The organism is Candidatus Thiodictyon syntrophicum (genome assembly GCF_002813775.1).
Classification (GTDB): Bacteria; Pseudomonadota; Gammaproteobacteria; order Chromatiales; family Chromatiaceae; genus Thiodictyon; species Thiodictyon syntrophicum.
In genome coordinates, this window is sequence record NZ_CP020370.1 from 1,355,941 (window position 1) to 1,586,626 (window position 230,686).

The window sequence follows — 230,686 nt, forward strand, 5'->3', positions numbered from 1 at the left end:
GCCGCAGGATGGGTAGAGCGCAGCGAAACCCATCGCTTGCGCCGTACGCCGCGAGGTGGCTGAACCGCCGTGGCCGCGGTTATGATCAAGGCCGCACAGGGTCTCGACCAGCGGTCCGGCCGGCGGCGCCCGGTCCGCACAGCGGACCCTACGGGTACCGCGCCCGTAGGGTCCGCTGTGCGGACCAGCGACCTCTGGCGCGCGGGGATCCTGACGTGCGATGATTTGGGTTGAGCGAAGCGATGCCAAGCCGATCGGCCAACCGATAGCGGAGCAACAGCGCAGTGTCCATTCGAGCAAGTGTGGCGAGGTTCACCCTGACCCTGCTGGTGTCGGCCCTGCCGACCGTCCAGGCCGCCGGCATCTACCGGTGCACCCAGGCCGACGGCAGTATCACCTTGTCGGACCTTGCCTGTCCGGCGGATACGCTGACCCGTGAGTATCAGGGGGAGGCCACGGGTTCACGCGGATCGAAGGCCCCTGCCCACGACCCCTACTCGATCATGGAACAGGTGCGGGGGATCGAAAAGAGAGAAAAGGCCGCGCGCAAGGCGGCGGCCAGGGAGCGCAAGGAGCGCGACCAGGAGGCCCGCGCCGCGCGCTCGAGACAACCTTCGCAACGGGTACTGACGTATCAGCAGGCCAGGCAACAGGCCTTGGATGCAACCGGCTACCAGGATTATGAAACGCTGTCACAGGCCCAGCGCGACCGGGTGCAGGAGGAGATGGCGAAATACCGCCATGGCCCGCCGAAAGCCGAGGCGAAACGGGCAAACGCCAGTGGCAAGCGACGCACGAGCCGGGCCGCCAAAGGGGGCACCGGCGAGGGTTGCCCTCCGGCCGGCAAGGGTGATGGCAGCGGAAACCTGAGTTCCTGTGCGCCCGCCGGCCATGGCAAGAGCGCTACGACCAACGGCGAGGTGGTCTCCGGTCGCTGGTGATGGGCAGCGGTGGCGCGGGCCTCGATCATGGTCGCGGCGGTCCCGTGAAAGTCGCGCAGCGACGCCGTGGGAGCGGCTTCAGCCGCGACGAGGTCTCGCAAGGTGCCGCAGTGTCGCGGGTTGCTGCGACCTCGCGGCGCGGACGCAGGCCGCTCCCACAAGGAACTTTCATGTTCCCGGGGTGACGGACCAGCCCTCATGGCCGTTCGCCGGTCGACATCGCGCAGTTGTCGGCGATAATGCCCGCCAACTCATCACCGTGCCCCGAGGACGCGGCCGTTGCGCCGGCAGTCATGAAGATCCTGTTCGTGTTGCACAGTCACTCCTACGGGGGGGCGGAGATGCACCTGTCGGAGTTGGCGTGCGGCCTGACTGCCCACGGGCACTCGGTCGCCTTTGCCGGGCCGGGGGATTCGTGGCTGGCGCAGCGCTTCCGGGCGGCCGGACTCGCCTGTTACCACTTGCCTATGCACGGGTTTTTCGACGCCTGGTCGCTGGTCATGCTGGCGCGCGCGGCCCGGCGCTGGGGGGCCGAACTGATCCACGGCCATCTCACCCGCGGTGCCTTCTATGCCGGCCTGGGCGGGCGCCTCGCCGGGGTCCCGGTGGTGGCCACGGCCCATTCCACCAATGCCGGCAAGCATTTCGGCCGTGCGGACCGGATCATCGCGGTGAGTGCCGCGGTGGCGGAATTTCTGGTGGCGCAGGGCTATGACCCGCGGCGGATCAGCGTGGTCCACCATGGGGTGGCCGATCCGCTGCGCCTGCCGCCGCATCCGGTCTTGCGGGCCGCCCTGGGGCTGCCCGCCGGGACCGTCCTGTGCGGTATCGTGGCCCGGCTGGTGCGCGCCAAGGGGCAGGACCTGGCCATTGATGCGCTCGCCGACTGTCCGGACCTGGTTCACCTGGTCCTGATCGGGGACGACTCCACGCCCTGGGGTAAGGCGATGCGGGCGCGCGCGGCGGCCGTCGGGGTCGCGGACCGGGTACACTTTCTGGGCTTTCGCGATGCCGCACCCCAGTGGATGCGCGAACTGGACCTGGTGCTGGCGCCCTCGCGGCGCGAGGCCCTGTCGCTGACCCTGGCGGAGGCGGCGGCGGTTGGCCTGCCGGTCATCGCCGCTCGTGTCGGGGGCATCCCGGAGCTGGTCGCGGACGGTGAGACCGGGCTCCTGGTCCCGGCCGAGGACGCGGCGGCGCTCGCCGCCGCAATGGTCCGCCTGGCCGCCGACCCCCGGCTGCGCGGCCGTCTCGGGGCCCAGGGCCGGGCCCGCTATCTGAGTCACTTCTCGCTGGAGACCATGGTGGACGGGACCGAGGCGGTCTATCGACAGGTCTTGACATGAACGGCATCTCCATTCTGATGTATCACCAGGTCGGTGACTTCCGGCGGGTCAAGGCCCACCGCGCTGTCTTCTGTCACCAGCGCCGCTTCGCCGCCCAGATGGCCCTGCTCAAGCGGCTGCGGTGCAGCGTCCTGACCATGGATCAGGTCCTGGCCTGTGTCGCCGGGGACCTGGCGGTGCCGCCGCGGGCGGTGGCCATTACCTTCGATGACGGCTATCGGAATTTCTATGACACCGCGCTGCCGCAGTTGCAGCGCCACGGCTTCCCGGCCACGGTCTATGTGGTCGCCGCGCTCGTCGGGCGCACGGCCGCCTGGCTCCCGGCCGACGGTCTGGCCGCGGCACCGCTCATGGATGCGGCGCACCTGCGCGCGATCCGCCGCGCCGGTATCCAGGTCGGCTCGCACGCCATGAACCACCTGCCGCTTGCCGGGCTGGCGGCCGATCGGCTCGCGACTGAACTGGCGGGCAGCCGCGCCGCGCTGGAGGATCTCCTGGGTGAACCCGTCCGGCATCTGTGCTACCCCTACGGCAGCCATGACCTGGCCGCGGTCGAGGCCGCGGCCCGCGCCGGTTACGCCTCCGGTGTCACCTGCCAGCGCGGGCTGGCGACCCGCGCCTTCGACCCGCTGGCCCTGCCGCGCAAGGCGATCTCACTGGGTGATGACCTGCTTGGCTTTTGGTGGAAGGTCGGGTTCAAGCACCGGCCGAAGGGGGTTGCGGTGAGCCGGCCCCTGAGCCTGGAAGGAGGCGTCATCCACAGATGAGCACAGATTATCCCAGGAAGATCAGTTGTCCACAGATGAACACAGATGAACACAGATGAACACTGATTATTCATTGGCTTACGCTTCGTCTGGGAGGCCTTGATCATCGCTCCGGCCAGCGACGCTTGCAGGTCGGCCCTCAGGCCGACCGACTGGGAGCGCCGCACCCCAGTGCGGCCCGGCCTATCGGCAACATGCGACGCCGCAGTTGTTTGAGAGATCGCGCCGCACTGGGGTGCGGCGCTCCCAGTGGCCGGGATCATGATCAAGGCCGTCTGGGACTCACCTTGCGGGTGATTGTGACGGTAGCGATAAGCGGATGACAATTTGAAGAAAATCTGTGTTCATCTGTGGATCTTGGGATGATGGGTTTCGCTGCGCTCTACCCATCCTACGGGATGGTTGGCCGCGGCGCCGGGGGACGCGAGGTCCAGTCTGGGTCACGCGGCGCTCAAGTTGACGGCATTGGCCCCTGGTCGCGTTCTTTCGCAGGCAAGGCGTCTTGCGAAGACTCCGGGTCGCCGTATCCGGGGTCCGCGTCCAGGGGCCGGAAATGCCCCGGTTCGTCGGCCAGGTGGCGGCGCCATTCGACCAGGGCGGGCGCCGCCTTAGGCCCCAGCAGGAGCCTCCACCAGTAGGCGAGCAGGCGGTCGCCGAATGAGATCGCCAGCCGCGGCAGGGCCAGCGGGTGGTCCGCGACCGTCGCCAGGCCGCGCAGGCAGGTGGTCGCGCTGGCATAGCCGGCGCGCGCGGCGGCGTGCACGGTGGCGCGGTCGAAGCTGTTGTAGGGGTAGCTCAGGTGCCGGACCTCGTCGCCCAGGATGTCCTCCAGCGCCGCCTTGCTGTCGCGCAACTCCTGGCGCAGGACCAGCCGGCTCGCCCGGTGCAGTCTGGTGTGGCTGGCCGTATGGGAGCCGATGGTGATGCCGGCCGCGTGGACCTCGCGCAGGCGCTGCGCGGACATCAGGTCCGGGATGGGCCGGCCGGGCTCCGCGGCAAACCACTCGGCGCGGCGCCCGAGCCAGCCGCTGATGGCATAGACGGTGGCCGGGAAGCCGTGGTCCTGCAACACCGGCAGTGCCTGTTGCGCGAAGTTCTCGTAGCCGTCGTCAAAGGTCAGCACGACGGCGCGCGTCGGCGCTGCCTGCGCACCCGCCAGACAGTCGAGCGCCGTGTCGAGATCCAGCACCCGGTAGCCGAGCCGGGCCAACAGGGCCATCTGGCGGGTGAAACGGCGGCGGTCGCAGTAGTTGGCGCGGTGCCTGCGCATCGTCTTGAAGTCGCCCACCTGGTGATAGACCAGGATGCCCACGGCCGGGTGCTCGGTCATGGCGCTGATCACCCCAAGAGCTCCCGATAAACGCCGAGATTTCCCTCCACCATGGCGTCGATGGAGAATTCGCGCGCCATCAGGGCGCGGCCCCCGGTGCCCAGGGCGCGACGGCGCGCCGGATCGGCCAGCAGGGCGGCGAGCGCCGCGCCCAGGGCCGCCACGTCGCCGGGCGGGACCAGGAGCCCGTTCTCCCCGTTGCGCACCGCCTCCGGGATGCCCCCGGCGCGGCTCGCGACGATCGGCACCCCGGCGCTCGCCGCCTGGAGCAGTGAGACGCCCAGCCCCTCCATCAGGGCCGGGTGCACCAGCAGATCCAGACAGGGGAGCAGCTCATCGAGGTCGTCGCGAAAGCCGGCCAGGGTGACATGAGCGCCGAGCCCCAGGGCCTGGATCTGGCGCGCCAGGTCCGGCCCCTGCGGACCCTGGCCGAAGAAAAATACCCGCAGGTCCGGGTGCGCCGCCACCAGGGGCGGCAGGGCGCGCAGCAGAAACCGATGGCCCTTGCGCTCGATCAACTGGGCGACCACGGCGAGCCAGGGGCCGGTGGCGGGCACCCCCAGGCGCGCCGCCGCTGCCGCCCGGTCGCCGGGCCCGGCATAGCGCTGCCAGTCCACGGCGCTGCGTACCACCCGCAGCTTCTCCGGGGGCAGGCCCTCGCCGCGCAGCACCCGGGCGATCCCCTCGGAGATGGCGATCACCCGGTCATGGAGCCGGTACTTGAGCGCGACCAGCCATCGGGCCTCCGGATTGTCCACCCGCCGCGTGTGCACCACCGGCACCCCGGTGAGACGCGCCGCGATCCCCCCCATCAGGTCCGCCCCGATGCGGCTGTGCAGGTGCACCAGGTCCGGGCGCTCGTCACGGATCAACCTGGCCAGGCGCGGCACCAGCAGCAGGTCCGCGTCCCCGTGCATGGCTAGTCCCCGGACCCGTGCGACCGGCGCCGCGGCCTCCCCCAGGGCGCAGCCCGCGGGGCAGGCGAGCAGGTTCTCGTGACCGCGCGCGTGCAGGCCGCGCAGCAGGTGCAGGACCTGGAAGGCGCCGCCGTAGAGGTGCCGGCCGCCCTCCACATGCAGGACCCTCAAGGCGCGGTCCCGAGCACTGCCTGGGCGGCGGCCAGGACTTCGCCGACCCCCAGGGCCTTCATGCAGGTGAAGTCCCCGTTGCAGGTAGGCCGGCGCCGACACGGCGAGCAGGGCTGGCGATGGTAGAGCACCCGGGCGTTGGCGCGGGTGGTCTCCAGATAAGGACAGGTGGAGCCGAAGAGCAGCACGGACGGGGTGCCGGCGGCGATGCCCATGTGCCCCAGCCCGGTGTCGACCGCCACCACCAGGGCGGCGCGCTCGATCAGGGCGGCGGCCTCGCCCAGGCTGGTCTGGCCCACCAGGTTGACCAGCGGCGGCCGGGTCGCGTCGCGGATCCCCCTCAGGCCCCCGTCGGTGCCCCCCGCGGCCGCCCCGTCATTGATCCGGTCCGCCGCGGCCCGGTCCCGCGGCCCGCCGAGCAGCACTGGGGTCAGCCCCAGTTCGCGGCGCAGGCGGATGGCCAGGTCCGCCCAGCGGTCCTCGAACCAGTGCTTCTGGGGGCGGGTGGTGAAGGGGCACAGGATCGCGAAGCCGCTGGTCAGGCCCTCGCGGACCAGGGTCGCGTCGGCGCTGCGGGCGGCCGCCGCGTCATAGTGGACGACCATCTCGAAGGGGTCGGTCGGCAGCCCCAGCGTCTGCGCCAGGTACAGGTATTCGGAGCCGATGCGCCGCGCCTCCCCGCCGCGCGCGACGGTGCGCGTCATCAGCCAGGCGCTGCCCTCCCGGGAGCCCAGGCCGATGCGCTCGCGCGCCCCGGACAGCCGCGTCAAGAGCCCGCTCTTGCCGAGTCCCTGGAGGTCCAGGGCCAGGTCGAAGCGCTGCGCGTGCAGCGTCTCGCGCAGCGCCCGCAGGCCCCGCCCCAGCGCGATGAAGCGCCGCTGGCGCCACAGCCGCCGCCAGTGACCCATGGGGCAAACGATCACCTCATCCAGGTCCGGGTGGTGGTCCAGCAGGGCCCGGCACTCGGGCTGGACCAGCCAGGCGATATGGGCCTGGGGGCAGGCGCGGCGCAGCGCCGCCACCAGGGGCGAGGCGAACACGACATCGCCGATGGCCGAGAGGCGCACCAGCAGGATGCGGGCGTCCGGGGCGAGGGCGGGGGGGCGGGGGTCGGGCATGTCGGTTCCTGAAGTAAAGTACGATTGTGTTTAACCTGTCATTGTCTCGTTACCTGACGTAGTCTCCTGAATGACATGCAGATCCCGCTGCGGGAAGGGGATGCTGATCCCCGCCGTCTGGAAGCCGTACCAGATGCGCCGGTTGACCTCCGAGCGGACCGCGGTGCGCCCCACCGGCCCCAGAAAGTGCACGCAATACTCGACCCGCAGGATCACGGCGGAGTCCCCGAACTCCCACAGACTGACTTGAGGCCCGGGCAGGCGCAGCACCGGTTCGTAGCCCGCCAGCAGGTCGCGGATCAGGGTCATGGCCCGGTCCGGGTCGTCCTGGTAGCCGATCCCGACCGTCAGGACCGTGCGCAGGATGTCGTCGCCGTGTGTCCAGTTGATGAAGTCGCCGCTGATCACGGTCCCGTTGGGGATGAAGACCTCCTGTTTGTCGAAGGTGCGCACCGTCAGCGAGCGGATACCGATGCGGGTGACCTCCCCCTCGTGGCTGCCCACGGTCACGACGTCCCCCACCCGCAGCGGGCGTTCCACCAGGAGCAGAATACCGGAGATGAAGTTGTTGACGATGTTCTGGAGGCCGAACCCGATCCCCACCCCCAGGCTGGCGGTGAAGACCAGCAGGGTGGTCAGATTGAGCCCCGACACCTCCAGGGCCAGCAGCACCCCGCACACCATCACCACATATTGCGTGAGCGTGGCCAGGGCCTGGCGCAGCCCGCGGTCGCGCACCCGGCCATAGGCGAGTTGGAAGCTGACCTGTTTGACCCAGGGTCCGGTCGCGACGGCCAGGGCCACCAGCAGGACCGAGAGGGCCAGGTCCCAGGGGGTCAGGCTCAGGTGCCCGGCGGTGACCAGGGGCTGCGCCAGCCAGTCCAGCAGGGCGCGGATCGGCGGGGTATGGTTGTCCCAGCCCCACAGCCGGATCAGACCCAAGGCCGCCGCCAGCCAGGCCAGCAGGACCGCCAGCCCGTGGCCCGGGAGCAGGAAATAGCGCCGCCAGAAGGCGCCGCGCTCACCCGCGAGCCGCCCCGCGGTCCGGTCCCGCAGGTCACCCAGGGTGCCGATGGCGAAATACAGCAGCGCCCCCACCAGGGCCAGCCAGCCCAGACGGCTGGCGATCGCCCAGGCCAGGTTGGCGTATCCCAGCAGGCCCAGCACCCCCGCCGCGACCAGCGTGAGGGCGACCAGCCGGGACAGTTCGCTCAGCAGCCGGGTCCCGCGCCCGACCGGGCGCATCTGCCCCCCCGCCGCGTCCCCAGGCACCGGTCCGTCGGTCGCCGCCGTCCCCCGCCGACGCTGCGCCAGGTGCAGGATCAGGTCGCGCAGCCCGAAGGCCGGCACGGCCAGCAGCAGCAGCCCGATCATCGCCAGGCGGTCCAATACATCGCCCAGCAGAGGTGAGACCCCCAGTGACCCGGTCACCAGATAGAGCGCGGCCACCAGGGCGGACAACAGCAGTCCCCAGCGCAGCCGCCGGTAGAACTGCCAACGCGCCGGTGAGTGGGCGTGCGCCGGGTCCCGATCGAACAAGGCCGCCCGGGCGAGTGTCAGCACAAAGACGGTCACCGGCAGGATGCCGACCAGGAGCAGGACGGGCACGAACTCGTAGCCGGGCAGGGTGAGCCGCGTGCCGACCCAGGTCCAGACCGCGGCGGGGATGGCCAGGGGGAGCGCCGCGGCCAGGGCCGCGGCCGGGGCGGCCACCCGCCGGGTCGGGTCCGGCGTGACCAGCCCCCGCCGCAGCGCCCGGCTCAGGACCAGGGCGCCGAAGACCAGCAGCAGGGCCCCGCCGAGCAGGAGCGGCCCCCGCGCCGGCCCCATGGCGGCGGCGCGGGTCCGCAGGTCCTGCGCCAGGCGCGCGAGGCCCCGCGCCAGGAGCCGCGGCAGTCCGCCCACCCCGGCGGCGATGCGTCGCCACTCGGGGCCGGTCAGGGGGAAGGGGTGTCGGTCGGTCAGTGACCGGGCATAGACCTGGGCTGCCAGCGCGTTGAAACGGGTGCGCTCCTCGCCGGCCCGGTGCAGCAGGTCCGTGACCTCCCGCGTCTGGCGGGTGAGCACCGCGTCCAGGTCCGTATCCGGTGCCGCCGTGCCGTCCGGCGCCGCCTGACCGGCCGCCAGGGTGCGCCGGGTCGCCAGCACTTGCCGCTGTACCTGCAAGGTGCCCTGGTAGCCCCGTAGTCGGGTCCGCAGGGCCCGGACCTGGTCCGCGGCGCCCGCCAGCAGACCGGCCGGCATGGACGGGTCCTCCCGCAGGACCGCGAGTGCGTCCAGGCGCTGCCGGATGCCGATCAGTTCCAGGTCGTTTTGGGCCAGATTGCCGCGGACGGCAACCTCCTGCAGACGCGCATCGAGCGCCGCGCGCCGCGCGATGGCGTCCAGGTCATCACCGCTGACGGCCGCCGCCTCGTCCGACAGCCGGCTGGCCGCGCGCAGTGCATCGGTGACCGCGCGTTCCTGCGCCTTGACCTGGGCGTCCGCACCCAGCGCCAGGCTGCCCGCGCCGGGACCGGCCAGGTCATCGATGCTCTCCAGGCGCACCCGTGCCTGGAGCAGGCGCAGCCGTTGTTCGTCGAGGGTCAGCAGGCGCCCGATGGCCGCACCCAGGCGGCCCATGGAGTCCCCCAGGGACCTGATGGTGTCCGCCTGCTCGCGCAGCAGCCGCAGTGCCGCCAGTCGGCGCGGGCGCGCCAGGTCCGTGTCCGGGTCGGGATCGGGGGTCTCGGCCAGGGCCACGATACCCTCTTCGAGCTGGGTCAGGGCGAGCCGCTGGTGCGCCGTCTGCTCGTTCAGCGTGTCGATGCGCATGCGCGCGGTCTCCAACTCCAGGCGCGCCGCCCGCAGCAGGTCCGGGCGGACGTCCCGGGCGCGCAGCCGCACCTCGTCCAGGGCGAGCCGCTCCTCCAGGCGCTGCGCGTCCAGCAGCCGCCGCGCCACCGCCGCCTCCAACTCGGTGCCCACCTCCTGCAGGCGCGCGGTCTCGTCGCGGATGTCCGTGAGCGGCGGGATCGGCGCGCCCGCCGCCAGCGTCAGCCCTGACGCCAACGCCAGGACCAGGAGCAGCGCCCAGCCCAGGGCTGGGCCGGCCAGCGAACGGATCAGCCTGCGCCAACAGGGCATGGTGACACTCATGGTGACACTCGATGAATCTCGGTCGCGGTCGGTGGTGGGACTGGGCGGCCATCTTAACCCAGGGCGCCCGCCCCGGACCCGCCTGACGCCCGCTCTGCAAGCCCCTCCGTCGCCCGGATGGCGCCTGGCGCGATGCGGGGACGGCCGCGTCGACCTGTAGGATGGGCAGAGCGAAGCGAAACCCATCGTTTGCACCTCGCGGTACCAGGGCCGCCCCATCGCCCCGCCTGTCGTAGAATCAGCAGTGTACCGAGTCCACCCGCAACCCCCGGCCATCCCCATGAGCGACCTGCAGACCGCCGTCGATGCACTGATGAACCTGGTCCTGTAAGGCGGCGCCGAGGCCGCCAAGCAGTTGTTCATGGCCCGGGTCGGCGAGGGCGCCCAAGCGGTCAGAGACACCTGGCGCGGCGTCTTCGAGCAGGCGCCGGACGCCTATCCGCTGGCCGACCGGGTGGCGCGCAACCCCACCGACCCGGACCTGAACGCCGAGTTGCGCGCCCTGCTGGTGCGGGTCCTGCAGGAGCACCCGGAACTGCTGCCGGCCGGCGGCCTGGCGGTGCAGACCGGTGACATTCGGGCCGAGCACGGCAGCGTGGCCATTGGGGCTATGCAGGGCGGCAGTATCGACATCAACAACAGCAAATGAGCAAGGACGGGCGGGAACCGATCATCGAATCGAACGGTAACGTCTTTGCGGACCTGGGCTTTCCGCCGGATGAGGCGGCCATCCTGCTGCTGCGTGCGCAACTGTTGGCCGGCTTGCGCGAGACCCTGAGCGAGCGGGGCTGGACCCAAGGCGAGGCCGCCGAGCAGTTGGGGATCGCCCAATCCCGGGTAGCGGACCTGGTGCGCGGCAAGCATGACAAGTTCAGCCTGGATATGCTGGTGCGGCTCACCGCACGCACTGGCCGGCGGGTGGAATTCTCGGTGAACTAGCGGGCCAGCCGCACCGCGCCGTTCCCTGTTTCCACGCGTCGCGTCACTGCCGTTAAGTTAAGCCGCAACGGCTACTGGGAGCGCCGCACCCCAGTGCGGCGCGGCCTCTGCTCAACCCACACCGGCGGGGTTATCTGCGAGATCGCGCCGCACTGGGGTGCGGCGCTCCCAGGGCGTGCTGGACTGCAAGTGAGGCTTTGCGCGCCGCCCGGCACCGGAGAAACATTGCGGTCGGGGCGGGACGCCCCGACTCCTACCGCCCCATCGCCGCCCGCACGCAGCGCAGCAGGCCATAGTCGTATTTGCCCTCGAAGGCGTCGAAGACCGGTTTGAGGGTGAGCGGCGACTCCGGGGCCAGTTGGGTGAAGGCGTATTCGATGGCCTGGAGTTCGTCGTCCGCCAGGGTGACGATCTCGGCCAGGGACAGTTCGTCCTCTTCGATACAGCGCGAGAGGTGCGTATAGATGGTGCTGGGCTTGAGCTCCCGGCGCTCGGCGATCTGGGCGGGTGAGAGCCCGGTGCGCAGGAGCTCCAGGGTGACGCGCGTGGTGTCGTTCAGGCCCTCCTCCCAGACGCGTCCGTCGGCGGGGGCGGCGGGCGGGGCCGGGGCGCGCATGGGGGTCTCGGGCAGGGGCGGTACCTGGGCGGGGCGGCCGTGCTCCTGGGCGTGTGCGGCCAACTGGCTTAAGAAGCCGGCGCCGTAGCGCTCCAGCTTGACCACGCCCACCCCGCTGATGCGGCTGAACTCGTTCAGATCCCGCGGTCGGTAGCTGACCATCTCGCGCAGCGTTGCGTCGCTGAAGACCACATAGGGCGGGACTGCCTGTTCTTGCGCAAGGTCGCGCCGGTAGGCGCGCAGGCGTTCCCAGAGGGTCTGCGCCTCCGGGTCGAGCGGGGTTTCCACCCGTACGGGCCTGGGCTCGCCCCGGGTCTTGGCCGGGCGCCGCTCCGGATCGCGGCGCAGGCGCAGCACCCGCTCGCCGCGCAGGACCGGGCGGCTCGACTCGGTGAGTTGCAGGGCCCCGTGGCCCTCGATGTCGACCGCGACCAGGCCGGCGGCGACCAGTTGCCGGTAGACCGAGCGCCACTGCTCGACGCTGAAGTCCGCGCCGATGCCGAAGGTGCTGATCTGGTCGTGGCCGTAGCGGCGGATGCGCTCGTCGTCCTTGCCGCGCAGGACCTCGATCAGATAATTGACGCCGAAGCGCTGGCCGGTGCGGAAGATGCAGGACATGGCCTTCTGGGCGGCCAGGGTGCCGTCCCAGCTCGCCACCGGGGTCAGGCAGGTGTCGCAGTTGCCGCAGGGGGCGGGGAGTTGCTCGCCGAAATAGTTGAGCATGACCTGGCGGCGACATTCGGTGGTCTCGCAGAAGCCGAGCAGGGCATTGAGCTTGTGCAACTCCACGCGCTTGAACTGCTCCTCGGCCTCCGACTCCTCGATGAAGCGCCGTAGCGCCACCACGTCGCCCAGGCCATAGGTCATCCAGGCGTCGGCTGGCTGGCCGTCGCGCCCGGCGCGGCCGGTCTCCTGGTAGTAGGCCTCCAGGCTCTTGGGCAGGTCCAGGTGGGCGACGAAGCGCACGTCCGGCTTGTCGATGCCCATGCCGAAGGCGATGGTGGCGACGACGATGACCCCCTCGCCGCGCAGAAACTGCGCCTGGTGGGTGCGCCGCTGCTCGGCCGGCAGCCCGGCGTGGTAGGCCAGGGCCTTGAACCCCTGGACGCACAGGTGCTCCGCCGTCTCCTCGACCTTGCGCCGCGACAGGCAATAGACGATGCCGGCGTCCTCGGGGTGCTCGGCGCGCAGGAAGGCGACGAGCTGTTGGCGCGGCTCGCGCTTCTCGGTGACGTGGTAGCGGATGTTGGCCCGGTCGAAGCTGGAGACGAACTGGGCCGCCTGCTCAAGCGCCAGGCGGGTGACGATCTCGCGCCGGGTCGGGGCGTCGGCGGTGGCGGTGACCGCGATGCGGGGTACCGCCGGCCAGCGCTCGTGCAGCAGGTTGAGCTGGATATACTCAGGGCGGAAGTCGTGGCCCCATTGGGAGACACAGTGCGCCTCGTCGATGGCGAAGAGCGCGACCGGCACCCGCCCCAGCAGATCCAGGAAACGCTCGGTCAAGAGCCGCTCCGGGGCGACATAGAGCAGGTCGAGCCCCCCGGCCAGCAACGCCCGCTCCACCCGCGACTGTTCGTCGCCGGCGAGCGAGGAGTTCAGAAAGGCGGCCCGCACCCCGAGTTGGCGCAGCGCATCCACCTGGTCCTGCATCAGGGCGATGAGCGGGGAGACGACGATCCCGGTCCCCGGCCGCAGCAGGGCCGGGATCTGATAGCACAGTGACTTGCCGCCGCCGGTCGGCATCAGGACCAGGGCATCGCCGCCCTGCAGGACCCGCTCGATGACCTCCTGCTGGGCGCCGCGAAAGTGCGGGTAGCCGAAGACTCGGTTCAATACCTCAAGCGGGTCTGGGTTCATCGGCGCGTGTCGTGACCTCGGCGGGCCGCCGGTCGGGCCTTCCGGCAGGGTTGAATGGTCAGGGTCCGGCGACCCTGGTGCATTCTAACCTGAGCGCGTCCGACAGACGCACCTCAGCGCGGGGCCTGGGCGCCCGAGGTCCAGGCATAGAGCTGGTTCGCCGCGCGCTCTGCCCACAGGTTGATCGCATTCTCGGCATCGCCCAGGGTCCATTGCGCGGCGGCCTTGATGTGACCACCACCGACCTGGCGATCCGCCAAGGCCGCAAGCAGTTCGCCGCTGCGGGAGTCCAACACCTTCGCCGCTCCCTCGGCCGCGCCCACGAAGGGAAAGCTGCCGGTCGCCAGGTAGCCGACGGTACTCAGGGTGCGCGCTTGGGGCACTGCCATGGTAATAGTTCGCAGCCCCGGGGTCGCCGCTCTGGCATCGGTCAGTGCGACCTGTATCCTCATGACACCGGCCCCCGGCTGATCGGTGAGTTTGAACCTGGTACCCAACTTCTCCTTCAAGGCCGCATCGAAGTAGTTCGCGAGATGCTGCGCAGCGGCCGGGGGGATCTGCGATTCGGCGCTGGAGACGATGATCACCGGGTCCACGATGACCTTGCGGTACTGACTCCAGCGGGCCCCGGAGTTGACATAGCGCAGATAACTCTGGCCCTCTCCGCCAGGGGTGAGTTTTCGGCAGACGGGGCCCAAGAAGCTGCAGATCGCCGTGCGGTCGCCGATCGATGCCTGAAGGGTCGCCGCGCAACCCGTCAGCAGCAAGGACGCCCCCGCGATCAGGGCGAGGCACCCGCAGAGAGCCAGGAAGGCAACGCGCATGGCGGGCCGAGTCGGGTCGAGTCGAAGGTGATTGAACATTGCAGGATAACGCGCGGTACGTGGCAAATATGGTAAACGATAAACTATAAATGATTCGGGTGCAACAAATCGCGATCCCAGCCCAACCTTGACATCTGATAGAATGCGCGTGTTGTTCGCAATGCGCGTCCTGCGACCTTTATGAAAAGCCCTACAGGATGACGAGCGAGATGCCTAGCGAAGCGAACAGAATTTCAGGCGGGTCGACTGGCGCCGGGTTTGCAGCCGGACTACTGGGCGCCTCGCTGCTATTGGCAGATGCAGTATACGCGGCGGGGCCGACGCCCGCCCCGACCGCGGTCAATCCGGAGGCGGACCCGGTCGCCACTCACTTGGCGCTTGGCCAGTCGTATTTGGAGCGCGGCGAGCATGCCCGTGCGGTCCTCGAATTTGAGCAGGTGCTGCGTTTCGACAACTTGCCGCCGGATCTGCATGAACAGGCAGCGATCTATGCGCGCAGCGCACGGGACTATGCGGCCGGGCGGCGGCTCTCCGGATTCGGCTACGCGGAGACCGGCGGCGGCTATTACCGCGAGAACGTCACCCGCTCTACCAATGCCGCGGGCGGTAACCCGGCCCGCGACTGGTTCTGGAGGGCGCGCGCCGGCGGTGGCGTAAGCTATATTGCCCGCAACGACATCACCATCGACGGGACCCTGGACTACCGGTTCCGGTATTACGACAATCCCGAGCGGCGGGACGACTCGGACCTGCGCTGGAATGCTGCGGTGAACCAATCGCTCCCCCATGGCCGCCAGGCGATCGGGGTCCGCGGCCGGGCGAGCTACCGGGGTCAGCCGGGCTATCGCAACGACTACGGCCTATACCTCGATCGAGCATTCGACATCAATGCGGACAATCGGATCTCATTGGCGGGCGAATGGCGGACACGCCAATACCCAACCGACCTGCGTGAACGCAGTCGCGACATCGCCGAGGTCACCGCCAGTTGGACGCGCGCCTTCCTGGACGGGCGGGCGTCGCTGACGCTGGCGGTGAACGGCGGCCGGGAGTGGGCGACCCATAACCGACCCGACGGCGACAACAACTTCTTCGGGACCGAGTTCAACTTCGGCATCGACTTTACGCCAAGCCTCGGCGGCTTTCTGTTCGGACTCTGGGAGCACAACGCCTATCTTGGCGACCGCACCCTGACCGACGCGGATTTCGAGCCGGTTGCATTCTACACGCGCAGCGACGATATCTACGAACTGGGCGGCGGACTGACCTACGGCCTTGGCCGGGGGTGGTCACTGCGCCCGGAGGTGCTGTATCTGCGCGACGAGAGCAATACGGTGTGGGGTAATTACAGATCGACGGAGCTGTGGTTGATGATCCGCAAGGCGTTCTAGATTCAAGAGTGATCATGTTAGAACTCACCACGCGCGCCGCCGCCCGATCCAATTCCCGGAAATGGCTCAGCGAGGAATGCCTGCGTATCCCAGCTCGACGTATGTCCGAGCCGGTCGCCAATTTCGGCGCGGGAGAGCGTCCGGGGGCGCCGATCGATCTGAGCATCGGCCTCAGCAGGGGATCAACTCCAGACACTGATCCAGGGACACGCGCCAGTCCGGCATGTGGAGCCCGAAGGTCTCCTGGAACTTGCGGTTGTCGAGCACCGAGTAGGCGGGGCGCCGGGCCGGGGCCGGGTAGTCGGTGGAGGGGATGGGGATCAGGCGGCAATTGAGTTCGGCGCGCTCCAGGATGGCCTGGGCGAAGCCGAACCAGCTTACCTCGCCGGAGCCGGTCAGGTGATAAAGGCCCCCGACCTGCTTGAGATCCAAGTCCCCGCGCAACACCCGGTAGAGGACCAGCGCGGTCAGCTCCGCGAGCATGCGGCTCCAGGTGGGGGAGCCGACCTGGTCATCGACGATGCGCAACTCGTCCTTCTCGCGCAGCAGGCGCAGCATGGTGAGCAGGAAGTTGGCACCGCGCGCCCCGTAGACCCAACTGGTGCGGAAGATCAGGCTGGGGGCGCCGGAGTCCAGCAGGGCCAGTTCGCCGCCGAGCTTGGTCTCCCCATAGACGTTCAGGGGGGCGGCGACATCCTCCTCGGTGTAGGGGCGTTTGCCGGTCCCGGGAAAGACGAAGTCGGTGGAGTAGTGGATGATCGGGATGCCGCGCTCGGCCAGCAGCCGGCCCAGTTCACCTACCGCATCGGCGTTGATCCGCCGGGCGACGTCGCGATCCGTCTCGGCCTTGTCTACGGCGGTGTAGGCGGCGGCGTTGACCACCGCGTCCGGCCGGGCCTCGGCCACCAGTCGGGCGAGCAGACCATGGTCCAGGAGGTCGATGATGGGGCCGTAGCCGCCCTCGATGGAGGCGGCGATCACCTCGCCCAGGCCCGCCAGGGTGCGCCGCAGCTCCCAGCCTACCTGGCCGTTGGCGCCGATCAACAGGATTCTCGGCCGCTGGCCGCTGGTCTTCACGGGGGCCGCAGGTTGCTGGGGGGTCATGGGTAGTCCTCGATGGCTGGCAGCCGCTGCGCCGGGATGTCCGAGAGGCTTGGGGCTGCCTGATCTTTTTGGGAGAGTTCGGGAGCGGATTGGCCCGTCAGGGGCCAGTCGATACCGATTGCCGGGTCGTCCCAGCGCACGCTGAACTCGGTCTCGGGGTGATAGTAATCGGAGCACTTGTAGCCGAACAGTGCGGTCTCAGTGGTGACCAGGAAACCGTGGGCGAACCCGGCCGGGACCCAGAACTGCCGCTGGTTCGCGGCGGACAGGGTGACGGCCACCCAGCGGCCGAAGGTCGGCGAGCCGCGGCGCACATCCACCGCCACGTCGTAGACCTCGCCCGCAAAGACCTGCACAAGCTTGCCCTGGGCATGGGGATGCTGGCAGTGCAGGCCGCGCAGGACGCCGCGGCGCGAGAACGACAGGTTGTCCTGCGGCAGGGACGCGGGGATACCGAGACTGGCGTAGCGCTCGCCGCGGTAGGTCTCAAGGAAAAAGCCGCGCTCGTCGCCCCAGACCTTGGGCTCGATGATGAGGGCCCCGGGGATGGCGGTTGTGATGACCTTCATGCGATCCACCCGCGCCGCAGCAACCCGAGCAGGTATTCGCCGTAGCCGCTCTTGCGCAACTCCTCGGCCATCGCCCGGAACTGCACCTCGTCGATCCAGTGGTTGTAGAAGGCGATCTCTTCCGGGCAGCAGACCTTGAGGCCCTGGCGCTTCTCGATGGTCTCGATGAAGGCACCGGCCTCCATCAGGGATTCGTGGGTGCCGGTGTCCAGCCAGGCGGTCCCGCGCCCCATGCGCTGCATCTGGAGTTCGCCCCGCGCCAGATACAGGTTGTTGAGGTCGGTGATCTCAAGCTCGCCGCGGGGCGAGGGCGCCAGGGTCCTCGCCCGGTCGCAGACGCTTGCGTCGTAGAAGTAGAGCCCGGTGACGGCCCAGTTCGACTTCGGCTCCCTGGGCTTTTCCACCAGGCCGATGACCTGGCCCGCGGCGTCGAACTCCGCCACCCCGTAACGCTGCGGGTCCGCCACCCAATAGCCGAAGACGGTGGCCCCGTCCCCGCGCGCGCTGACCTCCTTGAGTTGCTCCCCAAGCCCCTGACCGTAAAAGATGTTGTCCCCCAGGATCAGGCACGAGGGGGCACCATCGATGAAGTCCCGCCCGATCAGGAAGGCTTGGGCCAGCCCGCCCGGGTGGGGCTGCGCGGCGTAGGCGAGACGGATACCCCACTGGGACCCGTCGCCCAACAGCGACTCGAAGAGCGGCAGGTCGCGGGGCGTGGAGATGATCAGGATGTCGCGCAGCCCCGCCAACATCAGTGTGGATAGGGGATAGTAGATCATCGGCTTGTCATAGATCGGCAGCAGTTGTTTGCTGACCGCCCGGGTGATCGGGTAGAGCCGGGTACCGGAGCCCCCGGCGAGGATGATGCCTTTACGATTCATCGCAACTATCTCTGATCAGGCGGCCGTGCCCAGACGCTCGCCCCGATAGCTTCCGTCCAGCACCCGCGCACACCACCGCGGGTGCTCCAGATACCATTGGACGGTGCGGCGCAGCCCGGTCTCGAAGGTTTCCTGCGGCGCCCAGCCCAGCTCACGCTTGAGCTTGTCGGCGTCGATGGCGTAGCGCCGGTCATGGCCGGGGCGGTCGGCGACATAGGTCTTGAGGGCCGCGTGGGGACGCCGGGGCGAGTCCGGCAACAAGTCGTCCAGCAGGGCGCACAGGGTGTCGACCACCGCCAGATTGGTGCGCTCGCTGTCGCCGCCCACGTTGTAGACCGCGCCGGGGGTCCCTGCCTCCAGCACCCGCAGGATGGCGCGGCAGTGGTCGCCGACATAGAGCCAGTCGCGGATGTTGCCGCCGTCGCCGTAGATCGGCAGGGGCTCGCCGCGCTGCGCCTTGTGGATCATCAGCGGGATCAGCTTCTCGGGGAACTGATAGGGGCCGTAATTGTTGGAGCAGTTGGTGGTCAGCACCGGCAGGCCGTAGGTGTGGAACCAGGCCCGCACCAGGTGATCGGAGGCCGCCTTGGAGGCCGAATAGGGGGAGTTGGGGGCATAGGGCGTGGACTCGGTGAAACGCCCGGTCGCCCCCAGGGACCCGTAGACCTCGTCGGTGGAGACGTGCAGGAACCGGAAATCCCGGCGCGCCGTCGCGCCGAGTTTGAGCCAGTAGGCGCGTGCCGACTCGAGCAGGTTGAAGGTCCCCACCACGTTGGTGCTGATGAACGGCGTGGGGCCGTCGATAGAACGATCCACATGGCTCTCGGCGGCGAAATTCACCACCGCGTCGACTGCATAGTCCGTCAGCAGTTGCCCCACCAGGGCACCATTGCCGATGTCACCCTGGACAAAGATGTGGCGCGGATTGCCGGCCAAGGGGTCCAGGGTGTCCAGGTTGCCCGCGTAGGTCAACTGGTCCAGATTGACGACCCGCCAAGGCGTCTGCGCCATCAGCAGGTGGACGAAATTGCCGCCGATGAAGCCGGCACCCCCGGTGACCAGCACTGTGTGCATTCTAGAGTTCCTCCTGGTCGCGATGGGCGCCGGCCCGGCGGGTTGCCGTGCCCTGGTGGGCGGCCCTGATATGCAGGGGCGACGCGCGCTGACGCAACCGCCCCCGGGGTGGACGTGATGATACCGCGTCAGGCGGCGCGACGCAGGGTGAGCCGTGTCTTTACCAGGGCCGGACGGGGCGCGGCGGCCTGCTAAAGCGTCGGCCTCGGGGCGCGTCCTCAGGGTACGACGTCTTGCGGAAATCGCCTAAAGGGCGGCGAGATAGAGCTTCAAGAGCCCCGGACGCAGTTGCGCCAGGGCCTTACGTCGGGGCATGTCGTCCGCGCCGCTCACCATTGCGTGCAGCAGCCGGTAGGCGTCGCCGGCGGTGCCGGGCGGGGCCAGGTCGGGGGGCACGGCGCCGGCCGTGCCGCGGTCGGCGAACAGGAGCCAGGCGGGGAAGTCCGCGGTGGCGAGTCCCAGGTCGGCGTCACCGAAGTGAATCCAGAGGCGCCGCAGCCGGGCGCCCGCAAGGTCCTCGGCGTCCAGGTTGTGCTGCGCCTCCTGCGGATGTTCCCAGCACAGCAGTGCCCAGTCACGGCGGGCGGCGGCCGGGTCGAGCATCCGTTGGCACGCTTCCAAGTGCGCCAGGACAAGCGCTGGTCGACTGCGCCAGGCGGGCTGCGACTCGATGGCGTTGCGCGCCGCCGGGTGGCGCCCGGCGCGCGCCCAGGCGTAGCCGGCGTGCAGCCGCGGGGCCGCGGGGTCGAAGGGGCGCTCGGCCAGCGCCGCGGCCAGCGCCGCCCACAGGGGGGCCAGGAGGTCCCGGGCGCGGTGGCCGAGCAGGTCCCGGGCCTCGGGCTCCATCGACTCAAGCGCCTGCAGTTGCTCCGCCGGGGGCAGGGCGGGCAGGTCCTCCACCGCCTGCATGAGGTGCAGGTAGCGGCGCAGCCTGGGGTGGCGGGGGTCCAGGGCCATCAGCCGGGTGAGGGCGGCGTGAGCGGTGTCGATGCGGCGTCCGGTCAGTGCCGTGCGCACCGACTCCTCGAGGATCTGGTCCTGGCTGTCGTGGAACAGGTCCAGTTGCCGCCGATCGGCGGCCGGGGCGAAGGCCGTGGCGCAGCCGCGCATCAGCCCCGGGTGGGCCGCCTCCGCGGGGCCGATCGGGATGATCCGCTCTGCGGCCCCCCAGGCGCGGTGCTCCAGGGGCTCCGCCGCCAGGCCCTGGGCCGCCGCATAGAGACCCGCGCGGGCCAGAACCTCCGCCGCCTGATCCGCCGGGACGCGCAAGACCGCCTCCAGATGGGGCACCCGGCCGAGCCGCCAGGACTCGTAGTCCGCATAGCTCAGGTCGTCGCAGGCCATCAAGAGTTCCAGCGGGTCCAGGCGGCCCTGCTCCAGGATCAGTTGGTCCACCAGGGCGGTAAGACCTTGCTTTGAGAGTGGTTCATTCATTGGCGCCAACTGAAAACCCTTGTGTATAGATCGAACTCAGCCACCCGCAGCGGCACCGGACAAGGACCCCGGGACCAGTCGCCCCCATGCTAGACTCATGCTGCCCGCGCCGACCCGGCGCACCCCTGCCGCGAGGGCCCCACGCCATGGGCTATACCCAGGACCTGCCGCGGGTGGACCTGCATGTCCCACCCAGTATCCGCCTGGACGATGACCTCTTTTTCGCCCTCTGCCAGGCCAACCGCGACTGCCGCATCGAACGCACTGCCGAGGGAGATATCCAGATCATGCCGCCGACCGGGGGACTGACTGGAAAGAGAAACTGTGATCTCATCGTCGACGTAGGGCTTTGGGCCAGGCAGGACGGCCGCGGCCTGGCATTCGACTCATCCACCGGCTATACCCTGCCCAACGGTGCCGTGCGCTCGCCGGATTGCTCCTGGGTGCTGCGTGAGCGCTTGGCGCGATTGACCGCGCAGGAGCAGCAGAAATTTTTGCCCCTGGCCCCGGATTTCGTGATCGAGCTGGCCTCCCCGACCGACGAGCGCGCGGACCTGATCGCCAAGATGCGCGAGTATCAGTCAAACGGGGTGCGGCTCGGCTGGCTGATCCTGCCGGTGCAGCGGCAGGTCTACAGCTATCTCGAGCGCGGACCCGGGCAGCGCCTGGACCATCCCGACACCCTGACCAATGAGGCCATCCTGCCGGGCCTCACGCTGAGCCTCTCGGGGATCTGGGCGGCAGGGTTCTAGACTTTCAACTGCTCCGGAACTATGCCCAATCAGGTCCCGATTTCAACCCCGGTGGGCCACGCCGGTTTGCTCGCCCTGGTGCTCCTGCTGGCCTGGCTGCCGACGCGGGCGGAGGTCTTCAAGTTCCAGGACGCCGACGGTCGCTGGCACTTCACCGACCGGCCGCCCCCGGGCGCCGCTGTGCCCGCGCCCCCGCCGGTGTCCGCCGCAGCGGCCGTCCCGGCCCGGGACCTGGCCGCGGCGCTGGCCCAGCGCTTCAGCGCCCGCACGGCGGTCCAGCAGGCCACCCTTGCCACCGTCGCGATCGAGGCCGTGCTCGGTCAGGGCGCCGGCTTTTTCATCACCGACGACGGCTATATCCTCACCAATCGCCATGTGGTCCGCCCCATGCCGACTGACCGGCGCGAGGAGGAGGCGCGCTTGCAGCCGGCAGAAGGGCGGTTGCAGGCCCAGGAGGCGGAACTCGCGCGGCGGCGCACGCTGGCGGCCGGGGCGGCCGCCGACCTGGCCCGGCTCAAGGCCCGGGGCCAGGAGCAGGGCCCGGTCGCGCGCCGCCTCAAGGATCAGTATGACTATTACGCGGCGGCCGTCGCCGAGCTGGCCGACCAAGTGGCGCATGGGCGGCAACGCGTGGACAGCGCCAAGCTGGAGCAGAGCCTCAAGACCGACCACGCCATCCTCCAGCAGGACTTTCCCATCGTCCTGAAGGATGGCGAGCGCCTCACCGCCCGGCTGATCCGTGCCAGTGACGACCATGACCTGGCCCTGCTCAAGCTCGACGGCTACCGTACCCCGGCGTTGCGCTGGGCCACGGGTCAGCCCCTCGGACAGGGGGACCCCGTCTATGCCATCGGCAATCCACTGGGTGTCTCCGACAGCGTGACCGCCGGACGGGTCACGCGGCTCGCCCCGGATCAGATCATGACCGATGTCCAGTTGCTTCCCGGCAACAGCGGCGGCCCGCTGGTCGATGAGGCGGGGGAGGTCGTCGCCATCAACTTCGCCAAGCTGGCCAAGGGCGGCGATGCCAACTACCAGGGGTTCGGCCTGGCGATCCCCGGCGCCATCGCCCGGGCGGCGTTCCCGGAATTGCGCTGAACCCGCGTTAAATTGCGGGCATCCCCTGGTCCCGGCTCAGCCGCAGGCGCTCTCCATGCCGACCAGCGAGAAGTAGACGCGGGCGAACTCCCGGTCGCAGCCGACGATGTGACCGAGCAGCCAATCGCGCACCCATTCCTGGCCGATGTCATCGAAGACCAGGATGCCCCGCGCGCGGCATTCGCGCACCATGGTGTCGAACTTGGCCATGAGGACGATGTGTTGCTCCTCGTGTTCCGCCCGCCGCGCGTAGCCGATCGCGCGCATGAACGCCTCCTCGCGTCGACAATGGGCGCGGGCCTTGTCGCCGAAGGCGGTGAGGGCCTCGGCCAACCCTCTCGGCCCTGAAGCGGCGCCGGTGCCGGGGGCCGGCACCCCGCGGGGAAAGGCGACCGGGGCCGCTGCCTGCGGACAGTAGCGCAGGCTGATATCGATCAGGGCCTCGACCAAGGCACGGTGATCCGCATCCAGGGCACCGATGCCCAGGCACCATTCATTACGCCAGGTCAAGAGTCTAGACATCGGGGTGTCTCCCGTGGGCGGCGCCGCTCCCGGCAAGGGGCGCGTGGGTTGGGTCGGGGCACCGCGGGGCGCGTGTCGGCGCCGACGGTGCACCCCGTCAAGGCTCCATTGTGGGGGTCTACCGGCAGCGGATTCCAGTCCCAGCCGACGGCCCGGCCCGCCCGCAAGCAGGCGTGGCCGGTGTCACCGATGGGTCCCGGCGGTCGTCCAGACTGGAATTTACGCCCTCCCGCCCGTCGCGTCACCCATTCACTGACATATACTGCGTTTCCCTTTGTTTCGGACCTGGACCCGCCCCGCCCGCCATGCCCCATCAGACCGACGACCTGCGCATCCGCACCATCACCCAGGTGCAGCCCCCGCGCGCGCTCCACGAGCGCTTCCCGGTGTCCGAAGCGGCCGCGGACACCGTCTTCGACACCCGGCGGGCGATCCAGCGCATCCTTCACGGGGAGGACGACCGGTTGCTGGTTGTGGTAGGCCCCTGTTCGGTGCATGACCCTCAGGCAGCCATGGAATATGCCGAGCGCCTCCTGCCGGTGCGCCAGGCCCGCGGTGCCGAGCTGCTGGTGGTGATGCGCGTCTATTTCGAGAAGCCCCGCACCACCGTGGGCTGGAAGGGCCTGATCAACGACCCCGACCTGGACGAGAGCTTCGCGATCAACAAGGGCCTGTCCCTGGCCCGCAAGCTGCTCTTGGACCTGGCCGCGATGGGGATGCCGGCGGGGACCGAGTACCTGGACCTGATCAGTCCCCAGTATATCGCCGACCTGGTCAGTTGGGGGGCCATCGGGGCCCGCACCACCGAGAGCCAGGGCCACCGGGAACTGGCCTCCGGCCTGTCCTGCCCGGTGGGCTTCAAGAACGGCACCGACGGCGACGTGAAGGTCGCCATCGACGCCATCCATTCGGCGGCACGCCCCCACGTCTTCATGTCGGTCACCAAGGAGGGACAATCGGCCATCTTCTCCACCGCCGGCAACGCCGACACCCACATCATCCTGCGCGGCGGGCACCGGCCCAACTACGACACCGAGAGCGTCAACATCGCCGCCGAGCAGATCGTCGAGGCGGGCCTGACACCCAAGATCATGATCGACTTCAGCCACGCCAACAGCCGCAAGAAACCGGAAAAGCAGATCCAGGTGTGCCAGGACGTCGCGGGTCAGATCGCCCGCGGTGACCGGCGCATCATCGGCGCCATGATCGAGAGCAACCTGGTCGGCGGGCGGCAAAACCTGGACACCCCCACCGGGCTGGTCTACGGGCAGAGCGTCACCGACGCCTGCGTGAGCTGGGCCGACACCGAACCCATGCTGCGCGAACTGGCCCAGGCCGCGGCGCGGCGGCGCGGCTGACGGCGGGACCCAGGACGGCCAAGGGTTCCCCGCAGAGCGCCCGGTCGAAGCGGCTAGTCCCAAAAAGAGTATTTGGCCGCAAATGAACGCAAATAAGCGCAAATAAATCTGCTGGTTAACATCGTTCCGGGCATCACCCGGACGGTGAACACGCAGTGAATCCCAAGTCTGTGATTATTTGCGTTCATTTGCGTTCATTTGCGGCTAAACTACTTTTTCTGGGTCAAGGGGTCGGCAGTTTCCTCGTCTTCTTCCGGATCAGGTCGGCCAGCAGGCCGATCAGGACGCCGCCGCCGCCCACCAACACCCACAGCGGAAGCCCGATACCGCCCCCCAGGGGCACGATGCCGGCCCCCGCATTGCCGACCGCCACAAAGGTGCCCACCACGGCCAGCACGCCCAGTCGCAGCTTCCAGGAACGGGCGTCCCAGGCAACGATCTTCAGGGCCCGGCCCATGACCTTGGCGAGCGGCCACGCGGCCTTGCTGTCGCGCAACAACGCAAGCTGCGCCGCCGCCTTGTGGCGCCCGCGCAGCTCGCCTTGTCCGATCTCGCGCAACCCCCGCATCCAGCCCATGAGCAACTGCGCCTCGCCCGGAGGGGCGCGCAGCAAGGCCTGTTGGATGGCGGGTACGGCCGCGTCTTCTTGCTCTTCGGACACTGACATCTCCTGAAAAACCAAATAAACCCGGTCGGCGGCTCAAGATTCCGGCACGCTGGCCGCGACCTTCACGGCGATTTTATCGCGTTTTGGGTCCTGGGTTCGGACAGTCCTCGCGGTCCGGGTGCGATCAGAACTGATGTGCTGACCGAGATCCCGGGTACGCTGTTGTCGTTGTCGTTGTCGTTGTCGAATAATCCGACCACGATTACGACAACGACAACGACAACGACGCCCGGTCCCTGAGAACGTCCGGTAGCGGCAGGGTACGCATCGCGGACCCGGCTCCGGCGGTCCCGCCGTCATCCTCCCCCAGCACCTCGATTACATCGACATCAATGCTGCGCCGGACCAGAATGAACGGCAACCAGAGCACCCGGACGAGGCCGCAACCATGAGCACTGACGAGACGATCGGCGGGCACCGGTGATGGGCGAGGTACGCGCCACCGCGCGGCTGCGCAACTTCCTGGACGTGGGACTGGCCGAGCGCGGTCAGGGCAACCTCGCGGCCATCCCCACCAGCACGCTCGATTGCCTGGTGGACACCGGGGCGGTCATGGTCCTGTTGCCGGAAGATGAGGTGGGGAAGCTCGGGCTGCTGAAGGGCGGGCGGGTCATCGTGACCTACGCGGACGATCGCAAGGAGGAACTGCCTACGGCCCGCGGCCTGGAGGTCGAGATCCTCGGGCGCACCATGGTGACTGATTGTGTGGTCGGCCCCCCCCTGTGCGAACCACTGATCGGCCAACTCGTGCTGGAACAACTGGATCTGGTGGTGGACTGCGGGCGCAAGACGCTTACCCCCAGGCCCGAATCGCCCAATCTGCCTCTGTTGAAGCTCAAGTAGGCATCCCCGCCCCGTGACAGCCGCCGCCCTTGCTGCGAAGATCAACGCCCTGGAACCCTGAGCACCACGCCGCCACCCCGCGGGCCCCAACGAGACCCCCATAGAGCCATGAGCACCAAAGACCACCTGATCATCTTCGACACCACGCTGCGCGACGGCGAGCAGTCCCCCGGCGCCTCCATGACCCGCGATGAGAAGGTGCGCATCGCCAAGGCCCTGGAAAAGCTCAAGGTGGACGTGATCGAAGCCGGCTTCCCGATCGCGAGCCCCGGCGACTTCGAGGGTGTAAAGGCGGTCGCCGCGGTGATCAAGGACAGCCGGGTGTGCGGACTGGCGCGCGCCATGGACAAGGACATCGACCGCGCCGGTGAGGCCCTGGCCGGGGCCCGGGCCGGGCGTATCCACACCTTCATCGCCACCTCGCCGATCCACATGGAGAAGAAGCTCGGCATGTCCCCGGATCAGGTGCTGGAGCAGGCGGTCCATGCGGTCAAACGGGCCCTGCGCTACACCGACGACGTGGAGTTCTCCCCGGAGGACGCCGGACGTTCGGAGATCGACTTCCTGTGCCGCATCCTGGAGGCCGTGATCGACGCCGGCGCCCGCACCGTGAATATCCCCGACACCGTGGGCTACAACATCCCCGACCAGTTCGGCAGCCTGATCCGCACCCTGAAGGAGCGCGTGGTCAATGCCGACAAGGCCATCTTCTCGGTCCACTGCCACAATGACCTGGGGCTCGCCACCGCCAACTCGCTCGCCGCTGTGCGCAACGGGGCGCGCCAGGTGGAGTGCACCATCAACGGCCTGGGCGAGCGCGCCGGCAACGCGGCCCTGGAGGAGATCGTCATGGCGGTGCGCACCCGCCAGGACCTCTTCGACTGCGACGTGGGCCTCGATACCACCCACATCGTCCCCTGCTCGCGCCTGGTCTCGAGCATCACCGGCTTCCCGGTCCAGCCCAACAAGGCCGTGGTCGGGGCCAACGCCTTTGCCCACGAGGCCGGCATCCACCAGGACGGGGTGCTCAAGAACCGCGAGACCTACGAGATCATGCGCGCCGAGGATGTGGGCTGGAACGCCAACCGCATGGTCCTGGGCAAGCACTCGGGCCGCAACGCGCTCCGGAGTCGCCTGCTGGAACTGGGGGTGGTCTTGAGTTCGGAGGAGGAACTCAACGCCGCCTTCTCCCGCTTCAAGGACCTGGCGGACAAGAAGCACGACATCTATGACGAGGACCTCCAGGCCCTGGTCAGCGATGCCAACCTGGACGCGGCCAAGGAGCGGGTCAAGCTGGTGTCGCTGCGGGTCTGCTCGGAGACCGGGGAGACCCCGAGTGCGGACCTGGTGCTGATGGTCGACGGGGCCGAGCGGCCCGGGACCGCCACCGGCGGCGGCCCGGTGGACGCCACCTTCAGGGCCATCGAGTCCATCGTCGCCAGCGCCACCGTGCTCAAGCTCTACTCGGTCAACGCCATCACCAGCGGCACCGATGCCCAGGGGGAGGTCACGGTGCGGCTGGAGAAGGGCGGGCGCATCGTCAACGGGCAGGGGGCCGACACCGATATCGTCATCGCCTCCGCCAAGGCCTATCTGAACGCCGTCAACAAGATCCTCCAGCCGCTGGCGCGCGCCCATCCTCAGATCGGGGACGTCTGAGCCGGGCCGCCGCCGGGACAGACCCGATGCTTGACGAGACCCGCCGCCGCGCCTACCTGCACGCCATGGGGATCGACCTGTGGGTGCCGCGGCTGGCCGCGCCGCCGGTGCAGGCGCCGCCACTGGCGCTGCCGCACCCCCAGCCGGTACCAGCGGCGGCGCAAGCGGCGTCGCCGGTTCCGGTCGCGCCGCCCCAGCCGCCGCGACCGGTCGCGCCGCGCCCCCAGCCCGCCGCCGATGCGCCCCAGGCCCTGCCCGAGCCGCCGCCCGGGCCCGACCTGGGCTGGGACACGGCCTGGGAGCCGGTCGGTGACCCGGTATGGGAGCCGGTGTGGGAACCGCCGTCGGCCCCGGCGGGACCCACTCGCGCCCAGACCCCGCCGCGGACTGCGCACGCCGCCGCGCCGCCCGCCAAGGCCCCCGCGGTCGCCCCGCCGCCCCTGCTCGACGACCCCGCTACCCTGGATTGGGACGCCCTGGCCGCCGCGGTCGCCGCCTGCCGCGCCTGCGCACTCTGTGAGACCCGCACCCGCACCGTCTTCGGGGTCGGTGACCGCCAGGCGCGCCTGTTGGTCATCGGTGAGGCCCCGGGGGCGGACGAGGACCGGGCGGGCGAGCCCTTTGTCGGCCGCGCGGGCCAGCTCTTGAACCAGATGCTGGCCGCCATCGGGCTTACGCGCGCTCAGGTCTATATCGCGAACATCCTCAAGTGCCGCCCGCCGGGCAACCGCAATCCGCACCCGGGCGAGGTCGCGCACTGTCAGGGCTACCTGGCGCGGCAGGTCGAACTGATCCGCCCCCGGGTGATCCTGTCCGTGGGCGCGGTCTCCGCCCAGAACCTGCTCGGCACCGACACCCCCGTGGGCCGTCTGCGCGGGCGCTGGTTCGACTACGGCCCCGCGGCCGTCCCCCTGCGCGTCACCTACCACCCCGCCTACCTGCTGCGCTCACCCGAGCACAAGGGCAAGGCCTGGGAGGACCTGATCGAGGTGTCGCGCCGGCTCGGCAGGGGTGCCTGAGAGGGTCTACACTTTGCGGAGTCGATCGCGAGAAAAATGTGTTTGCTAATTTAAGCGACTACTAATATACTTTTTCCCGTGGGTGGTGCTGTACGCGCCCCGCTAGCTGCCAACAACACAATCGAATCTTCGGAGATCAAGATGAAAAAGCTTGCTACTGCTGTCGCCGTCGCCGCCCTGCTGGGCCTGTCCGCCTCCGCCTCCGCCTGGGGTCCCTGGGGCGGCGGTCCCTGGGGCGGTGGTCCCGGTTACGGGAACAACGGCTGGGGTAACAACGGCTGGGGCAACAATGGCTGGGGCGATGGCTCGGGCGACTGGCTCGGCGACATGTTCGGAGACGGCGACTTCAACATGAGCATGAGCGGCGGCGGCAATGGCCGCGGCTACGGTCGCGGGCGCGGCAATGGCTACGGCAATGGCTACGGCTATGGCCGCGGCTATGACGGCTACGGCTACGGCGCCCCCTACTACGGCGGCTACGGCCCCTACGGCGGCGTTCCCTACGGCTATGGCGCCCCCTATGCCGCCCCTTACCCGGTCCCGATGGCCCCCCCGGCCCCTGCGGCCGCCCCGGCCCAGCAGGCCCCGGCCAAGTAAGGCCGCTGCTCGGTACGACCTTGGGCGCGCAGGGATAGCGCGCCGGATCAAGGCCAGGCATTCGCCTGGCCTTTCCATTGGCGCAGGGCGCGCTGTCAGTCCACCCGATGCCGCGTGACGGCCTTGATCGTCATCCCGGCCCATCAGCCGACGGCGAGGGCTGTGGTCCGCACAGCGGACCCTACGGCACCGCGCCCGTAGGGTCCGCTGTGCGGACCAGCGACCTCCCGTGCAGCCGTGTGGCCGGAGTTATGATCAAGGCCCGCGTGACCCGGATCGGGGTGGCGATGCGGCCTCATTTCAGCCACTCGTCAAGCCTCTCCCAACGCCGCTCCGTCACCATCACAAAGCCGCAGCGCCCGTTTGAAAGACCGGCCCAAAGTCCGCCGATCAAGCGGTCATCCGCGGCCTCCTGCCAGCGATCGGCGCCCTTATACTCCACCGCGAGAATGGTCCCCGGCAGTTCCCCGGACGGCGGCAGTCGGCACAGGAAGTCCGGATAGAAACGGCCATCCGCCTTTTGCAGGAAAAAAGAGGCGCCCTCACGCCGCACCAGGTTGCGAACCCAGAACTGGATGCGGCCCTGCGCCGCCGCGATATCCAGTTGGCACGCGCACTCGAACTCCTCTTTGCTGTCGAAGTCGCCGATCCGCCCATAGAAGTGGTGGCGGAACTCGAAGCGCCCGAAGCGGCCGTCGTAATCGCGGCTGGGGGCATAGGCCTGGGCCTGGAACTCAAAGGCATACTCGTCGCTGACCGCTATGCGCGATGCGGCCTCGTCGCCGAACAGGGTCAACTGAAACGCCTTCCCGACCGCCTGCCTGCGCAGTTCCCGAATACGCGCCTCAAGCAGATTGCGGATCATGAACTGCTGCAGATTGGCGCGCGCCAGGGTGAAGCCGTCGCGCCGCAGCAACTCGGTAAGCCAGGCGGCCACGAAGGCCTGCTTGCCGGCATGGGTCAGGGATGGCTCCGGCAGGTTGGCGCACAACCAGGCGGCCAAGCGCACCTCATCGCGATGTTCAGGCCGGTAGACCAACCCCAGGTCGCGTTGCAGCGCCGGCAGGAAGCTGGACACCAACTTGCCGCTGCCGTCATCGATATCGATCTTACCGCTTTCCGACACCTTCATGCCGGCACCCAGGGTCCTGATGTCGTCGGCCGTCGGCGCCGCAAGGTAGTGTGACAGGTCCCACGGATAGTCCAGGACCTCCGGGTCATCAAACAGCTTCAACTCACCCTGCACGCGCAACGCCAGTTGCGGTATCCGCAATCGCTCCCCAAGTTCGGCCGGTGTCTGGAAGAACTCGATGGCCGTGGTGCGGCTGACCTCGCCCGCCGCGACGATCGCCGCCGCCGCGGTTGGCGTCGTCACCGCGGCCTTGAGAACCTCGGTCTCTTCTTCCGTCAATGGCGTGGTGATGGTGAGCGTATTGAGCTTGCCGTCCCACACGACCTTGTCCCGGACGGGTTTGGGCACCTCCTTGAGGTTCGGCTTCTCCGACAATGTAATAGCCACTGGATGCACGAACACGCGCCTGGCCTGTCCTTCCAAATCCAGCCTGGCCTGCTCGTCCTTGGCCGCCTTGACGAACTCACTGACCTCGCGCCGCTCGAATCCGGCGCCACTCACCAGGCGGTCACGCAATGCGCCGGCCGTTTCGGCAAAGTTACGGGAGACGACGAAGGCATAGGATTGATTGAGTTCGCGGGCCGCGCGCCGGCTGGCATTGGGCTGGCGCAAGACCCGGCCGAGCAACTGTTCCACTGCTGTTGCCGAATGCAGCGAGGCCATGCTGACCAGGATATAGGCAAAGGGACAGTCCCAGCCCTCGGCCAGGGCGCGCTGCGTGATGACGAACCTGACCGGACAGGCGGGGTCGGCGATGCCCAGCTTATAGTCAGAATCGATCTGCTCCAGTCCCTTCTCCTCCCCGGTCGCCACCAGGATCTGGTCGGCAGGGATGCCGTGGTTGGTGATCAACTCCTTGCGGACGCGCTCGAAATCGAGTGTCTCCACACCGCTGCGGCGCGGCTCCGACTGGATCAGCACGATGGGCCTCACATAGGGCGCGCCGGTTTGACGCTCATCCTCGGCCAACTGGTGCAATGCCTCCCGCCGGCCGATGGCGTCCGCCAGACATTGCTGCCAGTTCGGCTCGGTCTCCAGCACCACCGGCAACTTGATCATCTCCTCCGCCTTCAATTCGGCGGCCGAGACGCTGTGCAGGACATTGCTGGGGGTGCGCTCCAGGTCGGGCGTGGCGGTGAGTTCCAGTATCCCGCTGGGGCGCAAGCGCGCCAGCATGTTGAAGGCCAGTTCGGTGCGGCTGTTGTGCGCCTCATCGACGATGACGAAAGGCCGACGCAGGCGCAGCACGTTGGCCAGCGAACAGGGCCTGGTCTGGTCCGCGCCGTCGCCCTCGGTCAAGAGTGCATCGCGCTGGGCGGGTGACAGGTTGTCGAAGTGGTGCATCAGGGCGCCGCTCGACTGATAGACCTTGCGGCATTCCTCTTCTTCGACCTGGAAGGCCTGGCGGGTGGCGACGATGATCGTGGTCGAGGTGTCCAGCGTGGCGCGGGTCACCGCCTTGGCCTCGTCCAGGTCCATGACGGTGAGCGGGCCCGCCTCGCGCAGCGCTGTGTGATAGGGATGCAGCCGGCCCTTGAGCGCGCGCAAGGTCTGCTCGCGGATCGGCTTGCTCGGCACCAGCCAGAGGATGACACTGTGCTCGCAGCGCAGCAGGTGCGTGTTGACCAGGGCCACACTCTTGGCCGCGAGCCAGGTCTTGCCGCCGCCGGTCGGCACCCGCAGGCACAGGTAGGGCATGTCCAGCGGGAAGCCCGCCAAGGGGTTGTAGGCCAGGGCCCGCCCCCACAGACGTTCGGTCGTGGCCGTATAGGCAATCGCCGGCGACGGCAACTCATGGCACGCCTTGAAATAGGTCTCCAGGCTGTCGAGCACCTGCGACTGGTAGGTCTTGGGGGCGAAGGTCGTCATGGCTCACAGGTCCAGCGCGTAAGGGGTTTGCTTGAAGGTGATGCCCTCGCGCGCGGTGCGGGTGCCCAGGCGATTGGCCGCAGCGTAAATGACCTTGGGGCCGGCGAATTTGGGCAGTGAGTCGAAGACCGGCCCGGTGAGTACATTGCCGCCGGCCGCCGATTGGTCCTTCAGGATACCGTTGTAGAGCAGGTAGATGGCGCGTCCCTCGTGGGTGCCGATCAGGGGGCCGTCGGCCGTGCCGGTAAAGCCGGTACCGGTCTCGGCAAACCAGACGAATTCGGCGAGTTGGGCAAAGGTTACGTCGGCGCGGACCTGGCCGGTGGGATCGAAGAGCGGTTCGGCGGAGAGGCGGCAGAATTGGAAGCCGCCGCCGAGGCCGTCGATGCTGTTACCCTTGGTGTTGGTGTAGCCTTGCGCAACCCGCTTAACCCGCTCGGCGGTAACGTTGCAGGCGATCTCCGGTTCCATTTCAACCAGGATAAAACGGCGATTGCCGCCGTCCTCGGCGTTTTGTTTCAGGACCGCATGGCCGGTCGTGCCGGAACCGGCGAAGCTGTCGAGGATCAGTGAATCCTTGTCTGTGGCGATTCCCAAGATGCGCTGAACGAGTCTTGTGGGTTTCGGGGTACCAAATGCAGCGCGACCGTCAAGAATATCTTTAAGTTCAATGCTGGCATCTTTCGCCGTCGCGAATTCTTCATGTCTCCACCAGGTCGTGGGCGTCAACCCCTGTGTGATCTCGTCTCGGTATTTCTTCAGCATAGGGCGGCCGGTCCCGCCGACTCCGAATGTAATGCGTTCATCGGCCAACCAGGTATGGAATTGCGCCTCGTTGCAGCGCCAATACCTTCCTGGGGGAGGTAAGAACTGCTTTCCGGTCGGGCCGGTTATAGGGAATTGTCCAGCAGAATAAGGCTTGCCAGCCGATAGGTTTTCAGCTTTCCAAGGTCCGCGTCGATCGTTGTCCGGATTCTTGAATTTCGCCACTTGTTCTGCGGTACGGTCCCACTTGCCGATCACCGCGGCATCGAATCGTTTGGCATAAATGAAAACGAAATCCGTGGTCTCGGAAATATGTTTCGCGGTTTGATTCGCCGTATAGGAGGTTTCCCAGGCCGCGATTGCGATACGATTTGCGGCACCAAAGACCTCATCCATTAGCAGTCCAAGGTTGGCGAGTTCGTCCGTTCCGATGTTCACAAAGAGAACGCCATCCTCGCGTAGTAATTCCTTCAGCAACACCAGCCGCGGATACATCATGCACAACCAGCGGTCATGCCGATCCAGCGTCTCGCCCTCCTTGCCGACCACGGCGCCGAGCCAGCGGCGGATCTCGGGGCTGTTGACGTTGTCGTTATAGACCCACCCCTCGTTGCCCGTGTTGTAGGGCGGGTCGATATAGATGCACTTCACCTGCCCGGCATAGCGCGGCAGCAGGGCCTTGAGCGCGTGCAGGTTGTCGCCCTGCACGATCAGGTTGCCGCTGTCGGCGCCGCCGCAGGACAGTTCCGGCACCGGCTCCAGCAGACGGAACGGCACCTCCCGGTGGTGTCTGACGACGGCCTCTTTGCCGATCCAGTTCAAGGTGGGCATTCATATCCTCGGGTGTATTCTATGGCTGTCGCCGACGGGCAGTGCAGTGCAATGCCGTGCAGTCGAACCCTTCCGGCTCTTCTGGCTCCCACGCTCCCGCGTGGGAGCAAGTGCGGGCGCTCCGCGTCCAGTGCCAAGACCGGACGCGGAGCGCCCGCACGGCATTCCCACGCCGGAGCGTGGGAACGAGAAGCCCCGCCGTCGGCGCTCAACTTCCGGTCATCGTCCACAACAGCGCTTATATTTCTGCCCGCTGCCGCAGGGGCAGGGTTCATTGCGCCCGGTACCGGCATACTTCTTGACGGCGCGTCGTGGTGCCGGCGGCGCGATCTCGCGGATCGGCGCGCTGCCGGACGGTGCCATGGGACCTCGCCGATTCAATCCCGGGAACATCTCCTGGTGGCGCTTGATCATTGGCGTGACGACCGTCCGCTTGAATGCCTCAAACTCGTCGTCATCCATATGCAAGGTCGGCTGTAGGCTGGCCAGGAACTCGTTCCGGCTCTGCGGTGGCGTCACCGCCAGGTTCCAGCAGAGTTGGCTCAGCGTGAACGCCTTCTGCAACTGTTCCGGCGAGCCGTCGGTCGCATCGATCAGCGGTTGTGCGAATTTCGAGAGGGCATCGGCAAAACCTCCCATAATAAACCTCCGGTTAGTGGCGGCGCGGAATTCGGTGGACTGGGCTATCGCTTGTCCACCCTACGGCCGGAATCTTGATCAAGGCTGAATTTTGGCTGTCCTTGTCGAGCAGACAAGCCCTCACTCCCACTAATACCTCCTCAAGGCTCCGGCACTCAAGCACCCGGTCGGCCCACGCCTCAAGCTGCGTCTCGCCGGCTTGCTCCAGGCGTTGTTCGGCCCATGAGGGCAACGGGCCGAAGCGGCGGGTCAGCACGCGGCGCAGCAGCTTGCCTTCGCCTTGCTGTACCCCGTAGGCGCCCAAGGCTGAAGCCTTGGACTCCAGGGTGTGCGCCGAACGTCGGCCCTACCTGACCACCGTCAATCGCGCCGCCCGCGGCCGTTCGGGCTCCGCCGGCATCGCCGGCAGGGTCCCGCGCTGGTAGCAGACGCTCACCGCCTCGTTGCCGAGCAGGCGGCGCAGTTGCTTCAAGAGCGCATCGCGCGGCTGCACGCGCCAGGCGTCGCCGCATAGCAGCCGCGCGCGCACCCCGGCGCGTTGATAGTCGAGGAGGATGCGCGAATCGCCGCCGCGGAAGGGTTCCAGGATCGTTTTGATCTGTTCGACCAGTTCCAGATCGCAGACAGGGCCGGGGGCGGTCCCCAGGGTCAGGGCCAGGTGGTCGGCCTGTGACTCGCGCGCCTGCTCGAAGGTGCGCACGTCCTCGGCGCGGAAGGTCCAGTCGTTGCGGAAGTCGTCGAAGCTCAGGGAGCCGGTGACGGTGATCATCTGATCCGGGATCAGCAGGCTGCGCGTCGTCTCGTACAGTTCGGAGAAGACCGTCACCTCGATACGCCCGGTGCGGTCGTCCAAGAGCACCGAGCACATGCGCCCGCGCTGCGTCTTGCCGGGGCGCACGCTCACCACCAGCCCGGCGATGGTGCGCCGGTCGCGCTCGCGCCGCTTGTTGTCCCAGCGGTTCTCGGCCTCCGCGGGGTCGCGCTCGGTTTCCTTGAGACGCGCGATACGGTTGGCGGCCCCCACCATGGCGTCGATCTCGCCGGTGTAGCGGTCGATCGGGTGGCCGGTCAGATAGAGGCCCAGGGTCTCGCGTTCGCCGGCCAGGCGCTGTTCGTCGTCCCAGTCCTCGCGGGTTTCAGCGGCGATCTGCGGGTCCGGCGCGGCGGCGGTGGGCCCGCCGCTGTCGAGCAGGCCGCCGAACAGGTCGAATTGACCGGCCGCCTGGGTCGCGCGGTGCTGCTCGGCGAACTTCAGTGCCAGCGGCAACTGGGCCATCAGGGTGGCGCGGTTGGGGGCCAGCCCGTCGAGTGCCCCGGCACGGATCATCCCCTCCAGCACCCGGCGGTTGGCCTTGTGCAGGTCGATGCGGCGACAGAACTCCCAGAGATCGCGGAAGGGGCCGCCGGTGCGCCGCGCCTCCAGCATGGCCTCGATCGCCCCCTCGCCGACCCCCTTGATGGCCCCCAGCCCATAGACCACGGTGTCGTCACCGGCGATGGTGAAGCGGTATTCGGAGTGATTGACCGCCGGTGGCTTCACCGCCAGTTTCATCTGGCGGCATTCCTCGATGAGCGTGACCACCTTATCGGTATTGTCCATATCCGCGGAGAGCACCGCGGCCATGAAGGCGGCCGGATAGTGGGTCTTGAGCCACAGGGTCTGATAGCTGACCAGGGCATAGGCGGCGCTATGTGACTTATTGAACCCGTAACCGGCGAACTTCTCCATCAGGTCGAAGATGTGCGCGGCAATCCCACGGTCCACCCCGCGCTGTTCGGCCCCCTCCTGGAAGCCGACGCGCTGCTTGGCCATCTCCTCGGCCTTCTTCTTGCCCATGGCGCGGCGCAGCAGGTCCGCCCCGCCCAGCGAATAGCCGGACAGGACTTGGGCGATCTGCATCACCTGCTCCTGGTAGAGGATGATGCCGTAGGTGGGCGCCAATACCGGTTCCAGGTCCGGGTGCGGATAGGCGACATCGGCGCGACCGTGCTTGCGGTTGATGAAGTCGTCCACCATGCCGGACTGCAGTGGTCCGGGGCGAAACAGGGCGACCAGGGCCGTAATGTCGCCGAACGAGTCGGGCTGGAGCTTCTTGATCAGCTCCTTCATGCCGCGCGATTCGAGCTGGAAGACGGCGGTGGTCTCGCAGCGCTTGAGCAATGCGAAGGCCTCCGGGTCCGCCGGGTCGATCTGCTCGATGTCGATGGGCTCCAGGCCCGCCGGCCGGTGGGCGTTGATGGTCTTGAGCGCCCAGTCGATGATGGTGAGGGTGCGCAGCCCCAGGAAGTCGAATTTCACCAGGCCTACGGACTCCACGTCGTCCTTGTCGAATTGGGTGACCAGGTTGTCCCCGCCCGGTTCGCAATACAGCGGCGCGAAGTCGGTGAGGCGGGTGGGGGCGATGACCACGCCCCCGGCGTGCTTGCCGGCGTTGCGGGTACAGCCCTCGAGCTTGCGCCCCATGTCGATGAGGTTGTGGACCTCCTCGTCGTCCTCATAGGCGGCCTTGAGATCCGGGTTGTCTTCCAGCGCCTTCTCCAGCGTCATGCCGAGCTCGAAGGGGACCATCTTGGCCACCCGGTCGCAGAAGCCATAGGGGTGGCCCATGACCCGGCCCACGTCGCGCACCACCGCCTTGGCCGCCATGGTGCCGAAGGTGATGATCTGGGACACCGCCTCGCGCCCATAGCGGTCGGCCACATAGTCGATCACCCGGTCGCGGCCCTCCATGCAGAAGTCGATGTCGAAGTCGGGCATGGAGACGCGTTCGGGATTCAGAAAGCGCTCGAACAGGAGATCGTGCTGGATGGGGTCAAGGTCCGTGATCCCGAGTGCGTAGGCGACCAGCGAGCCGGCACCGGAACCGCGGCCGGGGCCGACCGGGATGCCGTTGCGCTTGGCCCAGGCGATGAAGTCCGCCACGATCAGGAAATAGCCGGGAAAGCCCATCTGGCAGATGACCCCGAGTTCCAGGTCCAGGCGCTCCGTGTAGAGTCGGCGGCGGTCCGGATGATCGGCGGCCGCCCGCAACAGGCCGCGTTCAAAGCGGCGCTTGAGACCCGCCTCGGACTCGGCGCGGAAGAACTCATCGATGGTCAGCCCCGCCGGCACCGGGAAGTCGGGCAGGTAGTTCTTGCCCAGTTCCAACTCCAGGTTGCAGCGCTTGGCGATCTCCACCGAGTTTTCCAGGGCCTCCGGGCAGTCGGCGAACAGCTCGACCATCTCGGCGGGGGTGCGCAGGTATTGCTCCTCGCTGAAGACACGCGGGCGCCTGGGGTCGTCCAGGGTGCGGCCCTCGTGGATGCAGACCCGCACCTCGTGGGCCTCGAAGTCCTCGCGGGCGAGGAAGCGCACGTCGTTGGTCGCCACCACCGGCACGCCCCGGGCCAGCGCGAGATCGACGCACTGCTCCACCAGTTCCGCCTCCTGCTCCCGCCCGGTGCGGATCAGCTCCAGGTAATAGCGGTCGCCGAAGACCGTGAGCCACTGGTCCAGCAGGTACTCGGCCCCCGTGCGGTTACCCGCCAGCAGGGCGGAGGCGACATCGCCCTGGGGCCCGCCGGAGAGCGCGATCAGCCCGTGTGGCGCCGCCGCGATCCAGTCGCGCTCCACCTGGGGCACGCCTAAGTGCTGCCCCTCGACATAGGCGCGCGAAATCAGCCGGGTGAGATTGCCGTAGCCCTGTTTGTCCTGCACCAGCAGCACCAGGCGGTGCGGCTTGTTGGGGTCCGCGGGGTTCTTCACCCACAGGTCCGCCCCCGCGATCGGCTTGATCCCGGCCCCCAGTGCCGCCTTGTAGAAGCGTACCAGGGCGAAAAAATTGCACTGATCGGTGATCGCCACGGCCGGCATCCCGGCCTTGCGCGCCGCCTTGACCAGGGGCTTGACCCCCACCAGTCCGTCGACCAGGGAGTATTCCGTGTGCAGGTGCAGGTGGATGAAGCGGGGGTCCATGGCGGGCTCGGCTGTGGTGTTGGATGGCGGGCGTCGGGGGCGGGAGTCTACCAAGTCGGCGGGGGCGGCGTGCGGGTCGCTGCGGGGATCCTGGGAGCGCCGGGCGTCCGCCCGGCGCGAGGGCAAGCCCCGAAGGGGCGCAACATACCAGCCCAGGGCAACGCCCTGGGTGGCGCGGTTTCTGAGGTCCAGCCCTGAAGGGGCGTGACATCCATCAGGGCTCAACCGTCACCGGGTGCGGCCCTATGTCACGCCCTTTCAGGGCTAAACCTCATCCTGCGCCCAACCCAGGGCGCTGCCCTGGGCTGGTATGTAACGCCCCTGCGGGGCTGAGGATGCCGGTGGCAGGCCGTGCGGACACACGCTGGCGGCGACTGTGGATACGGATTGCGCTGCGCTCCATCCAGGCTACGCGCTGGGATACACTGACCCCCGAGACGACTGACGGGCGAGGGGCGCGGGCATGGGTACCACGGCGGATCGAATCTTCGCGCAGGCGAGCCGGCTCCCGGAGCCGCTGGCCCGCGAGGTCCTGGACTTCATCGGCTATCTGGAGGCCAGGCACGGACTGCGGGATTTGCTCAGCGAAGACCTCAAGGCGGCCCAGGACGGCGCCATGCGCCGCGTCTGGGAAAATCCAGACGACGAGGTCTGGAATGACGGTTGACCGGCAGGGATATTTCTCGTTCCCACGCTCCCGCGTCACTGCCATCAGGTTAAGCCTCATGTCCAGTCCGGTCCGGCCTGGGAGCGCCGCACCCCAGTGCGGCGCGATCTCGCGGATAACTCCGGCGGTGCGGGTTGACCAGAGGCCGCGCCGCACTGGGGTGCGGCGCTCCCAGTAGCCGTTGCGGCTTGACTTAATGGCAGGGCCTCGGCGCCTGGGAACGAGACAACGAGACCTGGGGGATGGGCGGCTTGGATATCTTCATCAGCTATGCACGCAAGGACTTGAGCCGGGTCGAGCCCATCGCCCGGGCGCTCGAGTCGCTGGGCTATGGCGTCTGGTGGGATGCGGACCTGCGTGCCGGGCGGCGCTTCGACGAGGAGATCGAACGGGCACTGGCCGCGGCGCGGTGTGTGCTGGTGGTCTGGACCGCGACCTCGGTGCAGCGCCAATGGGTGCGCGCCGAGGCGGCCGAGGCCCTGGACGCCAACAAGCTGGTGCCGGTCTTCCTCGAGCCGGTCAAGCCGCCGCTCTATTTTCGCCATGTCCACGGGGTGGACCTCGGCGGCTGGGACGGCCGACCGGAGCACGGCGGATTCCAGCGGCTCAGGCGTGATATCGCGGAATTGGCTGGGCCGGGCACCGATGCTGGCGACGCAGGTCCGGAAATGGTGTGGGCGGCGGCCTTACCACCACCCAAGGTGGGAGAGCCCGGCAGTGTCTTCCACGACCAGCTCAAGGACGGCGGTCAGGGTCCGCAGATGGTCTGGCTGCCGCCCGGGGGCTTCCTGATGGGCTCACCCGACACGGACAAGGTGGCCGACGCCGACGAGCGCCCCCAGCACGAGGTACGCATCGCCCGGCCCTTCGCGATCGGCCGCTTCCCCGTCACCTTCGCGGACTATGACCGGTTCTGTGTGGTCGCCGGGCGGGAAAAGCCCGGGGATCGGGGCTGGGGCCGTGACCGCTATCCCGTGATCAATGTCTCGTGGAAGGACGCCGTCGCCTATTGCCTCTGGCTCAGCGGACAGACCGGCCGGACCTATCGGCTGCCGAGCGAGGCGGAGTTGGAATATGCCTGCCGGGCGGGGACTCAGACCCGCTGGTCCTGCGGTGACGACGAGAAGGCCCTGGCCGATCACGCCTGGTTCGATGGGAACTCGGGGGGCAAGACCCACCCGGTTGGAGAGAAGGCCGCCAACCCTTGGGGGCTCCACGATATGCACGGGAACGTCTGGGAGTGGGTGCAGGACCATTGGCACGACAACTACCAGGGCGCCCCGGACGACGGCCGTGCCTGGGATGACATCTCAGGCGGGTGGCGTGTGCTGCGCGGCGGCGGTTGGATCGACGAGGTGCAGAGCCGGCGCTCCGCGTGCCGCACCCTCGTCGACCCCGGCCTCCACTTCCCCGATGCCGGTTTCCGGCTTGCCCTAGGTCTCGAGCCAGCCAGCCAGCCCGGATGAAGCGGAGCGCCATCCGGGGTCAGGAAAAGGCTGGCCGGCTTGCGGTGAGCGGCCGGAATCGCCCCGTGCAGAGCGTAAATCAATGAATCATCTGTGATAATCTGTGTTCATCTGCGCGTTCGTCGGCCAACGGCCTGGACTTTACGCACTGGCGCCGGCCGTGGTCACGGAGCTGGCCGGCCGCGAGTTTGGCGACGCACTGAGCAAAGTAGCCAAAGTAGCCTTGGCTAAACGCGCAGACGCGCTGTTGCGGCAACTGCAGGGTGGCCCGGGGCTCGATAATGACGATACCGGCTGGGTGCTGCGCATCAACCGCAAAGGCCGCGCCAAAATGGGGGACAACCCTGACCTGACGGCGCTCGAATCGAAGGCGGTGGCCGGGATCGAAGCGCTCGTAAGGCGGGCGGTCCTGACCGAGACCCACCCTGATCTGGCGCACCACAACCCCCAGGTGGCAGAGGTCCATCGCTTCTATGCCGCGCTGGTGGTGGACGGGGTGCTGTACCGGGTCAAGCTTACCGGTAAGACCTTCGTACCCCGGTTGGGCCAGACCAGGGTGTTGCACGCGCTGTCCGCCGTAGAAATAGAAAACGCCCCGCTGGGAACCTTGCCTGCGCATGGAACGCCAAAGGCGTCAAAGCCGCAAGCTCAACCAACCACGGGGCGCATCATCAGTATAACCGACTTGCTGGCGGGCGCTACACTGTGGGACGGAACACCCTTGGTGCGACCATGACCCCCATCACCGTCCAAGTCCCGGGCGATCGGCCTCGAACCGGCGGTCGAGGCTTCAGCCGCCCGGCGCCGCCAGCGAGCGGAAGAACTCCAGATAAGCACCGGCGGCGGGGATGAGCCGGTAGGGTTGCGCGGCCTCACGCAGTTCGTCGCGGTCCAGGGTGTCGGCGGCGAGCCAGCGCAGACTGACATCGATGGCGTCGGTCAGGCCGTGCAGGTCGCCGAGCCGCACCAGAGGCCCCAGGCGCCCGTCGCGCAGCAGGTCGCGCACGCCGCTCGCGCAGTCGGTGGCGACCACCGGGGTGCCCAGGGCCAGGGCCTCGACCAGCGCGTTGGGCAGGCCCTCGCGGCGTGAGGACAGTACCAGCAGGTCGGCACGGGCGAGATACGGGAAGGGGTTGGCGATGAAGCCGGGCAGGTCCAGGCGGGCGCCGAGGCCGAGTCCCTGGGCCAGTTCGGTGAGGTGGGGCCGCTCCTTGCCCTCGCCGATGATGATGAGCCGCGCCGTCGGCTGGTGCGCGCGGGCGAAGGCGCGCAGCAGGGTGGCGAAGTCCTTGACCCGGCGCAGCCCGCCGAGCGCGATGACGACCGGGGGCCGGCCCGGGCCCCGGGGTTGCGCGAGCCAGGGGTGGGGGCAGGGGGCGGCGGCCAGGTCCGCCAGGTCGTCCGGCAGTATGGGGTTGTGCAGGACGGCGAGGGGTACATCGGTGACCCCGAAGACCTGCCGCAGGTCTTCGGCGACCGCCGCCGAGACCGCGGTGATCCCGTCCAACTGCCGGTAGCAACTGCCGATGCGGCGGGTCTCCCGGCGGGTCTTGAGCGGGTTCCAGCGGTGCGAGTGGAAGCGCCCTGACATCAGGGTGCCGACCGCGGCGACCAGGCGCGTGGCGCCCCCGGCCTCCGGTGCGAGCCCGGTGCGCGCCGCCAGGGCGGCCAGGTCGTCGGCCAACTTGCCGGTGACCAGGCAGTCGGGGCGCTCGTGCTGCATGAAGGCGCGCAGGAACCCGGTGCGGGGCTCGGTGACGTGCAGGACGCACAGGCCGGGCTCCGGGTCTTCCAGATACGCGTGCTCGGGGTCGCCGACCAGGAGCCAGGTCCTGACCCCCAGCCGGGCCAGTCCGCGGGCCAGGTGCGTGAGGTTGCGCTCGACCCCGCCGCCCTCGAAGTCGGTGACCACCAGGGCGATGCGCTCAGCCGACATGATCCGAGAAAGAGCAGTTATCCACAGATGAACACAGATGAACACAGATTATTCATTGACTTACGCTTGGCCGGGGACTCACCTTGCCGGTGATTGTGACACTAACGATAAGCGCATGACAATTCAAGGAACATCTGTGTTCATCTGTGTTCATCTGTGGATTTTAGGATGATTGACCTCGCGCGGACCCCAGCATCAGCGCGAGATAGCGATCGGCGTTGCGCTGCGCCTCGTAGCGCTCGCCGCCCTGGCGCAGGGTGGCGGCCGGGAGCGGGTCGGCCAGGGTCCGGGCCATGGCGTCGGCGAGTGCCCGCGGGTCGCCGGGCGGGACCAGGGGGCCGAAGCGCCCGTCGGCCAGGATCTCCCGCGGGCCGGCCCCGCACTCGGTGCTGACGACCGGGGTGCCGAGTGCGAGCGATTCGATCAGGACCGTCGGCAGGGCGTCCCAGAAGGAGGACAGCACCACCAGGTCGGCCCGGCGCAGATAGGGGTAGGGGTTGGCCGCCCAGCCGGGCATGTCGACCGACTCGGTGAGCCCCAGGTCGGCGCGGACGGACTCGATCTGCGGGCGCAGCCGCCCATCGCCGATGATCAGGAGGCGGCAGTCAAGTCCCGCGCGCAGGCGGGCGAAGGCGTGCAGGAGGGTCGGCAGGTCCTTCTCCACCTCCAGCCGGCCGGCGAAGACCAGGACCGGGGGGCGCGCCCCGGACGGGTCCGCGCGGAACCAGGGGTGGTCGATCGGCGCCTGGGCCAGTTCCAGCATCCGCGCCGTGACGATGGGGTTGGGGATGGTCGTCACCGGGGCCGCGGCCCCCAGGAGGGCGTGCAGGTCCTGCGCCGTGTCCTGCGAGATCGCGACGAGGCCGCGGTTGCGGCGGTACCAGTGCAGGACCTCGGCGCGCCGACGGCGGCCCTTCCAGCCCTTGAGATGATCGAGCTTGACACTCATGCGTCCGTGCACCGTGACGAAGACCGGGGTGCCGGTGCCGGACAGGCGCGCCGCCTTGAGGGTGAAGACGTCCTCGCGGATACGGTGGGTGAGGACCGCCGCCGGGCGGTGTTGGCGCAGATACAGGGCCATGGCCGGGACTCGGGTCCAGGGGCCCATACGGCCCATGGCGAGCACCCGCACCCGGGGATCGGTCGCCTCGGGGATGGGGGCGCGCGAGGCGGTGACCAGCAGATCCGTGGGGGTGCCGCGGGCGACGAAGCCGTTGGCCAGGCTGGCGGCGATCTTGGCGGTGCTGCCGCCGTCGAAGGGGCCGCAGTAGATGGCCAGGCGCGGGGGCTTGGTCATGATCCGCCGGACCGCTGCCCGGCGCCCACGGGGCGCAGTTGGACGCTGTAGAGGATGCCGAGGAACAGGATGAAGAAGAACCGCAGATCCAGGTTCATCAGGCGGAAGTCGTAGAGACAATAGAGCAGCAGCATGACGGCGCCCAGGGTCAGGAAGGCGCGCAGGTCCGGCGCCGCCCGGGGGTCGGACCACAGGGTGCGGTAGGCGCGCCCCAGGACCGCGAGCAGCGCGGCGGCGATGAGGACGCCGACCAGGCCGAAGCGGGCCAGGGTCTCGATCGCCGCGCTGTGCAGGTGGGAGGCGGCCGGGGCATGGGCCAGTTGGTAGTCGGAGACCGCCAGGATCCGCCTCGGTATCAGGAACTCGGTGGTGCTGGTTCCCGGGCCGAAGCCCAGCAGCGGGCGGGCGCTGAAGGCCTGGAGCCCGACCTGCGCCAGATTGAGCCGGATGGCGACGGACGCCGCCTCGTGGTAACTCAGTTCGCCCTGGCTGCCGCGGGTGAGTTCCCTGAAATCCGCCAATTGACGGCCCCTGGTGGTCCACAGCAGGGTCCCGGCCAGGGCGACGAACAGCAGCGCGGAGGCCAGGGCCAGGCGCGCCTGCCGCGGTGCCCGCCCGTCCTGGCGCCCCGGGTTGAGCCATTGCAGCAGGGCGTAGAGCACCCCGACGACGGCAAGCCCGACGGCCGCCCCGCGGGACTGGGTAACCACCAGGACCACCAGCAGGAAGGCGAGCCCCAGGCCCCAGAGCGCCCAGCCGAGCAGGGGCCGCGCCCGCCCGCCGATGCGCATCCCGGTGATCCGGGCGCGGAACAGAAAGAGCCCGACCAGCATCACCGAGGCGATGAAGGCGAGCCCCAGGGCGGCGTAGCCGAAGTGGTAGCGCATCCCGGCCAGCACCTGCGGTGTCAGGGACCAGTCGGTCTTGTGCAGGACCCCGAACACCAGCCCCAGGAAGGCCGCCCCCAGCAGCGGCCAGACCTGGTCGGGGTCGCGGCGCAGCCACCAGGCGGGGATGACGAAGAGCAAGGGTGTCACCCAGGCCGAGACCGCCCGCCACTGGTCCGCGGCGGTGTCCGGGTACAGCCAGGCGGCGCGCAACGCCAGCGCGCTGGTGATGGCCAGCACACCGAGGACCAGCAGCAGGGCCGGCTCCCGGCGCAGTTGCCGCCAGTGACCAGGGACCTCGGTCAGGAACAGCGCGGCGAGCAGCGCGAGCGCGATGTTGGCCGGCGCCGTGAGGGACCAGGCGCAGAAGGCGAAGATCAGCAGCAGAACCCGGGCAATCGCGGGCTTGCGGGTCAGGATGGGACTGAAGGTCATGCGTGGCGGCTCGTGGCGGGGGAACCACCGGCGGCGGTGGGGCTTGGTCTTGTGACCTGCGGGGTCGGGCGTGGCCGGCGGCGCTTCACCGGGTTTGGCCGGGGCCTGGTGCAATGGTAAAGCAAAGCGTGCCTGACTTGCCGGGGAACCGATGCGCCTGGCTGCCGGCGGCCGCCGGGGCGGCCGAGGTGTGCGGCGGTCGCACACGAGTTGCGTGCTATCACTGCGGTCCTGATGGCCTTGACCGCACTTACGATGAAGGCCCCGGCAGCGCACAGAAAATGGTCTATCCTTGGTTGGCAATGATCCGGTCGGTACCACCGCGGAGCAACCGTAACTCAAGCTGGAGAGTCCTGATGAAACTGTCGATGTTGGCGCTCGCCTTGTGTCTGGCCGTGATATCCCAAGGTACCTGGGCATCGCCATTCTATTGTCGAAATGTGCTGGTATATACCGGCGACACCATGCGGCAGGTTTATGACAAATGCGGGGAGCCTTATCAGCGCGACAGCCGTGTCGAATATCGAAGAACGATCCTGAACTGGGTGCCCTCGCGTGAAGCGATATTGCAGGATCGGGGGATAGCCTACCTGCCTGGTGTGGGTTATGTCTACGATCAACCGATCAACATCGATGAATGGGTCTATAACTTCGGTCCCAGCAGTTTCATGCAGTTTCTGCATTTCGTGAATGGTCAACTGACTGACATCAAGGATTTGGGGTATGGCAACTGATTGCGGGCGTCAGGAACGGTTCATTAATAAGTGAACCAAGTACATCAGGAATGCTCTCCGCACCGTTGTCGTTGTCGTTGTCGTTGTCGTAATCGAGGTTATCGTAGCGCCCAGGATTTCCTCGCAAGCCGATTTGCAGCGTTTCTACGATTAGGATTACGACAACGACAACGACAACGACAACGACAACGACAACGACAACGACACGATTGTGTCGTGTTTAACCTGTTCTTGACTCGTTACTCAGGCGCCTCCACGGTCCCTGTTCACCCCACCCTGATCGTCTCCCCATACCCGGTCATCTCCAGATACCCCCGCCCGACCTCCCGGCCATCCTCCTGCGCCCGCACCGCGCCTTCCCAATAGACGGTGCCGGTGGAGCGGCGGCTGTCGAGTTCCTGGTCGTCCATGAGGGGTGCGAGCCGCAGGGTCCGGGTGCCGATCCGCACCCGCCACTCGATCGGGTACTCAATGCCGGTGCGCGGCGAGCGCCAGCGGCGCAGCGGCTCGAAGGCGACGGCATCCGGCGGCAGTGCCTCGGCAGCCCCCCCGGCCGGTCTTAGGGTGGCGGCGGACCAGATGGATTGACCCGCGGCGCCGCGCATCCGAAAGGCCATCAGGGCGCTGCCGTCATTGAGGTTCAGGGCCATCCAGTCCCAGCCCTTGGCGCCGGGGGGCAGGTACTCGCTCGACCATTCGTGGTCCAGCCAGGCCAGGCCGGTCACGGCTTGGCGGCGGCCGTCCAGCGTCACGGTGCCGCTGACCTGCAGGTGCGGGCGGCTGTAGTAGTAGCTGGCATTGCTGGGATCGGGGGCCTTGCGGCTGAACCCGGCGGCGCCGTTGAGCATCGGCGGGCCGTCCGGGACCAGCGTCAGGTCATAGCCGAATCCATCGCCGTCGATCCGCGCCCGATAACGGTCCGCGTCCTGCTCGAAGCGCCAGTCGCCGACCCAGACCCCGGTCTGTCCGGTCGCGCACCCGGCGCGGCCCAGGCCGACCCGGGCGGCGCGCTGGTCGTGGCGCAGACGCCCCAGACGCGGGTCGGCGATGGCCGCGTGGGCGAGGATCAACTGGCGCGGCGCGAAGGCGCTGGGGTTGTGCTCCCCGATACCGGTGCGCACGCGAAAGAAAGTGCTCTGGAAGCCCAGCGGGCTGCCGTCCGGCAAGGTCAGCCAGCCGGTGGCGTACCACCACTCGGTGCGAAAGCCCGGGTGGGCGCCGTGGTCCGACGGGAAGCTCAGGGTGCGGCCGGGGAGTACCGGGTCGAAGACGACCGGCGGGGTCTGATCCGATTCCGAGGCCCGATTCGACTCCGGGACCTGGTCCGGCTCCGGTGCCGCCGCGGCCCGCAAGACCGGCAGGCTGGCGAGCGTGATAAGGAGGGTGCGTCGATTCATCGCTCTAGACTTCAATGGCCGTGAGCCCCGAAGGGGCGTGACATACCAGCCCAGGGCAACGCCCTGGGTTGACCGTGCAATTCAGGCCAGCCCTGTAAGGGCGTGACATCAAGGGGTGGGGCCGTAACCCCAAGAAAGAGTATTCGGCCGCAAATGAACGCGAATAAGCGCAAATAAATCGGCTGGTTAGGCATCGTCGCGGGCGTCACCCGGACGATGAACCTGCAGCAAAGGCGAGTCTTTGATTATTTGCGTCAATTTGCGTTCATTTGCGGCTAAAACTGCTTTTCCTGGGATCACCAGTCCTCCCGCACCGCCAACACCGCCTCCTGCCGCATCGCCTGGCGGCCGGCGAGCACCGCGGCCAGGGCCGCCAGGGCGGTCAGGGCGGCGGCGAACCAGGCGAGCGAGCCCCAGGGGACCCGCAGGTCCATGCTCCAGTGGAAGCTCTGCCGATTGACGACCTCGATCAGCACCAGGCCGATGGCCCCGCCCGCCAGCAGGCCGCCGAGTACCCCGACCCCGGCCGCCAGGGCCCCCTCCAGGGCGAGCATCCAGCCGATCTGGCGGCGCGTCAGGCCCAGGTGGCGCAACATGCCGAATTCGCGCCGCCGCGCCGCCGCCAGCGCCGCGAAGCTGGCCGCCACCCCGGCCAGGCCGATGCCCACCGCGACCGCCTCCAGCAGATAGGTGACGGCAAAGGTGCGATCGAAGATGCGCAGCGTGATGCCGCGGATCAGCCCCGGCTGGGCGGTCTCCAGCGCGCCCGGCCCGGCCGCGGCCTTGAGCGCCTCGGCCACCTGATCCGCCGCGGCACCGGGGGCCAGGTCGATGGCCGCATCGCTCGCCAGGGGGTCGCCGGTGAGACGCCGATAGTCCCCCAGGTCGATCATCACCGTCCCGGTCTGGCGCGCATAGTCGCGCCAGACACCGGCTACATGCAGGGCGACCGGCCGCCCGGCGAGCGGCACCTCCACCCGTTGGCCGGGCCGCCAGCCGTAGAGGTCCTGCACCGCCTCGGAGACCCAGATGGCCGGCTCGCCGCCGCCGGGTCGGGTCGCCCCGACCAGGGGCAGTTCGTGCCCGTCGGCGGACACCGGCCGGGCCAGCAAGGCGACCGGCGCCTGCCCGGGGGCCAGGCGCAGGCTGTCGTGGCGCGTGAAGCGCACCTCCCCGACCCCGGGCACGGCCCTGATCCGCGCCTGCAGCGCCTCATCCAGATAGCCGCTGGTCTGGACCTTGCCGGGGCGCAGGTAGAGGTCGGCGGGCAGGACCTGGTCCAGCCACTCGTCGACCGAACCGCGGAAGGAGGCGACCATGATCGCCATCGCCGCCGCCAGCGCGACGCTGGTCAGGACCCCGGCCGCCGCCACCACCGCGTGCCCGGGTGCGGCGCCGAGCCTGGCCGCGGCGAGTCGCGCCGACACCGGGCCGCGCCGCGGCAGCAGCCGGGCGACGCCGGCGGCCAGCACCGGCAACAGCATCACGGCCCCCGCCAGCAGGCACACGACCGCCAGATAGCCGCCCAGCGGCAACCCGTTCACGGGCGCGATCCAGCAGGCGGGGAGGCTCGCCGCCACCAGGGCCAGCCCCAGGCGCGGGTGCCCGTGACCGCCCAGCAGGGCCGCCTCGTCGCCCGCCTTGAGCGCCTGGGCCGGCGACACCGTGGCCGCCTCGCGCGCCGGCAGCCAGGCGCCGGCGACGCCGGCCAGCACGCCCAGCGCCACATAAAGGGCCGTGACCCCCGGTTGGAACTGGAGCCGCGGCGTCAGCCCGGAAAAATACCCGGCGCCCAGGTCCCCGCCCAGGACCGCCAGCAGCCCCCAGGCCAGGCCATGACCCAGGGCCACGCCAAGCAGGCCCCCCGCCAGCCCCACCAGCGCGCCCTCCGCCACCAGCCAGGCGAAGAGGTCGCGCCGCGCCAGGCCGATGGCGCGCAGAAAGGCGAACTCGGTGCGGCGGCGTACCACCGAGAGCGCCTGGGCCGAGAAGACGAGGAAGCCGCCGGTCAGGAGCGCAATGGCCGCGAGCATGGTCAGATTGACCCGGTAGGCGCGCGACAGGTTGGCCGCCTGGTCCTCCGCGGCCCTGGGTTCCTCGATCAGCACCCCGGCCGGCAGCAGGGCCTGCAGGGCGGCCTGCGCCGCACCCGGTGCGACCGACTCGGCCAGCCGCAGGTCGATGCGCGTGAGCAGCCCGAGCTTGGCGAACCGCGCCTGCACGGCGGCGATGTCCATCACCGCCAGTCGGCGGTGGTCCGGGCTGCCCGGCAGGTCGCCGGCGATGCGGACCTCCAGAGATTCGGTACCGGCGTGCAACTGGAGCCGCTCGCCCGTCTTGAGACCCAGGGCGTCCTGTGCTGCCGCGCTGAGAAAGAGGCTGTCCTCGGCCAGGGCGGCGAGCGACCCCGCGTCCCTGCCCGCATCCGCAGCGGCTGCCTCCGCCGGCCGGGGCAGCAGGGCCGGTGTGACGGGCGCCAACCGGAATACATCGACCCCGAGTAACTGCAGCGACTCCAGCCGCCCCACGATCTGCGCATCCACCTCGACCACCGGGCTTGCCTCCGCGACCTCGGGGCGCGCGGCGAGCCGGGCATAGAGTGCCTCGTCGAAGCCCCCACGCGGCCCCACCACCTGCAGGTCCGCCTCACCGGCCATGGTGCGCAGGCCGCGGCCGAACTCGGTCAGCGCCGCCTCGTGGACCGCCTGCACCGCCATGCCCAGCGCGACCCCCAGGACGATGGCGATCAGCGAAAACAGGGTCGCCACCCGCCGCCGGGCGAGCGAGCCGAGAAAGACCGGCGCCAGCCTCACCCGGCGAGCCCCGCGGCCGTCAGGTGCAGCACCCGGTCGGCGGTCTGCGCCCCCGCCGGCGAATGGGTCACCAGGATGCCGATCGCGCCCGCCCCGCGGATGCGCGCGGCGAGCAGGGCGAGCACCATCGCCGCGTTGGCCGGGTCCAGGTTGCCGGTCGGCTCGTCCGCCAGCACCAGGCGCGGGCCATGGACCAGCGCCCGCGCAATCGCCACCCGTTGCAGTTCACCGCCGGACAGCTCCCGCGGCCAACTCCCCGCGCGTCCACCCAGCCCCACGGCCTCCAGCAGCTGCTGCGCCGGTCCCGCCGCCGCCGCGCCGCTGTGCCCTTGGAGCCACAGCGGCAGGGCCACGTTCTGCAGCACCGTGAGGTGGGGCAGCACATGGAAGGCCTGGAAGACAAAGCCCAGCTTGTCGCGCCGCAGCCGCGTCAGCGAATCCTCATCGAGGTCGGCGTAGTCGGCCCCGTCGAGCGCCAGCCGCCCGCCGTCGGGCCGGTCCAGCCCGGCGATCAGATTGAGCAGCGTCGACTTGCCGACCCCGGACTCGCCGACGACGGCCACATACTCGCCAGGGCGCAGGCGCAGCGAGAGGTCCTGCAGCACGCGGCGGCCGTTGAACTGGCGGGAGAGGTTGGCGATTTCGAGCATGGGGCGGGTGGGGCGGCGGTTGGCGGAGCGGTTCCAGTCACCCGGATGTGGGGGCGATCGGGCAGCCCGGAAGGCAGGCGCGTTTGCGCGGGGGCGACCGATCCGCACGGTGCACCCTGCAGCGACCGGATCTTCTCACGCGCCGGGCGTCGTTGTTGTTGTCGTAATCGAACAATCCGATCACGACAACGACAACGACAACGACCAGGACAGCGTACCCGGGATCTCGGTCACCACATCAGTTCTGATCGCACCCGCGTTCCGCCCGGCCCTTGACACCCGCACCCCTCCCGGGCTTAGGCTGCCCAAGCAGCCACACCAGGAGCGAACCATGACCGCCATCACCTTCGACACCCTCAAGTATGCCGAGCGCCTGGAAGCGGGCGGATTTCCTCCCCAGCAAGCCAAGGCCGAAGCACAAGCCCTGGCTGATGTGCTGTCCTCATCTTAAGGTGGCCAGCGCGCGCGACATCGAGCGCCTGGAGGGGAAAATCGACCTTTTGCGCAATGATCTGGACGCCAGGATAACGCTGCTTCGCAGCGACTTGGGCACTGGTTCAGTTTAATTCCTGTTTACAAGACATTGAAATATATGTAATATATCTAGTTCGGCGCGGGTTTCCGTCACTTTTTGAATAAGTGAGAACTTCTTGAACGGACAATGGACATGCCCTCATTGCAATTCACAGAATTGTCGGCATCACAAGACGTATCAAACCGGTCATAACGGTACGCGTTTGCTGTGGCGATGTCAAAGTTGCAATAGGCTCTTTTCCGAGACCAAAGCCACCCTTATCGAGGGGCTCAGGAAACCGACCAGCTTCATCATTCAAGTGCTCAAAACGCGCACTGAGGGGATCGGCTTGAACGCCGCCTGCCGGGCCTTCGCGATTGCGAAGAATACGTTGCTCCTATGGGAGCGTCGCCTGGCCGATTGCAAGGATGTGCTGGTCATATATGCCCTGACGCACACCTTTATTGAGCAACTGATCGAAGGTGATGAGCTTTATACGAAAGTGAATAGGAATGTCCCCCCGGAGGATTGTGAAGGCTGGACGATCGTACTGATGGAAAGGGCAAGTCGATTTATCTGGGCGCTTCAGTGCGGGAAAAAGGATCGCAGCCTATTTTCATATGCCATACAAATACTTAGAGATGTCATCCTGCGTACTGGCGATGTCACTCTAGTCACCGACGGGGAACGTCGGTATGGCAATCTCCTGTTTGAAATTTGCCACGAAGTATTGCGAACCGGAAAACGCGGCCGCCCACCGAAAGTGCTTCGTCGCGGTGTGAAGGTGCGCCTTAAGAATAAAGGGAAAGGAACTGATAGAACGGGGCACTCGCGTCCCAAATACGAAACCCCTCATCCGGAGCATCCAGAAACCGATCAAGATGTGACGCCAGCCGATATTCATGCTAATCATTTGGAAGCATCGAACGCTTCATTTCGGCGAAAGAATTCTGCTTATCGCCGCCGAACGAATACGTACGCGAAGAGCATTTCTGGTTTGCAAAGAACATTGGATATGTTGTGGATTGTCCATAACTTTATTCGCAGCCACTTCACGACAAAACAGGTTCCTGCGGTGGCTCTGGGGATTCTCCAGCAGGGACTCTCGTGGGATGAGGTCCTTAGAGTTCGACAGCCCAGGTTATAAAAATACTACAAAAACATAAGGATAAGGAAGAACCAAACTGAACCAGTGCCGCGACTTGACCGGCAAGTGCACACTGCTTCAATGGATGCTCGGCCTGATGTTGGCCGGCGTGGCTTCGCTGGTCATCAAGTCGTTCTTCTGAGGCTCGACGCCCGCACCCCTTCCGGGCTGCGGCCGAACGACCGAGGGCCGGGTGAGGGGAGCGCCCACCGAGGGTGGGCGGCAGGCGATCGGTTGGTGCGCTGACCGTTGGACGAACTGGCCCGACAGTTGATCACGCTGGAGCTGGCCGTGCCCGGTCTCTATGCAACCGCGCTGTGGCTGGTGGCCGCCGAAAAGGCGACGGTCGCCGCCAGCCCCGGACTCTATGCCGCCCTGGCCTGCTGGGGTCTTGCCCTGGTGCCCGCTCTCGTGACACCGCTCGAGAGACTGGGCAAGTATTCGAGCCTTTTTTATCAGTTACATAGCGCTTAGTCGTGATACGGTTTCGAGAGAAAAGCGCCGAAAATTGCTATTTTGTGCCGATTTCGCCCCGATTTCGCCTCGGGGCGCTGAGCAATCTCTATGATTTACCATAGCATAATACTTTCACAGTCTCTCGAGCGGTGTCACGCCTGTGTCAGGCGCTGTGCGCCGCGAGGCCAGGGCGCTGATCGCGACCGTGGCAAGCGCCCGTTGGTCCGGGCCGCACAGCGGCCAACACATGGGTGACACCGCTGCAGCGGTGTCACCAGCGCAGAGTCCCGAGAGCGCCTCGAGCTGGCCCCGCCCCGCAAGCCTGGCGGCCTGCGCGCCGCGCTCTCCCGGCTGGTCGGGCGCATCGGCAAACTTCTTCGCATCAGGCGGCTCGGATTTCAGCGGCTTTCCGGGGCCGCACAGGTTATCAAACGCCGAGGGCATCTTGTCCTCCCATCAGCCAGATCTTGGGCTGCGACAACACGCGCGTGACAAAGGCGTTATCGTCGCTCAACCGCGCGGCCAAATCCGCGCGCGATAAGATCGTCGGGTTCACCGTCCGGCCCAGACGGGCGCTGGCGCCCTCCAGCGCCCCATAGGCATCGGCGTAGCTCAGCGTGTCGCTGACCAACATCAGATCGATATCGCTGGTCGCGGTGTCCTGTCGTTTGGCCACCGACCCAAACACAAAGGCGGCGTCGATCCGCGGCGCTAACGGCTGTAAGGCCGCACGCAGGGGCTCCGCCAGGCCGACCGTCTTCTGGGCGAGCCCGCACAGCTCTGCGAATACGGGCGAGTCCGGGTTGGCCTGGTAATGCTTGCGGTTGCCGACGGGACGGACGCTCAGCAGCCCGCCGTGGGCCAGGCGCGCCAACTCGCGCTGCACGGCGCCCGAGCCGCAGCCCGCCAAGCCGATCAGTTCCGTGGCGTAAAAACTCCGATCAGGCTGGCCGAACAAGAGCCCCAGCACCCGCTGCTGGGTGCCGGTGAACAGTGCGTCAGCAAGGCCCGCGCCGCGCGGCGCAGATGGCGACTTCGAGGCGGCTGGAGATTTTGTGCCCATATTGGGTATGAGCATACCCAAAATAGGTATACACAAACAAGCCCCCGGCTGCGATTTGTCTGAAAAATACTTAACAATTAGCCCCGTAGGGTCCGCTGTGCGGACCGAGCACCGCTCGAGTGCCTACATGCTTGAGTTGCGCACTGGACCGGGGTAGCCTCTGTGTCCACCGCTGCCGAGGAGGACGCCATGCGGAATCCCGATATGTATCAGCGGACTCTTCTGCGTCGGCATCGACGCGGCGAGCTGGAGCCTGCTGTGATCGGCCCCGCTCAGCGTTCCCTGACAGTCGCGCAGCGACGCTGTGGGAGCGGCTTCAGCCGCAACGAGGCCTTGCAAACTGCCCCAGCGTCGCAGGTTACCGCGGCGTCGCAGCGCGGCCGGAGACCGAAATAGACCAGACCGTCTAAGTCGTCCACGGGGATTGATGCTCGATGCAATAGTCCTTGGCGATCTTACTAAGCTGCATTGCCGGAGGTGACCAGTGGAGGCGCTGAAGCTCAAGACCATCGATGACCTGTTCCTGTCCCCGCACGAGCGTTACGCTGAAAGGTCAGGGCCGCGCCCGCATCCCACCCTTCGAGGCCGCCGAATTGGACCTGGACGCACTGCTTGGCGGCGGATGACAGGGCCGCGCCCTTGGCCTGTCGGCTCCGGCGCCCAGGCACCGGACCGAACGGCGCGGCGGCGGGGGTGCCTGCGACTGCATCGCCTGGCCGTCGGGCGCGCTGTGGCGATGCAGCGGTGGTGCGTTGCGGCGATGAGGGGTGCGGGTCGCTGCGTGCGGGCGAACGGCCGCGATCCCGATTGGCTTCCAGGCGGGCATTCGGTTGGTTCCGGTCGGTGATCTGTAGTATGTGTCCTATTTCCCCGATGCCGATTGAGTCGACCACGATCGATCAATATGGACTAATACGGCGATATCCCTGCACCGGGTCAGTATCCTCCACCATCCTGCGCGCCTGCTCATCTAGACGGAGCACGGCCGCCGGCAAGCGACGGACCGGCGGAGTCTGCCCGCACCGCTGTGCCCGATGGACTTCAATGACGAGGCGATTCCAGAGATTGACCGGGCTGTCGGGCAAGGCGGCGCTGATCTTGAGGCTGCGGGTGAAAGCATCACATGCCGCCCTTTGTCTGCCTCCGGCCTGCCACTCCAGTACGCCGATATCGCGCCAGACGAGCTCGCCCGGATGACCAACGAGGCCGTCGGCACGGGCGCGGAGTATGCGCAGTAGCCTCATGAGACCCCCGGTCGGTGCCCCGCTGTTCAACAAGGCCGCGTCCGCCGCTGCCCGCGCGGTGTGCTGCAACGCGAACGGATCATTGTGACGTTCGATCAACGCTTCGGCCAGTTCCAGGGCATCGGCGGAGCGCCCCTGATGCACCGCGTGCCACACGCGATAGCCGAACAGGCGCGACCGGTCTGACTCGTTGAGCGTCTGTGCGTCGATCTCGTCCAGCCGTGTGCCAGCCTCGACCAGGTCAGCCGGCTCCCGCGCGAGCAGCAGCGCCCGGATGAGCGTCATCCGCGCCCTGAGCCAAAGCCGCGACTGCACGAAGCCGCTCAGCCGCGGCGCGTCGTCCAACTGTTCCCAGATGGTTCCGTACTGTTTCGTCAGCCGCAGATGATTGCGTGCATGGCGTTGCGCCGCGGCGAAATCGAGTCGCAACTCCTCGGTCAACGTGCGCAACACCTGTGCGTCCAGCATCAGGTGAAACAGGCTCGGGTCCATAGCGGTCGCCGTGGACAACGCGGACTGCCCAGCCAGCATCCGCTCGGCGGTTGGCAGGTCGCCCATCTGGTTCGCGACCTGGTGCATCAGGTTGTGCAGCCGGCAGAGCTGGGCAGGTGGTCCGTTGGTGGCGAGCAACGCGGACTCGATTCGTGTTAGCGCGGCGGCCAGCAAGTGGTGGTCCTGGGGCGCCTTGTGCGCACGCCACAGGCGCTCGAGTACGGCCTCCAGCGTCGCCATCGGCCCCGCTGTGCCGCAGCCGAGCACCCGGCGCCACAGGTGCGCGAGGGCAGTCGCGCGGCGCCCGTCGCAGTCAGCCTGCGTGCCGCAGTCGAGCAACGCCCAGCGTGCCAGGGCCGCGGCCAGATCGCCGTCGCGTTCGGCGATCCGCGCCCGCCGCTCGGCATAGCCGCCGAGGCCCTCAAACAGCCGCAGCCGATCCCGCTTTACCAGCGCGGCGAACAGCGCACGGCTCTCCCGACAGCGGCGGTTGTAGGTCAGATTCGCGATGAAGTCCGCGACCGCGAGACCGGCGGACTGCGCGGCTGGCCAGATGTGCATATCATGGGCATCGAGCCGCGCGAGCAGCCCGCGCGCGGCGAGTCCGACCTCCACCGAGTCCTCGATGCGCAGCACCACGTCGGCCAACAGGTCCTCGCGGGTCGACATCAGCGTGCCGTCACGCCGCTGGCGCCTCGCCACGATGACCTGTAGCGGCGCATCCTCGCGGTCCTCCGGCAGTGCTGCATCCGCCAGGGCCAACAGGTCCAGCAACATCAACCGATAGGTGCGCTCGCTATCCTTCAGTCCCGCGCCGCGGGTGTTCTCGACGACAAGCATGCTGGTCACGACTCCGGAGCTCCAGACCGCAGCGAGCACGGTGCGAGCGATGTCGGTCGCCTCCGTGTTGCCTCGCGTCTTTCGCAATTCGGTCAGGTGCAGGTCCGCGACGGTCGGGATGCGCAAGCGCTGCAGGACTGGCTCCAGTGCCGCCGCGAGCCGTTTCTCCGCGACCTCCGGTGCGCCGGCACAGAGAACGCCGCTGACGACCCAGCTCAGGCTCCTGGTGAAGTCACCGGATTCATCAATGAACAGGGTCCGGCTCACCGTGGCCATGGCGGTTTCCTCTGGTCGTAGCGTCTATCGAATTCATCCGGCCCGGGGTCTTCACTGGCAATGGGCATATAATCGCCGCAATGGGGGCAGCAGATATTGTAGGGGTCGAGCGGATGGGTCTCGTGGAAGGTCCAGTAGCCCCCTAACTTGAACAAATGGGTTCCACAGCCGGCGCTGACGTTCCAAACCAGCATTCGACCGCAAGCGCGACACCAACAGGCGCGACCGGGACGATCGGTTTCGGGCGTACCTGGCGGCGGCCGATCCATCATTTCTGTACCGCCGCAGGCTGGGCAGATCAGCGGATACCTTGGCGACCGATTGTCGTAGGCGCCCAGGCTGTCGTCGAGCCCGAGATACAGGTGCATCAGGATCAACCGGGCGAGTGGATCGGAGACTCCCGGCCGCAACAGGACTGCGCCATGTCGGTGGTCCGGGTTCTCTTGATCCCAGACCGGACGGGTTTCGGCTTCCGGAACCAGATGAGCCCCGCCATAATGGCAGTATGCGGAGCCCGCAGCGCCGGAATCGGCCCCGCGGCCAGGGTGGAGCACGAAGACCCGATTGTCGCCGGGCTCCCGGTACCCGCGCCGGGCAATGAGCTCATCCAACTCGTCGATGAGGCTCGGCCCGGCGCCTTTGTCGCCAATCCAGCCGAACGGCTTGCACTTCGCGTCGAGGATGAGCCGTGGATGTGCAGAAGCATCCGCGTCCCAACGATTGCCTGACCAGGGTTCGGTGTCTGTATCCCAACCGCTATGCGGTAGCACCGTGAGCGCGAAATCGGGTCTGGGCCATTGTGATTCCGGGCGGTCGGTACGCGGCAGCCCGGACTGGTATTCAAACAGCAGGTCGCGTCCGGTCGCAGGTCCCGCGAATCGCAGTGACAAAGTCCCTTGGCCGGTAACACAGCCGAGCAGCCGGTCCCGAAAATCCGCGGGCGGCGTCAGATGGAAGTGCTCGCGCAACACCGCGACGATGCGCAGCAGGCACCAACGCTCGTAAATCGTCGGCAGGTCGAGAATGCCAAGGTCTTCCAGCCGCAGGAGACCGTCGAGCTGGGAACTCGTCAGCCCCGCCGCGTCCAGGGCGCGTCGATAGGCACCCAAGGCGGCGCGATAGTCGGGATTCAGTACATAGGTCATTGAGCCGGTGAAGGCCGAGTGACGGGCGGTGCGAACGCTGAGCTTCTTCGCGCGTGTCTCAAGGGTCGAAACCTGATGGGCCAGGGGCGTCAGTTGTTCTACCATCCCGTGCCAAATCGCGCTGGCGGCACGCAGTCGTTCTGCTGAGCGCTGGGCCTCTTCGATATCCCGGCTTTGATCCTGAGCGTCGCGGCGGTTCAGGAATTCCAAGAAATCCCGCTGGGCAAGAGAGGCTTGCCGACCGCGGAGCGAGTCGATCTCTCCCCGCAGTCCCGGCTCCAGGTCCGACTCGATGCTGTTCAGAAATCGAACTTCCCAGATACTCCAATCCCCGGCATCAGACTGTCCATGATTGACGTGCTGAAAACCCCCAGAAAGCCGATAGCAATTACGCTTGCCATAAGGATTCTTCTTCCAGAAGACGGATGCAAGAGTTCCCGTGTCGCTTGAGAAATTCAACCGAACTCGCTCGCGTTTACCATGACCCCAAACGCCGATGCCCCAGAAACCGGGTTTTCCACGGGCAGCATCGACCATCGGGTTGTCGATGACGAGCAGTTCTGCGCCTTGAGCAGAGCCTGAACCAATGAGAAGTTGGTTCTTTGCTACACCATACAAACCGAGTCGTGACTCCAACTCTGCGATGAATCGCTCCAGCCCTCGCGCGTCAACCTTTGATCTACCAAGCGTATCGGTCATCAAGCGCGTTCTATCATCGTCTGCTAGTGCCCGGCGGATGAAATCGCTCGCCGCCCCCTGGGCACCCGCGTTCAGCGCCCGCAATGTGCGGCCAAGGCGCCCGCACATCGCCAGGAGTTGCCGGTTCTCGGGTGTGTCGAAGCTTGCGACGTGCCCACGCCCGCTGACCCGCCGAGGTGCGCCACGCGTGGCCAATTCCCGGAAGGTGCCGGTATGGGGCCGCACCCGCTCGATTGGCTGCAGCTCACGCACCTCGCGCAACTCGCGATGCGGCTGGTCCAGCGCCCGTCCGGCATAACGGATGAATGCGGAAACCGCCTCCAGAAAGACCGGATCGACGCCGCCGTCCGCGCGGCGATCGGTCCCGCGCGTCGGGCTCGAGGGCTCCAGGATCAGTTGCCAGGCACCATTGCGGAACTCATCCAGCAATGCATCGAAGTCGCCGCCCTCGAAGCCCGGCGCGTAGACCTGCAATCGGATCCGATCATCGCCCACTTGTAGCCGCGCATCGCCGGCGTGGCGGCACAGTGGGGCGTCATGGTAGTTCCCGTTCTTCGCGTTTCTCCATTTGCCCTTCTCGATCCACCACTCAGGCCCATCAGGCGCGCGGATCGGCACCATCGGGACGGGTCGATCGTCAGCCGCGATCAACACCGGCGCCGGGGCACCGGGCGGCAATTGAACTGCCAATTGACCGCCACCCGCCGACGGCAGGACCGGATAGGCTGCAATTTCGGCGATCCAACCTGTACCGTCGGGCTGCAATGGAATGGGATACTGGGCGACCTCGACAGCAAGCGGGATGTCCTGCTTTGCCCAGGCCACCCGAATGATCCGCAGTTCAAAAGAGGGCGAGTTGTCCATCAGGCCCAATAGTTGAAGATGCCGTCGTTGGCCTCGGCACGGGCGACCAATACGTCGAGATCGCGTTTGGCATTGAAGGGCTTAAAGTCCGGCAGATCATCGGCAAGCCGGCGCCGCAGCGCATCGACAATCGCGGCACAGCTTTGCTCGCCGCGACCCCGAGCCCGTTGCTTGCCATCGAACGATAAGCGGGGCAGCAGCTTTTGACGCAACAGATTGTTCAACGCAACCTGATTCAATCCGTTAGCCTCGTAGAGTTCCGCCAGCCGGTCGCGATAGAGCATCGCCTGGCGCATGGGTCGCATGCCGAGTTCGATCCCCAGCGGCGCGAGAAATTCCTTCGCATACTGCGTCAAAGATGCAACCAACGGATCGGCTGCGTCATATTCAGGGTACGCGGCTCTATTAGGAAACCGGGATGCCGGAATGCGAATACCATGCGGCGAACGGTCCGCTCCGCCAACCTCCTTCCTGACTTGGTCCCAATATTCAAGAGGACTTTGAAACTGAAGCACATGGGCGCGGTCGAGCACTTTTGGCGACAGGTAGTGTGTGGTATCGTCCATATTGACGGCGCCCACGAAACGCACGTTGCCGGGGATGGGTAGCCGTGAGGGTACCGTCAGTGCGCCGGAGAGCATGCGGCGGATGCGTGCGTGCAACTGAGGAAACGACTCGCCATCGGCAAGCGCCAGGCGCTCGGCGAGCAGCGCCATGGTCGGTCGGTCGGCGAGCAGGGTCTCAAGGCTTGCGGCATTCAGGTCCAGTGACAGGCCCAACAATGCCTGAACGAGCACGCGCAACTCAGTCAGTACGTGTCCGGCCTCGTCGTCCGGATAGAGATCAATGCTTGGGTCTTTACGCTCCTCCAACTGCGACAGAAAGTCGGCAAAATAGTATTCGACCCGGGCCAGGTTCATCTCGTCCAGGCAGATGATGTACAGCCGCCCCGGATCGCGGCTGGCCGCGAACAGGGCCTCGATAAAGGGGGTTCCGGTATAGGCGCGTTGTAGCGGGTTGTAGAATCCAATCAAGTCCTCCGCACTGGTCCAGTTGGGCTTGACCGAGATGATCTTCGCCACATTGCCGGTCGCCTTGGCATAGGACTTCACCAGATTCGTCTTGCCCGACCCGGACAGGCCGGAGAGGATGATCAGATCGCCGGTGCAGAGCAGCGCGTGGAAGTTGGCGAGCAGGTCCCAGGGATAGCCGATCCCGGTGCCGAAGAGATAACGCTGGATATGACAGATTGCGCCTGGGGTGTCGCCGTCGAATTCCGGCCAGTCCGCGAGCGCCGGGTCTACGGGTGCATTGTCATTGGGAAATAGTGCATGCCGCTGGGCGTCGGTGATCAGTTCCAACCGGCGCAACAGGTCGACTTGGGGCTTCACATAGGCCCGTAGTAACCGTTTAGCCCCCCCTGGGTGCTGGGTGCCAAGGAGTCCCGGCGGGTCGCGGCGGCCTTGATCATAAATCCGGCCATCAGCCCTTGCGGCGGCCCGTCGCGGCCGGGAACCGCTCCGACGCCGTAGGAGCGACCCCGGCTGCGACGCGTGCCAGCCGCGGCCGGGCCGCAATTATGATCACGGCCGGTCGCGGCGATCGGTCAGATGGCAGGTAAGGGCAACGGCGGGGCCTGAAGCCCTTGGCGGCGCTGGCGGACTACCTCGGCCAGATACGGCCAGGGCGAGACGGCGCGTTTGCGACAGGTCTCGATGACGCTGGCCAGGTGGGCGAAGGCGCGGGTGCCCTGCGCGGTGCGGGTCCCCATGCCGATGCGGCGGGCGATGACCCAGTGGCGCAGGGCGCGCTCGGCTTCGTTGTTGGTCAACGGCAACTCCGGATGGTCGAGTACCACCCAGAAGGTGTCCCAGTCGTTGAACAACTCGCGCGCCAGCGCGCGCATCTTCTCATGCGGCGCATCGACCTGACGCAGGCACTCGTCGAGCAGGGCGTTGAGCATCCGCGCATGCCGTGCGCGCAACACCCCGACGGGGGGCGGGGCGCCGCGGGCGTCGTAAACGGCGGCCATCACCGTCGCGATGACCGTCAGGATCTCGCTGCCAAAGCGCTGGGCCGCCGGTTCCAAGCCATCTTCCAGCGCCTGGGCCTTGCGGATCAGGTGGGCCAGGCAGCGCAGCCGTTGGTCCAGGTCGCGATAGGCCCAGAAGCCGTCGCTCATCAACCAGCCGTTGAAGGTCTCGCCGAGCACCTGGCGCACGACCTCCACCGAGCGCTTGCCAACGACGAACAGCGTGGCGGTGGCACAGGTGAACACCCACAGCCACCGCAGCCGACCATGCTCCTTCCAACTGGTTTCATCGGCATAGCGCAGTTCGACATTGCGCACCGCCGCGTAGAGTTCCGCCTCGACCACCGGGGCCACCGCCCGTCCGGCTTCGTGAAGGCACTGGTTGATGGTCGCGCTCGACAACTCCAGACCCAGCCAATCGGACAGAAACTCACGGACCCGCGCCCGCGACAACCGCATGCGCTGGCTCAAGGCGCAGATGAAGGACACTAGCAACGGTCCGGCCAAATGCCACTCGGTCAGGGCCACCGTCCACTCGACCTCGCCCGCCGCGCGCCCCGGCTGCGCCTGCGTCCAGTGGCCGCAATCGCAGCAGCATTCAAAATAGATGTGCTTGGTCTGGCGCAGGAGCAGTCCGGTCGCGCCGGCACCGGGCTGGATCAGCTCGATTTCGTAGCGGGCGTTGTGTGCCCGCGCCACATGAGCATCCGTCAACGCCTGGCCGCACCCCGCACAGCAGGTTGGCCGGTGAGGCTGCTCGGCGTCCACCGGCAGGTGCTGGGTGCGGCTGTGCCCCGGGCTGCCCGGGCGCCGACCGGGGGGCTGGCCGGTGACCGTCCGGTGCGAGCCCTGACGGCGCGGCCGGGGCGCCGCCGGCCCCGCCGGCTCAGCGTCGCCGGGGGTGTCTGCCGCAGCGGCCCCGTCCTGCGACCCCGCGGGGACGTCGGGCTGGCCAGCGGGCGTGTCCTGACCGCCCGTGCCCTCCCACGGCAGCCGCGTGCTCGGTGGCCGCGAACTGTTGGAGGGGTTCTGCCCCAGCCGCTCGCGCGCCGCCTTCAGGTCCGCCAGCGCCTTGCCCAACAGCACCCGCGCCTGCGCCGACGTGAGCGTCTGCAGGTAGGCGTCGTCGAATTGTCTGAGGTCGTGATCGCTCAGGTGCATGGCGGGGGCGTGGCGGCGCTGGCGCACTCTCGTATAGAAGCTTGGGCCATAGTTTGCCAGGACCGTCGAGCTTTGTCGCGTAGGCTTATGATCGTCGGCGAGGCATTCATCCGACTCCCGGCCATCCCGCTGGCCGCGCGGTCGCTGGTCCGCACAGCGGACCCTACGGGCGCGCAGCCTCCCCGTAGGGTCCGCTGTGCGGACCGGGCGTGGCTGGCCGAAACTACGTCACGCCGTCCGCGAGGGGGCTAAGAACAGGGGGGGGCTAAACGGTTACGGCCCGTAAGGCGCCGGTCTGGCTGCTGATCTCATCGCGTTTCCGATCGCGCTCCTTGCGAGCCACCGCGAGTTCCTCCTCGATGGCTTCGAGTTCTTGCTGTATCGCGAGTTCTTGCGCATGGTAGTCGGCTGCAAGTTCCGCCTCCCGCGCACGCGCGTCCTGCTCATGCTGCTCACGCTTGGCAGCGAAGTCATCCTCGACCTCTTGGGCCAACCGTTGATGTTCTTCCTTGATCTCGGCAAGCTCCTGGCTAGCGGCATCCCGCTCCTCCTGCACCTGTTCGCGCTCGCGCCGTTTGGTGTGGAGATCGGTGGCAACGTCGGCCGACTTCTGCTTGAGGTGATCGACTTGTTCAGCTAGCCGGTCCAACTCGACCTGGGCCGCCGAGCAATGCTCGTTGATGTAACCCCGACAGAGTGTTTCCTCGAGTTCAATGCTGCCGTCTTGGTTGTGATAAACATTCTCGGCTGAAATCCGGGTTAGCCGTTCGATCGAATTGGGGTCGGCAGCGATCCGTATTGGATTCTTCCGATTGCGTCGCTCATGAGTGGGCGCGAGACGCACTTGGGCACTGACTTCGCTGTTCGGCAGGCAGCCGTTAAGGACAGCATTCGCATCCGTGCAGACAAAGACCTCTCGGTTTCCCAAGCCTGGTTCCGATTCAAAGTCCGCCAACGGATACCTCAGTAGCGTACCATCCGCGGACCTGACATCGGTCAACCACCAATGGTCATTGTGTCCTTTCTCCAGTCGCCCACGAACGCGAAGATCGTTAATCCCCCATCGCTTCTTCAGATAGTCGGTTCGCCGATTGTCGTTCAGCGGTTCGACCTCTGCAATGGTCTTATATGTCTCGTTCTCGTCTTCCATGGTCTTGACGGCTTCTCCAGCTACTTGCTAGTGATTCGATCCTAGCGCCTCTTGGGGGTCGAGCAGATGTACGGCCTGGGCAAAGTCAGTGCAATCCGCGGTGAAAGTCAAGGATAAGGCGGTCTTTCCGACAGTATACCGGGCTCCCGGTCGGTCGCCTAGGACCTGTACCTCCCTGCTGACCAAGCCCATCACGGCTCAAGACTCGACTTTGCTCCCCGTGGCCGAGACTTGCCGAAATCTGCCGGATACCTGCCCTCGGTCCGCGCAGCGGACCCTACGGGCCGGAGGCCGCTCCCCCGGGGACCTCGCAAGCTGCCGTCGTCCCGTCGCGGCTGAAGCCGCTCCCACGGCGGGACGGGGCATTCGCCCCGTCCCAACCGTTTATTCCGTCGCCGAGAGTACGGCAGACCCGCGGGTCCCGAGCAAACATTGCGGACGGGCGAATGCCCCGTCCGGCCCGGAATCGGGCGTATTGCGGGTCGCCAAGGTCAGGTCATGAGCCCAGGCCGTGGCGGCAATCAGCATAATAGGTCACGCCCGTCCTCCTCCAGCGTCTGGACCAGGGCGTTGGGCCTGGTAGAGCGCGGCGCCAGCACCAGTGCGTAGTCCTCCTCGTCCATGATCTGACGCAGTTCGGCCAGTTCGTCTCCAAGGGTGCGCCGGTTTGCCTGTTCCGACCATTCCTTGAACGCCTGGTACTGCGCCGCATCGATTACCGCGGCCACCAGGCGCTTGCGGTTGTAGATCAGTTGGGGTTCGACGACCGCCCGGCGCACCAGATCGGAAAACTGTTGTTTCGCACTCGCGATGTTCCAAGGCATAGCGACCTCGCTGATCTTCTCTTCTTTGCGTTCATTTGCGTTCATTCGCGGACAAGTCCTCTTTCCAGCCCGTGCCCTCAATCCCCCGTCACCACCCGAAAGCTGCTGCCCCCCATGCGGTCCTCGGGCAGGCCGTCGAGCCGGAAGTCGGCGCGGGCGAAGCCCATGTTGACGCGCCAGGAGCCGCCGCGCAGGACGCGCGAGCGGTCGGGGTCGGCGGCGATGATCTTCGGCTTGTCATAGCGGTTGCGGCACCATTCCCAGGTGTTTCCGGCCAGGTCGTAGACGCCTTGGGCGCTGCGTCCGGCCGGGTACATGCCGACCGCGGTGGCGCGCCCGACCGCGCCTTCATCGGTGTTGGCGTGGTCCTCGCGCCAGTCCCGGCCCCAGGGATAGATGAAGCCGGGGCGCGCGCCCTGGGCCGCCCATTGCCACTCCCACTCGTCGGGCAGCCGCACGCTGTAGCCCAGACGGGCGCTCAACCAGCGGCAGAAGGCGGTGGCCTCGAACCAGTTCACCTGGGTGGCGGGATAGTTGCCGTGGCGGCGCGCGGGGCCGCTGACCGGGGGGGTCTGGCGCAGGTCCGTCCACCACTTGGGTGAGGCGAAGCCGTCCGCGGCCTCCAGGAAGGCGGTGAACTGGCACTGGGTGACCGGGTAGGCGGCAATCCGAAAGGGTGCGACCGCAAAGAGCCCGTGACCCTCGATCAGCACCTCCCCGGCCGGTATGGCGCACCAGCGGATGGCGGGGAGGCCGTCGGCCACCCCGACCCCGGGACGCGGATCGCCGATCTGGGCCAGGCGCAGACCGATCTCCTCGCGCTGCACGGGCTCCACCCGGGAACACAGGATCTCGCAGAGCAGCCACTCGGGCTCCGGGGTCAGGAAGGAGGAGAGGTCCAGGTCGCGCTCCAGTTCGTCGAGCAGGCCCGTCTCGGCCAGCAGGGTGCGGGCCGACTCCAGCACCTCGTGGTGCCACCGCAAGTCCGGCGGATAGCCGATGGCCGCCCAGGTGCGCGCCTCCACCTCCAACTGCTCGCGCGCGCGCAGGGCCTCGCGGCGGCGCTCGATCCAATGGCGCAGGGCTAGCCACTCCTGCAGCAGGGCCTCGTGGACGATCTCGACGGTGGCGCGCTCGCCCTGGCCGATCTTGACCAGCCGGGTGTCCGGCGCCGCCAGGGCCTGTGCCAGGGCCGCGGTCTCGGGTTGGGCGGCGAGCTTGACCCACTCCAGGCGCCGCCGGGCGGCGGTGCCGTCCGGCGCCACCGCGATGAGTTGGGAGAAGAGCCGGTTCAGGGTCGTGCGGGCCGCGGGCCCGCTGCGGTCCAGGGCGCGCTCCGCCCGGCGGGCGATCACCGCCTTGAGCCCGCCGTGGCGGTGTCCCGCGTAGAGGTCCAGGGCCATCACGGCCGCGCTTCCCCCCCGCCGGCTGGCCTGATCGTAAGTGTCTTTGAGCGCATCGGCCAGCAGCGCCAGCCCGCCCGGCTGGCCGCTCGCGTCGCGCAGGAGGTGCTCCACCAGCGCGGGCTCGATCTGCATCGGCGCGGCCAGTTCCAGTTCGGTCAGGGGCCCCAGGATCATCCGTTCCAGGCCGGACCGCGATGGCGGCGCCAGGCAGTAGAGCCCGCCGGCATTGAGGGCCCGCGCCAGGTCCGGCAGGGCGCAGCAGCGGTGCAGCAGGTCGACCCGCAAGGTGCCCAGGAGGCGCAGGCGCGGCTCTTCCAAGGCCTCGATCAGGGTTTCCAGGAATTCACCGGCCAAGTCCTCGTCGACCGCGGTGAACAGTTCCTCGAACTGGTCGATGACCAGAAGCCAGCAGGCGTCCGCCGGCCGTCCGGCCAGGACGCGCGCTAGCAGTTCGGCCAGGGCCGGGGCGCCGTAACCCTTGATGGCGGCGGCCTCGGTGGGCGCATCGAAGGGCGCCACCCCGGGCTCGCGCGCCAGCCCGTAGGTCAGGGCCAGGAAGGGGTCGCCCCCGTGTCCGGCCGGGACCATGCTGCTGACCTGCCAGTGCGCGGCCGCGGGCAGGCGCGGCAGCTCGCCCGCCGCCAGTCGCCCCGCCACGCCCGCCTGGACCAGGGACGACTTGCCGCACCCGAGCAGTCCGGCGACCAGGATCAGGCGCGCGCCCGCGGGGGCGCTCAGGCGGCGCAGCAGGTCCCGGGTCGCGGCCCGGCGGCCGAAAAAGAGCGGGGCCTGCCAGCACTCCAGCGGCCGCAGCCCGGGATAGGGCTCCCCGGCCCAGGGCCTTGGCGGCGCGGCGTCCGCGAGCCCGGCGGCCAGTTCGGCAAGGACCAGTGACCCCGCGGCACCGTCCGCCCCCAACTCACGCAGGTCTTCGAGCAGGCCGCGCATCCCGGGGCCGCTGGATGCGGCCAGGGCCAATTCGATCAGGCGCTCCGCCGCGTCCGCGGGGGTCGGCGGGATCGGCCCGGGGTCCCGCGTGGTCAGGTCCCAGGTCAGGTCCGCATACAGGGCGCCCCGGGACTCCCGGCCACCCCAGCGGGGCAGGCGGACGATCAACTCGCGCAGGCGTTGGCGGTCGGTGGTGTGCATTGCGGCAAGTCCTTGGGATCCCGGAGCGGACTGGGAGGCCAGGGAGCGCCCCCCGGCTAAGGGCATACATCTTAGCCGCTTGCCCGCGTCCTTGTCCGCGTCCCGATGGTGCCGGGACGCGATCAGAGCTGATGTGTTGACGCCGATCCCGTACCCTACAGCGACCGGACCTTCTTACGGACCGGGGGTCGTTGTCGTTGTCGTTGTCGTAATCGGACAATCCGATCACGACAACGACAACGACAACGACAACGACAACGACAACGACAACGACAACGTACCCGGGATCTCGATTACCCCTTGATCCGGGGTCCGTGAACCCAAACACTTGTCTCCCTTAGGGGAGACGCGCTATCGTTGACGGCTTCACCTTTTCGGTCACGGCGGTTTCCCGCGTGGAGAAGCCGCCTTTTTGTTTTTCGGACGTGGCATGGCGCCCGTCCCGGAGCCAACACGGTGGGGCCTGCCCTGATGAGCGAACCCTTGATGACGACCTACAAGCGGCTGCCGGTCACCTTCGCGCGGGGCGAAGGGGTCTGGCTGTGGGACGATGCCGGCACGCGCTACCTGGACGCCCTGGCCGGGATCGCGGTGTGCGGTCTGGGCCACGCCCACCCGGCGGTGCGCGACGCACTGTGCGAGCAGGCCGGGCTGCTGGTGCACACCTCCAACATCTACCGCATTGCCGAACAGGAGCGTCTGGGCGCCCTGCTGACCGACCTCGCGGGCATGGACCGCGTGTTTTTCGGCAACTCGGGGGCCGAGGCCAACGAGGCGGCGATCAAACTGGCGCGGCTCTACGCCCATCAGCGCGGGGTCGAGCATCCGGCCATCCTGGTGATGGAGAACAGCTTCCACGGCCGCACCCTGGCGACCCTGACGGCCACCGGCAACCGCCGGGTCCAGGCCGGCTTCGAGCCCCTGGTGCAGGGCTTCGTGCGCGTCCCCTATAACGACATCGGGGCGGTGGAGACCGCCGCCGCCAATCGCAAGAACATCGTCGCCATCCTGGTGGAGCCGATCCAGGGCGAGGGCGGCATCAACATCCCCGGTGACGACTATCTGCCGGCCCTGCGGCGCATCTGCGACCGCGAGGGGTGGCTCCTGATCCTGGACGAGATCCAGACCGGGATCGGCCGCACCGGGCGCTGGTTCGCCTTCCAGCACACCGAGATCGTGCCGGACGTGATGACCCTGGCCAAGGCGCTCGGCAACGGCGTGCCGATCGGCGCCTGCGTCGCGCGCGGGGCGGCGGCGGAGGTCTTCGGCCCCGGCACCCACGGCTCCACCTTCGGCGGCAACCCGCTCGCCTGTCGGGCGGCGCGGGCGGTGCTGGAGACCATCGCCGCACAGGGCCTGGTCGAACATGCCGCGACCCAGGGGGCGGCCCTGCGCGACGCCTTTCGGGCGTCCCTGGCCCGGGTCCCGGGGGTCGTGGCGGTGCGCGGTCGGGGCCTGATGCTTGGCATCGAACTGGACCGCCCCTGTGCCGAGCTGGTGATGTCGGCCCTGAGCGCGGGGCTGCTGATCAATGTCACCGCCGAGCGGGTGATTCGGCTCCTGCCCCCGCTGATCATCGAGCCGGACCAGGCGACCCACTTGGTCGAGGTCTTGAGCACCCTGATCCGCCGTTTCCTCACCGCCCCTTGAGCGCGCGCCCGATCCCATCCCCGGAGCTATGGACCCCCGATGCAAGCCACCTGTCGGCACCTACTGTCACTCAACGATCTGACCGCCGAGGAGGCCCGCGCCCTGCTGGCACGCGGCACCGAATTGAAGGCGATGCACCGCCGCGGGGAGGACTACCGCCCCCTGCGATACCGCACGCTCGCGATGATCTTCGAGAAGTCGTCCACCCGCACCCGGGTCTCCTTCGAGGCGGGCATGGTCCAGCTCGGCGGCCACGCCCTGTTCCTGTCGGCGCGCGACACCCAACTCGGGCGCGGTGAACCGGTCGAGGACGCCGCCCGGGTCCTCTCGCGCATGGTCGATGCGGTGATGATCCGCACCTTCGAGCAGACGACGGTCGAGCGCTTCGCGGCCTACTCCCAGGTCCCGGTGATCAACGGCCTGACCAATCGGCTGCACCCCTGCCAGGTGCTGGCCGACCTCCAGACCTATTTTGAGCACCGTGGCGACATCCGCGGGCGCCGGGTGGCCTGGATCGGCGACGGTAACAATATGTGCCAGACCTACCTGGAGGCGGCGCGGCTCTTCGATTTCGAGCTGCGCGTGGGCTGCCCCGCCGGGTTCGAGCCGGATGCCGACCTGCTGGCCGCGGCCGGCGAGCGCTGCACCGTCCTGCACGATCCCCTGGCGGCGGCGGCGGGGGCCGATCTGATCGCCACCGACGTGTGGGCGAGCATGCACCAGGAGGGCGAGCACGCCGCGCGCGCGGCCCTGTTCGCCCCCTACCAAGTCAGCGAGGCACTCATGGCCTGCGCTGCCCCGGACGCCCTCTTCATGCACTGCCTGCCCGCCCACCGGGGGGAGGAAGTCGCCGCCGCGGTTATCGACGGCCCCCAGTCGGTGGTGTGGGACGAGGCGGAGAATCGGCTGCATGTGCAGAAGGCGTTGCTTGAGTTCCTGCTGGTACCGGGGCCTTGAGCGGCAGCGCCTCTTGCACCGGGCACTGCAAAGGGCGGTTCGCGGCCGGGGCGCGGAGACTGAACGCAGACCTGGTACCGCTCAATGGAAGTGCTCGGACCATTGGCGTAGGGTGCGCCGTGCGCACCTTGAGAGGCTGCGGTTGATCGCCGCGGCCAGGGTTTCGGTTGGCGCCATGGTGCGCACGGCGCACCCTAGGGTCGCGGTGCGGTCAATGGTCGGAGCATTCCCATCGTGCGGTACCAGTAGGTTGCTCCGCCTTTTCTTGCGACCCGTCCAAGCCCCAAAGGGGCGTGACATACCAGCCCAGGGCCACGCTCTGGGTATGAGGTATCGCTGGGCCTAGCCCTGAAAGGACGTGACATAACGATCTTCGGTCCTCATGCCGCATCGGAACCACCCTGCCACCGTCGGTGGCCCTACAACACGTCGTAGCGAGAACGCCCCGTGAGACCATCAGCGCCGTTGCTGCTCGGCCTGTGCGCCGTGCTCCTGACCCCGACCTGGGGCCGGGCCGAGACCCGTTATGTGACCGATGAGGTGCAGATCACCCTGCGCGCCGGCGACAGCACCCGCTACAAGATCCTCAAGATGCTGCCCAGCGGCACCCCGCTGGAGGTCCTGGGGGTCAACCAGACCACGAAATTCGCCCGGGTCAGGACCGCGGACGGTACCGTCGGGTTCGTCCCCGATGATCAGCTCAAGAGCGAACCGGCGGCGCGCAACCGGCTGGCCGAGTTGGAGGCGCGCCTGGCCGAACTGCAACAGAACCCCGACGCGGTCGCCGCCCGGTTCGCCAAGACCCAGACCGAACTGGCGGAGCTCAAGTCGCGTTACCAGCAACTGGAGCGCGACAAGCAGCGCCTGGAGCAGGACCTGGCGACCATCCGCCACGCCAGCGCCAACGTGCTGGAGGTCACCACCGACCGGGAGCGCCTGCGCGTCCAGGTGGCGGCCCTGACCCGCTCGGGCGCCGACCTGGAGCAGGAGAACCGGGATCTCAAGAACCAGGCCAACCTGCGCTGGTTCCTGAGCGGCGCCGGGGTCCTGGCCGGCGGCATCCTGCTCGGTCTCATCCTGCCGCGCCTGCGCCTGGGGCGGCGCAAGAGTGCCTGGGGGTCGCTGTAGTCCACACGAGCGATGTCACGCAAGCTCTTTGACGCGCACATTGGCGGATCTTGGCCACCAAACCGGAGTTTCCGCAGGACCCTTCAAGGGTGGCCGCGGCGCTGCGCTGGTACGGCGCCGGCGCCCTGGAGCCCGGCAATACACCAGCATGACTTGGCTTCAATGCTGTGTCCATACGCAGACGATGCGTTCGATAGCCGGAACGATCACCCCCGGGCAACAAAGCGAGGCAGGCTATGCAGGCAACGATTTCCGTGGATCGCGAGACGGATGCCCGTCTCGATCGCTTGTCATCGACGACCAGGCGCTCCAAGTCGGACCTCGTGCGTGATGCGCTGATTGCGCTTGAGGCAGCGCAATCCGACGAAGCGAGTGAGTGTAGCGCGTTCGACCTGATCGGCGATTTGGTGGGGGTTGGCAAGGACGGACCCACAGACTTGGCGCGGACCCACAAGCAGGCATTTCGGGCGCTTCTGCAAGGACGCAAGACAGAATGATCAGAGCGCGTGTGCTGATCGACTCTCGATCGGCGCGATTTCGAGATCTATCGCCTGCCAAGCCGTCGCGCGCTGAGCATTTTGCCCGAAGTCTGATACAACGACACCGCCGGGACTTGGCGCATCATCTATCGGCTGGACCACGACGCGGTGATTATCGGCGAGGTCTTTCGCAAGAAGACGCCAGCGACACCCGGTCCAGTCATCGACACCTGCAAGCGACGATTTGAAGCCTATGATTAATGTGTTGGACGCGCACATCGAGGTGAACCCAGGGTTTGTCGGCGGCGAACCCCATATCGCCGGCCATCGGATCAAGGTCCGGGATATCGCGGTGTGGCATGAGCAACTGGGAATGAGTGCCGATCAGATCGGCGCTGAATACGACCTCGATCTTGCCGAGTTCTATTCCGCCCTGGCCTATTATTTCGACCACCGGGAGGACCTCGACCGGGCCATCGCGGCAGGTCGGGACTATGCCGGTACGCTTCGCACACACCTGCCTTCTGTCCTTGAACGTAAGTTGAACGCTGGCAGCCATACTTGGAGCGCATCATGATTGTAGTGACAGCGGTCGAGGCCCAAAATCGCTTCGGGGATCTGATCGATCAGGCACAACGGGAGCCCATCGAGATTACCCGGCGCGGTCGGCCGGTTGCCTACGTAGTCTGCGAACACGACCACAAGGCGTTACAGGACTTAAACACGCGCCGCGAAAAAGCAGTAAGCTGGTATGCCAACTATCGGCGAGCCACTGCAACCTCGCTGGAGGCGGCGGCCTTGACCGACGCGGATATCGACCGGTCGGTCCATGAGCTTCGCTTTCGCAACGAGCGTATGGACTTCGACCGTGCTTCGCCCTACATTGACCTTGAGGAGGACAACCCAATGGCAACCGGCACCTCTATGACCCACCTTGACACCCCCATCGGCGCCGACCTGCACGCCATGCTCAAGCGCGCTGCCGAAATCCGGGGCGTTGCCATGGCGGACTTCGTCGTTGCCGCGGTCCAGGAGGCCGCCCAACGGACCATCGCGGAGGCCGAGGTTATCCGCCTCTCCTTGGCCGATTCGGAGCGCTTCGCCGCGGCCATCCTGTCCCCGCCGCCGCCGTCTCCCGCCTTGGAGCGCGCCTTCGCCCGCCGTCGCGATCTGCTCGGCGGCGAATGACCCGTTGCGCGCTATTACACCCTCGCCTCGGCAAGCCTGGCGCTGGCCACGCTTCCTCCCGAGACCGCGCGTAAACTGCCTCGCTACCCCACGATTCCCGCTGTCCGACTGGGACGCCTGGCCGTGGACAATGTTTTTCGCGGCCAGGGGCTCGGCGGCGCTATGCTCGCCGACGCCTTAGCCCGGGCCGTGCGTTCCGAGATCGCGGCCTTTGCCATGACCGTGGGCGCCAAGGACGAGGCCGCATTGACGTTCTACCTTCACCACGGGTTTATGCCCTTGCTTGACTCGCCGATGACGCTCTTTCTGCCATTGGCGACGGTATCGCCTTAGCGCGGCGCTCTTTCGCGTCATTCGCTATTCCACCTAAGTATCCGTGGTGCGTTCCCTATTTCCTCCAGGACGCGCTGGGGGTGCTGACCCGCGACCCTGGGGACCCGAAGGGGCTACGGGATGCCGCCTTGGCGGCGGTCGGCCACGACACCAAGGCGCGCCGCGCCGAGTTGGTGACCATTGATGTCGCGGACCTGGCGTTCGCCGACGGCGACGGTGCTCCGGTGATGCTGCGGCCGACCAAGCGGCGACTGGAGGTGGAGCCGCAGCCCCGCTAACCGGCGCCGCTGACCGCGGACCTGCTGCGCACCTGGATGGCGCGCCACCGCCGTTAAGTCAAGCCTCAGGTCCAGTCCAGTCCAGCCCGGGAGCGCCGCACCCCAGTGCGGCGCGATCTCGCAGATAACCCCGGCTGCGCGGCTTGAGCGGAGGCTCGCCGCACTGGGTTGCGGCGCTCCCGGCGGCCGTGCGGGTGATGCCGCGGTATGCGGCGCCCTTCTCCGGGCACTCCCCGCGGGACGGCGCGGCCCAGGACCTGGCGGCGGCCTCACCGATCTTATGACATTTTTCTTGTGAGACTTCGAGTTTACCACTTACAATCCGAATGCCGTATCAACTGATCCCGCCACATGACACGGCGCGAGCGCTCTAACGACGCTCGCCGAACTGGCCCCTTTATGTTCGGCTGTTCGTGCGCGACGGTGCGGTGCCATCTACCGTCAGCTAGCGCTGGTGAGACTTGCCATTTTGCATCCGTCCCGCGTCGTCCATCGCCCGTGATTCGCTGTTTTTGCCTGTACGGGTTCTTGGGAATGACCGCGTCCGGCACTCCGGGGGACGGTGATCGCCCCCCGGATCGGGAAGGCCGTGACGATCCGGCCCGCCATCCCACGACACCGACAGTTCCGGCAGAAGATCCTACAGGAGCCCATCATGAGCGGTGAAAAAGAGGTCCGTCTGCGCGAGGGCGAATACCGCCGGCTGATGAACGCCGCGCGCCAAGTCGAGAACAACCAGTCGCGCGCGAGTGCACTCGATGGCCAATTGCGCCAGGCGCAGCAGCAGATCGACGAGCAGCGGCGCGCCGCCGACGGTCGGCACCAGGCCTTCGAGCGCACCATCGGCAATCTCAGCGCGGAGCTTCAGTCCTCCGCCCGCGAGTTCAACGCCCGCCTTTCCCGTCAGCAGCAGACGCACGCCGAGACCATGCGCAGCATGGAGCAGGAGACCGCCCAGCGCTTTGCCGCCCAGCAGCGCGAATTTGCCAGCTCCATCGGTGACCTCGACCGGCGCCTGACCGAGCAGGGTGCCGAATTCTCCCATCGCGTCGAGCAACTAGATCAACGGCTTGCCGGACAGCGGCGGGAATACCTCGATCTGATGGCCGAGCAGACCGCGCAGGTCGAGCAACAGTTTGCGCGGATCGCCGAGCAGCGACACAGTGCCCGGCAGGATGCCGTCCAATGGCTCGCGGACTCGCAGACTATCCTGGACTACATCCAACAGCATCAGCGCCACCAGCAGTTCGCGCCTGGCGAATTCGACCTACTCAAGGGCGAAGCGGCGATGAGCCGCCGCAACCTGGACGCGGGGCATGAGCAGGCCGCCATCGCCACCGGCCAGGCACTCTACGGCAAGGCGCTCAAGCTCCAGGCCGAGATCGAGTTTCGCCAGCAGGAATGGGACACCTGGTACAGCGAGGCACTCACCAATGCCCGCGCCCAACTGGCCGTCGTCGAGGTGCAGCAAGGCGCGCGCTGGGTCTTCGACACCGACCAGGGCGTCCGGGAACTCGACGCCGAGATCGACTACTGGAGCGACGGCGCGCTGAGCGCCCTCAAGGAGCGCATCGCCGGGTCGCTGCAACGACTGGAGCAGGGTGCCGCCGGCCTGTCGCTTGCCGACCTCAAGGCCGAGGTCGAGGCCAACCGTCCCTTGCAGGCGGAGTTGGAGCGCATCGTCACCGACGCCAAGGAGCGGCTGATCGCCTCCCAATTGCGGGTCAATATCGCCGAGGATGTGCTCAGTGAACTGGAGGCGGAGGGCTGGCGCCTGCAAGAGGATGCCTGGGCGGGTCAGGGCGCCGACGCCGGCAAGGGCTGGAAGAACGCCTACCACCTCAAGCTGCGTGACCAGGCTGGCGACGAGATGATCACCATCGTCCTGCCCGAGGAGACCCCCCTTGGCAGCATCGAGAACCGCATCCAATTCGCCTACTATCCCAAGGACAACAACGACGCCCGGTTTGCCGCCCGACAGACCGAGCGCCTTAGCCGCACCCTGGCCAGGCTTGGCCTGACCCAGGAGGGTTTGCATTGTGTGCCGGGGCACGAGCGCACCATCCGCGGTGACGAGGTACGCCGCGATTTCGACCGGGTTCGCGCGTCCGCGCCCGAACGGTCCCGTCGACGCTGATCCCAGCACCGGGCAGAGGCATCGGGAGCCATGACCAGGCTGTTTACCAATCCGACCCAGCGCGTGTTTGCGCTCTACGGCAACACCGGGGATCATTTTTACACCCCGCAACTGCGCGAACTGGACCTGAGTACCTGGCTTTGGGGCCACTTCAAAACGCTGGGTTACGAACGGATCGTCCTGTTTTCGCCGGACAAGAAGCTGCACTTTCTCGATCCGGACTCGGCCCGCTTGTCCGAGCTTGGCGCGGCGGCGAACGCGGCGGCACCGCCGTCCGCCCGCCCCGCCGGGCGGCTGTCGGGTCCCCTGGGTTCGGTTCGCATACGCCCACGCTCGGGCGCTGCCTCGGCTCCCCCAGCCCCAGACCCGCAGGAGCCGCCGCGGTGGGACTATGGCGCGATGTCCGATGATCAGGTCGGCACCTGGCTGAACCGCTTGATGCTGGAACCCCGGCCCACCGCGATCCTGATCCAGAACGGCGAGGACCTGTTCGCCCGGCTCGACGAGGACGCGGTACGCCTCTGGGACAGTCGCCTGGGTGACTGGACTGGTTCCCGGCTGCCGACGCCGAGCCGCAACCTCGCCGTGCTGATCTTCCGCGGCGAGATCGACGGCAACGCCATGCAGCGGCTACCCAGGCTGCATCGGCACCTGTTCGGCAATGGCACCAGCGGGTCGCCGCTGGCCGACCGCGCCTTCCGTATCGGCCCCGCGCGGCCGGACGAGGTCGGCCATCTGCTGCACCGCCTGCGCCTGAGCGGCGGGTTGGGCTGGAGTTCCAGACAGATTGTCGACCGATGCGTCGGCCTGGCCCAGCGGCTGACCCCGGAAAACGCCGACGCGGGCATCCATTCCATGGCCTGGTTGATCCACGAGCTACCGACGATGAACATCACGCAAGAGCCCGATCGGTGGCAGGTCCTGCGCCAGACCCCCACGCTGGCCCGCCAGGTGGAGGACCGGCTGCGGTCACTGGTGGCCCATGCCAAGGAGCAACTGGCGCGCGCGACACCGCCCCTTCAGAGGCGCGGTCCACATGACATCGACCGGCTCAGGGTCGCCCCGCCGGCCAACCCGGACCAACTGGCCAACCTGCACCTGGCCCTGCTCGGCAGTCCCGGCACCGGCAAGACCACCCTGGCGCGGCTGGTCGCCGCCATCTACCGGCAGGAGGGTATCCTCACGACCGGCCACTTGGTCGAGGTCACCCTGACCGAGGAGCATACCGGCGGCACCGTCAAGCGTACCGCCGAGGCCGTTGCCCGGGCGCAGGGCGGCGTGCTGTTCATTGACGAGGCCTACAGCCTCAACGACAACGACTTCGGCAAGGAGGCGGTCGCCGAGTTGGTCAAGGCCATGTCCGATTACAACGGCCAGTTTGCAGTCATCATCGCCGGCTATACGGACAAGATCATTGAATTCATTGATGGCCGCAACGCCAATCCGGGTCTGCCGCGCCGTTTCCCGTCAATGAACCGCCTGACGCTCGCCAGTTACGGTCCTGACGAGCTCTACCACATCTTCGGCGACATGCTGGCGCAACAGGGCCGCGACCAGGATGCGGCTTTACGCGAGGCCCTGCCGACCGCCTTCGCGCGTTGGCACCGGGCCCAGGACCCCGAACGCTTCGGCAATGCCGGCGAGGTTCGCAATCTGGTCGATGCGGTCGTCCAACAGGCGGGCGCCCGTCCTGTCATCGTCCGGGAGGACTTTGCGGCGCTGCCCGGCTGGGGCCAGTACCTCGGCCTTGCGCAGGAGCTCTCGCTTGATGAGGTGCTGCGGCCCCTGGACGCCATGGTCGGTCTGGCGTCGGTCAAGGACGCGGTGCGCGCCCTGGCCGACACCCTGGCGGTCCAGCGTCACCGCGGCCGGACCGACCTGGTGCCGGGCCATTATGTGTTCCAGGGCAATCCGGGCACCGGCAAGACCACGGTGGCGCGGGTCATGGGGGAGGTCTTCCGCTCGCTCGGACTGCTCGCCCGTGGCCATGTGGTCGAAGTCAAGCGCGAGGACCTGGTCGGCCGCTACCAGGGCGATGCCGAGACCAACACGAAGGTACAGATCGACAAGGCCTTGGATGGTGTGCTGTTCATCGACGAGGCCTACCAGCTCGCCGCGGACGAGCACGACATCTACGGTCGGCGCGCCTTCGAGACCCTGCTGGCGAGCATGGAGAACCAGCGGGCGCGGCTCTGTGTCATCCTTGCCGGCTACCCCGCCGAGATGCAGCGGTTGATCGGCGCCAATCCAGGCTTCAGCCGTCGGCTGAACGATCTCATCGACTTCCCTGACTACTCCGCGGAGGAGTTGCTGGTGATCGCCCTCGGCCAATTCGCGGCGCAAGGGCTGCGGCTCACCGACGCGGCCCATGAGAAACTGGCCGCCCATCTGCGCGGCTGGGACCGGCGCCGCGGGCGGCCCGATTTCGGCAATGCCGGCGACGTGCGCAAGCTGGTCGAGGCCATCGTCGGGCGCCAGGCCATGCGCGTCCGCCCGCTGCTCCGCCAACTCTCGCCCGAGGAGAGTGCGATAATCGGCCCGGAGGACATCCCGGACTGACTGGCTGATCCGCCTGCCCCGGGTGCTGGAGCAGGCATTGCGTCAAGAGCTTATTGAATCCGAGGAGGGTCGCAAGATGCCTTATGTCACCAGTTGGGAACGCTTTGCCCGCGAGGAGGGCATCGAGCAAGGTCAAAAAACAAGGTGAGGCCCGCGCCCTGTTGCGCTTGATCCAAGGAAAGTTCGGTCCGCCGGCCCCCGACCTGGCTGCCCGCGTCGAGGGCGCCGAGCTACCCGAGTTGGAGATCTGGCTCGACCGCATCCTCACCGCGTCCAGACCCGAGGACGTTTTCGACCCGCGCTGACCCAATGACCACGGGAAACCGCCCGAGATGACGACCAGGACTTGCCCCGTCTGCGAGCACGAACAGGACCACACCAGGGCGGACTGCGCCCGTTGCGGCTGGGACTTCTCGCCACTGCTCGGCACCAGCGAGCAGGTCCGCGCCGTCCTGTCCAGGCGTCTGGACGAGGCGCGCACTGCTTGGCGGCAGCGGCGCTGCAACCCGGAGTTGGTGCCGGAACTGGAGCGCGACCCATTCGAGACGCCGGAGGAATTCGCCGCACGGCTTTCCGAACGGCCCTGGTATGTCGGCGATGGCGAGCTTCAGAAGAGCGGTTACGACCTTGCGACCCGGCGCTTTCCGCTACGACTACGGAATCTTCGAGCCTGGACGGAGACTTGGCTCAACCCGTCGGATGCCTATTATCTGGACCTGCCGCGCGACCAGGCGCGTTCACTCTATCAGCGTGGCCAGGTATGGCCAGTCTGCGCGACACTTTCTGCGTTCCGGCAGGTGCGGCTGACCGGACTTACCCTGGTTGCGCCCGATCGGGAATTTCCGATTCTGATAGAGACTCCAAGGGGCACGCCGAACGCGCATCCCTCGCCGTGTAGCGACTTGGATGGTGCTGGTGCTGGCGCTCCGGGTGATCCGGGAAGCAACGGCGAGACAGACAACTCGAAAAGGGCATCGTTTGATTTTGTCAGAATCCTCAGCAACCTTCGTTATCGGATCTCCGGATCGCTACGCTATGTCCGCGAGCGATCTATTGTATTTCCGCTGCTTATGCTGGCAACTTTGATTATAGGTATTGTAGTCGCCTTAGACTTACCTGCCTGGTCACTGCAGGTCATAGCCGTTATTGCAAACGCCGTCTTGGTTGTGGATGCCATGAGCAGGGAAACCTCGACGAACAATAGAGCGCTATGGTTTCTATGGAGATTCTTAGTCAATTTCGTTAGATGTCACATTGTCGCGGCCGTCTCGGTATACATTGGCCTTGCGGCTTTTGCCTTATCTATCGCGGGTCCAGGCATCAATCCTGGAATCGGATCTGGACTCGGTCTTGTAGTCAGCTTTATTGTCAATTACTATTGGAATTCTCGCATCAATGCCGCTTCAATCTGAAAGACGATTCCCGGCACAAAAATCGGCCTCGATCATCGTGTCGGCTGGCCGCGATCCATCGGCAACCGGAGGTCGAGGCTTCAGCCGGTGGCGGTTGCCGACCTATCCAAGAGAATTGGCCTCTGCACGCCGGACCGGCTAAAGCCTCGACCTCCAGGAAGCATCGCGCGGGTTGGATGGGGATCGCCGCGCCCTGCCGATCCTACAAACCGAGCGCTCCCCACGACACCACGCCGAAGACCCCGATGCACGATCAAGCAGAGACCACATCGAACCCCACTGAGGCGGCCGCCCCCGCGCCGGATTTCGACTCCCCCTGGAAGGAGGCCATGGACGCCTGGTTCCAGCCCTTCATGGCGCTGTTTTTCCCGGCCGTGCATGACCTGATCGACTGGACCCGGCCCCACGAATTCCTGGACGCCGAACTGCAACGCCTGACGGGGGATTCCGAGATCGGTCGCCGCACGGCCGACCGACTGGTCAGGGTCTACAGCCGCGAGGGCCAGGAGCTCTGGCTGCTCCTGCACATCGAGATCCAGGGCCGGGCCGACGCGGCCTTTCCCGAGCGGATGTTCCAATACTGGTACCGGATCTACGATCGCTACCGCGGCGTCGAGATCTTGAGCCTCGCCCTGCTGACCAACGACCGGGCCCCCGTTGGCGGCGGGGTCTACCGGCGCAAACGGGACGGCTATGGGGTAAGCTTCCGGTTTCGGGTCCATGCACTGCCGGACTGGGATCAGGCCGAGCTCGGCACCCGCGCGGCGAGCAACCCCTTCGCGGTCGTCGCGCTCGCGCAACTGGCCGCGCACCGGCGGGGCACAGACCCGGAGCGCAAAGCGCGCAAGCGCGAGCTCATCGAAATGCTGTACCGTTTCCAATACGATCGTGCAGAGATACTGAAGCTGCTGCGCTTCATCGACTGGCTGATCCGCCTGCCCCGGGTGCTGGAGCAGGCATTGCGTCAAGAGCTTATTGAATCCGAGGAGGGTCGCAAGATGCCTTATGTCACCAGTTGGGAACAATTTGCCCGGGAGGAAGGCCTGCAACAAGGCGAGGCCCGCGCCCTGTTGCGTTTGATCCAAGGAAAATTCGGTCCGCCGGCACCCGACCTGACCGCCCGCGTCGAGCGCGCCGAGCTACCCGAATTGGAGATCTGGCTCGACCGCATCCTCACCGCGGCAACACCGGACGAGGTCTTCGACCCGCGCCGAACGGAGACAAACCGCGATGGCTGACAAGACCTGCCCGGTCTGCGGGCAGGAACAGGAAGAGACGGCACCCGCCTGTACCCGCTGCAACTGGGACTTTTCGCCGCTGCTTGGCACGGGCGAACGGGTCCGGACCGTCCTGTCCCGGCGGCTGGAAGAGGCGCGGACCGCCTGGCGGCAACGAAGGCCGATCGCGACGTCGAATCAGGATGTCACGCAGGGCGGCCAGGGCACGATCTTCACGCCGACGATCATTGTTATCTGGGTGTTAAGTTTTTCGATACCCGCATGGCTGTTCCAAGTGCCCGCAGTCACCGATGGCGGACTTGCAATTAACGCACTCCTGGTTGGTTATCTTTATCAAATCGGCTGCCAGGGAACTGTGATAGCCAGGAGTTTTTCATTCCTTCGCGGCGCCCTTCTCGGCCTGTTATTGCCGGCGGGCGGCATGAGCTTCGGGGCACTGATAGGCGTTGCAATAGCCGGAGCACCGGGTGGCACGCCTGGCTTGATGGTCGGGATGATCTGCGGCGTCCTCTCGACCTATTTCCTTATCGGTGCCTTTTCCGAGAGAGTGGCCGACAACGAGCCGGGGCATGATCGCGGGTAGGATGGGTAGAGCGGGAGCGATGCCCACCATGCAACATCGCGCAACTTGGATGGGCATCGCTGCGCTCTGCCCATCCTACGAATCGACAATGCGACGGCACACAGCATCGGAGACCCCTGGAGATGAGTAGCAACATTTGCCCCGTCTGCGAGCACGAACAGGACCAAGACAGGGCCGACTGCGCCCGCTGCGGCTGGGACTTCTCGCCGCTCCTCGGCAGCACCGAGGAGATGCGGACGGAGTTGGACCGGCGTCTGGATGCAGCACGGACCGCCTGGCAGGAACAAAGGCATTGGCTCCTGCCCGAGCGTATGGCCGAGCAGCCGAGGCTTCAACGAGACCCTTTCGAGACCCCGGGGGAATTTTCTCAACGAATCGGCTCGCGCCCCTGGTATGTCGGCTCGTGTAAACTCGATCAGGGCCATTACAACGTAAAGACTGGAAAATTCCCTTTGGAACACTTGTTTCAAGCAGGCTGGGCTAGTTCTCTGTTTCGACGGGGTAACTACTACCTTTTTACCCTGGCGCGTGATCAGGCAAAGGCGCTATACGAAGAATCGCCGACCGTGCCTGTTCTTGCATGGCTGGAAGCACCCAGAGGCAAGGTCAAGCTGAACCGTCTGGTGCTTCTTACAAATCGAGGCGAGCACCGACTTTATGGGAATGTTGTTCGTAATATTTTGCTGCCGGCGGAGGACCATCCTTTTGGAACCACTTTGCTTTTTCTTGCGGGATTTTTCTTCAGCGCGGTTCTGGCTGGCAACGCGCCGGAATCAATGCGTGGGCTGGTGCTTCTTGGCTTGCTGTTTGTCGTAGTGTTGCCGCTGTCCCTGTATTTAGCCCGATATATCGATTAGTCGAGAGCTATGTCGATCAGGGGCTCGGTGGCATGACGCCTGTCGTGTGGTAGCCCGATAACCCATCCGTTGCTTTCCCCATTTCTAACATGGCGCCTGGCAATAGGCCGCCAGCTGTCGATAAACTATGGTGCGAGATCCTAATGAACTTCGGCATCGACTTCGGCACCACCAACACCGCCATCAGCCGCATGGACGGCGACGAGCCCGTCGCGCTCACGTTCGGCCCGGCCGATCAGCAGCACCACTATGTGCCGAGTGTGATGGCGCTCAGGGGCGGCCTGCGGCCCTCGGAGCAGTACGGTCACGCCGCAAAGGATCGCGTCGGCGAGCCCGGGTTCGAGGTCTACCAGAACTTCAAGATGCTGCTCGGCGAGCCGCCGGCCCGGGTCGCCGCCCACTGGGGCGGCGGACTCTCCCAGACCCCGGAGGCCATCACTCAAAGGTTCATCGCCCGGTTGCTTGAGCAGATGAAGACCGAGCATGGCTTGCGCCCGGCGCGCGTGGTCGTCACCGTGCCGGAGGTCTGGCTGGTGCAGAACCTGCAAACCAAGCGCGAGCACCTGATCGAGGGTTTCAAGCGGCAGGGCATCGGCCGGGTCGAGGTGCGCAGCGAGCCGGTGGCCGCCGCCACCTATTACCTGCATTCCTTCAAAAAGAAAAAAGGTCACCCATTCCAGGGGCACCTGCTGGTCTGCGACTGCGGCGGCGGTACCCTGGACTTCTGTCTGGTTGGGGTGGAGCCCGGCGCTGCCGGCCGACCGCGGATGACCGTCCTGGAGCGCGCCGGCAATGGCATTGTCAATGGCCGTATCGGCAGCGCCGGCGTGGCCTTTGATCAGGCCGTGGTGGACCGGCTCTTTCCCGGTCTGCGGGGGCGCGATCCGGAACGCTATTTTCGCCGCGTGCGCGAATTCGAGCAGCACAAGATCACCCATTCCCCCGCGGTCAGCGAAAACCTGGCATTGCATCGTGAGACTCCGGAGGCGGCCGAAGGCGAGCGGCTGTTTTCGTTGGACGATGGGGAGGTCTCGGTTGAGCCGCAACACCTGGCGGAGGCATTCGCAGCGGTCAGCGAGTCGGCGATCCGGGAGGCGCTGGACGATCTGCTCGCGCGCATCCGCACCCATGCGGTCGCACTCGAGGACCCATCCAAATTCCGCGTCCTTATGGTCGGCGGCTTTTCCTCCTTCTGGCTGGTTTCAGCGGCGATCAAGGACGCCTTCGGCCGGGTGCTGTCGACCGACCAGCGCTTCGAGGAGGTGCTGTCGCTGGCCGACCGGGCGCTCGCCATCTCCAAGGGCGCCGCGCTGCTCGCCAATGACTTGGCCGAGATCGTCGAGACCTGCCCGGCCGATGTGGGGGTGCAGGGGTTCGTTCAGGATAAGGACGGCGGCTTGCAGCGGGTACGATTCGCCATTCTTAGGAAGACCGTGCGGATTCGGGATTATCGCCAGCCGGTCTGGTCATCCCAGGCCTTTCTTGTGGTGAGTACCGAGATCCGTCTTCCGGTCTATGTCGAGCCGATCCCCGATAAGCCCCTGCCGTTGGAGATCGGCGGCGAGACACTGCAAGCGATCCTGCCCGCGGGACTGGGAGTCGGCAGCAGAATCGAGATCGGCTTTTCGGTGGACCAGAACCTCGTCTTCTCCATTCACGTTCGGGATGCCAAGAATAAGAGCCAGGAGAAGACGACGACCCTGGGCAATGTCATGGCGCGGCTACCCGCGCTGATCGTCGATTGAGGAGCAGCGTCCATGGCGAATCGCGATTTCGACCTGCTGCGGCACCAGTTCACCGGTCACTGGCAGGCCATCGAGCAGGCCGCGCCCCACGAGCGGCGAGTCCTGGTCATCGAGCTGGCCAAGGCACTCGCGGACTGGGAGGCTGGCCAGTCCGAGCCCCTGCCGCGCCTGCCGGACCTCCAGCGCAGCGGACACTGGGGCGCGCTCGGCACCCTTGCCGCGGCCGAATCCAGCCGCATCGCGGCAAGGCTCGGCGCGGAAAAACAGGCCCTGCGCACGCGCCTCGCCGACACCGCCGCGGCCATCGCGGCGGCCGAGACTGGCCTGGCCGCGCTGATGCCGGAGGTGGATGGCCTGGACGCCGATCTGGCCGCGACCGCCGCCCAACTGGCGGACTTGACCGCCCGCGAGTCGGCCCTGCGCGAGCGCCTGTCGGCGCTTCAACGGCTGCGCGCCCTGGAGTCCGAGCTGGCCCCAGCCCGCGACGAGCTCACCGCGCTGGCCGAGGGTTTTCTGCGCGACGAGGACCCGACCGGGATGCTCGGGGCGCTGGGCCGCGTGCATCGGCAGCTCGTCGCCTTCTACGACGCCTGGCGGCTCGCGAGCGTCGAGATCGCCGACGCACTGCTCGGCACCGGCGCGGACGCCATGCAGGTCCCGCCGGCCCCGGACCTGCTCGCCGTGCCCGAGCGCCTGGCCGCCCTGGATCGGGAACTGCGCGCCATCGACCAAGCGCTGGCCGGGCGGATACGCGCCCAGGACGCGCTGGATCAGACCCTCAAGGCGCGCGTCTGAGCGCCGGAGACCCATCATGACCGAACCGACCTGCCCGATTTGCACACTGATACAGGCCCCCGGCAGCGGTGGCGATACCCGCTGCTGCCCCCAATGCGGCTGGGACTTTCCGGCCTTCCTCGGCACGGGCGAGGAGGTCAAGGCCGTGCTGCGGCAACGGGTGGAAGCTGCCCGGCTGGCCTGGCAGCGGCGGCAGTTCAACCCGGATGCCGTTCCGCACCTGGTGCGCGATCCATTCGACACGCGGGAGGAATTCACCGCGGGTGTGAAGGCCCGCCCCTGGTATGTCGGCCAGGGCGAATTGCAGCGGGCCGGTTATGATATCCAGACCGGGCGCTTCCCGTTGGGCTTCACCGCGGTCAGGGAATGGGCGGCGGACTGGCTCGGGCGCGTCGCATCCCCCCATGTGCTCTTGCCGCGCGACGCTGCGCGAGCGCTCTACGCCCAGTCCTCGCAATGGCCCGTCTATGCCTGGCTGGAGGCAGAGGGAGACCGCGCGGGATTGATGTCGTTGGCACTGGTCGTCGAGGACCGGCAGCTACCCGTTCTGGGCAATGAGCCCTATTCCGATGCGTATCGTCGGCTGCTGGCGTCCGCCACGGTCGGCAACGCCGATGCGCAATGCGCGCTGGGTACCATGTACCAAACCGGCCAAGGGGTATCCCAGGACGAGGCCGCGGCGATTCTGTGGTACCGCAAGGCGGCCGAGGCGGATCATGCCGAAGCGCAAGGCTTGCTGTATCGCTGTTGCCGCGAGGCCGCTGAGCGGGGGGATGCGGCAGGAGAGCACGGGCTTGGGTTGTGTCTCTTTTATGGTTGGGGTGTCGCCAGAAGCCCAGTCGGAGCGGTGCCTTGGTACCACAAGTCGGCCGACCAAGGGTATGCCGCCGGGCAATACGAGCTGGGCCAGTGTTTCATTTTCGGCCGGGGCCTCGAGCAGGACTTGGCCGAGGCGGTGCGCTGGTACCGCCGATCGGCCGAGCAAGGCTATGCCCCGGCGCAATACGAGCTGGGCATGCGTCACTATCTCGGTGTTGGTGCCGACAAGAGCCTGGAAGAGGCGCTAAGCTGGTATCGCAGGGCGGCGGATCAGGGGTATGCGCATGCTCAGGCAAGGCTCGCTTTGATGCAGATTACCGGCCGCGGTTTGCCCAAGAACGAGGCCGAGGGGCTGCGGATTTTTCCAGTGGAGCCCAAGGACCGGGATGTGCCGGGCGCCCGGGAGTTTGCGATCGGGATGTATTTCAAAGCAGGGCGGAATACCGAGAAAGATGAGGTAGAGGCGGCGCGTTGGTATCGCCAAGCAGCCGAGCATGGGCACGCCGAAGCGCAATACTGGCTAGGGACTTGCTTGGAGCATGGTTCGGGTGTTATCGCGGATCAGGTCGAGGCGGTGCGCTGGTATCGCAAAGCAGCCGAGCAGGGGGATGAGTCGGCGGCATACTTGTTGGGCAGGTGCTTCTATTTCGGTCACGGCGTTGCAAGAGACCAAGCCGAGGCAGCACGCTGGTATCGAGACGCGGCCGAGCTGGGAGATCAATATGCTCAGAAATCCCTCGCGCTGATGTATTTGACTGGTCGCGGTGTCCAGAAGGACGAGGCAGCCGGGCTGCGCATGTTCGCGCGTTCCGATAACCGGCTGGTTGGCCCGGGATCTCTGGAATGGGCGATCGGATTTAGTTTTGATGGATATTTAATCGAAAAAGACGAAGCAGAGTCGGTGCGCTGGTATCGTAAAGCGGCCGATCAAGGGTATGCCGAAGCGCAAGTTTGGCTAGGACATTTTTTCGGTTGGGGTCGTGGTGTCGAAAAGAATCAAACCGAGGCTGTCCGCTGGTATCGCATGGCGGCGGAGCAGGGGAATACCCATGCGCAGCGCGAGCTCGGCGAGTGTTATGAGCACGGTCGCGGCGTCGACAAGGACAACGCGGAGGCGGTGCGCTGGTATCGCCCGGCGGCCGAGCGGGGAGATCATCAAGCCCGGGAGCGTCTCGCCCTGATGTACGCCACCGGTGTTGGTGTCCCCAAGGACGAGACCGCGGCGCTGCGGTGGTTTCCGGTGCATGAGTCGGTCAGCGCGATTCCCGGCGTCCGCGAATTTGAAATCGGCCGGTCTCTCGGGTACAACCGAGGTTTCGGCGCGGGTGTGCAATGGTATCGCAAGGCGGCCGAGCAGGGGTATGCAGAAGCGCAAAACGAATTGGCAGAGTGCTTCGCTCGTGGTTGGGGCGTGGAAAAGAACGAGACTGAGGCGATGCGCTGGTATCGCGAGGCGGCCGAGCAGGGTCATGCCGAGGCGCAATTCGAGATCGGTCATCGCTATTATTGTGGCAGCCGCGTCGAAAAGAAGGACGAGGCCGAGGCGGTGCGCTGGTATCGTCAGGCTGCCGCGCAGGGCAATGGCAAGGCGCAATTGTGGCTGGGTAAGTGCTTCGCTTTCGGCCGCGGTGTCGCACAAGACGAGACCGAGGCGGCACGCTGGTATCGCCAAGCGGCCGAGCGGGGAGAAGGCGAAGCAGGGGAGGCGCTCGCGGTGATGTATTTCATTGGTCGTGGAGTGCCCAGAGACGACGCGGAAGGGCTGCGGCTTTTTCTGGCGCGCGACGCTGCTCGCGATGTCCCGGGCGCTCGGGAGCTTGCGATCGGAAATGCGCTTTATTACGGCATTAGTCTTGAAGAAGACCAAGCCGAGGCGGCCCGCTGGTACCGCAAGGGGGCGGACCTGGGCAATGCCGAGGCGCAATACAGGTTGGGCTTCTGTTTCCGGTACGGCTCCGGCTTGCAGAAAGACCCTGCCGAAGCGGTGCGCTGGTATCGCCGGGCGGCCGATCAGGGTTATGCCGACGCCCAATTCGACCTGGGAAACTGTTTCGAGCGCGGTGTTGGCGTGAACAAGGATCGAGCCGAGGCGATGCGCTGGTACCGGAAGGCCGCGGATCAGGGTAATCAAGAGGCTCAGAAAGCCCTTGCCGCGCTCGACAAGCCCACGTGATGAATGCCAAGACCGTATTGGGTGTCCGGCAAAGCGGCCGGGCTCGCCCCCGATGATCCGTCTCTACGCCAAGCTCCCCCGCACTCGCGCACTGGGTCCTTGCCTGCGCTTCGCCTTCTGGGTACAGGGGTGCCCGTTCCATTGCGCAGGCTGCATGACCCCGGACGCGCATCCGTTCGAGGGAGGCGAATCCGCTGCCATCGACCGGCTGGCCGCCGAGATCCTGGCGGTAGACGACATCGAGGGGCTCACGGTCTCCGGCGGCGAACCCTTCGCCCAGGCCGCCGGGCTGGCCGCGCTGATCCGGCAGGTCCGTGCGCACCGTGACCTGGGCCTGATCCTCTATACCGGCTATCGTCTCGAAGACCTTCAGCGAAAGGCGTCGGACGCCCCCGGGACCGCGGACCTGCTCGGGCGCATCGATCTGCTGATCGACGGCCCCTATGTGGCGGCCCAGAACGACGGCGTCCCCTTGCGGGGCTCAGCCAATCAGCGGGTCATCCCGCTGACTGACCGCTATCTCGCGCACCTGCACTGCTACGACAGCAACCGCCCGCGGGCCGTTGAACTGCATGTCGAGATCGGCGAACGCATGTTGGTCGGTATCCCAAGCGCCCGTCAGCTTGCCTGGTGGAGGTCATCTAAAGAGGGCCCCGCCCAAGCCGCCGCAATGACCGCCTGCCCCAGTGCCAAACCGCCGTCATTGGTGGGCACCTGATGGTGCGTCAGGGGTTCAAAACCGCGCCGCCGCAGATGCCGGCTGACCCCCTCCAACACCAACCGGTTCTGGAAGACCCCGCCGGACAGGGCGACCCGCGCGAGCCCCTGCGCCTGCGCCAGGTCTGCCGCCAGGTCCGCCACCGCGCGGCAGAAGCCCGCATGGAAACGGGCACTGATCGCCCCCGGTGCAACCCCCGCCGCCAGGTCATCGAACAGGCGGCACCATAGTGGGGCCGGGTCGAGCAGGGTGCCGCCGTCCCCCTCGATCAAGCCGCAGGCGTAGCCCTCCCCAACGCCCGCTGCCGCTGCGACCGCCCCCGTACTCCCGTACTCCCGTACTCCCGTACTTCCTGCGACCGCCAGTGACTCCAACTCGATCGCCGCCTGCCCCTCGTAGCTGATCCGCTCGGCACAGAGCCCCAGGGCCGCGGCCACGGCATCGAACAGGCGCCCGGCGGAGCTGGTCAGGGGCGCGTTGAGTCGGCGTTGCATCAGGGTGCGGAGCATCGGTACCGGCCGTTCTTCCAGCCGGCGGGCCAGTTCCAGGGCCGGCCAGCGGCGCCGGAACTCGTCCCAGCCCAGGCACACCTCGATCTGGGCCACCAGGTTGCGCCAGGGTTCCAGGATGGCGCGGGTGCCGCCGGGCATGGGCACCGGCCGCAGCCAGCCGACCCGCTCGAAGCCGCGGTAGTCGGCGACCAGGAACTCCCCGCCCCAGAGGGTCCCGTCCGTCCCGTAGCCCAGTCCGTCGAGCGCGATGCCGAGCACGGGGCCGCCGTCGAGCGGCCAGCCGTTGTCCGCCAGGACCGCGGCGCAATGGGCGTGGTGGTGCTGGACCTGGACCAGTTCCAGGCCCTCACGCGCGGCCCGCCCCCGGCCGGTGAGGCTCGCGCGATAGTCCGGGTGCAGGTCGACCGCGATCCGCTCGGGGCGGTGCTCAAAGAGCGCGAGATACAGATCAATGGTCCGCTCGTACTCGCGGGCGGTGTTGGCCTCCTCCAGGTCACCCAGGTGCTGGGTCAGGATCGCCTGGCCGTCCTTAAGCAGACAGACCGTATTCTTGAGTTCGCCGCCCATGGCCAGCACCGGCGGGGCCTGCGCAAAACCGGGCGGCAGCGCGATGGGGTTGGGGGCATAGCCGCGCGCCCGCCGCAGCAGGCGCGGGGCGGCGTCCATCCAGCGCACCACCGAGTCGTCCACCCGGTTGACGATGGCCCGGTCGTGGAGCAGCACCAGGTCGGCGAGCCCGCCCAGGCGCCCCAGGGCGTCGTCGTTATCGACACACTGGGGCTCTTCGCTCAGGTTGCCGCTGGTCATCACGAGCGGGCGATCCCAGTCGGCCAGCAGCAGCAGGTGCAGGGGGCTGTAGGGGAGCATGAAGCCCAGGGTGGATTGGCCCGGGGCCAGGTCGGGCGCCAGGTCGGGCGCCAGGTCCGGGGTCGGCAGTCCCGCCAGTCGATCCAGCAGGACGACCGGCGCCGCCGGGCTCGCCAACAGGGCGGCCGGCGCCTCCCCCAGCCGGCAGTAGCGCCGGATCACGTCCAGATCCCGCGCCATCAGGGCGAAGGGCTTGGCGAAGCGCCGCTTGCGTTGGCGCAACCGCGCTACCGCCGCCGCGTCCGTCGCGTCGCACGCCAGGTGGAAGCCGCCGATGCCCTTGATCGCCAGGATGCGCCCCTGGGCCAGGAGTCGGCTGGCGGCGGCGATGGCGTCCCCGGCCGCCAGGTCGGCGGGGTCCAGCGCCCGGCCGGCCGCGTCCGCCAGCCAGACCCGGGGCCCACAGACCGGACAGGCGTTGGGCTGGGCATGAAAGCGCCGATCGGCCGGGTCGGCGTACTCGGCGGCGCAGGCCGGGCACTGCGCGAAGACCGCCATGCTGGTATTGGCGCGGTCATAGGGGATGGCGCGCACGATGGAGAGGCGCGGCCCGCAGTGGGTGCAGTTGGTGAAGGGGTAGCGGGAGCGGCGATCGGCCGGGTCCCGGACCTCGGCGGCGCAGGCGGCGCAGGTGGCCGCGTCTGCCGCCACCCCGGTGTGCGCGCCGGTGGCCGCGCTCGCGAGGATCAGGAATTGCGCGGGGTCCGGGGGCGGCAAGTCCAGCGCGCCGCGCTCGATCGCATCGATCCGCGCCAAGGGCGGGCACCGCGTGCGCAGCCGCTCGCAGAGCTGGCCGATGGAGTCCGTGCCGCCCGCGTCCGGTGCCCAGACGCGGATCAGCACCCCCTCGCCGTCGTTGCGCACATCACCGGTGAGCCCGAGATCACGCGCCAGGCGCCAGACCGTGGGCCGGAAGCCTACCCCCTGCACCAGGCCGCGGACGCGGATGGTTTCAGCCATGGGGACCAGCGCCCGCGGATTCACTGCAATCACGCGACATGGATGAGGTCCCGTGCGACGCCGGCTCGGGCGCGGGGCTTGAGGCCGGACTCCGTGACCAAATCCACGCGCCGTCCCAGGAGTGCCTCGAGTGCCTGCTGCAAGCCACGGTAGCTGTCGTAGCGCGTCGGACCATGAAACTTCACCAGAATGTCGACATCACTGTCCTCGCGCAGTTCGTCCCGGGCGGCAGAGCCGAAGAGTCCGAGCCGCTCGACCTCGAAGCGGCCCTGGATCTCCGAATGACCGGCGCGCAGCTTCTCCAGCGCTTCGGTTCCAGTCATCGTCGATACCTTCAGGTCAATGGCTGGTGCAGGACAGTCTAGAGGATCGGGAATGCGAGGGATGATCATTGTTCTGCCTCTGCCAGGCGCTCCACGTGTCTTCGTCGTCGACACGATAACGGGGCGTCGGCGGCTGCTCAAGGGCTCGGTCAGGCGGTGAGTCGGCCCCGTAGGGTCCGCTGTGCGGACCGAATCTCGCGCCAACCCGGCCGCCGTATGGTCCGCACAGCGGACCCTACCCGGCTCGGTCAGGCGGTAAGTCGGCCTCGTCGGGTCCGCTGTGCGGACCGAAGCCCGCGCAAACCCGACCGACGCATGGTCCGCACAGCGGACCCTACGAGGCCCGACCAGCGCACCGCGGGACCTGACCGTCCACGCCTCCCGCTCGCTACCGTCGAGAAACCGCGTGTCTGCCGCAAGGCTATTGTATTCTGATGGGACCGTCGCCCGCGCGCCGCGGTCCAGGCGCTGATCCGCGGGCAGGCTTGGCCGCCGCCTCAGGCAACCACGAGAGGAATACTGCGATGTCCGACACCCCCAAGACCCCTTCCGACGGCGGTCTGCCCGCCACCCAGGCACCAGCGGCCGCGACGCCGACCACGGGCCTGGACGCCATGCTGCAACCCTGGGGGCCGCTCGGGGAGTATCTGGTGGACGCCGCCCAGCGCACCGTCCTGTTCTGGGACGTGCTGCGGCGGCGCAGTGACCAATACTATGAGCAAAAGGCCAAGGAGGTGCCCCATGTGCTCAGTTTCGGCTCCGAACTGATCCTCGACGGCCGCACCTTCGCGCGCCCGGTGAACTATGGGCTGGTGCGGATCACGCCGCCCGACGGGGTGGTCATCGATCCGCAGAAGCGCCCCTTCGTGGTGGTCGACCCGCGCGCCGGGCATGGCCCCGGGATCGGCGGCTTCAAGGCCGACAGCGAGCTGGGTGTGGCGATGCGCGCCGGCCACCCCTGCTATTTCGTGGGCTTCACCCCCCACCCCATGCCCGGACAGACGATCGAGGACATCGCGCGGGCGGAGGCGGTCTTCCTGGAGAAGGTCATCGAACTGCACCCGCAGGCCGAGGGCAAGCCCTGTGTCATCGGCAATTGCCAGGCCGGCTGGGCGGTGATGATGGTGGCCGCAATCCGCCCGGAACTGTTCGGACCCATCATCATCCCGGGCTCACCCCTGTCCTACTGGGCCGGGGTCCAGGGCGAGAACCCGATGCGCTACTCCGGCGGGCTCGCCGGCGGCAGTTGGATGACGGCGCTGATGGGCGACCTGGGCGGCGGCCGGTTCGACGGCGCCTATCTGGTCAAGAATTTCGAGAACCTCAATCCCGCCAACACCCTCTGGACCAAGAACTACGACCTCTGGGCCACGGTGGATACCGACGCCCAACGCTTCCTGGACTTCGAGAAGTGGTGGGGCGGGCATATCAACCTCAACGCCGAGGAGATGCAGTGGATCGTCGACCACCTGTTCGTCGGCAATCGGCTGGCCACCGCGGAGATCGTCACCAGCGACGGGGTGCGGGTCGACCTGCGCAACATCCGCTCGCCGATCCTGTGCTTCTGTTCCAAGGGCGACAATATCACCCCGCCCCCGCAGGCGCTCGGCTGGATCACCGACCTCTACGCGACGGACGAGGACCTGCGCGCCGCCGCCCAGACCATCGTCTACGCGGTCCACGACCACGTCGGGCACCTGGGCATCTTCGTCTCCGGCAGTGTCGCCAAGAAGGAGCACGAGGAGTTTGCCTCCAACATCGACCTGATCGACGTGCTGCCGCCCGGCCTCTACGAGGCGGTGATGACCCCCAAGACCGCGGAGACGGCCAATCCGGAGCTGATCGGCGGCGACTGGGTCGTCCGCTTCGAGCCGCGCACGCTCGCTGACATCCGGGCCATCGTCCAGCCCGACCTCGAGAACGAGCGCCGCTTCGCCACGGTGCAGCGGGTCTCCGAGATCAATCTCGGTCTGTATCGCACCCTGTTCCAGCCCTTCGTGCAGGCGCTCGGTGGGGCCCGGACCGCCGGACTGCTGCACCAGCTCAATCCGGCCGAGCTGCCCTTCGCGCTGTTCTCGGACCGTAACCCGCTGATGCAGCAGATCGCCAAACTGGCCGAGCAGGTGCGCGCGCAACGCCGGCCGGCGGCGCCGGACAATCCCTTCCTGGCCTGGCAGGCGATGATCTCGGAGGGAATGGTGGCCGCGCTGGATGGCTATCGCGACCTGCGTGACCGCAGGATGGAGGAACTGTTCCTGGGTATCTACGGTTCGCCCCTGCTGCAGGCCCTGGTCGGTATCCGCGCCACCGACACGCCGCCGCGGCGCCGGCCGGGGCTGGAGCCGGAGCGGCTCGCCTTCATCCAGAATCGCATCGGTGAACTCAAGGCGCGGCTCGCCCAGGGCGGCCTGCTCGAGGCCGCGATCCGCGGCCTGGTCTTCATCGGCCTGGCCGGACCCGGGGTGGACGAGCGTGCCTTCAACGCCCTGCGCAAGATCCGCGCCGCGCATGACGGGATGACGCTGGAGGAATTCAAACGGGTGCTGCGCGAGCAGTATTTCTCGCTCCTGCTCGACCAGGACGCGGCGCTGGCCGCGATCCCCAAGATGCTGCCGGACGACGCCGCGGCACGGGCGCAGGCGCTCGCGCTGATCCGGCAGATCAGCTACGCGGGCGGCGCGCTGGACGAGCATCGGGCCGCCCACCTGGCACAGATCGAGGCACTGTTCGCGCCCAAGACCAGGAAGACGCCGGCGGGCGCACCGCGTGCGCGCAAGGCCGACTGACCACCACTGACAACAGGACCCTCTTCATGCCACCGAAACCCGATAAGTACACGGGCCTGATCGCCCGCGCCCAGGCCCTGGAACCCGTCCTGGCCGCGGTCGCCCACCCCTGCGACGAGAGTTCCCTGACCGGGGCGGTCGAAGCCTTCACGATGGGCATCCTAAGACCGATCCTGGTCGGCCCGCGCGCCCGCATCACCGCCGTCGCGGCCCAGTTCAAGCTCGATATCTCCCAACTCGAACTGGTGGACAGCCCCCACAGCCACGCCTCCGCGAACCTGGCGGTCCAACTGGTCCGCGAGGGCAAGGCCGAACTGCTGATGAAGGGCAGCCTGCACACCGACGAGCTGATGGGCGCGGTGGTGGCGTCCGCGACCGGCCTGCGGACCGAGCGGCGGATCAGCCACGCCTTCATCATGGACGTGCCGTCCCTGGACCGCGCCATCATCGTCACCGACGCGGCGATCAACATCTTCCCGACGCTGGAAGACAAGCTGCACATCGTGCAAAACGCCATCGATCTGGCCATCGCCCTGGGCTTTGAAAACCCCAAGGTCGCGATCCTCTCCGCCGTGGAGACGGTGAACCCCAAGATCCCGTCCACGGTGGAGGCCGCCGCCCTGTGCAAGATGGCCGACCGCCACCAGATTACCGGCGGCATCCTGGACGGCCCCCTGGCCCTGGACAACGCCATCGATCTCTTGGCGGCCCAGATCAAGGGGATCGACTCGCCGGTCGCGGGGCTCGCCGACATCCTGGTGGTACCCGATCTGGAGGCCGGCAATATGCTGGCCAAGAGCCTGACCTTCATGGCCGACGCGGACGCGGCCGGCATCGTGCTGGGCGCCCGGGTGCCGATCGTCCTCACGAGCCGCGCCGACTCGCTCAGGGTGCGGCTGGCCTCCTGCGCGGTCGCGGTACTGGTGGTGCAGGCGCGGCGCGAGCAGGCCGGCAAGGCGGTGGCCGGATGAGCGACGCCATACTCGTTGTCAACGCGGGCTCCTCCAGCATCAAGTTCTCGGTCTTCCTGGATCGGGACGGGGAGCGGGCCATCGATCCCCTGCTGAGCGGACAGCTCGAAGGGGTCACGACCGCGCCCCGGTTCCGCGCCCGCGACGCGGCGGGGACCCTCGTCGCCGAGCAGCACTGGACGCAACCCCTGGGACACAACGGCGCCGTCGAGCACATCGCCGACTTCCTGCGCGAACCGCTCAGCGTGCACCGGCTCGCCGCCGTCGGGCATCGGGTGGTGCACGGCGGACTCGCGTTCGCGGCACCGGTCCGGCTGACGCCCGCGATCGTCGCGCAGTTGGAGCAACTGATCCCGCTGGCGCCCCTGCACCAGCCCCACAACCTGGCACCGATCAAGACGCTGCTGACCAACCACCCGCACCTGCCCCAGGTCGCCTGTTTCGACACCGCCTTCCATCGGGGTCAGACCGAGATCGCCCAGGCCTTCGCGCTGCCGCCCGTCATCACCGAGCGCGGCGTGCGGCGCTACGGCTTCCACGGTCTGTCCTATGAGTATGTCGCCAGCGTCCTGCCCGACTACGACGCCCGGGCGGCGCAGGGGCGCACCGTGGTCCTGCACCTGGGCAACGGCGCCAGCGCCTGCGCCATTGCGGACGGCAAGAGCGTGGCGAGCACCATGGGGTTCACCGCGGTGGACGGGCTGCCGATGGGCACCCGCTGCGGCAACCTGGATCCGGGTGTCCTGCTCTACCTGATGGACGAGATGCAGATGGACGTCCGTGCCATCGAGACGCTCATCTACAAAGAGTCCGGGCTGCTCGGCGTCTCGGGTGTCTCCAGCGACATGCGCACCCTGCTCGAATCGGCCGAGCCCCGGGCGCAGTTCGCCATCGAGCTGTTCGTCTATCGCATCGCCCTCGCATTGGGCTCACTCGCCGCCGCCCTGGGCGGGCTCGACGCCATCATCTTCACCGCCGGCATCGGCGAGCACGCCGCCCCGATCCGCGAGCGCGTCTGCCGGGCCGCCGCCTGGCTCGGCGTGACGCTCGATCCCGCGGCAAACAACGCGGCCCGAGGCGCCGCCCGCATCAGCACGGCCGACAGCCGGACCGCGGCCTGGGTCATCCCCACCAATGAGGAACTGATGATCGCGGGGCAAACGCGCGACCTGCTCAGCCGCCTCCCGTGATCGGCCCGGCGCCCGGTCTTGCGCGGGGCGGTCGGTTCTTCGTTGTCGGTTTCGTTGTCGTTGTCGTTGTCGTGATCGTAGTCGTAATCGGAGAAGCCATGCAATTTGGCGTGCCAGAGAATCCGGGGCGCTACGATAAGCTCGATTACGACAACGACAACGACAACGACAACGACAACGACGGGACAAGCATTCGCTAATGACTCTGGAACATTGAACACGAGAAAAGGGGCAGTGCGTTGAACCAGTCTTCACCCATCCGCTATGTCGAGCCGGTCTTCCGACCGCCGAGCGAGGCCGATTCGCTGATCCTGCCGGTCACCGACGGCTGTTCGTGGAACAAGTGCACCTTCTGCGAGATGTATACCGCGCCGCAGAAGCGCTTTCGTGCCCGTGATGAGGGCGAGGTGCTCGACAGCATCCGCCGCACGGGCGAGTGCGGCGGCGATCAGGCGCGGCGGGTGTTCCTGGCTGACGGCGATGCACTGGTGTTGCCGACGCGGCGCCTGCTGGCCTATCTGGAGGCGATCCGCACCCATTTGCCGGGCGTCCATCGTGTCTCCAGCTATTGCCTGGCGCGTAATCTGAAAAGGAAAAGCGTCAGCGAACTGACTGAACTCTGTGATGCCGGCCTGAAGCTTGTCTACCTCGGGGCCGAGTCGGGGGACGACGCGGTGCTCGCGCGGGTGCACAAGGGCGAGGACTTTGAATCGACCCGCGCTGCGCTCGACAAACTGGGTGCGGCCGGCATCCGGCGCTCGGTAATGATCATCAATGGTCTGGGCGGCGAATCACTCACCGTGCAGCACGCCGAGAACTCCGCGCGCCTGATCAATGCCGCTCAACCCGAATATCTGTCCACGCTGGTACTGACGCTGAACGACGGCGGGGCCCGCTATCTCGCGGCTTGGCCCGACTGGAAGGCACTGTCGCAAACGGGCCTGTTCATCGAAATGGAGCGCTTTCTGTCGGCCCTGGAGTTGCGACGGACCATCTTTCGCTCCGACCACGCCTCGAATTGGCTGGTGCTCAAGGGCACGCTCGGCGTTGATAAGGCGCGCCTGCTGGCGCAGGTCAGGACGGCGATCGAGCGACCGGACGCGGTGTCATTGCGGGCGGCCTGGATGCGCGGGTTGTAGGGCGGCGCGAGACGCCGCCCGGTCAATAAACTCAAGAAAGAGTATTTGCCGCAAACGAACGCAAATAAGCGCAAATAAATGGATTTACTGGTTAGCATCGCCGCGGCCATCACCGGGCGGTGAACGGGCAGCAAAGGGTAAGCCCTTGATTATTTGCGTCCATTAGCGTTCATTTGCGGCTAAACTCCTCTTTCTGGAATCAATCCCCAGCGCTCGGCGTCCGCAACCAGGGCACGGACAGGACCGCCTCGCCGGTGACCAGGGTCTTGCCCTGATTGTCTTCGCAGGTCGTCGCCATCGTGACGATGCCCTTGTCCTGCCGGATTGCCGTCACCTCGACCTTGGCAATGACCTCCATGTCGAGGTACACCGGTGACTTGAACTTCAGGTTTTGTCCCAGGTAGATGGCGCCATGGCCCGGCAGCCGTTCACCCAGCAGGGCCGAGAACAGGCTGCCGACCAGCATCCCGTGCACGATGCGTTGTTTGAATGGGGTGCCGGCCGCGTACTCCGCGTCCAGGTGGATACGATTGTGGTCGTCCACCAGATCGGCAAAGTTCTGCACGTCGGCTTCCGTGAAGGTGCGCTTGAGGGTCGCACTGTCTCCTACCTTGATTTCGCGTGACATTCTTTTCAAACTCTCTACATATTCGGATAATTGGGGCCGCCGCCGCCCTCCGGCGCGACCCAGGTGATGTTCTGCGCCGGGTCCTTGATATCGCAGGTCTTGCAGTGCACGCAATTCGCAGTGTTGATCTGGAAGCGCTGCGCGCTGCCCTCGCCGACGATCTCATAAACGCCCGCCGGGCAATAGCGCTGGGCCGGCTCCGCGTATTCCGCCAGGTTACGGCCGAGCGGGATCGCCGGATCGGCCAGGTGCAGGTGGCAGGGCTGGTCCTCCTCGTGGCTGGTGTTGGAGAGGAACACGGAGGAGAGCTTATCGAAGCTCAGCACCCCATCCGGTTTGGGGTAGGCGATGGGCTCGCACTCGCGCGCCGGGCGCAGCCGGGCATAGTCCGGGGTCTTGTCGTGCAGGGCGACCGGCAGCCGGCCGCGAAACACCGTCTGATCCAGGGTGAAGAGGGCGCCGCCGAGCAGGGGGCCGAGTTTGTGTAGCGCCGGGGCGAAAGTGCGGCTGCTTTGCAACTCATCGTAGACCCAGGACGCGCGGAAACGCTCGGCGAATCCGCTGAGATCCCGGCCACCCGGGTCGCCTTGGCCGAGCGCCGCGGCGATCTCCTCGGCGGCCAGCATCCCGCTCTTCATCCCCGTATGGACGCCCTTGAGTTTGGCTGGATTAAGGGTTCCGGCATTGCAGCCCACCAGGAAGCCGCCGGGAAAATGCATGGTCGGCAGCGCATTGAATCCGCCCTTGGTCAGCGCCCGCGCACCATAGGCGACACGCTTGCCGCCTTGCAGATACTGCGCGATCAGCGGGTGATGCTTCATGCGCTGAAAGTCGTCGTAAGGGCTGAGCCAGGGGTTGCTGTAGTTGAGATCCACGACCAAGCCGACCGCGATCTGATGGTTTTCCAGGTGATAGAGAAAGAAGCCCCCGCCGGTGTCGCCCGCCAAGGGCCAGCCGGCTCCGTGAATCACCAGACCCTCCACATGCTGCGGTGGGGGTACATCCCAGAGTTCCTTCAGACCGATACCATAATGCTGGGTGTCGGCCTGCGCATCCAGTCCAAAGCGGGCATACAGGGTCTTGCCCAGTTGACCGCGGCAACCCTCGGCGAACACCGTATAGCGGGCCAGCAAGTCCATACCGGGCGTGAAGCTGTCCTTGTGGGAGCCGTCCGCCGCGATGCCCATATCCCCGGTGGCAATCCCCTTGACCTCTCCCTGCTCCCCGAACAGCACCTGCGCGGCGGCAAAACCCGGGAAGATTTCGACCCCCAAGGCCTCGGCCTGGGTCGCCAGCCACCGGCAGAGATTGCCGACGCTGACGATGTAGCCGTCGTGATTGTGCATGGCACGTGGCAACAGCGCATGGGGGACCTTCCAGGCGCTGCCGGCGCTGCGCAGCAGGTGCATCTCCTCCCGGGTCACGCGGGTGGTGAGCGGGGCGCCGCGCTGCTGCCAATCGGGAAACAACTCGTCGAGCGCGCGGCTCTCGATGACGGCGCCGGAGAGGATGTGCGCGCCCACCTCGGAGCCCTTTTCCACCACGCAGACGCTGGGTTCACGGCCCTGCTCCTGGGCCAACTGCGCCAACCGACAGGCACAGGCCAGCCCCGCCGGCCCGGCGCCGACGATGACGACATCGAACTGCATTGATTCGCGTTCGCTCATGACTGCTGCCTAGAGTTGCTCGACCGTCAGGGCCATGGTGCTTTCACTGCCGGCCAGCACCGAGGCCAGACAGGCCCCGGTCCGCGGCAACAGGTGCTCGCAGAAGAACCGCGTGGTCGTCAGCTTGGCGGTGAGCAGTTGCGGGTCGCCCTCGCCGGCATCGAGCATCGTCTGCGCCTGTTGGGCGCTCTTCACCATGAGCCAGCCCCCGCAGAGATACCCGAACAGCATCAGAAAATTGACGCTGGCACTGCCGGCGAGATGGCGATCGGCCGCCGCCCCATCCAGCAGCGACTGGCGCGCCCTGGTACCGGCCGCGACCGCCGCCTCGAACGCCTTCACCACGCTGCCGTAGCGATAGGGCGTGGAGCGCAATTCGGCCGCGGTCTGTTCCATCTCAGTGAGCAGGGCAAGCAGGGTCTCGCCGTGGTTGGCCAGCATCTTGCGGCCGACGAAATCCAGGGCCTGGATGCCGGTGGTGCCCTCGTAGATGGGCAGGATGCGGGCGTCGCGGTAGTGCTGGGCCGCCCCGGCCTCCTCCACATAGCCCATGCCGCCATCGATCTGGATGCCGAGCGAGGTCAATTCCTGCGCCAGCTCCGTCAACCAGCCCTTGACGATCGGGGTATAGAGCTCGAGCCGGGCAAAGTGGCGGGCGGCGACGGCCGGATCGGTCGCATACAGAGCCCGGTCGGCCTCGGCCGCCGCGACCAATGCGAGCACGCGCATCGCCTCGATGCAGCTCTTCATCGTCATCAACATGCGCCGCACGTCGGGGAATTCGATGATGGGGATGCGTGAGCCGTCGCGCCGCGTCCCCTGCAGCCGGTCCTTGGCATATTGCAGCGCCTCCTGATAGGCGCGCTCGGAGATGGCCAATCCCTGCAGGCCGACCGACTGCCGGGCGTGGTTCATCATCGTGAACATGTACGCTAGGCCATTGTTGGGCTCACCCACCAGGAAGCCGACGGCGTCGGTGAAGTCCATCAGGCAGGTCGGGCTCGCGTGGATACCGAGCTTGTGCTCCAGCGACAGGCAGTTGACCGCGTTGCGCTCGCCCGGCTCGCCCTTGGCGTCGAGCAGGAACTTGGGCACGATGAAGAGTGAAATGCCCTTCACGCCGGGGGGCGCATCGGGCAGCCTGGCCAGCACCAGGTGCACGATGTTATCGGTCATTCCGTGGTCGCCCCAGGTGATGTACAGCTTCTGCCCGGTGATCAGGTAGTGATCGCCTGCGGGCTTGGCCTTGGTCTTGATGGCGGCAAGATCGGAGCCCGCGTCGGCCTCCGTGATATTCATGGTGCCGGTCCATTCACCGGTCGCGAGCTTCGGCAGATACAGTGCCTTGAGGGCGTCGTCGGCATGGTGGCCGATGGCCTCCATCGCGCCCTGGCTCAGCATGGGGCACAGGGCGAAGGCCATATTGGCGGAGTGCCAGATCTCGTTTACCGCGGTACCCAGACAATTGGGCAGGTCCTGGCCCCCGAAGTCCTCCGCAACCGTCAGCGACAGCCAACCGGCATCGGCGAACTGGCGATAGGCGTCCTTGAATCCGGGGCTTTCCTCCACGCCCTGGGCGCCCATCTTGGCGCCCTCGCGGTCGCCCACCCGGTTCAGCGGGGCCAGTACCTCGCTGCCCAGCCGGCCGGCCTCCGAGAGAATGGTCGCCGCCAGATCGGCATTGATCTCGTCATGGCCTGCCGCCGCGCAGAGGGCATCGAAATCGACCACTTTGCGCAGGACGAAATCGACGTCCTGATAGGGGTGCAAATAGCTCATGCTCTGATTCCTGCTCAAATACTGTCAATCAATTCGGGCAAGGCGGTAAAGAGATCCGCGACCAGCCCATAGTCCGCTACCTGGAAGATCGGGGCCTCGGCATCGCTGTTGATGGCGGCGATGACCTTGGACTCCTTCATGCCGGCAAGATGCTGGATGGCCCCGGAGATCCCGACGGCGATATAGAGGTCGGGTGCCACGACCTTGCCGGTCTGCCCCACCTGCAGATCGTTGGGCACATAGCCCGCGTCCACCGCCGCCCGGGTCGCGCCCACCGCGGCACCGAGCTTGTCGGCCAGGCGATAGAGCAGGGCGAAATTCTCCGCCGAACCGACCCCGCGGCCGCCGGATACGACGATGCGTGCCGAGGTGAGTTCCGGCCGGTCGGATTCGACCAGCGATTCACTGACAAAGCGCGTTCTCACCGCCTCGAATACCTCCGATACCGGCGTGATGGCGGCGCTGCCGCCGCTCAATGCCACGGCGGGAAAGGCGGTGGCACGCACCGTCGCCACGATGACTGGGTCCTCGACCTGCACGGTGGCGATGGCATTACCGGCGTAGATGGGTCGCCGGAAGCTGTCGGGGCCGACCACCGCGGTGATGTCCGATAATTGGTTCACCCCCAGGAGCGCCGCCACCCGCGGCATGAAGTCCTTGCCGGTGGTGGTGGCGGGGGCCAGGATATGGCGGTGTCCCGGGGCCAGGGCCACGACCAGGCGGGCGATATTCTCTGCCAACTGGTGGGCATAGGCCGGGGCGTCCGCCAGCAGGACGGTCCGCACGCCGGGGATGGCGGCAACGGCGGCGGCGACGGCCTGGCAGCCGCTGCCGGCGACCAGCACATCAAGGTCGCCGCCGATTTGCGTCGCCGCCGCCAGGGTGTGCAGGGTGGCGGACTTCAGTTGGTGATGGTCGTGCTCAGCGATAACGAGAATACTCATGGCCTGCTCCCCTATAATACCTAGGCCTGATTTTTCAGGCAATCGACCAGCGCCGCCACCGACTCGACCTTGATACCGCCGCGGCGTTCCTCTGGGGGCTTGACCTCCAGGAGCCTGACACCGGTGCCGGGACTGACCGCGAGTGCCGCGGGACTGGTCGTCGCCAGCGGCTTACGCTTGGCCTTCATGATGTCGGGGAGCTTGATATAACGCGGCGTATTCAGACGCAGGTCCGCGGTGACGACCGCGGGCATCGTCAGCGCCAGCGTTTGCAGCCCGCCGTCGATCTCGCGCGTTACCTCCACCTCGGTCCCCTTGACCTCGAGCTTCGAGGCAAAGGTGGCCTGGGGCCAGTCGAGCAGTGCGGCCAGCATCTGGCCGGTCTGGTTATTGTCCGTGTCGATCGCCTGCTTACCCAGCAGCACCAGCCCCGGCTGCTCGTCGCGCACCACCTGTGCCAGCAGGCGGGCGACGGCCAGACCGCTCAACTCGGTATCCTCCGTCTCCACCCAGATGCCGCGATCCGCACCCGCGGCCAGGGCGGAGCGGATCTGTTCCTGTACCGCCTTGGGGCCGATGGAGACCACCACGACCTCGGTGGCGGCCCCGCTCTCCTTCAGCCGCACCGACTCCTCGACGGCGATCTCACAGAAGGGATTGATGGACATTTTGACATTCGCGAGATCGACATTACTGTTGTCGGCCCGGACCCGCACCTTGACGTTGTAGTCAATGACGCGCTTGACGGCTACCAGTACCTTCATTCTCAAACCTCCGGGTTCGCGAGCTGACGCAAGAGATATTTCTGGAGCTTGCCGGTCGAGGTCCGCGGCAAGGTCTGAAACACGACGACCCGCGGCGCCTTGAAGTGCGCCAGACGCTCGCGGCAATACGCGATGACCTCCTGCTCGGTCATTTCCGCACCAGGTTTCAGTGTGATGAAGGCGCAGGGTATTTCACCCCACTTGACGTCGCGCTTGGCCACGACCGCGGCGTCCTGGATCAGTGGATGCTCGAAGAGCGTATTCTCCACCTCGATACTGGAGATATTCTCACCGCCGGAAATGATGATGTCCTTGGAACGGTCCTTGATCTCGAGATAGCCGTCGGGGTGCCATACCGCAAGATCGCCGGAGCGGAACCAGCCGCCCTCGAAGGCCGCCTCGGTGGTCTTCGGATTCTTCAGATAGCCCTTCATGACGATATTGCCGCGCATGAAGATCTCGCCCATGCTCTCGCCGTCCTGCGGCACCGGGACCAGTGTCACCGGGTTGGCCACCATCAGACCCTCCTGCATCGGCACCCGCACGCCCTGGCGCGACTTCATCCGGCTGCGCTCCTCGATCGGCTTGTCATCCCAGTCATGGTTCCAGGCGCACACGACACAGGGGCCGTAGGTCTCAGTCAGGCCGTAGACATGGGTGACGTCGAAGCCCATCTCCTCCATGCCCTGAATCACGGCGGCGGGCGGCGGTGCACCGGCGGTCATGATCCGCACCTGATGGTCGATACCCTCCTTCAGCGGCGCCGGGGCATTCGTGATCATGCTGAGCACGATGGGTGCGCCGCAGAGGTGATCGACCCGTTCCTTCCTGATCAGATCCAGGATGGCGGGGGCCCGTACCTGACGCAGACACACATTCACCCCGGCGACCGCGGCGATCGTCCAGGGAAAACACCAGCCGTTACAGTGGAACATCGGCAGTGTCCACAGATAGATCGCGTGGTTCGGCATGCTCCAGGACAGGGCGTTGCTGACCGCGTTCAGGTAGGCGCCGCGATGGTGATAGACCACACCCTTGGGATCGCCGGTAGTGCCCGATGTATAGTTGAGGCTGATCGCGTTCCATTCGTCGGCGGGGCCTTGCCAGGCGAAGTTTGGATCGGCGTTGGCGAGAAATTCCTCGTAGGTCATCTCGCCCAAGAGTTCCCCGCCCTCGAACGAGGGGTCGTCGATATCGATGACCAGTGGACGCACCTGCATCCGCGCCAGCGCCACACTGACGATCGGCGACATCTCGCGCTCGGTGATCAGCACCTTGGCCTCGGAGTGCTGCATGATGAAGGCCACGGCCCGGGCATCGAGCCGGGTATTGATGGAGTTGAGCACGGCCCCCACCATCGGCACGCCGAAGTGTGCCTCGAAATGCTCGGGCAGGTTCGGGCACATGACCGCGACCGTATCGCCCAGGCCGATGCCGCGCTTACTGAGCGCGCTGGCCAGGCGGCGGCACCGCGCATAGGTCTCGCTCCAGGTGCGCCGGACCTCGCCGTGTACAACCGCAAGCTTGTCCGGAAAGACGGTTGCCGCACGTTCGATAAAGGTCAGGGGGCTCAGGGGCGCGTAGTTGGCAGGGACCTGCGGGAGGTCCCGATTGTAGATGTTGTCCGCAGCAGACATGGGTTTAATAACCTCATTGACAGCATTAGCGTACTCGCGCTCGCGCCGCACGGGGCCGCAATCGTCAGTGCCGGGCCGCCCCGCATCGCTCGCCCCCGGCGGGACCAAGTTAGATGGGGGCCGGTCGCACACTCACCGTTGGTGCAGGGCGCCCCGATCGACCGGTGGGCGCAACCATGGCGCGGCTGCGTCGAGGCTGCGGCGCCACTCTCCCGGCAGCATACTACCCCAGCTAGACAGCGTGTACCGTGCGATGGCGCACCCACGATCCCGGTGATTTCGCGGCCAACGCCAGCCGGGAATCCAAGCGGACGAGGCGTTCAGCGGGGCTGGTGGTCGGGGGCGACTCCAGCCGGGTCGGACTCCCGGTGCCGACAGCAACGCGGCCTTCGTGGTACGAAGTTTTTCGGACATCGCCCTGACTTCGGCCACGCGCCCTTGCGGCAACCCGTCGCGGCCGGGGGCCGCTCCTACGCCGTCGAATCGGCAAAGATCTGCCGGATCAGGTTCCGGTTACGGACCTCGATCTCGGCCTCGATCTCCCTGACGGTGGGTGGGCGTGACCGCGGCGCCCTGACGGTCGAAGAGTGCGACCCCCAGCGACTCCTCCAAGGCGCGAATACTGCGCGAGAAGGCGGGCTGGGACAGGTGTTGTGCCTTGGCGGCACGGTGAAAGGTCCCGTAACGCGAGAGCGCCAGGGCATGGGCCAACTGCTGCAACTTGATCATGATGCATTAAAGGTATCAGAAGACCACAAATCATGCATTTGACTTTCGCCGACAGCGGATTGATCCTTGCCCGCCCAAGTCCGGTGGTTTGATCGTCGGATGCTACCTGCGACCACAAAAGCGATGGAAATGACTCAGCGCAACAACGGCCTATTTGAAATCCTGCCCGCGATTTACCGGGCGGCGGGTATGGCAGTGCTGATCGCGGGACCCGCGGCGGCGCAGGGCCCCGGCTGGAGCTTCGCCGTGTCTCCTTATACCACCAGGAATCACGGCGTCCGTCGGCACTGCATGGGGAACTGTTGAGGTCGAGAAGACCAGCAGTGATGTACTCTCCAAACTCGATCTCGCGTTCATGGGCGCGTTCGAGGCGCGCAACGGCCGCTGGGGCCTGATCGCCGACCTGTTTTACGCCGACCTCTCCCAGACCCGTGCCACGCCGCTCGGTCTACTTTTTTCACGGGGGCGGATCGCGACCGAAGCGAGGGCGTTGAGCGGCTATGCCGCCTATCGGGTCCGTGATGACGAGCGGATCGCCGTTGACCTTACGGTCGGCTTGCGAGTCAACTCCGTGGACCTCGATGTATCGCTCTCGCCCGGCATGCTTGCGGGGCAGCGCTTCGGAGTGAGCGAGACCTGGGTCGATCCGCTGATCCGAGCCCGTGTGCGATTTGTGATCGCCGACGGGTGGTTCGCGACGGCCTTCGCGGATATCGGCGGTTTCGGCGTCGGATCCGACATGACCTGGCAGGCTTTCGCGAGTCTTGGATACCAGTTCAACGCCCGCTGGTCGGTCCAGGGTGGCTGGCGTTACGTCGCGATCGAGAAGCCGATCGAGGGTCGCGATGTCGCGATGGACTTCAGCGGTCCCTTACTCGGCTTCACGGTGCGGTTCTGATGCTAAACCGCGTCTTGAGCGATGGGTGTTAAACCCTTGTCACTAACCATCAACGCGAGGAACACCATGAGCAGTCGATTTATTTCAATCATCGCCCTCCTGCTTGCCGCATCGGCGCCACTGGGTCTCGTGCGGGGCACTGAAACAACCGACAGCGCAACTCAGGCCCAGACCTTCACCCTGCAACGGGGCGAAAACCTCTCCGGGGTGTGCGCCAGTATTCGGAAAGCCGGAGTCACCACCTCGATTGCCGATTGCGTCAAGCAGATCCTGTTTGAGAACCGGCAATGGTTCGATACCAATTTCGGCTATGTGTGGAAAGATCCGGCGGCCGTCAATCTCGATTCGGCCATTCGCCTCTGGGTCGGCGTTCCATATCGGATTCCGGCGGCGCTTGCGCAAGCGAACCCTCAAACAAATAAAATGGAAAGCAAGCCGGGAACAGGGGATACGACCGCCACCCAGATCGCCTTCCATCCGGGTCATTTCGATCCCAAGGGCAAGGCACCATCGCAATTCACTATCGAAGTGCTCAAGCAGTCTGCGGCGGCGCTGCCATTCAGCGATACGCGCGATTTCGATGAAAACCGGAAGGGCCTGATTGCGCCCATGAAAGAGATGAAGATCATGGCCGATGCCGGTCATGTCGCCTGGGATATGGAGCAGTACCAGTTCATCGATAAGCAGGATGCGTTCGATAGCATTCATCCGTCCCTGCATCGTATCGCCAAACTGAACAACAACTACGGCCTCTACGAAGTCGTGCCGGGTTTCTATCAGGTGCGTGGCTTCGATCTGGCTCAGATCTCTTTCATCCGGGGCAAGAATGGCTGGATCGTCCTTGACCCGCTGGTCAGTGCCGAAACCGCCCGCGCGGGTCTGAAGCTCCTGCAGGAGCATGTGGGCGAGGGGCGTCCGGTCACGGCGGTCATCTATTCGCATGATCATGCCGACCACTGGGGCGGTGTGCGCGGCATCGTCGACGAGGCGAATGTCCGCGCCGGAAAGGTCGAAATCATCGCCCCGGATGGCTTCATGGAGGCCTTGGTTTCGGAGAACGTATTTGCCGGTAACGCCATGAACCGGCGGCTTTTCTACCAATACGGCACCTTGCTGCCGCGCAGCCCCTACGGTTACGTCAGTCAGGGACTTGGTCAGGGCGTCTCAGCCGGTGCCGTCGGTCTGATTCCGCCGACCCGGCTGATTACCAAGCCCATTGAGGAGGTCACGGTCGATGGTGTCCGGATGGTTTTCCAGCTCACACCGAACACCGAAGCCCCGACCGAGATGAACACCTGGTTTCCCGACACCAAGGTGCTCTGGATGGCGGAGAACGTGATGGCCGGGCTGCATAACATCTATACCCTGCGTGGCGCACCGGTGCGCAACCCGCTGAACTGGTCGAAGTACCTGAACCAGTCGCTCCACCTGTTCGGCACCCAGGCCGAGGTCATGTTCACCGCCCACCACTGGCCGCGTTGGGGCAATGGCCGCATTCAGGAAGTCCTGCGTGCTCAGCGCGATCTCTACGCCAATATGAACAACCAGGTACTGCATCTCGCCAACCAGGGCGTCACCATCAACGAGATCCACAACGTCTATGAGCTGCCGAAGAGCTTGCAGCAAAACTGGTATACCCGGGGCTATCACGGTTCGCCCGAGCACAACAGTCGGGGCGTGATCCAACGCTTCCTCGGCTTCTGGGATGCCAACCCGGCCACGCTGATCCCGCTGTCCCCCGGCGATTCCGCGCCGCTGTACGTCGAGATGATGGGCGGTTCCGACAAGATCCTGGCGCGTGGTCGGCAGCTCAATGATAAGGGTGCCTATTTCTACGCCCAGGAAATCCTGAACAAACTGGTACAGGCCGAACCCCGGAATCAGGCGGCTAAGGACTTGTTGGCGGACACCTTCGAGCAGATCGGTTACCAGCAGGAGAATCCCGGACTGCGAAACAGCTTCCTGGCCGGCGCCTATGAGCTGCGCAATGGCATCCCGCAGGGTGAGATCGCCCAGACCGCTGGCCCGGATACCGTCCGCGCCATGTCGACCGGACTGTGGCTCGATTTTCTCGGCATCCGTATGGACAGCCGCCAGGCCGAGGGGATGCGCTACACGATCAACCTGATCACCCCGGACAACGGCGAGAAATACCTGATCGAACTGGAGAACGCGACGCTGACCAACATCCAGGGCTTTCAGGCCGACAAGCCGGATCTGACCCTCACCATCAAGCGTTCGGATCTCGAGCAGACGATGATGGGCGTTAAGACGTTCGAGGCGCAAATTGCGGAAGGCACCGCCAAGGCGCAAGGGGACGTGGGGATACTGAAGCGGCTTGCCTCGATCATGGTCGACTTCGACCCGCGTTTCGAGATCATGCCCGGTACCAAGGCCAGAGAGGCCGAGGTTGAGCCGGCCACCCCCTTCAAGGGCGAGGTGGGCGCCCCGATCGCCGAGTAGCGGATGCATGGCAGGCGCGAGCGCGATGACGCTCGCGCCCATGCTCGTCAGTGGCCAAGCCCGACGTGCCGCGGGGAGGGTGACTGTGAAAGGATTCAGGGTCGGTTGGGCTGAGGTACGAAGCCCAACGCTCGGCCATATTTAACCGCCTGATGGTTGCGCCTCGTTCGTCGGCGCAACCTATAGCAGGACGCGTCGGCGGGCACTAGCCGGCACGCAGACGCTCGATGTCGACACGCACAGGTCGCGGAGGCCCTGGATGAAACTCGTTCGGACTCTTTGGTTTGCCGCCTTGCTGGTCCTCCCGCTCAGCGTCGTGCCACGGGCCGAAGCGGGCGAGGTACTCGATGCTGTGAAGGCACGCGGGCAAGTGCGCTGCGGGGTGAGCCAGGGCATCCCCGGTTTCTCCGAGATGGACGCGGCCGGAGTCTGGCGCGGACTTGATATCGACTTCTGCCGGGCGGTGGCGGCCGCGGTCCTGGGCAACCCGGACCGGGTCAGGTTCGTGCCGCTGAGCACCGCGGCCCGTTTCCCCGTGTTGCAGACGCACCGGATCGATCTGTTGCTGGGCAATACCACCTGGACACTGACCCGCGAGGCGGTGTTGAAGGTCCAGTTTCCCGGGATCCTGTTCTTCGACGGCCAGGGCTTCATGGTCCCGGCCGCCGCCAGGATCGCAGGACTTGCCGACCTGAATGGCACGAAGGTCTGTGTGGAGAGGGGAACGACGCACGAGCGCAACCTGACCGACTATTTCCGGATGCACGGCTGGTCCGTGGAACCGCTGGTTATCGACTCGGCCCCCAAGGCCGCGGCGGCCTTCTTTGCCGGCGATTGCCGCGCCTTCACCTCGGACTCGGCCGCACTGGCCGCCATGCGTCTGCTGGCACCGGGCGATCCGCAGGTGTTCACGATCCTCCCTCGACGGCGGCGATCTGATGCCGATCGTGCACACCGCCGGCGGCCCGCTCGCCCTGCTCTTCGGCGGCATGGTGGTGGCGCGGATGATCGCCAAGACCGGGATCTTTGAATGGCTTGGGGATGCCGTCCTGCGGGCGACGGACGGCAGCGGGAAGCGGCTGCTGCTGCTCATTGTGGCGCTGGTGGCACCGGTCTGCGCCCTGCTGCCCAACGCGACCGCCGTCATCCTGGTGGCGCCGGTCGTCATCGGCGTCTGCAAGGCGCTCAAGGTCGACTTCGTCGGACCACTGATCATCACGGCCATCGTCAGCAACGCGGCCGGCATGTTGACCCTGGTGGGCGACCCCGCGACCTTTCTCGTCGGGAGCGCGATCGGGCTGTCCTTCGTCGATTACTTGCGGATGGTGAGTCTGGGCGGCGTGCTGGCCGTACTGGCCGTCGTGCCGCTGCTGCCGTTCCTGCTGCCGACGGTCTGGGCGACGCGCTCCACGCTGCCGGCCGCACGCCCGCGCGTCGTCATTGAGCGCCCGGTCTTCCTGGGGCTGGCGCTGCTGGTGCTCGTCGTCATGGTGCTGCTGTTCCTGTTCGGGGAGTATCTGCCTAATCACATCGTTCCGCCGGCGGTCGCGATCATCGGTGCCTCGCTCGCGCTGCTCGTCGTCTATGGCGTGCAGGTCGAGCCGGTCACCGAGGTGATCCGCGACGTAGACTGGAAGTCGCTGGTGTTCCTCGCCGCCATCTTCACGCTGGTCCATGCCGTCATCAAGACGGAACTGCTGCAAAGCCTCTCCGTCCAGCTCTACGAGTGGTTCGGGGACGATGTCATGTCGGTCGCTTTCCTGTCCCTGGGCGGCATCGCGATCCTGTCGAGCCTGCTGGCCAACATCCCGGTGGTAGCGGCCTCGCTGGTGATGGTCACCGGTTACCTGGTGGTGGCCGGGGCCGTGCCTGAGGTCGCGCTCGCCGCGGGTTTCGACGAGTGGCCCGACGCTACGCTGCCGGTGTTCGTCGCGATGATGTTCGGCGGTACCCTGGGCGGTAATGCCACGCTGATCGGGGCCGCGGCCAATATCGTCGCCGTCGGGATCTGTGCGGCTCAGGGTCGGCGCGTCAGCTTCGTGCAGTTCCTGCGCATCGGGCTGCCGATCGCGGTGGTGCAGTTGTCGGTCGGGGCGCTCTATGTCCTGGGGCTGGCCTCGTTCCTGGATTGATGAGGAGGCGGTGGCGGTCGCGGCCGGGCTCGACGGTATCTATGTCAACCGCGGGGCATCGCCGCCTCGACCCTGGTCCGGAAGCCTTCCGGAATGACGGCGGGCCGTTTGGCCGCATAGTCGAAGAACAGGATGCCCAACTTGCCCCGGGCCACTTCGCGACTGCTGGCCTGGTCGGCGGCCCGCCACAGCAGGTCGAACCCGTACTTGTTGAAGTCGGCGGGGACCATCTCAAAGCGCAGGATTTCACCGTAAAAGGCCTCCGACACATATTGCATGGCGGCATCGGCTACCACGATGCCGACGCCAGCCACGTCCAACTCGTCATAACCGAGGAAGCGAAAGAAGCGTACCCGCGCCTCCGACAGCAAGCCGATGAGGGCCGCATTGTCGAGGTGCTGTGCCTTGTTGATGTGCGTAACGCAGATCGGCAGTTGGGTCGTGAACAGGACCTCCGGTGGGAGGTCGATGATGATTCGGGCCATGGGGTAGAACCGGCAACGGCAACGGCAACGGCAACGGGCGCGATGCTAGCCCCGCACCGGGTCGCTGACAAGCGCCTCTGCGGCTGGGTCGGCGCGGCTGGCTGGCCGGCTCGCGCGAAGAGCCGCGCAAGCAGCAACGGCTGGTGGTAACGTGGCGCGTCGGCACCAGGTGCGGACCGGACGGGGGGATTGCCCGCCCGCCGGCCCCGGTCGGCCCCGTCTTGCCGGTAACCCCCGGTGCGCGGGACTTGAGTAAAACCAGATGCTAAGGTGTGACCGCCATGCAACCTTCGTTTTGGCACGAGCGCTGGGAGCGGGCCGAAATCGGCTTCCACCAGCAGGATCCCAACGCCCTGCTGGCGCAGTTCTGGAGCCGTCTGGCGCTGCCCACCGGTCAGCGGGTATTGGTTCCGCTCTGCGGCAAGAGCCTCGACCTGCTGTGGCTCGCCGGGGAGGGCCATCCGGTGACCGGGGTGGAACTGAGCCAGGTCGCGGTCGAGGCCTTTTTCCAGGAACAGGGCCTGTGCCCGACGCGGCGCGGCAGTGGCGCGATCGAGGTCTGGGAGGTCGATGAGATTCGCATCTTATGCGGGGATTTCTTCGACCTGGCGCCGCACCAAGTCGCCGATTGCGCCGCCGTCTATGATCGCGCCGCGCTGATCGCGCTGCCGCCGCCGATGCGGGAGCGCTACGCCCGCCAACTCGACGCCATTCTGCCGCCCGCCATCCAGATGCTGCTGGTAACCCTGGAATACGACCAGGGACTGCGCCCGGGTCCGCCGTTCGCGGTCGACGAGGCGCAGGTACGGGCACTGTACGAACCGGCGTACGCCGTGGAAATATTGTATAGTCGCGATGCCTTGGCAGAGAACTCTGCCTGGCGCGCGCAGGGCCTGACCTGGCTGCACGAGAAGGTGTACCGACTGGCGCGCCGCGGGCCCTAACCGGGGTTGGTAGCCGATGCGTGATGCGGCGCCATTTTCGTTGTCGTTGTCGTAATCGAGGTTATCGTGGTTCCCCGGATTCTCTCGCACCCCGCATTGCATCGCTTCTCCGACTACGACTACGACTACGACTACGACTACGACAACGACAACGACAACGGTTGTGTTTGTGTCTTACTTTTCCTTGACTCATATCGCAGCCCACCGGCGCCGCCTGGCCGTCAATCCACCACTTGAGGAGCCCCCGTATGGCCAATCAACCCCAGATTCCGCTGCTCAAGGGCAAGAAGGCGCTGGTCGTCGGCATCGCCAACGAACACTCCATCGCCTACGGCTGTGCCAAGGCGTTCCGTGAATTGGAAGCGGACCTGGCCATCACCTATCTCAACGAAAAGGCCAAGCCCTATGTCGAGCCGCTGGCGCAGGCCCTGCAGGCGCCGATCGTCATGCCGCTCGATGTCAGCCAACCGGGGGAGCTCGAGGCGCTGTTCGCCGCCATTACCGCGCAGTGGGGGCGGCTCGATATCCTGGTCCATTCCATCGCCTTCGCCCCCAAGGCCGATTTGCAGGGCGGTTTGCTCAATTGTTCGGCGGCCGGTTTCGCCCAGGCCATGGATATCTCCTGTCACTCGTTCATCCGCATGGCCCGGTTGGCCGCGCCGCTGATGACCGAGGGCGGGACCATGTTCGCCATGACCTATCACGGCGCCACTGAGGTGGCCCCGAACTACAACGTGATGGGGCCGGTCAAGGCGGCACTGGAGAGCGCCTGTCGCTACCTGGCCTATGAATTGGGCCGCAATGGTATCCGCGTCCATGCCATTTCGCCGGGACCGCTGAAGACCCGCGCCGCCTCGGGGCTCAAAGACTTCGACCTGCTGCTCAACGAGGCGGCCAGCCGCGCCCCGCTCGGGGAATTGGTGGACATCATGGACGTCGGCTTCACCTGCGCCTTCCTCGCCACCCGCTACGCCCGCCGCCTGACCGGCAGCACCGTCTATGTGGACGGCGGCGTCAATATCATGGCCTGAGATACCGGAGGCTGATCCGATGGCTGACGCGTTTGCGCAACACCCCCTCCTGGCGTCGGCGCGACTGCCGCTAAAGGGCAAGATCGTCACCGCCGCCGAGGCCGTGCGGCTGATCCGCGACGGCGATACCATAGCCACCGACGGCTTCGCCGGGATCGGGGTCGCCGAGGGCCTCATGATTGCCTTGGAGGAGCGCTTCCTGCGCGGTAATCCCAAGACCGGCGAGGCCCCGGGCAGGCCGCGCGATCTCACCCTGATCTATGCCGCCGGTCAGGGCGACGGGGGCGAGCGGGGGCTCAATCATCTCGCCCATGAGGGCCTGCTGCGCCGCGTGATCGGCGGTCATTGGGGGCTCGCCCCCAAGCTCGGCCAATTGGCCATCGCCGGGAAGATCGAGGCGTATAACCTGCCGCAGGGGGTGATTGCGCAACTGTTTCGCGATATCGCCGCGCATAAGCCGGGGCATCTGTCCACCGTCGGGCTCGGCACCTTCGTCGACCCCCGCTTCGGCGGCGGCCGGCTCAATGCGCGCACCACGGTCGACTTGGTGCGGCTGCTGCCCCTGGACGATCAGGAATACCTCTTCTATCCGGCGCTGCCGATCAACGTCGGCATCATTCGCGCCACCACCGCGGATTCCGACGGCAACCTCAGCATGGAGCGCGAGGCCCTGACCCTGGAGGTCCTGGCCATCGCCATGGCGGCCCGCAATTCCGGCGGACTGGTCATCGCGCAGGTGGAGCGCATCGCCGACCGGGGCGCCTTGAATCCGCGCCAGGTCAAGGTCCCCGGCGTATTGGTCGATTGCGTGGTGGTCGCCGAGCGGCCGGAACACCACATGCAGACCTTCGGCACCCAATACAATCCCGCCTTCAGCGGTGAATTGCGTATCCCGCTGACGGCGATCGAGCCGTTGGCGCTGGACGAGCGCAAGGTCATCGCCCGGCGCGCCGCCATGGAACTGCGGCCCAATAGCGTGGTCAATCTCGGGATCGGCATGCCGGAGGGGGTCGCCAATGTCGCCAACGAGGAACACCTGGGCGACCTGCTGACCATGACCGCGGAGCCGGGGGTGATCGGCGGCGTGCCGGCCGGGGGGCTCGATTTCGGCGCGGCGGTCAATACCCAGGCGATCCTGGACCAGCCCTACCAATTCGATTTCTATGACGGCGGCGGCCTGGACATCGCCTTTCTCGGCCTGGCCGAGGCGGACCAGGCGGGCAATGTCAACGTCAGCAAGTTCGGTCCCAAGCTGGCCGGGGCCGGCGGCTTCATCAATATCAGCCAGAACGCCAAGAAGGTGGTCTTTGTCGGTACCTTCACCGCCGGCAAGCTCGGGCTTGAGGTGGCGCAGGGGCAACTGCGGATCAGCCGGGAGGGCCAGGCGCGCAAATTGGTGGTCATGGTCGAGCACCGCACCTTCAGTGGCGAATACGCCGCGCGCCGCGGTCAGTCCGCCCTATACATCACCGAGCGTTGCGTCTTCGCGCTCGGTGCGCAGGGGCTGGAGCTGATCGAGATCGCGCCCGGCATCGACCTGGAGCGCGACATCCTGGCGCAAATGGACTTCCGGCCCCTGATGCATGAGCCGCCGCGCCTGATGGACGCCCGCATCTTCCGCCCGGAGCCGATGAATCTGTACGCTGACCTGCTCGACCGACCGCTGGAGGGGCGACTCACCTATGACCCGCAACATAACCTGTTCTTCGTCAATTTCGAGAACCTGCGGGTCGGCAGCCACGAAGATATCGCGCGCATCGCGGCCCTGGTAGCCGCCCGGCTGGGCCCGCTGGGGCATAAGGTATTCACCATCGTCAATTACGACGGCTTCAGTATCGCGCCGGCGCTGCTGGACGATTATCTGGCGATGGTCAGGGACGTGGTGACGCGGTATTACAGCGGGGTCACGCGCTATACCACGAGCGCCTTCCTGCGGGTGAAAATGGGGGAGGCGCTGGCCGCACGTGGTCTGGCGCCCTATATCTACGAGAGCGCCGCGGAGGCGCGCGCACACCTGCTGGCCCTGGAGTCTTGAGCGATGAACCTGTTCCAATCAATCTTCGGCGGCCGTGAGGAGACCCACGACAACTACCCCGAGTCGCTCATTGAGGCGGCCATTGAGCGCGCGGTCGATGGCACCGACGCCCGGCTGCGCCTCCTGCCGGGCTACCGCAAGCGCCTGCGCGCCCCGGTCATCAACGCCATCGACCAGGTGATCCCGCTGGTGGACAACATATCCGCACCGGTGGCGGCCGGGCCGCGCGAGTTCACGGCCGACTCCACCCTCTGCGCCTTCTATGCATCCGCCGCGGATATGCTGGATCACTTCAGTCGGGACCGCTCGCTCCAGGAGTACCTGGCCACGTCGGAGGGCCGCGGGGCCGATCGGGTGACCGCACTGGTGCTGGCGGAGCGCACGCAGCGGACCACGCTGGGGATCGATCTGGCGGGCGAGACGCTGCGGCGCGAGGTGCCGCAGGTCACGGTCAACTTCCGTGAACACAACGTGCTCGACCCCAGGGACAGCGAGCCCGAGGCGCGCCGCCAGCTCAAACGCCGCGCCTTCGACCACCTGCTGTTCCTGGCACTGACCAGGATCGGCGAGGTCCGCGTGGAGCGCGCCGACCTCACGCGCCAGCGCGACCTGCTGCGCGGCAAGCTGGCGGCACTCACACGCGGCGGCTGGAGCCTCAATCCGGCCGAGGACGAGCACCCGGACCCGGCCGCCCTGACCAGCGAACTGGACGCGATCACCGGCGAACTGGCCGGCTTGGGCACCGAAGACAAGGTCCTGGAACACCATCTGGAGATCGTCGCCGAGCTGCTCGACGATGCCGCGCACCAACTCTGGGCCGAAACGGTCACACTCTACATCGACGCGATGAACATCGAGCGCGATCCGCAGGACCCGGCCGCCCGCCAACTCGTCCTGCATGAATTGCACAATGCCCGCGGTAGTCGCTCGGCCATGCTGCTGGTGTCGATCGCACCCCGCGACCTGCCGCAGCGCGAGGACCTGGTGACGGCGGCGGGGCGCTATCTGTACTGACTTTCACGGTGCCGACTATTCGCGCCCGGCCCAGCTTGCGGAGTCCAAGGCTTCAGCCTTGGATCTGAAAAAGGGGCAGGCCACCCGCGGTCAGGGCTCATTGCCACAACAGCCGCTCCGCCTGGCCCAACAAATAGCAAAGCACATGGGCCGGCACCTTGAGAAACTCGGTGTCGATGCCCGTGATCCGACTGACGCCGAAGTCCGCATCCTGCTTGGTGACGAGGTACGCCTCCAGCGTCTTGGCGACGGTCTGATGGGCTAGGATGCCGCCGGTATGCAGACAGAGATAGATAAAGAGACGTTCCAGTTCGTTGACGTTGCGCACCCCGAACAGGGCGGTCATATCGCGCTTGAGCACGCGCTCGACGACATCCTCGCGCAGCAGCCGCTGGCAGAGGCCGATATCTTCCTGGCGGGCGGTCTCCGGGAAGCCGCCGACCAGTAGATAGCGCTGGAAGAGCGGCAACAGCGGGCGCAGTTGTGCGGCAACCTGGAGCAAGTCCGCCGCGGGCAGGGCGAAGAGGTCCTGGGGGCGCAGACCTGGGTCCAGACTGGGCAGGGGCTCGCCCCGGATACGGACGAATTCATAGAACGACAGGGTCGGCACCTGCACCGTCACCCAGCGTCCCACCCCGCTCTCGGCCAGCCGATCCCGATGCACCACGGAGGCCGAGCCGGTGGCGACGATGCGGTAGTTCGGTCCGTGGTCGACCAAGAGCTTGACCTCGGTCTCCCAGGCCCGGGCATACTGGACCTCGTCCAGGAGCAGCACCGTCGGCCTGCCCTCGCCCTGGATGTGCGCGTGATAGAGCGCAAGAATATCCCTCAAACCCAACAACTTGAGCACTGGGTGGTCGAGACTGAGATAGAGGATCGAGCGGGGTTCGAGACCCTCGCCCAAGAGCGCCTCGGCGAGTTGGTAGAGCACCGTGGTCTTGCCCACCCGGCGTGGCCCGGACAGCAGGACCGCCCGCCGCAGCGTTGGGTTGTCGAAGTAGACGCGGCAGGCGTCGAAGGCCAAGCGGCGAAAGACCGGGGCGGACACCGGACGCCCCAACCACCAGGGGTTGAAACCCTGGAGGACCGCAATCCGCTCGTCAAGGGGGATAAGTTGAGTTACTGGCACGTTTTTAGCGTAATTGCGAGATATATGTTGAACTAATCCGCTCCGCGGGGCCTTCCGCGGCCATCCCGCAGCGCCATTGAATAGCGAATGAAGCGCGGATAAGCCCAGCCGTCCCACGGTTACCCGCGGCCCCGCCCCGTCCCCCATCGTCCACACTCGTAACGGCCCACTCCGGGTCGTTGACCGAGAACCAGACGATGACACCCCTGCGTCAGCAGATGATCACGGCCATGCAGATGCATGGCTTCTCGCCGCGCACCCACGAAAGCTATCTCGACGCGGTGCGTGACCTCGCCAAATTCACCCGGCGCTCCCCGGACACCCTGGAGCACGCCGATCTCACGCGCTACTTCGAGCATCTGGTGGTGCAGCGCAGTTTGGCCCCGGCCAGCGTGCGGCTGATGTACAACGGCATCCGCTTCTTCTATCTGCGGGTGCTCGGCTGGCCGACGGTCGACCTGGAGGTCACCTTACCCAAGCGCCCGCAGCGCATCCCGGAGCTGCTCACCCGCGGCGCGGTCGCCGCCATCCTGGCCGCCTGCGACAATCCGCGTTACCGCATGATGTTGACGGTCTGCTATGGCTGCGGACTGCGCCTGAGCGAAGTCCTGGCCCTGCGGGTGCAGGACATCGACGGCGAGCGCCGACTGCTGCGGATCACCCAGGGCAAGGGGGCGAAGGACCGCCTGGTCCCACTCTCACCGACCCTGCTGGAGGCGTTGCGGGACTATTGGCGCCTCTATCGGCCAGCGGATTGGCTGTTCGCCGGGCGCGCCGGGACGCCGCTGTCGCCGACCGGCTTGCAGAAGGCCTTCACCGACGCCAAGCGCCAGGCCGGCGTAACCACGGTCGGCGGGATCCATGGGCTGCGCCACGCCTACGCCACCCATCAATTGGCGGGCGGGTTGTCGGTGGAGCGCCTGCAACGGTTGATGGGCCACCGCAGCATCCAGACCACCCTGCGCTATGTGCATTGGCTGCCCAGTGCCAGCGAGGGCGAAGGGACCCTGGACCTGCTTGCCCAATTGGAGGCCGGCCATGGCTAATACCTCCCTGCAAGCGGTCATGGCGGCGTGCCTGTCCGGTTATGCCGAACATCACCCGTTGAGCCCGCACCAATGGCAGGTCTGTCATCACATCCTGGACTGTCGTACCGCCGCGCTGGGCGGCTTCGCCCTGGAATGCGACCAGTGTGGGGATTGCCCCTTCCTCTATCACGCCTGCCGTGATCGCCATTGCCCGCGCTGCCAACGCCGGGCCTCCGAGGAATGGGTCGAACGCCAGCGTGCGGCGGTGCTGCCGGTGACCTATCACCATCTGGTCTTCACGCTACCCGACACCCTCAACGGCTGGGTCGAGGTCCACCCCGAGGTGATCTACGCCTTGCTGTTCGAGACGGTGTGGGCGACCCTGTCCGCCTTCGCTGAGGACCCCAAGCGCCTGGACGGGCAGTTGGGGATGACGGCGATGCTGCACACCTGGGGGCAGACGCTGGTACGCCATGTCCACCTGCACTGTCTGGTGCCGGGCGGGGCCTTTGGCGCCGACGGGACCTGGCATCCGGCCAAGAGTACCTATCTGTTCCCGGTGCGGGCGCTGTCGCGGCACTTCCGCGGCGGTTTGGTCAGCCGGTTGCGCCGGGCCTTCAAAGACGGGCGACTGTCGCGCCTCACGGCCGCGGAGGTTGACCGCGTCCTCAACGCCCTGATGCAGCCCGAGTGGGTGGTCTATTCCAAGCCTTGTCTGGCGCGCACCGACACCGTGATCGAGTACTTGGGCCGCTACAGCCATCGCATCGCCCTGTCGGACCGGCGGCTGCTGGCCTTCGATGAAGAGGACGACACGGTGGACGTCCGCTACAAGGACTACCGCGACGGCAGTCGCAACAAGGTCATGACCCTGACCGGCGAGGAACTGATCCGGCGCTTCCTGCTGCACGTCTTACCCAAAGGGTTCATGCGCGTTCGTCATTTCGGTTTCCTGGCCAACCGCTGCCGGGCGCGCTGTCTGGCGCTGATCCGTGCGGCGCTGGCGGCCCCGCCGCCGACGCCGGAACCCGCCACGGCACCGGCGGCGACGGCGCCCTTTGACGGCTATCCCTGTCCCAAGTGCCGCACTGGGCGCTTGCACGTCACCGCGCACCTGGCCCCGCTACGGCGTGGTCAGGGGGTTTCGCTGATGCCCGCCACCTGCTAAGCCTCAGCGCCCGCCGGCCGTCCGGGACAGGCCGCCCGCGGCCTGCGTTCGCGCTCGCCCAACATCCGGGAAATGGGCTACACTTCGTCCTCAATAGCCCGTTGTCCAGCCCCGCGGAGCCCTGCGGAGGCCCGCTTGGTGCCGCACCGAGCGGCATCCGGGTGCTGCAACGTGGTCCGGGACCGACCGGCGCCCCGGCCTCAGGGATACAATTCCCTCTCTTAAAGAGGACCGCGGCCGCAGCAGGCGTCGTGCCAGGAGCGGATTAGTCCAACAAACGTTTATCCGTCGTGCGCGCGCGGCGTCGCGCTCCGACTCGGGGTCAGTTGGGCGCGCACGACGGATAAACGCTTATTCGTTAGGCGTACTAGCCATAAAATAGGCATCTATGTCATATCTTAGTACAAAACCACCTAAACTCGAGCGTCCGTTGAGCGCCTGCGGCGCGCAATCGCAACATCAACTAAACTTGAACCTACCAATTTTATCGATCCAGGCCGTAAGGCGTAGCGCTATGGAAACCACCACTTTGTCGACCAAGTATCAACTGGTCCTGCCGAAGGCGCTGCGCGAGTCCATGAATTTCAAGCCCGGACAGCGTTTTATGGTCCGAGCGAGCGAACACGGGATCGAAATGCTGCCGTGCGAGCCGGTGTCCGCATTGCGTGGGTTTCTGGAGGGGGCCGACACCTGTCTCGACGACATCCGCACACGGGATGATCGAGTGTGAACCTGCTCGACTCATCCGGCTGGATCGAGTATTTCGCCAACGGCCCCAACGCCGGTCAGTTTGCCCCGGTGGCGACCGCCACTGCCGCGTTGCTGGTGCCGACCATCGTCCTGCACGAGGTCTATCGCTGGGCCGAGCGCGAGGGGGGCGAATCGGCGGCCAACCGCGCGATGCTCGCGATGCAGGAGGGCGCGGTGGAGCCCCTGGATGCGGACCTGACCATTGCGGCGGCCTGTCTGGCCCGTCGGCACAGGTGACCGACGGCCGACAGCATCATCTACGCGACCGCGCAGGCCCGCGGGGCGACCGTCTGGACTCAGGATGATGATTTGGAGACCCTGCCGGGCGTACGCTACTTCGCCAAGGCCAAGCCTGGGCGACCGACCGCCTAGTCGTCCGGCGACCGGAGTAGAATTCCAAGCAGAGGTTCGACCTCGCCTGCCTATCCGGCGCGGTCGGCCGAATATACTGTCGGTCCATCGCTGACAAGCATGACGGCAACCAGTTTGGAAACGCACGATCAAAGAGCAGCGCCGCGCGCTCGCCTTCCATCTCAAACCTGAAGGGGCGCGACAGACGGCGCCACCTCGCCGTTTATCTAACCCAAGGACTTCCATGGCCCGTTCCACCGTTCACTACGCCGATAAGGAAACCAACAACATCCTCAAGAAGCTGCACAATAAGCTGCGGCCGGCGGGGACCCCGGTGCAGCGGGTGGAATACATCATCGAATTGCTGTTGCTGCGTATCTTCGAGGTCAAACTGGTACAGGACCCGGACTTCGCCCCGCTGCGCGCTGCCTTCAGGGGTGACAACGAGGGCCTGCTGTTTTCCTCCCTTCTCAGCCTGCCAAACGATGAGATCCTGCCGACCCTCAACCTCGATTTTTTCCCTTTTTACGCCGGTATACTGAGCGAGGCACGCAAGGTCTGGCGCGGCAACCTGAGCGACAAGGTCCAGGACCAACTGGTGCTGATCGAGGAGGTCTTCAGCAACTCCAACTTCACCAACAACGTGACCAGCGGCAACATGGCCGAGATCATCGGTCTGGTGGCGGAACTGGATAGTGACCGGCTGCTCAAGACCGACCTACTGGGCGATGCCATCGAATCGGCCCTCTCCGAGACCGGCGGCACCAAGGACATCGGCCTGCACCGCACCCCGGACCACATCCGCGAGTTCATGGTCGGCCTGGCGGCGCCGACCTTTCAGTCACGGCTGTTCGATCCCACCGTCGGTACCGGCGGCTTCATGTTCGACAGCTTTGAATATGTGCTGGAAGGCGTCTATCGCGAAGGGCACTGGCCAGGCCCCAAGTCACATCCCGAACTCGCCGCCTGGTTCAAGGCCTGGTTCGAGCACCATCCAGTGCCGGTGCCGTCCATCGAAGTCAATACCGACTTCTACCGGACCGGTGTCGGCGGCATCGAGTACCTGGGCATGGTGCGCAAGATGGCCGCCATCAACTTCTATGTCCGCGGACTCAACCCCGGTAATATCCGCCAGGGCGACGCACTGGAGAAGTTCGGAACCGAGATCAGGGCCAACAGCAAGAGCATCGTGCTCGCCAACCCGCCCTTCGGTGCACAGCGGGACAAGGAGTCCTATCCCAACGTCTGGAGCGAATACCCCACTGAGAGCGAGACGACCATCCTGTTCGTCAAGCTGATGCTGGAACTGATCAAGCCCGGCGGGGTCTGCGGGGTCATCGTCTCCGAGGGGTTCCTGACCTGGGACCAGAACAGCGCCCGCGCCCTGCGCCGCAGCCTGCTGGAAGACTGCGACCTGCAGGCGATCATCAGCCTGCCTCAGGGCGTCTTCGTCAGCAAGGGCGGGCAGGGACCCAAGACGTCCATCCTGTTGTTCGTCAAGGGCCGCCCCACCGAGCGGGTCTGGTTCTACAAGGTTACCAACGACGGCTATTCCATGGGCACCAACCGCAAGCCCATGCCCGGCTGCCAATTGGTCGAGGCGCTCGACCTGTTCCACACCTACGTGCGCGAGGGCCGGGAGCCGCCCGAGTCGCGCCATTCATTCTGTATCCCCGCGGAATGGATCAAGACCCTGGACCCGCGCATCAAGGACCGCATCCGCGCCGAGACCCGGGCCGAGATGGCCGTCAAGAGGGCCGCAGACCGGGACAAGCTGGAACAGAAGTGGGCGGCCCAGATCGCGGCCAAGCGGCTCACCGAGGGCGGGCGGTTGCAGCGGTTCGCTGATCACGCCGACCTGTGGCAAACCAAGACCGAGAGCGAGATCGCCCGCAAGATCGAGCGGGCGCACCTCTACTCATTCAACCTGCCGAACTACCGCAGCGCTTTATCCGCGGCGCAACTGGATGCCTGGCGCGCATTCGCGGCGAGCCAGGTGCGGGAGGCCGAGCCGGAAGACTTGCTGGAACGGAGATACCGCGCCGTTGCCGCCGCGCCGATCGAGCGTCTGGATGAACTCCTCTCGACGCTGGACCCGCGACATACGCTTGAACTCGATTGGGCAAGGCAGTTCCTGCAGGATGTCTCGGCCGACGAGTTCGTGCGTTACCCGCACTTGGGGACCTTGCAGGAGATCATTGCGTCGCAACAACGCTTGCCACGCGTACCTCTCAATGAGTTACTCAAGATACGGCGCGAGGTAATGATCCAATCCGATTATTCCGGCGAAGCCGACATTGTAGGGAAGATACGTTTCTCTGACGGAAAGTTATTCATGCGTGAGGATCGGGCTGCCGAGACCAATCTTCAGTGGGCCGAAAAAGGTGATTTGATTATTTCTAAAATTAATTTCCACCAAGGCGCAACGGCGATTAACGACGCAGGTCGAGTGCTAGCGTCCATGGATTATTTGATTTATACAGTGAACTCATCTCAGGCTTCCGCTGCCTTATTGGTTCGATTACTTCGTTATCCTGATTTCCTAGCCACCCTTGCAGCAAATAAACCTGGCGGCATAAAAGGTAGATCGCAGCCCGACTTTATCGAAAACCTCACGGTTCCGCTACCAGATTTAGTTGAACAGGAACGCGTTGCGTCAACATTGAGTCGCCATGATTCTATCATCCAAGGCGTGACCCTGGTTGAGAAGAATTGGAAGCTCGACCAGACGCTTTTCAGTGGACAGGAACAACAACTTTCTGCCATAGGAGAAATCGGTACAGGATCTACCCCATCCCGAAGTAATCTTGCGTATTTCGATGGTGATTTCCACTGGGTTCTGACCGCGGAAGTCAACGAATGCGATATCGAAAAAACCACGGAAACACTGACTGATCAGGCCGTACAGGATTACTGCCTGCGCATCTACCCGCCGGATACCATTCTCGTTGCCATGTACGGGCAGGGCGCAACACGAGGCAAAGCGGCTTACCTGCGTGTTCCCGCCGCCATCACCCAGAACTGCGCGGGAATCGTCATCACGCGCCCAGACGTGCTCCCGCGCTACGTTTATTACTACCTCCGCTCGATGTACGAGGAAATCCGGGGGCAGGAATACAGCGGGGGCGGTGTGCCTCACCTGAACCTGTCTGTCATCGCGAATCTGCGTGTGCCGATACCAAGCTTGGAAGAACAGCAAGCGGTCGTTGCGGAACTCGACCGTCAGGCGAAGCTGCTGGCCGATCTGCTTGGACTCAAAGCACAGGCGGAAGCCAAGGCACGCAAGATTCTGGACGAGATCTGGGAGTCCTGATCATGCCCAAGCCCAACAAGACCGGCATCTTCGACAACGAGGCATCGGCCGTCGACCTCCGGGTCTATGAGGCGCTGAAGGCACTGGGCTGGCGCTTGGGCGACACCCTGCTCTATCAACCGAGCTATGCCCTGACCGAGGATGAGCAGCGGGACTATCCCGGCAGCAAGTCCATCCGCCCGGACTTCGTCTTGCAGGACATCCAAGGCGAGGCACTGGCGGTGCTCGAGGACAAACTGGATGACCCGGCCAAGGCCCTGCCGAAGCTACGGCTCAAATACAGCCGGGTCCTGCGGCCCCGGTTCCTCTATGCCTGCGCCGCGGACGGGGCGGGCGGGCTCAAGCTGCTGTTCTTCGACCTCGCCTGGCGCGGGGTGGACGCGGCGGAGTTTCGGTCCGTCACCGATTTCATGACCCTGGACGCGATGAGGCTCAAACTGGAGCAGGACCGACAGAAACGCCGCCAACAGGAGATCCGCATCGATACCACCCTTGCCGGCGGCTTCGACCCGGCCGCCGGCAAGGAGCGCACCTATCAACTGGACTGCATCCGCATTCTGCTTGGACTCTATCGTGAGGGCAAGATGAAAATGCTGGTCCATATGGCCACCGGGCTCGGTAAGACCCGTACCCTGGTCGCCTTCGCCAAGGCGCTGTTGGACTATGCCCTGGCGCGCCGTGTCCTGTTCGTGGTGGACCGCCGCACCCTGGCGCATCAGGCCATCAAGAAGGGTTTCAGCCTGCTCTCGCCCGCGTACAACAGCCATTGGATCACCTCGGGGAGCTGGCGCGCCCATGCGAACAAGAATATCCATGTGGTGGTCATCGATACCCTGGAGCTGCTCTATGACCGCATCCCCAGTAACTTCTATGACCTGATCATCGTCGATGAATGTCATCGCTCCATCACGGTGAACCGTAATCTGGTCTTTGACCACTTCGTCTGTCCGCGGGTCGGTCTTACCGCTACTCCGCGCATCGCCGTCCCTGCCAAGGGGGCGACGATCGACGACGCCGACTTGGCTGTGAATGACACCTATTGCCTGTTCGGCTGCGCGTCCGGCGAGCCGGACTATTGTTTCGATCTGGAGCAGGGCATCAACGAGGGGTTCCTGGCGCCCTACGGCAAGGAGGAGCACATTACGGCCCTGACCCAGGAGGCGATGGATGCGGGCGTGCTCTATGACCATCTGCTGGACCCGGATACCCGCGCACGCATCGAACTGGGAAACGCGGAGCGGATCGCACTGGAGCAGCTCAATAAGCGCATTCTGAGCGAGGAACAGGCCAAGCGGTGGGCCGAGATCCTGCGTAAGGAGACGGACTATGGAGAGAAAGTGCTCGTCTTCGCCGCCAGCCAGGCCCATAGCCTGATGCTGGTGAAGGCGATCAATGCCGTCTTCAACTCGACCGACGACAGTCCGCGCTATGCAGAGGCAGTCATCTCGGACAACGACGATATCAACGAGTCGCTCAAGAACTGGTTCGAGCGGCCCTATTCCAACCCGCGGATCGTGGTGTCGGTGGATATCATGAGCACGGGCGTGGATATCCCCTGCCTGCGCTATGTCGCCTTCGGCGCACTGACCAAATCGGTTGCCAAGTATCTGCAGATGCTCGGACGCGGCACCCGGCTCGATCCGAAGACCGGCAAGTTCAGCTTCCAGATCCTGGATTTCGTGGGCCTGTGCAGGCGTATGGATGACAATGGGAAGGGGTCGCCCAAGCCCAATGAAAAGGTCGTGACCGGCGGGCCTGATGGGGGCGGGGCTGGCGGGGGCGGTGGCGCCCGGGTGGACGGGATTCTGGACAATCCGGACCCGGCCAGTCTGATTCAACGCACACTGATGACGCCTGAGGGTCTGAAGATCGTCGACAACATCCCCGTTGCTCGGGCGCGGGAGTTGTTCGAGAGCGGAGTGAAGTCGACCATGGACCCGCGCATTGCGCTCTTGCGCCGCAAGGTCTGGGAGGACAAGGACTACCAGCCGAGCGAGGAGGAACTGGCCCTGGTCATGGCCTGGGCCGCGGCGCCGGACGTGATCCTGAGCGAGGAACAGTTGCAGCGGATCTACGATTACCCCGCGGGTTCGGTCTGGGACTTTTTCCTGGCGGTGCTCGGGGTGCGCAAGATCCCGACGACGCGTGATCGCATCGAATCGGGATTCGAGAGTTACCTGGCGCTCTATAATTTCACCGACGCGCAGGCGAGGGCCCTGGGTAAGATCAAGGACGCCTTCATCGCCAACCTGTCATCCCAGGGCCGGGTCGACCTGGATGCGATCTTCGCCAATCCGATCTATGCGCGGCTGATCGGCAGCTTCGAGGATATCAACCGCCAGTTCGACGGGCGACTCCGGGAGGTGGTGGCGGAAATGCAGGGCAATTTCAGGAATGCGGCATAGCCCGCGTAGGGCGGAACTCCGCAGGAGTTTCCGCCAGCCGGCTGACCGGCAGGACGGAGGATCGGCATTCGGATGTCATTCGCACCCCGCGACCTGCCGCAGCGCGAGGACCTGGTGACCGCGGCGGGGCGCTATCTGTACTGACCGGGGTGGTCGGCGCGGCCCCGGCCGGGCCGCCAATACCGGCCAAGCGCGCCCAGGAGCAGCAGGGCCAGGGTCGATGGGGCGGGGGCGGCGGCCTCGGTGACGGTCAGAATCCCCAGGCGCAGGGCTGCCGGGTCGAAGCCGAGACCCGGGGCGCCGGAGATCAGGACCTCGTCGAAGTCACCGAAGAGCCCGCCGCCCAGGTCGAGAAAGTCGAACCGGTCGCCGACCTTGGGCAGGAATCCGTCGATGAAGGCCAGGAGCAGGGTGCCGCCTAAGTGGACGTCGCCGGTGACGCTGAGCAGGTCGAAGCCAACCCCGGGATTCGCACCGCCGATCTCGATCTCAAGCAGGCCCCCGGCGTCCAGGAACAGGTCGCCCGCGAGGGTCAAGTGCCCGGGGCTGAGGCCCGGCCGCAGTGCGCCCCCGGCCATGACCTGGAAGGTCGGGCCGACCACCGAGCCGCCGCTGCCGAAGAACTGGCCGCCGGCCCCGATGAAGACGCCCTGCGTGGTGGTCAGGCGCCCGGTGGCGCTGACCTCCAGCACCCCGGCCAGGGGTGTGACAATCGCGTCCGGGTCGAGCAGGCCGCTGACGTTGCCGACATAGACCCCCTTGGCGGTGACGGCCGCACCCTCCCCGGAGACGCGCAGCTTGCCGCGCCCCTGAATGCCGACGGCGATGTTGTTGGCGATGTCCATGCGGGAGCCGGCCCCGGTGACCTCCACCAGCGGCTGGCCGTCGGCCAGCGCGGCGCCGATGCTCAGCCCCGGGGCACTCAGATGACCGCCGTCGAGCACCCGCACCTGACCGCGGGCGCCGACCTCCACCGCCTGCGCGACCATGGCGCCGAGGGCGTCCGGGTCTGCCGATGTCCCCTGAAAGGAAAAGTCGGCGCTGCCCCTGATATCCACCGTCGCCTGGATCCCGCTCCCGCCATAGGTACCCACCCGCAGCAGACCCAGGTCCAGGGCGGCCCCCGAATCCACCTGGAGGTGGCCGGTCGCCGTGGCGGTGGCGTTGCCCCCGAAGATGATGGCGCTGTTCTCACCGCCCTCGATGCGCCCGCCACTGCGCACCCGGACGGTCCCCTGGCCGCCCAGCCCCGGCAGGGTATCGATGCCGCCGACGCCCAGGATCCCGGCATCGCTGGAGAGGCGGACCAGGCCCCCCGCGGCGACGTCCAGGAGTCCCTGGCCGCGATGCCCGACCATGAAGGCGCCATCGCCGCCCATCTCGAACAGGGCCCCGGTCCCGCCGATGCTCAGGGTACCCTGGCCGTCGTCGTCCCAGCCGATCCCGCCGCCCTGGGCCTTGAGGGTGCCGCCGGCCGCGACCTGTACGGTGCCGGTCCCGGCCACGCCGATGCCCACCAGGCCGGCGTCGAGGGTCGCGCCGGTCCCGACTGCCACGGACCCGGTGCCGCCCTCCTCCTGTCCGACGATCAGCCGGAAGGTATCGAGTACGGCCCCGTTGCTCAGTTGCGCCTGACCGATGCCGGCCCGGCCCACCACCAGGCGGTTGCTCAGGGTCGTCACGCCGTCGAGCTGCTCCGGGTTCGCGCCGCCGGCCACGAGCCCGCCGATGTCCGCCCTGGTCCCGGCCCCGTCCAGGGTGAGGGTGCCGGTCCCGAAGCGGGTTTGCACCCCGGCGCTGCCGGTGGTGGTCTCGGAGAAGGCGCCCAGCACCAGGTCCGGGGCGACGAAGGTCGCGCCCTCGGTGACGGTGACGAACCCCTGCCCGAGGGCCCCGGCGATGATCTCCCCCCGGCCGTTGAAGCCTGACCCGGCACCGCTGACCGCGATCTCCCCGCGGGCCGCCGCCAGGGCCTCCCCGTCCGTGCTGGCCCCGGCCCGACCGGCGTCGGCGCCCAGGACCAGGCCGACGCGCTCGGCGACCGCAAAGGTCCCGCCCATGTCCACCTTGACCAGGCCGTTGCTGCCGGCCCGCCCGCCGATGATGTTGAAGGGCGACTCGGTCAGCAGTTCCAGGCTGGCGCCGCGGCGCACGGCGATCTCGCCGCGGGCGGTCTCGCCGACGCGCAGGACGTCCGTTTTCAGGGGGGTGTCGAACAGGCTCAGCTTACCGTTCTGCGCCCCCGAGGCGGGTGGCAGCTCCGTCTGGCGCTGCACCAGCAGGTCCCCGGTCTCGATGGCGTCGCCGCGGGCCACGATCACCTGGGCATCCAGGACCTCGAAGCCGGCGACCTTGGGCACGGCGATGCCGCCGCTCTCCACGGTCAGGGTCCGATCGATGACCGCGTCGGGGATCAGGCCGTCACCGAAGACCAGGGTCATCTGCGGGCCAATGAACGTGATGGGGTTCCATTCGACCTGGCTGCCGCTCAACAGGGGCGCGCTGTCGGGCGTGGTCGTGGGACCCAGTAACCGGGGCGTGATTGCGGAATGCTCGTTCTGCCCATCCGGCGGTCGATCGACAGGCTCCGTGCGTTGCTCCTCAATGCGATTCAGCCGCAGCGGACCGGTGAGGTCCAGGTCGCGACAGCCCTCTTCGTAGGTGACCTGGCAGGTCGTGTCGCAGTTCCCGTCGGGACAAGAAATGAGGGAGGGACAGAACCTGGACACTTCTTGGCGGAAATACTGTTGCCCGAAGCCACAGGTGATGGCCTGCGCCGGGCCGGCCAGGGCCAAGGCCAGCGCGGCGATGCTGACGCTGGTCCCCAGGTTCCGGGCCGGGGCGCCGCCGAGCGCGCGACGTTCCCGAGTACCATCGCAGCGGTGGTCGACTGGCTGAATCATCCGGTGTTCCCCCGAGGTTGTCTTGTGGCGCATGTCTTGTTGGCGAACGAATACGGCGATGGTCTGGGCCATATCAACCATCTGCGCGCCCTGATCGCGCCCCTGCGCCCGTCGCCGCCTGGCGCGCCCGCGGCCTGCTGCTGCGCACCACCGCGGCCCCGTTCCCGCGGACCCTGGCCGCCGCGAGCGTCCTCATCCACGACGGCGGGCTCAACACGGCCAACGAGGCCCTGGCCCTGGGGCGACCGGTCATCGCCATGCCCGCCGGGCTGGAGAGCCAATTGACCGCCCGTCGGCTGGTCGGGCTTAAGATCGGAATCAGTCTGGCCGAGCCGGTAGAACCCGCGGACCTGGCCGCCGCGGTGCGCGACGCGCTGACCCTCGGTGTCCCGGCCTACGCCCTGTCACGGCACATTCAGCGTCCGTTCGGCCTGCCGACGACCCTGGCCGTGATCGAGCGCCTGTTGGGATCGACGGTGTGACGCCGCCGCGCGCCGGGTTGTCCGACGCGGCACTGGCATACCAAAACCAAGTAAATTGGTCAAGATACTAGCGCACCCCCATCCGCACCGCAATGCCTGCCGGTTCCTCATCAGGTCCCGACTGGCCGACCCTGAGTGGCCGGAGGCCGGCTGGGCGGATGCCGTCAGGCCTGCCTTGATCATAATTCCGCCCACTCGTCCGGCCCCGGAGTCGCCTACCCTTTGTCGAACATTCGCACCCCGCGACGTGCCGCAGCGCGAGGACCTCATGACGGCCGGGCTCTTGACGATTGGCAGAGGCCGATGTCTTCCTGGCGGGCGGTCTGCGGGAAGCCGCCGACCAGTAGATAGCGCTGGAAGAGCGCCAACAGCGGGCGCAGTTGTGCCGCAACCTGGGACAAGTTAGATGTGCTTGGTCTGGCGCAGGAGCAGTCCGGTCGCGCCGACACCGGCCTGGATCAGCTCGATTTCATCCCGGCCATCCCGCCGGCCGCGCAGTCGCTGGTCCGCGCCGCGGACCCTACGGGCGCGGAGCCCTCCAGTGGGCTCCGCTGTGCGGACCGGGCATGGCTGGCCGGAGCTACGTCAAGGCCGTCCACGAGAGGGGCTAGGAACAGGGGGTAAACGGTTACCCTGCGCAAGGTTATCGACCACATCGACGAACTGCGCTTCCGTTCCCAGACCGAGAAGCACGAGCTGTCGCATCTCTATGAGGCCAAGATCAAGAACATGGGCAACGCGGGCCGCAACGGGGGTGAATACTACACCCCGCGCCCGCTCAGAATCCGGGCGCTACGATAATCTCGACAACGACAACGACAACGACAACGACAATGGCGCTTCGCGGTCTTAAATGTCGCGCAACGCCTCCGCCGGATCGATCCGGCTCGCCCGGTACCCGGCAGCGAGCGCGGCGATGACTGCGACCAGGAGCGTGGCGGCGGCAGCGGCGCCGAGCTGCCTTGGCTCCAGCCGGCAGACATAGCCCTGCCCGGCCAGGTTTTGACCCAGGCTGCGGTTGAAGGCGGCGGCGCCGGCCAGGTAGGCCAGGGCGGCGAGGGCGAAGGCGAGTGCGGCGATCACGGCGGACTGGATGAGCGGCATCAGGACCACGGTGCCGTTGGGGAAGCCGAAGAGGCGCAGCAGGGCCAGATCCCGGCGCTTGCGCTCGACGTTCACCCAGAGCGCGCCGCCCAGGGCCAGGGCGCAGCCGCCGAGCCCGATCAGGGCGATGACCCGCAGGATGAATGAGAGGGTGCGGTCGAAGGCGCGCACGGTGGCGATCCGCTCGGCCTGGGTGCGGACCTCGATCCCCTGGTCACGCATGGCTGCGGCCAGGGTGTCGACCCCGTCCAGGTCGCGGGCATAGACGCGGGCGCCCGCATACTCGGCACGCTCGCCGACGACGCCGCCGTGCAGGTCCGCGTCGCTGAGGTCTGCGCGCAGGCCGTCGCGGTAGTCCTCGGCGGCGACCAGCAGGTCCGGGTGGGTGAGGACCGCCTCGCGGGCGAGGCTCGCTTGCGGGATGACGGCGATGACGGTCAGGGTGAACCGGGCGGCCTGTGGGGTGCCATTGCGGGTGCGGCGCAAGACCCCGGTCAGGGGCGACCCGGGAGAGACGCCGATCCGCTCGGCCAGGGTCGCGGTCAGCAGTACCTGGTCCGCCTGGGCGGGGGAGGGCAGTCCGGGCGGCAGCAGGGGGTCGCCGGGGGCGGTCGGGATCAGGTCGAGCGCCTCATAGGGGCGCTGCGCCTGGTCCAGGAGGTCGATGGTGGCGTTGATGCTGCGCGTGCGGGGCAGGAGGAAGCCCAGGTCCGCGCGCGCACGCATGGCCGCGAACCAGGCGCGGTCCAGGCGGTGGGCGCCGTAGACGATGATCTCGCGGTTGCGCGGGTCGTTGAGCAGGTCCTGGCGCAGCGTGGCGATGACCCCGGTCTTGAGCCCGAGCAGCAGCATCAGGGGGGCGAGGATGGCGGCCACGGTCAGCACCAGCACCAGGGCGGTGCGGCGGTCGTGCCACAGGTCCTGGAGCGCCAGGCGTACCCACTCCAGACGGGATTGGCGGCGCGCGGGGTCGCTAGCCATCGAAGCGCGACCCGAACCCATCCGCCAGCGGCACCGCCCGGACCTCACGCAGTCCCCGGGCGCGCACCCGGTCCTGCTCATGGGTGGCGAGGATCACGCTGGTGCCCAGGCGCTCGACCAGGTGCAGGAAGAGCTCCATCACTTCCTCGCCCAGGCGCGGGTCCAGGGCGGAACTGGGTTCGTCCGCCAGCACCAGGCGCGGCCGGTGGGCCAGGGCGCGGGCGATGCAGGCGCGCTGGTATTGGCCGACGGAGAGCTGCGCCGGTTTCTTGTCGAGCAGGCGGCCGATCTGGAGTTGGTCGATGATGGTGTCCACGTCGGGGTCGCGCGCCGGCAGGCACAGCAGGCGGCGGTTGATCCCGATGTTGCCGGCGACGCTGAGATAGGGCAGCAGCCCCCCGGTCTGGAGCACGAAGCCGATGGCCGCGGCGCGCAGCCGCGCCAGGCGGGCGTGCCGGTCGCCTCGCCAGAGGGCGGCGAGGTCGTGCGGCTCCCCGTCCGTGGCGAAGCGAAAGCGTCCGGCGGTGAGCGGCCGCACCACCAGCCCCAACAGTTCCAGCGCGGTGCTCTTGCCGCAGCCGCTCTCCCCGGTGAGCGCGACGATCTCCCCCAGGTCCAGGGTCAGGGAGGCGATCAGCACCCGGAAGGCCTGGTCGCCGCTGCCGCGGGTGTAGCTCAGGTCGGCGCAGTCGAGCAGCATGGCGGGGACCTCAGGGGAGGTCCTTCAATGGGATCGGATAGACCGCCTCCCGGTTGCGCGGATTGTCGGCTTGGGCGATGTCGACCCAACCGAAGGTGTCGGCATAGTAAAGACCGTAGAGGGTGGCCTTCTTGCGCAGCCGGTCCACGAAGTCCGCCTGCCGCTGTATGCCCCAACTCGACCAGTCGCTGCGTCTGAGATCCAGCACGTCGCTCTTGTAGGGCAGACCCTCCAGATAGTCGAGCAGCAGGTCCTGGTGCGCCAGTTCCGCGGCGCGGCGGCGCCCGGTGGCCTGCGGGTCGCGCTCGAAGGTGGCGGCGATGGAGGCGAGCCGGTCATAGAACGCCTGGGTGCTGTTGGTGCCGTCCAGGTCCGCCTCGGCGGTGTCGATCACCTGCGCCACCAACTCCTTGAGGTCCGAGAGCTGATCGCGCGACATCAGCACCCGCACCTCGACCGGGCGCCGCCCGGGGTCGGCCAGGTCAGTGTCGCCGATCCATGCCTCAAAGACCTCCGGGGCGGCCGTCTGGCGCTGTTCCCCCAGATAGGCCAGTTGCATGGCGTGTCCCAAGGAGGCGACGATGGCCTGGATGCGGGCGCGCTGGTCCGGGTCATCGGCCGCGTCCGCCGGGGCGGTGGTCGGCGCCCGGACGGCGGGGTCTGAAAGCGTCGCGTAGCCCTGGGCGCTGTGGTCGATCTGCTCGATGACGCCCCCCGCAAAGACGTCGATGGCCGACCGCAAGCGGTTGCGGGCGCCGTCGGCGATGGGGAAATACGCCTCCTGCTGGGTCATGGCGTTGCGCGCCAGGTCCTTGTATTGCTCTGCGGCCCGCGCCAGGTCGCCGACGCGCCGGGCCTCGGGGGTTTGCAGGTGCATGACCGTGATCGCCACCCCGGCGCGGCGGGCCAGGTCCTGGATGGCCGCGGCATTGAGGCCGGTGCGGGAGTCAACCCCCTGGACCGCCCGCTCCTTGGTCGCCACGGGCACTGGTGCGGACCCGGGTGCCGCGTTGAAGGTGCCGTCCAGGGCACCGGCATCGGTGATCAGCACGATGTGGCGGGCGTCGAACCGGTCCTTCCACTCGGGCATGTCCAGGGCGGCGCGCACCCCGGCGTAGGGGTCCTCGTCGAAGAAGTCAGTGGCGACCGGGGCCTCCTTCAGGGTCGCGATCCGGGCCAGGAAGTCGTCTCCGTTGCGGACCTGGGTGGGGGCGGCGAAGACCTTGGCGACATAGTCGAGCCGCCGGTTCTTCTCCGCGCTGGCCGTTTCGGCGCGGAAAGCGACCAGGCCGAAGGCGACCTTGTCGAGCAGTCCGGCGGCGCGGATGCGCTCGTAGAACTGCTTCACCGCGGCGCGCGTCTCGGCGATGTAGGGGCCCATGGAAACGGTGGAGTCGACCACGAAGACGATGGCGGCCTTGAAGTCCTTCAGTGGGTTCGCCGACGCTGTCGCTGGGGCGGGTGGCCGGGACTCGGGGCCAGGGGCCGCGGGCAGGGTCACGGAGGCGACCTTGAGTGCGCGTACGCTGCTGCCGACGCGGCTGCTGTAGTCCCTAAATTCCAGGATCGGCAGGAGATAGAACCGCTCATAGAGGTCCACAAAGGTCTCGGGCTCCAGGGCGACCACTCGCGGGTCCTGAGCGCCCGCGGCGATCCCCTGAATCAGGCTCCGCCCCGCCGTGGCCGGCGAGGGCGAATCCAGCACCGCGCGCAGTGAGTCCCAGTCGCGGAAAAAGATCAGCCGCTCGCGCCCCGCCGGGTTGGTCAGGGCCAGGGTCAATTGCTGATTCCAGGCCAGGGTCAGACCCGCCGGCACCCAGCCCAGGAGGTTCTTGCCCAGGGCATCGGTGCCGAGCCGCAGCCAGTCCTGACCCGCCCGGGTCTGGCGCTCGTAGACATAGAGACGGCTCAGGGCGTTGATCAGCCCTGTGCCGGCCTCGCCGGGCGTGTCGCTCGCCGCCGCCCCCGGTTTGGTCAGCACCCGTTGGTACAGGACCTTGGTGCCGGGCAGGATCAGGGGCGTCTCGGCCGCGACCGGGCAGGACAACATCGGCAGCAGGATCAGGGCGAGGGCCGCGAGCAGGTGGCGGGCAGGGCAGGGGGGCATGGTGCGTCTCACAGTTCGGTTCCTTTTTTTCCGTCGATGCGTTTCTGTCCCCGTACGCTGATCCGTCAGTGGATGACCTCGTCGATGCTCGCGGCGACCAGTGCGCGATCCAGCCACTCCAGCAGGGTCTCGGCGTCGGCAGACTCGATCCGCTGGCGCGTCGGCTCGGGGATGTCGCCGAATTTATGGCGCATCACGCGCATCAGTGCCACAACCTCGCCCTGCTGCACGCCCTCGTGCCTGCCTTTTTCGTGGAAACGTTGGTAAAAACTACTCACTGTTTGCGCCTCGCTCGGGTAGTCGCGTTCGTAGCGGGCACGCTCGTTGTCGTCGAGCGCGGCGTAGATGTCGATGAATTCTGCGTACTTGAGCCGCTTCTCCGGGTCCGGCTCCAAGCTGGTCAGACCGCGCACGGCAGCGGCGTAGACGGCAACCCTTTCCGCTGGCTCGTAGCGCATATTCGGGAGGTTGAGGCGGACCACGAGGTTGTCGCTGTCCTGGTACTGTCGAAAGGGCAGCCGCGACAGTTCGACACAGAGGAACCGAAAGCGCAGATAGGTCTCGCGGTCGCCACCCAGGTCGAAGGTGCGCTCCGACGGCCCGCCGCGCAGAAAGATTACCACCGGGACCACGCGTCTGGTCTGCAACAACTCGGCGATGTCGATGCAGTAGTGGGCCAGGCGGCTTGCCGAGAAGCGTGCCGGGTCAGTCTCCTCCTCGACCACGAAGACCAGGGCGGCCCGTCGGCCGTCGGGCCACTCCACCAGCAGGGGAATGTCCAGTTCCCGGAAGCGCTCGCCCAGGCGTTCCTTGAGCTGTTCTTCGCGCACCGGGGTGATGCGCACGTCCGGCGTGATCTGTTGCGCCTCGGACTCGGCAAAGAAGGCCAGGGCCTGACGCGGATAGTCGAGGACGAGGTTCTTGAAATTCTGATCGTGGTCCATGCGCCGATGGTAAACCAGATGGCGGGGATGCAGAAGCGGCGAAGCGGCCCGATGGCGAAGCCGCCGACCACAAGGAGCCCGCGGATTGCCCACGGACCCTGATCCGGTGCCCTAGGTCCCGACAATGCAGCCGTCCCCTCGGGTAACATGCGTCGCAATCCGAGTCCGAGGAGTCAGCCGCGTTGCGCGATCCCGTCGAGAAGCCCGCCGGCTCCCAGCCCTGGCCTTGCCTTGGGATCGCCGCGGCCTGCCTGTTACTCCCTTCGGCACCGCCGCGGGCCGCCCCGGCGCCGATCATTGCCTGGCCGGTGGCGCAATATAACCCCAATACGCTGCCCGATGACCTGATTCTGCCGCTGCCCTGCGGCGGGGCTATGGCCTTCCGCCCGGTGGCGACCGGCAAGTCGCCAGCGGGTGCGGCGGGACTCGCCCCGGAGCTGCAGCGGCTCTATGGGGTGGTGGGCCGGTTCGATCCATACCGAACGGGCATCGGCCATCTGCTGATCGGCAAATACGAGGTGACGCGGCTGCAATATCAGGCGGTCGCCGCGGCGGCCCGGGGCCTGGCGTGCCCCAGCCCCGACGCCCGGTCGGCCCTGCCCCAGGCGGAGGTCAATCGTCGGGATGCGGAAGGCTTCGGGCTCGACCTCTCCCAGTGGCTGGATGGGCGGAAGGACAAACTGCCCGATTGCACCGCGGGCCTGACCCCCTGCCTGCCGCGGGTCGATGGGGTCGCCGCCACGGTGCGCCTGCCCGGCGAGGACGAATGGACCTTCGCTGCCCGCGGGGGGCTCGCGGTCAGCGCCGCTGACTTTGCCGCGCCCGTCTACCCGATGCCGAAGGGTCTCGCCCGCACCCTCATCGGCAAGCGTGAAGGCGGCAGTGCTGCCGCACCGATCGGCGGCCCGCGCGCCAATCCGCTGGGGCTGCACGATATGCTGGGCAACGTCGAAGAGATCATGCTGGACCTCTACCGGGTAGAGGGGGCCACCGGCGAGATCGGCGGCTATGTGGTGCGCGGGGGCAGCTTCTATTCCGTGCCCGGTGAGATCGCCGTGACCTTGCGCCGGGAGGTGCCCCTGCTCAACAAGACCAGCGACACCGGCTTCCGCGTCGTGGCGGCCGTGCCGATCTATACCTCAACGCGGCGGATGGCGGAGGTCCAACAGCAGGGAACTGGCGGACCGGCGCCGACCCTGGTGCCAGAGCCAGCGCCGCCGGTTGCCCCGACCCCTGCGATTGCGGAGCCGCAAACAGGTCTCCCGGCTGGGTTCCGTGAGGAGCAGCTCGCACTGCCGGAGCCGCCCCCTGCGATTGCGGAGGCGCAAACACGCCTCCCCTTCGAGCCCGAGATGGTCGAGGTCCCTGGTGGTTCGTTTGACATGGGTTGCAGCCCCGGGGACGGTCAGTGCATCGACAACGAAAAACCGGTCCATCCGGTCTCGATCCGCCCCTTCCGCATGGGCCGATACGAGGTGACCCAGGCGCAATGGCAGGCGGTGATGGGCGAGAATCCAGCCCGCTTCAGAGGCGCCGAGCGGCCGGTGGAGCAGGTCTCCTGGGACGATGCCCAGGCGTACATCAAGGCGCTGAATACCAAGGCCAGTCCCGCCAAGCCATACCGGCTGGCGACCGAGGCCGAATGGGAATATGCCGCCCGCGCCGGGACCCGAACCCCCTATTGGTGGGGTCAGGAGATCGGCACGGGCAACGCCAATTGTTACAACTGCGGCAGCCGGTGGGATGACAAGGAGACCGCCCCGGTCGGCTCCTTCAAGCCCAACGCCTTCGGACTCTACGATACCACGGGCAATGTCTGGGAGTGGGTACAGGACTGCTACCACGAGCGGTACGCTGGTGCCCCGTCCGGCGGTTCGGAGTGGCGTGATGATTGTCTATCCGCTGGCCGGGTGTTGCGCGGCGGCTCCTGGTACAACCTCGCCTGGTACACGCGCGTCTCGCACCGCTTCAGGCTCACTCCCGCCTACCGCGGCGGAAGGCTCGGTCTGCGGCTGGCCCAGGACCTTTAACCTTTACACTTTACGACTCTTACCCTTTCTCTTCTTTTCCCCACGCCGCCCCCGCGGTCCGCGGGCGGGACCGCGACCATGACCGGCCCGGCCTTCACTATCATCCCGGCCACTGCGCTGACTGCGAGGCCGTTGGTCCGCACCGCGGACCCGACGGAAGGCTGAAGCCTTGGGCTCCGGTTAGTGGATGACCTCGTCGATGCTGGCGGCGACCAGTGCGCGGTCCAGCCATTTGAGCAGGGTTTCGGGGTCGGCGGCCTCGATCCGCTGGCGCGTCGGCTCGGGGATCTCGCCGAATTTATGGCGCATCACGCGCATCAGCGCTACGCCCTCGCCTTGGCGGACGCCTTGCTGAACACCCTGCTGCCTGCCTTCCTCTCGGAAACGTTGATAAAAACTACTCACTGTTTGCGCCTCGTTCGGGTAGTCGCGTTCGTAGCAGGCACGCTCGGTGTCGTCGAGTGCTGCGTAGATGTCAATGAATTCTGCGTACTTGAGCCGCTTCTCCGGGTCCGGCTCCAAGCTGGTCAGACCGCGCACGGCGGCGGCGTAGACCGCGACCCGTTCCGCCGGCTCGTAGTGCATATTCGGGAGGTTGAGGCGGACGACCAAATTGTCGCTGTCCTGGTACTGTCGATAGGGGAGCCGCGACAGTTCGACACAGAGGAAGCGAAAGCGCAGATAGGTTTCACGGTCGCCGCCCAAGTCGAAGGTCCGCTCCGACGGCCCGGGTCCGCCGCGCAAGAAGATCACCACCGGGACCACGCGCCGGGTCTGCAACAACTCGGCGATGTCGATGCAATAGTGGGCCAGGCGGCTGATCGAGAAGCGTGCCGGATCAGTCTCCTCCTCGACCACGAAGACCAGGGCCGCCCGCCGACCGTCGGGCCACTCCACCAGCAGGGGGATGTCCAGTTCCCGGAAGCGCTCGCCGAGGCGTTCCTTGAGTTGTTCTTCGCGCACCGGAGTGATGCGCACGTCCGGGGTGATCTGTTGCGCTTCAGACTCGGCGAAAAAGGCCAGGGCCTGACGCGGATAGTCGAGGACGAGGTTCTTGAAATTCTGGTCGTGGTCCATGCGCCGATGGTAAACCAGATGGCGGGGATGCAGAAGCGGCGAAGCGGCCCGATAGCGAAGCCGCCGACCACAAGGTGTCCGCGGACCGCCCCGAAACCCCATTCTGCCGCCCGGGTTCCGACAACGCGGGCGTCGGCTCGGGTACCATGCATAGGAACCCGCTCGCTATAAGGAGTCAGCCGTGTCGCGCGACGTCGTTGAGAAGCCCGCTACCTCACGCCCTTGGCCTCGCCTTGGGATCGCCGCTGTTTGCCTGTTGCTTCCAGCGCCCTTGTGGGCCGCCCCGGTGCCGGTCGTCACCTGGCCAACGGCGCAATACAACCCCAATCCGCTGCCCGACGACCTGATCCTGCCGCTGCCCTGCGGCGGGGCCATGGCCTTTCGGTCCGCGACCGCCCCAGCGCAGCCAGAACTGGCCCCAAAGGTCGCCGGGCGCGATTTCAGTGCCGTCGGAGGACCCTTCCGGGATGGGCAGGGCAAGCCCCGCTTGCTGGTCGGCAAGTACGAGGTCAACCGGCTTCAGGTCGCGGCGGTCGGGGCCTTCTCGAATGGCAGCGCTTGCCCCCGCCGCAACTTCCGGACGGACGGCTCGCGGCCTCCACGATCGGTTGGCAGGAGGCCATGACTTTCGGCGACGACTGGACCGGTTGGTCGCTCGCCCAGGGCCAAGCCATTCCGGACTGCACCGATGGTGCTGGCCCCTGTGTGCCGCGGGCCGACAGCGGCCCCGCCGAGGTCCGGCTGCCCTCCGAGGCCGAATGGGAATTCGCCGCCCGCGGCGGTCTGGCCGTCTCCGCCGAAACCTTCGCCCAGTCCCGCTTTCCCATGCCGGACGGCATCGGGCGTTACGCGTGGAGCAACGACAATGCAGGCGGTCAGGTCCACCCCATCGGCACCCGCGGCGCCAGTCCGCTCGGACTGCACGACCTCTATGGCAATGTCTCCGAGATGTTGCTGGACCGCACACTTAGCCGTACCCCCCAGGGTCAGACTCCGGTCTTCATCGTCCGCGGTGGCGGGCGCTATGACCCGTCCGAGAAACTCACCGCTGACCTGCGTTACGAGGTTCCCATCCACAACGAGGCCGGGCGGACACGCACCAGTGACACCGGATTCCGGGTGGTTGTCTCGACTGTGGGGGTGCCGAAGGTGTTGCCCCCGGCAACGACCAGCAACGCCCAAGACTCGGGCCACACCCCGGAGGTATCGGGCGGGACTCCGATGCGCAAAGAGGTCGAGCCTGACCTCACCGATGAAGAGCGCCGCGAGATTCGCGGCCAGCTTGATCGTCTCGGGCTTAATGCTGGTCCGCCGCCCGGCGGGTTGTGGTTCGCAGTTCTGGATCTCCTTCGCCGGCTCGGTATCGGTCATGGGCCGGACCTCTTAGGCGAGCGGGCGCGCGGCGCGCTGGCGACATTTCAGAAGAGTGCGAACCTGGAGGCTAGCGGGTTGGTGACCGCGGAAACACGCCAAGCGCTCAGGGTGGCGGTAGACGCACTGATCGCCAAAGAATTAGCCGAGGCGGAGCGTCGGGCGGAGCTGGAGCGTCAAGCGGAGCTGGTACGGCAGGCGGAAATAGAAAAGCAGGCGAAGCGGGACCGCCAAGCCGAGCAGGAACGTTTGGCCCGGCAGGCGATTGTCGAGCAAGAACGCCAGGCACAGCAGGCGGTTCTTGATCTTCTTTTGCCGATGGCGACATTGCCCGCCGGGTCCTTCGACATGGGCTGCCAATACCCATGTGATGCGAACGAGGGACCCGCCCATCGGGTCACTATCCGTGGCTTCCGCATCGGGAAATACAGCGTGACACAGGCACAATGGCAGACGATTATGAGCGCTAACCCCTCCCAATTAAAGGGCGACGAGCGGCCGGTGGACTCGGTATCCTGGTATGAAGCTCAGGAGTTTCTCAAACGCCTGAACGCCCAATTCCCCGGTAAGCCTTACCGCCTGCCGACTGAGGCAGAATGGGAATATGCCGCCCGCGGTGGACTCCATCCCGACTATTGTTCGGAATGTGCCAGTGTATCGAAAGGTAAAATCTTGGAGTGGGTACAGGACTGCTACCATTACAACTACGAAGGTGCCCCGTCCGACGGCTCAGAGTGGCGCTGGGGTCCTTGCCTTTCCGGTAACCGGGTGACACGCGGTGGTCCCTGGCTCAAGCTCGATTTCAAGCTCGATTGGTGCGAGCGTGTCACCAGCCGTGGCATGGGCGACCCCGGCGACCGCTACAAAGAACTCGGTCTTCGGTTGGCCCAGGACCTTTGACATTTTCCCTCTACGAGTTTACCTTTTTCAATCCGTATGGCGGCCTTGATCATTGAACCGGTCCTGAAACTCGCCGACGATGCGAAGGATCTCATCGAAGTCCGGCGCTTCGCCGAAAAACATCGGTCCCTTCATCTTCGCGTAGTCCGCCTTCCAGTATGGCAGGTTTTCGGTGGCGGGCCGTAGGCGCAGACGGCCCCGAGCCAGCGTCTCGTAGTCCATCCAACTCCAGCGAAAGTATGCCTGACGATGGGCGGCGATCCGCTCGAATAATCCTTCATCGGCGGTAACCGTTTAGCCCCCCCTGTTCTTAGCCCCCTCGCGGACGGCGTGACGTAGTTTCGGCCAGCCACGCCCGGTCCGCACAGCGGACCCTACGGGGAGGCTGCGCGCCCGTAGGGTCCGCTGTGCGGACCAGCGACCGCGCGGCCAGCGGGATGGCCGGGAGTCGGATGAATGCCTCGCCGACGATCATAAGCCTACGCGACAAAGCTCGACGGTCCTGGCAAACTATGGCCCAAGCTTCTATACGAGAGTGCGCCAGCGCCGCCACGCCCCCGCCATGCACCTGAGCGATCACGACCTCAGACAATTCGACGACGCCTACCTGCAGACGCTCACGTCGGCGCAGGCGCGGGTGCTGTTGGGCAAGGCGCTGGCGGACCTGAAGGCGGCGCGCGAGCGGCTGGGGCAGAACCCCTCCAACAGTTCGCGGCCACCGAGCACGCGGCTGCCGTGGGAGGGCACGGGCGGTCAGGACACGCCCGCTGGCCAGCCCGACGTCCCCGCGGGGTCGCAGGACGGGGCCGATGCGGCAGACACCCCCGGCGACGCTGAGCCGGCGGGGCCGGCGGCGCCCCGGCCGCGCCGTCAGGGCTCGCACCGGACGGTCACCGGCCAGCCCCCCGGTCGGCGCCCGGGCAGCCCGGGGCACAGCCGCACCCAGCACCTGCCGGTGGACGCCGAGCAGCCTCACCGGCCAACCTGCTGTGCGGGGTGCGGCCAGGCGTTGACGGATGCTCATGTGGCGCGGGCACACAACGCCCGCTACGAAATCGAGCTGATCCAGCCCGGTGCCAGCGCGACCGGACTGCTCCTGCGCCAGACCAAGCACATCTATTTTGAATGCTGCTGCGATTGCGGCCACTGGACGCAGGCGCAGCCGGGGCGCGCGGCGGGCGAGGTCGAGTGGACGGTGGCCCTGACCGAGTGGCATTTGGCCGGACCGTTGCTAGTGTCCTTCATCTGCGCCTTGAGCCAGCGCATGCGGTTGTCGCGGGCGCGGGTCCGTGAGTTTCTGTCCGATTGGCTGGGTCTGGAGTTGTCGAGCGCGACCATCAACCAGTGCCTTCACGAAGCCGGACGGGCGGTGGCCCCGGTGGTCGAGGCGGAACTCTACGCGGCGGTGCGCAATGTCGAACTGCGCTATGCCGATGAAACCAGTTGGAAGGAGCATGGTCGGCTGCGGTGGCTGTGGGTGTTCACCTGTGCCACCGCCACGCTGTTCGTCGTTGGCAAGCGCTCGGTGGAGGTCGTGCGCCAGGTGCTCGGCGAGACCTTCAACGGCTGGTTGATGAGCGACGGCTTCTGGGCCTATCGCGACCTGGACCAACGGCTGCGCTGCCTGGCCCACCTGATCCGCAAGGCCCAGGCGCTGGAAGATGGCTTGGAACCGGCGGCCCAGCGCTTTGGCAGCGAGATCCTGACGGTCATCGCGACGGTGATGGCCGCCGTTTACGACGCCCGCGGCGCCCCGCCCCCCGTCGGGGTGTTGCGCGCACGGCATGCGCGGATGCTCAACGCCCTGCTCGACGAGTGCCTGCGTCAGGTCGATGCGCCGCATGAGAAGATGCGCGCGCTGGCGCGCGAGTTGTTCAACGACTGGGACACCTTCTGGGTGGTACTCGACCATCCGGAGTTGCCGTTGACCAACAACGAAGCCGAGCGCGCCCTGCGCCACTGGGTCATCGCCCGCCGCATCGGCATGGGGACCCGCACCGCGCAGGGCACCCGCGCCTTCGCCCACCTGGCCAGCGTCATCGAGACCTGTCGCAAACGCGCCGTCTCGCCCTGGCCGTATCTGGCCGAGGTAGTCCGCCAGCGCCGCCAAGGGCTTCAGGCCCCGCCGTTGCCCTTACCTGCCATCTGACCGATCGCCGCGACCGGCCGTGATCATAATTGCGGCCCGGCCGCGGCTGGCACGCGTCGCAGCCGGGGTCGCTCCTACGGCGTCGGAGCGGTTCCCGGCCGCGACGGGCCGCCGCAAGGGCTGATGGCCGGATTTATGATCAAGGCCGCCGCGACCCGCCGGGACTCCTTGGCACCCAGCACCCAGGGGGGGCTAAACGGTTACCATCGGCGACAGCCTTGTCTGCGATCCCCTTTCTGATCAGGCACCAGAGGTCGTAGTAATGCCGAGACAAGCGTTGGCCCCGTGTTTTGTCGGCGGGACGATAGGTTTCCTCGTGCAGCAGCATCGCCTTCTCCCAGAAAGTCCGGCGGGCGGCCACTGTGCGCACCTGGAATCGGCTAGGGCCGAATAGCTCCGGAAAGGCATTGGCCAGGTATGGAGAAATCTCGGGAGACTCGACCGGCTCGGTGTCCGAGCGAGCGCCCAACTCGATTTTGACCTGCGGCTTGATGTAGGGATCGGTTTCCGTTGCCGTCGGATAAAAGAACAAAATGGTCTGCGCGTCGTTGTCGTCTGAATCGGACAGCAGTCGCCATTGCATATCGGCTGGAATGGCCTCGGCGAACCGGTTCTGTAACGCCGGTTGCAGTGATTCGCTGATGGCCATCTGGCAAGCGTGCTTCAAGTCGTCGAAGCGCTTTTTCTTCTGCTTCTTACTCGGTCCTTTTTCTGGGGCGTGATCGCCACCAAACCCGAGATAATCGCGGTCAATGACCAAATCAATGTCTTCTGAGAAGCGCTCGATCAGTTGCCACGCCTTGGACAGCGACGTGCCACCTTTGAAAGTCAGGTGGCTACTCCATTCCGGAAGTTCAAACAACACACGCAGCGTCCAACATACCCAGAAATCTTTCTCGATGCTGGCAGCAGGGAGCTTGAGTCGCGCTTCCGCCTCGCGGAAAGCGGTCAGACGATCGGACGTCGAGAGAGTGAAGAGCCTTTCCATAATACGGTCATCTCACTCGCAGTTGCTTGTTGTCGGTAAACGCTCATCCGCCACGCGGCGCAGGGCAGTCGTGATCCACCAGGCCGGTGCGAGCGGGGCGTCCTGCCGCAGTACGGCCAGGTCGCTATCCGATAATCTACGCCGTAGCTTGTCGATGACCTGATCGTTTACGGCATCCTTACCTAGCCAGCGTAGCGCCTGGATGACGGTGCCGCTAATGCGCCCGGCGGTCTTCATGTTGCGCGGTGTCGTCTTCTTCAGCACGATCTCGCGGCCGTCCACCTGGATCAGGCGCGAAGGCCCGTCGGTCAGGTACAGGAGCTTCATCGGCACCTGCTCTGTGAGGCCCAGTTGATTGGCGGCGTAGGCGCCTGCCGGCTGTAAGCGCAGCGCATCGCGTCCAGCCAGGGCGCGGGCGACGGCATCGCTCGTGACGGACAACTCGCCGAACAGCGGATGCCGTTGCGGCAGGGCATAGAGCCCGCGGGCCACCTTGCGCAGCGAGCCGTTGCCGCACAAGCGCGACAGCGCATGATCGATCGCGTCCCGGCTGCTGAGACCGAGGAAATCGCGGGGCGAAAACACCTGTCCCGGCTTCCCGGCCAGGATGTGCTCTTGGATCTGTGTGGCGATGGAGGTGCTGTGCTTGCCCATGGTTTTGTCAGAAATAATGGCTTCTTTTTCTGACAAAAACAAGCTCCAGACACGGCAGCGTTGCGTGGTCCGCGGGACGCGGGGCTTCCTGGACTGCACGCCAAGGCTGAAGCCTTGGACTCCAGGGGAGGGCGCCTGGCGCGCGAACGGCCCCGCCCGGGCGCGCCCGCCGGTATACTGCGCCCCCATGTCGCTGCTCAGAAAAAAACCCGCCTGCCCGATCCACGGCTGCGAACTGTGCCTCTCGCACCACGGCAAGAAGACCAACCCGGGGCACTACTGGATCGAGGTCCAGGGGGCGCCGATCCTCTACTGCCCCGAGTGCCACGAGCGCGGTACCGATACCTCGGTGGAGATCGAGGCGGGGGCCTCCAATGCCTTTCTGCGCCAACTGATCCGGCTCTACGACGGGTTCAGCTTCCCCGCCGAACTGGGCAAGCCGCGCATCCGCGTGGACTTCAACCCGGGGCGGGCGGTCGCGGACGGGCTGCCGACCACCGCGACGACCGGGCAGCCCCTCTATCAGGCCCTGTCGCCGACGCCCGCGCCGCCCCCGGCCGCGCCCCCCGGCCGTGCGCCCGGTCCCCAGGAGGCAGCGCCCGATGACACCCAGACCTTCGAGAGCTTTGAGCCCCGCCGGCCCCGCCATCACCTGGACCAACTGGTGCTGGACCAGGAGACCCTGGCGCGCATCCGCGAGGCGGTGAATGTGCTGCTGTCCCAGGACCTGCTGTTCGGCTGCTGGAACCTGGGGTCGGTGGCGCGCACCGGGCGGCGCGTGGCGCTCAACTTTTTCGGGCCCCCGGGGACCGGCAAGACCCTGGCCGCGGAGGCGATCGCGGCCATGCTCGAGCGCGAGATCCTGGTCATCAGCTATGCGGAATTGGAGTCCAAGTATGTCGGGGAGACGCCCAAGAATATCCGCGCCGCCTTTCGCCGCGCCGCCGAGACCGGGGCCCTGCTGTTCTTCGATGAGGCCGATTCGATCCTCGGCAAGCGCCTGACCAGCGTGACCCAGGCGGCCGACAATTCGATCAATGTCGCCCGCAGCACGACCCTGATCGAACTGGACAACTTCGACGGGGCCGTGATCTTCGCCTCCAACCTGGTGAAGAACTACGACAGCGCCTTCCTGCGCCGGGTGCTCGCCCATGTGGAATTCCCGCTGCCCGCGACCGAGCAGCGCCGCCGGATCTGGGAGTGCCACATCCCCAAGGAACTGCCGCTGGCGCACGACGTGGACTTCGCGCTGCTGGCCCAGTATTCGGAGCACGCGGCGGGCGGGGACATCCAGAACGCCGTGCTGCTCGCCGCCTCCTATGCCTCGCTGCGCCAGGGCGCGGCGCAGGTCGTCGGCCTGGGCGACTTCAAGCGGGCCATCGCCTTTATCCTCGACGGCAAGCGGCGCATCCTGGAATGACCACCCGTGCTCTCCTTCCCAGGCTCCGAGACGGTGCAGGGGTTCCTGTAGGATGGGTAGAGCGCAGCGAAACCCATCGCCTGCGCGACTCTGGGGCCTCGATTGCTGGGTTTCGCTGCGCTCTACCAAGCCTACGGAGCTATGCAGCGGGTGTGAAGCGGGTCCCGGGCGAATAGTTGCCCAGTCTTTCCCGCGTGGGAATGCAGTCTTGGCCGCTCCAGCGGCCCCCAGTGCCATGCGACGGCCTTCACGTCGCGACTTGCTCCCACGCTGGAGGGTGGGGGCCGCCAGTGACCAACCGGAGTATCACCGATGAGCACCCCCCATGACCTCTGAGCCGCGCCCATACCGCATCGGCTTCATCACGCTCGCCCCCGGCATCCTGCCCCGCCATGGCTGGAGCCTGCTGGCCGCGGCCTTCTTCTCCATTGGCCTGGTGACCTTCATCGCCATCGGCCAGACCTATGTGCTCAATGCGATCCTCAAGGTGCCGACCACCGAACAGGGGTCCATCAGCGGCAATCTGGTGTTCTGGACCGAGATCATCGCGCTTGCGCTCTTCATCCCCGCCGGGATCCTGATGGACCGGGTGGGGCGCCGGTCCATCTATGCCGTGGGCCTGCTGCTGCTGGCCCTGACCTATGCGCTCTATCCGCTGGCGACCTCGGTTGACGACCTCTATCTCTACCGCATCCTCTATGCCTGCGGGATCGTGGCGGTGGCCGGCGGGCTCTCGACGGTGATGGTGGACTATCCGGCCGAGCGCTCCCGCGGCAAGCTGGTGGCGCTGCTGGGGGTCTTGAGCGGGCTCGGCATCGTCTTCACCAACCAGGGGTTCGGGGCCCTGCCGCAGGCGCTGGTCAAGTCCGGCTGGAGCGGCGAACAGGCGGGGGTCATCACCCACCTGGCGGTCGCCGCGCTTGCGGTGGGCGTAGCGCTCCTGGTCAGCATCGGGCTCAAGGGCGGGACCCCGGTGCACAAGCATGATCGCCCGGGGGTGCGCGAACTCTTTACCAGCGGCTTCGCCCAGGCGCGCAATCCGCGCATCCTGCTCGCCTATGGCGCCGCCTTCATCGCCCGCGGGGACCAGTCGGTCAATGCCACCTTCCTGATCCTGTGGGGCACCGTGGCCGGGATGGCGGCCGGCATGGGCCATGCGGAAGCGCTCAAGGCAGGCACCATGATTTTCGTCACCGCCCAGATCGCCGCCCTGTGCTGGGCGCCCATCCTGGGGCCCCTGATCGACCGCATCGACCGGGTCAGCGTCCTGGCCATCTGTATGGTGCTCGGGGCCATCGGCAATTTCGCATTGCTGCTGCTCGATAACCCGCTGGCCGGGGGCTCCGCCGTGATCTTCTTTATCCTGATCGGCATCGGCCAGATCAGCGTCTATCTGGGTGCCCAATCGCTCATCGGCCAGGAGGCGCCGACCCGTCAGCGCGGCTCCGTCATCGGTGCATTCAATGTCTCCGGGGCCATCGGGATCCTGGTGGTGACCTCGATCGGCGGGCGCCTGTTCGACTTCGTGGACCCGCGGGCGCCCTTCATGGTGGTGGGGGCGATCAATGTGCTCCTGTTCCTGGCGAGCGTCTATGTGCGGGTCAAGGCGCCGAGTCCGCCGATTGACCGGGGTGGGGCTTGAATCAGGAGCCAGGCGTTGGACGCGGACATCTTCATCCGCTATGCACGCAAGGACCTCGGGCGGGTCGAGCCCATCGCCCGGGCGCTCGCGTCCCTGGGCTATGGCGTCTGGTGGGGCGCGCACCTGCGCGCCGGGAAGCGCTTCCACCAGGACATCGAGCGGGAACTCGCCGCCGCGCGCTGCGTGCTGGTGGTCTGGACCCAGGCCGCGGTGGCTTCCAACTGGGTCTACGCGGAGGCCAACGAGGCCCTGGACGCCGATAAGCTGGTGCCGGTCTTCCTCGAACCGGTCAAGCCGCCGCTGCTCTTCCGTCAGGTACTATGGTGTTGACCTGAGCGGCTGGGACGGGCTATCGGGGCATGGCGAATTCCAGCGGCTTCTGCGCGCCGTCGCGGAGTTGGCCGGGCCTGGTGCGGCAGCGCGTGCGCCGGTCGGTCCCCCGCGGGGTCCGGCGATCGTCGGCGCGCCTGGGCCCGCGGCCTTGAGTGTCTTCCAGGACCGGCTCAAGGACGGCGGCGAGGGACCGGAGATGGTCTGGCTGCCGCCCGGTACTTTCCTGATGGGCTCGCCAGACGGCGATGACCTGGCCTATCCGTCCGAGTGGCCCCAGTACGAGGTGCGCATCGCGCGGCCCTTCGCCATCGGCCGCTTCCCGGTGACCTTCGCGGACTATGACCGGTTCTGTGCCGCCGCCGGGCACAAGCTACCCCGCGATCAGGGCTGGGGCCGCGACCGCCGCCCGGTGATCGACGTTTCCTGGAACGATGCCGTCGCCTATTGCCTCTGGCTCACCGGTCAGACCGGCCGGACCTACCGGCTCCCGCGCGAGGCGGAGTGGGAATACGCCTGCCGGGCGGGGACCCGGACCCGCTGGTCATTCGGTGACGACGGGGATGCCCTGGGTGCCCACGCCTGGTTGAAGGACAACTCGGGAGGCAAGACCCACCCGGTTGGGGAGAAGCGGCCGAACCCCTGGGGGCTGCACGACATGCACGGGAATGTCTGGGAGTGGGGCCAAGACCATTGGCACGACAGCTATCAGGGCGCCCCCAAGGATGGTACTGCTTGGGAGATGACCATAGGCGAGGGGCGTGTGCTGCGCGGCGGCAGTTGGGCCGACGGGGCGCAGGACCTGCGCTCCGCGTGCCGCAACCGCCTCGTCCCCGGCCTCCGCTTCCTTTACTTTGGTTTCCGGCCGGGCACCGCAACTCCCGGCTGACAGGGTACCCCGCTGTCCTTTCCGGTGACACCGCTCCAGAGACCGGGCAAGTAGTCGCCACAAACTCCCCGTAGCCCGGATGGAGCGCAGCGGAATCCGGGGTGGCCTCGCAGAAATACGATGACTCAGTGGGTTGGCGCCGGGACCTGGATTCCGCTGCGCTCCATCCAGGCTACGACCTCCCAGGTTCAAGCAACCTTGTCGCGCAGCAAGACCTCGGGATCGTAGTCTTTGAGCCCAAGATCGGCGCGGGTCAGTCCCAGCAGGTCCGCTTGCTCCAGCGCGACGGTCAGCACGTCGTAATAGGCGGTTTTCAACCCGAGCGCGAATTGGCCGCGCTCGTGTTGGGCCTGTTCGGCGGAACGTCGGGCCGCCAAGAGGACTTCTTCCAGCACGACCAGTGCGGTCTCATTTTTCGTCGGTTCGCTCATGGATGACACCTGCTTGACACTCGGCAGTCGGCGTTGTTGCTGCAACCATCCATGGTGCGGGTTGCCCTCCGTTTTGGCGACCTCGTAAGCAGACCGCTTGACCATGGAGAGTGTAGCTCCTGAGGGTGGCGAACGAGCTTAAGTGTGGCGCCGCGGCGGAAGTCCCCCGTGGGAGCGGCTTCAGCCGCGACGAGGCCACGACGGCTCGCGAGGTCGCGTCGCGGCTGAAGCCGCTCCCACCGGGGCCCAAGAGGTTACACCGCGGGCGCGGGGAATCCGTAGGGCGGCGGCTGCAAGTGCAGGAGCGGTCCGGCGCTGCCCAGGCGGACCTCACCGCGCTGCGCGGCCTCGATCTCGACCACGGCCAGGAGTGCGTAGCGGCCCTCGCCGTCGGGACGGGCATCGACGACGCGGCCGGGGGTCTGCTCCGAGGTGCTGCCGAGCGCTTCCAGTGCGTCGCCCGGTTGCGGCGGAGTGGGGCTCGCGACCTCGGCGAAGTACATCCGGCGCTTGAGCTTACCCAGGTATTGCATCCGTGCCACGACCTCCTGGCCGGTATAGCACCCCTTGGTGAAGCTGACCCCGTCGATCAATTGGAGATTGGCCATCTGCGGGACGAAGGCATCGACGGTGGCGGTGTAGACGCTGGGGATGCCGGCGCGGATGTCGAGCAGTGCCCAGGCGTCCTCGTCGCCCCAGGTCGACCCCGGTTCCAGGCCCTCCCAGATCGCCGTCTGGCGGGCGGAATCGGCGATCAGCGCGAAGCGAGGCACCGGGGAGGGCAGGCGCAGCACCGTGACCCCGTCGGCGGCGGCGACATCGTTGTCCCCTGCGGGCAGCGGCAGCCCCAGGCGCTCCAACTCCCGCGGGGCGCCCGCGCCCGCAAGGCCGATCCGCACCGGGCCGTCGCTTAAGTCCTCCAGCGTGACCTTGGAGCGCAGCACATAGAGCCGCAGCCGTTTGATGGCCTCGGCGACCCGCTCGCGGGGCAGTTGCAGCCAGATGCCCTCGCCGTGGCGCACCACCCGGAACAGGGCCAGCATCCGGCCCTTGGGGCTGCAATGGCTGCTGAGGTGGGAGTGGGTCGGGGTCAGTGCCTTGATATCGTTGCTGAGCTGCCCCTGCAGGAAGCTGTCGGCATCCGCGCCGGCCACGCCGATCAGGCCCAGGTGCGAGAGGTCGTAGCGGGTGCAGTCGGTGGGGGGCTCGCCCGCGGCGGTCCGGGCGGCCGGTACGATCCGGCCGTCCTCGCCGATGCGGGCGCCGCGGGCGGTCAGAAAGGTGCGCCAGTCTGGATTCATCGTCGCTTCCTCGAATAGTTGGCCGGAAAATCGGCTCGTCGGTTGCCGCGGCGCATCGGCGCCAGCGGATCACGGCATGGGGGTATCATACCCAAAGCGGACCCCGACCCCGCGCCGTCGCCGCCCGTGCGGCTGATCCCAGGCCGGGCGGCGGCAGCGCAGAAGCCTGGATCAGGCTGGTCAGACCCGGCGGCGTTCGGTCCGCACAGCGGACCCTACGCGCCGTAGGGTCCGCTGTGCGGACCGCAAACCTTGCAGATCGCGGGATGTCCGGTCCGCCCATCACCCAGGCGTCCGGTTCATTTGCGGACAAATATTCCTTCTCCCACTATCAGGCCAAGCCCCGCCGCCCCGGGTAAAGCCCCCATCCTCTCGGAGCAATCAGCCTTTTGTCGACACATCAACCCAGCCCCCCGGCGAACAGCCTGGTGCTCTACAAGGTCCATCCCGCGCGCATCGTCAACCTGGGCGAAAAGATCGAGATCGAGCTGGCGGGCGGGCAGTCCAAGCGGGTGCGGGCCAAGGACATCGAACTGCTCCACCCCGGGCCGCTGCGCAGTCTCACGGAACTCGCGCCCCAGCAGGGGGAGCCGGAGGCCGCCTGGGAACTGCTGGAGGGCGCCGAGACGACCCTGCAGGAGTTGGCCGAACTCGCCTTCAATGCCTTTACCCCGGCTACTGCCTGGGCCGCCTGGCAGTTGGTGGCGGACGGCCTGAGCTTCAGCGGCACGCCCGCGGCCATCCGCGCCCGCACCCGTGAGGAGGTGGAGCGCATCCGGGCCGAGCGTGGGGCCAAGGCGAACGCCGAGAGCGACTGGCAGGCCTTCCTGGTGCGGATGGCGGACTCATGCCCGGCCCCGGAGGACGGGGCACGCCTGGGTGAGGTGGAGCGCCTCGCCCTGGGGCAGAGCGAGCGCAGCCGCATCCTGGAGGCCCTGGGGCACGAGCAGACCCCGATCAACGCCCACCGGGCACTGATCCAGGTGGGCTACTGGACGGATCGGCACAATCCCTATCCGCGGCGCTGCGCGGTGCCCACCGCGGAGCCCGGGCAGCCGGTCCCAGGGCTCATCGAAGAGGACCGGCTCGACCTCACCGCGCTGCCCGCCTACGCGATCGACGACGTGGGCAATCAGGACCCGGACGACGCGCTGAGCCTCGACGGTGACTGCCTCTGGGTCCATGTGGCGGACGTCGCCGCGCTGGTCGCGACCGAAGGCGAGATCGAGCGGGAGGCGCGGGCGCGCGGGAGTAATCTGTATCTCCCGGAGGGGGTCATCAACATGCTGCCGGCGGGCGTGACCGAGGCCCTGGGGTTGGGGTTGCAACCGCTCTCGCCCGCCCTGTCGTTCGCCCTGCGCTGCGACGATCAGGGGGAACTGCTGTCAGTGGCGGTCCATCGCACCTGGATCCGCGCCCAGCGACTCACCTATGACGAGGTGGACGGCCGCCTGACGGAGGAGCCCTTCGCTGCCCTGCGCGCCCTGACCGATCGCTTTCGCGCCCGTCGGACGGCCGCCGGGGCGACCAGCCTGGATCTCCCGGAGGTGAGCGTGCGGGTTGAGGACGGCCGGGTGACGATCCGCCCCCTGCCGCGGCTGGCGAGCCGGGAGTTGGTCGCGGACGCCATGCTGATGGCCGGGGAGGGTGCGGCGCGCTTTTGTCTGGAGCACGCCATCCCGATCCCCTTTGCGACCCAGGCCCCGCCCGAGGCCGGCGAGCAACCGCGCGACCTGGCCGCGATGTATGCCCGCCGCCGGGCCTTCAAGCCGTCGCGCCTGGTGGGGGCGCCGGACCCGCACGCGGGGCTGGGGCTGGCGCTCTACACCCGGGCGACCAGCCCCTTGCGGCGCTACTCGGATCTGCTGGTCCATCAGCAGATCCGTGCCTGGCTCGCCGGTCTGCCGACCCTGACGGCAGAGCAGGTGACCGAGCGCATCGGCGAGGCCGAGACGGCCGCGGCCCTGGTGCGGCGCACCGAGCGGCTGTCGAACCTGCACTGGAAACTCGTCTACCTCAAGGACCACCCGGACTGGCAGGGCCAGGCGACCATCGTCGGCAAGGAGGACCGCAAGGGTGTGGCCCTGGTGCCACTGCTGGCCCTGGAGACGCGGCTGCGCCTGCGCGAAGAGCCGGCGTTGAACCAGGGCCTGCGGGTGGCGGTGCGCGATGTCGATATCCCGGCCCAGACGGTCAGTTTTCGGGTATTGGGCTGAGCTTGCAACGGAATTTGTTCGCGGAACAACGCCAATCGACCAGCGGGTGTTGCTCGGGACGGTCTGAGCGTTTATCCTCGCGCCGGCTATTGACCTGACGAATACTGTGGTCTCCTAGCGTGCTGCTGGGATTAAGCGCGGCCGGTACCGCCGGGCGCAAGGTCCCAGACCATTCGCAAACAAAAACGCGGGGCCGGCGGCCCCGCGTTTTTTGTACCCCCCGATCGCGATCAAAGACCCGTCACCCGCGGGTCAGGAAGCGGGCCGGCCTGATCAGGACTTCCACACGCGTACGTTGCCGGTGTCCACATGGACGAAGTTGGAACTGGGGTAGTAGCCGACACCGCCGCGGCCCAAGGCGACGGCGGCGTCCCGGATGTGGCTCGGCGCCAGGTCGGGGAAGCGGATGTCGATGGCCTGGCCGTACAGGTGCATGCTGTTGCGGGCGACCCCGTGGCCCTCGGCGCGCAGCATGGCATTGGTCTTCGGCGAGCGGTAGGCGCTCAGGATCTCGTAGCGGGCCTCGGTGTCGCCGAGCGACGCCTTGACGTCGTAGAGGATGTCGAGCAGTTGCGGGTCCATCGGCATGGTGTCGCCGGTGCGGAAGTCCCGCAGGAAGAAATTGAGCTGCTGCAAGGCGCTGCGCTTGTAGTGGTCACCCTCGCGGTAGACCACGGAGATTCTCTCGTCCGTGTGCATGTGGTGCAGCGACAGGGCGCGCGGGCGCTCGGCTGGCCTCTTGGCCAGCACTGGTGCAGCCATGGCGGACAGAGAAACCCCTAGAAAATAACGTCTGTTCATGTTCCCCCCGGACAATGTGACGTTGCAGATAGTGCAGGCTGATTATAGGCGGGGCGACCGGAAAGGCAATAACAAATTTGCCTTGAGATGCATCCGTTCGTCGGTTCTTGCGGCACACTAAGAAACAAATATAACCTTATCATAATCATCTGGAAATAATGAAGCCCCCGGAGCCTACTTGATTCGGCGGGCGACGTGTTCCAAAGTAGCGGTGTCGGCGTTCCCTAAATCAATGCTAAGGTTTGCGCATGGCCCGGGAGTTCGAGATCATTGGTCGGGAGCCGCTGAGCGACGGATTTCTGAAGCTCAATCGCTATCGGCTGGCCCGCGTGGCGCCGGGTCGGCAGGCGCCGACTCTCGTTGACAGAGAGTGTATCGATGGCCTGGGTGCCGCGGCGGTGCTGCCTTACGACCCGGTGTCGGGGTGCATCGTGCTGGTCGAGCAGATGCGTGTCGGGGCCCTGGGCAGCGTCCCCGGCGGGCTGCTGTTGGAGCCCCCCGGGGGGGTGATCGAGGCGGGTTGCAGTGGTGCCGCGACCGCCCGTCGCGAGGCCTGGGAGGAGGCCGGGTGCCGGATCGGGGCCATGACCCCAATCGGCGTCTGTCGCCCCAGCCCCGGGTTCAGCGACGAGTCGGTCGCGCTTTACTGCGGCGAGACCAGGGTGGCCGGGGTCGCGCGGTTTGGGGGGGACCCCCGGGAGGGCGAGTGGACGCGGGTCCTGGTGTGGGACCTGGAGCGGGCGATCCGTGGGCTGGGCCGCGAGCCGCTGACCCCCGCCACGCTGATCATCGCCGTCCAGTGGTTGGCCTTGAATCGGCACCGGGTCCGAGACCTGTGGGCCGCGTCAGCGGGCGAACCCGCCTGAGCGCACGTCGGCGCCTGCGGCGGCTGGTCGGCGGCTGTCACGTTACTAATGAAGAGTATTTGGCCGCAAATGAACGCAAATAAGCGCAAATAAATCTGCTGGTTAGGATCGTCGCGGGCGTCACCCGGATGGTGAACAGGCAGTAAAGGCCAAGTCTGCGATTATTTGCGTCGATTTGCGTTCATTTGCGGCTAAACTGTTTTTTCTGGGGTTAGGCCTTTGGTTTTAAGGGGGGTGAGAGATGCCGAGGGTTTTGCCGATGCTGGTGCTCGCGGCGGCCGTGCTGCTTGCGGCCAGCGCCCGGGCCGACGTCTATAAGTATGTCGATGCCAAGGGTAATACCTATTTTACCGACGCCCCGCTCACCGGCCCCAAGTACCGGCTCGCGTGGAAGCGGGAGTCGGAGCGGCTGGTGAGCGAAAATCGCCAGCGCCTCGCCAAGCTCGGTCGAAACCTCGGCCGGGTCGCGGGTCTCACGTCGGGGCCGGTCGCGGCGGCCGCCCCGGCGGCGCTCGCGCCGACTCAGGGGGCCGCGCGGGACCAGCCCGTCGCGACCCGCCGCGCCCGCTTCGAGCGGGTGATCAACGCCTATGCGCGGGTCTACGGGTTGAGTCCGGAGCTGTTGCACGCGGTGATCCGCACCGAGTCCGCCTACAACCACGAGGCGGTGTCGCGGGCGGGCGCCGAGGGGCTGATGCAGTTGATGCCCGGCACCGCCGCGCGCTACGGGGTCAAAGATTCCTTCAACCCGGTGGAGAACGTACGCGGCGGGGCAGCCTATCTGCGCGACCTGCTCGACCTGTTCGGTCAGGACCTGCGCCTGGCGCTGGCCGGGTACAACGCGGGGGAGAACGCCGTGATCCGCAACGGCCGCCAGATCCCGCCCTACGCCGAGACCCAGAACTATGTGCGGCAGGTGCTCCAGCATCTGTGGTCGGCGCGCGCCGGCGGGTAGGATTTTTGTCCGCAAATGAACGCAAATAGGAGAAATAGTCCCCGTCCTGGCGGCAACCATCCTCAAACCTTGTAAAGAGCGGATGAACTGCAGCGGCTCGGAGTAAGGATCGCTCAGTTGACGAGGAGTCTGCGCCAACCCTCGGGATGGCGCTGATTCGGTCGTGAAGCCTTTGTCTTATTTGCGTTTATTTGCGTTCATTTGCGGACAATACCACTTTCTTCCAGCGACTATAACAGGGTGCGAGTGTCAGGGACCGCGGGCGGTCTCGATGGCCTCCAGGATGCCGTCCCAGAAGCGTAACCGCGCGCACACCGCCTCCTCGGCGGCGGCCTCCGCCTCCTCCAGACGCAGGGCGTCGTTGCCGCACAGTTGGGTCAGCAGTTGCATCGACAGGGGGGCATGGAAGTCCTCGTCCAAGTGGACGTGGCAGTTCACGTAATAGTGGAAGCCCGGGGCCTGGGTCGGGCCGAGCGGCAGGTGCGCCAGCAAGCCGCGGAACATACCGGGGAGCAGGTGCTCGCGGCCCATCACCAGGGCGGCGGCCACCTCGTGCGGCTTGTCCTCGTGGATGAAGCAGAAAGTGGTTTCGGCGAAGTAGCGCGCCGGCTGGGGCACCAGTTCGGAGTAGAGCGCCTTGTCGAGTCCGCGCTCGGCGACCAGTGCGAGAAAGCGTTTGGGGCGCTCCCCGTCGGCGCCGATCTCGTTCATGGCCTGGCAGTAAAGCTCGAATTGGCTCCCGTAACGCAGCGCGCCGTCGCGGGTCGGGGCGCTGTCGGACTCCTGCTCCAACACCAGCCGGTTGATGAAGTAGCGCAACGCCGGGTCCCCGTGGGGCATCCAGGGCACCTGCGTCGGCGCCAGGTGCCGCTGCATGTACTTGATCAGCGACATGAAGTCCCAGACCGAGTAGACGTGATGGGCCATGAAGACCCGCAGGTCCCGCAGCTCACGGATGGCACTGTAGAGGGGGTGGTTGTTGATCTGCTCCTGCAGCGGGCGTAAATGGTCCAGGTTTAGTACTGCCATGGCGGGGCTCCTCGTCACAGGGTCGATCACCGGATACTGGTCCGTCACTATACGGTTTGGCACGCGGAAAACCAGTCGCACGGTCGTGCGATGCGCCGCGCGGGTGCGCGGTGTTCCCGGGTGTGCGGCGCGGGTGCGATCAGAACTGATGTGTTAACGCACATGTCGTAGGGTACGCATCGCGTGCCCACCGAGCCGCGGCAACCTCTAGGGCCGGGTACGTTACAGCGACCGGGCCTTCTCACGGACCGGACGTCGTTGTCGTTGTCGTAATCGTAGTCGGATCATTCGATTACGACAACGACAACGACAACGACAACGTACCCGCGATCTCGGTCACCACATCAGGTCCGATCGCACCCGTTCGACGCTCCCACACGGCCAGGGGGCGGTCGATCTGTTAGCATGACGCGCCCGCGCGGCGATCCTTCCCCTACGCACCCATCCTGGCGATCTCTATGTTCGGTTTCGGAAGAAAAAAGCTCAAACAAACGGCGGTTAGCGAAGACGGGCAGCCGTCCGGCGGTGAGGAGTCCCCGGCGGCCAAGGAGGGGATTTTCAAACGCCTGTTCGGTGCCCGTGACGGGGAGGACCTGGGCTGGGTGCCGGGGCTCGGGCCGCTGCCGGAGGCGGGCGGTGCGCCGACGGCGCTGCCGGGCGGTGCGGTCGCTCCGGTCGCGCAGACGGTGCCCGAGACCCCGGTCGAGTGCGAGGCCGCCCCTGAGCCCGAACGCGCGTTCGCCCCTGCGCCCGAGCCGACCCCCGGGCCCGCCCCGCGGGCGGAGTCCGGCGAGTCACCCGGGCCCTCGGTCGGGCTGTTGAAGCGCATCTTCCACCGCACGGACGAGGTCCCGGACGCGCCGCCGGCCGCGCGGCTCGAGTCGGCGCCGCCCGATCCGGCGGCCCGGCCCCCCAAGCCGCCCTATGCGCTGAAGATCATCCCGATCCGCGACCAGCCGGTGGACTGGGAGTTGCCGGAGGTCAGGCAGGGGCTCTTCAGCCGCCTGCGCGAACGGCTCTCGCGCAGCCGCACCCAACTCGGATCCGGGCTCGGTAACCTGTTCCTGGGCCGCAAGAAAATCGACGATGAGTTGATGGAGGAGTTGGAGACCCTACTCCTGACGGCCGATGTGGGGATCGATGCGACCGCGCGCGTCATTGATGATCTGACCCGCCGGGTGAAACGCAAGGCGCTCGCGGACCCGCAGGCGCTGCTCGCGGCGCTGAAAGAGGCGTTGCGTCAGATCCTCATCGCCGCGGCAGCCCCCGTCCGGCAGGCGGCCCCGGACCGGCCCCAGGTGGTCCTGATGGTGGGGGTCAACGGGGCCGGCAAGACGACGACCATCGGCAAGCTCGCGCGCTACCTGCAGGCGGACGGCAACAGCATCATGCTGGCTGCGGGGGACACCTTCCGCGCCGCCGCGGTGGAGCAGCTACAGGCCTGGGGCGAGCGCAACCGGGTGCCGGTGATCGCCCAGAAGGGCGGGGCGGACTCCGCCTCGGTGATCTTCGACGCGCTGCAGGCGGCGACCGCCCGCGGGGTGGACGTGCTGATCGCCGACACCGCCGGGCGTCTCCATACCAAGACCAACCTGATGGACGAACTGACCAAAATCGCCCGGGTGATGCGCAAGATCGACCCGCAGGCCCCGCACGAGGTGCTGCTGGTGGTAGACGCCACCACGGGTCAGAACGGGCTCAATCAGGCGGTGCAGTTCCACCAGGCGGTGCCCCTGACCGGGATCGCCCTGACCAAGCTCGACGGCACTGCCAAGGGCGGCATCGTCTTCGCCATCGCGGAGAAGCTCAAGGTGCCGATTCGCTTCATCGGGGTGGGGGAGTCGATCGAGGACCTGCGGCCCTTCGACGCCGATGAGTTCCTGGATGCCCTGTTGGGGCAGTAGGCGGGTCCGCGGTGGTCGCCATCTGCACACGCGGCGCTGGATGAAGTAACTGTAATCTGCCTGTAATATTGTGCGGGTAATATCAGAACTTAACGAATAATAAGGATATTTTTCGGGCATCGTCAGAGCATATCGGAAGGATCGGAACATTCGATGCCCCGTTTGCCGGAATGGCTATTGTACAAACCGCCAACCTTGCCTAAAGTCCTCCCAAGCCTTGAAGCAGGCGGTCGCCGCAACCACTGTAAAGTTGCTGGTAAAATCCGCAGTGTTCTGCTAGGCTTTTGTTCCAGGCGTCCAACTCAGGTACCAAGCACATGGCCAAAGATTTCGCTCTCATGCCCACCGGCAATATCGATGCGTACATCAGCGCCTCCTACCAGATCCCGGTGCTGACCCCCGAGGAGGAGCGGAGCCTCGCCGAGAACCTGCGCGACCATGGTGATATGGAGGCGGCGCGGCGGATGGTGATGTCCCACCTGCGGTTCGTGATCCGTATTGCCCGCGGTTACTTGGGCTACGGCCTGCCCCTGCCGGACCTGATCCAGGAGGGCACGGTGGGCCTGATGAAGGCGGTAAGGCGCTTCGAGCCCGACATGGGGGTGCGCCTGGTCTCCTTCGCGGTGCACTGGATTCGTGCCGAGATTCACGAGTACATCCTGCGCAACTGGCGCATCGTGAAAGTGGCGACGACCAAGGCCCAGCGCAAGCTGTTCTTCAACCTGCGTAGCGCCAAGAAGCGGCTCGGCTGGTTCACCCACGCCGAGGTGCTGGCGGTCGCGGCCGACCTGGGGGTGAAGCCCGAGACGGTGCTGGAGATGGAGTCGCGCCTCTCCAACCAGGACCTGGCCTTCGACGGCTACGAGGACGATGATGACGAGTCCCCCTCCGCGCCATCGACCTACCTGCCGGATTCGCGCATGGAGCCCCTGCGGATGCTGGAGCGCGAGGATACCGAGAGCAAGGACAAGGCGCGCCTCTATGCCGCCATCCAGGGCCTGGACGAGCGCAGCAAGGTGATCCTGCGCGAGCGCTGGCTGGCGGAGAAGAAGCAGACGCTGCATGAACTCGCCCAGCAGTTCAACGTGTCCGCCGAGCGGATCCGCCAGATCGAGAAGAATGCGATGAAGAAGCTGCGACTGCAACTGGCCGTCTGAACCTGTCGGGGCGGGCGTCAAACCCGCCCCCGCGGCATCACATCCCACCAAGGCCCGCTCAGTGCGGGCCTTGTCGTTGGCGCCGCCGCAAGCGTCGCTGCGTGACTTTCACGGTAAGGACTGCTACCGAGTTCACACCCCTCGGTGGTATAAGTCCTAGAATCCGAGTTGAGACGACGCGCGGGGCGCCGCGCGTCTGGTAAATTCCACATACCGGGGGAGAGGTTGTGGTAACGATAATGGAATCTCCGGGCGCACGCTCTGGTGGTGACGAGGCCCGCGCCTTGTCGGCCCCGCGGGCAGCGATGGCCGATCAACCAGCCGGCCCGGCGAACTGGGGGGGAAGCCCCTCTCGGGAGCTCAACGAGGCGCGCTTTCAGAAGTTGTTCGACGAGGCGGAAGCCATGTCGATCCAGGGCTATTACCCCGATGGAACAGTGGTCTACTGGAATCACGCCTCCGAAAAGGTCTACGGTTATACGGCTCAGGAGGCCTTGGGCGCCAATCTGCTGGACCTGATCATCCCCCCCGCGTTGCGCCGACAGGCGGAGCAGGGGATGCGCTGCATGTTCGAGACCGGTCAAGGTGTGCCGCCCGGGCGTCTGACCCTCAGGCACAAGGACGGGCATACGGTACCGGTCTACTCCAGCCACACCATCGTGACCGTCCCGGGCCAGGTCCCCGTGTTGTTCTGCATGGACTCGGACATGAGCGAGTTGGATCGCGCCGAGGCCGAGCTGCGGGTGGCTGCCACCGCCTTCGAGTCCCAGCAGGGCATGATCATCACCGATGCGCAGGGCGTGATACTGCGGGTCAATGAGTCCTTCAGCCGGGCGACCGGGTACGCGGCGCAGGAGTGCGTGGGACAGACGCCGCGCCTGCTCCGCTCAGACCGCCACACCCCGGATTTTTACGCCCGGATGTGGCGCTCCCTGCTCGCTACCGGGCACTGGCAGGGCGAACTCTGGAACCGGCGCAAGGGCGGCGAGGTCTATGCGGTCTGGGCCACGATCTGCGCCGTCACGGATGACGCCGGGCGGGTGACCCACTATGTCGGGACCCAGACCGACATGACCCAGCGCAAGGAGGCGGAGGCCAGGATCCTGCATCTGGCCTTCTATGACCCCCTGACCCGCCTGCCGAACCGGCGCCTGCTGCTCGACCGGCTCCAGCACGCGGCCGTCGCGAGCTTGCGCAACCAGTGCGTCGGGGCCCTGCTGTTCCTCGATCTGGACCATTTCAAGACACTCAACGATACACTTGGTCACGACCTGGGCGACCTGCTGTTGCAGCAGGTGGCCGAACGGCTGACGCGGGCGAGCGGCGACAATGCGACCGTCGCCCGCTTGGGGGGGGATGAGTTCGTGGTGATGCTCGAAGACCTGAGCCCTACCCAAGAGGACGCCGCCACTCAGGCCGAGGCCTTGGGCGAGACGCTCCTGGACTCGCTCAACCAGGTCTACCGCCTCCAGGGGCATGAGTACGTGGGTAGCGTGAGCATCGGTATCACCCTGTTCTCCAGTCAGGAAACCAGTGTCGATGCGCTGATGAAGCAGGCCGATCTGGCCATGTACGACGCCAAGGCCGCCGGGCGCAATACCTTGCGCTTCTTCGACCCGGAGATGCAGGAGGCCGTCACCTTGCGGGCCGCGCTGGTGAACGGACTGCGCGAGGGCCTGCGCGAGCGGCAGTTTCGACTCTTCTACCAACCCCAGGTGGACAGCGGCGGCCGTCTCGTCGGGGTCGAGGCCCTGGTCCGCTGGCAATGCCCAGTCCGCGGCCTGGTGTTGCCCGCGGAGTTTATCCCGGTTGCCGAGGAGACCGGGTTCATCCTGCCCCTGGGGCAGTGGGTCCTGGAGGCCGCCTGCACCCAGTTGGCGGCCTGGGCGGCGCGGCCGGAAAGCGCGCATCTGTCGCTGGCCGTCAATGTCAGTGTCCGCCAGTTCTGCCGGGCCGATTTCGTCGCTTCGCTGGTGGCGACCCTCGCCCGCACCGGGGCCGATCCACGGCGGCTCAAGCTGGAGTTGACCGAGAGTCTGCTGGTGGAGGATGTCAGCGACATCAGCGCCAAGATGTCGGCCCTGAAGGAACTGGGCCTTGGTTTGGTCCTGGACGATTTCGGCACCGGGTATTCGTCGCTGTCCTACCTGCGGCGCCTGCCCCTGGACCAGTTGAAAATCGATCGGTCGTTCGTGCACGACCTGCTGTTTGACCCGAACAGTGTGGCCATCGCCCAGACCATCATCGTACTCGGTCAGACCATGGGCCTTGCGGTGCTCGCCGAAGGCGTGGAGACCGCCGGCCAGCGCGATTTGCTCGCCGGCCTGGGCTGTCACCTCTACCAGGGCTACCTGTTCGGCCAGCCGATGCCGCTTGAGGAGTTTGCGCGGTTGGTCCAACAAACTGAGGGACATTCGACCGGGCTACACCCGCATCGCGCAGAGCGGCACCAGCAGTTCGGTCCGACTCAGACCCCCATGCTGGCCGATCAGTGTCTTGGGTTCCTCGAAGGGCAGTGACTGGCGCACGATCCGGTGCCCCTGGGGCAGCAGGCAGTAGTCCCCGATGCGGTCACTGAAGCGCGGATGGGGGCGGCCGGTGCCGAACCAGCCGGCGTCCACCAGGTCCCGGCTCGGCCGGACCTCCACCAGGGCGCCCAGGGGCCCGGCGCAATAGTCCAGAAAGCGGTCCTCGCGCCCGGCGCGCAGGTAGCAGAAGGCGGCGCGCGGCTCGCCGCACAGGGGTAGGGCCAGGCAGTCGGCCAGCGCCGGGTGGTCCGCCAGATCGATCAGGTCGGCGGGCCCCGTGTCCACCTGGCCGTGGTCGGCGGTCACCAGCACCAGGGTATCGGTCCCGGCGGCGGCGACCAGGAAGTCGGTGATCGCCTGCTCGAGCGCGCGCAGGTGGGCCGCCGCCGCCGCGCTGCCCATCCCCTGGTGGTGCCCGATCGAGTCCAGTTCCGGCCAATAGCAATAGACATACTTGGGCACCCGGTCGCGGCGCAGCGCCCGGGTGGTCTGGCGGAACAGGTCGTGCAGGTCCGCGTAGGGCACGACCTGCGCCGGCCCCACATGCGCCAGGTTGTAGTCCGAGCGGGCGATGCGGCTGGGGCTCACCACCAGGGCGCGGGTGCGGATGCGCGCGAAGATCGACTGGTGCCCGAAGAGCCGCAGCGGGTCGATCCCGGCCTTGCGGTAGGGCACGCCGCCGTAGCGGGGGACGCCCGGCAGCACCGTCATCACACAGGCGAGTTCGGAAAACCAGGTGTACCAGCCGGTCAGTCCGTGCTGAAGCGGTCCATCGCCGGTCAGAAAGCTGGTGATCGCGGTGGCCGTGGTCGAGGGGAAGACCGTGGTCAGGGTCCCCACCCGGTGCCGGCTCAAGAGCCCGGCGGGCGAACGCTCCGCCAGCCAGTCGGCCCCCAGCCCATCGATCACCAGGAGCACGATGTTGGTCGCGCGCGCCATCTCGGCGGCGGGGATCAGGGTCGACTGCGGGTAATCGCTGCGCCCGCCCCGGGCGCGGATGATCGAGGCCATCAGATTGACGATGCCGCCGCCTTGGTAGTCGGGTTTGAGGGCGGGGGTGGGAACTGGCGGGGCGTCTGGGGTCATCCGGGTACGTCGGTTGGGGGGCACGACCACCGCGCCCGTGCGGCTAGCGTATCACCCCGGCCCGGGCCCTTCATGGCTCGTTCTGCCGGGGCCTGCGGCGAGCCGGCTTCAACCGTCCTTCTTGAGCCTGCTTTGCTGCGCCATCCCAAGCAGGCCCAACAGCAGACAGAACAAGGTCGTCGAGACCTTGGATGTCACCTGCGGATCGGCCGCCTCGATCGCCGCCGCCACATCGATCATGGGCACCGCCATGGCATCCTCGACCCGGTAGATCGTCGCGGCCCCAGGAATCGCGGGCGACGCGGGGCGCGGATAGACCTGGGGGTTCTCTGGAATCAGGTCTTTCAGCGTGTTCGCTGCTGCCGAGCGGGGCGTCAAGCTGCCGTCGAGTCCGAACTGGGCGCAGACCGTGCTGATCAGGCTGGTATGATCGAACAGGTTCGTACGGTCCTTGCCGGGCGGCGGATAGATGGTGTTGGGCGGGATGCAGGGATTGACGAGGATGGCGGGAACGCGGACTCCATAGCGCGTGTAGGCAAAGTTGTCGACCTCATGCGCAAAGGGCGACACGGCCTCCGGCGGTCCGACATGATCGTAGAGACCGCCATGCTCGTCGTAGATGACGATCAGCAACGTCTTCTTGAAGGTGTCCGGATACTTGGCGAGAATATCGTACACCTCTTTCAGCAGGCGCTCGCCGTCGGTCACCGCGATGGCCGGAGGCAACGAGCTGCCGTTGGGGTCGTGGCAATCGATGCCGGCGCCGCCGGGATGGGATGAATTCACCGGCCCATCCTTTAAGATATCGGTATAGCGCGGCTCGATGAACGAGTACTTGGGCAGCCGGTTGTGGATGATGTCGTACTCGAGATTGGTCTGACTGCCGGAGTGCTCGTGAAAGCGAAAGACGTTGCCGCCGTCCCAACTCACCCAGCGCCAGTGGTCGTAGACATAGCGGCAGATCGCGGACGCGGGGGCGTCGTGATAATACACTTTCCAGTTGATCTCTCCGGGATAGGCCTCGTCCAGGAGCTCGAACACCGTCTTTTCGACCACCGGCGGCTCGTAATTCTTCGAGGTTGACCAGCCATAGGTGAAATCGGGGTTATTGATACGGGAACAGTTGGTTCCCGGCTTCAGTCCGGGCGTCCCGCAATGCGCAAAGACCCGGTTGGCCAAGGTCTGTACCGGCCCGGCCGCAAACCATCCGTCGCAGACGGCAAACTGTGTAGCCAGAAACGAGGTCATGGGCACCGCTGCGGCGCTGTAGTATTGCATTATATTGCGCGGATCGGGCATGACGTCGGGTTCGCCCTGGTGCAACGGCGCCCCCGGCTGCAGGCTGTAGTTCCAGGCAAAGCCCTGCATCGTCGGCACGGCCTCCGGTCCGGGATTCTTGCAGCCGAAGATCTGCTCGTTCATATCGTCGAAAAGCTCGCCCGGATCGGGATAGGGCATAATCCAGGTCGCGGAATCGGCCGGACCTTGAAATACCGTCACGCGGCCCTTGCCGGGATCGCCGGGATCGCGTGGATTGCTCGCGTCGACCGGCAGGCCCCGGTAGCAACCCGCCACGGTCTTCTCCGGGTATAATCCGCCAAGCATGTTATCGAAGGATCGGTTCTCCAGCATCAGCACCACCACATGCTCGATCTGGGCGGTCAGCGGCTGCTTGGGAAGTACCGGCAGCGGGATCGGTGCGAGCGTCGCATCCAGCACCGTGTAGGCATCCCAGGCGTACAAATACTGATTTTCCATGGAGAAGAAGGACAGTTGTTGGCCGTTGTGGTCGGCCACCAGATGCGTGCCCTGTACGGTGAAGCCGGTGGCACCGCACCAATTATAAAAGCCGATATAGGCCCGGTTGCTCACCGACATATAGCGCTGGGACCCTTTGATCCGATAATAATTGACTCCCTGGTAAGGACAATGCTCCAAGGCCAGGGCCTGTTTCGGATCGGTCGTCAGGATGGCCCACTCGCTGTCGTTTTCCCCCAGCCAACCCAATGGCTTGCCCTGGCTGAACAGGGCCAGCTTGTAGCTCGTGCCGCCGGTGATCACCGGCTCCGAGCAGGCGGCTCCGAGCTGCGGTCGTTGCTCCGAGCGCAATGCCTCAGAAAAGCTGGAGGTCGGTTTTTCATCAACCGGATTCATGGCCATCGTCGTCACCTCGGCATTTGGTTGTGGGAGGGCGGTCGCGCGGCGGACCCCGCGAGCCGTCACTCACAGTGCGCAACCGAGGAAAATACTCGGACTTTTGCGTTATGCCTTCAACTTTCTGGAAAATAAGGTATCTCCCACTGGTCGGCCGGGTGCTCGGGGCCGCCACAGCACCGGCTGGGAGACGCCGTCCCAGCCCCAGCGCAGCCAACTGAGCAGGCGCAACGCCAGCCACAGGGCCCAGGCGAGCATGAGGGCGCGATAGACCCAGATGGGCACGCTGATCACCCAGATCGGGGGCAGGGGGCCGGTGGTGCGGTCCTGGTACCACTGGAGCAGCCCGTTGCCGGAGCCGTTGCCCATGATCTGCATGGCGGGCGCCCCCAGCAGGCCTTGGGAGACGGCGCCGATCAGACCGGCCGCGGCGGCGACTGTCAGCACCGCCAGGGCGACCTGGACCAGGTTAAAGCGCCAGCGTGGCGTCTGCTGGCCCAGTTGTCGGCGCAGGCCCAGGGCCAGCAGCCAGCCGGCCACCAGCACCAGCACCCAGATCTCCGCCAGGCTGAGCCCGATGCCGAGCAGCAGCCAGTCGTGGGTCTTGAGCGGCGTGAGCCGCAGGCGCCCGAGCGCCGCCGCGAGCCCGGCCAGGATGAGGAGTACGCCCCAGAACAGGACCACCGGGCCGATCCGCGGGCCGCCGGTGAAGAGCACCCAGCGCCCCTGCGGTACCCGCAACGCGAGGGTCACATTGACCGCCGGGCTGTTCAGGTCCGGCAGCCCCGGGGCACTGCGCAGACCCATCCCCTGGGGTTGGCGCCACTGGACCAGGATGGACTGGCGCCCCGGCACCAGGGGTAGCTCCAGGGGGGCCCCGGGCCCGGGCAGGGGCAGGTCCAGGAGGCCAGCCTGCAAGCGGGTCGGCACGGCCTCCGGCGGCAGGCGGATGGGGTGCAGACCGCCCTGGGTGGCGCGCAGTTCCAGGCGCAGTTCGCCCTCGCCGGTGCGTCGCCCCAGGGTCATGCGCAGGTCCACCCGTTCGAGCGTGAGGGTGCGCCCGGGAACCGCACCCGGCCGGGTGAGGCTCAGGTCCAGGGTCTCGCCCGGCAGGGGCCGCCAGGTGGGCTGCCAGCGGTCGGCGGCCGCGGCCTGCTGGATCGGCGCCGGGCCGCTCCAGTCCAGGTGCCAGCGGGGGCTCAGCGCCAGTGACCAGGACTCGGTGAGCCGCGGGTCGATGACCGCGGTTAGCCGCAGGGTCGCCGCCGGCTCCAGGGTCGAGGCCCAGGCGAACTCGGTCTCGCCGGGGGCCAGGTTGACCAGCACCCGTGCGTCCTGGATGGCGAGCCCCGGGGTCTGGACCGCTTCCCCGGGCAGCAGCGCGACCGGCAGGGAGACCGGGAACTCGGCCGGCGACAGGCGCCGGACCCGGGTCTCCACCCGCCAGTCGAGGCCGATCCGCAGGCCCCGCTCCACCCGCAGCAGGGGCGGCAGGGCGCCCTGGTTCAGGGGGCCGGCCGCCGCGCCGTCCCCGCCGGAGAGGCGCAGCAGGCGCACCTGGGGACCAGGCAGGCCGCCGCTGTCCAGACCCTCCAGGGTCCAGCCGTCCAGGGTGGCCTCGAGCTGTCGGGGTCGCAGCGGGAAGGGGATCTCGACCTGGGTGCGCTCCGGCAGGGGGCCGGACAGGTCCAGACGGTGGCGCCCGGCGGGCAATGGGACCAGGAGACGGTCGTCGCTGCCGCGGCGCAGTCCGTCCACCGGGGCGCCGTCCAGGTCGACCTGGGTGGGCAGCCAGCCGCCGGCCCCCCCAGGGACCGCCGCGGCCACGGCGGCGGCGGCGTCCAGGGTCAGGGTGAGGCGCAGCCAGTGGGGTTGCGCGCTCAGGGAGAGGCTTGGCAGGTCCACGCAGTCGGGCAGGCAGTCCGGGGGGGCGAGCAGGCGGGCGCGCAGTTCCTCCAGCAGCGCGGTGCCGGGCAGGTCGGCGGCACGCGCCGGGGTGGCGCCCGGCCCGGCCAGACCGGCGGCGCCCAGCAGGGCGGCCAGGACCAGGGGCGGGAGCGGCGGGAGCATCAGGCGCAGCACGGACTCCGGGGCGAGTTTGGTTACCGGTTCCACCGCCGGTTCGGCGCTTCGCGCGGGCGACGGCGCGGACGCGGGTTCCGCCACCGCGTCCGACCTCGGCGCCGACGGCGCCGGTGGTGTCGCGGTGTCCGGCGGCGGCGGGGCTGGGCGCCCGATCAGTCCGGCCACCCGCAGCCCCAGCAGGACCGTGAGCAGGGCCCCGAGGAGCGACCACCAGAGGTGCCAACCGGGGCTCAACAACCACAGGCGCGCGTCCTCGCCCGGTGTCACCGGCCCGCTCCAGGCCAGCTCGAAGCGGTTCCACTGCCAGTCCGGGACCCCGGGGCCGCTCTGCAGCACCGCGTCCGGGTCCGGCCGGTCGGTTGGCGGGGGGGCGGGGGCGGGGCCGTCGCTGGGCCCCGCCGTCCGCTTTCCTTGCTGGTTGCGACCGTGCCGCCCATGACGGCGAAATCGGTCGCTTCGTCGCCCTCGGCCGGGTCGCCCGCCGAGGTGCCTTGCGGCTCCGCCAGGGACTCGAACTGGGACTGGGTTGCGCCCGGGGGCATGGTAGGAGCCGGGGCGGTCGCCAGGGCGAACGGCCGTTCGACTGCGCGGCGCGCCGGCGCGCCGCGCGCACCCGCGCTCGTGCCCAGCCCGACCATGGGGCGCTCCAGGTGCGGATAGAGCCCGGTGCGGACCTGGGCCGCGAGGAAGGGCAACCCGATCAGGAGCAGTGCCGCCAGGGCCAGTCGCCGGTACCACTCGACCAAGCCGCGAAAGCGCCCCAGGGCGACCCCCGCGGGGTGCCGCGGCAACTGCCGCAGGAGGGCGACGGCGATCAGCACATTGACCCACACCAGGCGCGGTGCGTCCGCGACCTGCCAGGTCAGCACCAGGGTGAGGCCGGCGAGCAGCCCCCAGGGGGTGCCCCACAGGCGCCCGATACCCAGGGCCAGCAGCAGCACCAGAAAGAGGTCGAGCAGGGTCCAGCGGCCGATCCAACTGTCGGGGAGATTGTCGGTTCCGGAGGCCGCGAGCAGGTCCCAGCCGGGGGGCAGCCAGAGGTGCGCGCGGCTGCCGGCGACCTCCAGTCCCCAGCCGGTGGCGGGGATGGTCTTGGGGTTGCGTGGCGCGTCCGCCGCGAGGCGGCTGTCGGCGACCAGGTCGAGCCGGCCGCGCCGTACCTCGACCCCGGGCGGGTCGCCCGGCGCCAGGCGGGTGATGAGCCGCGGCTCCCCGTCCACCGCGACCCGTCCCAGGTCCAGCGGCGGCATGGCGGTGAGCCGCCAACTGCGGGTGAGCTCGCCGCTGATGCGGTCACGGACGCTGAAGGCCCCGCCGGCCAGGTCCAGCCACAGGTCGCGCTCCAGGGTGAGCCGATCCGGACCCGGGTCGGGGTTGCCGCGGCGCCGCTCGACCAGTGTCAGTGACTCCCCGCCCGCCAGGCGCCAGGCCGGCAGGTCGGACCAGTCCGCGGGGACCCCGGCCTGGCGCGGGTCTGCGGGGGCCGGACCGCGCACCTCTACTTGGCGCAGGTCGGGCCGGGCGGCGAAGGACCAGACTTCAAGTGCCGGCCAGGGTGCGGGGGGGTGCCCCGGGTCAGCGTCGTCACGGCCCCGCCGACCTGGGCCTCGACCTCCAGGACCCAGTGGCCGGGGCGCGCCTGCACCCGCAGGGCGCCGTCGGGGTCGAGGCGCGAGGGCAGGGGGCTCTGCACCCGCAGCGGGATGGTCCCCGGCAGCAGCACCGGTCCGAGCAGTACCTGGCGGGCGCGCCCGGCCACGTCCAATTCCAGGCGGGTGGTCACCCGCAGCGGCAGGTCGTCGTCGATCCGGCGGTAGACCTGGAGGGCCAGGCGGTCGCCGTCCTGTCCCTCGGCCGCGAGCGGCTCGCCAAGCCACAGACGCCCGCCCCGGTCCAGTCGGGGGAAGGGCACCGGGGCGCCATCGAGGACCAGGGACAGCAGGCCGATTTCAGCCGGCAGGCTCAGCCCGTCGGGGGGGCTGCGCCATTGAAAGTTCCCGGTGAGGACGTGCGTGCCCGGGGTCAATTGCACCGCCGGCGCCCCGTCGCGCAGCACCACCGGCAGCGGTTGATCGCCGTCGCGCAACCCCTGGGGCCAGGTCTCGGTGTCGCCGGGCAGGGTGACCCAGGTCTGTGCGTAGACCTGCCAGCGCTGCGTGAAGGAGCCGCCGCGCTGGTTCAGGTCGAGCTCGAGCCGCCCCGGCCAGGCGCAGACACGGGCGCCGGTCGGGGCCGGGTCGCCCCGGTCCGGGGACCCGGCGTCGAGCGGACAGGTCCGTTGGTCCTGCGGGTGCAGCACCCAGGGCACCCAGGCCCACAGGTCCGGCGGCACCACGGGTTCGGACGGGGCCGCGGCCACGGGGAGCGCGGCGCACAGGAAGATGAACGAGCACAGGATCAGACGCATGGCTGGGGCCGCCGTGGGACTGGGGTGTGCCTAGTGTAGCCAAATCGTGGCGGGGACTGGTCGGGATGAACAGTCGGCGGCCAGGTCCCATCCGTGATCGGCGGTGCCCAGGTACGGGCAATCCGGACTGCCCCCCGTTCGTCGGAAATCGAGTCATCCGCCTGTGGACATCGCGGCTGTATGCTATAAAAGTGAACTACGTTACAGTTCGCGCAGAAATCGTCATCCAGCGGTCGTGCGCGAAGGTGAGACGGTTCGGACGGCAACCCAGGCGTAGCCTCGGGAGTCCGTCGTTGTGGTCGGACCAGCACCGTCGCGGGGTGCCGGCTATCGGCACAAACGGTCGTTTTGCGTCGTCACTCAGAGCGGCTGCGGGGCTTCCAACGGGTTGGCTGCAGGCCAGGCCCGGCGCCACGCGGCCTGTTCCGAATCCTCTGGGGGGTTGCGTGAATCCGAAACTTGCCAGGATCCTGGCCCGGTTCGCCGCGTCTGCGGCCATGTCGTTACTCGCACTGTCCGCTGCCCGGGCAGACCTGATCGCCAACGGCGACTTCTCCGCTTCCACCGACCTGGCCGGTTGGACGGCCGAGTTCACCATCATCGGCGAGCCCACGCACAACTACGCCCAGCTCGGCACCGACGGCGAACCCCGGCGCACCCTGTCGCAGACCTTCAGCCTCCCGGCGCTGCCCGCGACCCTCGGCTTCGACTTCAGCTTCCACACCTCGGCCTCTTCCGTAGGCGACATCCCCGGCGGCGTCTTCCCCGACTCATTCGCCGCCTCCTTGATCACCGCCGGCGGCGATTTCCTCGACATCCTGGTCGTCGACCTGGCGGGTGCGGACGCGTACCCCTCTGCCAACCGGGAGTGGTTCACCGGCGCACTGCCCATCCTGGTCGACCTGGACCCCGGCATCGCCATACCCGACTTCCCGCTGTTCGTCACTGGAAGCGCCTACTCGGGGCGCATCACGGTGTGGCTTCCCGACGCCATCCTGGGTCAAGACGCGACCCTCTATTTCGATCTGTATGACCAAGCCGACAATGCCTCGACCATCGCCGGTATCGACAACGTCTCTGTGCAGCCAACCCGCGCGGCGCCCGCGCCCGCGACGCTCGGCTTGCTGCTCGTCGGGCTGGCGGCAGGCGCCGCCGTGCGCCGCACGGCAAACGCAACGGCTAACCAGCATGGGCGCCGAGCGCACGCGGGCGGGACGGGGTATGTGGGCGCGGGCGGGACGGGGCATTCGCCCCGTCCCGAACGTTCATTCCGTCGCCAGCCGTCGGCACGCGCCCGCAGGTCCGAAGAAAACGTTTCGGACGGGGCGAATGCCCCGTCCGGCATTTTGAGTGAGCGTTCGGGCGGGACGGGGTATGTGGGCGCGGGCGGGACGGGGTATCCACCCATAGGCGCCAACTTAAGCAACCAGTTGATTTCCTGGCGCACTCAGGAACGCGATGACGGCGGCCGGGAGCGTTTGTAAGCGACGTCGGCATGGGCGCTCCGTTATTACCTCAAGGCATGCCGCCCAGCGCTCGGGGCGCCAGCGGTGGACTTCGAGAATCCAGGCATCGACCTGCCGGCGGGCGAGCGCCACCAAGCGCCAGGGGGTTACCCGGCGGGGCTGGTCCAGACGGTCCCAAGCCGCCGGGCTCTGGTGCTGAATGTGTCGTTCGATCACCAACGCATACAGCAACTTGCCGAGGATCCAGACGGTGCCCAGCGCACTGTTCTGCTGGGTGCGCAGGTGGTCCAGGTCGAGCAGGCTTTTCAGTCGCTTGAACATCAACTCCACTTGCCAGCGGCAACGATAGAGCGCCAGTACGGCGCTCCCATCCACGGCGTCCGGCGGCACGGTGGTGAACACCATCATCCAGCCAGTCAGAAAGAGGGCCGCGGCGCTCGGCGTCCAACCCTTGCGCTTGGCGACCTTGCGGCAGCGCTGACACGCCGCGGCGGCCGCGGCCGGCGGCAAGCGCACGGCGTGTAGCCAGCCCGGTCCACTGGTCTGCTGGCCGCGCAGCCACACGGGGACCGTGACCGTATCATCCGTCGCCGCGCGCAGGTGCGCGGCGACGTCCAGCCGCGCCGCGGTGGGATCGCGTTGCTCCTCGCCCATCTCACGCAGGTATAACGGCATGGCCGTCGGCATCAGACGCACGACCACCCACACCTGACGGGCGCTTAGTTCGAGGATCACCTGCGGCTGATTGTAGCCCCGATCGGCCAGCACGATGTCGCCAGCCTGCCAGGGGTAACGCGCCAGGCTTTCCGCACCCTCGACCCCGGTCACTTGCACCACATGCATGGTCAGATTGGTCAGGTCCAAGACCAAGTGCACCCGGTAATCCGTGCCCGTCGCACCCGGTCCTTGCAGCGACGACCCGTCCACCACCAGCAACCGGAAGCCTGTCACTGCCGTCATCGCCGCCGGCAACATGCGATGCAACAACGCCTTCAGCCACGGACCGCACGCCATCAGGCGCTGGCGGATCGCGGTATCCGTGAGCCGTTGCTGCCACAACGTGAACGTTCCGGCGGTGGTGCGCAGCGCTTGGTCCAACCCGCAGTACAACATCAGCAACTGCAGCAGGTCCGCGGGTGTCCTGACCTTGCGACTGCGCGTAAACGCCTTGAACTCCCGCGCTTGCTCGGCATAGTCGGCCGGCAGTTCCTTCAGAAATTCCTCAAAAGCGACGGCGGCGGGCTTGGGTGCTGGCATAATGGCGGTCGAATCCCCGCACTATCGCCGATCTGCGCTTATTACTCAAGGGCTTGCAGGCTTAAGTTGGCGCCTATGGGCATTCGCCCCGTCCCGAATGTTTGATCCGTGGCCGACCGTTGATTGGAACCGGCAGGCTCGGGGAAAACGTTTCGGACGGGGCGAATGCCCCGTCCGGCCCATGATTGAACGTCCGTCACCAAACAGGACGGGGTATGCCAAAGCAGCCAGTGCCAACAAGCCAGACGGGGTGTGCCCCATCAACCGCGGCGGGACGGGGCATTCGCCCCGTCCCGAACGTTTGATCCGTGGCTGACCGTTGATTGGAACCGGCAGGTTCGGAGAAAACGTTTCGGACGGGGCGAATGCCCCGTCCGGCCATTGCCGATGGCCCTTTCCCTGATCGAGCGTCATTCACTTGAGCGTTATTTACCCGAGCGACAGCAAACATCATGCCCTCACGCCGCGTGCCAGTGGACCTGAATGCCGGGACCTATTTCCTGACTCTCACGGTGCAGCGCTGGTATTACCTGTTCGACCGCCACAACCGCTGGCTGATCCTGGCTGACTCAATACGCTATTGTCAAAGTCACAAGGGTCTGGAACTCAACGGCTATGTGTTCATGTTGAACCACATCCACCTGATCGTGACCTCCCCGGACATCGCCGGCTTTCTGCGCGACTTCAAGCGGTTCACGTCCAAGCAACTGAAGGAGAATATCGCGGCCACCGAGCCGGGCGTCCTTAAGTTATTCGTCGATGACGCGGGGACCTATCGACTGTGGATGGATACGAATGCGCCGAAGAAGATCGAGAATCCGGATTTCTATGTGCAGAAGCTCAATTATGTGCATGAGAATCCGGTGCGCAAGGGTTACGTGGCCCGCGCTGAGCATTGGGTCTGGTCTTCAGCAAATCCGGATTCGCCGCTGGAGGTCGGGATTCTGTCGTGACCCGGACTTGAGTTATTCCGTCGCCGATCATTGGCATGAGCCCGCAGGTCCGGAGAGAACGTTTCGGACGGGGCGGATGCCCCGTCCGGCCCATGTCACGGCGCTGGCCGGTATTCGCGACCTCGTTTGGGTGGCTCGGTTGCGGTTGGGTGGGTTACAAGGCGGACGCCTAAGCGGGCATCCGCCTTACAGCACTCACAGGGGCAGCACGCGCACCCGGCTGCGCCCGGGTTCGATCACCACCAGGGCGCCCGCCTCCAGGTCCGCACGGAAGCGGCGCAGTGACGCGAGCAATGGTCCGCCGATCTGCTCCGGCAACACCCGCGGCCCGCGCAATTGGATCACACTCGGCCGTCCGGCGTGGGTCAACGCCAGCATGGTCGAGAAATCGAGATCGTGCGTGAACACCGTGTAACCATGTGTGCTCGCCCAGGCCATGATCTCCCGATCGGTGGCCGTTGGATCGCCGACCTGCGCCCAGTGACGGGCAATCACCCCTGCCTCGGCCAGGAATGGAACCCACTCCGGCGAGAGGTTGATGTCGATGATCAGCCGCAATGTCATGCGCCGACCAAGTCTTCTTCGCGTTCCTCGAGCCGCCAGGCGGCGTAGGCCAACGCGGCATCCAGGTCTTCCGGCTCGAGGTAGGGGTAAGCCGCGAGGACTCGCTCGCGGCTGACACCGGTCGCCATGAGTCCGAGCAAGGTACCAACCGTGATGCGCAAACCGCGGATGCAGGGCTTGCCGCCCATCACGGCCGGATCGAGAGTGACGCGATCGAGGTTCATAGCTAATTCCCCTGTGGTTGGCCCTGGACGAAACGGGATCTGGCAATGGCTGGACGCCGCTCGTTGTCACCGCTAGCGTACTCCAGATCGCGCGCGCCGTGGCGCGCGTGTCAGCGCCACCCAGCCAGGCTTACTTTCGGACGGGGCGAATGCCCCATCCGGCATGTTGAAAGGCGGTCTGCGCGGGATCATAGTGCCTGAAATAGCTATTTCAGTACATCCATGTTGAAACTCGTTTTCGGCAATGTGGCAGGACGCGATGGCGCAGCCGGCTGGAGTGCGGCGTACGGGCGCGCGGGGGTATAGCTCAAGCCCGCGTGAGGACTGGCTGTCGCTTATCGACTTCAGCACGCTGGAGAAACAGGGTGGCAGCTATGTCACCGACGGGCTGCGCGAGCGCGAGGACGACATCATCTGGTGCTTTACAACGGCACAGGACGCTGGACGGCGGCGCGCGACATCGCCGAACTGATCGTCCCGCTGCCCAACGCCCTGGCCCGCTACCGGCCCCAACACCGCTATCATCTGATCGATGAGGGCCGCATTGGGGAGGAAACCTTGGGGCAGGCGACCAGTGTGGCGGCCGAGCTGGTGCGGCTGGAAACCCTGGCCGTCGAGGGTCCGGAGGCGCTCCGCCCGATCCTGCGTCGGCTTGGTACCCGGTTGCAGGGCCCGCGCTACGCCAGCCTGCGGCGGGCGCTGACGGTCTGGTTTGCACGGGTCTTGCTGCGGCGCCTGCTGCCGGGCGAGAATTTGCCGCAACTGCACGATTTAGGGGAGGTCGAGACGATGCTTTCCGAACACGTTGACGAGTGGACTCGGGCCGGGCGGGGTATGCTCAAACCGGACGGGGTATGCCCCATCAACCGCGGCGGGACGGGGCATTCGCCCCGTCCCGAACGTTTGATCCGTCGCCGACCGTTGATTGAAACCGGCAGGTTCGGGGAAAACGTTTCGGACGGGGCGAATGCCCCGTCCGGCCATTGCCGATGGCCCTTTCCCTGATCGAGCGTCATTCACTCATGCGGAATTTGATGGCCTCCACCGGGTCAGCAGGGCCGACGGGGTAGTGTCGATTCTCGTAAGCCTCAACCAACGTCACGAGCACCCTCCGCCCGGCGGCAGATCTCCCGGGTCAGGCCAGCGAAGATGACCTGGTGGAAGGGCTCCATCGCGAGCCAGTACATGAGTCCCCAAACCCCGGCGGGGTGCCAGTAGGCAGTGGCGGTCAGCCGGGTGCGGCCGCCCGGCAGGGGCTCCAACTCGAACTCCAGCACCCCGGCCCCGGGGGCGCGCAGGCCGAAGGTCATGGTCAGGCGCCGCTCGGGTTCGACCCCGATCACCTCCCAGGTGTCGATCCGGTCGCCCACCCGCACCTGTGTGGGGTGGCGTCGACCGCGGGCCAGCCCCCGGCCGCCGACCATCCAGTCCATGGTCTCGCGGATGGTCCAGAGTGAATTCAGATAGTAGTACCGGTTGTCCCCGCCGATGGCGGTCACCACGGCCCACACCGCCGCCGCGGGGGCGGTGGTGACGGCGCTGCCGCCGGCGCGCTTGGCGTAATAGGCGTAGTCGAGTCGGCCTTGGCGCATGTTGAAGGCTCCTTCGGTCCAGCGGGCCAGGACCTGGGCGTTGCGTTCCGCCGCAAAGGCGGCCTCGACCGATTCCCGGAAGTCGAGCAGGCGCTGCGGGACCAGTCGCCGCAGTTGCTCCGGGTTGGCGGTAAAGTCGTGCTTCAGGCCCTCGATCAGGGCGCGGGCCACGTTGGTGGGTACGGCGGTGACGAAGCGCAGCCAATAGGCCGAGAGCTTGGGGCTCAAGACCGGTACCGGGATGATCCAGGGCGGGCGCCGACCCGCCGCCTCCGCCAGGGTGCGCATCATCTGGGCGTAGGTGAGCGTTTCCGGTCCGGCCGCGTCGAGGACTTGGTTGGCGGTCTCGGGGAGACCCGGGGCCAGCGCCAGGTATTCCAGCAGGTTGTCCAGCGCGATCGGGGGTGACTTGGCCGTGACCCACCGCGGCGTGATCATCACCGGCAGGTGGTAGACCAGGTCGCGCATGACCTCGAAGGCAGCCGAGCCCGGGCCGACGATGATCCCGGCCCGCAGTTCAGTGACCGGCACCGCCCCGCGGCGCAGTACCTCCCCGGTGTCGCGCCGCGAGACGATGTGTTCACTCACGGCGTCCGCCGGCACCAGGCCGCCCAGGTAACAGATGCGCTCCACCCCGGCGGTGGCCGCCGCGGCGGCGAAGTTGGCCGCCGCCGCCAGGTCCAGGCGCCCGAAGTCCTTGCCGGCACCCATGGAGTGGACCAGATAGTAGGCGATGCTGACCCCGGCCAGGGCCGCGGGGAGGCTCGCCGGGTCGAGTGCGTCCGCCTCGACGATCTCCACCCCGAGCCAGCCGCGCGCCTCCAGGGTCTTGGGCCTGCGCGAGGAGACCCGCACCCGGGCCCCGGCCGCGAGCAGGCGCGGGACCAGATAGGTGCCGATGTAGCCGCTGGCGCCGAAGACGAGTCGCAGACGGGGGTCTTGGGAGAGTGGCATGGCGTATCCCGGGGTTCGTGGCTCGAATGGGTCTGGAGGGTCGCCTGGTCATGGTTGCGGCCGACGGCGAGCGCGGTCCGCACAGCGGACCCTACGGGCGCGCAGCCTTCCCGTAGGGTCCGCTGTGCGGACCGACAACCTATCAGCTCACGGGATGGCCGGACTCATGATCAAGGCCGTCGCCTGGCATCCCCCGCGGCTGGCACGCGCCCTCAAAGCCCCACCGGCAGGTTGGTGCGCTCCACCACCTGGCGCAGGACGAAACTGGAGTGTACCCCGCTGACCCCCTCGATGCGCGTGATCCGCTCCAGCAGCAGTTCCTGGTAGTGTGCCATGTCGCGCACCACCACCTTCAGTTGGTAGTCCGCGTCCCTTCCGGTAAGCAGCAGGCACTCCAGGACCTCCGGCATGGCCGCGACCGCGGTGTCGAAGGCCGCGAAGCGCTCCGGGGTGTGCCGGTCCATGGAGATGCTGAGGATGGCCACCAGGGTGAAGCCCAGTTGCCGGGCGTCCAAGAGCGCCCGATAGCCGAGGATGATCCCGGCCTCCTCCAGGGCGCGCACCCGCCGCAGGCAGGGTGAGGGGGACAGGCCGATGCGGTCGGCTAAGTCCTGGTTGCTCAGGCGGCCCTCGCGTTGGAGTTCTTCGAGGATGCGCCGGTCGTAGCTGTCCAGTTTCATAATTTTGCCGGGCTTTGGCGTTTGGGGGGTTTGATGGGGTCAGTTACCCGGCAAAATTAGCAGAAAATTGCCTGGATGGCACCATTCGGGAACAAGTTCGCAATCATCTTCCGGGCCTTGCGGAGTAACATTTCCCCGTCGGCCAGAATGAGTACGTAGGGTCCGCTGTGTGGACCGGCGACCGTGCAGCCGAGCGGATTTTAGATGAAGACGTGGAACGTCCGAATACCCCGACGCCCCGATGACTGGAGATGGCAATGACCCCCTTCGACCACCGCAAATACCGTCCGAGCCCGGTGCTCGCCATGCCGGCGCGCCAATGGCCCGACCGGACCGTCCAACAGGCGCCGATCTGGGCCAGCGTGGATCTGCGCGACGGCAACCAGGCCTTGCTGGAGCCCATGGGGCCGGCGCAGAAGCGGCGGCTCTGGCAACTCCTGGTGCGGCTTGGCGTCAAGGAGATCGAGGTCGGCTTCCCGGCCGCGAGCGTGCCCGACTTCGACTTCGTGCGGCGCCTGATCGAGGAGGGCCAGATCCCGGCGGACGTGACCATCCAGGTCCTGGTGCAGGCGCGCGAGGACCTGATCCGCCGCACCTTCGAGGCCCTGGACGGCGCCCCGCGGGCCATCGTCCACCTCTACAACAGCACCTCCCCGGTGCAGCGCGACTGGGTCTTCGGCAGCGACCGCGAGGGTGTGAAGGCGATTGCCGTCCAGGGCGCCCGCTGGGTGCGCGAGGCCGCCGCCCGCTACCCGGACACCCGCTGGACCTTCCAGTATTCGCCGGAGAGCTTCACCGCCACCGAGCCAGACTATGCCCTGGAGGTCTGCGAGGCGGTGATCGACGAGTGGCAGCCGACCCCGGGGCATCGGGCGATCATCAACCTCCCGGCCACGGTGGAGGTGGCGAGCCCCAACCGCTTTGCCGATCAGGTGGAGTGGTTCGCGACCCATATCAGCCGGCGCGACTCCCTGATCCTCTCGGTCCACACCCACAACGACCGGGGCGGGGCCGTGGCCGCGGCGGAGTTGGCCCTGCTCGCCGGGGCGGACCGGGTCGAGGGCACCCTGCTCGGCAACGGCGAGCGCACCGGCAACATGGATTTGGTCACGCTCGCCATGAACCTCTACAGCCAGGGGATCGACCCAGGTCTTGACCTTAGCCACCCGGACGAGATCCTGACCGTGGTCGGCGAGTGCACCGGGATCGTCACCCACCCCCGGCACCCCTGGGTGGGCGAACTGGTCTATACCGCCTTCTCCGGCAGTCACCAGGACGCCATCCGCAAGTGTCTGAAGCGCCAGGATGCGCAGACCCCCTGGCAGGTCGCCTATCTGCCGATCGACCCCATGGACCTGGGTCGGACCTACCAGGAGGTGGTGCGGGTCAACAGCCAGTCCGGCAAGGGCGGGGTCGCCTTCATCATGGAGCGCGACTTTGGGCTCAACCTGCCCCGCTGGCTCCAGGTCGAATTGGCGCAGTTGGTCCAGCGCGAGAGCGAGCGCCTGGGCGGGGAGGTCGAGGGGGCGGGGATTGAGCGCCTGTTCCGCGAGCACTTCGTGCGCGACCAGGGACCGCGTCGGCTGCTCGGCTACCGGCTGATCCGCAACGGGCACGACCATATCGAGGTGCGCCTCGGCGACGGCGCCGGTCAGCACACCCTGCGCGGGGAGGGCCAGGGGGCCATCGCCGCCTTCGTCTCCGCCTGGGTCGGCTTCGCGGGCCAGCGGGTGCAGGTGCTGGACTACCAGGAACACGCCATCGGCGAGGGCACCGATGCCGAGGCCGCCGCCTATGTGCTGCTCAATATCGACGGGGCGCGGGTGGCAGGGGCGGCGATCGACCGGGATGTGGTGGGGGCCTCGCTCAAGGCGGTGCTTTCGGCGCTGAATCGGGTGGTACCGGAGGCGGTGCCGCAAGAAGGACGGGTCAGGCAGGCCGAGGCGGCCTAGGCTTGCGGGGGCGCCGCACCCCGGGTGCGGCTTGAGAAATGGGTAGGAATGGGTTTGGAAAGCGTGATCGAGCAAAGCAAGGAGGGCTATTACCTCGCGCTGCGGCGGACCCAGGGAACCATCGGTCGCGCTGCCCCCGAGTGGACGCCGTGGTTGACCTTCTTCCTCAAGGCCCTGCAATGCCAGATGCGCCGCCTGCGTGAGAAGGTCGAGCGTGAGCGGCTGCTCCTCGTCCGCTTGCCGGACCTGTCGCTCCGGCTCCTCGACCAGGCTCGCGACCACGGCCGCATCAGCATCGGCGATGCGCAGACCCTGACCGGGGCCAATCGCAACACCCTGAAGCTGCATTTCAAGGCGTTGCGGGAGCGGGGGCTCTTGGTGCTCCACGGACAAGGGCGGGGGGCCTGGTATAGCCTGCCTTGAGGTCCCGGAGGGCGTTGATGTCCATTCGGTGTAAGGACACAGAGGTCGAAGATGCCGTGATAGGAGGCATCCAGTGGCAACAAGGGTTGGGGGTTGTCGTTGCAAACCGTTGTTCCACTCGTAACGGATGTCTGATTCCAGGTAATACTCCTTCCAATAGGTCTCCTCCGAAACCCGGAGTCCGTCCGCCGAGCGCGGCTCGACGGGCACCTGGGGGGCGTCCCCGGGCGGGCGACGGCGGGGGACTGGTGCGCCGGCGCGTCGCAGATGGCAGCGGCGGTTGGGGACATAGCGACAAACCTTGCGTGGTGTATTGCCCGAATTGTAGCCTGGCACGCCTCAGTCCGCGGTGTCGTCCGGGTCCAAGCCTAAGGCCCGCAGACGCTCGGCCAGACGTTCGGCGCGTTGCCGCTCCTGCTCGGCGCGCGCATCCGCCTGTTCGGCACGCGCATCCGCCTGTTCGGCACGCGCATCCGCCTGCTCGGCACGCGCATCCGCCTGCTCGGCGCGCGCGGCCTCGCTGGCCGCCCGTCTGGCCAGTTCCACGGACGACAGGAAAGGCTGCCCCGCGGGATCGAAGACCGCGAGGCCCGCGGGTGTCAGTGCGAAACGCACCCCTAGACGCGGGCTGGTCCAGCCCCCGACATGGGCCATGGGGGCGAGTCGCCCCCCCTGGCGCAGCCAGATACGCAACGCGTTCTCGGCCGGGTCGTAGACGTAATACTCCTCGACGCCGTAGAGGTCGTAGCAGGCGAGCTTGTCCGCCATCTCCTTGACGCTGTTGGAGGGCGAGCGAATCTCGAAGACCACTTGGGGCGCGATACCGTCCTCCTCCCACTGCTTGTAGGAGCCGCGCGGACCCTTGGGTCGGCCGAACGCCACCAGCACGTCCGGGGCAATGGGGCCGGCCAGGCGGCGGTCCGGCACCGGGTACCACAGCAAGTCCCCGGCCACGAACACGTCCGGGCGGTCGGCAAACAGGATCTCCAGGTTTTCCTTGATCTTGACCAGCCAGTCGTACTGTTGCGTGTTTTCCGCCATGGGTTGGCCGTCGCTTTCCGGATAGGGATCATCGGGGTCGATATAGGACAGGGGGTTCATGGGCCGGCTCCGCGAGTGTGTCAGGGTGACGGGCAAGAGGGGAGGCAAGTGCAATCGCCCGGGACCGAGTGTGGCCTTGATGTTAGCCGTGCCGGGGGTGGCGGACAAGGTGGGGTCTTGCTTGTCGGCTAACTCGACTCGCCGAAGATGTAGCCCAGGTCGATGTCGATCGACTCGAAGGGCGGGATGCGTGCCCGGGCCGGGGTCTCCGGCGGGCGATACGCGACCGAGAAACACACCCGATAGCTGCCGCCGTCGAGTGCATAGACGATGAGGGTGCGGTCCTCCGGGGAGAGTATCCAGTAATAGGGGACGGCGGCACGCTGGAGCAGCAGCAGGTGGTGGACGGTGTCCTTGCGCTCGTGGCCCGGGGAGAGGATCTCGCATACCCAGTCCGGGGCCAGGGTCATGATGCCGCTGGGGCGCTCGGGTACGCGCTCTTTGCGCCAGCCGGCGAGGTCATGGGAGGGGCATTGGTGCTCGCTGTAGCGTCGTAAAGAATACCTCTCACGGAGACACGGAGACACAAAGTCAAGAAATCCCACAAGATGATAAATCCAAGATGATAAATTCTTTTTCTCTGTGTCTCCGTGTCTCTGTGAGAGGATTTGCAGCGCTCGGCCTGGCGAGGTGCTCTAAGGGGGCTATCGGCGCGCCATCCCTGGCGCGTCGCCCGCCTCAGGTGATGACGGTCGGCTCGGCCCGCCCGGTGCGCTCCTCGATCTGGGCGAGGTCCCGGGCGATGCGGATGAGCGGGGCCAGGGCGTCCTGGGGGTCCTGGTGGTGCTTGGTTGGGTCGGGCTCGTAGGACTCGACATAGACCCGCAGGGTGGCGCCTTCGGTGCCGGTGCCGGAGAGGCGCAGGACGATGCGGGCGCCGCCCTCGAAGCCGATGCGGATGCCCTGATGCTTCGACACGCTGCCGTCGATCGGGTCGGTGTAGGCGAAGTCGTCGGCATAGGCGACGGTATAGGCGCCCAGGCGTTTGCCGGGCAGGGCCGGGAGCAGGACGTTCAGGTGGTTCACGAGACCGGCGGCGGCCTCGGCGTTGACCGCCTCATAGTCGTGGCGGGTATAGAAATTGCGCCCGAAGTGCCGCCAGTGCTCGGTGACGATCTCGGCCACGGACTGTTTGCGCACGGCGAGCAGGTTGAGCCAGAAGAGCACCGCCCAGAGCCCGTCCTTCTCGCGCACATGGTCGGAGCCGGTGCCGAAGCTCTCCTCGCCGCACAGGGTGATGCGCCCGGCGTCCAGCAGGTTGCCGAAGAACTTCCAGCCGGTGGGGGTCTCGAAGGACTCGATCCCCATGGCCTCGGCGACCCGGTCGGCCGCCTGGCTGGTGGGCATGGAACGGGCGATGCCGCGGATCCCGTGCTTGTAGCCCGGGGTCAGGTGGGCATTGGCGGCCAGGACCGCCAGGCTGTCGCTGGGGGTGACGAAGAATTCCTTGCCCAGGATCATGTTGCGGTCGCCGTCCCCGTCGGACGCGGCGCCGAAGTCCAGTCCATCGGTGCCGTGACACAGGTGGACCAACTCTTGGGCGTGGGCCAGGTTGGGGTCCGGGTGGTGGCCGCCGAAGTCCGGCAGCGGCACGCCGTTCATGACGGTGCCGGGCGAGGCGCCCAGGCGGTTTTCCAGGATCTCGATGGCATAGGGGCCGGTGACCGCGTGCATGGCGTCGAAGCGCAGCTTAAAGAGCCCCGAGTTGAAGAGCGCCTCGATGGCGCCGAAGTCGAACAGTGACTCCATCAGGGCCGCATAGTCCGCCACCGGGTCGATGACCTCGACCTGCATGGTGCCGATCTGCACCGTGCCGAGCTGGTCAAGGTCGGTGTCCGGGCAGTCCAGGCTGCGATAGGTGTCGATGGTCTGGGTGCGGGCGAACATCGCCTCGGTGACCGACTCGGGCGCCGGTCCGCCGGAGGCGACGTTGAACTTGATCCCGAAGTCCTCCTCCGGCCCGCCCGGGTTGTGGCTGGCGGAGAGCACGATCCCGCCCTGGGTCTTGTACTTGCGGATGAGGCAGGAGACCGCCGGGGTGGAGAGGATGCCGCCCTGGCCGACCAGCACCCGGGCGACGCCGTTGGCGGCGGCCATGCGCAGGATGGTCTGGATCGCCTCGCGGTTGTAGTAGCGGCCGTCACCGCCGACCACCAGGCTGCCGCCGGCGAGCGCGTCCTGGGTGTCGAAGATCGACTGGACGAAGTTCTCCAGGTAATGCGGCTGCGCGAAGACCCGGACCTTCTTGCGCAGCCCGGAGGTCCCCGGGCGTTGCCCCGCGAAGGGCGTGGTTTTGATCGTTTTCGGCTCCATGGTCAACCCCTTGATTGTCGGTGTGATGGCCTACATTGATGCGGTTCGGGTCGCGCGGCCGTCGCGCACTGGTGCGGCGGACCCGCGGCCACGGCGGGAAGTCCGGATTGTAGCCCCGGTACGGCGTGCGACAATAACACCGTCGGTGGTGCGCGTGCCGTCGAACGCCCCTTATCCCGTCGAACGGCGTCAGGCCGACGTAGGGTGCGCCGCGCGCACCTGCTGCGTCACGCCGTGGCACCGGAGTGTCGATCGGCGCAGACCTGGCCGCCACGACACGGCGGCCCCCGGTGCGCACGGCGCACCCTACGACTTTCGGTTTGTCGGCAGGCCAGGGCGCCCCGGCGAACACTAACAGATCGATTTTTCAAAGAGGTAGGCAAACGTATGACTGTCGAAGCGCACAAGGAAACACTGGAGTTCAAGGCGGAGGTGAGCCAGGTCCTGGATCTCGTCATCCGTTCACTCTATTCAAACAAGGAGATCTTCCTGCGCGAGCTGATCTCCAACGCTTCGGACGCGGCGGAGAAGCTGCGGTTCGAGGCCCTGAGCGACGATGGGCTCTACGAGGGCGACGGGGGCGAACTGCGCATCCGTGTGACGGTGGACAAGGAGGCCGGGACCCTGACCGTGTCGGACAACGGCATTGGCCTCAGCCGCCAGGAAATCGTGGAGACCATCGGCAGCATCGCCAGTTCCGGTACCAAGCGTTTCTTCGAGAAACTGACCGGCGATCAGGCCAAGGACAGCCAACTCATCGGCCAGTTCGGGGTCGGCTTCTATTCGAGCTATATCGTCGCCGACCGGGTGACGATCGTCTCGCGCCGCGCCGGTCTCGGCGCCGAGCACGGGGTGCACTGGGAGTCCGACGGACGCGGCAGCTACACGCTCGAGACGGTGGAGCGGGCCGCCCGCGGCACCGACGTGACCCTGCACCTGAAGGAGGACGAAAAGGAATTCCTGGACCCCTGGCGGCTGCGCTCCATCATCAGCAAGTTCTCCGACCACATCGCCCTGCCGGTGGAGATGCTCAAAGACGCCGATGAGGGTCCGGAGGGTGACGAGGCCGAAGCGGGCGAGGACAAGCCCAAGGACAAGGGTCCCGTCTGGGAGAAGGTCAACCGCGGCACGGCGCTGTGGATGCGCAACAAGGCCGACGTGACCGAGGAGGAGTACCAGGAGTTCTACAAGCACCTCTCCCACGACTACGACCCCCCGCTCGCCTATGTCCACAACCGGGTCGAGGGCACCAACGAGTACACCACCCTGCTCTTCGTCCCCTCCAAGGCCCCCTGGGACCTTTGGGACCGGGACCAGAAGCACGGCATCAAGCTCTATGTGCGCCGTGTCTTCATCATGGACCAGGCGGACAAGCTGCTCCCCCACTACCTGCGCTTCGTCAAGGGCGTGGTGGACTCCGATGACCTGCCGCTCAATGTCTCGCGCGAACTGCTCCAGCACAACCGCAAGATCGACACCATCCGCCAGGCCAACACCAAGCGCATCCTGGGCCTGCTGGAGACCCTGGCCACCGATGAGCCGGAGAAATATGCCGAGTTCTGGAAAGAGTTCGGCCGCGTGATCAAGGAGGGTCCGGCGGAGGACTTCGCCAACCGCGAACGCCTGGGCGGCCTGCTGCGCTTCTCCACCACCCACGGCGAGGGTGAGGCCCAGACCGAGACCCTGGACGGCTATATCGAGCGGATGAAGGAGGGTCAGGACAAGATCTATTTCATCACCGCCGACAGCCCCGCCGCCGCCCGCCACAGCCCGCACCTGGAGGTCTTCCGCAAGAAGGGCGTGGAGGTCGTGCTGCTGTCCGACCGGGTGGACGAGTGGCTGGTCAACCACATGCACGAGTACAAGGGTAAGCATCTGCAGTCGGTGACCAAGGGCGACCTGGACCTCGGAAGCCTGGCGGATGCCGAAGAGAAGGCCAAGACCGAGCAGGCGGCCAAGGAACACGGCACCCTGCTGGAGCGTCTCAAGACCGCTTTGGGCGAGCGGGTGGACAAGGTGCGCCCGAGCGCCCGCCTGGTCGACTCCCCGGCCTGCCTGGTCGTGGGCGAGTACGACATGAGCGCCAACCTGGCCCGGGTGCTGAAGGCGGTCGGCCAGGACGCCCCGGTGCAGCGCCCGACGCTGGAGGTGAACCTGGACCACCCCCTGGTCAAGCGCCTGGAGACGGAGGAGGATGAGACCCGCTTCGCCGACCTGGGCCTGATCCTGTTCGATCAGGCGCAACTCGCCGAGGGCGGTCAGTTGGACGACCCGGCCGCCTTCGTCGGGCGGCTCAACAGCCTCATGTTGGCAACATTGGACCCACAGGGGAGGATCATCCTGCCCTAGCTGACCGGTCCCGGGGGCAGGGACGCCGACCGGGGAAACTGGTCCCTCCTTCAGGGAAGGTCCCGCGGGTAGGAATAATGGCAGGATTTACGGTGTTATCTGTCTCGGGAAAGGGGCGCATCCCTTGTTCAACCTACCTCGGAAAGCACATGACTAAAAACCCCCATGATGGTTACTTAAGACCACCACGGGGGTGAACTTCTACCTCCACAACCAAGACACCCACCTGCGCTTCTTCGCGCAGTGAAGCGTAGATGACCTAAAAACTACAATCTGGGTGAAATTATGAAACGATCGGCGATCGGCGCTGCTGTTCTCAGTTCGGTTGTCCTGACCGCCTGTACTATGACCTTGCCTGTACGGGGGAAGGTTCAAGATTCAAGCGAAACGCTCACGGGGACCGCCACGGGTTACCTGAATGGCGGGGGTAATATGACGATCAAGTCAAGCAAGGGCGTTACCTGTACGGGGGGCTTCGTTTATGTGACGCGCCGCAACGGCGAGGGCGTTATCAATTGTGACGATGGGCGTAGCGGCCCGTTCCAGTTTGTGTCAACGGGGACCAGCGGAACGGGCCATGGCGACTTTGGAAAGGAACGGTTCACCTTTATCTTTGGCTCCTAGGGGGAAAAGGCGATAGCTGCGGCGGGACGGGGCATGCGCCCCGTCCCTCACGTTTATTGCATTGCCGACCGTTGGCATGAGTCGGCTGGCCTGACGAAAATATCAGGCTGCTCCGCGGCCCAGGCATATTGGTTCTTTGCGCTGAACCGCGACTCAGACTGGTTTGCTCCCCGCTGGCCCATCGCTGTCAAAACTTCCGTAGCGGGCCAAAAACCGAGCAAACTGTTCACGCTGCAACCGGACCCGCTGCACTTGGCGGGGGTGGTTCTCGTGCTCGAAGGCATCCACGCCAAAGGCCGCGGGCGGCGGCAGCGCGTCCAGCAAGTCGATCCCTTGATGGAAGAAGGTGCGCTTGCCCGCATCCGTCAGGGCGAGATCAAAGACCCGGTTGGCGGTCTTGATCGCTTCGTGCGCTTTGCCTTCGGCGATCAGACGCAGCAGATAGCCGTGACACACCCGGATCGCGGCCCGCAGTTGGTCGTAGCCGCGGGGGGTGCGCTTACCGGGAATAAGCGTGATGTTGGACAGGCGACTGGCCAGGCAGTCAAATGGATGCGCTCGATCTTCACAATTCGTCCAAGAACGCGGCATAGTCATCCGGGGACCGATCCACCACCCGCACCTCCAACCCCGCGAACACGCAACCGATCTCTGCGGACTTACGGGGTCGCAGTGGCGGTGCCAAAGGAGTGCTTGGCAGCGTGGCCGCGGCATTGTCCCGGTCCGTCGGCAGGGCCGACTGGGCGTGATCTGGCGGGGGGTTCCTGATACTCATGGGCGCATACTATACCGTCAGGTTTTCAGTTTCGGTTGTTCGTTCTTGGTTACGCGATGCCAGCCAGCATCTTACGAAAAACCAGAAACTGAAAACTCAGGCCTCGATCAAGGTTCTGGCCGTAGGGTGGACAAGCGATAGCGTAGTCCACCGAATTCCGCACCACCGCTGGTGGACTGCGCTGCGCTTGTCCACCCTACGATGCCGCCTGGCCGGGACGATGATCAAGGCCAAGACTGAACACGGTTGGATATAACGCCGAAGGCCGGATCACGCACCTGGGGCGCCAGGCGCCGGCGCGACGTTCTCAGAGGACAATAGTCTCACCTCCCGCTGCGGGAACGGGAAGCTCAGCCCGGCCGCATAGACGGCCTGGTAGACCGCCGCCGCGAGCGCGCTACGGACCTCGGTCGTGTCATCGTAGTCGGTCCAGGCGCGCAGCTCGAAATTGATCGAGCTGTCGCCGTAGCTCATGAAATAGCAGCGGGGCGGGGGCTCGGGCGAGACCTTCGGGTGGGCCTGGGCGACCCCCTCCAGCAACGCGATCACCCGCTGGGGCTCACTGCCGTAGCCGACGCCGACCGGGAGTTCAAACCGCCGCTGCCGGTCGCTCAGGGTCCAGTTGGTTACCTGATTGGCGGTCAGTTGGGAATTGGGGATGATGACCTCGGCGCCCTGCAGGGTACGCACCACGCTGGCGCGGATGCCGATCCGGCGCACCCGGCCCTGCAGTTCGCCGACCTGGACCGCATCCCCCACATGGATCGGCTGCTCGAACAGCAGGATGAGCCCGGAGGCGAAATTCTGTACCACGCTCTGGAGGCCGAACCCGATGCCGATCCCCAGGGCCCCGGTGAAGACCGTCACCTGGGTGAGTGTGATGCCCAGGAATCCGAGCGCGATGAAAAAGGCCAGGATCGCGATGCTGTACTGGAGCAGGCTCGATGCGGCATAGGAGATGCCGCTGGAAACACGGGTCCTGGGGTAGACCTCCTCCTGCAGGACGAAGCGCAGCCCGGCCGACACCAGGTGGGCGGCCCAGAGGGTGACGGCGAAGGCCAGGACGTCCCCGGCGGAGGTACTGAAGCTGCCGAGCGTCAGCCGGGCGGCGAGACTGTACTGGATGGCTGCCGTGAAGGGCGCCCAGAGGCCGAGGTAGTCCAGATAGCGGTACCACCAGCTCAGGACCGCAACCCAGATGAGCAACCGTTGGGCGCGCAACAGCAGCCACTTGCGGTGATCGCGGACCATGTTCAGGGACCGCAAGGGCCAGACCCGAAGCGCAAAGGCGAGGACGGCGGTCAGCACCCGGACCGCGGCATAGAACCACAGGACGTAGACCCACCCGACCAGGACCGCCGGTGTGCTGAGGCGGGCGAGGCGCAGACTGCCCACCAGGCTGGCGGCGAGCCCGACCGCCAGCGCGGCCAGGGCCGCGCCTGCCAGGAGGCGCCAGACCCAGGTCGTGCCCGGCGGCACCCGTTCATCGTCCCCGGCCCGCTGCTTCAGGTGATAGAGCAGCCACAGGAGCGCGATCCCCCCGGCCAGGGACTCCACGAAGATGAGGGCCTGATCGACCAAGGGGGGGGCGCCGCCGAAGGCGTGGCGCGCCCGGTCCAGGGCGAAGAGCAGGCCCAGGGTCAAGAGCGGCGGGCGCAGCGCCGCGTCCAGCAGGGGGCGGGCGAGCAGGATCAAGGGCGCCAGTGCCAGGGCCCCGAGCAGTTCCTTCACCTCGGCCGGGGCCGGTGACGCGAGGCTGGTCGCAAAGATGAGTGCCACCACCAGGGCGGCGGCTACGGGGCGGTCGAAGACGACGGTGATGCGCGCGATGTCCTCGCCCGCCGCCGCCCAGTGCCGCAGTCGTCCCCGGGCCGCCCGCAGGGCGATCAGGGTGGCGAGAAAGATCGCGAGATGCAGCGGCATCCGTTTCGCGGGTTCGTGCAGGTACAGACCGACCTGGACGCGCAGTGTCGCGGCGACCTGGTGGGCACGCCCCGGGATGGCGGCCAGCCCCTGGGTCCAGAGCGTCGGGCTCCAGAGGGGGCGGCCGGTAAGGGCGAAGACCCCGCCCACATTGCCCTCCTGGGCCTCCAGGATGCGCGTCCTGGCGCCCTCGCAGCGGGTGACCTCGCGGGCGACCGCGGCCTGAAGGTCGAGTGCGTCGTCGCGCTGGGCGCGATAGAGCGGCTGTGCCGCCGCCAGGGTCGCGAGCGTGTTGTCGACCTGCGCGAGCACCGCGGCGGGGCTGGCGGCAGCCTGCGCCGCCTGGCGGGTCAGGGTCCAGGTCTCGTGCAGCCGCGTGAGACTGGTGGCCGCGTCCTGGAGCCTGGCGGCCCGCCCGGTGAGGGTGTCGAGCCACGCGGTGAGGGCGAGCTGACGGGCGTGCCAGCCTTCCTCCTGGGCCTGGAGCGTCTCCAGGGAGGGCTGATCCCGCAGCAGGTCCAGGAGTTGCCCCTCGTCGGTCGCGAGCGCGGTGACGATACCGGGTAGGGTCGTGCGGATCGATTCGATCTCGGCGCCTGGGATCAGGTCCGCGGCCAGGTGGCGCAGGAGCTGCGCCACCGCGGTGGCCGATGGGGCGATGTGTTCGATCGGGATCGGGGCTGGGGCTGCCGGGATGGTCGCTGCGGCTGGCGCCGCGGCTGGCCCGTCCGCGGCGCCCGCCAATGGTGCAGGCACCCACAGGACCAGCAGCAGCGCGGCGGCTGGCCTCAGGACTGCCGAACTGATTCCCCACTGCTGCCTGCTACTCATGTCCGTTGCGGAGCCTCCTGAGCTCGATTTCTCCCGGTCGCCAGGTCTTGTCGAACCAGGGCTCCAGCGGTCCGTAGAGCCGCAGGATAGTGTTCCAAGCCTTGCCGGGGGCGGTCTGTACCCAGTTCTTCTCCTTTCCGGCCGGCGCCGTCGGGCCGAACCAGACGTCCACCGAGCCGTCCGCATTGACCAGCAGGCCCTCGGTCTGACTGCTCACGCTGGGGAAGCGCTGGTCCGTCTGGATCATCGAGCGGGTCTGGTTGCTGTACAGGATCACGGACCAGAAGTCCTTGACCGGGACATGCGGCGGCAGGTGGAGTTGGTAGTGCTTGCCGCCGTCGAGCGGGTCGCCCTTCGCATCCCGGGCGGTCCAGGCGTACTGGGAACCTCTGCCCACCATCTTTTCCTGCATCGCCGGGGTCACGCCAGTGGCCATGAAGTAATAGAAGGCGTAGCCGTCGAGGTTAAGCACCCCCGGCTGAGATTGGAACCTGTAGCCGCCGACGAACGGGAGCTGCCAGTGGCTGTCGGCGTAATAGTAGTCGTCGCGATCGCGCATGTGGAATGCGATGGTACGCGCCGTGGCGTCGCCCACCGCGGCGGCCTCTGCGAGTATCTTTTTCATCCGCGCGTCAGGTGCGAATGGCTTGCCCTTGTGTAGGGCGTATTGTCGTTGGCGGTGAGCTCCACGGTGCGGGCATCCACCAGTTGCTCCCAGATCGGCACGGTCGCATTCGCCGGACCCAGCGTCAGGATGGCATTGCGATTGCCCGCCTGATTGACGGCTGGCAGGGCCAGCAGGTACGCCTGCACGGCGCGCTGGAAGTCGAGGTTGTCGTAGAGCTTCTCGGCGGTGGCCTGATCCGGGAAGCCGTCGAAGAAATGCAGGGTCCCGAGGCGCGTCTGCACCTTGTCCGGGGAAGCGATCCCGGGCGGGATGGGGGTCGAATACTTGAACTGGCCTTCCCTGGGCTGGTGCGAGCCCTCAGCGGCCGCCAGGGCGTCCTGGAGGGCGAGGCTGCCGGACAAGGCGAGGGCCAGGACGAGGGTTCCGATCAGACGAGTTGGGCGTGGTATCGGCACAACGATTTCTCCGGGTGTCTGAACAATTACGACGAAGCGGGGGCGGGCCGCGGATCGCCCGGCGGACCGTCCGCTGCCGAGCGATCCGCCAGACTGGCGGATGGCGGACTGCGGCGACTACTCCCTGGCCGCCGCCGCCTTGGCATCGGCCTCCTTGAGCTTCTCGATGTCCGCGGGCGTCAGTTCCGGACGATTGACCTTGATCGTCAGCTTCACGAGCTTGGCGGTCAGCGGGAAGGGCGGCCGGTAGTCCGCGTCATTCACGCCAGTCAGGGTATCGGAGCCGATGTCGAATGACTCGTCCCATTGCAGGATCATCGGCAGCGTCTTCTCCATCCGCTTGGTCGCGACTGCCTTACCATCGACCTTGAGCGTTCCGGTACCGGGCCGGCCGACACCGCTGAAGTTGTTGAGCGCCAGCGTACCGGCGCCCAGGCCCTCGTATTGAAAGTCGAACTCAAGGGTGTGGGGACCGGGGGTCAGCGCGTCCGGACCTTCCCACTTGAGACGCTCCAGGTCGACCAGGTTCCACAGAAACACCGGCTTGCCCCCGAGCAGGTAGAAGCCGTAGCCGGCGAAGCGCCCGCCCGAGGTCAGGATCATGCCCTCGGCACCGCCTTGCGGAACCTCGATTGCGGCGGTAATGGTGTAAGAGGCGTTGAGCAGCGACGGCGAGTCGCCCTGGGGCAGGCCGGTCATCGGCCGGGTGTAGACGAACTCAGAACGCCCGGCGGTGATGTTCGGGCGCGGGGCCACGATCCGGGCCGCCACCGAGGCATCGAGCGGGAAGACCTGGTGCTTCTTCGCCTCCGCCACGAATATCGTCTTCAGGTCCTTGACCTTCTCCGGGTGCTTTGCTGCGATGTCCTCGCTCTGGGTGAAATCGCGGCTCAGGTCGTAGAGTTGAAACTCCTGGTTGTTCAACGGATCGGGATTGGCCGGACCGAAGGCCTCCCAGGGCGCACGATTGACCTTGGTGCCGAGCAGCCAGCCGTCGTGGTACAGCGCCCACTGGCCCATCATCTCAAAGTACTGGGTCTTGTGGCGTGACGGCGCCTTGGCATTGGCGGCATCGAAGGTGTAGGCGAAGCTCGTGCCCTCGATCGGCGCTTGCTTGATGCCGTCGACGACCTCGGGCGCACTGAGGCCGGCCGCCTCCAGGATGGTGGGGACCACGTCGATCACATGGACGAACTGCTCGCGCAAGGCCCCCTTGTCCTTGATGCGGGCCGGCCAGGACACGACCATGTTCTGATTGGTGCCGCCGAGTCGGGAGGCGTTCTGCTTGAACCAGTCAAACGGTGTGTCGAAGGCCCAGGACCAGCCGGCGGACATGTGGTTGTAGGTCTGCTCGGTGCCCCAGACGTCGTAGAACTTCATCTGCTCGTCCACCGGCATCATGCCCACACCGTTGAACCACGCGACTTCGTTGGGCGTGCCGAGCGGCCCGCCTTCGGCGCTGGTGCCGTTGTCGCCGTTGATGTAGATGACCAGCGTGTTGTCGAGCTTACCCAAGTCCTGAAAGGCCTGAATCACCCGCCCGATCTCGTGATCGTTATAGGCGGCAAAGGCGGCGAAGACCTCCACCTGGCGGATGAAGAGCCTCTGCTCGTCCGCGGTGAGTTTATCCCAGGGCTTCAGGACCTCTGCCGGCCAGGGGGTCAACTGCGCATCCTGGGGGATCACGCCCAGCCGCTTCTGGTTGGCGAAGATGCGCTCGCGCAGCTTCTCGTAGCCGTCGTCGAAGAGATGCATCGCACTGATCTTGTCCACCCATTCCTTCATCGGGTGATGCGGCGCGTGGGTGGCGCCGGGGGCGTACTTGATGAAGATCGGCCGATTCGGGTCGGTCTGGTGGATGCGCGTCATGTAGTCGATCGCATCGTCGGCCATGGCGGTGATCAGGTTCCAGGTGCCGGGCGCCTTGCCCTCGAAGGGGTAGATCTGGGTGGTGTTGCGGAACAGGTTCGGCTGCCACTGGTTGGAGTCGCCGCCGACGAAGCCATAGAAATACTCGAAGCCCATGCCGGTCGGCCACTGGTCGAAGGGTCCGACCTGGCTGGCCGCGAAGGCCGGGGTATTGTGATCCTTGCCGAACCAGGAGGTGGCATAACCATTGTCGAGCAGGATGCGCCCGATGGTCGCCTTGTCCTTGCCGATGATGCTGTTGTAGCCGGGAAATCCCGTGGACTGTTCCGAAACTACGCCGAAGCCGGCCGAGTGATGGTTACGTCCGGTGATGAGCGCCGCCCGGGTCGGCGAGCAGAGCGCGGTGGAGAAGATGCGGTTGTAGCGCAGGCCTTCGCTCGCGATGCGGTCCATCGAAGGCGTTGGGATGACGCCGCCGAAGGTGCCCGGCACGCCGAAGCCGGCGTCGTCGGTGATGATCAGCAGTACGTTGGGCGCGCCCTTGGGCGGCACGACGCGCGGCGCCCACCAGGGCTTGGATTGCAGCGCGCCGTCCTTGATGACGCCACCGAACTTGGGGTCGGGCGGCGGCAGTTGATTGCCGGGTATGGTCGTGGTGGCACCGGGCGAGCCCGGGGTGCCGGTGACCTGTTGGGCATGGATGGGCGTGACGCCGACAATCGCGATGGCGATTGCCGCACGCACGAAGGTTCTCAAGTTTTTCAGCATCGGTCGCTCCTCGGGAGCCGATCGGACCGGATGGACGACCGGTCGTCGGCCGATCGCATTGATGGGGCCTGCAACGTCGGCGCTTTATTCTGCCATTGATACGGAAACGTACAGTAAGCGCCTTGCGGTGATCTCAGAAAGCCTGCTATGAAATGCGTTTCCGAAAGATTGTGCGGACGGGGCGACTGCCCCGCCCGGCGCGGCGGACTATTTCTTCAGGTCCTCGACCGCCTTCTGGTCTGCCGCCGCTCTGCCTTCCATGCCGCCCGCGACCGCGGCCGCATCGACCGACTCCTCAGTCTTCAGTTTGGCGGCACGCTCATTGGCCGCGGTGGGGTCGGCCTTGGCCTTGGCCCGCGCCGCGGCGGCCTCTTTCGCCAGCTTGTCCGCCTGGCTTTGGAGGCTGTCCGCCTCCTTCTGCTCCGCGGCGGCGCCGGTGGTTACCGCGTCCGCCTCGGCGGCCGCGGCAGCCTTTTCCTTATAGGACTCCGCCGCCACGCTCCCGGCCAGGATGAGCGCCAAGGCGGCGGTGGAACTGACGATCAGCTGCTTGAGTTTCATTTGCCTGTTCTCCGATGTGTCGATGGTTGAGGACGCCGTTTTCCCGGCGCGATACTCAGATGGCCCCGGTCAGTAAGGCCGAGAGCATAGGCTGAAGTGACCCGCGAGCGCGGGCCGCGACAACGGTTCAGCGGCGCAAACCGGCGCGATTTACCCCGCCATTTAGATTTCCTGGTTTTGGTGCGGCAACCGCGCGTGCCGCTGGTGCCACCGGCGCCTTGGCGACCGGTCGCGCGACACAGCCCTTCGGGACGCCCACCGTCTTGCAATAGACGACGGCGCTCGCGGGCGCGGCGGCGAAAGCGAGGCCCATGGCCAGCAGACTCAATGCGATCGATCGGTTCATCAGCGACTCCTGCGTGTGGTTGAGGATCATCGGCGGACAAGTCAGGTCAGGGCTTGTGGGCCGCGACCACGAGGTGCAGTGCGGCCCGGCGGCTTGCGCCGCGGGTCGGCCGTCAGCGCCGCCACATGCGCCGGCTCGCGCCGGCAAAGGAGATGGGCGTCAACGGCATGCCGATGATGTCGATGAAGAGCGAGGCCGGGCCCCCGCTGGCTGGCGGCTGACCCTCCAGGACCTTGACCGCATAGCTCAGGTCGCGCCCCGCGAGCCGGGGTTCGCGCAACTCCAGGACGATGTTCGCCATCTCGCCCCCCTCCAGGACCGACAGGTTGGCGTTGGGCGGGTCCGCCTGTTCTTGACTCGTTACTCAGCCAGTCGGGCTGGGCTGGGCCGCAACAGGCGGCGGCGTGCCATTACCAGCGGATGCTGACCCCCAGGCCCGGCCCGGAGAGTGTCAGCTTCGCGTCATTGCCGGTGAAGTCATACCCGAGGGCGCGCCAGGCCAGGGTGACGGCGCCCCAATCGAAGCGATACCCCAGACCCAGGAGGGCCTGCCAGGTCCAGTTCGAGGTGCCGGCCCCGATGTCCGCGTAATAGGGTACGAACCAGTGGCCGCCCGCGAAGCGGACCTCGCCGCGGGCGCCGACGATTCCGTCCCACACCTGCCGGTCCATGGCTGCCTGGTGGTTGCGCAGGTAGCGCCCCTGCGCGTCCTGCAGGGACAGGGTGAGGTCGCTGCTGAGGTCGAGGAAACGCGCCCCCGCTACCAGGTCCAGGCCCCAACTGTCATTGTCGACCACCGCGTAACCGCCGCCCAGGGTGACGATGGTGGTGCTCATGTCGGTCGCGGCATTGAGGGCGATCTGGCCAGACAGGTTGCCGCGCGGGCCGGTGACCCGGCGCACTCGCGTGGTCTGGCTGGCCAGGTCCGTGTACATCAGGTCGCCATAGATCAGCCAGGGGCCCTTGCGTGCCTCGGCCATCAGCATCACGGCCATCTGCAGGTTGCTCAGGTAGCTGTCCGGGCGGATGGTGCCGCTGACATCGACCGGTCGCGCCGTGCGACCGCCGGGTCCGGGCAGTCCGCTGACCACGGTATCGACGGTGCCCGAGATCGCCGGAAACCAGAGATAGGGCACCAGGTTGAAATGCCAACCGCCGTCGTCCGCCGGGGCCGCATGGGCGGACGCCGCCGCGGCCAGCAGTCCCAGGGCCGCGAGCGCCGGGGCGCGCGAGTATGTCAGTCGCTTGTTTATCATCTGTCCACCGCCTCTCTCGGGTCGCGCCGAACGGGTGCGGACCGGGCGCCGGGGGACCCATCCCCAACACCCTGGCTCGCAGTCCCATGCGCAACTTTTTGTTGTTTGAGTCAACCAAAGGTCTGAGCAGGCCGGGTCACGCGCCTGGCCCAGCGGGGCAGTCGCTCGGCCGGTGGATGCAGTCCGGCCTTGCTCGGCAATAATCTATCCTTGATCACCGCAGGCACTGGTTCAGTTTGGTTCTTCCTTATCCTTATGTTTTTGTAGTATTTTTATAACCTGGGCTGTCGAACTCTAAGGACCTCATCCCACGAGAGTCCCTGCTGGAGAATCCCCAGAGCCACCGCAGGAACCTGTTTTGTCGTGAAGTGGCTGCGAATAAAGTTATGGACAATCCACAACATATCCAATGTTCTTTGCAAACCAGAAATGCTCTTCGCGTACGTATTCGTTCGGCGGCGATAAGCAGAATTCTTTCGCCGAAATGAAGCGTTCGATGCTTCCAAATGATTAGCATGAATATCGGCTGGCGTCACATCTTGATCGGTTTCTGGATGCTCCGGATGAGGGGTTTCGTATTTGGGACGCGAGTGCCCCGTTCTATCAGTTCCTTTCCCTTTATTCTTAAGGCGCACCTTCACACCGCGACGAAGCACTTTCGGTGGGCGGCCGCGTTTTCCGGTTCGCAATACTTCGTGGCAAATTTCAAACAGGAGATTGCCATACCGACGTTCCCCGTCGGTGACTAGAGTGACATCGCCAGTACGCAGGATGACATCTCTAAGTATTTGTATGGCATATGAAAATAGGCTGCGATCCTTTTTCCCGCACTGAAGCGCCCAGATAAATCGACTTGCCCTTTCCATCAGTACGATCGTCCAGCCTTCACAATCCTCCGGGGGGACATTCCTATTCACTTTCGTATAAAGCTCATCACCTTCGATCAGTTGCTCAATAAAGGTGTGCGTCAGGGCATATATGACCAGCACATCCTTGCAATCGGCCAGGCGACGCTCCCATAGGAGCAACGTATTCTTCGCAATCGCGAAGGCCCGGCAGGCGGCGTTCAAGCCGATCCCCTCAGTGCGCGTTTTGAGCACTTGAATGATGAAGCTGGTCGGTTTCCTGAGCCCCTCGATAAGGGTGGCTTTGGTCTCGGAAAAGAGCCTATTGCAACTTTGACATCGCCACAGCAAACGCGTACCGTTATGACCGGTTTGATACGTCTTGTGATGCCGACAATTCTGTGAATTGCAATGAGGGCATGTCCATTGTCCGTTCAAGAAGTTCTCACTTATTCAAAAAGTGACGGAAACCCGCGCCGAACTAGATATATTACATATATTTCAATGTCTTGTAAACAGGAATTAAACTGAACCAGTGCCTCACCGCATCGCCGATTGACATTTCGCGACATTTTTCGGCGCTCGGCGCCTGGGGGCCGCCGGGCGACCATGGGGGTTGCCCCGCGGCTGGGATCAGAGGTGCCGGTGCCCGGTGCGCCAGACGGCGGGGCAGGTCCCGGACCAGCGGCGAAAGGCGCGCGAGAAGGCCGATTCGTCCGCGTAGCCAAGGGTGAGGGCTAGCTCCAGCAGTGACAATGGGCTGTCGCGTTGTAGACGATCGCGACCGCGCCGTCAGAGATCTGAGCGGTTGCGGGTACATCCGGCAGATGGATGACATACCCGAGGATGGCCGTGTCATCGTGCTCCCACAGCATCGGTACGGCGCCCTGGTCGTGCAGGTGCAGGTATCTCATCATGGTGCGCAGTCCGCTGCCCAGATCTGGCGCGTTGCGGACCAGTGGGGCCACCTGGCCCAATGCGTCCAGACCCGCTCGCCGACCGATCAGGAGTCCCAGATGGGGACAGGCCGCGAGCGTCGCGCAGTGGGCGAGCAGGCGGCCCAGGTCCCGAAAGGGAATGGTGTTTTCCGCGTCGTCGAAGAGGCGCGGGTCAATGCCGGCCGCGGTGATGACGGGGCCCGCGGCGAGCCCCATCTCCGTCAGCAGGTCCGGCAGCAGGAGTAAGGGGGCCATCCGCAGGGACCCCTCCTCGACCAGGGCCAGACCCGCGTGGCGCTCCGGCTTCAGTGTCTACCCCTGGTATCCTGTCGCCGCGCGTACGACGGGCTCTGGTCGGCCCCGCCGCCGGCGCCGGGATGGGGGGCTTGGCCCGGCGCATCCCGACCACGCGGGGTCTGCCCACCCGGTGCGAAAATCGCATCAACCGGCATATCGCTGGTCTCGCTGAGTTGACATTGGACCACTCGCCAAGGTAGCCATCGAAGGCGATTTTCCAAGGGGCTTGTGGCACACTCGAACGTTATTTATCCGGCCGCAGCCTGCCGGCGGGCATGACGGCGTAAGATACCTTTGTCGCGCTATTTCGGACCATCGCAACCATGGACCCCGCCCCATTACTGCACGCCGATGCCGTCGGCCATGACGCCTCGCCCCGCCCCCTGGTGCGGTCGCGGCTGGCGTCGGTGATCCGTGGGGCAGCCCGGCGCCTCAGGCCTTGGCCGCGGTGTGTTCCGGTATCTGCCGGCGACGCCGCTGCTCCCCGGTCCTGGTCATGAACGCCGGAGTGCCGGCCCCGCGGTTGATTGGCCTCCGGCGGCGGCTGCTGCTCGCCGGGGTGGCCGTGTTGGTGGGCACGGCCATCGGCGTCGCGGCGCTCGCCTTCTATCGGGCTCAACTCCAACAATCGCGGCAAGATATCGACGATGACCTCGTCACGATCAACGCACTCAAGGCCGATCAGCTCGTGGCCTGGCGGGCGGAGCGCAAGGGCGATGCCGGGGTACTGGCGGACAGCCCGCTGCTGATCGATGCGATCGTCCGTTGGCGGGCGGACCCGGGGTCCGCCGCGGCCGCCGCACCACTGCTCACGCACTTCCGCAGCCTCCAACACCGCTACGGCTACCAGGACATCGTCCTGGTGGCGCCGGACGGGCGGATCGACTTGAGTCTGACCGGCGTCGGCGGCGCCATGATGGATGAGGACGGCGCCGGGTTGGCTGTGGCGCTGCGCGCGCGCCAACCGATCCTGACCGAGTTGCATACCAGCCCGGTGCGGCCGTTCCCGCATCTGAGCGTCATCGCCCCGCTGTTCCAATCCGCCGGTGCAGACGCCATCCCGCTCGGGGCGATCCAGTTGCGGATCGACGCGCGCGCATCACTCTATCCGCTGCTGGTCACCGAGGCGGACAGCACGCGGTTCTTCGCCGCCGGCCGACAGCGCGCGCTGCTCAACCTGGCCCTGCTGCTGACGGTGGTGTGCGCCCTGGTCGTCATTGGCGCCGCCCTTTGGCAGCGTCGGGAGAAGGCCCAACATCGGACCGCCGAGCAGGTGCTGCGCACCGAGATCGAGTCACGCCGCGTTCGGGAGCGCGAGATCGAACGCATCAGTCGACTCTATGACGCGCTGGGGCAGGTGAACCAAACGCTGTTGCGCAGCACGACCCGCGAGCAGGTCTTCGCCTCGATCTGCAACATCCTGATCGAGACCAGCCATTTCGCCATGGCCTGGGTCGGTTGGGTCGACCAGGCGACGCAACGCGTCGTGCCGGTCGCCTCCTTCGGCGATGACGCGGGTTATCTGGACCAGATCGAGATCTACGCCGACGACGGGCCGCGTGGTCAGGGTCCCACGGGTACGGCCATTCGTGAGGAGCGGGTCTACGTCTGTCAGGATTTCTGCGCCGATCCGCACACCCTGCCCTGGCGCGAGGCGGCAGCGCGGGCCGGTTGGGCCGGCTCGGTCAGCCTGCCGATCCATTTCGCCGGGCGCGCCAGCGGAGCCCTGACCCTCTACGCCCGACAGCCCGGCGTGTTCGGGGATGCGGAGGTCGGCCTGCTGGAGCAGGCGGCGGCGAATGTGTCCTTCGCCCTGGATGCGCTCGCGGGCGAGCAACAACGCCGGCGTGCGGAGCTTGAGCTCAAGCAGGCGGCGGACCGCTATACGACGATGCTCAACACCACCAATGACACCTTCTGGCTGGTGGACATCGCGACCGGGCGGCTCCTGGACGTGAATGAGGCCGCGTTGGAGATGAGCGGCTACTCCCGGGAGGAACTGCTCGGCATGCATCTCACGGATCTGGACGTCGCGCATCGCGAGGTGGATGTCGCCAACCGCAGCGAACACATCTTGGCCCAGGGGTCTGACCTCTTCGAGACGCGGCACCGCACCCGGGACGGTCGCATCATCGATGTCGAGGTCAGCACCACGCCGGATGCCGATTCGCGAACCTTCGTGGCCTTTCTGCGCGACATCACGGAGCGCAAACGGGTGGAGCGCGAGATCCTCGCGCTCAACGCCGAACTGGAGCAACGGGTCGCCGGGCGCACCGCGGAACTGGCAGCCACCAACGAGGAATTGCGCGCGATCTTCGACGCCGCGAGCGTGGGCATCGTCCTGATGCGTGAGCGCACCATCCTGCGCTGCAACCGCAAGCTGGAGGAGATCTTCGGTTATGCCCCCGGCGAGTTCGACGGGGCGCCGACCCGTCTGTGGTATCCGGACGAGGCCAGCTATGTCCTGGGGGGCACACCGGTCTATACGCAGATGGCGGAAGGCGGGCTGCACCAGCGCGAACAGCAGCTCGTCAAGAAGGACGGTACCCGCTTCTGGGCGCGGCTGCGGGGCCAGGTGCTCGATCCACAGCAGCCGGCCAAGGGCGCGCTGGGCGTCATCGAAGATATTACGCAAGAGCGCGAGTCCTATGAGCGCCTGCGTCAGGCCAAGGAGGCGGCGGAGGTGGCGACGCGTGCCAAGTCCCGGTTCCTGGCCAACATGAGCCACGAGATTCGCACGCCGCTGAACGCCATCCTGGGGATGACGCACCTGTTGCGCCAGGAGGACCCGGACCCGAACCGTCAGGAGCGACTGGACAAGATCGCCACCGCCTCCCGGCACCTGCTGCAGCTCATCAACGACATCCTCGACCTGGCCAAGATCGAAGAGCAGAAGCTGGTGCTGGAGCAGACCGAACTGGCCCTGGACCCGGTGCTGCGCCAGGTCTGCGCCCTGGTCGGGGAAAAGGCATACGCCAAGCAGCTCGAACTGGTCGTGGACTTGGACCCGGCGTTGGAAGGCGCGGAGCCCCTGCGCGGCGACCCGACCCGACTGACCCAGGTATTGCTGAATTTTCTCGGCAACGCGGTCAAGTTCACCGAGCGCGGCGCGATCCGGTTGCGGGTGCGGATCGAGGAGGACCGCCCCGACGACCAACTCTTCCGCTTCGAGATCCAGGACACCGGCATCGGCATTGCCGCCGATCAGCTCGGGCGCCTCTTCGATGCCTTCGAGCAGGCTGACAGCTCCACCACGCGCCGCTATGGTGGTACCGGTCTGGGGCTGGCCATCAACCGGCGGCTTGCCGAGTTGATGGGCGGTGAGATCGGCGTCACCAGCCAACTCGGGGTCGGCAGCACCTTCTGGTTCACCGCCCGGCTCGGCAAGATCGCCGGGGCGGTGCGTCGCCCGCCGCGCCCCATCGATGTGCGAGGCTGGCGGGCGCTGGTGGTGGACGACCAGCCCGAGGCGCGGGAGGTGCTGGCCGCCATACTCACCGCCTGGGGGGTCGCGGTGACGGCCCTCGACTCCGGGGAGGGCGCACTGGAGATCATGAAGGCCGCGGCCGCGCGCTACGACCTGGTCCTGCTGGACTGGTGCATGCCGGGGCTGGACGGCATCGAGACCGCGCGGCGCATCGCCGCCTTGCCGCTGGTCCAGCAGCCCATCCGTCTGCTGCTCGTCACCGCCTATGACGGTGCAAACCTGCGGGAGGACGCGCGTGGCGCCGGTGTGGCCAGCGTGCTGATCAAGCCAGTCACCCCTTCGCACCTGTATGAGGTATTGAGCCGGGTCCTGGGAGACCTCACTGTGGGCGCGCCGCCGACCGACCTCAGCGCGTCCGATGCCGCCGCGACCCTGGGCGGGAACTGGCGCGGCGCCCGCGTGCTCCTGGCCGAGGACGATTACATCAATCAGGAGGTTGGCCGTGGGCTGTTGGAGGCCGTCGGTCTGGAGGTCGATATCGCCAACGACGGGGCCGAGGCCTTCACGATGGCCCAGCGCACGGACTATGCCCTGATCCTGATGGACATGCAGATGCCCGAAGTGGACGGCCTGGCGGCGACGCGCGCGATCCGGGCCGTCCCGGCCGGACACCGCGTGCCGATCGTCGCCATGACAGCCAATGCCTTCGCCGAGGACCGCGACCGTTGCCTGGCCGCGGGGATGAACGATTTCGTCTCCAAACCGGTCGATCCGCCGGCGCTCTATGCCACCCTGCTGCATTGGTTGTCGCAGACAATACGGCAGCCTGGCCCCGTCCCGCCTCCGCAGCCAGAGGTACGGGCGGGGGCGTTGGACCTGGAACCTGGGCGGCGCAACTTCGGTGACGCCGCGCTCTATCAGCGGCTACTCGAACGCTTTATCGAGTCTTACCCTGATTCCGGGCAGGTGATTGCCGGCCTGCTGGTCCATGGCGAGCAGGCCGCGGCCGCGGCGCTGGCCCACAAGCTCAAGGGTGCGGCCAGTGCCTTGGCGCTGACCGAGGTGGCACGTGTCGCCGCGGCGATCGAGCAAGCGATCAACGCGGGGCAGGCACCGCAGCAGGGCCTGATCAGTTTGCAGGAGGCGCTGGCGGCGGTCATCGCGGCACGCGTGCCGGCCCCGAGTGCGCCGCAGGAAAAGGGTACCGTGCCACCCGCGCCGATCGATCCGGCCGTCGCCAGCCGCCTGTTGCACGACCTGTTGCGGGCGCTGGATCGCGACAATCCAGACCACGCCGAGCCCATCCTGGCCGCGCTCGGGCCCTTGCTGCCGGCCGCGGGGGTGCGCCGGCTACGTGACTTGGTGGATGCATTCGACTTCCGTGCCGCCGAGGCGCAGGTGCGTCTGGCCGCGGCCGCGCTGGGGATCGTCCTCGATCAAACTTGAGTGACCACAGGCACCGACACGATGAACACTGCACCCCTCTTGTGCGTCGATGACGAGCCGGCCAACCTGACTTTGCTGCGTGAGACCCTGAAAGACGACTACTCCCTGGTCTTTGCGCGGAGCGGGGTCGACAGCCTGCGGGCTGTCGAGAAACACCACCCGTCGCTGATTTTGCTCGACGTGCAGTTGCCGGATATGGACGGCTACAGGGTCTGCCGTCAACTCAAGGCGGCGCCCGAGACCAGGGACATCCCGGTGATCTTCGTCACCGGCCAGACGCGTGAAGAGGACGAACAGGCCGGTTTCGATGCGGGCGGTGTCGACTACCTGACCAAGCCGGTGCGCCCCGCGATCGTCAAGGCGCGGGTGCGGGCGCATCTGTCGCTGGTGAGCGCGAACCGGCTCGAACAGGCCTATCGCGATGCCATCTATATGCTCGGCGAGGCGGGGCACCACAATGATTCGGATACCGGGATGCACATCTGGCGCATGGCCGCCTACAGCCGGGCACTGGCCAGGGCGGCGGGGTGGGGGCCGGAGCGCTGCGCACTGCTCGAGTTGGCGGCTGCGATGCACGATACCGGCAAGATCGGCATTCCGACGCCGATCCTGACGAAGCCGGGGAAGTTGGACGCGAGCGAATGGGAGGTCATGAAGACCCATGCGCAGATCGGATACGAGATCCTGAGCCGCAGCCAGGCGCCGGTATTCCAGTTGGCCGCGGAGATTGCACTCTGCCACCACGAAAAATGGGACGGCAGCGGTTACCCCCGGGGGCTCGCGGGTACCGCTATCCCCGAATCGGCGCGCATCATCGCCCTGGCCGATGTGTTCGACGCCCTCTCGATGACCAGGCCCTACAAGCAACCCTGGCCGCTCGCACAGATCCTCAAGCTGTTGGAAGAGGGCGCCGGGCACCATTTCGACCCGCGGTTGGTGCGTCTGTTGATCGCTATCCTGCCGGAAATCCTGGAGATCGGCCGCCAGTGGGATGCCCGGGGCAGGGCGAGCGCGCATGAACCTTGAGCCGAACACAACCTTAGCTGCGGTCGTTATGGTGGCGTTTGCAGGCAGTCGGCCACTTGAAAAGGTGGCGTGGAAGGCGATTTTTCAAGGGGCTTGTGGCACACTTGGGCATCGATTATCCGGCCGCCCCGGCCGCGTCCCCCATCCTACCTGACCAAGAGGCGATATCCATGCGCGTGATCCTGCTCGGCGGCCCCGGGGCCGGCAAAGGTACCCAGGCCGGCTTCATCAAGGAGCACTTCGGCATCCCCCAGATCTCCACCGGCGACATGCTGCGCGCCCACGTCAAGCAAGGCACCGAGCTTGGGAAGGCGGCGAAGAAGATCATGGACGCGGGCGGTCTGGTCTCCGACGACATCATCATGGGGATGGTGAAGGCGCGCATCACCGACCCCGATTGCCGGGCCGGCTATCTCTTCGACGGCTTCCCGCGCACCCTGCCGCAGGCCGATGCCCTGAAGGCGGCGGGCGTCTTCGTGGACGCGGTGGTCGAGATCGAGGTGCCGGACGAGGAGATCATCCGCCGGATGTCCGGCCGCTGGGGCCACGCGCCCTCGGGCCGCACCTACCATGTGGTCTTCAACCCGCCCAAGACCGCGGGTTGCGACGACGAGACCGGCGAGCCCCTGACCCAGCGCGAGGACGACAAGGAAGAGACCGTCAAGGCCCGCCTCAAGGTCTATCACGACCAGACCGAGCCCCTGATCCACTACTACTCATCCTGGGCCGAGCAGGGCGGTGAGGGTGCCCCCAAGTATCTCAAGATTCATGGCATCGGTGCCGTCGAGGCGATTCGTGCCCAAATCATCGGTCAGCTCGAGTCGCTCTGAGCCGACGGGCCCTGGTGCCTAAAAAACCGGGTGAAGGCCCGGTTTTTTTGTTGTGTGATCTTAATGTAATACACTGATTCCCCTTGAAGTCAGCTAGGAAGCTGCGGCCCCCGGGGGATTCTGTTACCATCAGTCAAACACGTTAGTACAGGTGATTCCCATGGCAGTGGTGGAACTCGATAAGGTCGGCTTCGAGGCCGCGATCCGTGACAATGACTTCGTGATCGTGGACTTTTGGGCCCCCTGGTGTGGTCCCTGTCGCTCCTTCGCACCGGTCTACGACAAGGTCTCCGCCGACTTCGGCGACATCGTCTTCGCCAAGGTCAATACCGAAGACGAGCAGGAAATCGCCGCCCATTTCCAGATCCGATCCATCCCCACCCTGATGATCTTTCGTGAACAGATCGTCATCTATGCCCAGGCGGGGGCGCTGCCGGAGGGGCGCTTTCGCGACCTCGTCAGCAAGGCCCAAGAACTCGACATGGCGGAAGAAAAGCGCAAGATCGCCGCCCGGCAGGCGAGCGCCGGCCCCGACGGCGCGCCGCCGTCCGGCCACGGCTGAGGGCGTGGGGCCCGCCCCTGCGGTGGGCCCGACGCCATGACCCTGATGACCGACCGCCGCTGCCCCTGCCGAGCCGACCCGCCGTCGGCCGCCGTGCTTGCGCTGCGTCGCCCTGAGTGTGCGGGCACGGCGTCCGCCGCGCGCTAGCGATGCAACTCGCCGGCTGCCCCCCCCGGTATCACCGCGACCTGATTGGTCTTGCGTTCGGGCGTCCCACGGTGGGCGACCTGATGACCCTGTGCGAGGAGAACTTTGTCCTCCTGTGCCGACTCGCCCCGCACCTGAAGGACCAGCGCGGGCTCGCGGTTTCCCGGCGCAAGGGCAGCGTCGACCTGTTCCTGCGGGTCGAGGAGCACTCCCGATACACCAGCCTGATCAGGCTCACCCACCTCTTTTCAGCCGCCGACGGCGTCGGCGAGCCGGGTCCGGGGGGCGGCGACGATGGCCGCGGCGAACTGGCCGGGCCGCGCGCCGACCCCGATGCGCGTCTGCGGATCTACCACGATGCCCGCCAGGTGGAGGTGCTCGACCTGCGCCAGACCGTCCTGCCCCTCTGCGCGGACTACCAACGCCCGGCCCTGGAGGCCAAGTGGCGGGTGAACCTGTTCCTCGGCAAGTGGCTGACCTTTTGTCTGCGCCAGGGGCACCGCTTCGGCCCCGACGGCGCCGTGGTGCCGCTGCCGCAGGGTGGCGACCTGATCGACACCCTGACCTGAGCAGGACCGCGCCGGTGGGGGTCGCCGCGGCGGTTGCCACACGTTTTGTTGTTGTTTGAGAAAGGGGGGCAGGACCGCCCCAGGGCTGGTGTGGTCCTGACGGTGTGGGGGTGCGGCCCTAATGGAGCTACCATGGAAATCAATAGTATGAACGCACAGACCCAGGTCCCGTCCGCGCGTGGAAGCGTCCTGCTGCTCTCCACTGATGTCGCCCTGGTCGCGGCCATGGATCCGCATTTCACCGGATTCGGGCTGGACCTGGCGGTTTTTGACACACCCGCGCAACTGGGCCGCCGGGTCCAGGACCAGGGCGGCCCCGGCGGGGGACGGCCCCCGTCGCTGCTCGTCCTGGTGGACCTGCTGGCCTTCCCGCACGTCGAGGCCTTTGCGAGTCTTGGCGCCGACGCGCGCGCCGGGCACCCGGCGCGCCCGCCCCTGGTCTGTCTGGGTCAGCCCGAGAACCTGCGGCAACGCCTCGCGTCGCTGCGGGTGGGTGCGGCGGCCTGGCTCCCGCGTGTCGGCGCCACCGTGAAAGCGGTACAAAACAGCCGACAACAAAACGGACCACAAAAGGCATCGGCGGAACGATGGCGGGGCAAGAACAGGGTCGCCGCCGGTCACGCAGGGTGACTGGCGGCGGTCATGGGGGAGCGCTGGGGGGAGCGGGACTCAGGCGTCGGTCTGATCGCGCATGCGATAGCTGCGACCTTCGATGACCACGGACTCGGCATGATGGAGCAGCCGGTCGAGCAAGGCTGACGTCAGGGTACTATCGTTGTTGAAGATTTCCGGCCACTGCTTGAAGGCCCGGTTGGTGGTGATGACGGTGGAGCCGCGCTCATAGCGCTGGCTGATGACCTGGAACAGACCGTCGGCGCCGAACTTGTCGATCGGCAAGTAGCCTAGCTCATCGATCACGAGCAGTGTAGGTTTCAGCAACCGCGCCAGTTCCCGCTTGAGCCCGCCGGTGGCCTGGGCGGCGGCCAGGGCAGTGACGATATCGACCGCGCGGGTAAAGAGCACGGCGTGTCCTTGCAGGCAGGCGGTGTGCGCGAGGGCGATGGCCAGATGGGTCTTGCCCACGCCGACTCCGCCCAGCAGGATGACGTTGCCCTGTTGGGGCAGGAATTCCAAGCGGAAGAGGTGCTGCACCTGGGTGCGGTTGATCTTCTTTGGCCAACTCCAGTCGAAGCCATCCAGGGTCTTGAGGCCGGGCAAGTGGGCGGCCTTCACTCGCCGCGCTACCCGGGCCTCGTCGCGGCGGGCCGCCTCACCGGCGACCAGTTGTTCGAGAAAGTGGCCATGGGTCCAGGACTCGCGCGCCGCCTGCGCCACCAGGTCCGGATAGTGCTGGAGGAAATAGCGTAATTGCAGCCGTTCGAGTTGCTGCACCAGGACCTGCTCGGTGATCGACATGCTGCTTACCCCTCGCTCCCATAGGGCGATAAGTCCGGCGGCGGGAGTTCCAGGTCCAGGACATCCTGGCGCCGCAGCAATTGAAGCGGGCTGGGCGCTGGGAGTTGGCGGCCCCGCGCCTGGATCAGATGGGCGATGTACTCGCTACTGAAGGCCTCGAACGTCAGGGCATCGGCTAGGGCGCGGGCGACCGCCTCCTCGCCGTGGATGTCCGCCAGGGCCACGATTTTGCGCACGTGGGACAAGGCGTTGCCGCGCCGCTCCAGCAAGCCGGTGTGGTAGTTCGCCGCCAGCGGTGACAGGGCCAGGAACCGCTGGAGGACGTGGGCGTCCTGGGCATGGCGGCGTTGCGCCACCAGTGCTTTGGCATGATCGGGATCGGCGATATCGCGGTGCCGCTCGTAGGAGCGGACATGGCGGGCGATCAGCGCTTGATCGTGATACACACACAGGTAATCGGGATACGCCTTGAGCGTCACCTGAACGCCGGCAAAGCGCGCCGGCACCGAATAGCGGTTGGCCTCGAAGGTCACCCGGAACTGGCGATTGGCCCGCACCGCCAGGACCCGACCGACATCGAAGGGGCGCGGATTGACCGATTGCAGATGAGTCTGCTCTTCGGCCCACAGATCGACCGGCCGGCGCTGGGTTTCGCGGTGCAGTCGGACATTGGCCACCGTCTCCAGCCAGACCCGCAGCGCCGGGTTGAGGGCGGTAAAATCCGGTAACTCCAGGCCGTTGAGGAAGTTCGCTTTGACGTACCCCACGCCGCGCTCCACGCGCCCTTTCTCGTTGCCTTTGGCGACGTTACAGGCCACGACCTCGAAGCCGTAGTGCCGGGCGAAATCGAGATACCGGGGATTGAACCGGGGCGGCTCGCCGCGCACATGCGCCAGCACCGCGGTGCGCAGATTATCGACCATCACCTTCTGGGGTACGCCCAGAGCGTTGAAAGCGTTGATGTGCGCGGCCAGAAAGTGCTCCATGGTCTGGGCCAGGGTGAACTCCACGTACAGTTGCCGGCTGTAGGCCAGGACCATGACGAAGAAGGACAGGCGCCGACGCGTCTCCCCGACGGCGATGGTGCCCCATTCGCCCCAGTCGACCTGCGCCACCTCGCCGGGGGCAAAGGCCAAGGTCAGGAACGCCTCCCGCGGACGTGGGCGAATGGTGTGTACATACTCCTTGACGATGCTGATCCCACCGTCATACCCGGCCTCGCCGAGGCGCTGAAAGACCTGCTGGGCGCTGAGCGGATGGGCCTCGAGCCAACCGACGATGCGCCCTTTGAAGGGATCGAGCTTGCTGGGGCGTGCCGCGGTGGCCCGCTGCTCATAGGGGCGCGCCCGCCAGCGCCGCACGGTCTTGACGTTCAGCCCCAGGTCCCGGGCTATTTGCCGCGCCGTGAGGTGCTTGGCGTTGCCGTCGCGAATTGCACACCAGGTGGCGTAGTCGATCATGACCGCCGCTCCAAGACCGCGTGCAGTCGCTGGAGGTGGACGCTGGTCGGGACCGTCCCGGGGAGACTGAGCACCTGATAGAGCGGTGGCTCGAAGGCGATCAGATCCAGGGCGATCAACTCGCAGCGCGCCTGCGCCAGCCGGGGCGCCGGCAACCGCAGGCGCTGTGACAGGGTGGCGTCACTGTAATAGCTCAGGCCATGCACGTCGGCGACGCTGAGCAGAAACAGATACAGCGCCCAGGCGCACACGTCAGCCCGCTCGATGTAGTGCTCACGCACCAGGCGATGATCGAGCCAACTGAAGTGCTCGGGTACCTGGCGCAACCGGTCCGGGTTCAAGACCCGCTTGATGATGGTCATGCTCGCCTCCGCCGCGGATATCGTGGCCCAGTTGTATCAACCGGGTCAGCGCGGTGGCGATGTCCTCTTGTAACGCACTGTCCCACAGATGCGCGATTAAGCCAATCAGGACAGCAGGTTGAGTAGCCAAGATATCTTGTAACGGGGACCCTAAGACATCTTGTAACGGGGTGCCCAAGTGCTCCTGTAACGGTGCGTGCGCGGTGGGGTCCGGCGCGTGAGCAGCGCGCGGCGCGGCAGACACGGACGCGGCCGATGCCGGGATCGGCAGGGACGCGGTGACTGGGTCCGGGGCGGCGACTGCGGGCAACTGGGCGAGCGCGCCCGGCGCACGGGCGTTGCGCTGACTGTAGCCAGGATGGGCGTGCCGCCACGCCTGCACCCGGGCGACCGCGGCGGGACCGCAGTGGTAGTGGCGATTGTCCTCCTTGGACAGCCACTTGGCCTGGCTGGCGCGCTTACTGGCGGTCCGGCACGCCGCCTGCGAGCAGTAGCGCTGGTGACGGGCATTGCGCGCGTCCGGGGTGAAATTCTCGCCGCAATGCGCACACGTCCGCCCTTGTTCCCGCCCCATGTTGTGTCTCTCGCCAGATCACCGATCCAGCTATGACACGCGCGCGGAAGAAGACCGAAGAAGAGCCCACAGCAAGAAAACACCAGCCTGATTATTTCTTAACCAGGAAGAAGACGGGGAAGAAGAGCCGGTTTCAGGTCGGCAAGTTCCGACCGGTTTCAGGTCGGCCGCGACAGAGCTACCATGGAAATCAATAGTATGAACGCACAGACCCAGGTCCCGTCCGCGCGTGGAAGCGTCCTGCTGCTCTCCACTGATGTCGCCCTGGTCGCGGCCATGGATCCGCATTTCACCGGATTCGGGCTGGACCTGGCGGTTTTTGACACACCCGCGCAACTGGGCCGCCGGGTCCAGGACCAGGGCGGCCCCGGCGGGGGACGGCCCCCGTCGCTGCTCGTCCTGGTGGACCTGCTGGCCTTCCCGCACGTCGAGGCCTTTGCGAGTCTTGGCGCCGACGCGCGCGCCGGGCACCCGGCGCGCCCGCCCCTGGTCTGTCTGGGTCAGCCCGAGAACCTGCGGCAACGCCTCGCGTCGCTGCGGGTGGGTGCGGCGGCCTGGCTCCCGCGCGACCTGAACGCGGCGGACCTGGCGGCGCGGGCGGCGGCCCTGGTCGGGCCCGCCGATGGTGTCCCGGAGCGGGTCCTGGTGGTCGACGACCAGCCGGTATCCGCCCTCTTTGCCGCACGGGTCCTGGAGCAGGCCGGGATGATCGCGCAGCAGGTGTTCGATCCACTCCTGGCCCTGTCCGCCATGGACCGCTTCGCACCGGACCTGGTGCTCATGGACCTGCACATGCCTGGGGCCAGCGGGATCGAGTTGACCGCGGTGATCCGGGAACAGGAGCGCTACGCCGACCTGCCGATCCTCTTCCTGTCCGTGGAATTGGACCCGGCGCGGCAGTTGGATGCACTGCGCGTCGGCGGCGACGACTTCCTGGCCAAGCCGGTCCCGCCGCAACGCCTGGTCGCGTGCGTGCGGCAGCGCCTCGCGCGGGCGCGCCATCAGGCCCAGGTCCGCAAGACGGCGGTGACGGCGTCGCGCGGGCCGACTGGTTTGGTTGATCGGGAACGCCTGCTTGCCCGGCTCGATCGGCTGATCCATGCGCGCGCACGCGACTGGGGCCTGATCTATCTCGAACAGGCGGGGGATGCCGCGGCCCTGCACTGGCTGGCCGGGGCGGCGAGCGCGCGGGCCGGGGCGGGTGCCCTGGCGGCGCGGGTCGGCGAACACGGGGTGGCCGTGCTCGTGCGGCGCGCCGCCCCGAGCCCCTTGGGCGCCTTTGCCGAGGCCTTGGGACAGGGCGTCCGGGTGGACTTGCAGGCAGGTGCCGCCGCCGTAGCGCCGGCCTTCGGGGTCGGTTGGTGCGCGGTTGCGGCCGGGGGCGGGGAATCGGTGACCCTGGTTTCCCGGGCGCGCAAGGTCGCCCGCATCAGTCTGCACCGCCGCCAAGGCCGGGCCGAGGGCTACCAGCGGCCGAGCGCCGGGCCGCATAGCGTCGCGGCGCCCCATCCCGTGCTGGAGGCGATCACGGCCAGCCAATTCCACCTCCTCTTCCAACCCATGGTGCCGCTGCGCGGGACGGCGGCCCCGTGCTACGAGGCGACCCTGCGTCTGGCCATGCCCGACGGCGAACTGCTGGCCCCCGGCGCCTTCGTACCAGCGGCCCTGCAAGCAGGGCAGGCGCCCCAGGTCGACCGCTGGCTGCTCGCCACGGGACTCGACGCCCTGCGCGAGCGCCGTGTGGCGGGGCAGCCGGTGGTGCTGTTCCTGCACCAGTCCTTCGCGAGCGCGGCGGACGAGGGCTGGGTCGAGCGGGTGCGGGACGCCATCGTGGCCCGCAACCTCGTCCAATGTCGCCCCGTCATCCAGTGGCAGTTGGCCGAGGTGGAGCGCTACCTGGATCTGGCGGTGCGCCGGGCCGGCCAACTGGTGATCCTGGGGATACGCCCGTGTCTCAACGCCGTCACGGAAGAGGAGTCCAGCCTGCAGGTGCTCGAGCGCCTGCCGGTGTCCTTTGTGCGGTTCGCGCGTTCGGCCGACTGGCGACTCCCGCCCGAGCGCCTGCGCGCCCTGGTGCATCGCGCCCACGCCCGCCGCGCCCGGGTGATCGTCACCGGGGTCGAGGGTCCCGAGGCCATCGCCCCCCTGCACCGCGCCGGGGTCGACCTGATCCAGGGACCCTATATCCAGCCGCCCGGCGAGGCGATGGATTTTGATTTTACGGATGGGCAGGGATAAGTCCGGGACTGCTTGACGGCAGCGAGGAATGGCTGCTGGTCCGTATCGGGGTTCAACTTGCCCGCGCGCAGGCCGAACCTTTAAGGTCTAGGCCCGGTTCCCGATGGCGTAGACTTGGCCGGGAGACCTGAAGCCAGCGGAGTCCGCCCTATGCACGCGATCGAGTTTCAGACCACCGTCCACGACGGCATCCTCCAGATCCCGTTGGAGCACCAGCGGCAACTCAACGGCCGGGACCTGCGCGTCGTCGTGGTCGATACCCAGACCGAGGACGCGGGAGAGGCCGAGACCCTCTTCGCGCGCCTGCGCCGGGTGCGCATCGCCGGGCCGGCGGACCTGTCAATCGATCATGATTCCTATGTGATCGGCAATCAGGATGCTTGAACCGGTCTTTGTCGATACCGGGTATGTCCTGGCGCTGGTCAATGAGCATGAACAGCATCATGCCCAGGCCGTGCTGCTTGCGCAACGTTATGACCGCCACCCGGTCGTCGCCACCGATGCGGTCCTGCTTGAAATCGGCAATGCCCTGTCACGCCTTGCGCGCCCCGCCGCCGCGCAGATCATGGCAGACTTTCGCGAATCCGTGGGATCGACGGTGGTGCATTTGACCCCCGAACTGTTCGATGCCGCATTCGCACGGTACCAAGGCCATGCCGACAAGACCTGGGGGTTGGTCGACTGTGTCTCATTCGTCGTCATGCGCCGCATGGGGTTCAGGACCCTACTCGCATTCGACCAGCATTTCGTCCAGGCAGGTTTCGTGCTAGCCCGTCCCTGACGAGCCGATTATCACGTTACCAACGTAAAGTTCGTTGGAGTGCTTTCGCGAGTGACGTTACTGTCTTTTTTGTCGGAGTTGGTGCGCTACTGTAATCTGCTGCGACCATTCTTGTGTTTTTCAGCTTGGTTCCAATGGCAATGAGAAAAACCGGGGCTACCGGTGCGGTAGGCGCTCTGGTCTCTCTTACCATTATGATGGTGCATTGCGCCCATGTCCGCCGTGGCCGGGTGATCTGCACCGGCGTCGCGGGTTCCGAGGTCATCGCCCCCTGCGCCGCGCCGGGGTCGGCCTGATCCAGGGACCCTATATCCAGCCGCCGGGCGAGGCCATGGACTTCGACTTAGCGGAGGGGCAGGGTTAGGGGCGGTCGGCGGCGAGGAATACCTCGCCGCTTCGGGTGAGAGTTGGCGCTAAACCACTGGGGAATATGAAAGTCGTACACCTCTTCCCTTGTTCAGCGGGGAAGCACGGAAAGTTCAGCCCACGGCGGGTGCATTTGTCTTTTCTTCCCGTGAACTCAACTGGAACTCCGGCAGCGGACGGAAGGAGCCGTCCTGCTCGCGTGTTAAAGCCAACGCCGCAGATTCGGTCTCAAGCATGTAGGCGATTTCGTCTTCCGATACCACCCAGGGTCGCTTGTTCAGTTCTTTCGCGGCCTCGGCTTTGAGTTCCGCAACCGTGAAGGTCCTGCGTGTCGGTTTGTCCCCCGTGAACGCGCTTACGTGCTTGCGGCACGCGCGTAACTGCTGTCGTTTGAGGTCCATCACAAACCCATCCAATGCCGCCATCGCGGCTCCCAGCGGCCCGCCCTCGCTGCTGTCAAAGGGCGGGTCGACAAGACCCAGTGCCCGAATCTCTCGCCGCCGCGACCGGGCGTACCAGTCAGCCGAACCGCCCGAAGAATCGAGGTCGAAGCCGTAGACCTGCTCCAAGGCCATGCGGGCCGATTGGACGATATAAACGCCAGTGTATTCCTTCAGGGGGCCGCCTGCCAGTTGTACCTTCCGCATTTGATAAAGATCCCAACTCAGGGCAATGGCATCCGCCAGCCAGCGCCCCAAAACCCAGGCCAAAGCAATGGCTGTTCGTTCGCCTAGATCAAGATCGTCCCATGACCGCGGGACCCGTAGATGCGAGTTTACGGAATCTACCTGCTTCCTTAGCCAAGGGAACTCAGGCTTATCCTCCTTTCTATCCAGGATCGTCGTCGGTTCTTGCTTGCTGTGGAGAAAGCCGGCGAGAAAACTCGCAGATTCCTTATTGTCCTCCTTAGCAACACGCATTACATACGCTATGCGTGCTTTATTATGGCAGACAACCAGCTGCGGTCCACACTCCGCCAGAAGCCCTTTGGCGGCCGAAGACATCGATGTAGCAATATCCCCGACACCAACGTATGTACGCTCGTGGGACTTCAAAGCGTTGCGTAGGAACACTTGAATATCGACATCGGCCTTCTGGCTCTTCGTGAGGGCGGACTCAAGTGCAAGTCCAAGTGCCTCGTTCAAGATGTCCTTGGCACGCGACAGAGCCACATCTGCAGGCGAGGTCTGGGCCTCAAGGTGCTTCCACAGAGAGGACGCCAAGGTCTGTTCCTGATCTTGTGAACCAGCGAATGGTTGAAGACACTTGACTAAGGCATCCTTAATAGCGGGCCATTGAGGGACATGCCCATCCTTTAAGGGGCCGCAGTACCTGAGAATAACTTCTGTGATCAACGTGGCCCGCTTAGCCAGCTCGTTCTCGTTTTGCGCAATGCCGAGATCTTGCGTCGTCTTAGCAAGCTGTAGCCGAATGGTTTTCTCGAGAGACTCACGGTCTGCGAGTTCTTGCCACTCAAGGACGAACTGAAGGCTCTTGCACGCCTCGGGCAGCAATGATTCCAGCTTGTTCTTTGACACGAAACCGCTGAGCGCGCCTTGTTGGAACGGATTGTCTTTCCTTGGCGGGGGGCCTGCGTGAAGATTCAGAATCGCCTTGGCGGTTTCGGCGGTACGCTCCATTAGCACTCCATCCTCGAATACTGCATAGGCCACGCCGGTTCCTTCCTTGAGAACCAGGTGGATGCCTTCTTCTCCCGCTCGACTATTGGACTCCGAGGCAAGAATGTCCGCTTCACCGTCGTTGAGAACCGTAACTACGGCAGTTTCCAGTAGCGGGACATCCTTCGCAGATTGGGCGAAATCCAATTGATGGAGCTTATGCGGATTACCCTTTGCAATAAGCGTCTCATAATTAAGCTTGTCGCCCCGCAGGACGCCGCTCACACCAACCGGAACACCATCGGCTATGGGGCCAGGATAGGCGATACCGACTGCATGAAATCCCTTGGAATCCGTTTCCGAGCCTGAAGGGTCCGCAGGGACTGAAGAATCCTCGCCATCCGGTGGGTTCTTGATACGGTCGCGTACATGCCTGAATAATGCCTTGACTGTGTTGGCTACATCTGTTTCAGAGTCGGAATTTTCGAGATCAGACCAGAAAATTGGGTCCGGATTATCGCCCGATTCGGCGAGCGATTTTGGACTTGAAAGATTGCCGCCAATACTCGACCGCGAGTCGTAGGCCCAGTTGACCTCGAATAGATCATATTTTATCGAGGTTCCGCCGGCATCGATTCCAAGGATTCGCAATGTCTCGGGAAATAGCTCGGGGTCTTTACTGGCCTTTGCGTCGTTGCCGATGCCAATGTCCGGCGCCCAGAATTCCCATCCACAGCCAATATCCCGTGGAAGGGGAGCCCTGGGGACCGTGTTTCCTGCAGTGTCGCACTCTGCCCGACGGGCACGCACCTGTTCAGTATAAAGTCTCATCAGGGGGCCGCCGTTCTGTTTGAACGCGGCTGCGATAAGTTTCTTCCATTCCCTGGCGCGATCGTCATCGCAGAGGTAATCAAGCACCAAGCGGCGTGGGGCAAAGGACACCAAAATTCCGATCATCATCGCGGCGGCGTAGCGTGCGATGAGTGCATCAGGCTGTCGGTCGTATTCTTCACCCCAAATTTCGGAAAGGCTTGAATCCAGGGCAGCGACATCGCCGATCTTCGGAACGTAGTGCGGAAGCCATACGGTAAACTGCACGTCACCGGCGGCCTTTGCCGCGACAGTGCGAGGTTCCTGCCCAGTGATATGAAGGGCAATGAAGTCTCTAGGGCTGAAATCTCGGTAGGCGTGCAATATATGTCCGACAAGTGGCGACGGGAAATAATCGGGTCGCTTATTATGGGTTGAGTCTGCGTTGGAGTGAGTTGGGTTGTCACCCTGTTGACTGGATTCCTTCCAGCCGATCAGGTCGACATAGGCCAGGTGTTCCTTTCGCACCAGATCAAACAAGTCGGCGATCTTAAGCTTTAGCTCTAAGTCCTCAGGCGTGAGTTTGATCCTTTCTTTTTCCTGCTCTCGCTTTAAGTTCGCGATCTCATCGGCCAGCTTTCTAACATCGAACTTCGAGTCACTGGGGAGACCGAGGTTGCATCGGACTATATCGGCTAGCTTGGCAGGATCGCTGTCTCGGTCGTCTCCAGAGAAACGATAGCACAACACCTTGCCGGCTACTTGCTCAATTGTTGACTTGATAGGCGTTTCACTGGCGTGGGGGAGTCGGTCTTCCTCAGCGGTTGCGAAATGATCTTTGCCAGGTGCGCAGTTGTTCAGACCGGTAGCCTTAGAATCGAATAGCCGATTGTTCCAGACTCGCAGGGAGCCGACCCGAGGGAGGCAAAGGGTTAGGTGTTTAGGTGGTTCGCCGCTGGCCACTTCCGTATGACTACGAGTGAGTTCATCCACTGCATATTGTCGGATCTCTTTCCATAAGCCATCGTTGGCACGGTGCAAGTATCGCCCATAATGGATGTAAACCAGACCAGGCAACGAACCGGTGTGGTCGTCCGGGCGCTCGATCAGATAGTCGAAAAAACGTAAGGCTTGCGACTTAATTTGGGCGATCTGGTCGCGTTGCTCGGTTTGATGGTGTCGGGCTTGCAGACAAAGACTGTGCAGAATTAACGCCGCCGCAAGCCGTCGGCGGTGAGGGGAACCATCCGCCTGTGATGGTCGGTTGACGAAATTCGGCAAAAACTCAAACAGCGTGCGGGCGATTGCCTGGGCCGCCGCTTCCGCGATTTTATCCGCCGTCCCCTGACACCTGACGCTCTTGTCTGCTGACGTCGCATTCCCGTTCTCAAAAAAGAAGGCGAAGGTTTCTGTCGGGTCCTTCGTGTCTTTGCGGCTTGTTTGCCCTGATGGTTTTGAGTGATACGGCTTCGTATCCAGGGTCCAGGCGGTCCTGACGAGTGTCTGATGGGCCAGAATACCGGCGACGAATCGGCAATGATCCTCCGGATAGCCGGATTGGCGTAGCTCGTTATAGGCGCGCACCGCCGAGTGGATCTCCCAAAGACAGTCCTGAAACCACTCGCAATGGCTGTAGAGGATGGATTGCACTACCAGCAGCGCCGGCGACGTGACGGCGTAACTCCCTCGCACCCAGGCACCCATCGGTCTGAAGGCCGGATCGAGTCGCTCGCGCACGTCAGCGTGCTTTTTCCGCGTGAGAAAGCGCTCCAGTGCGGCGAGCATTGCGGTGGCCGTGCGGGTGAGACCGCCGCGGGTCTCACGATGGAGCCCGCGCAGGACCGGAGGTAGATCATCGAGATCGGCGCGTGCTACCGCCGCGAGAATCTGTCGTACCTGCTGGACAGCACGGTCCATGAGCAGGGCTCGGATAGTGTTGCTGCGGTCTTCTTCATGGTTCGGGCCTTGAGGACCGCCGGGGATGCGGATGTAGGGATCGAAGGCTCCGGCGCGGTCTGCTGCGTATTTCACGGGGGTTGACTCCGTCACGGGATCAAAGGACCAGAGCGGGGACAGGGCGTATCACGCCGTCCCCGCCGCCATTCCGAACCCGATGGACGGCCTATGCCTCGATCGCCCGCTCGCCTTCCTGGCGGACCGCACCCTTACACGATACTTGCCAGCGAGTCGAAGCCGCTCGTCGTCAACTCAATGACCAGGAGCGCCCGCCCCTTGGGTCGGAAATTCGGTGCCCGCAGCAGCGGTATCCGCTCGCCGTCCACGCCTTCCGGAAGGAAGGTGGGCATGATGGAGCCGGAGTTCTCGACGCAGACCGCGCGTTCGGCGCCTAAGTCACCGGCCCGGCGGCCCACGGCTTCCAGCAGGCCATGGGCGAAGACGCAAACCAGTTCCCCCGCCGCGCCGACGCCGAGGACGGCATGGAGATAATCGGCGCAACGCGGCGGTGTCGGGTCCAGTCCGGCCAGGGCCGCGCGCATGGCGGCGGCGGCCTGCGGTCGGTCGGTGTAGAGGTTGGCCGTGAAGGCGTCGTGCAGCTGCGCCCAAGCGGCGCGGGTGGCGTCGGTGGCCAGCGGGTGGTTGCCGCGGGGGAGGTCGAAGACGTGTGAGTGGTCGGCGGCCTCGGTGAGGATCGCGTCCAGCAGGGCCGGCGGGTCGAGCCGCTCGTCCAGGACCGGGACCGCGGCGCAGAAGAAATCGGCGGCTGACCAGTCCTCTTGGGAGTCGCCGAGTGCCTGGCCCATGACGAGGCGCGCGTCGCGCGCGCCGATCCCGTAATAGGGGCGGCGGCTCTCTTGCGGGTCCTCCCCGGCTACCGCGTGGACGCGACCGTCGAGGATCACCGGGCAGCGGAGGTTGACCAGGCTGTTGCGCATCCCGAACGCCAGCAGGGGCCGATCCCGGGCAATCACTCCTTGGTTCACGAGGTACTCAAGGTGCTCGTCCAGGCTGAACTTGGCCTCCGTGGCGGCGGGGCCCTGCCTCAGGAGGTCCTTCTCGTCCAGGCGTGCCCCGCTCGCCAGGGCGGGGATGCAGAGCAGCGCCCGCCGGTAATCCCGGACCACCAGCTCGACCCGGGCGCCGAATGAGAAGCTGGGCGGGTTGGGCATGATTGGGTTCAGCCCTCGGGGGCGCGGTTGTGGATTGAATACTGCCAGTGATCGAAATAGGTCGCCTGCATGTATTCGAGGACGAAGCGGTCTTCCGAGCCCTCGCCGCTGGCGGCGTGGGTGGCGAAGAAGGACTGCTCGGCGTGCAGCACGGGTTGCAGGTGGACGTCACGCTTCAGATGGAGCAGGAGGTTGTCCTCGTAGCGGCTGGTGAAGCGTGAATGCAGCACTGTATCCCGCGACAGCAGGCGATAGCCGGCGCTGCGATACATATCGAGAACGGATTGTGTCTCAAAGTCATAGCCCTCGATGAATCCCGGCGCGAAGCGCGCGGGGTCGAGGTAGACGCGGTGAAAGACCTTGGGCTTGCCGTTCCAGTGGCGGACGCGGGCGATGACGTGGAAGGGTTGGTCGGGCGCGAGCCCCAGGGCCTCCTGGGCGCGGCACTCGGTGGTGTGCAGGGGGTGTTCGTCGTCGAACGGCAGTCGCGTCGCGGGCTGCTCCAGGAGCGCGGTGACCAGGCGCTCGTGGTGCTGCGCGGCGGTGGTGGAAAAGGAGAAGCGCGGGGAGGCAGCAGTGACAGACGGCAGTGCGACCTCGAAGCCCCCGTCCGGCGTCCCCACGAACTTGGCCTTGGCCACGGCCGCGGCGAGTGCCGTCGCGATCTTCTGCGGTTCGTACTCGAGCCGGGCCGCCAGGTCGGCCAGGGGCGGCAGCCGGGTGCCGGGGGCCAGCTTGTCCCCAACCACCAACCGGTCCAAGAGCGCTTCGATCGCCACGGTGTCTTTCATATCAACCTGCCAAAGTGGTCTGGAATGACTCGGAAAATCGCCCGCTGGGCGATTTTCCGAGTGGGTAAAGATAACACGATCGCCGGTTGCGGGGTTTGGTGCCTGCCAGGGGGCGTCGTTACGAAGCTATTTGAAGGCTGAAGTCTTGGGCTTTGGGGGTGCTCCTCAGGGGGGCGTCGGGCGGAGGCGCGCCTGGTTGGCCTGGAGGTCGCGCACGGCCTCCCCGACCAGGCGGGCGCTGAGCCGGGTGAAGGCGGCGACCATGGCGTCCGGGGTGCTGCCCGCGAGCGGCTCTTCACCGCTGTAGGTGCGGCTGACCATGGAACCGCGGTCGGCGGAGCGCACCAGTGCCAGGTGCAGGGTGGCGGCCACCCGCGGGGGCTGCTCGGTCGCCAGGTGCTCGAAGCGTTCCAGTTCGCCGCCGAGCAGGAAGTCGGCGCGGGCGCGCTCGGCCGGGACCACCACGAACTGGAACACCCGGGCCGCCCGCAGGGCCGCTACCAGGGCGCGGGCCAGGGCGCTGGTGGGTGGTTCTTCCCACAGCAGGTCGTCATAGCGCTGGGTCACCAGGGGCTCGGCGCGGGTGCGGAACAGGACCTGCCGGGCGCCGAGAAAGCCGCGGGCGGACAGGTCGTTGACCAGCAGGATGGCCGGTACCGGGGTGCCGGCCGGGCCTGCCAGGGGCGCCGGGTCCAGGCGGTAGAAACGTTCGGAGCGCAGCGGTGTCGACGACCCGCAACCCGTAAGCCCGCCCAGGGCCAGCAGCAGGGCGAGGACCGCCGGGACCGGGCCGGCCCCGCGGCGGGCCCACCGCGCGATGGTCATTTGAACCATGGTGCCTGCTCCTCGACCTTGCGGCCCTTGATGATGACCGCCGGGTCGCGGCGCAGGTCGCGGGAGAAGGCGGCGAGGTTGCGGCTGGCGTCCTCGATATTGACGAGGATCGGGGTCAGGGAGGCATTGAGATCCTGCAACAGGCCCTGGGTGTCCTCCAGGGAGCGTTGCAGGGCCGGCTTGTTGTCGCTGACCAGGCCGCGCAGATCGCGGGCCAGGTCGCCGTATTGACGCGCCGTCCCCTTGATCTCTTCGGTGCCGCCGCCGAGCTTGGCGGAGACCTCGGTGAGATTCTTCGACAGGGTCTGGACCGAGTCCAGGATGGCGGCGACCTTCTTGGGGTCGATGGAGGATTCGATGTTGGCGCTGAGCTTTTGCAGGCTCTCGAAGGCCCCCGCCAGGCGGTCGCGGTTGCCCGCCTGGTCGCCGCCGGTCCCGAGCAGGGTCTCGATGGTCTCGATCTGCGCCTTGATGCTCGCCAGGGCCGGGGCGATGGTCTCCTTGACCACACCGTCGAGTGATCGGGTCAGTTCGTTGAGCTTGGCCATCAGGTCCGGCTCCCGTGCCCGGGTCATGATCTCATCCCCATCGCGCAGCGTCGTCGGCCGGTCGCTGGGGCGGATCAGGATGGCCTCGCCCTGGAGCAGGCCCGGTGAGCCGAGTTGCGCCAGGCTGTCGGTGGGCACCGGCCAGTCCCGCTTGATGCGCAGGGTGGCGCGGAAGCAGGGCAGGGCCGGGGAGCGCGGTGCGGCGTCGGCGGCGGGCGCCGGGCAGCGCCCGAGCCGCGCGTCCCGCCCGGGGAAGAGCGGGGTGACCCCCTCGACGAGGCCGATCACCTGGCCCTCCTGGATCACCTGGATGCCGTCGCCGAGCCCCGCGGCGTCCAGAAAATAGGCGTGCAGCCGATAGCTCCCGCCGAACAGTCCGGGCATGAGGAGCGCCAGGGCCGCGATGGCGACCGCCGCCATGGCGAGCACGAAGAGCCCGGAGTAGAACAGGTCGCGGTGGCGCTGCCGCGCCTCCCGCTTGCCGGGGGCGCCGATCTCGGGCGGCGAATAGAGTCGTTCCAGGCGGCTCATCGGGGCGTGTTCATCGGTGATAACAAATCTGGGATCCAGTCGTTAAGTCTCGGTCAACCGAGGATTGAGAGTGGCTCGTCCCGTCGGCCTGACCGGCGGAGCCCCTTTCGCTGACCGATTTCCGCTTTCGGGAGCGGTCCGCCCAGCGAGCGTAGAGTGTAGAGCAGAAACGACGTCGCTTCACGATGCGGCACCGCAAGCCCAGGACAAATCCGGCGCGTTCGGTGCGCCGAAATGCGCCCGCCATGGTCTGCAACCAGTCGGCGCGTGATCGCGCAGAGGCCCTAACCGCTGGCTTCTTACAGTGGGCAACCGCAGTCTTTGTAACCCAATTGTCATGTTTCGTTTAGCCCCAAAGGAAAACCACAAACCTTACCAGAGAACGGCGGCCGGTCCGGCTTCTTTCCAGGTAGGTCGGCGCGCGCTTGACTCCCGGCGGCGGGCGCCCGATACTCTACACTCCAGAAGTAAAGCGCTGCAATTGCTGTTATCCCCCGGTGATACACCCGCCGCGCGTCGAGACCATTGCGGCATCCCGAAGGTTTATACGAAAATGAAGCAGAATCGTGCGTTTCGAGTTAACCAGCCTTCTGTCGCCAGCGAGTTGATCGATGGCGAAGCGGTGATCATGAATCTCGATTCTGGTAACTATTACAGTACGCGCCAGATCGGTGGGCAGCTCTGGAGTTGGATCGAGGAGGGTGTTAGCCAGGGCGAACTCGTATCTCGCTTGATGGTTGACTATGCCGGTGAGGCCGGCCTTATAGCCAGCGCCGTCGAGACATTTATCGGCGCTTTACTCGCACACGAATTGATCGTCGAAGCATCTCCATCAGCAGCCCGGATTCAATCGCCGCCAGCCGCAGCAGCGGCGCCGTCGGCATTGGAACGGCCGCCCTTCACGCCGCCGGTGCTCGAGGTGTTTGCCGACATGCGCGATCTCTTGCTACTGGATCCCATCCATGATGTGGCGGAAGTCGGCTGGCCGACGGCCAAGCCCAGCCGTCCGGCGGTGAATTGAACCCGGCAACATCCGTGTTGCCGCAAGCCTTCGCGGCAACGCTTACCGAGTCGGCAGGTGCCGGCCTGACGAGCTGGCCGCGTCTTGGCGACTACAACCACACACCGGGCCGCACCTAGATGAAAGACCTTGGGGCCCAGATCAGTGCGATAGTGCCTTGCTATAACACGGCGACCTACCTTGCGCAGGCATTGGACAGCATCTTTGCTCAGATACCGGCGCCATGTGAGGTGATCGTCATCGACGATGGCTCAACCGATGCGAGCGCAGCCATCGCTACCGGTTACGGTGACCCGCGGGTGCGCTGTTATCACCAAAGCAATCAAGGCATCTCTGCCGCACGCAACCGCGGCCTGAGCCTTGCCAGCGGCGCAGTGATTGCGTTCCTGGATGCCGATGACCTGTGGCCGCAGGACAGTTTGGGCGCCAGGCTGCGACGCTTGGAGGCCACTCCGGACCTCGATGGTGTGTTCGGGCGGGTCGCTTGCTTCATCAGCCCGGAACTGCCGGAGCAGATACGCAACAGTTGGTTTTGTCCGCCGGGGTCGCAGCCTGGGCGCATGGCGGGCTCGCTGCTCTTGCGGCGGCGTGCCTTTGAATGCGGCGGCACCTTCGATGTGGGATTGCAGGTCGGAGAAGTTATCGATTGGTGCGCGCGCGCGCAGGAACGGGGGATGCGCTTGGCGCAAGTGGACGCGGTGGTATTACATCGCCGTATTCACGGTGCCAACACCACGTTACGAACCCAACGTCTGCAGGCCGACTACCTGCGCGTGCTCCGGGCCACCTTGGAACGTCGTCGCACTGCCGCCGATGGAGTGGAGCCGACGGTGCGATGAATGACTACCTGGCCCACCCGGATCGACTGTGGCCGTCCAACGAGCAACGCCTGCTGTTGCGTGCCGCTTTACTCGATGGGGAAGAAGCCGTTGCCGCATTTCAACTCTGGCATCACGGCATCGACCTGGAGGCGGAGTTCGGACGCTCGGCGATGCGGCTGTTGCCCTTGGTGTGCGCCAATTTGCTCCGGCTGGGGGTAAATGATCCACTGCTGGGGCGCCTCAAGGGTGTTTACCGCTTGACCTGGTGCGAAAATCAGCGTCTGTTTCATAAGATGCAACCGGTGCTTGCCTATTTACGCCGGGGCGGAGTGGATCTGCTGCTGCTCAAGGGTGCGCCCCTAGTAGTCAGCTATTACCGCAGCCATGCCTTGCGGCCGATGACCGATGTCGATCTGGCGGTCCGTCCGGAGCAGTTGGGCCGCGCGCTTGGTCTGCTGGCAGAATTAGGATGGCATGGCATCAAGTCCGCGCCGACGCCGGACGACTTGCGGTACGGCCACGCGCTGCTGTGTACGGACGGCTTCGGCGGTGAGTTGGATCTTCATTACCATTTTCTTCGCGACTGCTTGACTGCCGCGGCCGACCGTTGGTTTTGGTCGGCCGCGGAACCAGTGGACTTCCTCGGCGTTGACGCGCTGCAACTGGAACCGACCGCCCTGCTGTTCCACACCATTCTGCACGGGGTGCGTTGGAATGAAGAGACGCCGATCCGCTGGATTCCCGATGCCCTGTCTGTCATTCGCGAACGCGGTGATGTAATCGACTGGGAGCGGCTGATCGATTTTGCCGCTGCGCAAGAACTGACTCACCGCCTGGCGTTGGGGCTGACTTATTTGGGGCGAAACTTTGGGCTCAACCTTCCCGCCCCGGTGTGGTCGCGCTTGCAGCGGTGCCGGTCCGGCCTCCGCGAACGCATCGTTAACACCGCCGTGCTGGGCAATTACTCGCGTTGGTATCGTCATCCGCTCACCAAACAATGGATGATCTTCGCTGATTATTGTGGTGGTACCAAGGCCTGCGGCCCGCTCGATTTCACCGTTGGCTTCTCCCATTACCTGCGGTATCGCTGGCAATTGCGGGGACGCAGTGAGATCCTCCCGGCTGTCTGGCGTGGGCTGCGGCGGCGCTTGAGCGGCACCGGGCGTACCTCCTGATGCTCGGTGTTTTGGCCCGCCTGTTGACCTGGCTTCCCATCCGACCAGCGGCAGAGAACAAGGTGGCTTTGGTCGATCGGGATGCCATGCGTCTGTTCGCACACTATTACCGATTTGCCGGGCGGCGTTTGGCGGCCTATGCCCTGGCGGCTTCGGCGCAGTCCCTCCTGGTCCTCCCGATTTTATTCTTGATCCGGCGTGCCTTTGATCAGGCGATTCCCCATGGGGACGTCGCGGCCTTGATCAGGATCGGCCTTGCGATCATTCTGGTACGGGTGCTCTATAGTCTGACCGGCTTGGGCCTCCGGGCTTACATTCTCGACCTGATCAAGCAGGCGGTCGCGCACTTGCGCCGTGATCTGCTGGATCGCCTCTATGCACTGGAGCGGGACTATTTCGGCCATGCCGATCTCGATAAGATGCACGCCCGCATCGTCCTGGACAGCGAACGTTTCGACAACCTCAGCAATCGTCTCTTGTCCAGCATGTTGCCGGCCTTGTTCGGAACTGTGGCCTTGTTCCTGGTGTTGGTAGCACTGAACTGGCGGCTGGTCGCCTTGACCGCCGTGGTGCTCCCGCCCCTGGCCGTTATCGCGCGTCTGGCCGGCAGCTGGGTCAAGCGTGATGTTTACGCCTTTCAGCGCGCCTTCGAGCAGTTCAGCAAGGCGGTGCTGTTCGCCTTGCGACAGATGGACCTGACGCGGCTCAAGGCCTGCGAAGCGATGGAACTCGGGCGTCAGTACCGCGCTGCCGAGACCGTCAGCACGGACGGACGGCGCATGGCCATGAGCTTTGCCATACACGGCCAACTCCAGCGCAATCTGACCGGCTTGGCCGGGATAATGATCCTGGTAGCGGGCGGGTCGGGCGTAGCGGACGGGACTATGACGCTGGGGGATCTGATGGCCTTCTACGTCGCGGCCGGCCTGCTCAACGGACAATTGGATTCACTGATTGGAGGGATGCCCGATCTCATCGCCGGGAGCGAATCGCTGGTGACACTGCGCGGAGTGCTGCGCGACGGACAAGTCGAACCGTATCGAGGCCAGCGGAGGGTGGTTTTCGATGGTGGTCTGATATTGTCGAAGGTCACCTTCGCCTACGGCGCGCACATCATTCTGCGGGACATCGAGTTGCATATCGACCCCGGCTCCAGCAGCGCGATCATCGGACCAAACGGTGCCGGCAAGAGCACCCTGCTCAACCTTTTGGTTGGTTTTAGCAAGCCCCAACTGGGCTGGCTGAGTGCGAGCGGTGTGGTCTATGAGGAACTCGACATGCGGGCCCTGCGCGCGCAAATCGGCGTCGTGATGCAGCATCCGGGTTTCTTTGCCGGGTCGGTCTTGGAGAACATCCGTTACGGTCGCCCTGAGGCAACTCTCGACGCCGTGCGTGACGCTGCCCGGCTGGCGTTGGCGGACGAGATCATCGTCAATCTGCCGGCCGGCTACGATACCGAAATAGGTGAGGGCGGGGTCTTGTTGTCAGGAGGTGAACGCCAGCGTCTTGCCCTTGCGCGTGCGCTTCTGGGCGAGCCCAGGCTGCTGATCCTGGACGAACCAACCAATCATCTGGATAGCGACGCGATCGACCGACTGATGCGTGGATTGTTGCTCGCTCGTGCGCGCCCGGCCATCCTGACCATCAGCCATGACCCGAGCGTCATTGCCTATGCCGAGACCGTCTATCGGCTGGACGGCGGCCGACTCGCGCGGGTCGCCCCCTCTGCCGCGGGATCATGAACCGAGTGTGGAGCCAATCATCGTGAATCGCCCCCAGAGCACCGACATTCCGTCCCAACCGGAGGCCGTTCAACTGGCGTTCTTTGACACAGTCCTGGGTTCCGCAGTGCGGGCGGAAGGCTGCGCCGGCGCTATCGAGCGACATCTCGATCTTGCTGGCACGCTGATACGTGTGGTGTACGCCGGCGAGGGGCTGTGTTCCGCTTTCAGTCCGGCGCTTGCTCATCTTGAAGTCGACCCGGTGCGTTCGCCGGATGTCAGTTTCCATGTCTGGGACAGTGCGTTGGCCGGCGTTGCCATGCCGCTGCCGCCTTTTCCGCGCCATTGCCTTACTGACCGGGGTGACATCTGGGGGATGAACAGCCGCCGCATCCGGAGCGCGTTCCACTGGAGCGAATCCTCGGTCAATCTGATGGATCTGGAGCGCGGGATCGGCATCTACTGGGTACAAGACCAGAAGTTGCTGCCTTATTGGTGCCATGCCTCGCCCTTGCGCACGTTGTTCCATTGGTGGATGACGCATAACGGGCTACAACTGCTGCACGCCGCCGCCGTGGGTGATGAGCATGGTGCCTTGCTCGTCACCGGCAAGGGCGGGGTGGGGAAATCCACGACGGCCCTGGCGTGCCTGACCGGCGGGATGCGCTATCTGGCCGATGATTACCTGGTAGTTGGGTTCGACCCGGAGCCGCGCGTCTATAGTCTGTATGCCACGGCGAAAATGGAGCCAAGCCAACTGGAGCGGTTCCCCGAGTTTGAACCGTTGCTGACCAACCGGCCCTATCTTGACGCTGAAAAAGCCGTGGTACAGTTGTGGCCTGCGTATCGTGACCGCCTGGTTCGCTCTATGCCCCTCAAGGCGTTAGCTACGCCACGCTTCGCCGGGGAGGGCAATACCTCGTTCGGCCGGGTATCGACTATCGTCCTGCAACGGGCCGCCGCGTTCACCACGCTGTCGCAACTGCCACATTCTGGACATTGTAATTACGTCTTTATCGCGCGGTTGGCAAGCCGGTTGCCCGGTCTGGAGATTGCTTTGGGTTGGGACCTCGCCACCATACCCGCGGCCATACGCGACCTGCTGCGGCTTCCGTCAGAGGACCTCGCGGCCTTGGCCTTACCGAGCGCCCCGCCGCAGGATCAAGCTTCGCGTCCGCTGATTAGCGTGGTCATCCCGATCTATAATGGCGCGGCGTTTCTCCGTGAGGCGGTCGCCAACGTGCTGGCGCAGAACTATCCAGCCGTGGAAATCATCGTGGTGGACGATGGCTCCACGGATGCCATTGATGAGGCCGTGGCGCAACTGCCGGTGGACGTCCGCTTCTTCCGTCAAGCCAACTCAGGGGCCGCCGCGGCGCGCAACCGCGGTATTAAGGATACGTCGGGAGAGTTCATCGCCTTCCTGGATGTCGATGACCTCTGGCCGGACGGCAATCTGGTCCTGCTTACGGACCTGCTTGGCGGTCGCCCGGACCTGGATTTCATCCACGGCTATGCACAGCTGATGGTCTATAATGACGCGACCTGCGCTTTCGAGTACGTCGGTAATCCGCGGGAGTCTTTCCCCTACTATATCGGCGCTGGCTTGTACCGGCGCCGGGCGTTTGAGGCGATCGGTTTATTCGATACGGAATTGCGTTTCGCGGAGGATACTGACTGGTTTAACCGCGCCGCCGAGCAGCAACTCCCCAGCGAGCGTTTGGACATGGTGACGCTGCATGTGCGCCGCCATGATGCTAATATGACGGCGGGTAAGTCGATGGTGGAACTCAACGCCCTGCGGGTGTTCAAAAAGGCGCTGGATCGGCGCCGCGCCGCGGCGTATCCGGATCAGTCCGAGGGGCGCTGAGGTCGTGGTACTAAGAGAGATTCTGGGGAGGCTCGGGGTCCGTCAGTGGTATGACTCTCGACGCGCGATACCTGGCGTCGTCCGGCCCCGCACCATCCTGATGACCGGGGCGGCCGGCAGGATCGCAAGTCAAATCCGCCCCTTATTGGCACGAGCCTATCCGCGGGTTCGCCTGACGGATTGCCAGGCAATCACGGAGTTGGCAAAAAACGAGGAATTCCAACCGGCCGACCTGACCGATCGGGATTCGATCGAACGGGTGGTCGCAGGCGTGGAAGGAATCATCCATCTCGGCGGAATCGCCGGCGAAGCGGCATTCGACCAACTGCTTGCCGTCAATGTGTCCGGTACCATCAATTTGTTCGAGTCGGCGCGCCGACACGGGGTGTCGCGAATCGTCTTCGCCAGTACCTTGCATGTCCTTGGTTTCTATGATAGGACGCAGATCATCTCACCGGACAGCGCGCCTCGGCCCGATAGCCGCTACGCCGTCAGTAAGCTGTTTGGCGAGAATTTGGGTCGGCTCTATGCTGATAAATATGGGATGCGGGTCTGTTGCCTGCGTATCGGCCATGCCGTGGCGACTCGCGCCGAGGCCGAGCCCGACATCTGGATCGGACCCCTGGATTTGGTTGCGTTGATCCGGATCGGTCTGGAACATCCGGATTTACGGTTTGAAGTGCTTCACGCCGTTGCCCAGTACACCGGCTCTGATATTGGTCAGGATCGTGCCAGGCGCATTTACGGTTGGGTGTGTCGTGAAGCGGGTGGGGATTATGGCGCCGCGCAGTCGGAAGTCACCCGGTGGTTTCCTGGAGACGCGATAGCACGGCGTGTGCGCGGTGGGGTCTTTGCCAGCACCGATGCCCTTCGCTGAATCAGTCGTAGGGGGCTGCATCAGACGCGCCGGGTGCAGCCTACCGGGAGACGGGTTGCGGTGGAGTCGGCGCGACGCGCTCGGCAGATACTCAACCCAGATGAAAAGTGTTTTATTTGAGGTGAAGTCATGAAGAGGGTCGGGCTCGTCAGTATCATTATTCCCGTCTTCAACGGTGAAGAATTTCTCGCTGCCGCGCTCGCCAGCATCCGCGAACAGGATTACGCATCGAGTGAAATCATCGTGGTGGATGATGGCTCGACGGACGGCACGGGGAAACTTGTTCGCGGCCTGGGTACTGACATCTGCTACCTTTACCAGGGCAATGCTGGCCCGGCGGCGGCCCGTAACCGTGGTTTGGCGGCGGCGCAGGGTGATTTGATCGCTTTTCTGGACGCCGATGACTGGTGGCCCTACGATAGCCTCAGCCGCCGCGTATCCTGCCTAGTCGATGATCCGCAACGCAGTGGTGTCATTGGCTATACGCAATTGATGATTGGTGCCGGGAGCGCTGCCCCGGTGGGAGACTATAGCCCCTGGGGCGCACCCCAGGCGACCCTGAATCTGGGCGGTGTGCTGATTCAGCACAATGCGTTTTCCCGGGTCGGTGGTTTTGACGAGACGCAAGCCTACGCCGAAGATGCCGAGTGGCTGTTGCGCGCCCGTGAGGCGGGCCTGCGCTTCGCTGTTCAGCGCACGGTGACACTGATGGCGCGTCGGCATTCCGGCAACATGACCAATCGGCTGGCGCCCAGTCTGCGCTTTTTGGCCCAGGCTCTGCATCATTCGCTCGCGCGGCGGCGGGCTGCGGCGAATCTGGCGCTGGCTGATTTCGAGGAGTGCCGCTGATGAAGACACTGTGGCTGATCCCGTCCTTTTGGCCGACGCGCGGTGGGATCGAGACTGCCGGTTTACTGCTTGGGAAGGGCTTGCAGGCTAAAGGCCACGAATTGCTGATTGTCACCGATGAGGGAGACCCCGCGGCGGCAGCGGAAGAGACGGTGGCGGGACTGCCCGTCATTCGCCTGCCAGTCTATCGGGCACTGGTCGCGGCCAGCCCGGCCGCGCTCCTGAGGGTCGCGCAGCGCCTGACGGCATTGGCGGCAGCGTTCAGGCCCGATTTGGTTCATTTGCATCTGGTGGGGCCTGCGCCCATGGGTTTGTTCGCCTTGCGGCTGCGCGAAACCTTGGGAGTGCCGCTGCTGTTGACTGTGCATGACGATGTGCAGGGGTTGCGGGCGGGGGCGAGTACCGTCTTGGGGCGCTGCTTTGAGGCAGCCGACTGGGTTACGACCCTGTCGCAGACCTTTATGACGGATGTGTTGGGCTTGGCGCCGCATCTGACGGAGCGCGCTTCGATCATCTATCCGGGGCTGGTGGGCGCGGCGCGGGAGTTGAGGTCGTTGCGGGCGCCAGTACCGGAGTTTCTGTGCCTGGGGCGGGTGTCGCACGAGAAGGGCCTGGACCTGGTCTTGACGGCCTTTGCCAAAGTGGTGCAAACGCACGCTACCACGCGGCTGATCATCGCCGGTGATGGGCCAGCTCGTCACTTGCTGGAGCGTCAGGCGTGGGAGTTGGAGGTGAGCGAGCGGGTGACCTTTACCGGAACGGTAAGCGATGAGGAACGGGCCGAGCTGTTCGGGCGCGCGCTGGCAGTGGTGATGCCCTCGCGTCATCGAGAAGGTTTTGGACTGGTGGCGCTGGAGGCGGCGCAACACGGGCGGGCGGTGATCGCCGCCAGAGCGGGGGCTTTGAGCGAGGCAGTATCATTGCTGGGCAACGGCCTACTCATCGCGCAAGAAGATGCAGGAGCACTTTCCGCCGCCATGACGCAACTACTGTTGCATCCAGACGATGCGCAACGGATGGGGGCGGCGGGGCAGGCACAGGCGGCCCTTCTTTTCAGCCAGGAGGCGTGTGCTGCCAAGTACAGTGCCTTGTATGTCAAACTCAGACAAACACCTGCGATCGATGCCCATTCGGGCTAAGATCGTCCTTGCGACCCTGTTGCGTCCTTCACCGCGGAGACTCTGGTCCACGTCATGAGCAAGCCACACCCGTTACTCGCCTCCCGCACCCTGGACAGCCTGGACAGCCTGGGTAAGGTGGTCACGGCGCGCGACGCGGTGCGCCTGATCGACCGCGGCGACACCCTGGCGACCGGCGGCTTTGTCGGGATCGGCTTTGCCGAAGGCCTGGCCGTGGCCCTGGAGGAGCGCTTTCTGGAGACCGGCGAGCCCCGT

General features: G+C 66.5%; 187 protein-coding genes (1 of these 187 cut by a window edge). 98 read left to right on the plus strand and 89 right to left on the minus strand.

Annotated features, from left to right (window positions below; translation table 11 throughout):
- Window positions 1-302 precede the first annotated feature (302 nt).
- The 3 genes from THSYN_RS05895 (at window position 303) to THSYN_RS05905 (ending at window position 3,054) form a co-directional block, all read left to right on the plus strand.
- Entirely contained in the window at window positions 303-941 is a 639-nt protein-coding gene (locus THSYN_RS05895) for a DUF4124 domain-containing protein (protein WP_216644685.1), read from the plus strand.
- Between the two features lie 293 nt (window positions 942-1,234).
- Complete coding sequence (locus THSYN_RS05900; protein WP_172965239.1) at window positions 1,235-2,287, plus strand: glycosyltransferase family 4 protein; 1,053 nt, start codon at window positions 1,235-1,237, stop codon at window positions 2,285-2,287.
- Window positions 2,284-3,054, plus strand: a complete 771-nt coding sequence (locus tag THSYN_RS05905) for a polysaccharide deacetylase family protein (protein WP_100918316.1) — start codon at window positions 2,284-2,286, stop codon at window positions 3,052-3,054. The genes THSYN_RS05900 and THSYN_RS05905 overlap by 4 nt, the downstream gene beginning before the upstream one ends.
- Window positions 3,055-3,505: 451 nt before the next feature.
- Here the strand turns inward: THSYN_RS05905 and THSYN_RS05910 are convergent, their stop codons facing one another.
- The 4 genes from THSYN_RS05910 to THSYN_RS05925 are packed head-to-tail and all read right to left on the minus strand — an operon-like array spanning window position 3,506 to window position 9,728.
- Window positions 3,506-4,384: a polysaccharide deacetylase family protein gene (locus THSYN_RS05910; RefSeq protein ID WP_100922313.1), complete on the minus strand. Its 879-nt coding sequence runs from the start codon at window positions 4,382-4,384 to the stop codon at window positions 3,506-3,508.
- An 8-nt stretch (window positions 4,385-4,392) separates the two neighbouring features.
- Window positions 4,393-5,472 carry a glycosyltransferase gene (locus tag THSYN_RS05915; RefSeq protein WP_100918317.1) on the minus strand — a complete coding sequence of 360 codons (1,080 nt, stop codon included), beginning with the start codon at window positions 5,470-5,472 and terminating at the stop codon, window positions 4,393-4,395.
- Window positions 5,469-6,590, minus strand: a complete 1,122-nt coding sequence (locus THSYN_RS05920) for a glycosyltransferase family 9 protein (protein WP_100918318.1) — start codon at window positions 6,588-6,590, stop codon at window positions 5,469-5,471. The genes THSYN_RS05915 and THSYN_RS05920 overlap by 4 nt, the downstream gene beginning before the upstream one ends.
- A gap of 30 nt (window positions 6,591-6,620) precedes the next feature.
- Window positions 6,621-9,728 carry a mechanosensitive ion channel domain-containing protein gene (locus tag THSYN_RS05925; RefSeq protein WP_100918319.1) on the minus strand — a complete coding sequence of 1,036 codons (3,108 nt, stop codon included), beginning with the start codon at window positions 9,726-9,728 and terminating at the stop codon, window positions 6,621-6,623.
- 361 nt (window positions 9,729-10,089) lie between these two features.
- Here THSYN_RS05925 and THSYN_RS05930 point away from each other — a divergent pair, with 361 nt between their 5' ends.
- The gene (locus THSYN_RS05930; protein ID WP_157817484.1) at window positions 10,090-10,377 is read left to right on the plus strand and encodes a hypothetical protein; all 288 of its coding nucleotides are present in this window, start codon (window positions 10,090-10,092) and stop codon (window positions 10,375-10,377) included.
- On the plus strand, window positions 10,374-10,667 hold the full coding sequence (locus THSYN_RS05935; protein WP_100918321.1) for a helix-turn-helix domain-containing protein: 294 nt from the start codon (window positions 10,374-10,376) through the stop codon (window positions 10,665-10,667). Before THSYN_RS05930 ends, THSYN_RS05935 begins: the two co-directional genes overlap by 4 nt.
- A gap of 253 nt (window positions 10,668-10,920) precedes the next feature.
- On the opposite strand, the gene recQ is transcribed toward THSYN_RS05935, so the two are convergent.
- Together recQ and THSYN_RS05945 are read right to left on the minus strand one after the other, a co-directional pair.
- Window positions 10,921-13,140 (minus strand): DNA helicase RecQ, encoded by a 2,220-nt coding sequence (recQ, locus tag THSYN_RS05940; protein ID WP_100918322.1) that lies wholly within the window; start codon window positions 13,138-13,140, stop codon window positions 10,921-10,923.
- 113 nt (window positions 13,141-13,253) lie between these two features.
- Window positions 13,254-14,003 (minus strand): DUF3313 domain-containing protein, encoded by a 750-nt coding sequence (locus tag THSYN_RS05945; protein ID WP_100918323.1) that lies wholly within the window; start codon window positions 14,001-14,003, stop codon window positions 13,254-13,256.
- 251 nt (window positions 14,004-14,254) lie between these two features.
- Between THSYN_RS05945 and THSYN_RS05950 the strand changes: the two genes are divergently transcribed.
- Complete coding sequence (locus THSYN_RS05950; RefSeq protein WP_216644686.1) at window positions 14,255-15,355, plus strand: hypothetical protein; 1,101 nt, start codon at window positions 14,255-14,257, stop codon at window positions 15,353-15,355.
- A gap of 171 nt (window positions 15,356-15,526) precedes the next feature.
- On the opposite strand, the gene rfbD is transcribed toward THSYN_RS05950, so the two are convergent.
- From rfbD to THSYN_RS05975, 5 genes are all read right to left on the minus strand, one after another.
- Window positions 15,527-16,459, minus strand: a complete 933-nt coding sequence (rfbD, locus tag THSYN_RS05955; RefSeq protein WP_100918324.1) for a dTDP-4-dehydrorhamnose reductase — start codon at window positions 16,457-16,459, stop codon at window positions 15,527-15,529.
- Window positions 16,456-17,028 (minus strand): dTDP-4-dehydrorhamnose 3,5-epimerase, encoded by a 573-nt coding sequence (gene rfbC, locus THSYN_RS05960; protein ID WP_100918325.1) that lies wholly within the window; start codon window positions 17,026-17,028, stop codon window positions 16,456-16,458. The genes rfbD and rfbC overlap by 4 nt, the downstream gene beginning before the upstream one ends.
- Window positions 17,025-17,909 carry a glucose-1-phosphate thymidylyltransferase RfbA gene (rfbA, locus tag THSYN_RS05965; RefSeq protein ID WP_100918326.1) on the minus strand — a complete coding sequence of 295 codons (885 nt, stop codon included), beginning with the start codon at window positions 17,907-17,909 and terminating at the stop codon, window positions 17,025-17,027. The genes rfbC and rfbA overlap by 4 nt, the downstream gene beginning before the upstream one ends.
- A 15-nt stretch (window positions 17,910-17,924) precedes the next feature.
- Window positions 17,925-18,983 (minus strand): dTDP-glucose 4,6-dehydratase, encoded by a 1,059-nt coding sequence (gene rfbB / locus THSYN_RS05970; RefSeq protein ID WP_100918327.1) that lies wholly within the window; start codon window positions 18,981-18,983, stop codon window positions 17,925-17,927.
- A 246-nt stretch (window positions 18,984-19,229) separates the two neighbouring features.
- Window positions 19,230-20,417, minus strand: coding sequence for a hypothetical protein (locus THSYN_RS05975; RefSeq protein ID WP_100918328.1), 1,188 nt, complete (start codon window positions 20,415-20,417; stop codon window positions 19,230-19,232).
- 146 nt (window positions 20,418-20,563) lie between these two features.
- Here THSYN_RS05975 and THSYN_RS05980 point away from each other — a divergent pair, with 146 nt between their 5' ends.
- Window positions 20,564-21,169, plus strand: coding sequence for a Uma2 family endonuclease (locus THSYN_RS05980; RefSeq protein WP_100918329.1), 606 nt, complete (start codon window positions 20,564-20,566; stop codon window positions 21,167-21,169).
- 21 nt (window positions 21,170-21,190) lie between these two features.
- The gene (locus THSYN_RS05985; RefSeq protein ID WP_100918330.1) at window positions 21,191-22,267 is read left to right on the plus strand and encodes a S1C family serine protease; all 1,077 of its coding nucleotides are present in this window, start codon (window positions 21,191-21,193) and stop codon (window positions 22,265-22,267) included.
- 36 nt (window positions 22,268-22,303) lie between these two features.
- On the opposite strand, the gene THSYN_RS05990 is transcribed toward THSYN_RS05985, so the two are convergent.
- The gene (locus tag THSYN_RS05990) at window positions 22,304-22,789 is read right to left on the minus strand and encodes a bacteriohemerythrin (RefSeq protein ID WP_100918331.1); all 486 of its coding nucleotides are present in this window, start codon (window positions 22,787-22,789) and stop codon (window positions 22,304-22,306) included.
- 305 nt (window positions 22,790-23,094) lie between these two features.
- Between THSYN_RS05990 and THSYN_RS05995 the strand changes: the two genes are divergently transcribed.
- Complete coding sequence (locus THSYN_RS05995; RefSeq protein ID WP_100918332.1) at window positions 23,095-24,147, plus strand: 3-deoxy-7-phosphoheptulonate synthase; 1,053 nt, start codon at window positions 23,095-23,097, stop codon at window positions 24,145-24,147.
- Between the two features lie 223 nt (window positions 24,148-24,370).
- On the opposite strand, the gene THSYN_RS06000 is transcribed toward THSYN_RS05995, so the two are convergent.
- Window positions 24,371-24,808 carry a hypothetical protein gene (locus THSYN_RS06000; protein WP_100918333.1) on the minus strand — a complete coding sequence of 146 codons (438 nt, stop codon included), beginning with the start codon at window positions 24,806-24,808 and terminating at the stop codon, window positions 24,371-24,373.
- A gap of 429 nt (window positions 24,809-25,237) precedes the next feature.
- Here THSYN_RS06000 and THSYN_RS06005 point away from each other — a divergent pair, with 429 nt between their 5' ends.
- From THSYN_RS06005 to THSYN_RS06020, 4 genes are all read left to right on the plus strand, one after another.
- Complete coding sequence (locus THSYN_RS06005; RefSeq protein ID WP_100918334.1) at window positions 25,238-25,657, plus strand: pepsin/retropepsin-like aspartic protease family protein; 420 nt, start codon at window positions 25,238-25,240, stop codon at window positions 25,655-25,657.
- 108 nt (window positions 25,658-25,765) lie between these two features.
- Window positions 25,766-27,316, plus strand: a complete 1,551-nt coding sequence (locus THSYN_RS06010; RefSeq protein ID WP_100918335.1) for a 2-isopropylmalate synthase — start codon at window positions 25,766-25,768, stop codon at window positions 27,314-27,316.
- A gap of 26 nt (window positions 27,317-27,342) precedes the next feature.
- On the plus strand, window positions 27,343-28,335 hold the full coding sequence (locus tag THSYN_RS06015; RefSeq protein ID WP_100918336.1) for a uracil-DNA glycosylase: 993 nt from the start codon (window positions 27,343-27,345) through the stop codon (window positions 28,333-28,335).
- Between the two features lie 141 nt (window positions 28,336-28,476).
- Window positions 28,477-28,932, plus strand: coding sequence for a sulfur globule family protein (locus THSYN_RS06020; RefSeq protein WP_100918337.1), 456 nt, complete (start codon window positions 28,477-28,479; stop codon window positions 28,930-28,932).
- Window positions 28,933-29,227: 295 nt separating this feature from the next.
- Here the strand turns inward: THSYN_RS06020 and THSYN_RS06025 are convergent, their stop codons facing one another.
- From THSYN_RS06025 to dnaE, 5 genes are all read right to left on the minus strand, one after another.
- Window positions 29,228-31,933 carry a DEAD/DEAH box helicase gene (locus THSYN_RS06025; protein WP_100918338.1) on the minus strand — a complete coding sequence of 902 codons (2,706 nt, stop codon included), beginning with the start codon at window positions 31,931-31,933 and terminating at the stop codon, window positions 29,228-29,230.
- Between the two features lie 3 nt (window positions 31,934-31,936).
- Complete coding sequence (locus tag THSYN_RS06030; RefSeq protein WP_100918339.1) at window positions 31,937-33,529, minus strand: site-specific DNA-methyltransferase; 1,593 nt, start codon at window positions 33,527-33,529, stop codon at window positions 31,937-31,939.
- A 219-nt stretch (window positions 33,530-33,748) separates the two neighbouring features.
- The gene (locus tag THSYN_RS06035) at window positions 33,749-34,168 is read right to left on the minus strand and encodes an SEC-C metal-binding domain-containing protein (protein ID WP_100918340.1); all 420 of its coding nucleotides are present in this window, start codon (window positions 34,166-34,168) and stop codon (window positions 33,749-33,751) included.
- Window positions 34,169-34,181: 13 nt separating this feature from the next.
- Window positions 34,182-34,424, minus strand: a complete 243-nt coding sequence (locus THSYN_RS35705; protein ID WP_236848920.1) for a DUF4351 domain-containing protein — start codon at window positions 34,422-34,424, stop codon at window positions 34,182-34,184.
- 90 nt (window positions 34,425-34,514) lie between these two features.
- Window positions 34,515-38,123: a DNA polymerase III subunit alpha gene (dnaE, locus tag THSYN_RS06045; protein WP_100918341.1), complete on the minus strand. Its 3,609-nt coding sequence runs from the start codon at window positions 38,121-38,123 to the stop codon at window positions 34,515-34,517.
- A 463-nt stretch (window positions 38,124-38,586) separates the two neighbouring features.
- Here dnaE and THSYN_RS06050 point away from each other — a divergent pair, with 463 nt between their 5' ends.
- The 3 genes from THSYN_RS06050 (at window position 38,587) to THSYN_RS06060 (ending at window position 40,992) form a co-directional block, all read left to right on the plus strand.
- A complete protein-coding gene (locus tag THSYN_RS06050; RefSeq protein ID WP_100918342.1) occupies window positions 38,587-38,790 on the plus strand; it encodes a DUF2281 domain-containing protein in 204 nt (67 codons plus the stop codon).
- Between the two features lie 242 nt (window positions 38,791-39,032).
- The gene (locus tag THSYN_RS06055) at window positions 39,033-40,256 is read left to right on the plus strand and encodes an SUMF1/EgtB/PvdO family nonheme iron enzyme (RefSeq protein WP_100918343.1); all 1,224 of its coding nucleotides are present in this window, start codon (window positions 39,033-39,035) and stop codon (window positions 40,254-40,256) included.
- Between the two features lie 160 nt (window positions 40,257-40,416).
- Complete coding sequence (locus THSYN_RS06060; RefSeq protein ID WP_157817485.1) at window positions 40,417-40,992, plus strand: LPD3 domain-containing protein; 576 nt, start codon at window positions 40,417-40,419, stop codon at window positions 40,990-40,992.
- Window positions 40,993-41,046: 54 nt separating this feature from the next.
- Here THSYN_RS06060 and THSYN_RS06065 read toward each other — a convergent pair whose 3' ends face one another.
- From THSYN_RS06065 to THSYN_RS06075, 3 genes are all read right to left on the minus strand, one after another.
- Window positions 41,047-42,192 (minus strand): glycosyltransferase, encoded by a 1,146-nt coding sequence (locus tag THSYN_RS06065; protein WP_100918345.1) that lies wholly within the window; start codon window positions 42,190-42,192, stop codon window positions 41,047-41,049.
- A 163-nt stretch (window positions 42,193-42,355) separates the two neighbouring features.
- On the minus strand, window positions 42,356-43,489 hold the full coding sequence (locus THSYN_RS06070) for a glycosyltransferase (RefSeq protein WP_100918346.1): 1,134 nt from the start codon (window positions 43,487-43,489) through the stop codon (window positions 42,356-42,358).
- Complete coding sequence (locus THSYN_RS06075) at window positions 43,486-44,811, minus strand: O-antigen ligase family protein (protein WP_100918347.1); 1,326 nt, start codon at window positions 44,809-44,811, stop codon at window positions 43,486-43,488. Before THSYN_RS06075 ends, THSYN_RS06070 begins: the two co-directional genes overlap by 4 nt.
- Before the next feature lie 356 nt (window positions 44,812-45,167).
- Between THSYN_RS06075 and THSYN_RS33485 the strand changes: the two genes are divergently transcribed.
- Entirely contained in the window at window positions 45,168-45,545 is a 378-nt protein-coding gene (locus THSYN_RS33485) for a DUF2845 domain-containing protein (RefSeq protein WP_157817486.1), read from the plus strand.
- A 266-nt stretch (window positions 45,546-45,811) separates the two neighbouring features.
- Here the strand turns inward: THSYN_RS33485 and THSYN_RS06085 are convergent, their stop codons facing one another.
- The 3 genes from THSYN_RS06085 to THSYN_RS06095 form a co-directional block, all read right to left on the minus strand.
- The gene (locus THSYN_RS06085) at window positions 45,812-46,942 is read right to left on the minus strand and encodes a lipocalin-like domain-containing protein (protein ID WP_100918349.1); all 1,131 of its coding nucleotides are present in this window, start codon (window positions 46,940-46,942) and stop codon (window positions 45,812-45,814) included.
- 296 nt (window positions 46,943-47,238) lie between these two features.
- Entirely contained in the window at window positions 47,239-49,755 is a 2,517-nt protein-coding gene (locus THSYN_RS06090; RefSeq protein ID WP_100918350.1) for an ABC transporter permease, read from the minus strand.
- Window positions 49,752-50,405 carry an ABC transporter ATP-binding protein gene (locus tag THSYN_RS06095; RefSeq protein ID WP_100918351.1) on the minus strand — a complete coding sequence of 218 codons (654 nt, stop codon included), beginning with the start codon at window positions 50,403-50,405 and terminating at the stop codon, window positions 49,752-49,754. The genes THSYN_RS06090 and THSYN_RS06095 overlap by 4 nt, the downstream gene beginning before the upstream one ends.
- A gap of 331 nt (window positions 50,406-50,736) precedes the next feature.
- Here THSYN_RS06095 and THSYN_RS35185 point away from each other — a divergent pair, with 331 nt between their 5' ends.
- The 3 genes from THSYN_RS35185 to THSYN_RS06110 all read left to right on the plus strand — a co-directional run bounded on the left by THSYN_RS35185 (window position 50,737) and on the right by THSYN_RS06110 (window position 52,540).
- On the plus strand, window positions 50,737-50,856 hold the full coding sequence (locus THSYN_RS35185) for a CCDC90 family protein (RefSeq protein WP_216644687.1): 120 nt from the start codon (window positions 50,737-50,739) through the stop codon (window positions 50,854-50,856).
- Window positions 50,857-51,055: 199 nt separating this feature from the next.
- On the plus strand, window positions 51,056-52,066 hold the full coding sequence (locus THSYN_RS06105) for an IS1 family transposase (protein ID WP_100917404.1): 1,011 nt from the start codon (window positions 51,056-51,058) through the stop codon (window positions 52,064-52,066).
- Between the two features lie 249 nt (window positions 52,067-52,315).
- On the plus strand, window positions 52,316-52,540 hold the full coding sequence (locus THSYN_RS06110; RefSeq protein WP_100918353.1) for a hypothetical protein: 225 nt from the start codon (window positions 52,316-52,318) through the stop codon (window positions 52,538-52,540).
- A gap of 409 nt (window positions 52,541-52,949) precedes the next feature.
- Here THSYN_RS06110 and THSYN_RS06120 read toward each other — a convergent pair whose 3' ends face one another.
- From THSYN_RS06120 to THSYN_RS06160, 8 genes are all read right to left on the minus strand, one after another.
- On the minus strand, window positions 52,950-53,585 hold the full coding sequence (locus THSYN_RS06120; RefSeq protein ID WP_100918355.1) for a transcriptional regulator: 636 nt from the start codon (window positions 53,583-53,585) through the stop codon (window positions 52,950-52,952).
- Window positions 53,586-54,484: 899 nt separating this feature from the next.
- Window positions 54,485-56,287, minus strand: coding sequence for a hypothetical protein (locus THSYN_RS06130; protein WP_157817487.1), 1,803 nt, complete (start codon window positions 56,285-56,287; stop codon window positions 54,485-54,487).
- Window positions 56,288-56,424: 137 nt separating this feature from the next.
- The gene (locus tag THSYN_RS06135; protein ID WP_157817488.1) at window positions 56,425-59,154 is read right to left on the minus strand and encodes a hypothetical protein; all 2,730 of its coding nucleotides are present in this window, start codon (window positions 59,152-59,154) and stop codon (window positions 56,425-56,427) included.
- The gene (locus THSYN_RS06140; RefSeq protein WP_157817489.1) at window positions 59,145-60,506 is read right to left on the minus strand and encodes an McrB family protein; all 1,362 of its coding nucleotides are present in this window, start codon (window positions 60,504-60,506) and stop codon (window positions 59,145-59,147) included. The genes THSYN_RS06135 and THSYN_RS06140 overlap by 10 nt, the downstream gene beginning before the upstream one ends.
- 245 nt (window positions 60,507-60,751) lie before the next feature.
- Complete coding sequence (tnpC, locus tag THSYN_RS06145) at window positions 60,752-62,338, minus strand: IS66 family transposase (protein WP_100918359.1); 1,587 nt, start codon at window positions 62,336-62,338, stop codon at window positions 60,752-60,754.
- A gap of 265 nt (window positions 62,339-62,603) precedes the next feature.
- Window positions 62,604-63,488: a hypothetical protein gene (locus tag THSYN_RS06150; RefSeq protein WP_100918360.1), complete on the minus strand. Its 885-nt coding sequence runs from the start codon at window positions 63,486-63,488 to the stop codon at window positions 62,604-62,606.
- Between the two features lie 521 nt (window positions 63,489-64,009).
- The gene (locus THSYN_RS06155; RefSeq protein WP_216644688.1) at window positions 64,010-64,357 is read right to left on the minus strand and encodes a type II toxin-antitoxin system Phd/YefM family antitoxin; all 348 of its coding nucleotides are present in this window, start codon (window positions 64,355-64,357) and stop codon (window positions 64,010-64,012) included.
- Between the two features lie 32 nt (window positions 64,358-64,389).
- Window positions 64,390-66,867 (minus strand): nSTAND1 domain-containing NTPase, encoded by a 2,478-nt coding sequence (locus THSYN_RS06160; protein WP_100918361.1) that lies wholly within the window; start codon window positions 66,865-66,867, stop codon window positions 64,390-64,392.
- A 471-nt stretch (window positions 66,868-67,338) separates the two neighbouring features.
- Here THSYN_RS06160 and THSYN_RS06165 point away from each other — a divergent pair, with 471 nt between their 5' ends.
- The 19 genes from THSYN_RS06165 (at window position 67,339) to THSYN_RS06250 (ending at window position 87,916) form a co-directional block, all read left to right on the plus strand.
- On the plus strand, window positions 67,339-68,517 hold the full coding sequence (locus tag THSYN_RS06165; RefSeq protein WP_100918362.1) for an aspartate aminotransferase family protein: 1,179 nt from the start codon (window positions 67,339-67,341) through the stop codon (window positions 68,515-68,517).
- Window positions 68,518-68,556: 39 nt separating this feature from the next.
- Window positions 68,557-69,474 (plus strand): ornithine carbamoyltransferase, encoded by a 918-nt coding sequence (argF, locus tag THSYN_RS06170; protein WP_100918363.1) that lies wholly within the window; start codon window positions 68,557-68,559, stop codon window positions 69,472-69,474.
- A 447-nt stretch (window positions 69,475-69,921) separates the two neighbouring features.
- Entirely contained in the window at window positions 69,922-70,602 is a 681-nt protein-coding gene (locus THSYN_RS06175) for a TIGR04211 family SH3 domain-containing protein (protein ID WP_236848803.1), read from the plus strand.
- A 236-nt stretch (window positions 70,603-70,838) separates the two neighbouring features.
- The gene (locus THSYN_RS06180; RefSeq protein WP_100918364.1) at window positions 70,839-71,099 is read left to right on the plus strand and encodes a ribbon-helix-helix protein, CopG family; all 261 of its coding nucleotides are present in this window, start codon (window positions 70,839-70,841) and stop codon (window positions 71,097-71,099) included.
- A 244-nt stretch (window positions 71,100-71,343) separates the two neighbouring features.
- The gene (locus tag THSYN_RS06185; protein ID WP_418219931.1) at window positions 71,344-71,658 is read left to right on the plus strand and encodes a DUF433 domain-containing protein; all 315 of its coding nucleotides are present in this window, start codon (window positions 71,344-71,346) and stop codon (window positions 71,656-71,658) included.
- A complete protein-coding gene (locus THSYN_RS36950) occupies window positions 71,655-72,269 on the plus strand; it encodes a type II toxin-antitoxin system prevent-host-death family antitoxin (RefSeq protein ID WP_335582492.1) in 615 nt (204 codons plus the stop codon). The genes THSYN_RS06185 and THSYN_RS36950 overlap by 4 nt, the downstream gene beginning before the upstream one ends.
- A 123-nt stretch (window positions 72,270-72,392) precedes the next feature.
- The gene (locus tag THSYN_RS35195) at window positions 72,393-72,602 is read left to right on the plus strand and encodes a GNAT family N-acetyltransferase (RefSeq protein WP_236848804.1); all 210 of its coding nucleotides are present in this window, start codon (window positions 72,393-72,395) and stop codon (window positions 72,600-72,602) included.
- 80 nt (window positions 72,603-72,682) lie between these two features.
- A complete protein-coding gene (locus THSYN_RS06205; protein WP_100918367.1) occupies window positions 72,683-72,880 on the plus strand; it encodes a site-specific integrase in 198 nt (65 codons plus the stop codon).
- 655 nt (window positions 72,881-73,535) lie between these two features.
- Window positions 73,536-75,017: a coiled-coil domain-containing protein gene (locus THSYN_RS06210; RefSeq protein WP_100918368.1), complete on the plus strand. Its 1,482-nt coding sequence runs from the start codon at window positions 73,536-73,538 to the stop codon at window positions 75,015-75,017.
- A gap of 30 nt (window positions 75,018-75,047) precedes the next feature.
- Window positions 75,048-77,576 (plus strand): AAA family ATPase, encoded by a 2,529-nt coding sequence (locus THSYN_RS06215; RefSeq protein WP_100918369.1) that lies wholly within the window; start codon window positions 75,048-75,050, stop codon window positions 77,574-77,576.
- Between the two features lie 161 nt (window positions 77,577-77,737).
- Window positions 77,738-77,881 carry a hypothetical protein gene (locus THSYN_RS33490; protein ID WP_157817490.1) on the plus strand — a complete coding sequence of 48 codons (144 nt, stop codon included), beginning with the start codon at window positions 77,738-77,740 and terminating at the stop codon, window positions 77,879-77,881.
- Window positions 77,882-77,908: 27 nt separating this feature from the next.
- A complete protein-coding gene (locus THSYN_RS33495; protein ID WP_157817491.1) occupies window positions 77,909-78,988 on the plus strand; it encodes a GtrA domain-containing protein in 1,080 nt (359 codons plus the stop codon).
- Between the two features lie 245 nt (window positions 78,989-79,233).
- The gene (locus tag THSYN_RS06220) at window positions 79,234-80,226 is read left to right on the plus strand and encodes an RpnC/YadD family protein (RefSeq protein ID WP_100918370.1); all 993 of its coding nucleotides are present in this window, start codon (window positions 79,234-79,236) and stop codon (window positions 80,224-80,226) included.
- A complete protein-coding gene (locus THSYN_RS06225) occupies window positions 80,219-80,809 on the plus strand; it encodes a hypothetical protein (RefSeq protein WP_100918371.1) in 591 nt (196 codons plus the stop codon). The genes THSYN_RS06220 and THSYN_RS06225 overlap by 8 nt, the downstream gene beginning before the upstream one ends.
- A gap of 122 nt (window positions 80,810-80,931) precedes the next feature.
- Window positions 80,932-81,666 carry a hypothetical protein gene (locus tag THSYN_RS06230; protein WP_100918372.1) on the plus strand — a complete coding sequence of 245 codons (735 nt, stop codon included), beginning with the start codon at window positions 80,932-80,934 and terminating at the stop codon, window positions 81,664-81,666.
- A gap of 143 nt (window positions 81,667-81,809) precedes the next feature.
- Window positions 81,810-83,411, plus strand: coding sequence for an Hsp70 family protein (locus THSYN_RS06235; protein WP_100918373.1), 1,602 nt, complete (start codon window positions 81,810-81,812; stop codon window positions 83,409-83,411).
- Window positions 83,412-83,423: 12 nt separating this feature from the next.
- A complete protein-coding gene (locus tag THSYN_RS06240) occupies window positions 83,424-84,206 on the plus strand; it encodes a hypothetical protein (RefSeq protein ID WP_100918374.1) in 783 nt (260 codons plus the stop codon).
- Window positions 84,207-84,222: 16 nt separating this feature from the next.
- Window positions 84,223-87,198 carry a tetratricopeptide repeat protein gene (locus THSYN_RS06245; RefSeq protein ID WP_100918375.1) on the plus strand — a complete coding sequence of 992 codons (2,976 nt, stop codon included), beginning with the start codon at window positions 84,223-84,225 and terminating at the stop codon, window positions 87,196-87,198.
- 154 nt (window positions 87,199-87,352) lie between these two features.
- Complete coding sequence (locus THSYN_RS06250; protein WP_236848805.1) at window positions 87,353-87,916, plus strand: 4Fe-4S single cluster domain-containing protein; 564 nt, start codon at window positions 87,353-87,355, stop codon at window positions 87,914-87,916.
- Here the strand turns inward: THSYN_RS06250 and hypF are convergent.
- Both hypF and THSYN_RS06260 read right to left on the minus strand, forming a co-directional pair.
- Window positions 87,817-90,255, minus strand: a complete 2,439-nt coding sequence (gene hypF, locus THSYN_RS06255) for a carbamoyltransferase HypF (RefSeq protein ID WP_100918377.1) — start codon at window positions 90,253-90,255, stop codon at window positions 87,817-87,819. The two genes, THSYN_RS06250 and hypF, sit on opposite strands and share 100 nt — an antisense overlap.
- 29 nt (window positions 90,256-90,284) lie before the next feature.
- Window positions 90,285-90,578, minus strand: a complete 294-nt coding sequence (locus THSYN_RS06260) for a nucleotidyltransferase family protein (RefSeq protein ID WP_100918378.1) — start codon at window positions 90,576-90,578, stop codon at window positions 90,285-90,287.
- A gap of 524 nt (window positions 90,579-91,102) precedes the next feature.
- Here THSYN_RS06260 and THSYN_RS06265 point away from each other — a divergent pair.
- The 4 genes from THSYN_RS06265 to THSYN_RS06280 all read left to right on the plus strand — a co-directional run bounded on the left by THSYN_RS06265 (window position 91,103) and on the right by THSYN_RS06280 (window position 96,664).
- Window positions 91,103-93,364, plus strand: a complete 2,262-nt coding sequence (locus THSYN_RS06265) for a DUF3141 domain-containing protein (protein ID WP_216644690.1) — start codon at window positions 91,103-91,105, stop codon at window positions 93,362-93,364.
- 26 nt (window positions 93,365-93,390) lie between these two features.
- On the plus strand, window positions 93,391-94,335 hold the full coding sequence (locus THSYN_RS06270) for a phosphate acetyltransferase (protein ID WP_100918379.1): 945 nt from the start codon (window positions 93,391-93,393) through the stop codon (window positions 94,333-94,335).
- Window positions 94,332-95,525 carry an acetate/propionate family kinase gene (locus THSYN_RS06275; protein ID WP_100918380.1) on the plus strand — a complete coding sequence of 398 codons (1,194 nt, stop codon included), beginning with the start codon at window positions 94,332-94,334 and terminating at the stop codon, window positions 95,523-95,525. Before THSYN_RS06270 ends, THSYN_RS06275 begins: the two co-directional genes overlap by 4 nt.
- Window positions 95,526-95,764: 239 nt before the next feature.
- Window positions 95,765-96,664 carry a radical SAM protein gene (locus THSYN_RS06280; protein ID WP_100918381.1) on the plus strand — a complete coding sequence of 300 codons (900 nt, stop codon included), beginning with the start codon at window positions 95,765-95,767 and terminating at the stop codon, window positions 96,662-96,664.
- A gap of 199 nt (window positions 96,665-96,863) precedes the next feature.
- Here THSYN_RS06280 and THSYN_RS06285 read toward each other — a convergent pair whose 3' ends face one another.
- The 7 genes from THSYN_RS06285 to THSYN_RS06315 all read right to left on the minus strand — a co-directional run bounded on the left by THSYN_RS06285 (window position 96,864) and on the right by THSYN_RS06315 (window position 104,812).
- Window positions 96,864-97,292 carry a MaoC family dehydratase gene (locus tag THSYN_RS06285; protein WP_100918382.1) on the minus strand — a complete coding sequence of 143 codons (429 nt, stop codon included), beginning with the start codon at window positions 97,290-97,292 and terminating at the stop codon, window positions 96,864-96,866.
- 14 nt (window positions 97,293-97,306) lie between these two features.
- Window positions 97,307-98,959, minus strand: a complete 1,653-nt coding sequence (locus THSYN_RS06290; RefSeq protein ID WP_100918383.1) for an electron transfer flavoprotein-ubiquinone oxidoreductase — start codon at window positions 98,957-98,959, stop codon at window positions 97,307-97,309.
- Between the two features lie 9 nt (window positions 98,960-98,968).
- Window positions 98,969-100,738: an acyl-CoA dehydrogenase gene (locus THSYN_RS06295; protein WP_100918384.1), complete on the minus strand. Its 1,770-nt coding sequence runs from the start codon at window positions 100,736-100,738 to the stop codon at window positions 98,969-98,971.
- A 14-nt stretch (window positions 100,739-100,752) separates the two neighbouring features.
- A complete protein-coding gene (locus tag THSYN_RS06300; RefSeq protein WP_100918385.1) occupies window positions 100,753-101,682 on the minus strand; it encodes an electron transfer flavoprotein subunit alpha/FixB family protein in 930 nt (309 codons plus the stop codon).
- A 20-nt stretch (window positions 101,683-101,702) separates the two neighbouring features.
- Window positions 101,703-102,446 carry an electron transfer flavoprotein subunit beta/FixA family protein gene (locus THSYN_RS06305; protein WP_100918386.1) on the minus strand — a complete coding sequence of 248 codons (744 nt, stop codon included), beginning with the start codon at window positions 102,444-102,446 and terminating at the stop codon, window positions 101,703-101,705.
- Between the two features lie 2 nt (window positions 102,447-102,448).
- A complete protein-coding gene (locus tag THSYN_RS06310; protein ID WP_100918387.1) occupies window positions 102,449-104,083 on the minus strand; it encodes an acyl-CoA synthetase in 1,635 nt (544 codons plus the stop codon).
- A 513-nt stretch (window positions 104,084-104,596) separates the two neighbouring features.
- Window positions 104,597-104,812, minus strand: coding sequence for a helix-turn-helix domain-containing protein (locus THSYN_RS06315; protein ID WP_216644691.1), 216 nt, complete (start codon window positions 104,810-104,812; stop codon window positions 104,597-104,599).
- A gap of 129 nt (window positions 104,813-104,941) precedes the next feature.
- On the opposite strand from THSYN_RS06315, the gene THSYN_RS35200 reads away from it, so the two are divergent.
- The 5 genes from THSYN_RS35200 to THSYN_RS06335 all read left to right on the plus strand — a co-directional run bounded on the left by THSYN_RS35200 (window position 104,942) and on the right by THSYN_RS06335 (window position 110,305).
- Window positions 104,942-105,118: a hypothetical protein gene (locus tag THSYN_RS35200; RefSeq protein WP_216644692.1), complete on the plus strand. Its 177-nt coding sequence runs from the start codon at window positions 104,942-104,944 to the stop codon at window positions 105,116-105,118.
- Window positions 105,119-105,167: 49 nt separating this feature from the next.
- A complete protein-coding gene (locus THSYN_RS06320; RefSeq protein WP_216644693.1) occupies window positions 105,168-105,710 on the plus strand; it encodes a porin family protein in 543 nt (180 codons plus the stop codon).
- A gap of 66 nt (window positions 105,711-105,776) precedes the next feature.
- Complete coding sequence (locus tag THSYN_RS06325) at window positions 105,777-108,173, plus strand: alkyl/aryl-sulfatase (protein WP_216644694.1); 2,397 nt, start codon at window positions 105,777-105,779, stop codon at window positions 108,171-108,173.
- Between the two features lie 259 nt (window positions 108,174-108,432).
- The gene (locus THSYN_RS06330; RefSeq protein WP_100918388.1) at window positions 108,433-109,203 is read left to right on the plus strand and encodes a transporter substrate-binding domain-containing protein; all 771 of its coding nucleotides are present in this window, start codon (window positions 108,433-108,435) and stop codon (window positions 109,201-109,203) included.
- A complete protein-coding gene (locus tag THSYN_RS06335; RefSeq protein WP_100918389.1) occupies window positions 109,112-110,305 on the plus strand; it encodes an ArsB/NhaD family transporter in 1,194 nt (397 codons plus the stop codon). Before THSYN_RS06330 ends, THSYN_RS06335 begins: the two co-directional genes overlap by 92 nt.
- Window positions 110,306-110,349: 44 nt before the next feature.
- On the opposite strand, the gene THSYN_RS06340 is transcribed toward THSYN_RS06335, so the two are convergent.
- Window positions 110,350-110,790 (minus strand): acyl-CoA thioesterase, encoded by a 441-nt coding sequence (locus THSYN_RS06340; protein WP_100918390.1) that lies wholly within the window; start codon window positions 110,788-110,790, stop codon window positions 110,350-110,352.
- Window positions 110,791-111,071: 281 nt separating this feature from the next.
- Here THSYN_RS06340 and THSYN_RS06345 point away from each other — a divergent pair, with 281 nt between their 5' ends.
- From THSYN_RS06345 to THSYN_RS06360, 5 genes are all read left to right on the plus strand, one after another.
- Window positions 111,072-111,734 (plus strand): thiopurine S-methyltransferase, encoded by a 663-nt coding sequence (locus THSYN_RS06345; protein ID WP_100918391.1) that lies wholly within the window; start codon window positions 111,072-111,074, stop codon window positions 111,732-111,734.
- Window positions 111,735-111,800: 66 nt separating this feature from the next.
- Window positions 111,801-111,971 (plus strand): hypothetical protein, encoded by a 171-nt coding sequence (locus tag THSYN_RS33500; RefSeq protein ID WP_157817492.1) that lies wholly within the window; start codon window positions 111,801-111,803, stop codon window positions 111,969-111,971.
- A gap of 11 nt (window positions 111,972-111,982) precedes the next feature.
- A complete protein-coding gene (fabI, locus tag THSYN_RS06350) occupies window positions 111,983-112,765 on the plus strand; it encodes an enoyl-ACP reductase FabI (RefSeq protein WP_100918392.1) in 783 nt (260 codons plus the stop codon).
- A 19-nt stretch (window positions 112,766-112,784) separates the two neighbouring features.
- Window positions 112,785-114,800: an acyl CoA:acetate/3-ketoacid CoA transferase gene (locus tag THSYN_RS06355; protein ID WP_100918393.1), complete on the plus strand. Its 2,016-nt coding sequence runs from the start codon at window positions 112,785-112,787 to the stop codon at window positions 114,798-114,800.
- Between the two features lie 3 nt (window positions 114,801-114,803).
- A complete protein-coding gene (locus THSYN_RS06360) occupies window positions 114,804-115,814 on the plus strand; it encodes a hypothetical protein (RefSeq protein WP_100918394.1) in 1,011 nt (336 codons plus the stop codon).
- 97 nt (window positions 115,815-115,911) lie between these two features.
- On the opposite strand, the gene THSYN_RS06365 is transcribed toward THSYN_RS06360, so the two are convergent.
- Window positions 115,912-116,943, minus strand: coding sequence for an ATP-binding protein (locus THSYN_RS06365; RefSeq protein ID WP_157817493.1), 1,032 nt, complete (start codon window positions 116,941-116,943; stop codon window positions 115,912-115,914).
- A 197-nt stretch (window positions 116,944-117,140) separates the two neighbouring features.
- Between THSYN_RS06365 and THSYN_RS06370 the strand changes: the two genes are divergently transcribed.
- The 6 genes from THSYN_RS06370 (at window position 117,141) to THSYN_RS06395 (ending at window position 125,958) form a co-directional block, all read left to right on the plus strand.
- A complete protein-coding gene (locus THSYN_RS06370; RefSeq protein WP_100917453.1) occupies window positions 117,141-117,989 on the plus strand; it encodes a tyrosine-type recombinase/integrase in 849 nt (282 codons plus the stop codon).
- Window positions 117,982-119,139, plus strand: coding sequence for an IS91 family transposase (locus THSYN_RS06375; RefSeq protein WP_100917452.1), 1,158 nt, complete (start codon window positions 117,982-117,984; stop codon window positions 119,137-119,139). The genes THSYN_RS06370 and THSYN_RS06375 overlap by 8 nt, the downstream gene beginning before the upstream one ends.
- A 514-nt stretch (window positions 119,140-119,653) precedes the next feature.
- Entirely contained in the window at window positions 119,654-119,869 is a 216-nt protein-coding gene (locus tag THSYN_RS06380) for an AbrB/MazE/SpoVT family DNA-binding domain-containing protein (protein ID WP_100918396.1), read from the plus strand.
- Window positions 119,866-120,126 (plus strand): type II toxin-antitoxin system VapC family toxin, encoded by a 261-nt coding sequence (locus tag THSYN_RS06385; protein WP_418219906.1) that lies wholly within the window; start codon window positions 119,866-119,868, stop codon window positions 120,124-120,126. The genes THSYN_RS06380 and THSYN_RS06385 overlap by 4 nt, the downstream gene beginning before the upstream one ends.
- A gap of 358 nt (window positions 120,127-120,484) precedes the next feature.
- The gene (locus THSYN_RS06390; RefSeq protein ID WP_100918397.1) at window positions 120,485-123,553 is read left to right on the plus strand and encodes an N-6 DNA methylase; all 3,069 of its coding nucleotides are present in this window, start codon (window positions 120,485-120,487) and stop codon (window positions 123,551-123,553) included.
- 2 nt (window positions 123,554-123,555) lie between these two features.
- Window positions 123,556-125,958 (plus strand): DEAD/DEAH box helicase family protein, encoded by a 2,403-nt coding sequence (locus THSYN_RS06395; protein WP_100918398.1) that lies wholly within the window; start codon window positions 123,556-123,558, stop codon window positions 125,956-125,958.
- A 131-nt stretch (window positions 125,959-126,089) separates the two neighbouring features.
- On the opposite strand, the gene THSYN_RS06400 is transcribed toward THSYN_RS06395, so the two are convergent.
- Window positions 126,090-128,861 (minus strand): autotransporter outer membrane beta-barrel domain-containing protein, encoded by a 2,772-nt coding sequence (locus THSYN_RS06400; RefSeq protein WP_157817494.1) that lies wholly within the window; start codon window positions 128,859-128,861, stop codon window positions 126,090-126,092.
- A gap of 17 nt (window positions 128,862-128,878) precedes the next feature.
- On the opposite strand from THSYN_RS06400, the gene THSYN_RS33505 reads away from it, so the two are divergent.
- Complete coding sequence (locus tag THSYN_RS33505) at window positions 128,879-129,343, plus strand: glycosyltransferase (protein WP_157817495.1); 465 nt, start codon at window positions 128,879-128,881, stop codon at window positions 129,341-129,343.
- Between the two features lie 849 nt (window positions 129,344-130,192).
- Here the strand turns inward: THSYN_RS33505 and THSYN_RS06420 are convergent.
- The 4 genes from THSYN_RS06420 to THSYN_RS06435 form a co-directional block, all read right to left on the minus strand.
- Entirely contained in the window at window positions 130,193-131,428 is a 1,236-nt protein-coding gene (locus tag THSYN_RS06420; RefSeq protein ID WP_100918402.1) for an ABC transporter permease, read from the minus strand.
- Window positions 131,421-132,128, minus strand: a complete 708-nt coding sequence (locus THSYN_RS06425) for an ABC transporter ATP-binding protein (protein WP_100918403.1) — start codon at window positions 132,126-132,128, stop codon at window positions 131,421-131,423. Before THSYN_RS06425 ends, THSYN_RS06420 begins: the two co-directional genes overlap by 8 nt.
- A 10-nt stretch (window positions 132,129-132,138) precedes the next feature.
- Window positions 132,139-134,235, minus strand: a complete 2,097-nt coding sequence (locus THSYN_RS06430; RefSeq protein WP_100918404.1) for a vWA domain-containing protein — start codon at window positions 134,233-134,235, stop codon at window positions 132,139-132,141.
- 65 nt (window positions 134,236-134,300) lie between these two features.
- On the minus strand, window positions 134,301-135,179 hold the full coding sequence (locus THSYN_RS06435; protein WP_100918405.1) for an RpnC/YadD family protein: 879 nt from the start codon (window positions 135,177-135,179) through the stop codon (window positions 134,301-134,303).
- Window positions 135,180-135,361: 182 nt separating this feature from the next.
- Here THSYN_RS06435 and THSYN_RS06440 point away from each other — a divergent pair, with 182 nt between their 5' ends.
- Window positions 135,362-137,209 carry a formylglycine-generating enzyme family protein gene (locus tag THSYN_RS06440; protein WP_100918406.1) on the plus strand — a complete coding sequence of 616 codons (1,848 nt, stop codon included), beginning with the start codon at window positions 135,362-135,364 and terminating at the stop codon, window positions 137,207-137,209.
- A 180-nt stretch (window positions 137,210-137,389) separates the two neighbouring features.
- Here the strand turns inward: THSYN_RS06440 and THSYN_RS06445 are convergent, their stop codons facing one another.
- A complete protein-coding gene (locus THSYN_RS06445) occupies window positions 137,390-138,286 on the minus strand; it encodes an RpnC/YadD family protein (RefSeq protein ID WP_100918407.1) in 897 nt (298 codons plus the stop codon).
- A gap of 256 nt (window positions 138,287-138,542) precedes the next feature.
- On the opposite strand from THSYN_RS06445, the gene THSYN_RS06450 reads away from it, so the two are divergent.
- Both THSYN_RS06450 and THSYN_RS06455 read left to right on the plus strand, forming a co-directional pair.
- Complete coding sequence (locus tag THSYN_RS06450) at window positions 138,543-138,911, plus strand: hypothetical protein (protein ID WP_157817496.1); 369 nt, start codon at window positions 138,543-138,545, stop codon at window positions 138,909-138,911.
- Window positions 138,908-140,557, plus strand: a complete 1,650-nt coding sequence (locus THSYN_RS06455; RefSeq protein WP_100918409.1) for a formylglycine-generating enzyme family protein — start codon at window positions 138,908-138,910, stop codon at window positions 140,555-140,557. The genes THSYN_RS06450 and THSYN_RS06455 overlap by 4 nt, the downstream gene beginning before the upstream one ends.
- A gap of 27 nt (window positions 140,558-140,584) precedes the next feature.
- On the opposite strand, the gene THSYN_RS06460 is transcribed toward THSYN_RS06455, so the two are convergent.
- Entirely contained in the window at window positions 140,585-140,779 is a 195-nt protein-coding gene (locus THSYN_RS06460; RefSeq protein ID WP_100918410.1) for a hypothetical protein, read from the minus strand.
- A gap of 340 nt (window positions 140,780-141,119) precedes the next feature.
- Here THSYN_RS06460 and tnpC (THSYN_RS06465) point away from each other — a divergent pair, with 340 nt between their 5' ends.
- Complete coding sequence (gene tnpC / locus THSYN_RS06465; protein WP_100918411.1) at window positions 141,120-142,706, plus strand: IS66 family transposase; 1,587 nt, start codon at window positions 141,120-141,122, stop codon at window positions 142,704-142,706.
- Between the two features lie 139 nt (window positions 142,707-142,845).
- On the opposite strand, the gene THSYN_RS06470 is transcribed toward tnpC (THSYN_RS06465), so the two are convergent.
- Together THSYN_RS06470 and THSYN_RS06475 are read right to left on the minus strand one after the other, a co-directional pair.
- Entirely contained in the window at window positions 142,846-143,694 is an 849-nt protein-coding gene (locus tag THSYN_RS06470) for a nucleotidyl transferase AbiEii/AbiGii toxin family protein (protein ID WP_100918412.1), read from the minus strand.
- A 12-nt stretch (window positions 143,695-143,706) separates the two neighbouring features.
- Window positions 143,707-144,390, minus strand: a complete 684-nt coding sequence (locus THSYN_RS06475) for a DUF6088 family protein (RefSeq protein WP_216644695.1) — start codon at window positions 144,388-144,390, stop codon at window positions 143,707-143,709.
- Between the two features lie 145 nt (window positions 144,391-144,535).
- On the opposite strand from THSYN_RS06475, the gene THSYN_RS06480 reads away from it, so the two are divergent.
- The 4 genes from THSYN_RS06480 to THSYN_RS06495 all read left to right on the plus strand — a co-directional run bounded on the left by THSYN_RS06480 (window position 144,536) and on the right by THSYN_RS06495 (window position 148,629).
- The gene (locus THSYN_RS06480; protein ID WP_100918413.1) at window positions 144,536-145,768 is read left to right on the plus strand and encodes an ATP-binding protein; all 1,233 of its coding nucleotides are present in this window, start codon (window positions 144,536-144,538) and stop codon (window positions 145,766-145,768) included.
- Window positions 145,769-146,093: 325 nt separating this feature from the next.
- Complete coding sequence (locus THSYN_RS06485) at window positions 146,094-147,410, plus strand: MFS transporter (RefSeq protein ID WP_100918414.1); 1,317 nt, start codon at window positions 146,094-146,096, stop codon at window positions 147,408-147,410.
- Window positions 147,411-147,425: 15 nt separating this feature from the next.
- A complete protein-coding gene (locus THSYN_RS06490; RefSeq protein ID WP_157817497.1) occupies window positions 147,426-147,740 on the plus strand; it encodes a toll/interleukin-1 receptor domain-containing protein in 315 nt (104 codons plus the stop codon).
- Window positions 147,741-147,891: 151 nt separating this feature from the next.
- Window positions 147,892-148,629, plus strand: coding sequence for a formylglycine-generating enzyme family protein (locus tag THSYN_RS06495; RefSeq protein ID WP_216644696.1), 738 nt, complete (start codon window positions 147,892-147,894; stop codon window positions 148,627-148,629).
- A gap of 188 nt (window positions 148,630-148,817) precedes the next feature.
- Here the strand turns inward: THSYN_RS06495 and THSYN_RS06500 are convergent, their stop codons facing one another.
- Entirely contained in the window at window positions 148,818-149,165 is a 348-nt protein-coding gene (locus THSYN_RS06500) for a hypothetical protein (protein ID WP_100918416.1), read from the minus strand.
- 149 nt (window positions 149,166-149,314) lie between these two features.
- The gene (ygfZ, locus tag THSYN_RS06505) at window positions 149,315-150,361 is read right to left on the minus strand and encodes a CAF17-like 4Fe-4S cluster assembly/insertion protein YgfZ (RefSeq protein ID WP_100918417.1); all 1,047 of its coding nucleotides are present in this window, start codon (window positions 150,359-150,361) and stop codon (window positions 149,315-149,317) included.
- Window positions 150,362-150,750: 389 nt separating this feature from the next.
- Between ygfZ and THSYN_RS06510 the strand changes: the two genes are divergently transcribed.
- Window positions 150,751-152,577, plus strand: a complete 1,827-nt coding sequence (locus THSYN_RS06510; RefSeq protein WP_100918418.1) for an RNB domain-containing ribonuclease — start codon at window positions 150,751-150,753, stop codon at window positions 152,575-152,577.
- Between the two features lie 273 nt (window positions 152,578-152,850).
- Here the strand turns inward: THSYN_RS06510 and mepK are convergent, their stop codons facing one another.
- Entirely contained in the window at window positions 152,851-153,339 is a 489-nt protein-coding gene (mepK, locus tag THSYN_RS06515; protein WP_335582494.1) for a peptidoglycan L,D-endopeptidase MepK, read from the minus strand.
- A gap of 287 nt (window positions 153,340-153,626) precedes the next feature.
- Here mepK and THSYN_RS06520 point away from each other — a divergent pair, with 287 nt between their 5' ends.
- Both THSYN_RS06520 and THSYN_RS06525 read left to right on the plus strand, forming a co-directional pair.
- Window positions 153,627-154,244, plus strand: coding sequence for an NUDIX domain-containing protein (locus THSYN_RS06520; RefSeq protein WP_100918420.1), 618 nt, complete (start codon window positions 153,627-153,629; stop codon window positions 154,242-154,244).
- Between the two features lie 241 nt (window positions 154,245-154,485).
- Window positions 154,486-155,199, plus strand: a complete 714-nt coding sequence (locus THSYN_RS06525) for a lytic transglycosylase domain-containing protein (RefSeq protein ID WP_100918421.1) — start codon at window positions 154,486-154,488, stop codon at window positions 155,197-155,199.
- A gap of 249 nt (window positions 155,200-155,448) precedes the next feature.
- Here the strand turns inward: THSYN_RS06525 and THSYN_RS06530 are convergent, their stop codons facing one another.
- Window positions 155,449-156,228, minus strand: a complete 780-nt coding sequence (locus tag THSYN_RS06530; protein WP_100918422.1) for a DUF3050 domain-containing protein — start codon at window positions 156,226-156,228, stop codon at window positions 155,449-155,451.
- Window positions 156,229-157,163: 935 nt separating this feature from the next.
- On the opposite strand from THSYN_RS06530, the gene ftsY reads away from it, so the two are divergent.
- The 3 genes from ftsY to THSYN_RS06545 all read left to right on the plus strand — a co-directional run bounded on the left by ftsY (window position 157,164) and on the right by THSYN_RS06545 (window position 161,808).
- Window positions 157,164-158,132, plus strand: a complete 969-nt coding sequence (ftsY, locus tag THSYN_RS06535) for a signal recognition particle-docking protein FtsY (protein WP_418219932.1) — start codon at window positions 157,164-157,166, stop codon at window positions 158,130-158,132.
- 317 nt (window positions 158,133-158,449) lie between these two features.
- A complete protein-coding gene (rpoH, locus tag THSYN_RS06540; protein WP_100918423.1) occupies window positions 158,450-159,289 on the plus strand; it encodes an RNA polymerase sigma factor RpoH in 840 nt (279 codons plus the stop codon).
- Between the two features lie 305 nt (window positions 159,290-159,594).
- Complete coding sequence (locus THSYN_RS06545; protein WP_100918424.1) at window positions 159,595-161,808, plus strand: sensor domain-containing protein; 2,214 nt, start codon at window positions 159,595-159,597, stop codon at window positions 161,806-161,808.
- On the opposite strand, the gene THSYN_RS06550 is transcribed toward THSYN_RS06545, so the two are convergent.
- The 5 genes from THSYN_RS06550 to THSYN_RS06570 all read right to left on the minus strand — a co-directional run bounded on the left by THSYN_RS06550 (window position 161,713) and on the right by THSYN_RS06570 (window position 169,549).
- On the minus strand, window positions 161,713-162,903 hold the full coding sequence (locus tag THSYN_RS06550) for an alkaline phosphatase family protein (protein WP_100918425.1): 1,191 nt from the start codon (window positions 162,901-162,903) through the stop codon (window positions 161,713-161,715). The two genes, THSYN_RS06545 and THSYN_RS06550, sit on opposite strands and share 96 nt — an antisense overlap.
- Before the next feature lie 108 nt (window positions 162,904-163,011).
- Window positions 163,012-165,063 (minus strand): alkaline phosphatase family protein, encoded by a 2,052-nt coding sequence (locus tag THSYN_RS06555; RefSeq protein ID WP_100918426.1) that lies wholly within the window; start codon window positions 165,061-165,063, stop codon window positions 163,012-163,014.
- 102 nt (window positions 165,064-165,165) lie between these two features.
- Complete coding sequence (locus THSYN_RS06560; RefSeq protein ID WP_216644697.1) at window positions 165,166-167,478, minus strand: hypothetical protein; 2,313 nt, start codon at window positions 167,476-167,478, stop codon at window positions 165,166-165,168.
- The gene (locus THSYN_RS34835) at window positions 167,406-168,638 is read right to left on the minus strand and encodes a hypothetical protein (RefSeq protein ID WP_172965241.1); all 1,233 of its coding nucleotides are present in this window, start codon (window positions 168,636-168,638) and stop codon (window positions 167,406-167,408) included. The genes THSYN_RS06560 and THSYN_RS34835 overlap by 73 nt, the downstream gene beginning before the upstream one ends.
- Window positions 168,639-168,640: 2 nt before the next feature.
- Complete coding sequence (locus THSYN_RS06570; protein ID WP_100918428.1) at window positions 168,641-169,549, minus strand: hypothetical protein; 909 nt, start codon at window positions 169,547-169,549, stop codon at window positions 168,641-168,643.
- 446 nt (window positions 169,550-169,995) lie between these two features.
- Between THSYN_RS06570 and THSYN_RS06575 the strand changes: the two genes are divergently transcribed.
- Window positions 169,996-171,033, plus strand: coding sequence for a hypothetical protein (locus tag THSYN_RS06575; RefSeq protein WP_157817498.1), 1,038 nt, complete (start codon window positions 169,996-169,998; stop codon window positions 171,031-171,033).
- On the opposite strand, the gene THSYN_RS06580 is transcribed toward THSYN_RS06575, so the two are convergent.
- The gene (locus THSYN_RS06580; protein WP_100918430.1) at window positions 170,968-172,272 is read right to left on the minus strand and encodes a transposase; all 1,305 of its coding nucleotides are present in this window, start codon (window positions 172,270-172,272) and stop codon (window positions 170,968-170,970) included. The two genes, THSYN_RS06575 and THSYN_RS06580, sit on opposite strands and share 66 nt — an antisense overlap.
- Before the next feature lie 452 nt (window positions 172,273-172,724).
- Between THSYN_RS06580 and THSYN_RS06585 the strand changes: the two genes are divergently transcribed.
- Window positions 172,725-173,225, plus strand: coding sequence for an REP-associated tyrosine transposase (locus THSYN_RS06585; protein ID WP_100918431.1), 501 nt, complete (start codon window positions 172,725-172,727; stop codon window positions 173,223-173,225).
- Window positions 173,226-173,420: 195 nt separating this feature from the next.
- Here THSYN_RS06585 and THSYN_RS06590 read toward each other — a convergent pair whose 3' ends face one another.
- Window positions 173,421-173,789 (minus strand): DUF5615 family PIN-like protein, encoded by a 369-nt coding sequence (locus THSYN_RS06590; RefSeq protein ID WP_216644698.1) that lies wholly within the window; start codon window positions 173,787-173,789, stop codon window positions 173,421-173,423.
- Entirely contained in the window at window positions 173,786-174,013 is a 228-nt protein-coding gene (locus tag THSYN_RS06595) for a DUF433 domain-containing protein (protein ID WP_100918433.1), read from the minus strand. The genes THSYN_RS06590 and THSYN_RS06595 overlap by 4 nt, the downstream gene beginning before the upstream one ends.
- A gap of 417 nt (window positions 174,014-174,430) precedes the next feature.
- Between THSYN_RS06595 and THSYN_RS35205 the strand changes: the two genes are divergently transcribed.
- The gene (locus THSYN_RS35205) at window positions 174,431-175,018 is read left to right on the plus strand and encodes a hypothetical protein (RefSeq protein ID WP_216644699.1); all 588 of its coding nucleotides are present in this window, start codon (window positions 174,431-174,433) and stop codon (window positions 175,016-175,018) included.
- A gap of 83 nt (window positions 175,019-175,101) precedes the next feature.
- Here THSYN_RS35205 and THSYN_RS06610 read toward each other — a convergent pair whose 3' ends face one another.
- Together THSYN_RS06610 and THSYN_RS06615 are read right to left on the minus strand one after the other, a co-directional pair.
- A complete protein-coding gene (locus THSYN_RS06610) occupies window positions 175,102-176,559 on the minus strand; it encodes a DUF2867 domain-containing protein (protein WP_100918434.1) in 1,458 nt (485 codons plus the stop codon).
- Between the two features lie 212 nt (window positions 176,560-176,771).
- On the minus strand, window positions 176,772-177,239 hold the full coding sequence (locus tag THSYN_RS06615) for an Lrp/AsnC family transcriptional regulator (protein WP_100918435.1): 468 nt from the start codon (window positions 177,237-177,239) through the stop codon (window positions 176,772-176,774).
- 257 nt (window positions 177,240-177,496) lie between these two features.
- On the opposite strand from THSYN_RS06615, the gene THSYN_RS06620 reads away from it, so the two are divergent.
- Both THSYN_RS06620 and THSYN_RS35720 read left to right on the plus strand, forming a co-directional pair.
- Window positions 177,497-179,191 carry a 2-isopropylmalate synthase gene (locus THSYN_RS06620; protein ID WP_100918436.1) on the plus strand — a complete coding sequence of 565 codons (1,695 nt, stop codon included), beginning with the start codon at window positions 177,497-177,499 and terminating at the stop codon, window positions 179,189-179,191.
- Window positions 179,192-179,239: 48 nt separating this feature from the next.
- A complete protein-coding gene (locus tag THSYN_RS35720; protein WP_236848807.1) occupies window positions 179,240-179,614 on the plus strand; it encodes a Fic family protein in 375 nt (124 codons plus the stop codon).
- 339 nt (window positions 179,615-179,953) lie between these two features.
- On the opposite strand, the gene THSYN_RS06630 is transcribed toward THSYN_RS35720, so the two are convergent.
- The 3 genes from THSYN_RS06630 to THSYN_RS06640 all read right to left on the minus strand — a co-directional run bounded on the left by THSYN_RS06630 (window position 179,954) and on the right by THSYN_RS06640 (window position 183,028).
- Entirely contained in the window at window positions 179,954-180,715 is a 762-nt protein-coding gene (locus THSYN_RS06630) for a Uma2 family endonuclease (protein ID WP_100918437.1), read from the minus strand.
- Window positions 180,716-180,843: 128 nt separating this feature from the next.
- Window positions 180,844-181,260, minus strand: coding sequence for a Uma2 family endonuclease (locus THSYN_RS06635; RefSeq protein ID WP_335582495.1), 417 nt, complete (start codon window positions 181,258-181,260; stop codon window positions 180,844-180,846).
- A gap of 133 nt (window positions 181,261-181,393) precedes the next feature.
- A complete protein-coding gene (locus THSYN_RS06640) occupies window positions 181,394-183,028 on the minus strand; it encodes an alpha-D-glucose phosphate-specific phosphoglucomutase (RefSeq protein ID WP_100918439.1) in 1,635 nt (544 codons plus the stop codon).
- Between the two features lie 387 nt (window positions 183,029-183,415).
- Between THSYN_RS06640 and htpG the strand changes: the two genes are divergently transcribed.
- On the plus strand, window positions 183,416-185,377 hold the full coding sequence (htpG, locus tag THSYN_RS06645) for a molecular chaperone HtpG (RefSeq protein WP_100918440.1): 1,962 nt from the start codon (window positions 183,416-183,418) through the stop codon (window positions 185,375-185,377).
- A 777-nt stretch (window positions 185,378-186,154) separates the two neighbouring features.
- Here htpG and THSYN_RS06650 read toward each other — a convergent pair.
- The 12 genes from THSYN_RS06650 to THSYN_RS06700 all read right to left on the minus strand — a co-directional run bounded on the left by THSYN_RS06650 (window position 186,155) and on the right by THSYN_RS06700 (window position 197,451).
- Window positions 186,155-186,457, minus strand: coding sequence for a hypothetical protein (locus THSYN_RS06650; protein ID WP_172965242.1), 303 nt, complete (start codon window positions 186,455-186,457; stop codon window positions 186,155-186,157).
- 589 nt (window positions 186,458-187,046) lie between these two features.
- Window positions 187,047-189,530, minus strand: a complete 2,484-nt coding sequence (locus tag THSYN_RS06655) for a mechanosensitive ion channel domain-containing protein (protein WP_157817500.1) — start codon at window positions 189,528-189,530, stop codon at window positions 187,047-187,049.
- The gene (locus THSYN_RS35215; protein ID WP_216644700.1) at window positions 189,523-190,155 is read right to left on the minus strand and encodes a DUF1214 domain-containing protein; all 633 of its coding nucleotides are present in this window, start codon (window positions 190,153-190,155) and stop codon (window positions 189,523-189,525) included. Before THSYN_RS35215 ends, THSYN_RS06655 begins: the two co-directional genes overlap by 8 nt.
- Entirely contained in the window at window positions 190,152-190,613 is a 462-nt protein-coding gene (locus tag THSYN_RS35220; RefSeq protein ID WP_216644701.1) for a hypothetical protein, read from the minus strand. Before THSYN_RS35220 ends, THSYN_RS35215 begins: the two co-directional genes overlap by 4 nt.
- A gap of 117 nt (window positions 190,614-190,730) precedes the next feature.
- Entirely contained in the window at window positions 190,731-193,250 is a 2,520-nt protein-coding gene (locus THSYN_RS06665; RefSeq protein WP_100918443.1) for an arylsulfatase, read from the minus strand.
- A 207-nt stretch (window positions 193,251-193,457) separates the two neighbouring features.
- Window positions 193,458-193,811 carry a hypothetical protein gene (locus tag THSYN_RS06670; RefSeq protein ID WP_100918444.1) on the minus strand — a complete coding sequence of 118 codons (354 nt, stop codon included), beginning with the start codon at window positions 193,809-193,811 and terminating at the stop codon, window positions 193,458-193,460.
- Window positions 193,812-193,938: 127 nt separating this feature from the next.
- A complete protein-coding gene (locus THSYN_RS06675) occupies window positions 193,939-194,187 on the minus strand; it encodes a hypothetical protein (protein ID WP_216644702.1) in 249 nt (82 codons plus the stop codon).
- Window positions 194,188-194,269: 82 nt separating this feature from the next.
- Window positions 194,270-194,458, minus strand: a complete 189-nt coding sequence (locus THSYN_RS06680) for a hypothetical protein (RefSeq protein ID WP_216644703.1) — start codon at window positions 194,456-194,458, stop codon at window positions 194,270-194,272.
- 109 nt (window positions 194,459-194,567) lie between these two features.
- Window positions 194,568-195,413: a hypothetical protein gene (locus tag THSYN_RS06685; protein WP_100918445.1), complete on the minus strand. Its 846-nt coding sequence runs from the start codon at window positions 195,411-195,413 to the stop codon at window positions 194,568-194,570.
- A 272-nt stretch (window positions 195,414-195,685) separates the two neighbouring features.
- Window positions 195,686-196,696: an IS1 family transposase gene (locus tag THSYN_RS06690; protein WP_100917404.1), complete on the minus strand. Its 1,011-nt coding sequence runs from the start codon at window positions 196,694-196,696 to the stop codon at window positions 195,686-195,688.
- Between the two features lie 195 nt (window positions 196,697-196,891).
- Entirely contained in the window at window positions 196,892-197,014 is a 123-nt protein-coding gene (locus tag THSYN_RS37200) for a helix-turn-helix domain-containing protein (protein ID WP_100918446.1), read from the minus strand.
- Window positions 196,996-197,451 carry an AraC family transcriptional regulator ligand-binding domain-containing protein gene (locus tag THSYN_RS06700; protein WP_100918447.1) on the minus strand — a complete coding sequence of 152 codons (456 nt, stop codon included), beginning with the start codon at window positions 197,449-197,451 and terminating at the stop codon, window positions 196,996-196,998. Before THSYN_RS06700 ends, THSYN_RS37200 begins: the two co-directional genes overlap by 19 nt.
- A 538-nt stretch (window positions 197,452-197,989) precedes the next feature.
- Here THSYN_RS06700 and THSYN_RS06705 point away from each other — a divergent pair.
- The 6 genes from THSYN_RS06705 to THSYN_RS06730 all read left to right on the plus strand — a co-directional run bounded on the left by THSYN_RS06705 (window position 197,990) and on the right by THSYN_RS06730 (window position 206,130).
- Window positions 197,990-202,366 carry a response regulator gene (locus THSYN_RS06705; RefSeq protein ID WP_100918448.1) on the plus strand — a complete coding sequence of 1,459 codons (4,377 nt, stop codon included), beginning with the start codon at window positions 197,990-197,992 and terminating at the stop codon, window positions 202,364-202,366.
- A gap of 21 nt (window positions 202,367-202,387) precedes the next feature.
- Window positions 202,388-203,392 carry a response regulator gene (locus tag THSYN_RS06710; protein WP_100922324.1) on the plus strand — a complete coding sequence of 335 codons (1,005 nt, stop codon included), beginning with the start codon at window positions 202,388-202,390 and terminating at the stop codon, window positions 203,390-203,392.
- A gap of 170 nt (window positions 203,393-203,562) precedes the next feature.
- Window positions 203,563-204,222: an adenylate kinase gene (gene adk / locus THSYN_RS06715; RefSeq protein ID WP_100922325.1), complete on the plus strand. Its 660-nt coding sequence runs from the start codon at window positions 203,563-203,565 to the stop codon at window positions 204,220-204,222.
- Between the two features lie 160 nt (window positions 204,223-204,382).
- Window positions 204,383-204,784, plus strand: a complete 402-nt coding sequence (trxA, locus tag THSYN_RS06720) for a thioredoxin (RefSeq protein WP_100918449.1) — start codon at window positions 204,383-204,385, stop codon at window positions 204,782-204,784.
- A gap of 149 nt (window positions 204,785-204,933) precedes the next feature.
- Window positions 204,934-205,500 (plus strand): DUF1249 domain-containing protein, encoded by a 567-nt coding sequence (locus THSYN_RS06725; protein WP_100918450.1) that lies wholly within the window; start codon window positions 204,934-204,936, stop codon window positions 205,498-205,500.
- A 147-nt stretch (window positions 205,501-205,647) separates the two neighbouring features.
- Window positions 205,648-206,130, plus strand: coding sequence for a hypothetical protein (locus THSYN_RS06730; RefSeq protein WP_100918451.1), 483 nt, complete (start codon window positions 205,648-205,650; stop codon window positions 206,128-206,130).
- 39 nt (window positions 206,131-206,169) lie between these two features.
- On the opposite strand, the gene istB is transcribed toward THSYN_RS06730, so the two are convergent.
- From istB to THSYN_RS06745, 3 genes are read right to left on the minus strand one after another with little or no spacing between them, the layout of a single operon-like run.
- The gene (gene istB, locus THSYN_RS06735) at window positions 206,170-206,916 is read right to left on the minus strand and encodes an IS21-like element helper ATPase IstB (RefSeq protein WP_100918452.1); all 747 of its coding nucleotides are present in this window, start codon (window positions 206,914-206,916) and stop codon (window positions 206,170-206,172) included.
- Between the two features lie 5 nt (window positions 206,917-206,921).
- Window positions 206,922-208,376 carry an IS21 family transposase gene (istA, locus tag THSYN_RS06740; RefSeq protein ID WP_100918453.1) on the minus strand — a complete coding sequence of 485 codons (1,455 nt, stop codon included), beginning with the start codon at window positions 208,374-208,376 and terminating at the stop codon, window positions 206,922-206,924.
- A complete protein-coding gene (locus tag THSYN_RS06745) occupies window positions 208,373-208,738 on the minus strand; it encodes a hypothetical protein (RefSeq protein WP_100918454.1) in 366 nt (121 codons plus the stop codon). Before THSYN_RS06745 ends, istA begins: the two co-directional genes overlap by 4 nt.
- Window positions 208,739-209,510: 772 nt before the next feature.
- On the opposite strand from THSYN_RS06745, the gene THSYN_RS06750 reads away from it, so the two are divergent.
- The 3 genes from THSYN_RS06750 (at window position 209,511) to THSYN_RS06760 (ending at window position 212,331) form a co-directional block, all read left to right on the plus strand.
- Window positions 209,511-211,550 (plus strand): EAL domain-containing response regulator, encoded by a 2,040-nt coding sequence (locus tag THSYN_RS06750; RefSeq protein ID WP_100918455.1) that lies wholly within the window; start codon window positions 209,511-209,513, stop codon window positions 211,548-211,550.
- Between the two features lie 150 nt (window positions 211,551-211,700).
- Window positions 211,701-211,934: a hypothetical protein gene (locus THSYN_RS06755; protein ID WP_100918456.1), complete on the plus strand. Its 234-nt coding sequence runs from the start codon at window positions 211,701-211,703 to the stop codon at window positions 211,932-211,934.
- On the plus strand, window positions 211,927-212,331 hold the full coding sequence (locus THSYN_RS06760; protein WP_100918457.1) for a type II toxin-antitoxin system VapC family toxin: 405 nt from the start codon (window positions 211,927-211,929) through the stop codon (window positions 212,329-212,331). The genes THSYN_RS06755 and THSYN_RS06760 overlap by 8 nt, the downstream gene beginning before the upstream one ends.
- Window positions 212,332-212,810: 479 nt before the next feature.
- On the opposite strand, the gene THSYN_RS06765 is transcribed toward THSYN_RS06760, so the two are convergent.
- The 5 genes from THSYN_RS06765 to THSYN_RS06785 form a co-directional block, all read right to left on the minus strand.
- On the minus strand, window positions 212,811-217,157 hold the full coding sequence (locus THSYN_RS06765; protein ID WP_157817501.1) for a hypothetical protein: 4,347 nt from the start codon (window positions 217,155-217,157) through the stop codon (window positions 212,811-212,813).
- Between the two features lie 134 nt (window positions 217,158-217,291).
- Window positions 217,292-218,254: a hypothetical protein gene (locus THSYN_RS06770; RefSeq protein WP_100918459.1), complete on the minus strand. Its 963-nt coding sequence runs from the start codon at window positions 218,252-218,254 to the stop codon at window positions 217,292-217,294.
- 8 nt (window positions 218,255-218,262) lie between these two features.
- Window positions 218,263-219,045, minus strand: coding sequence for a UTRA domain-containing protein (locus THSYN_RS06775; protein WP_100918460.1), 783 nt, complete (start codon window positions 219,043-219,045; stop codon window positions 218,263-218,265).
- A gap of 165 nt (window positions 219,046-219,210) precedes the next feature.
- Window positions 219,211-219,879, minus strand: a complete 669-nt coding sequence (locus THSYN_RS06780) for an ABC-type transport auxiliary lipoprotein family protein (protein ID WP_261341377.1) — start codon at window positions 219,877-219,879, stop codon at window positions 219,211-219,213.
- Window positions 219,867-220,958, minus strand: a complete 1,092-nt coding sequence (locus tag THSYN_RS06785; protein WP_100918462.1) for an MlaD family protein — start codon at window positions 220,956-220,958, stop codon at window positions 219,867-219,869. The genes THSYN_RS06780 and THSYN_RS06785 overlap by 13 nt, the downstream gene beginning before the upstream one ends.
- A gap of 553 nt (window positions 220,959-221,511) precedes the next feature.
- Between THSYN_RS06785 and THSYN_RS06790 the strand changes: the two genes are divergently transcribed.
- The 9 genes from THSYN_RS06790 to THSYN_RS06830 all read left to right on the plus strand — a co-directional run.
- Window positions 221,512-221,979, plus strand: coding sequence for a PqqD family peptide modification chaperone (locus THSYN_RS06790; RefSeq protein WP_157817502.1), 468 nt, complete (start codon window positions 221,512-221,514; stop codon window positions 221,977-221,979).
- A 119-nt stretch (window positions 221,980-222,098) separates the two neighbouring features.
- Window positions 222,099-222,818 (plus strand): glycosyltransferase family 2 protein, encoded by a 720-nt coding sequence (locus THSYN_RS06795; RefSeq protein WP_100918464.1) that lies wholly within the window; start codon window positions 222,099-222,101, stop codon window positions 222,816-222,818.
- On the plus strand, window positions 222,815-223,975 hold the full coding sequence (locus tag THSYN_RS06800) for a nucleotidyltransferase family protein (protein WP_157817503.1): 1,161 nt from the start codon (window positions 222,815-222,817) through the stop codon (window positions 223,973-223,975). Before THSYN_RS06795 ends, THSYN_RS06800 begins: the two co-directional genes overlap by 4 nt.
- A 62-nt stretch (window positions 223,976-224,037) precedes the next feature.
- Window positions 224,038-225,717, plus strand: a complete 1,680-nt coding sequence (locus THSYN_RS06805) for an ABC transporter ATP-binding protein (RefSeq protein ID WP_172965243.1) — start codon at window positions 224,038-224,040, stop codon at window positions 225,715-225,717.
- A gap of 22 nt (window positions 225,718-225,739) precedes the next feature.
- Complete coding sequence (locus THSYN_RS06810; RefSeq protein ID WP_157817504.1) at window positions 225,740-227,566, plus strand: glycosyltransferase; 1,827 nt, start codon at window positions 225,740-225,742, stop codon at window positions 227,564-227,566.
- 100 nt (window positions 227,567-227,666) lie between these two features.
- On the plus strand, window positions 227,667-228,443 hold the full coding sequence (locus tag THSYN_RS06815; RefSeq protein WP_100918468.1) for an NAD-dependent epimerase/dehydratase family protein: 777 nt from the start codon (window positions 227,667-227,669) through the stop codon (window positions 228,441-228,443).
- A 129-nt stretch (window positions 228,444-228,572) separates the two neighbouring features.
- Window positions 228,573-229,292: a glycosyltransferase family 2 protein gene (locus tag THSYN_RS06820; RefSeq protein WP_100918469.1), complete on the plus strand. Its 720-nt coding sequence runs from the start codon at window positions 228,573-228,575 to the stop codon at window positions 229,290-229,292.
- Window positions 229,292-230,431, plus strand: a complete 1,140-nt coding sequence (locus tag THSYN_RS06825) for a glycosyltransferase family 4 protein (RefSeq protein ID WP_100918470.1) — start codon at window positions 229,292-229,294, stop codon at window positions 230,429-230,431. The genes THSYN_RS06820 and THSYN_RS06825 overlap by 1 nt, the downstream gene beginning before the upstream one ends.
- Before the next feature lie 54 nt (window positions 230,432-230,485).
- Window positions 230,486-230,686, plus strand: partial view of an acyl CoA:acetate/3-ketoacid CoA transferase gene (locus THSYN_RS06830; RefSeq protein WP_100918471.1) — the beginning only. Its footprint extends 1,806 nt past the window's final position; the window shows 201 of its 2,007 coding nt (coding positions 1-201); it begins with the start codon at window positions 230,486-230,488; its stop codon lies off the right edge, out of view.

What these genes read in the sequence shown, in the direction of transcription:
- THSYN_RS06315 (WP_216644691.1), bottom strand. Translation starts at nt 104,812, where the DNA reads ATGATCAAGTTGCAGCAGTTGGCCCATGCCCTGGCGCTCTCGCGTTAC.
- THSYN_RS06500 (WP_100918416.1), bottom strand. Translation starts at nt 149,165, where the DNA reads ATGGTCAAGCGGTCTGCTTACGAGGTCGCCAAAACGGAGGGCAACCCG.
- THSYN_RS06310 (WP_100918387.1), bottom strand. Translation starts at nt 104,083, where the DNA reads ATGTCTGCTGCGGACAACATCTACAATCGGGACCTCCCGCAGGTCCCT.
- recQ (WP_100918322.1), bottom strand. Translation starts at nt 13,140, where the DNA reads ATGAACCCAGACCCGCTTGAGGTATTGAACCGAGTCTTCGGCTACCCG.
- THSYN_RS06065 (WP_100918345.1), bottom strand. Translation starts at nt 42,192, where the DNA reads ATGTCGGCTGAGCGCATCGCCCTGGTGGTCACCGACTTCGAGGGCGGC.
- THSYN_RS06670 (WP_100918444.1), bottom strand. Translation starts at nt 193,811, where the DNA reads ATGAAACTCAAGCAGCTGATCGTCAGTTCCACCGCCGCCTTGGCGCTC.
- THSYN_RS06165 (WP_100918362.1), top strand. Translation starts at nt 67,339, where the DNA reads ATGAGCGAACCCTTGATGACGACCTACAAGCGGCTGCCGGTCACCTTC.
- THSYN_RS06710 (WP_100922324.1), top strand. Translation starts at nt 202,388, where the DNA reads ATGAACACTGCACCCCTCTTGTGCGTCGATGACGAGCCGGCCAACCTG.
- THSYN_RS06370 (WP_100917453.1), top strand. Translation starts at nt 117,141, where the DNA reads ATGACACCCCTGCGTCAGCAGATGATCACGGCCATGCAGATGCATGGC.
- THSYN_RS06380 (WP_100918396.1), top strand. Translation starts at nt 119,654, where the DNA reads ATGGAAACCACCACTTTGTCGACCAAGTATCAACTGGTCCTGCCGAAG.
- THSYN_RS06700 (WP_100918447.1), bottom strand. Translation starts at nt 197,451, where the DNA reads ATGGCCCCCTTACTCCTGCTGCCGGACCTGCTGACGGAGATGGGGCTC.
- THSYN_RS06355 (WP_100918393.1), top strand. Translation starts at nt 112,785, where the DNA reads ATGGCTGACGCGTTTGCGCAACACCCCCTCCTGGCGTCGGCGCGACTG.
- THSYN_RS06760 (WP_100918457.1), top strand. Translation starts at nt 211,927, where the DNA reads ATGCTTGAACCGGTCTTTGTCGATACCGGGTATGTCCTGGCGCTGGTC.
- argF (WP_100918363.1), top strand. Translation starts at nt 68,557, where the DNA reads ATGCAAGCCACCTGTCGGCACCTACTGTCACTCAACGATCTGACCGCC.
- THSYN_RS06340 (WP_100918390.1), bottom strand. Translation starts at nt 110,790, where the DNA reads ATGGCCCGAATCATCATCGACCTCCCACCGGAGGTCCTGTTCACGACC.
- THSYN_RS05995 (WP_100918332.1), top strand. Translation starts at nt 23,095, where the DNA reads ATGCCCCATCAGACCGACGACCTGCGCATCCGCACCATCACCCAGGTG.
- THSYN_RS06025 (WP_100918338.1), bottom strand. Translation starts at nt 31,933, where the DNA reads ATGACGACCTTCGCCCCCAAGACCTACCAGTCGCAGGTGCTCGACAGC.
- THSYN_RS06240 (WP_100918374.1), top strand. Translation starts at nt 83,424, where the DNA reads ATGGCGAATCGCGATTTCGACCTGCTGCGGCACCAGTTCACCGGTCAC.
- THSYN_RS06070 (WP_100918346.1), bottom strand. Translation starts at nt 43,489, where the DNA reads ATGACCAAGCCCCCGCGCCTGGCCATCTACTGCGGCCCCTTCGACGGC.
- istA (WP_100918453.1), bottom strand. Translation starts at nt 208,376, where the DNA reads ATGATCGACTACGCCACCTGGTGTGCAATTCGCGACGGCAACGCCAAG.
- THSYN_RS06580 (WP_100918430.1), bottom strand. Translation starts at nt 172,272, where the DNA reads ATGCCAGCACCCAAGCCCGCCGCCGTCGCTTTTGAGGAATTTCTGAAG.
- THSYN_RS06815 (WP_100918468.1), top strand. Translation starts at nt 227,667, where the DNA reads ATGACCGGGGCGGCCGGCAGGATCGCAAGTCAAATCCGCCCCTTATTG.
- THSYN_RS06590 (WP_216644698.1), bottom strand. Translation starts at nt 173,789, where the DNA reads ATGACATTGCGGCTGATCATCGACATCAACCTCTCGCCGGAGTGGGTT.
- THSYN_RS05925 (WP_100918319.1), bottom strand. Translation starts at nt 9,728, where the DNA reads ATGAGTGTCACCATGCCCTGTTGGCGCAGGCTGATCCGTTCGCTGGCC.
- THSYN_RS06800 (WP_157817503.1), top strand. Translation starts at nt 222,815, where the DNA reads ATGAATGACTACCTGGCCCACCCGGATCGACTGTGGCCGTCCAACGAG.
- THSYN_RS06360 (WP_100918394.1), top strand. Translation starts at nt 114,804, where the DNA reads ATGAACCTGTTCCAATCAATCTTCGGCGGCCGTGAGGAGACCCACGAC.
- THSYN_RS06325 (WP_216644694.1), top strand. Translation starts at nt 105,777, where the DNA reads ATGAGCAGTCGATTTATTTCAATCATCGCCCTCCTGCTTGCCGCATCG.
- tnpC (WP_100918411.1), top strand. Translation starts at nt 141,120, where the DNA reads ATGCACCTGAGCGATCACGACCTCAGACAATTCGACGACGCCTACCTG.
- THSYN_RS06270 (WP_100918379.1), top strand. Translation starts at nt 93,391, where the DNA reads ATGCCACCGAAACCCGATAAGTACACGGGCCTGATCGCCCGCGCCCAG.
- THSYN_RS06005 (WP_100918334.1), top strand. Translation starts at nt 25,238, where the DNA reads ATGGGCGAGGTACGCGCCACCGCGCGGCTGCGCAACTTCCTGGACGTG.
- THSYN_RS05985 (WP_100918330.1), top strand. Translation starts at nt 21,191, where the DNA reads ATGCCCAATCAGGTCCCGATTTCAACCCCGGTGGGCCACGCCGGTTTG.
- THSYN_RS06015 (WP_100918336.1), top strand. Translation starts at nt 27,343, where the DNA reads ATGCTTGACGAGACCCGCCGCCGCGCCTACCTGCACGCCATGGGGATC.
- THSYN_RS06780 (WP_261341377.1), bottom strand. Translation starts at nt 219,879, where the DNA reads ATGGTTCAAATGACCATCGCGCGGTGGGCCCGCCGCGGGGCCGGCCCG.
- THSYN_RS33485 (WP_157817486.1), top strand. Translation starts at nt 45,168, where the DNA reads ATGAAACTGTCGATGTTGGCGCTCGCCTTGTGTCTGGCCGTGATATCC.
- THSYN_RS06470 (WP_100918412.1), bottom strand. Translation starts at nt 143,694, where the DNA reads ATGGAAAGGCTCTTCACTCTCTCGACGTCCGATCGTCTGACCGCTTTC.
- trxA (WP_100918449.1), top strand. Translation starts at nt 204,383, where the DNA reads ATGGCAGTGGTGGAACTCGATAAGGTCGGCTTCGAGGCCGCGATCCGT.
- THSYN_RS06210 (WP_100918368.1), top strand. Translation starts at nt 73,536, where the DNA reads ATGAGCGGTGAAAAAGAGGTCCGTCTGCGCGAGGGCGAATACCGCCGG.
- THSYN_RS35720 (WP_236848807.1), top strand. Translation starts at nt 179,240, where the DNA reads ATGGGTTTGGAAAGCGTGATCGAGCAAAGCAAGGAGGGCTATTACCTC.
- THSYN_RS06570 (WP_100918428.1), bottom strand. Translation starts at nt 169,549, where the DNA reads ATGCGTCTGATCCTGTGCTCGTTCATCTTCCTGTGCGCCGCGCTCCCC.
- THSYN_RS06320 (WP_216644693.1), top strand. Translation starts at nt 105,168, where the DNA reads ATGGGCGCGTTCGAGGCGCGCAACGGCCGCTGGGGCCTGATCGCCGAC.
- THSYN_RS06455 (WP_100918409.1), top strand. Translation starts at nt 138,908, where the DNA reads ATGACTTTCGGCGACGACTGGACCGGTTGGTCGCTCGCCCAGGGCCAA.
- THSYN_RS35185 (WP_216644687.1), top strand. Translation starts at nt 50,737, where the DNA reads ATGACCGCCATCACCTTCGACACCCTCAAGTATGCCGAGCGCCTGGAA.
- THSYN_RS06260 (WP_100918378.1), bottom strand. Translation starts at nt 90,578, where the DNA reads ATGACTGGAACCGAAGCGCTGGAGAAGCTGCGCGCCGGTCATTCGGAG.
- htpG (WP_100918440.1), top strand. Translation starts at nt 183,416, where the DNA reads ATGACTGTCGAAGCGCACAAGGAAACACTGGAGTTCAAGGCGGAGGTG.
- THSYN_RS06665 (WP_100918443.1), bottom strand. Translation starts at nt 193,250, where the DNA reads ATGCTGAAAAACTTGAGAACCTTCGTGCGTGCGGCAATCGCCATCGCG.
- THSYN_RS06390 (WP_100918397.1), top strand. Translation starts at nt 120,485, where the DNA reads ATGGCCCGTTCCACCGTTCACTACGCCGATAAGGAAACCAACAACATC.
- THSYN_RS06545 (WP_100918424.1), top strand. Translation starts at nt 159,595, where the DNA reads ATGGCCGATCAACCAGCCGGCCCGGCGAACTGGGGGGGAAGCCCCTCT.
- THSYN_RS06730 (WP_100918451.1), top strand. Translation starts at nt 205,648, where the DNA reads ATGAACGCACAGACCCAGGTCCCGTCCGCGCGTGGAAGCGTCCTGCTG.
- THSYN_RS06035 (WP_100918340.1), bottom strand. Translation starts at nt 34,168, where the DNA reads ATGGGAGGTTTTGCCGATGCCCTCTCGAAATTCGCACAACCGCTGATC.
- THSYN_RS35215 (WP_216644700.1), bottom strand. Translation starts at nt 190,155, where the DNA reads ATGAAAAAGATACTCGCAGAGGCCGCCGCGGTGGGCGACGCCACGGCG.
- THSYN_RS06345 (WP_100918391.1), top strand. Translation starts at nt 111,072, where the DNA reads ATGCAACCTTCGTTTTGGCACGAGCGCTGGGAGCGGGCCGAAATCGGC.
- THSYN_RS06430 (WP_100918404.1), bottom strand. Translation starts at nt 134,235, where the DNA reads ATGCCCCCCTGCCCTGCCCGCCACCTGCTCGCGGCCCTCGCCCTGATC.
- THSYN_RS06725 (WP_100918450.1), top strand. Translation starts at nt 204,934, where the DNA reads ATGCAACTCGCCGGCTGCCCCCCCCGGTATCACCGCGACCTGATTGGT.
- mepK (WP_335582494.1), bottom strand. Translation starts at nt 153,339, where the DNA reads ATGGCTGCACCAGTGCTGGCCAAGAGGCCAGCCGAGCGCCCGCGCGCC.
- THSYN_RS06620 (WP_100918436.1), top strand. Translation starts at nt 177,497, where the DNA reads ATGACCCCCTTCGACCACCGCAAATACCGTCCGAGCCCGGTGCTCGCC.
- THSYN_RS05990 (WP_100918331.1), bottom strand. Translation starts at nt 22,789, where the DNA reads ATGTCTAGACTCTTGACCTGGCGTAATGAATGGTGCCTGGGCATCGGT.
- THSYN_RS06085 (WP_100918349.1), bottom strand. Translation starts at nt 46,942, where the DNA reads ATGAATCGACGCACCCTCCTTATCACGCTCGCCAGCCTGCCGGTCTTG.
- THSYN_RS05920 (WP_100918318.1), bottom strand. Translation starts at nt 6,590, where the DNA reads ATGCCCGACCCCCGCCCCCCCGCCCTCGCCCCGGACGCCCGCATCCTG.
- THSYN_RS06460 (WP_100918410.1), bottom strand. Translation starts at nt 140,779, where the DNA reads ATGGACTACGAGACGCTGGCTCGGGGCCGTCTGCGCCTACGGCCCGCC.
- THSYN_RS06150 (WP_100918360.1), bottom strand. Translation starts at nt 63,488, where the DNA reads ATGGAAGACGAGAACGAGACATATAAGACCATTGCAGAGGTCGAACCG.
- THSYN_RS06275 (WP_100918380.1), top strand. Translation starts at nt 94,332, where the DNA reads ATGAGCGACGCCATACTCGTTGTCAACGCGGGCTCCTCCAGCATCAAG.
- THSYN_RS05975 (WP_100918328.1), bottom strand. Translation starts at nt 20,417, where the DNA reads ATGAATGAACCACTCTCAAAGCAAGGTCTTACCGCCCTGGTGGACCAA.
- THSYN_RS06825 (WP_100918470.1), top strand. Translation starts at nt 229,292, where the DNA reads ATGAAGACACTGTGGCTGATCCCGTCCTTTTGGCCGACGCGCGGTGGG.
- THSYN_RS33495 (WP_157817491.1), top strand. Translation starts at nt 77,909, where the DNA reads ATGACGACCAGGACTTGCCCCGTCTGCGAGCACGAACAGGACCACACC.
- THSYN_RS06075 (WP_100918347.1), bottom strand. Translation starts at nt 44,811, where the DNA reads ATGACCTTCAGTCCCATCCTGACCCGCAAGCCCGCGATTGCCCGGGTT.
- THSYN_RS06245 (WP_100918375.1), top strand. Translation starts at nt 84,223, where the DNA reads ATGACCGAACCGACCTGCCCGATTTGCACACTGATACAGGCCCCCGGC.
- rfbA (WP_100918326.1), bottom strand. Translation starts at nt 17,909, where the DNA reads ATGAATCGTAAAGGCATCATCCTCGCCGGGGGCTCCGGTACCCGGCTC.
- hypF (WP_100918377.1), bottom strand. Translation starts at nt 90,255, where the DNA reads ATGGCTGAAACCATCCGCGTCCGCGGCCTGGTGCAGGGGGTAGGCTTC.
- THSYN_RS06095 (WP_100918351.1), bottom strand. Translation starts at nt 50,405, where the DNA reads ATGCTCGAAATCGCCAACCTCTCCCGCCAGTTCAACGGCCGCCGCGTG.
- THSYN_RS06120 (WP_100918355.1), bottom strand. Translation starts at nt 53,585, where the DNA reads ATGGGCACAAAATCTCCAGCCGCCTCGAAGTCGCCATCTGCGCCGCGC.
- THSYN_RS06550 (WP_100918425.1), bottom strand. Translation starts at nt 162,903, where the DNA reads ATGACCCCAGACGCCCCGCCAGTTCCCACCCCCGCCCTCAAACCCGAC.
- THSYN_RS06230 (WP_100918372.1), top strand. Translation starts at nt 80,932, where the DNA reads ATGAGTAGCAACATTTGCCCCGTCTGCGAGCACGAACAGGACCAAGAC.
- THSYN_RS06400 (WP_157817494.1), bottom strand. Translation starts at nt 128,861, where the DNA reads ATGATTCAGCCAGTCGACCACCGCTGCGATGGTACTCGGGAACGTCGC.
- THSYN_RS06705 (WP_100918448.1), top strand. Translation starts at nt 197,990, where the DNA reads ATGAACGCCGGAGTGCCGGCCCCGCGGTTGATTGGCCTCCGGCGGCGG.
- THSYN_RS06630 (WP_100918437.1), bottom strand. Translation starts at nt 180,715, where the DNA reads ATGAACCCCCTGTCCTATATCGACCCCGATGATCCCTATCCGGAAAGC.
- THSYN_RS06290 (WP_100918383.1), bottom strand. Translation starts at nt 98,959, where the DNA reads ATGAGCGAACGCGAATCAATGCAGTTCGATGTCGTCATCGTCGGCGCC.
- THSYN_RS06420 (WP_100918402.1), bottom strand. Translation starts at nt 131,428, where the DNA reads ATGGCTAGCGACCCCGCGCGCCGCCAATCCCGTCTGGAGTGGGTACGC.
- THSYN_RS06480 (WP_100918413.1), top strand. Translation starts at nt 144,536, where the DNA reads ATGTCGCTGCTCAGAAAAAAACCCGCCTGCCCGATCCACGGCTGCGAA.
- fabI (WP_100918392.1), top strand. Translation starts at nt 111,983, where the DNA reads ATGGCCAATCAACCCCAGATTCCGCTGCTCAAGGGCAAGAAGGCGCTG.
- THSYN_RS05900 (WP_172965239.1), top strand. Translation starts at nt 1,235, where the DNA reads ATGAAGATCCTGTTCGTGTTGCACAGTCACTCCTACGGGGGGGCGGAG.
- THSYN_RS06435 (WP_100918405.1), bottom strand. Translation starts at nt 135,179, where the DNA reads ATGGACCACGATCAGAATTTCAAGAACCTCGTCCTCGACTATCCGCGT.
- THSYN_RS06050 (WP_100918342.1), top strand. Translation starts at nt 38,587, where the DNA reads ATGGGTACCACGGCGGATCGAATCTTCGCGCAGGCGAGCCGGCTCCCG.
- tnpC (WP_100918359.1), bottom strand. Translation starts at nt 62,338, where the DNA reads ATGCACCTGAGCGATCACGACCTCAGACAATTCGACGACGCCTACCTG.
- THSYN_RS05930 (WP_157817484.1), top strand. Translation starts at nt 10,090, where the DNA reads ATGGCCCGGGTCGGCGAGGGCGCCCAAGCGGTCAGAGACACCTGGCGC.
- THSYN_RS06685 (WP_100918445.1), bottom strand. Translation starts at nt 195,413, where the DNA reads ATGATAAACAAGCGACTGACATACTCGCGCGCCCCGGCGCTCGCGGCC.
- THSYN_RS05910 (WP_100922313.1), bottom strand. Translation starts at nt 4,384, where the DNA reads ATGACCGAGCACCCGGCCGTGGGCATCCTGGTCTATCACCAGGTGGGC.
- adk (WP_100922325.1), top strand. Translation starts at nt 203,563, where the DNA reads ATGCGCGTGATCCTGCTCGGCGGCCCCGGGGCCGGCAAAGGTACCCAG.
- THSYN_RS36950 (WP_335582492.1), top strand. Translation starts at nt 71,655, where the DNA reads ATGATTGTAGTGACAGCGGTCGAGGCCCAAAATCGCTTCGGGGATCTG.
- THSYN_RS06285 (WP_100918382.1), bottom strand. Translation starts at nt 97,292, where the DNA reads ATGTCACGCGAAATCAAGGTAGGAGACAGTGCGACCCTCAAGCGCACC.
- THSYN_RS06235 (WP_100918373.1), top strand. Translation starts at nt 81,810, where the DNA reads ATGAACTTCGGCATCGACTTCGGCACCACCAACACCGCCATCAGCCGC.
- THSYN_RS06525 (WP_100918421.1), top strand. Translation starts at nt 154,486, where the DNA reads ATGCCGAGGGTTTTGCCGATGCTGGTGCTCGCGGCGGCCGTGCTGCTT.
- THSYN_RS06615 (WP_100918435.1), bottom strand. Translation starts at nt 177,239, where the DNA reads ATGAAACTGGACAGCTACGACCGGCGCATCCTCGAAGAACTCCAACGC.
- THSYN_RS06395 (WP_100918398.1), top strand. Translation starts at nt 123,556, where the DNA reads ATGCCCAAGCCCAACAAGACCGGCATCTTCGACAACGAGGCATCGGCC.
- THSYN_RS35200 (WP_216644692.1), top strand. Translation starts at nt 104,942, where the DNA reads ATGACTCAGCGCAACAACGGCCTATTTGAAATCCTGCCCGCGATTTAC.
- THSYN_RS06610 (WP_100918434.1), bottom strand. Translation starts at nt 176,559, where the DNA reads ATGCCACTCTCCCAAGACCCCCGTCTGCGACTCGTCTTCGGCGCCAGC.
- THSYN_RS06755 (WP_100918456.1), top strand. Translation starts at nt 211,701, where the DNA reads ATGCACGCGATCGAGTTTCAGACCACCGTCCACGACGGCATCCTCCAG.
- rpoH (WP_100918423.1), top strand. Translation starts at nt 158,450, where the DNA reads ATGGCCAAAGATTTCGCTCTCATGCCCACCGGCAATATCGATGCGTAC.
- THSYN_RS06680 (WP_216644703.1), bottom strand. Translation starts at nt 194,458, where the DNA reads ATGGCGAACATCGTCCTGGAGTTGCGCGAACCCCGGCTCGCGGGGCGC.
- THSYN_RS06445 (WP_100918407.1), bottom strand. Translation starts at nt 138,286, where the DNA reads ATGGACCACGACCAGAATTTCAAGAACCTCGTCCTCGACTATCCGCGT.
- THSYN_RS06675 (WP_216644702.1), bottom strand. Translation starts at nt 194,187, where the DNA reads ATGATCCTCAACCACACGCAGGAGTCGCTGATGAACCGATCGATCGCA.
- THSYN_RS06485 (WP_100918414.1), top strand. Translation starts at nt 146,094, where the DNA reads ATGACCTCTGAGCCGCGCCCATACCGCATCGGCTTCATCACGCTCGCC.
- THSYN_RS06305 (WP_100918386.1), bottom strand. Translation starts at nt 102,446, where the DNA reads ATGAAGGTACTGGTAGCCGTCAAGCGCGTCATTGACTACAACGTCAAG.
- rfbD (WP_100918324.1), bottom strand. Translation starts at nt 16,459, where the DNA reads ATGACCCCCCAGCAACCTGCGGCCCCCGTGAAGACCAGCGGCCAGCGG.
- THSYN_RS06595 (WP_100918433.1), bottom strand. Translation starts at nt 174,013, where the DNA reads ATGAACCTCGATCGCGTCACTCTCGATCCGGCCGTGATGGGCGGCAAG.
- THSYN_RS06795 (WP_100918464.1), top strand. Translation starts at nt 222,099, where the DNA reads ATGAAAGACCTTGGGGCCCAGATCAGTGCGATAGTGCCTTGCTATAAC.
- THSYN_RS06770 (WP_100918459.1), bottom strand. Translation starts at nt 218,254, where the DNA reads ATGCCCAACCCGCCCAGCTTCTCATTCGGCGCCCGGGTCGAGCTGGTG.
- THSYN_RS06555 (WP_100918426.1), bottom strand. Translation starts at nt 165,063, where the DNA reads ATGGCCATGAATCCGGTTGATGAAAAACCGACCTCCAGCTTTTCTGAG.
- THSYN_RS06425 (WP_100918403.1), bottom strand. Translation starts at nt 132,128, where the DNA reads ATGCTGCTCGACTGCGCCGACCTGAGCTACACCCGCGGCAGCGGCGAC.
- THSYN_RS06375 (WP_100917452.1), top strand. Translation starts at nt 117,982, where the DNA reads ATGGCTAATACCTCCCTGCAAGCGGTCATGGCGGCGTGCCTGTCCGGT.
- THSYN_RS06750 (WP_100918455.1), top strand. Translation starts at nt 209,511, where the DNA reads ATGAACGCACAGACCCAGGTCCCGTCCGCGCGTGGAAGCGTCCTGCTG.
- THSYN_RS06225 (WP_100918371.1), top strand. Translation starts at nt 80,219, where the DNA reads ATGGCTGACAAGACCTGCCCGGTCTGCGGGCAGGAACAGGAAGAGACG.
- THSYN_RS06220 (WP_100918370.1), top strand. Translation starts at nt 79,234, where the DNA reads ATGCACGATCAAGCAGAGACCACATCGAACCCCACTGAGGCGGCCGCC.
- THSYN_RS06160 (WP_100918361.1), bottom strand. Translation starts at nt 66,867, where the DNA reads ATGCACACCACCGACCGCCAACGCCTGCGCGAGTTGATCGTCCGCCTG.
- istB (WP_100918452.1), bottom strand. Translation starts at nt 206,916, where the DNA reads ATGTCGATCACCGAGCAGGTCCTGGTGCAGCAACTCGAACGGCTGCAA.
- rfbC (WP_100918325.1), bottom strand. Translation starts at nt 17,028, where the DNA reads ATGAAGGTCATCACAACCGCCATCCCCGGGGCCCTCATCATCGAGCCC.
- THSYN_RS06335 (WP_100918389.1), top strand. Translation starts at nt 109,112, where the DNA reads ATGCCGATCGTGCACACCGCCGGCGGCCCGCTCGCCCTGCTCTTCGGC.
- THSYN_RS05905 (WP_100918316.1), top strand. Translation starts at nt 2,284, where the DNA reads ATGAACGGCATCTCCATTCTGATGTATCACCAGGTCGGTGACTTCCGG.
- THSYN_RS06010 (WP_100918335.1), top strand. Translation starts at nt 25,766, where the DNA reads ATGAGCACCAAAGACCACCTGATCATCTTCGACACCACGCTGCGCGAC.
- THSYN_RS06585 (WP_100918431.1), top strand. Translation starts at nt 172,725, where the DNA reads ATGCCCTCACGCCGCGTGCCAGTGGACCTGAATGCCGGGACCTATTTC.
- THSYN_RS05945 (WP_100918323.1), bottom strand. Translation starts at nt 14,003, where the DNA reads ATGTTCAATCACCTTCGACTCGACCCGACTCGGCCCGCCATGCGCGTT.
- THSYN_RS05935 (WP_100918321.1), top strand. Translation starts at nt 10,374, where the DNA reads ATGAGCAAGGACGGGCGGGAACCGATCATCGAATCGAACGGTAACGTC.
- THSYN_RS06790 (WP_157817502.1), top strand. Translation starts at nt 221,512, where the DNA reads ATGAAGCAGAATCGTGCGTTTCGAGTTAACCAGCCTTCTGTCGCCAGC.
- THSYN_RS06785 (WP_100918462.1), bottom strand. Translation starts at nt 220,958, where the DNA reads ATGAGCCGCCTGGAACGACTCTATTCGCCGCCCGAGATCGGCGCCCCC.
- THSYN_RS06155 (WP_216644688.1), bottom strand. Translation starts at nt 64,357, where the DNA reads ATGAACGCAAATGAACGCAAAGAAGAGAAGATCAGCGAGGTCGCTATG.
- THSYN_RS06775 (WP_100918460.1), bottom strand. Translation starts at nt 219,045, where the DNA reads ATGAAAGACACCGTGGCGATCGAAGCGCTCTTGGACCGGTTGGTGGTT.
- THSYN_RS06530 (WP_100918422.1), bottom strand. Translation starts at nt 156,228, where the DNA reads ATGGCAGTACTAAACCTGGACCATTTACGCCCGCTGCAGGAGCAGATC.
- THSYN_RS06330 (WP_100918388.1), top strand. Translation starts at nt 108,433, where the DNA reads ATGAAACTCGTTCGGACTCTTTGGTTTGCCGCCTTGCTGGTCCTCCCG.
- THSYN_RS06820 (WP_100918469.1), top strand. Translation starts at nt 228,573, where the DNA reads ATGAAGAGGGTCGGGCTCGTCAGTATCATTATTCCCGTCTTCAACGGT.
- THSYN_RS06300 (WP_100918385.1), bottom strand. Translation starts at nt 101,682, where the DNA reads ATGAGTATTCTCGTTATCGCTGAGCACGACCATCACCAACTGAAGTCC.
- THSYN_RS06655 (WP_157817500.1), bottom strand. Translation starts at nt 189,530, where the DNA reads ATGAGTAGCAGGCAGCAGTGGGGAATCAGTTCGGCAGTCCTGAGGCCA.
- dnaE (WP_100918341.1), bottom strand. Translation starts at nt 38,123, where the DNA reads ATGGACCCCCGCTTCATCCACCTGCACCTGCACACGGAATACTCCCTG.
- THSYN_RS06215 (WP_100918369.1), top strand. Translation starts at nt 75,048, where the DNA reads ATGACCAGGCTGTTTACCAATCCGACCCAGCGCGTGTTTGCGCTCTAC.
- THSYN_RS06055 (WP_100918343.1), top strand. Translation starts at nt 39,033, where the DNA reads ATGGGCGGCTTGGATATCTTCATCAGCTATGCACGCAAGGACTTGAGC.
- THSYN_RS06640 (WP_100918439.1), bottom strand. Translation starts at nt 183,028, where the DNA reads ATGGAGCCGAAAACGATCAAAACCACGCCCTTCGCGGGGCAACGCCCG.
- THSYN_RS06265 (WP_216644690.1), top strand. Translation starts at nt 91,103, where the DNA reads ATGTCCGACACCCCCAAGACCCCTTCCGACGGCGGTCTGCCCGCCACC.
- THSYN_RS05980 (WP_100918329.1), top strand. Translation starts at nt 20,564, where the DNA reads ATGGGCTATACCCAGGACCTGCCGCGGGTGGACCTGCATGTCCCACCC.
- THSYN_RS06745 (WP_100918454.1), bottom strand. Translation starts at nt 208,738, where the DNA reads ATGACCATCATCAAGCGGGTCTTGAACCCGGACCGGTTGCGCCAGGTA.
- THSYN_RS06295 (WP_100918384.1), bottom strand. Translation starts at nt 100,738, where the DNA reads ATGAGCTATTTGCACCCCTATCAGGACGTCGATTTCGTCCTGCGCAAA.
- THSYN_RS06030 (WP_100918339.1), bottom strand. Translation starts at nt 33,529, where the DNA reads ATGCCCACCTTGAACTGGATCGGCAAAGAGGCCGTCGTCAGACACCAC.
- ygfZ (WP_100918417.1), bottom strand. Translation starts at nt 150,361, where the DNA reads ATGAATCCAGACTGGCGCACCTTTCTGACCGCCCGCGGCGCCCGCATC.
- THSYN_RS06520 (WP_100918420.1), top strand. Translation starts at nt 153,627, where the DNA reads ATGGCCCGGGAGTTCGAGATCATTGGTCGGGAGCCGCTGAGCGACGGA.
- THSYN_RS06020 (WP_100918337.1), top strand. Translation starts at nt 28,477, where the DNA reads ATGAAAAAGCTTGCTACTGCTGTCGCCGTCGCCGCCCTGCTGGGCCTG.
- THSYN_RS06180 (WP_100918364.1), top strand. Translation starts at nt 70,839, where the DNA reads ATGCAGGCAACGATTTCCGTGGATCGCGAGACGGATGCCCGTCTCGAT.
- rfbB (WP_100918327.1), bottom strand. Translation starts at nt 18,983, where the DNA reads ATGCACACAGTGCTGGTCACCGGGGGTGCCGGCTTCATCGGCGGCAAT.
- THSYN_RS06250 (WP_236848805.1), top strand. Translation starts at nt 87,353, where the DNA reads ATGACCCCGGACGCGCATCCGTTCGAGGGAGGCGAATCCGCTGCCATC.